150 protein-coding genes and 1 pseudogene are annotated in these 186106 nt (G+C 61.7%); 94 read left to right on the forward strand and 57 right to left on the reverse strand.

The features are described 5' to 3' along the window. Positions 1-606 precede the first annotated feature (606 nt). The 8 genes from AC5ZG1_RS18240 to AC5ZG1_RS18275 form a co-directional block, all read right to left on the reverse strand. Positions 607-1584, reverse strand: a complete 978-nt coding sequence (locus AC5ZG1_RS18240) for a substrate-binding domain-containing protein (RefSeq protein ID WP_496133669.1) — start codon at positions 1582-1584, stop codon at positions 607-609. Then, complete coding sequence (locus tag AC5ZG1_RS18245) at positions 1560-2627, reverse strand: hypothetical protein (protein WP_496133670.1); 1068 nt, start codon at positions 2625-2627, stop codon at positions 1560-1562. Before AC5ZG1_RS18245 ends, AC5ZG1_RS18240 begins: the two co-directional genes overlap by 25 nt. A gap of 40 nt (positions 2628-2667) precedes the next feature. Continuing rightward, positions 2668-4125 carry an FAD/NAD(P)-binding protein gene (locus tag AC5ZG1_RS18250; RefSeq protein ID WP_496133671.1) on the reverse strand — a complete coding sequence of 486 codons (1458 nt, stop codon included), beginning with the start codon at positions 4123-4125 and terminating at the stop codon, positions 2668-2670. A 4-nt stretch (positions 4126-4129) separates the two neighbouring features. Then, on the reverse strand, positions 4130-5635 hold the full coding sequence (locus AC5ZG1_RS18255; RefSeq protein WP_496133672.1) for an amidohydrolase family protein: 1506 nt from the start codon (positions 5633-5635) through the stop codon (positions 4130-4132). After that, a complete protein-coding gene (locus AC5ZG1_RS18260; RefSeq protein WP_496133673.1) occupies positions 5632-6549 on the reverse strand; it encodes a polysaccharide deacetylase family protein in 918 nt (305 codons plus the stop codon). The genes AC5ZG1_RS18255 and AC5ZG1_RS18260 overlap by 4 nt, the downstream gene beginning before the upstream one ends. Next, positions 6546-7730 carry an amidase gene (locus AC5ZG1_RS18265; RefSeq protein ID WP_496133674.1) on the reverse strand — a complete coding sequence of 395 codons (1185 nt, stop codon included), beginning with the start codon at positions 7728-7730 and terminating at the stop codon, positions 6546-6548. Before AC5ZG1_RS18265 ends, AC5ZG1_RS18260 begins: the two co-directional genes overlap by 4 nt. A 25-nt stretch (positions 7731-7755) precedes the next feature. Continuing rightward, positions 7756-9240, reverse strand: coding sequence for a 4-hydroxyphenylacetate 3-hydroxylase family protein (locus AC5ZG1_RS18270; RefSeq protein ID WP_496133675.1), 1485 nt, complete (start codon positions 9238-9240; stop codon positions 7756-7758). Between the two features lie 245 nt (positions 9241-9485). Further along, the gene (locus tag AC5ZG1_RS18275; RefSeq protein ID WP_496133676.1) at positions 9486-10826 is read right to left on the reverse strand and encodes an 8-oxoguanine deaminase; all 1341 of its coding nucleotides are present in this window, start codon (positions 10824-10826) and stop codon (positions 9486-9488) included. A gap of 363 nt (positions 10827-11189) precedes the next feature. Between AC5ZG1_RS18275 and AC5ZG1_RS18280 the strand changes: the two genes are divergently transcribed. The 4 genes from AC5ZG1_RS18280 (at position 11190) to AC5ZG1_RS18295 (ending at position 15928) form a co-directional block, all read left to right on the forward strand. Beyond that, positions 11190-12770 carry an ABC transporter ATP-binding protein gene (locus tag AC5ZG1_RS18280; RefSeq protein WP_496133677.1) on the forward strand — a complete coding sequence of 527 codons (1581 nt, stop codon included), beginning with the start codon at positions 11190-11192 and terminating at the stop codon, positions 12768-12770. Then, positions 12757-13863 (forward strand): ABC transporter permease, encoded by a 1107-nt coding sequence (locus tag AC5ZG1_RS18285; RefSeq protein WP_474419096.1) that lies wholly within the window; start codon positions 12757-12759, stop codon positions 13861-13863. Before AC5ZG1_RS18280 ends, AC5ZG1_RS18285 begins: the two co-directional genes overlap by 14 nt. Next, positions 13860-14780: an ABC transporter permease gene (locus tag AC5ZG1_RS18290; RefSeq protein ID WP_456641287.1), complete on the forward strand. Its 921-nt coding sequence runs from the start codon at positions 13860-13862 to the stop codon at positions 14778-14780. Before AC5ZG1_RS18285 ends, AC5ZG1_RS18290 begins: the two co-directional genes overlap by 4 nt. Positions 14781-14854: 74 nt before the next feature. Continuing rightward, on the forward strand, positions 14855-15928 hold the full coding sequence (locus AC5ZG1_RS18295) for a BMP family ABC transporter substrate-binding protein (RefSeq protein WP_456641329.1): 1074 nt from the start codon (positions 14855-14857) through the stop codon (positions 15926-15928). A gap of 132 nt (positions 15929-16060) precedes the next feature. Here AC5ZG1_RS18295 and AC5ZG1_RS18300 read toward each other — a convergent pair whose 3' ends face one another. Continuing rightward, positions 16061-16963 (reverse strand): LysR family transcriptional regulator, encoded by a 903-nt coding sequence (locus tag AC5ZG1_RS18300; RefSeq protein ID WP_456641286.1) that lies wholly within the window; start codon positions 16961-16963, stop codon positions 16061-16063. Positions 16964-17152: 189 nt separating this feature from the next. Between AC5ZG1_RS18300 and AC5ZG1_RS18305 the strand changes: the two genes are divergently transcribed. Genes AC5ZG1_RS18305 through AC5ZG1_RS18325 form a run of 5 tightly spaced genes read left to right on the forward strand, consistent with a single transcriptional unit; the run spans position 17153 to position 21191 of the window. Next, positions 17153-17980: a creatininase family protein gene (locus tag AC5ZG1_RS18305; RefSeq protein WP_456641285.1), complete on the forward strand. Its 828-nt coding sequence runs from the start codon at positions 17153-17155 to the stop codon at positions 17978-17980. 19 nt (positions 17981-17999) lie between these two features. Further along, positions 18000-18419, forward strand: a complete 420-nt coding sequence (locus AC5ZG1_RS18310) for a cupin domain-containing protein (protein WP_456641284.1) — start codon at positions 18000-18002, stop codon at positions 18417-18419. Between the two features lie 3 nt (positions 18420-18422). Beyond that, the gene (locus AC5ZG1_RS18315; RefSeq protein ID WP_456641283.1) at positions 18423-19253 is read left to right on the forward strand and encodes a cysteine hydrolase family protein; all 831 of its coding nucleotides are present in this window, start codon (positions 18423-18425) and stop codon (positions 19251-19253) included. After that, positions 19250-20605 carry an FAD-binding oxidoreductase gene (locus tag AC5ZG1_RS18320; RefSeq protein WP_456641282.1) on the forward strand — a complete coding sequence of 452 codons (1356 nt, stop codon included), beginning with the start codon at positions 19250-19252 and terminating at the stop codon, positions 20603-20605. The genes AC5ZG1_RS18315 and AC5ZG1_RS18320 overlap by 4 nt, the downstream gene beginning before the upstream one ends. Before the next feature lies 1 nt (position 20606). After that, on the forward strand, positions 20607-21191 hold the full coding sequence (locus AC5ZG1_RS18325) for an NAD(P)H-dependent oxidoreductase (protein ID WP_456641281.1): 585 nt from the start codon (positions 20607-20609) through the stop codon (positions 21189-21191). Here the strand turns inward: AC5ZG1_RS18325 and AC5ZG1_RS18330 are convergent. Then, positions 21188-21586, reverse strand: coding sequence for a RidA family protein (locus AC5ZG1_RS18330; protein WP_456641280.1), 399 nt, complete (start codon positions 21584-21586; stop codon positions 21188-21190). The genes AC5ZG1_RS18325 and AC5ZG1_RS18330 overlap by 4 nt on opposite strands. 242 nt (positions 21587-21828) lie before the next feature. Here AC5ZG1_RS18330 and AC5ZG1_RS18335 point away from each other — a divergent pair, with 242 nt between their 5' ends. The 5 genes from AC5ZG1_RS18335 to AC5ZG1_RS18355 are packed head-to-tail and all read left to right on the forward strand — an operon-like array spanning position 21829 to position 26881. Further along, entirely contained in the window at positions 21829-22824 is a 996-nt protein-coding gene (locus tag AC5ZG1_RS18335; RefSeq protein WP_496133678.1) for an ABC transporter substrate-binding protein, read from the forward strand. Between the two features lie 55 nt (positions 22825-22879). Then, a complete protein-coding gene (locus AC5ZG1_RS18340; RefSeq protein WP_456641328.1) occupies positions 22880-23686 on the forward strand; it encodes an ABC transporter ATP-binding protein in 807 nt (268 codons plus the stop codon). Further along, positions 23683-24483, forward strand: coding sequence for an ABC transporter permease (locus AC5ZG1_RS18345; protein WP_456641278.1), 801 nt, complete (start codon positions 23683-23685; stop codon positions 24481-24483). The genes AC5ZG1_RS18340 and AC5ZG1_RS18345 overlap by 4 nt, the downstream gene beginning before the upstream one ends. Then, entirely contained in the window at positions 24480-25841 is a 1362-nt protein-coding gene (locus tag AC5ZG1_RS18350; RefSeq protein ID WP_496133679.1) for an amidohydrolase family protein, read from the forward strand. Before AC5ZG1_RS18345 ends, AC5ZG1_RS18350 begins: the two co-directional genes overlap by 4 nt. 14 nt (positions 25842-25855) lie before the next feature. Then, on the forward strand, positions 25856-26881 hold the full coding sequence (locus tag AC5ZG1_RS18355) for an aromatic ring-hydroxylating dioxygenase subunit alpha (protein WP_456641276.1): 1026 nt from the start codon (positions 25856-25858) through the stop codon (positions 26879-26881). A 105-nt stretch (positions 26882-26986) separates the two neighbouring features. Here AC5ZG1_RS18355 and AC5ZG1_RS18360 read toward each other — a convergent pair whose 3' ends face one another. The 5 genes from AC5ZG1_RS18360 to AC5ZG1_RS18380 form a co-directional block, all read right to left on the reverse strand. After that, entirely contained in the window at positions 26987-27772 is a 786-nt protein-coding gene (locus AC5ZG1_RS18360; protein WP_496133680.1) for an ABC transporter ATP-binding protein, read from the reverse strand. Continuing rightward, the gene (locus tag AC5ZG1_RS18365; RefSeq protein WP_496133739.1) at positions 27769-28542 is read right to left on the reverse strand and encodes an ABC transporter permease; all 774 of its coding nucleotides are present in this window, start codon (positions 28540-28542) and stop codon (positions 27769-27771) included. The genes AC5ZG1_RS18360 and AC5ZG1_RS18365 overlap by 4 nt, the downstream gene beginning before the upstream one ends. Positions 28543-28631: 89 nt before the next feature. Continuing rightward, a complete protein-coding gene (locus AC5ZG1_RS18370; RefSeq protein ID WP_456641274.1) occupies positions 28632-29576 on the reverse strand; it encodes an ABC transporter substrate-binding protein in 945 nt (314 codons plus the stop codon). Between the two features lie 126 nt (positions 29577-29702). Continuing rightward, on the reverse strand, positions 29703-30446 hold the full coding sequence (gene hutC / locus AC5ZG1_RS18375; protein WP_456641273.1) for a histidine utilization transcriptional repressor HutC: 744 nt from the start codon (positions 30444-30446) through the stop codon (positions 29703-29705). After that, positions 30443-31801, reverse strand: coding sequence for a formimidoylglutamate deiminase (locus AC5ZG1_RS18380; protein WP_496133681.1), 1359 nt, complete (start codon positions 31799-31801; stop codon positions 30443-30445). The genes hutC and AC5ZG1_RS18380 overlap by 4 nt, the downstream gene beginning before the upstream one ends. An 83-nt stretch (positions 31802-31884) precedes the next feature. Between AC5ZG1_RS18380 and hutI the strand changes: the two genes are divergently transcribed. The 22 genes from hutI (at position 31885) to AC5ZG1_RS18490 (ending at position 57439) form a co-directional block, all read left to right on the forward strand. Continuing rightward, positions 31885-33099, forward strand: a complete 1215-nt coding sequence (gene hutI, locus AC5ZG1_RS18385) for an imidazolonepropionase (protein ID WP_456641271.1) — start codon at positions 31885-31887, stop codon at positions 33097-33099. Then, positions 33096-34685 carry a histidine ammonia-lyase gene (gene hutH, locus AC5ZG1_RS18390; protein ID WP_456641270.1) on the forward strand — a complete coding sequence of 530 codons (1590 nt, stop codon included), beginning with the start codon at positions 33096-33098 and terminating at the stop codon, positions 34683-34685. Before hutI ends, hutH begins: the two co-directional genes overlap by 4 nt. Then, positions 34682-36352: a urocanate hydratase gene (hutU, locus tag AC5ZG1_RS18395; protein ID WP_496133682.1), complete on the forward strand. Its 1671-nt coding sequence runs from the start codon at positions 34682-34684 to the stop codon at positions 36350-36352. Before hutH ends, hutU begins: the two co-directional genes overlap by 4 nt. 270 nt (positions 36353-36622) lie before the next feature. Next, positions 36623-38206: an ABC transporter substrate-binding protein gene (locus tag AC5ZG1_RS18400; RefSeq protein WP_496133683.1), complete on the forward strand. Its 1584-nt coding sequence runs from the start codon at positions 36623-36625 to the stop codon at positions 38204-38206. A 72-nt stretch (positions 38207-38278) separates the two neighbouring features. Continuing rightward, positions 38279-39259 carry an ABC transporter permease gene (locus tag AC5ZG1_RS18405; RefSeq protein WP_496133684.1) on the forward strand — a complete coding sequence of 327 codons (981 nt, stop codon included), beginning with the start codon at positions 38279-38281 and terminating at the stop codon, positions 39257-39259. Continuing rightward, positions 39259-40179, forward strand: a complete 921-nt coding sequence (locus AC5ZG1_RS18410; RefSeq protein ID WP_028161900.1) for an ABC transporter permease — start codon at positions 39259-39261, stop codon at positions 40177-40179. The genes AC5ZG1_RS18405 and AC5ZG1_RS18410 overlap by 1 nt, the downstream gene beginning before the upstream one ends. After that, positions 40176-42017: an ABC transporter ATP-binding protein gene (locus AC5ZG1_RS18415; RefSeq protein WP_496133685.1), complete on the forward strand. Its 1842-nt coding sequence runs from the start codon at positions 40176-40178 to the stop codon at positions 42015-42017. Before AC5ZG1_RS18410 ends, AC5ZG1_RS18415 begins: the two co-directional genes overlap by 4 nt. 96 nt (positions 42018-42113) lie before the next feature. Next, positions 42114-42848, forward strand: a complete 735-nt coding sequence (locus AC5ZG1_RS18420; RefSeq protein ID WP_496133686.1) for a DeoR/GlpR family DNA-binding transcription regulator — start codon at positions 42114-42116, stop codon at positions 42846-42848. Next, complete coding sequence (locus AC5ZG1_RS18425) at positions 42841-44130, forward strand: Zn-dependent hydrolase (RefSeq protein WP_496133687.1); 1290 nt, start codon at positions 42841-42843, stop codon at positions 44128-44130. Before AC5ZG1_RS18420 ends, AC5ZG1_RS18425 begins: the two co-directional genes overlap by 8 nt. Beyond that, entirely contained in the window at positions 44127-45092 is a 966-nt protein-coding gene (locus AC5ZG1_RS18430) for a phosphotransferase family protein (protein ID WP_496133688.1), read from the forward strand. Before AC5ZG1_RS18425 ends, AC5ZG1_RS18430 begins: the two co-directional genes overlap by 4 nt. A 34-nt stretch (positions 45093-45126) precedes the next feature. Then, entirely contained in the window at positions 45127-46062 is a 936-nt protein-coding gene (locus tag AC5ZG1_RS18435) for a phosphotransferase (RefSeq protein ID WP_496133689.1), read from the forward strand. After that, positions 46062-46850 (forward strand): histidinol-phosphatase, encoded by a 789-nt coding sequence (hisN, locus tag AC5ZG1_RS18440; RefSeq protein ID WP_496133690.1) that lies wholly within the window; start codon positions 46062-46064, stop codon positions 46848-46850. The genes AC5ZG1_RS18435 and hisN overlap by 1 nt, the downstream gene beginning before the upstream one ends. Before the next feature lie 9 nt (positions 46851-46859). After that, positions 46860-48251 (forward strand): ethanolamine ammonia-lyase subunit EutB, encoded by a 1392-nt coding sequence (locus AC5ZG1_RS18445; protein WP_496133691.1) that lies wholly within the window; start codon positions 46860-46862, stop codon positions 48249-48251. Between the two features lies 1 nt (position 48252). Next, positions 48253-49011: an ethanolamine ammonia-lyase subunit EutC gene (gene eutC, locus AC5ZG1_RS18450; protein ID WP_456641260.1), complete on the forward strand. Its 759-nt coding sequence runs from the start codon at positions 48253-48255 to the stop codon at positions 49009-49011. 227 nt (positions 49012-49238) lie between these two features. Further along, positions 49239-49709, forward strand: a complete 471-nt coding sequence (locus AC5ZG1_RS18455) for a hypothetical protein (protein ID WP_456641259.1) — start codon at positions 49239-49241, stop codon at positions 49707-49709. A gap of 1160 nt (positions 49710-50869) precedes the next feature. Then, positions 50870-51148 carry a hypothetical protein gene (locus tag AC5ZG1_RS18460; protein ID WP_456641256.1) on the forward strand — a complete coding sequence of 93 codons (279 nt, stop codon included), beginning with the start codon at positions 50870-50872 and terminating at the stop codon, positions 51146-51148. Between the two features lie 254 nt (positions 51149-51402). Next, positions 51403-53358 carry an APC family permease gene (locus tag AC5ZG1_RS18465; protein ID WP_456641255.1) on the forward strand — a complete coding sequence of 652 codons (1956 nt, stop codon included), beginning with the start codon at positions 51403-51405 and terminating at the stop codon, positions 53356-53358. 209 nt (positions 53359-53567) lie between these two features. Then, on the forward strand, positions 53568-54035 hold the full coding sequence (locus AC5ZG1_RS18470; protein ID WP_456641254.1) for a metallophosphoesterase family protein: 468 nt from the start codon (positions 53568-53570) through the stop codon (positions 54033-54035). A gap of 520 nt (positions 54036-54555) precedes the next feature. Beyond that, positions 54556-55731, forward strand: coding sequence for a hypothetical protein (locus tag AC5ZG1_RS18475; protein ID WP_496133692.1), 1176 nt, complete (start codon positions 54556-54558; stop codon positions 55729-55731). Next, entirely contained in the window at positions 55724-56347 is a 624-nt protein-coding gene (locus AC5ZG1_RS18480; RefSeq protein ID WP_456641252.1) for a YtxH domain-containing protein, read from the forward strand. Before AC5ZG1_RS18475 ends, AC5ZG1_RS18480 begins: the two co-directional genes overlap by 8 nt. Further along, positions 56331-56723, forward strand: a complete 393-nt coding sequence (locus AC5ZG1_RS18485) for a phage holin family protein (protein WP_496133693.1) — start codon at positions 56331-56333, stop codon at positions 56721-56723. The genes AC5ZG1_RS18480 and AC5ZG1_RS18485 overlap by 17 nt, the downstream gene beginning before the upstream one ends. Then, the gene (locus tag AC5ZG1_RS18490; RefSeq protein ID WP_456641250.1) at positions 56720-57439 is read left to right on the forward strand and encodes a hypothetical protein; all 720 of its coding nucleotides are present in this window, start codon (positions 56720-56722) and stop codon (positions 57437-57439) included. The genes AC5ZG1_RS18485 and AC5ZG1_RS18490 overlap by 4 nt, the downstream gene beginning before the upstream one ends. A gap of 157 nt (positions 57440-57596) precedes the next feature. Here AC5ZG1_RS18490 and AC5ZG1_RS18495 read toward each other — a convergent pair whose 3' ends face one another. The 16 genes from AC5ZG1_RS18495 to AC5ZG1_RS18570 all read right to left on the reverse strand — a co-directional run bounded on the left by AC5ZG1_RS18495 (position 57597) and on the right by AC5ZG1_RS18570 (position 74518). Then, complete coding sequence (locus tag AC5ZG1_RS18495; RefSeq protein WP_456641249.1) at positions 57597-58634, reverse strand: YihY/virulence factor BrkB family protein; 1038 nt, start codon at positions 58632-58634, stop codon at positions 57597-57599. 172 nt (positions 58635-58806) lie between these two features. Then, a complete protein-coding gene (locus AC5ZG1_RS18500) occupies positions 58807-59871 on the reverse strand; it encodes a UDP-glucuronic acid decarboxylase family protein (RefSeq protein ID WP_130222643.1) in 1065 nt (354 codons plus the stop codon). A gap of 13 nt (positions 59872-59884) precedes the next feature. Then, positions 59885-61009: a CgeB family protein gene (locus AC5ZG1_RS18505; RefSeq protein ID WP_456641248.1), complete on the reverse strand. Its 1125-nt coding sequence runs from the start codon at positions 61007-61009 to the stop codon at positions 59885-59887. Then, entirely contained in the window at positions 61006-62094 is a 1089-nt protein-coding gene (locus tag AC5ZG1_RS18510) for a CgeB family protein (RefSeq protein ID WP_456641247.1), read from the reverse strand. Before AC5ZG1_RS18510 ends, AC5ZG1_RS18505 begins: the two co-directional genes overlap by 4 nt. Next, positions 62091-63221, reverse strand: a complete 1131-nt coding sequence (locus AC5ZG1_RS18515) for a CgeB family protein (protein ID WP_456641246.1) — start codon at positions 63219-63221, stop codon at positions 62091-62093. Before AC5ZG1_RS18515 ends, AC5ZG1_RS18510 begins: the two co-directional genes overlap by 4 nt. Continuing rightward, the gene (locus AC5ZG1_RS18520) at positions 63218-64300 is read right to left on the reverse strand and encodes a glycosyltransferase family 4 protein (protein ID WP_496133694.1); all 1083 of its coding nucleotides are present in this window, start codon (positions 64298-64300) and stop codon (positions 63218-63220) included. Before AC5ZG1_RS18520 ends, AC5ZG1_RS18515 begins: the two co-directional genes overlap by 4 nt. 26 nt (positions 64301-64326) lie before the next feature. Then, on the reverse strand, positions 64327-65613 hold the full coding sequence (locus AC5ZG1_RS18525; protein WP_456641245.1) for a TIGR04295 family B12-binding domain-containing radical SAM protein: 1287 nt from the start codon (positions 65611-65613) through the stop codon (positions 64327-64329). Further along, a complete protein-coding gene (locus AC5ZG1_RS18530) occupies positions 65610-66674 on the reverse strand; it encodes an NAD-dependent epimerase/dehydratase family protein (protein WP_456641244.1) in 1065 nt (354 codons plus the stop codon). The genes AC5ZG1_RS18525 and AC5ZG1_RS18530 overlap by 4 nt, the downstream gene beginning before the upstream one ends. Then, positions 66671-67786 carry an NAD-dependent epimerase/dehydratase family protein gene (locus AC5ZG1_RS18535; RefSeq protein WP_456641243.1) on the reverse strand — a complete coding sequence of 372 codons (1116 nt, stop codon included), beginning with the start codon at positions 67784-67786 and terminating at the stop codon, positions 66671-66673. The genes AC5ZG1_RS18530 and AC5ZG1_RS18535 overlap by 4 nt, the downstream gene beginning before the upstream one ends. 209 nt (positions 67787-67995) lie before the next feature. Further along, positions 67996-69204: a phosphopentomutase gene (locus AC5ZG1_RS18540; RefSeq protein WP_496133695.1), complete on the reverse strand. Its 1209-nt coding sequence runs from the start codon at positions 69202-69204 to the stop codon at positions 67996-67998. Next, entirely contained in the window at positions 69192-70151 is a 960-nt protein-coding gene (locus AC5ZG1_RS18545) for a glycoside hydrolase 5 family protein (RefSeq protein WP_496133696.1), read from the reverse strand. Before AC5ZG1_RS18545 ends, AC5ZG1_RS18540 begins: the two co-directional genes overlap by 13 nt. Continuing rightward, a complete protein-coding gene (locus AC5ZG1_RS18550; RefSeq protein WP_208819416.1) occupies positions 70148-70915 on the reverse strand; it encodes a TIGR04290 family methyltransferase in 768 nt (255 codons plus the stop codon). Before AC5ZG1_RS18550 ends, AC5ZG1_RS18545 begins: the two co-directional genes overlap by 4 nt. Then, entirely contained in the window at positions 70912-71721 is an 810-nt protein-coding gene (locus tag AC5ZG1_RS18555; RefSeq protein ID WP_456641240.1) for a nucleotidyltransferase family protein, read from the reverse strand. The genes AC5ZG1_RS18550 and AC5ZG1_RS18555 overlap by 4 nt, the downstream gene beginning before the upstream one ends. A gap of 1 nt (position 71722) precedes the next feature. Continuing rightward, positions 71723-72826, reverse strand: a complete 1104-nt coding sequence (locus tag AC5ZG1_RS18560) for a CgeB family protein (protein WP_456641239.1) — start codon at positions 72824-72826, stop codon at positions 71723-71725. Beyond that, positions 72823-73419, reverse strand: coding sequence for a histidine phosphatase family protein (locus tag AC5ZG1_RS18565; RefSeq protein WP_456641238.1), 597 nt, complete (start codon positions 73417-73419; stop codon positions 72823-72825). Before AC5ZG1_RS18565 ends, AC5ZG1_RS18560 begins: the two co-directional genes overlap by 4 nt. Before the next feature lie 4 nt (positions 73420-73423). Next, complete coding sequence (locus AC5ZG1_RS18570) at positions 73424-74518, reverse strand: inositol-3-phosphate synthase (RefSeq protein ID WP_456641237.1); 1095 nt, start codon at positions 74516-74518, stop codon at positions 73424-73426. 340 nt (positions 74519-74858) lie between these two features. Between AC5ZG1_RS18570 and AC5ZG1_RS18575 the strand changes: the two genes are divergently transcribed. Together AC5ZG1_RS18575 and AC5ZG1_RS18580 are read left to right on the forward strand one after the other, a co-directional pair. Beyond that, the gene (locus tag AC5ZG1_RS18575; protein WP_130222668.1) at positions 74859-75167 is read left to right on the forward strand and encodes a hypothetical protein; all 309 of its coding nucleotides are present in this window, start codon (positions 74859-74861) and stop codon (positions 75165-75167) included. Positions 75168-75244: 77 nt separating this feature from the next. Then, positions 75245-76168, forward strand: a complete 924-nt coding sequence (locus tag AC5ZG1_RS18580) for a glycosyltransferase family protein (protein WP_496133697.1) — start codon at positions 75245-75247, stop codon at positions 76166-76168. On the opposite strand, the gene AC5ZG1_RS18585 is transcribed toward AC5ZG1_RS18580, so the two are convergent. Continuing rightward, positions 76165-77061: a Crp/Fnr family transcriptional regulator gene (locus AC5ZG1_RS18585; protein WP_496133698.1), complete on the reverse strand. Its 897-nt coding sequence runs from the start codon at positions 77059-77061 to the stop codon at positions 76165-76167. The two genes, AC5ZG1_RS18580 and AC5ZG1_RS18585, sit on opposite strands and share 4 nt — an antisense overlap. 789 nt (positions 77062-77850) lie before the next feature. On the opposite strand from AC5ZG1_RS18585, the gene AC5ZG1_RS18590 reads away from it, so the two are divergent. Both AC5ZG1_RS18590 and AC5ZG1_RS18595 read left to right on the forward strand, forming a co-directional pair. Further along, complete coding sequence (locus AC5ZG1_RS18590) at positions 77851-78228, forward strand: NUDIX hydrolase (protein WP_130222670.1); 378 nt, start codon at positions 77851-77853, stop codon at positions 78226-78228. 288 nt (positions 78229-78516) lie between these two features. Beyond that, positions 78517-79245 carry a Crp/Fnr family transcriptional regulator gene (locus AC5ZG1_RS18595; protein ID WP_130222671.1) on the forward strand — a complete coding sequence of 243 codons (729 nt, stop codon included), beginning with the start codon at positions 78517-78519 and terminating at the stop codon, positions 79243-79245. Here the strand turns inward: AC5ZG1_RS18595 and AC5ZG1_RS18600 are convergent. Continuing rightward, positions 79242-79574, reverse strand: a complete 333-nt coding sequence (locus tag AC5ZG1_RS18600; protein ID WP_456641233.1) for a DUF6894 family protein — start codon at positions 79572-79574, stop codon at positions 79242-79244. The genes AC5ZG1_RS18595 and AC5ZG1_RS18600 overlap by 4 nt on opposite strands. Positions 79575-79836: 262 nt before the next feature. On the opposite strand from AC5ZG1_RS18600, the gene AC5ZG1_RS18605 reads away from it, so the two are divergent. After that, positions 79837-80754: a c-type cytochrome gene (locus AC5ZG1_RS18605; RefSeq protein WP_496133699.1), complete on the forward strand. Its 918-nt coding sequence runs from the start codon at positions 79837-79839 to the stop codon at positions 80752-80754. A 14-nt stretch (positions 80755-80768) separates the two neighbouring features. Here AC5ZG1_RS18605 and AC5ZG1_RS18610 read toward each other — a convergent pair whose 3' ends face one another. The 6 genes from AC5ZG1_RS18610 to AC5ZG1_RS18635 form a co-directional block, all read right to left on the reverse strand. Beyond that, entirely contained in the window at positions 80769-81176 is a 408-nt protein-coding gene (locus AC5ZG1_RS18610) for a c-type cytochrome (protein ID WP_496133700.1), read from the reverse strand. Then, positions 81160-82053, reverse strand: coding sequence for a cytochrome c oxidase assembly protein (locus tag AC5ZG1_RS18615; protein ID WP_130222818.1), 894 nt, complete (start codon positions 82051-82053; stop codon positions 81160-81162). Before AC5ZG1_RS18615 ends, AC5ZG1_RS18610 begins: the two co-directional genes overlap by 17 nt. Positions 82054-82381: 328 nt before the next feature. Next, entirely contained in the window at positions 82382-82984 is a 603-nt protein-coding gene (locus tag AC5ZG1_RS18620) for a cytochrome c oxidase subunit 3 (RefSeq protein ID WP_456641230.1), read from the reverse strand. Next, positions 82981-84894 (reverse strand): cytochrome c oxidase subunit I, encoded by a 1914-nt coding sequence (ctaD, locus tag AC5ZG1_RS18625; RefSeq protein WP_496133701.1) that lies wholly within the window; start codon positions 84892-84894, stop codon positions 82981-82983. The genes AC5ZG1_RS18620 and ctaD overlap by 4 nt, the downstream gene beginning before the upstream one ends. Next, entirely contained in the window at positions 84891-85904 is a 1014-nt protein-coding gene (gene coxB, locus AC5ZG1_RS18630) for a cytochrome c oxidase subunit II (RefSeq protein ID WP_496133702.1), read from the reverse strand. The genes ctaD and coxB overlap by 4 nt, the downstream gene beginning before the upstream one ends. Then, entirely contained in the window at positions 85901-86464 is a 564-nt protein-coding gene (locus AC5ZG1_RS18635; RefSeq protein ID WP_496133703.1) for a c-type cytochrome, read from the reverse strand. Before AC5ZG1_RS18635 ends, coxB begins: the two co-directional genes overlap by 4 nt. 174 nt (positions 86465-86638) lie before the next feature. Between AC5ZG1_RS18635 and AC5ZG1_RS18640 the strand changes: the two genes are divergently transcribed. After that, entirely contained in the window at positions 86639-88948 is a 2310-nt protein-coding gene (locus tag AC5ZG1_RS18640; protein ID WP_496133704.1) for an FdhF/YdeP family oxidoreductase, read from the forward strand. An 11-nt stretch (positions 88949-88959) separates the two neighbouring features. Beyond that, the gene (locus AC5ZG1_RS18645; protein ID WP_463327207.1) at positions 88960-89217 is read left to right on the forward strand and encodes a hypothetical protein; all 258 of its coding nucleotides are present in this window, start codon (positions 88960-88962) and stop codon (positions 89215-89217) included. On the opposite strand, the gene AC5ZG1_RS18650 is transcribed toward AC5ZG1_RS18645, so the two are convergent. From AC5ZG1_RS18650 to AC5ZG1_RS18660, 3 genes are read right to left on the reverse strand one after another with little or no spacing between them, the layout of a single operon-like run. Further along, positions 89214-89975, reverse strand: coding sequence for a DUF305 domain-containing protein (locus AC5ZG1_RS18650; protein ID WP_496133705.1), 762 nt, complete (start codon positions 89973-89975; stop codon positions 89214-89216). The genes AC5ZG1_RS18645 and AC5ZG1_RS18650 overlap by 4 nt on opposite strands. Positions 89976-89994: 19 nt before the next feature. Further along, complete coding sequence (locus tag AC5ZG1_RS18655) at positions 89995-90537, reverse strand: hypothetical protein (protein WP_028161943.1); 543 nt, start codon at positions 90535-90537, stop codon at positions 89995-89997. Positions 90538-90555: 18 nt separating this feature from the next. Next, a complete protein-coding gene (locus AC5ZG1_RS18660) occupies positions 90556-91731 on the reverse strand; it encodes a zinc-dependent alcohol dehydrogenase (protein ID WP_496133706.1) in 1176 nt (391 codons plus the stop codon). A gap of 166 nt (positions 91732-91897) precedes the next feature. On the opposite strand from AC5ZG1_RS18660, the gene AC5ZG1_RS18665 reads away from it, so the two are divergent. Together AC5ZG1_RS18665 and AC5ZG1_RS18670 are read left to right on the forward strand one after the other, a co-directional pair. Then, positions 91898-92680, forward strand: coding sequence for an SDR family NAD(P)-dependent oxidoreductase (locus tag AC5ZG1_RS18665; protein ID WP_456641222.1), 783 nt, complete (start codon positions 91898-91900; stop codon positions 92678-92680). A gap of 96 nt (positions 92681-92776) precedes the next feature. Continuing rightward, positions 92777-93634, forward strand: coding sequence for an SDR family oxidoreductase (locus AC5ZG1_RS18670; RefSeq protein ID WP_496133707.1), 858 nt, complete (start codon positions 92777-92779; stop codon positions 93632-93634). Positions 93635-94194: 560 nt separating this feature from the next. Here AC5ZG1_RS18670 and AC5ZG1_RS18675 read toward each other — a convergent pair. Continuing rightward, positions 94195-94971 carry a Crp/Fnr family transcriptional regulator gene (locus AC5ZG1_RS18675; protein ID WP_496133708.1) on the reverse strand — a complete coding sequence of 259 codons (777 nt, stop codon included), beginning with the start codon at positions 94969-94971 and terminating at the stop codon, positions 94195-94197. Then, on the reverse strand, positions 94953-95618 hold the full coding sequence (locus AC5ZG1_RS18680) for a sensor histidine kinase (RefSeq protein WP_456641220.1): 666 nt from the start codon (positions 95616-95618) through the stop codon (positions 94953-94955). Before AC5ZG1_RS18680 ends, AC5ZG1_RS18675 begins: the two co-directional genes overlap by 19 nt. 206 nt (positions 95619-95824) lie before the next feature. Between AC5ZG1_RS18680 and AC5ZG1_RS18685 the strand changes: the two genes are divergently transcribed. The 12 genes from AC5ZG1_RS18685 (at position 95825) to AC5ZG1_RS18740 (ending at position 120375) form a co-directional block, all read left to right on the forward strand. After that, positions 95825-96043 (forward strand): hypothetical protein, encoded by a 219-nt coding sequence (locus AC5ZG1_RS18685; protein ID WP_456641219.1) that lies wholly within the window; start codon positions 95825-95827, stop codon positions 96041-96043. Positions 96044-96656: 613 nt separating this feature from the next. Continuing rightward, positions 96657-97055, forward strand: coding sequence for an NAD(P)/FAD-dependent oxidoreductase (locus AC5ZG1_RS18690; RefSeq protein ID WP_496133709.1), 399 nt, complete (start codon positions 96657-96659; stop codon positions 97053-97055). Between the two features lie 295 nt (positions 97056-97350). Then, on the forward strand, positions 97351-97818 hold the full coding sequence (locus AC5ZG1_RS18695; RefSeq protein WP_496133710.1) for a RidA family protein: 468 nt from the start codon (positions 97351-97353) through the stop codon (positions 97816-97818). Positions 97819-98147: 329 nt separating this feature from the next. Beyond that, complete coding sequence (locus AC5ZG1_RS18700) at positions 98148-99263, forward strand: TIGR03118 family protein (protein ID WP_456641215.1); 1116 nt, start codon at positions 98148-98150, stop codon at positions 99261-99263. A 103-nt stretch (positions 99264-99366) separates the two neighbouring features. Then, complete coding sequence (locus AC5ZG1_RS18705; RefSeq protein WP_496133711.1) at positions 99367-101745, forward strand: peptidase domain-containing ABC transporter; 2379 nt, start codon at positions 99367-99369, stop codon at positions 101743-101745. Next, positions 101708-103114 (forward strand): HlyD family type I secretion periplasmic adaptor subunit, encoded by a 1407-nt coding sequence (locus AC5ZG1_RS18710; RefSeq protein ID WP_496133712.1) that lies wholly within the window; start codon positions 101708-101710, stop codon positions 103112-103114. The genes AC5ZG1_RS18705 and AC5ZG1_RS18710 overlap by 38 nt, the downstream gene beginning before the upstream one ends. A gap of 134 nt (positions 103115-103248) precedes the next feature. Beyond that, on the forward strand, positions 103249-104976 hold the full coding sequence (locus AC5ZG1_RS18715; protein ID WP_496133713.1) for a tetratricopeptide repeat protein: 1728 nt from the start codon (positions 103249-103251) through the stop codon (positions 104974-104976). A gap of 383 nt (positions 104977-105359) precedes the next feature. Next, positions 105360-106052 (forward strand): response regulator transcription factor, encoded by a 693-nt coding sequence (locus AC5ZG1_RS18720; RefSeq protein WP_130222713.1) that lies wholly within the window; start codon positions 105360-105362, stop codon positions 106050-106052. Between the two features lie 762 nt (positions 106053-106814). After that, positions 106815-107531 carry an STN domain-containing protein gene (locus AC5ZG1_RS18725; RefSeq protein ID WP_496133714.1) on the forward strand — a complete coding sequence of 239 codons (717 nt, stop codon included), beginning with the start codon at positions 106815-106817 and terminating at the stop codon, positions 107529-107531. 69 nt (positions 107532-107600) lie between these two features. Beyond that, positions 107601-108191, forward strand: a complete 591-nt coding sequence (locus AC5ZG1_RS18730) for an RNA polymerase sigma factor (protein WP_496133715.1) — start codon at positions 107601-107603, stop codon at positions 108189-108191. Continuing rightward, entirely contained in the window at positions 108181-109149 is a 969-nt protein-coding gene (locus AC5ZG1_RS18735) for a FecR family protein (RefSeq protein ID WP_496133716.1), read from the forward strand. Before AC5ZG1_RS18730 ends, AC5ZG1_RS18735 begins: the two co-directional genes overlap by 11 nt. Before the next feature lie 162 nt (positions 109150-109311). Continuing rightward, complete coding sequence (locus tag AC5ZG1_RS18740; RefSeq protein ID WP_496133717.1) at positions 109312-120375, forward strand: filamentous hemagglutinin family protein; 11064 nt, start codon at positions 109312-109314, stop codon at positions 120373-120375. Positions 120376-120503: 128 nt separating this feature from the next. On the opposite strand, the gene AC5ZG1_RS18745 is transcribed toward AC5ZG1_RS18740, so the two are convergent. From AC5ZG1_RS18745 to AC5ZG1_RS18755, 3 genes are all read right to left on the reverse strand, one after another. Beyond that, positions 120504-121529, reverse strand: a complete 1026-nt coding sequence (locus AC5ZG1_RS18745) for a GlxA family transcriptional regulator (protein WP_130222725.1) — start codon at positions 121527-121529, stop codon at positions 120504-120506. 192 nt (positions 121530-121721) lie between these two features. Beyond that, positions 121722-122240 (reverse strand): prolyl-tRNA synthetase associated domain-containing protein, encoded by a 519-nt coding sequence (locus AC5ZG1_RS18750; protein WP_496133718.1) that lies wholly within the window; start codon positions 122238-122240, stop codon positions 121722-121724. A 23-nt stretch (positions 122241-122263) separates the two neighbouring features. Continuing rightward, on the reverse strand, positions 122264-124090 hold the full coding sequence (locus AC5ZG1_RS18755) for a CocE/NonD family hydrolase (RefSeq protein ID WP_456641206.1): 1827 nt from the start codon (positions 124088-124090) through the stop codon (positions 122264-122266). A 240-nt stretch (positions 124091-124330) separates the two neighbouring features. Between AC5ZG1_RS18755 and AC5ZG1_RS18760 the strand changes: the two genes are divergently transcribed. From AC5ZG1_RS18760 to AC5ZG1_RS18800, 9 genes are all read left to right on the forward strand, one after another. Continuing rightward, positions 124331-125989, forward strand: coding sequence for an amidohydrolase (locus tag AC5ZG1_RS18760; protein ID WP_496133719.1), 1659 nt, complete (start codon positions 124331-124333; stop codon positions 125987-125989). Further along, positions 125986-127026, forward strand: a complete 1041-nt coding sequence (locus AC5ZG1_RS18765) for a CobW family GTP-binding protein (protein WP_496133720.1) — start codon at positions 125986-125988, stop codon at positions 127024-127026. The genes AC5ZG1_RS18760 and AC5ZG1_RS18765 overlap by 4 nt, the downstream gene beginning before the upstream one ends. Before the next feature lie 198 nt (positions 127027-127224). Continuing rightward, a complete protein-coding gene (locus tag AC5ZG1_RS18770) occupies positions 127225-128478 on the forward strand; it encodes a sarcosine oxidase subunit beta family protein (RefSeq protein WP_496133721.1) in 1254 nt (417 codons plus the stop codon). An 18-nt stretch (positions 128479-128496) separates the two neighbouring features. After that, a complete protein-coding gene (locus tag AC5ZG1_RS18775) occupies positions 128497-128820 on the forward strand; it encodes a sarcosine oxidase subunit delta (RefSeq protein ID WP_464344483.1) in 324 nt (107 codons plus the stop codon). After that, positions 128817-131813, forward strand: a complete 2997-nt coding sequence (locus tag AC5ZG1_RS18780) for a sarcosine oxidase subunit alpha (RefSeq protein WP_496133722.1) — start codon at positions 128817-128819, stop codon at positions 131811-131813. Before AC5ZG1_RS18775 ends, AC5ZG1_RS18780 begins: the two co-directional genes overlap by 4 nt. Before the next feature lie 16 nt (positions 131814-131829). Continuing rightward, entirely contained in the window at positions 131830-132402 is a 573-nt protein-coding gene (locus tag AC5ZG1_RS18785) for a sarcosine oxidase subunit gamma (RefSeq protein WP_496133723.1), read from the forward strand. Between the two features lie 4 nt (positions 132403-132406). Then, entirely contained in the window at positions 132407-133780 is a 1374-nt protein-coding gene (locus AC5ZG1_RS18790) for an L-serine ammonia-lyase (RefSeq protein WP_456641199.1), read from the forward strand. Positions 133781-133790: 10 nt separating this feature from the next. Next, the gene (gene glyA, locus AC5ZG1_RS18795; protein WP_456641198.1) at positions 133791-135083 is read left to right on the forward strand and encodes a serine hydroxymethyltransferase; all 1293 of its coding nucleotides are present in this window, start codon (positions 133791-133793) and stop codon (positions 135081-135083) included. Between the two features lie 12 nt (positions 135084-135095). Beyond that, entirely contained in the window at positions 135096-136967 is a 1872-nt protein-coding gene (locus tag AC5ZG1_RS18800; RefSeq protein WP_456641197.1) for a gamma-glutamyltransferase family protein, read from the forward strand. A gap of 19 nt (positions 136968-136986) precedes the next feature. Here the strand turns inward: AC5ZG1_RS18800 and AC5ZG1_RS18805 are convergent, their stop codons facing one another. After that, on the reverse strand, positions 136987-137889 hold the full coding sequence (locus tag AC5ZG1_RS18805) for a LysR family transcriptional regulator (protein WP_496133724.1): 903 nt from the start codon (positions 137887-137889) through the stop codon (positions 136987-136989). A gap of 161 nt (positions 137890-138050) precedes the next feature. Here AC5ZG1_RS18805 and AC5ZG1_RS18810 point away from each other — a divergent pair, with 161 nt between their 5' ends. Continuing rightward, entirely contained in the window at positions 138051-138773 is a 723-nt protein-coding gene (locus AC5ZG1_RS18810) for an isochorismatase family protein (RefSeq protein ID WP_456641196.1), read from the forward strand. 64 nt (positions 138774-138837) lie between these two features. Here the strand turns inward: AC5ZG1_RS18810 and AC5ZG1_RS18815 are convergent, their stop codons facing one another. Next, positions 138838-139320 (reverse strand): GNAT family N-acetyltransferase, encoded by a 483-nt coding sequence (locus AC5ZG1_RS18815; protein ID WP_456641321.1) that lies wholly within the window; start codon positions 139318-139320, stop codon positions 138838-138840. Between the two features lie 483 nt (positions 139321-139803). Between AC5ZG1_RS18815 and AC5ZG1_RS18820 the strand changes: the two genes are divergently transcribed. The 5 genes from AC5ZG1_RS18820 to AC5ZG1_RS18840 all read left to right on the forward strand — a co-directional run bounded on the left by AC5ZG1_RS18820 (position 139804) and on the right by AC5ZG1_RS18840 (position 144772). Continuing rightward, a complete protein-coding gene (locus tag AC5ZG1_RS18820) occupies positions 139804-140853 on the forward strand; it encodes an ABC transporter substrate-binding protein (protein WP_496133725.1) in 1050 nt (349 codons plus the stop codon). A 46-nt stretch (positions 140854-140899) separates the two neighbouring features. Then, positions 140900-141778 carry an ABC transporter permease gene (locus AC5ZG1_RS18825; protein ID WP_456641194.1) on the forward strand — a complete coding sequence of 293 codons (879 nt, stop codon included), beginning with the start codon at positions 140900-140902 and terminating at the stop codon, positions 141776-141778. After that, positions 141775-142593, forward strand: a complete 819-nt coding sequence (locus AC5ZG1_RS18830; RefSeq protein ID WP_130222751.1) for an ABC transporter permease — start codon at positions 141775-141777, stop codon at positions 142591-142593. The genes AC5ZG1_RS18825 and AC5ZG1_RS18830 overlap by 4 nt, the downstream gene beginning before the upstream one ends. Before the next feature lie 72 nt (positions 142594-142665). Further along, positions 142666-143712 (forward strand): ABC transporter ATP-binding protein, encoded by a 1047-nt coding sequence (locus tag AC5ZG1_RS18835; protein WP_456671181.1) that lies wholly within the window; start codon positions 142666-142668, stop codon positions 143710-143712. An 82-nt stretch (positions 143713-143794) separates the two neighbouring features. After that, on the forward strand, positions 143795-144772 hold the full coding sequence (locus AC5ZG1_RS18840; RefSeq protein WP_456641192.1) for a dipeptidase: 978 nt from the start codon (positions 143795-143797) through the stop codon (positions 144770-144772). A gap of 492 nt (positions 144773-145264) precedes the next feature. Here the strand turns inward: AC5ZG1_RS18840 and AC5ZG1_RS18845 are convergent, their stop codons facing one another. The 7 genes from AC5ZG1_RS18845 to AC5ZG1_RS18875 all read right to left on the reverse strand — a co-directional run bounded on the left by AC5ZG1_RS18845 (position 145265) and on the right by AC5ZG1_RS18875 (position 152013). Next, the gene (locus AC5ZG1_RS18845; RefSeq protein ID WP_456641191.1) at positions 145265-146554 is read right to left on the reverse strand and encodes an ABC transporter substrate-binding protein; all 1290 of its coding nucleotides are present in this window, start codon (positions 146552-146554) and stop codon (positions 145265-145267) included. Positions 146555-146569: 15 nt separating this feature from the next. Further along, on the reverse strand, positions 146570-147412 hold the full coding sequence (locus AC5ZG1_RS18850; protein WP_456641190.1) for a carbohydrate ABC transporter permease: 843 nt from the start codon (positions 147410-147412) through the stop codon (positions 146570-146572). Next, the gene (locus tag AC5ZG1_RS18855; protein WP_456641189.1) at positions 147409-148341 is read right to left on the reverse strand and encodes a carbohydrate ABC transporter permease; all 933 of its coding nucleotides are present in this window, start codon (positions 148339-148341) and stop codon (positions 147409-147411) included. Before AC5ZG1_RS18855 ends, AC5ZG1_RS18850 begins: the two co-directional genes overlap by 4 nt. Continuing rightward, the gene (locus AC5ZG1_RS18860; RefSeq protein ID WP_496133726.1) at positions 148338-149453 is read right to left on the reverse strand and encodes an ABC transporter ATP-binding protein; all 1116 of its coding nucleotides are present in this window, start codon (positions 149451-149453) and stop codon (positions 148338-148340) included. Before AC5ZG1_RS18860 ends, AC5ZG1_RS18855 begins: the two co-directional genes overlap by 4 nt. Beyond that, positions 149446-150726, reverse strand: coding sequence for an alkaline phosphatase family protein (locus AC5ZG1_RS18865; RefSeq protein WP_456641187.1), 1281 nt, complete (start codon positions 150724-150726; stop codon positions 149446-149448). Before AC5ZG1_RS18865 ends, AC5ZG1_RS18860 begins: the two co-directional genes overlap by 8 nt. Beyond that, positions 150723-150905: a hypothetical protein gene (locus AC5ZG1_RS18870; protein ID WP_496133727.1), complete on the reverse strand. Its 183-nt coding sequence runs from the start codon at positions 150903-150905 to the stop codon at positions 150723-150725. The genes AC5ZG1_RS18865 and AC5ZG1_RS18870 overlap by 4 nt, the downstream gene beginning before the upstream one ends. A gap of 187 nt (positions 150906-151092) precedes the next feature. Further along, positions 151093-152013 carry a LysR family transcriptional regulator gene (locus AC5ZG1_RS18875; RefSeq protein WP_208819525.1) on the reverse strand — a complete coding sequence of 307 codons (921 nt, stop codon included), beginning with the start codon at positions 152011-152013 and terminating at the stop codon, positions 151093-151095. Positions 152014-152092: 79 nt separating this feature from the next. On the opposite strand from AC5ZG1_RS18875, the gene AC5ZG1_RS18880 reads away from it, so the two are divergent. The 22 genes and pseudogenes from AC5ZG1_RS18880 (at position 152093) to AC5ZG1_RS18985 (ending at position 185337) form a co-directional block, all read left to right on the forward strand. Continuing rightward, positions 152093-153070, forward strand: coding sequence for a Bug family tripartite tricarboxylate transporter substrate binding protein (locus AC5ZG1_RS18880; RefSeq protein ID WP_496133728.1), 978 nt, complete (start codon positions 152093-152095; stop codon positions 153068-153070). A 26-nt stretch (positions 153071-153096) separates the two neighbouring features. Continuing rightward, positions 153097-154472, forward strand: a pseudogene (locus AC5ZG1_RS18885) (hydantoinase/oxoprolinase family protein); the annotation flags it as partial. A gap of 213 nt (positions 154473-154685) precedes the next feature. Continuing rightward, complete coding sequence (locus AC5ZG1_RS18890) at positions 154686-155090, forward strand: hypothetical protein (protein ID WP_496133740.1); 405 nt, start codon at positions 154686-154688, stop codon at positions 155088-155090. Beyond that, positions 155090-156772: a hydantoinase B/oxoprolinase family protein gene (locus AC5ZG1_RS18895; protein ID WP_496133729.1), complete on the forward strand. Its 1683-nt coding sequence runs from the start codon at positions 155090-155092 to the stop codon at positions 156770-156772. The genes AC5ZG1_RS18890 and AC5ZG1_RS18895 overlap by 1 nt, the downstream gene beginning before the upstream one ends. Before the next feature lie 14 nt (positions 156773-156786). After that, positions 156787-157461 carry an FMN-binding negative transcriptional regulator gene (locus AC5ZG1_RS18900; protein WP_496133730.1) on the forward strand — a complete coding sequence of 225 codons (675 nt, stop codon included), beginning with the start codon at positions 156787-156789 and terminating at the stop codon, positions 157459-157461. A gap of 315 nt (positions 157462-157776) precedes the next feature. Beyond that, positions 157777-158511, forward strand: a complete 735-nt coding sequence (locus tag AC5ZG1_RS18905) for an aspartate/glutamate racemase family protein (RefSeq protein ID WP_028161985.1) — start codon at positions 157777-157779, stop codon at positions 158509-158511. A gap of 63 nt (positions 158512-158574) precedes the next feature. Continuing rightward, on the forward strand, positions 158575-159429 hold the full coding sequence (locus AC5ZG1_RS18910; protein WP_496133731.1) for a VOC family protein: 855 nt from the start codon (positions 158575-158577) through the stop codon (positions 159427-159429). After that, positions 159429-160538 carry a M14 family metallopeptidase gene (locus AC5ZG1_RS18915; RefSeq protein ID WP_496133732.1) on the forward strand — a complete coding sequence of 370 codons (1110 nt, stop codon included), beginning with the start codon at positions 159429-159431 and terminating at the stop codon, positions 160536-160538. The genes AC5ZG1_RS18910 and AC5ZG1_RS18915 overlap by 1 nt, the downstream gene beginning before the upstream one ends. Before the next feature lie 19 nt (positions 160539-160557). Next, entirely contained in the window at positions 160558-161571 is a 1014-nt protein-coding gene (locus AC5ZG1_RS18920) for a quinone oxidoreductase family protein (RefSeq protein WP_456641179.1), read from the forward strand. After that, entirely contained in the window at positions 161568-162002 is a 435-nt protein-coding gene (locus tag AC5ZG1_RS18925) for a PaaI family thioesterase (protein WP_496133733.1), read from the forward strand. The genes AC5ZG1_RS18920 and AC5ZG1_RS18925 overlap by 4 nt, the downstream gene beginning before the upstream one ends. 68 nt (positions 162003-162070) lie before the next feature. Further along, a complete protein-coding gene (locus tag AC5ZG1_RS18930) occupies positions 162071-163675 on the forward strand; it encodes an ABC transporter substrate-binding protein (RefSeq protein ID WP_496133734.1) in 1605 nt (534 codons plus the stop codon). 16 nt (positions 163676-163691) lie between these two features. Continuing rightward, positions 163692-164660 carry an ABC transporter permease gene (locus AC5ZG1_RS18935; protein ID WP_456641177.1) on the forward strand — a complete coding sequence of 323 codons (969 nt, stop codon included), beginning with the start codon at positions 163692-163694 and terminating at the stop codon, positions 164658-164660. Between the two features lie 4 nt (positions 164661-164664). Further along, complete coding sequence (locus tag AC5ZG1_RS18940; RefSeq protein ID WP_496133735.1) at positions 164665-165510, forward strand: ABC transporter permease; 846 nt, start codon at positions 164665-164667, stop codon at positions 165508-165510. Between the two features lies 1 nt (position 165511). Further along, on the forward strand, positions 165512-166528 hold the full coding sequence (locus tag AC5ZG1_RS18945; RefSeq protein ID WP_456641175.1) for an ABC transporter ATP-binding protein: 1017 nt from the start codon (positions 165512-165514) through the stop codon (positions 166526-166528). Beyond that, positions 166506-167495: an ABC transporter ATP-binding protein gene (locus tag AC5ZG1_RS18950; RefSeq protein WP_456641174.1), complete on the forward strand. Its 990-nt coding sequence runs from the start codon at positions 166506-166508 to the stop codon at positions 167493-167495. Before AC5ZG1_RS18945 ends, AC5ZG1_RS18950 begins: the two co-directional genes overlap by 23 nt. Positions 167496-167521: 26 nt before the next feature. Beyond that, entirely contained in the window at positions 167522-169033 is a 1512-nt protein-coding gene (locus tag AC5ZG1_RS18955) for a class I adenylate-forming enzyme family protein (RefSeq protein ID WP_456641173.1), read from the forward strand. Continuing rightward, entirely contained in the window at positions 169030-169791 is a 762-nt protein-coding gene (locus AC5ZG1_RS18960) for an SDR family oxidoreductase (RefSeq protein WP_496133736.1), read from the forward strand. The genes AC5ZG1_RS18955 and AC5ZG1_RS18960 overlap by 4 nt, the downstream gene beginning before the upstream one ends. A gap of 252 nt (positions 169792-170043) precedes the next feature. Beyond that, positions 170044-170508 carry an Lrp/AsnC family transcriptional regulator gene (locus AC5ZG1_RS18965; protein ID WP_028161997.1) on the forward strand — a complete coding sequence of 155 codons (465 nt, stop codon included), beginning with the start codon at positions 170044-170046 and terminating at the stop codon, positions 170506-170508. Between the two features lie 323 nt (positions 170509-170831). After that, the gene (locus tag AC5ZG1_RS18970) at positions 170832-171482 is read left to right on the forward strand and encodes an STN domain-containing protein (RefSeq protein WP_051396486.1); all 651 of its coding nucleotides are present in this window, start codon (positions 170832-170834) and stop codon (positions 171480-171482) included. After that, the gene (locus AC5ZG1_RS18975; protein ID WP_208819557.1) at positions 171479-171994 is read left to right on the forward strand and encodes an RNA polymerase sigma factor; all 516 of its coding nucleotides are present in this window, start codon (positions 171479-171481) and stop codon (positions 171992-171994) included. The genes AC5ZG1_RS18970 and AC5ZG1_RS18975 overlap by 4 nt, the downstream gene beginning before the upstream one ends. Before the next feature lie 130 nt (positions 171995-172124). After that, positions 172125-173093: a FecR family protein gene (locus tag AC5ZG1_RS18980; protein WP_496133741.1), complete on the forward strand. Its 969-nt coding sequence runs from the start codon at positions 172125-172127 to the stop codon at positions 173091-173093. Positions 173094-173256: 163 nt separating this feature from the next. Continuing rightward, positions 173257-185337, forward strand: coding sequence for a filamentous hemagglutinin family protein (locus AC5ZG1_RS18985; protein ID WP_496133737.1), 12081 nt, complete (start codon positions 173257-173259; stop codon positions 185335-185337). Positions 185338-185414: 77 nt separating this feature from the next. Here AC5ZG1_RS18985 and AC5ZG1_RS18990 read toward each other — a convergent pair. Then, the coding region (locus tag AC5ZG1_RS18990; RefSeq protein WP_496133738.1) for an HlyD family secretion protein at positions 185415-186106 on the reverse strand (692 nt) is incomplete at its 5' end.

The raw sequence follows: 186106 nt of genomic DNA on the forward strand, positions 1-186106 counted from the left end.
TGCAGCCTACGCCTCAAGACAATCAACTGATGTCTGAGCGCCGCATTCTCTGCTTCAAGTCGGCTCTTCGACTTGAGGGGCGAAGCCAAGACGGCCAGTACGAAACAGAGCAGCCCGATCATTCCGCCAGCTTAGGCGACTCCATTACGTCATCAACCCGGATAAGGTTTTCGGTACACACAGATGGATAGTTTGCGACGGGGCGGGCATCTCGGAAAGGTCGTCCTGACATTTGATTGATGGGTGACGAGAAGTGATGCGCGATTCAGGGCCCGGTCCGCTTTTCTGCGCGGATCCTAGCGAGCAGATTTTGGTGCAAACCGGACATTCGGCCGGACCGGAGAGTCTCAGAAGGGAGAGAAGCGGTCATTCTGAACCGCTACCGCCCTCGATGTGTGGCGGTCTTTCAACGCGCCGCCTCGCGAGTAAAGCTACCCTCCGGTAGGAAAACAGGCTTCCGAAATAGTGGGTTTAGCGACGTGGCGGACGGACCTCTGCTACATCCTCTGCCAAACGACGATGTTCTGCCATCCGGCGTGCTCAGTGCAAGGCGTGCTCCGAGGCGAGTGGCGCGGGCAATATCCCGATGCGTCCCTCTACGAATTACTAAGTGGTAAGGAGATCTGGTTGCGGAAAGAATTCCTCGGGCGAAAGCTGTCTGGAGATCAGGCCATCCTCGAACATGTAGCGGCTGACAACGTCGAGCGTTGAGCGATTCTTTGCGAGGCCAACCGGCCAGTAGTCGCTGCCGAGCTGCTGCTCAGTGAACATCAGGTTCTCGAGCTGCCACGGCAGCATCGTACTCAGCGCCGCCGAATCGAACAGTCGCTCCCTGGCGATCGCTTGAGCCTTGGCGAAACCATCGAACACGGCCATCGCCAGGCCCGGGTTGGACTCGGCGATGGTTCGCTTGATGGCGATGAGGTGCATAGGTGGAAAAATCCCGGTCTTGGAGAAATACGCGAGCTCTGCCTCCATGGGATTTTCGAACAGGCGGGTCACCATAGGAGTGCGCCAGGTGCTCGGTGCCCGCGCGGTGTATAAAGCGTCGATCTCGCCCTCCGCCAGCAAGACGGCGAGGCTCTTGTCGTTCCTTTGCTCGTGCTTGAAGCGGTCGGGATAGAATTGCGGATGCTCGTCGCCACTGCGGGCGCTTTCCAGGCCACCCGACACGTAGATCGGCGAGGTGCGCGGCAGTCCGAAATAATCCTGAAAGATGCCGCGCAGCCAGACGGCGGCGGCCATGTCGAACACGGGCACGCCGATGCGCTTGCCGGCGAGATCGGCTGGTGTCCTGATCCGCTTTGACGTGTTGACGAAGACGTTCGAGAAGCGGAAGTGTCGCGAGGGAAACACCGGCACCGCCACATAAGGCCACTCCGGGCGTTCGAGCGACCTCAGATAGGAAGTGATCGGAAATTCGCAGCAGTCGAAGGTATGTTCCGTCAACTGCTTGTTGAACAGCGCTTGCACGCCCATCAACGTCACGTCGGCTTCGACGCCGGCGATCGATACTTCACCGTTCGCGATCGGTCGGGTGCGATCGGAATCGCTGAGCCCTATTTTAAGAGACAAGGCTGCCATATTTTTTTGCTTTCTTCGACGTCGAGGTGGTTGGAGGCCAGCCGTTTGACGAGAACGTCCAGCAGCTCCGGCAATGCGAGCGGCGTCGCATTGGCGCCGCCGCGTGCGTAGATGGCGGTTGCCTTCGAGATGTCGATCCCCAGCCGCTGCGACAGGCGCTGAACGGCCAGCTTGCAGTCGTCCGGCATCGGCAGGCAGGCGATCTTCTGCCCTGCGGCAAGATGATCGTTGGCACCGATCAGTTCGAGGCGCCTGCTTCCGACGTTGCGCGAGGTCGTGACGTGGTGAGCGGCGCGCTCGCCGCGCGACAGAACGAAGCTGCGATGGGTGAGGCCCGGCGCGACCCATGAAATAATGTCGCTATAGTGATGGCCGATCCGCGCGACGACGTCAGCCAGGATGCGTGCCATTTCGTTGTGCATCATGACATAGTGCCGGCGCTCTTCGTCGCCCCATTTCCAGCGGGTCGCCGTGACTTGCACTGCGGTCGAGTCCGCCCTCCAGGGCGACACGGCGTTGCCCCTGTTCTCGAACAGGCCGGGATCATCATAGGCTACCGCCGGCGAAGGTTTTTCGCGATATTCGACGATATGCTCGTAGGGGACGACGGCCATGGGCTCCGAGATCACCATTCGGTGCAGCACCGTGCCGCTGTCATTGGCGAGCGGCGAGAGATTCAAGACTTCCGGCGAAAATGGAGATTCGAGGCGAGCCTGCAATTCCTGCGGAAGATATGTGCGCTTCGTCGGACGGAAGCCTTCATCCAGCAGCCGCTGGTTGATCGCCATATGTTCGGTCGAGAACGGATACGGCTTGGTCTTGGTGCAGGGCATGAACAGCAGCACGTGACGGCGCGCCGACGGCAGCTCAGGCTCATATTCGTTCTGGATGAACTGCAGCCACTCGGCGATGCGCGGATGCTTCAGCGAGTCGACATTGTCCTGCGGGCTGTAAAGACAAAGCGTTCGGTCGAGCTCGAAGGGGCTCTGTATCTTCAGCGTTGACTCCAGGATGCGCTTGGATCGGTCCTCGACGCTCACCATGGCAATGTATTCCTTGTAGTCTTGCAGGGGCGGATATCACTCAAACGACGTTTTCCCGAGTTTCGCGCTTAAGCAGAGCGGTGGGGTCAAGCTCTTGTTCGTTGTAGTCGAGAAGCGACTGAAGATAGGCGTCGGCGTCTTCGACGAACAGGCCGCGGCTGATGCCCGCTGCTATACGATCGAGGCCGAATTTGAGGGCGGAGATGCCGGCGGAGCAGGCAAGGCTCGGCATCGCCGCAAACGTGTAGCTGAAGATGTTGGCGAGATACGGCGCCGATCCCGCGACCTTCTCGGTGAATTGGAAGCTGGGTGACAGATAAGGGTAGGCGCCGAGTTGCGGATGCTCGTCGCCGGCCGGCGGCTGATAGCGATCGGACCAGCGCGCGATCTTGTCATGGAAGCGGGCCAATTCCGGCCGCGTGGCGAGATCGACGGTGAATCCGGTGCCAACGATCAGGAAATCAAAGCGCTCCGTTCGCCCAGAATTGTTCAGCGAAATCTTCCCGGCATCGAAGCCGACGCGCTCAAGCTGATAGCCGAGTTGCACGAAGAAATTGCCGTGGCGAACGCAGCGGTCGAACGTGTCCTGCGGAGGCGGCTGGTTCATGTCGAAGATGATCTTCATGAAGCGCCATTTGCGAGCATCATCGAGGTCGCCGAAATGGCGCAGAAAGCCAGCGAACTCCATCCAGCGATTGGGATTGACGGTCGGAAGCTTTTTTCTCCGAGCGAGCAGATGGACCGAGGCCGCGCCGTTCTCGAGCGCCATGGCGGCGTTGTCGAACGCCGAGGCGCCGGCGCCGATCACGGCGACGTTCTTTCCCGCCAGTGCGGCAAAATCGATCGGCTCCGCTGTATGGGCGTAGCGCTCTCGCGGCAATGCCTTCGCGATCACGTCGGGCACGGCCCATCGCCCAGACCCTTCGATCCCGGTGGCGAGCACGACGTTGCGGGCAAGCAGCCTCTCGGCCGCCCCGTTGACGCGCGCGTGGACCGCGAGCAGACCATTGGCGAGTGGTTCGATATCGGTTACCTCGGCCCCGTTGCTCACTTCCATGCCGACGGCGTTCCGCACCCAGGTCAAATAGGCCTGCCAGAGTTCGCGCGGGATCTTGTTCAATTCCTCCCAGGAGGTCTTGCCGTAGAGCGCTTCCCACCAGGCGCGGACCGAGAGGCTGGGAAGACCGAGATCCGGGCCGGTCACGGTTTTTGGTGTTCGCAGTGTGTGCATGCGGGCAAATGTCAGCCACGGGCCTTCGAGACCTGCAGGATTTTTGTCGAGCACGCGAACGTTGGTCACCCGCTCGCGCAGAAGGCGGAAGGCGATCGAAGTTCCGCTTTGGCCTCCGCCGACAATGACCGCGTCGTGCACGGGCTCGCCCACGTGGCTATGGGGAATCGTCCATTGCCGGGCCGGGTAGGCGAGGCAATCCAGATCAAAGCGAACGCGCCGTTCAAGTTCGAGCAGGGCGCCACTTGCTTGGTTCGTCGCAAGCATCAGGCTATCTCGCCTCCAGTGGAATACGCCGTTCGATCGGAAGCGGCTCCTGCGCCATCGAATGGGCGAAGGCTACGACATGGGGTTCGAGCCGGCTGGCAAGGGTGCGGGCGTCGCGCGTTGCGGCCGAGAGCTTCGCGAGGCTTTCGGCGACCCGGCTACGCAGTTCTCCCGCGTCGACCGAAACGATCTTCCGATCGACGACCTTGAATTCGCCGCCGACCATGACGTCCGTCACAGCGGCGGAGTCCGCGCTCGTCACCAACTGGTTGACGAGATCGGTGGCGGGAATGAAATCGATGTGGTTCAGATCAAGCAGGGCGAGGTCGGCGCACGCTCCTTGTTCCATCCGGCCACATGCCGCGAGGCCGAGGATCTGCGCGCCACCTCGGGTCGCGAGCCGGACGACTTCGCTGGCTTGCAGCCACTCGTCGCGCGGGCCGGCGAAAACCTGCGCTGAGAAGGAGGCAAGCCGCATCGCCTGTAGCATGCTCAGGGAGTCGGAGGAGTTTGCGCCATCGGTCGCCAGCCCGACATTGATGCCGCGCGCCAGCATCGGCCTGACATGAGCGATGCCAGAGCCGAGCCGGAAATTGCTTGCGGGAATGTGTGCAACCGAGCAGCCGTGCTCTGCGAGCAGGTCGAGGTCGTCATCGTCGAGCCAGACGCCGTGCGCTGCCGTGAATTTGGGCCTGAGCATGCCGAGGTCGGCAAGATAGCGGACTTGGGAGCGGCCATAGATCTTGCGGGCGGCGACCGCCTGCAGCCGCGACTCTGCGATATGCATGTGGATTGGCAGCCCGTGGCGTTCGGCGATCTCCATGCAGCGTTGCAGGAAAGGCTCCGAGCAGTGATGCGGGATCGTCGGTGCGATGGCGATCGAGATGCTCTTGGGGAGCTGCGCTTGCGCGGCCATGATTTCTTCCATGGCCGCAAGCGTCCTATCGCCGCTTGCAAGCGAGAAGTTGCCGACCGACGCGCGTAAATCCGGCGGCAGCGCGTCCGCCAGCCCCGGGATCGACTGGAACAGGGTCTGGTCGGCGATCATCGGCGCGAGCGCGGCGCGCATCCCGGCATCGGCGTAGGCTCGCGCGGCCGCCATGAAGCCTTCTACGGTCGGCCGCGGAAACTCGTAGACGAGATCGAAGCAGGCGGTGCAGCCCTTCGTCAGCATGTCGATGGCGCCGACCAGCGTCGACAGATAGATCGTCTCCGGATCGCGCGGGCCGGCGAGCCATGGTCCGTTCGTCAGCGACGCCTCGAGTGTCCACCTTTCGGCGATGCCCTTCATCAGATTGGCGTGGCCATGCGTGTGGGAGTTGACGAGACCGGGGACGATCAGCCGATCGCTGACATCGCGCCGCGTTGCTGAACGCGCAGGTGTCGCGCCGGTTGTTCCGATCCAGGCAAGCCTGCCGTCTTCGATCAGCAGATCCTTTCGATCGACCGTTCCGGATGCCGGATCGACGACGAGGCCTCCCGATAGCAAGAGACGTTCCTGCGCCGTCATTGACCTTGTCCTGGGGGATGGGTCGCAATCCAGTGCCGGGCGATGTCGCTACGGCCGGCGAACCAGACCGCTTCATGCTTCGCCGCAAAATCGAGAAACCGGGTGATGGCCTCGAACCGGGCCGGCTGGCCGGAAATTCTGCTGTGCAGGCTGATCGTCATCATGCGCGGATGACTGCGGCCTTCCTCATGGAGGACACGCATGGCCGACGAAAGATGGTCGAAGAAATCGTTCGCCGTACCGAGTTTTGCAGTCGCAAGCCGATTGTCGTTGTTGGTGAAGCTGTGTGGAATGACGAGATGGGGACGTTTGCCGACTCTTACCCAGTAAGGCCAGTCGTCAGCATAGCTGTCGGAATCGTAGAGAAAGCCGCCATGCTCGACCAGAAGCGCGCGGGTATGTCGGCTCGGCGAATAACGGCTCTGCCAGCCGAGCGGACGGCGTCCAACCGCCTGTTCGAAGCCGGCCACGGCGCGGCCAAGGACGCTTCGTTCTTCGGCTTCGCTCATCAGAAAATGCCGGACGAAACGGTCGCCATGGCAGCACAGGTCGAAACCGTGTGCCTTGATCGCCTCCGCGGCCTCGGGGTTGCGCAACAAGGCCTGCGCGCAGGCGTTGACGGTGAGCGGGATGCTGCGTTCGGCCATGGTGTCGACGATCCGCCAGAAGCCGACCCTCGAACCATATTCGAACAGCGATTCGGCGACGAAATCCCGCATTCCTGTCGGGACCTCCTGCGCGATGCCGTCGGTCAGCGCCAGTTCCGTTGCGCCGTCGCCATCGGGAATCGATGGTTCGGCGCCTTCTTCGATGTTGAGGACGATCACGATTGCCAGCCGTGCGTCGTTCGGCCAGCGCGGCCTCGGCGGCCCTCTGCCGTAACCGACGAAATCCCGGTCGTCGTGGGCTTTCATTGTCCGCCCGAAGCTGCCGGCAAGGCATCGCCGATCTTGGCGGCAAGATCGAGCAAGAACTGATCACCGCGCGGACCTGCGATGAACGATAGTCCGACCGGACAGCCATCGACGGTGATCGCCGGGATGTTGAGCTGTGGCAGCCGGCACAGGCTGGCGACACAGGTGAGGGCCAGCGTCCTTTCCCGGAATTCGATCTGTGCCGAAACGGGCGCCTCGCGAAGTGGCGGAAGAGCGTGCGCGGTCGGAATCATCAGCACGCCGTCGTTTCCGAGCAGCGATACCAGCCGGTCCGTCAGTTGTTCGCGGCGCGCCACCGCGACTGCGAACTTTGCGGAATCGACGCGCGATGAAAGCTCGATCCGGTCGGCCACTGCGGGACTCAAGGCTCGGCGCGGCATTGTGGCCCACGCGCCGAGCGTCGACCAGAGATCTTGGAGTTGCAGTGGCCTGAACGTGTCAAGCCAGAACTCGGCACCTTCCTCGAACAACGTAACTTCAGTCGCCTCGCCAAGCGACTTTGCCACGGGCAGAAGCGCCTCGCCGATCTCGCGCACGGGGACGTCGAACGCGTCGCGCGCGAGCAGCAGGCGGGCCGGCTTGAACGGTCCGCTCGCTCCGAAGTAGATCTCGCCGACGCGTTTTATCGTCGCCGCATCGCGCGCGAGCCAGCCGACGGAATCAAAACTCGGCGCCATCGCCATGATGCCGGCGACCGACAAACGGCCGTAAGTTGTCCGCAGGCCATAGAGGCCGCAGAAGCTTGCGGGCACACGGATCGAACCGCCCGTGTCGGTGCCAAGCGCGAAGTCGCAAAAGCCGGCTGCGACGGCAGACGCCGAACCACTGGAAGATCCGCCGGGTACGCGCGCCGGTGCCTTTGGATTGATCGGTATCCCGAAATGCGGATTCATTCCGAACATGCCGCAGGCGAGTTCGTCGGTGTGGGTCTTTCCAACGAGGTGCGCGCCAGCCATCAACGGGGCCAGCACGGCCGGCGCGGTCGCGACGGCCGGATCGGCGTCCCGCAGCCGATCCGGATTTCCCCACGCCGTCTTGTATCCGGCGACATCCATCAGATCCTTGGCCGCAAAAGACAGGTCCGAGAGCGGTCCATGCTGAACCAGCTTGAGCGAAGAGGGGCCATGCTCCACGAATGCCAGACGCCTGATCTCTTCCATGCTGACCATCGATCGCACTGCCCGGCTACTCTGCGGCATCCGAAAGCTTCAAATCGCCTTTCGGCAGATCATAGGAACTCATGAACCGGTCGACGGGGCCCTTGACACTATCCCAGTCGAAAAACCGGAAGCTGTTTCCGCGCGTCACGAACGGCGCGCCGGAATAGAACATTTCATATTGCAGATGGCGCGAGCCGAATTCGGACCCGACCGCATCCCAGGCAAGCTTCATCAGCTTGACGCGCTGCTCCGACGTCGTGATGGGCGAACGCTGCGTCTTGTGAATGATGGCATTGGTTTCAGGGGTCGCGAAATCGGCGTAGGAAGAAGGCACCATGATCATGCCGCCGCCCGAGAGCGAGCGGATCGCTTCTATGATCTCCGGATAGGTGTTCTGCGCGATGACCTGCGCCGTGCAGAGCAGGGATCGGTCCGGCACGTAGAACTCGCCGAAAGTCTCGCCCTTCATCTCCATCGCGATCACGAGCGCTTCGATGTTACTCACCTTGGCCGCCATCAAACCCAACGTGTCGCGCACCTGCGGAAAGTTGATGATGTTGTTGGTCTCGGCGATCTTGCGCGCCACTCCCAGCAGGAACCGCAGCTTCACCATCAGGCGGACCATGCATTGATAGTTCTGGAAGACATGCGCGCGGGTGTCGTGCCACTGGGCCTGGGCCATCTTCAGGTCCTTGAACACGAAGACGCGGTCCCAGGGTATCTTGACGTCGTCGAAATGGACGACGGCGTCATTCTCGTCGAACCTGGAAGAGAGTGGATAGTCGAACGTCGAAGTGGCATTCTGCTCGTAGCTGCGGCGGGACATCAGCGTCAATCCCTTGACGCCCAATGGCACGACAGCCGTGAAAGCGTAGGCTTCGTCGCCGGCCTGCAGCGCCTGAAAGCCCGAGATCAGAAGCTCGTTCGCCATCACGCCGCTGGTCGCCAGCATCTTGGCGCCACGGATGGTGATGCCTCCGCTGTCCTCGTCGACGATGGAAGCCACGAGATGTGGATCCGGCTGCTCGCCTGCTGATTTTCCTTTGTCCGATTGTGGATTGATGATGACGTAGGACAGGAAAAGATCGTTGTCCCGGGCGTACTGGAAATACGCTTCCATTGCGGCCGCGCGGGCGGGATGATGGTCGCGGAAGGCGGCAAGTCCCATCCGGAAGCCTGCGAGCGTGGACGCCACGTGGTCGGGCGATCGGCCGATCATGCCGCAGGACAGTGTCGACCATGTTTCGATGGCGTGTCGCCGCCTCACGAGGTCGCCATAGGTCTTCGGAAGCTGCCAGGCCAGATTCACCCGCTCGCCGCTGGTCGGTGACTGGAACGTCATCAGATCAAGGTTCTCCGGCGCGGCCTGGAAATCGTACAGTCCGGCGACCGTCTCGATGACGTTGCGAAAGCTGAGGTCGGTCGTGATATCCGCGACCTTCCGCCCGTCGATGTAGATCGAGCGATCGTCGCGCAAACTTGAAAGATAGGCGTTTCCGTCTTTGGCCATGCAAGGACTCCGCAAAATTGTGCTGGAATCCGACGCCAGGCATTTACCCATTGCAGCCGGAAGCGTCGTTGACACTAGTGTTCGCGAAGATCGGTGGTCAAGCTGAACCGTTGGGCAGTGCGATAGCTGACTCTTCCAGAGTTTTTCGCGCGCTATCGAATGGTGTGGTCAGGAATTGAGCATGAAGACGCGAAATTGTGTGCAGTTGCGTGCGGCCAGCTCCCTCATGCGTCGCTATTCCACAGCTAGATTTTGGTCAGAAATGCCGCCGCAGCCCTGCCATGCTCGTATCTGAGCTGAGCGATATCGATCCCGACCGGTGCTCCGTCCGTGACGCGCCATTTGCCCTTGATCATGACGCGATCCGCCCGATGCGCGCCGCAGAGAACCAGAGCCGCGATCGGGTCGCCGGCTCCTGAAAATCTCAGTTCTTCGAGCGTGAAGCAGGCAAGGTCGGCCTGACGGCCAACTTCGATCTTGCCGATATCACTGCGTCCAAGGCATCGGGCGGAGCCTTCTGTCGCCCACCTGAACGCATCGAGGTGGGTGACCGCGGATGCGTCGTAGGCGAGCCGTCCAAGCAGGAATGCGTGGCGCACCGACTCCATCAGGTTTGAGCTGTCGTTCGAGGCAGAGCCGTCGACGCCGAGGCCGACGGTCGCGCCCGCAGCTTCGAGATCCCTGGTCCGGCAAATGCCTGATGACAGCACCATGTTGGAGGTCGGGCAGTGACAGATGCCCATGGCGTGTGCGCCCAGTCGCGAGATTTCGGCGTCATTGAAGTGGATGCCGTGTGCGAGCCAGACGCGTTCATTCATCCAGCCGACCTGTTCGAGATAATCGAGCGGACGGCAGCCATAATGGTGGAGGCAGTAATCATCCTCATCATGCGTTTCGCCGAGATGGGTGTGGAGCAGGCAGTGATGCTTCGAAGCCAGTGTAGCCGTGTCGATCATCATCTGGCGCGTGACGTTGAACGGCGCACACGGCGCCAGTGCAACGCGCAGCAGCGAGCCTTCGCGAGAATCGTGATACTTGGCCAGCACCCGCTCACAATCGGCGATCGCCGTATCGTGATCCTGCATCAATCGTTCGTCGGCAATGCCCCCTTTCGCAAAGCCGAGATTGATGGCGCCGCGCGTCAGCGTCATCCGCATTCCAAGCCGGGAGGCTTCTTCGGCTTCGATGTCGACGGCGTCAGCCATGTCTTGTGGGAAAACGAACAGATGGTCGGACGCGGTGGTGCAGCCGGACATCAACAGTTCGGTCAGCGCCACACGAACCGCGAGCCGGAAGCGGTCGCGGTCGAGATAGGACCCCCAGATCGGGTAGAGCTGCTTCAGCCACGGAAACAGCGGCTTGTTGATCGCCTGAGGATGGGCGCGCGTCAGTGTCTGGAAGAAGTGGTGGTGCGCATTGACGAGGCCAGGAATGATCACGTGCCGGCGTGCATCGAATATCTCATCGCATGGCGTTGTCGGGCCGTCCGGTCCGACCAGTTCGATGATCTTTCCGTCCTCAATGACAAGCCCGCGCTTGCCGCCATCCGCCAGCATGGCAATCGGATCGCGAATCCAGGTTTTCATCGGGTCTGCACCGCTAGACCGGCTTCTTGTGCGCGAGCGAGCGGTTTGATTCCGTTGCAAGAAACAGCTCGGCGTTCGACACAGGGCATTCTTGACCTCCGCAAATCCGATTGGTCGGAGAGCAAGACGGATGCCAGACACTATCGAGCTCATTCCGCGGTAAGGCACCGCCGCGACATCGCTCAGCGAAATGTGGTGCCGGCCGTCAACCTCGCGGCGGCGGTGGGTAAGCGAGGCGCCTGTCGGTTGTCGATCCGCCGTTCTCCGGACTGCCCCTTGCGGCGACTTGGCGCGCGGCTTGCTTGTGCTCACTAGGAGCGCGGCCACCCCCGTGCTTTTACCGGATCGAGGCTCATTGGAGACATGGACCAGTCTGGATTTGCTGATCTGAAGCCGCGTCTGGTGCTGACTGGTATCACCAAGCGCTATCCCAGTGTCGTCGCCAACGACGATGTCTCGCTAAGCATCCGTCCCGGCGAGATCCACGCCGTGCTCGGCGAGAACGGTGCCGGTAAAAGCACGCTCATGAAGATGATCTACGGCGTCACCAAGCCGGACGCCGGCACCATCATGTGGAACGGGCAGTATGAAACCATCGCCGCGCCGGCACAGGCGCGGCGGATGGGCATCGGCATGGTGTTCCAGCATTTCTCGCTGTTCGAGACGCTGACGGTCTGGGAAAACATCGCGCTTGCGCTGGATGAGGCCGTTCCGACCGCGAAGCTGGCGTCGCAGATAACAGAAGTATCGGAGAAATACGGACTGCCCATCGACCCCTACCGGCTGGTTCACAGCATGTCGGTGGGCGAAAGACAGCGGGTTGAGATCGTTCGCTGCCTGCTTCAGGAGCCGAAGCTCCTGATCATGGACGAGCCGACTTCAGTGTTGACGCCGCAGGCCGTCCTCATCCTGTTCAAGACGCTTCGCCGTCTGGCGGCGGAAGGATGCAGCATCCTCTATATCAGCCACAAGCTCGATGAAATCCGCGCGCTCTGTGATACCGCAACTGTGCTGCGCGGCGGACGGGTCAGCGGCACGGCCATTCCGCGCAACGAGACCAATGAAAGCTTGGCGCGAATGATGATCGGCGGCGAACTGGCGGAATGTCGCCTTGCGCCGCGCGAAGCCAAAGAAGAAAGGCTGAAGGTCGAACGTCTGTCGCTGACTTCGCCGGATCCTTTCGGGACGTCGCTCAAGGATGTCAGCCTGACGGTGCGCAGCGGTGAGATCCTCGGGATCGCGGGTGTCTCGGGCAACGGCCAGAAGGAATTGATGACGGCGCTCTCGGGCGAGCGCTTGAGCCCGGCTTCCATGATCAAGCTGTTGGGGCAGCCGGCCGGCAACCTCAATCCGGCGCAGCGGCGCGCGGTTGGTCTGACCTTTGTTCCGGAAGAGCGGCTTGGACGTGGCGCGGTGCCTCCGATGAGCTTGGCTCAGAACGCGCTCCTGACCGGAGCGCGAAAGGGCATGGTGCAGAGGGGCATCATCCATCCGTCGGTCATGAAGACTTTTTCAAAGAACGTGATCGAGCGTTTCAAGGTCAAATGCGGCGGCGACCAATCGGTCGCCTCCAGCCTGTCCGGCGGCAATCTGCAGAAGTTCATCGTCGGCAGGGAGACGATGCTGCAGCCCAGGATGATGATCGTGGCGCAACCGACCTGGGGCGTGGATGTCGGCGCGGCGCAATTGATCAGGCAGGCCCTGATCGATCTGCGCGATCAGGGCGTGGCGATTCTGGTGATTTCAGAAGAACTCGACGAGCTCTTCGCCATCAGCGACCGCCTCGCGGTGATCGCCGACGGACGTCTTTCGCCGTCGGTCAAGCCTGCGGAGACATCGATCGAGCAGATCGGGACATGGATGAGCGGCAAGTTCGGCGATCGGGCGGACGACCGCGCGGCTTCCGCAAACGCACATCTGGAGACGGCCAATGCTCAAGCTTGAGCGGCGCGCGACGCCGTCGTCCATCATGAGCGTCGCTTCGCCGCTGCTGGCGGCGGTCGGTATGCTCATAACCGGATTCGTGCTGTTCAAGGTGTTAGGCAAGGATCCGGTGGAGGCATTCTATCTGTTCTTCGTCAAGCCGGTGTCGACCACCTACGGCATCGGGGAATTGCTCCTGAAAACGACGCCCTTGCTGCTCTGCGGATTGGGCCTCGCCTTGGGCTTCAGGGCCAATGTCTGGAACATCGGCGCCGAAGGACAGCTCACCATGGGGGCGATCGCCGGCGGCGGCGTCGCGCTCTGGTCCGGCGACAGCGAATCTGCGTTTGCGTTGCCATTGATGCTACTGGCCGGAGTGCTCGGCGGGATGGCCTGGGCCGCGATTCCCGCCTTTCTTCGAACCCGGTTCAACACCAACGAAATTCTCGTCACGTTGATGCTGGTCTACATTTCCCAGTTGGTGCTGTCGTGGCTCGTGCACGGGCCATGGCGCGATCCGCAGGGGCTGAACTATCCGCAATCGCAAGGCTTCGGCGATGCCGAGACGATGTCGATCCTCATCAGCGGAACGCGGGTGACCTGGGGCATTGTCTATGCGCTCGGGCTGGCACTGGTGGCCTGGATATTCTCGCAGAAGACCTTTGCCGGCTTCCGCATGCAGGTCGCGGGGCTGGCTCCTGCCGCGGCGGCCTATGCCGGCTTCTCGGAAAAGCGCAACATCTGGATTGCGCTGATGATCTGTGGCGCCACCGCCGGGCTCGCGGGCGTGTGCGAAGTCGCCGGTCCCATCGGCCGGCTGCAACAGCAGATATCGCCCGGCTACGGCTTCGCCGCCATCATCGTGGCCTGGATCGGCCGCCTGCATCCGATCGGCGTTGTGTTCGGCGCGCTGCTCATGTCGCTGCTTTATCTCGGCGGCGAGGCGGCACAGATGGGCATGGGCTTGCCGTCCGCGATCACCGGGCTGTTCCAAGGCTTGTTGCTGTTCTACCTCCTGGCCGCCGATCTGTTTATCACGTTCCGGCTGAAACGCGTTGCGCCGGTCGAGGCCAATACCTTGAAACCACCGGTACAGGCGGAGACCGCCGCATGAATCCCATTGTCCCGATGATCGCCAGCACCGTGGTCGCGGCCACGCCGCTGATCTACGCGGCTCTTGGCGAAACCGTCGTCGAACGGTCCGGCGTCCTCAATCTCGGCATCGAGGGCATGATGCTGATCGGTGCGGTGACCGGCTTCGCCACGACATATGCGACCGGCAGCGCTGCGCTTGGTTTCCTCGCTGCGGCCTGCGCCGCCGTCGCGTTGTCCCTGCTTTTCGGCTTTCTCACGCTCAACCTGCAGACCAATCAGGTCGCTACCGGCCTCGCGCTCACCTTGTTCGGCATCGGCCTGTCAGCCTTCGTTGGTTACAACTACGCCGGCCTGCCGGTGAACCGGCTGACGCCGATCACCATTCCCGGGCTGAGCGCCATTCCCGTGGTGGGCGATCTCCTGTTTCACTACGACATCATGGTCTATCTCTCCATTGCACTGTTCGTGGGCGTGCAGTGGTTTCTGACGAAGTCGCGCACCGGCCTGACGCTGCGGGCGATCGGCGAGTCGCCGAGTGTCGCGCATTCGATCGGCAAGTCCGTCCTGAAGACTCGCTACCTGGCTGTGATGTTCGGCGGGGCGATGGCTGGGATCGCGGGTGCGTATCTGTCGCTGGTCCAGACCCCGATGTGGGTCGAGGGCATGTCCGCCGGCAAGGGCTGGATCGCGCTTGCGCTCGTGGTTTTCGGCACGTGGAAGCCGACACGCATCGTTGTCGGTGCGTATCTCTTTGGTGGTGTCACGCAATTCCAACTGTTCGCGCAGGGCTTCGGTCTGCCGATCCCGACCGAGTTCCTGTCGATGCTGCCTTACGCGGCGACGATCATCGTGCTGGTGATCATCTGCCGCGATCCCAAGACCATCTTGTTGAACCAACCGGCTTCCCTTGGCCGGAGTTTCCATTCGGCCGCGTGATCAGGGGCCTCGCGGTGCGGTTTCAACAATTCAAGCTCCAGACATAGGTAGGCGTTATGCAACGAAGAACGTTTCTGAAAGTGTGGTCCATGTCGATCGCGGTGGGCTTGGGAGTGGCCGCACCGGCCGCGGCTCCTGCTGCCGAGCCGCTGAAGGTCGCTTTCGTCTATTTGGGACCGCGTAGCGACGGAGGCTGGACGCAGCAGCACGATCTGGCCCGGCTGGCGCTTGAGAAGGCGATGGGTTCTGCGATCAAGACCACCTTCGTGGAAAACGTCCCGGAAACCGCGGATTCCGAACGCGTCTTCCGCCAGCTCGCAGCCGACGGCAACAAGCTGATCTTTGCGACTTCGTTCGGCTACATGGAGCCGCTTCAGAAGGTCGCCAAGCTGTTTCCGGACGTCAAGTTCGAGCACGTCAACGGCTTCAAGACAGCGGCCAATATCACGGTCTACGAGCCGCGCTTCGAGGAAGGCTTCTACCTGATCGGCACGATCGCCGGGCTGATGACGAAGACGAACACGCTTGGCTTCATCGGTTCGTTCCCGATCCCGAGCGTCATGCGCAATATCAACGCGATGGCCCTTGGTGCTCAAGCCGTGAATCCGAAGATCAAGGTGAAGCCGATCTGGGTCAACACCTGGTATGATCCCGGCAAGGAGCGCCAGGCGGCAGACACGTTGATTGCGCAGGGTGCGGACAACGTTGCCCAGAACACGGACTCGCCGGCCTCGATCCAGGCGGCGCAGGAGAAGGGCACCTATGCGTTCAGCATCGATGCCGATATGTCGAGCTTCGGCAAGAAAGCCCAGCTCTCTGGTTCGACGGAGGACTGGAGCGGTTATTACATCGACGAGACCAAGAAGGTGCTCGATGGCACCTGGACCGGTAATCGGCGCATCCGTTGGGGACTCAAGGAAGGATTGGTGGTGATGGCTCCGCTCAATCCCAATATCCCGCCAGAAGTCGTCAAGGTGTTTGAGGAAAAGAAGGCGGCGATCATCGCGGGCACGCTTAATCCATTTGCCGGACCGATCAAGGACAACACCGGCAAGGAGATGGTTCCCGCCGGCGGTAAGATGTCCGAGGCCACTTTCAGCTCGCTCAACTGGTACGTTGAAGGGGTCGAGGGTACCGTTCCAAAATAAGGCCTTAACCATCGGTCGGGCGAGAGGTCAGCGAACGAAGTGCAGGTGTCTCGCGGCGAGACCACCTGCACTTCGCGCTGTAGGGCGGCCGATAGGGCCAACTCGTCCTCGATGGGCCGGCGTAGACAGCCTTCATCCGCTCGCCTCGCGCATCATCGTCTTGAGCAATTCCGCCAGCACGCTTGCGATCGCGCTGCTTCCCCGTTCGTGACCGATCAGCATCAAGGTCTGGGACTCATGCGACAGTTCGCGGACCGGCAGGTAGACGAGGCGTCCCGCCCGCCGCTCAAACTCGATATCGAACGGCGTGAGAAAGGTAATCCCGTTGTCGACCATCGCGGAGTGCCTCATGATCTCGATGGCATTGGTCTCGATGATCGGCTGCAGATCCAGTGAGACGCGCGTAAACGCGGTGTTCAAGTAAGGCCTGATCGCGCTCGTGTCGTCGGCAACGACAAGTGGATAGTCGATGCAGTCGCTCAGCCGGATGCCGGTTCGCTTCGCAAGCGGATGGTTCGGCGCCATGACGGCACCGAGCTTGGCGCCGGCGCGCGCCAGGACCTTCAGATTGCCGTCCTTGGTAAAGTCGAATCCGATGCCGAGATCGGCTTCGCCGTTGGCGACAGCGAACTGAATCTCCTCGCCCGTGTTGAACAGCGTCAGGTTGAGCTTGACCCTTGGATTGGCGATCCGGAACGCCTTTACCGTTCCGGGGACCAGGTTCGACGCGAGCCCGCTCATCATCGCCATGGTGATCTCGCCGCGCCGCAGCCCCTTGAGCTCCTCGATCTTGGTTTGCGCGCGCGTCAGTTCTTTCAGGGTCTGCCTGACGTGGCCGATCAGAATCTCTCCGGCAGCGGTCAGGACCAGCTTCTTTGGGAGCCGTTGAAAAATTGGCGTTCCCAATTGGCTTTCCAGCGCCAGGATCTGGCGGCTGATGGCGGAAGCGGCAACGTTCAGATGATTGGCGGCCTTCCGGATCGAGCCCGTCCGCGCAACCTCGTCGATATAGTTCAACAGCCGACCGTGAAGCATTTCCCTTCTACCTTGTTGCGCCTTCGGAGCAGATGACTCGCGTTGCCCAAAAGGCAACGGACTTGCCGAATTAAAGCGCTTTCAAGTGATCGTGGCGCGTGCACAATCGCAAGCCTGAATAGCAGGCAAACGGCGCCGGGCTCTTTTGCAGGCCGCCGGCGCAATCAGCCGTTGGAGCCGAATGAAAGAATGGAGCTGAAGTCGCATTGGTGGTGGGATCTGAGCACGAAGGATTTCGCCGAGCTGGACGCGGAGAGGGTGGTTGCGATCCTGCCCGTCGGCGCCGTCGAGCAGCATGGGCCGCATCTGCCCGTCAGGGTCGATGCCGCCATCAATGCGGGCATCGTGGCCCGAACCGTTGGACTGATGCCGCCGGATCTGATGGCGCTGGTGTTGCCGATGATGCCGGTCGGCAAATCCGACGAGCACCTGGCATTTCCGGGCACGCTGACATTGTCGCACGAAACGCTCGGGCGCGTCTGGTACGAACTGGGCGAGTGCGTCCATCGCGCTGGCGTCCGCAAGATTCTGTTCCTGAATTCGCATGGCGGTCAGCCGCAGCTACTCGAGATCGTCTGCCGCGATCTGCGCGTCAAGCTCGGCATGTTCGCCGTCAGCGTGATGTGGCCGCGGCTGATCGATCTGGATGCGTTGTTTCCGCCCGAGGAAAATCGGCATGGCATTCATGGCGGTCAGAGCGAGACCAGTGTGATGCTGCATCTGCATCCCGAGCTCGTGGAGATGCATCACGCGGAGAACTTCGTCCCGCTGTCGGTCGAGATCGAACGCGAGTCGCAAATGCTCGGTCCGGAAGCTGGCGCCAGGTTCGGCTGGCAGGCGCAGGATCTGCATCCAAAGGGCGCCTGCGGCGACGCCACCAAGGCTACTGCCGAGCTTGGCCGGCTCGCCGTCGAGCGCTCTGCCGCGCGGCTTATCAAGCTGATCGAGGAGATCAGCCGCTATCCATTGTCGCGTATCGCGACCCACACGGCGTTCGATGGATCGCGGCGCGGATGACGATAAGGAGCTCTAACATATGGCATTCAGTGCCGTAGACCTTGCACAGGCGACAGCTTTCCGGATTTCACCGAAGGACACCAATTACTTCGTAATGCTGTTCGATCAGGAGACCGACCGGATCGACAACATTTTCGTCATCGAGATATTCAAGGTCGGTGGAGCGACGCCGCCGAACGAGCACAGCCGGGCGCACGAATTCTTCCACGTCCTGCACGGGGAGGGCGTCGCGTATTGCGACGGCAAGAGGCTGCCGATCAAGAAGGGCGACTCGCTGCTGCTGCATCCGGGCTCCGAGCACGTGATCGAGAACACCGGCGCCGGAAAGCTGTACACGCTCACGGTGATGACCCCGAACGAGGGCTTCGCCGAACTGATCCGTGGCGGCGAGCGCGTTGCGCTCGAGCCCGACGATATCTGCATCCTGCAGGGGCAATAGCCGATGAGTTCGGTGCCACGCCACACCGGCGAGGACGACGCGCTTTGGCCGCTCGGATCGAGCGCGCGCAATCGCTGGCGCGTGTCAGCGGCCCGCGCCGACCTGGTGCGCGATCCGATACCGCCAGAGCCGGTCACCCTGCAGGCAGACGGCAAGCTGATCACTGTCGATCTCGCTCGCACGGCGATGATCGTGATCGATATGCAGAACGACTTCTGCCATCCGAACGGCTGGCTCGCACATGTTGGCGTGGATGTCGCGCCGGCACGGCGGCCGATCGCGCCGCTACGTCGGCTGCTTCCCGTGCTGCGGGCTCATAGTGTACCGGTCATCTGGGTGAACTGGGGTAACCGACCAGATAGACTCAATCTCAGCCCGGCGCTTCTGCACGTTTATAATCCCGATGGCCGCAGCGTCGGTCTCGGCGATCCCTTGCCTGGCTCCGGCGCAAGGGTGCTCGAGCGCGGAAGCTGGTCGGCCGCGATCGTCGACGAGCTCAAGGTCGATCCGTCCGATATCCAGGTTGCCAAGTATCGGATGTCAGGTTTCCAGGACACCGAGCTTGAGAGTATCCTCCGCAATCTCGGCGTCACCACGGTGATGTTCGCCGGCGTCAATGCCGACCAGTGCGTGTTGTGTACCCTACAGGACGCCAACTTCCGCGGCTATGACTGCCTGCTGCTGGGAGATTGCGTGGCCACCACATCGCCGGACTATTGCCTCGCGGCGACCCTCTACAATGTGCGCCAATGCTTCGGCTTCGTCCTGAGCTCGCAGACGATCGTCGCGGGGCTCGGCGAAGGCGGGCAGCAAGCAGCGAAGATTATGCCATGAACGAGCTTTCGTCCGAAACCCTCGCACGGCTCATCGACGATTTGGGCGACGTTCCTGTCGTTACCGATCCCAAGGTCGTGCGCCGGCGCTCGCGCGATTTCTTCTGGTACAGCCCGGTGCTGAACGAGCAGTTGAACGGCATGTCGGCCGATCTCGTCGCCTCGCCGCGGGACGAAGCCGACGTCATCCGCGTTGCCGCCGCCTGCGCGCGGCATCGCGTGCCGATCACAGTGCGCGCGGGTGGCACCGGCAATTACGGCCAGGCTGTGCCGCTGCGCGGTGGCGTGCTGCTGGACGTTCTGGCGCTCGACAGTACCAAATGGGTCAAGCCCGGCCTGATCCGGGTCGGTGTCGGCGCGAAGCTAAACACGATAGATGCCGAGCTGCAGCCCCGCGGCTGGGAGCTGCGCATGCACCCCTCCACCAAGCGCACGGCGACGATCGGCGGCTTCGTGGCGGGCGGATCGGGCGGCATCGGCTCGGTCGTTCATGGCGGCCTGCGCGAGCCCGGCAATATCCTCGCCGCGCGCGTGGTCACGGTCGAGGAAGAGCCGCGCGTCATCGAGTTGCGTGGCGACGCGGCGCAGAAGATCAACCGCGCCTACGGCACCACCGGCATCATCACCGAACTCGAAATGCCGCTCGCGCCCGCCTGGCGATGGATCGATGTCGTCGTGGCGTTCGACGATTTCGTCGACGCTGCGGCGTTCGGCTACGAGGCCGCGCTGGCGGACGGGATCGTCAAGAAGCTGCTGTCGCCGATTACCGCTCCGTTGCCGTCCTATTTCGGTGCGCTGAAGCCGTACTGTCCCGACGGCAAGAGCATCCTGATCGCGATGATCGCAGAGCCCTCGCTCGAGAGTTTCAAGTCGCTGCTGGCCGGCCGCGGCACCATCACGCTGGAGACGCCGACCGACGAGAGCCCGGGCCAGGTGCCGCTCTACGAGTACACCTGGAACCACACCACGCTGCAGGTCCTGAAGACCGACCGTTCGGTCACCTATCTGCAATGCCTCTATCCGGATGATCGGCTGATGGAGAAGGTGGTCGAGATGCGCAAGTTGTTTCCAGACGAAGTGTTGCAGCATCTGGAGTTCATCCGCTTCGGCGGCCGCGTCACCTGCAGCGGGCTGCCCGTCGTGCGCTATACCAATGCAGACAGGCTGAACGAGATCATCAGCCTGCACGAGGCGCACGGCGTCCATATCGCCAATCCGCATGTCTTCACGGTGGAGGACGGCAGCCGCTATAAGCGCGCCGATGCCGATCAGCTCGGTTTCAAGCACGAGGTCGATCCGTACGGGCTGCTCAACCCCGGCAAAATGCGCAGCTTCGTGCCGGAGCGACCGTGAGATGCGGGTGCTCTATGTCTATTGCCATCCGCTGAGCGAAAGCTTTCACGCCGCGATCCGGAAAGAGGCGCTGGCCGGGCTGGCTGAAGCGGGGCACACCGTCGACCTGCTCGATCTCTACGCGGAGGGCTTCGATCCGGTGCTGACGGCCGAGCGCCGGCGCGACTATCACGACCCCGCGCGCAACCGCGCCAACAACCAGGCCTATGCCGACCGGCTGATGGCCGCGGACGCGCTGGTCGTGCAGTTCCCCACCTGGTCCTTCGGTCCGCCGGCGATGCTGAAGGGATGGTTCGACCGGATGTTCGGCCCCGGCATTGCGCTGGATCTGTCGGATCCGTCGCATGCCAAACCAATGCTGATGCATATCCGCCGTATCACCGGCATCTCGACCTATGGCCGCCCGCGCTGGCAGGCGATCGGCATGGCTGACCCGCCGCGGCGGATCATCAAGCGCTACCTGCGCTGGTTCACTGGCTCGAAAGCGTCGGTCAATTACTACGCGCTCTATCACATGAATGTCGCGACGGATGCACAGCGCGGCCGGTTCCTCGCCAAGATACGGCGTGAGATGGCGCGGTTTTAACCGCGCTCGGGCGCCGCGGCCATCGCCTCGATCTCGACGAAGAATTCCGGACGCGTGAAGCCGGACACGATCACCAGCGTTGAAGCCGGCGGGGTTCCCTGAAAGTGCCGGTCGCGTGAGCGCATATAGCCCTGCATATGCTCGCGGGCAGTCACGTAAGCATTGAGCCGAATGACATTTGCGAGCGTCATGCCGTCTTCGGCGAGGATGGCGGCGATACTGGCAAAGCACAGATCGGCCTGCTGCTCGCATTGCTCGGGGATCGTTTCATCGGCAGCGATGCCGAGCTGCCCCGAGGTCACGACGAGCCGGTGATTCGCCGGAACCGCGATGCCGTGGCTGTAGCGCGCAAAGGGCGCCCTGATCGAAGCTGGAGAAAGCGCACGCAACGTCACCCCCGACGACTGATATGAAAACGCAAAACGTAACGCCGATCGTCCGCCACTTCCACTACACACACTGGAAAAATTCGGATCGCTGCTGTTGCTTCAAAGGCAACGGATTGCTCGAATAAAAATGCTTTCAGGCGACAAGGCGGTGTGCATCCTTGGTGCTACTGGGGACGAATTGTCACCTTGCAATTCCGTTCCCGGATTGTGGGGCCGGGCGCAACGCCGGCCATAACGGGGAAGCCGCAATGGCCACCAAATTCCTGCCGCGAACGATCGCGGTGACCCTGGTCAGCGTCGGTGCGCTGCTCTGTTCAATGGCGTCGACGTTCGCTGCCGATAAGGTGACGTTCCTGACGAGCTGGTTCGCGCAGGCCGAACATGGCGGCTTCTATGAGGCAAAGGCGACTGGGCTGTACGAGAAGGCCGGCCTCGACGTGACCATCAAGATGGGTGGTCCGCAGGTCAACGGCTCGCAGCTCCTGCTCGCCGGCGAGACCGATTTCCTGATGGGCTACGACATCCAGGTGCTGAAGGGGCGGGAGCAGAACCTGCCGTTGGTCACAGTCGCCTCGTCCTTCCAGTTCGACCTGCAGGGGGTGATGACTCACGACGATGTCGCCAACATCGCGGCGCTCAAGGGCAGGCCGATCCTGATTGCAGGTTCCTCCCGCGTTACGTTCTGGCCTTGGCTCAAGGCCAAATACGGATTCACCGACGACCAGATCCGACCTTACACGTTCAACCTGCAGCCTTTCTTCGCCGACAAGAGCATGGCCCAGCAGGCCTATCCGTCCTCCGAGCCCTACCAGGCCGAGCAGCAGCACGAGAAGGTGAAGTTCTTCTTGCTCGCCGACGGCGGCTATCCGCCCTATGGTTCGACAATCGTCACCACCGAGAAGATGATCGCCGAGAAGCCCGACGTCGTAGCGCGCTTCGTCAAGGCCTCGCTCGAGGGCTGGCGCGACTATCTGAAGAATCCGGCGCCGGCCAATGCGCTGATCAAGGCCGACAACCCGAAGATGACTGACGGGCAGATCGCGTTCGCGATCGAGAAGCTGAAGGAGAACAAGGCGGTCGACGGCGGTGACGCCGCAAAGCGCGGCATCGGCGTGATCACGGAGGATCGCTACAAGCAGATCTACGACTTCCTGGTCGCGGGTGGTCTGCTCGATCCGAAGGTGAACTGGCACAAGGCCTACGATGATCGCTTCGTCAAGGACCTGAAGATCGGAGTGCAATAGCGGGCCGATGAACGCTCTCTTGCCGGGCACCCCGCTTGATGAAGGCGGACAGCGGATGGTGACGGGCGGCGAACGTCCGCCGGCGGTCGAAGTGTTGTCGGCCGAGAAAGTGTTCTCGAACGGCACGCGCGGACTGGCGCCGATCAATCTGTCGATCGCCGACGGCGAGTTCCTGACGCTGATCGGCCCATCCGGTTGCGGCAAGAGTACGCTGCTGAAACTGATCGCGAACCTGATCGAGCCATCGGACGGCCGGCTGTTGTGGTGGCGCGGAGATTTCTCGCAGGTCGGGCAGGAGGGCAGGCGGTTCGCCTTTGTCTTTCAGGAGCCGACCTTGATGCCCTGGGCGCGGGTCGAGGCCAATGTCCGGCTTCCGCTGGAGCTGTCCAACATTGCTAAGACCAAGGCGGGGCCGCGGGTGGCCGAGGCGCTCGAACGGGTGGGCCTGTCCGCTTTCAGCAGGCATTTCCCGCGCCAGCTCTCCGGCGGCATGAAGATGCGGGTCTCGATCGCGCGTGCGCTGGTGACGAAGCCAAATCTGCTGCTGATGGATGAGCCGTTCGGCGCACTGGATGAGTTCACGCGCAACAAGCTCGACGCCGACCTGATCCGCCTGTGGTGGGAAGGCAAGTTGACGACGGTGTTCGTCACCCACTCGATCTATGAAGCCGTGTTCCTGTCGACGCGTATCATCGTGATGGCGGCAAACCCCGGCCGCATCTTTCGCACCATGACCATCGACGAGCCGCAGCCGCGCGGCGATGGCTTTCGCGACAGCCCGAAATTTGCGGCGTATTGTCGGGAGCTTTCGACCTGGCTCGCGGAGGCGTCGCTGCCTTCCGCATCGGCAGGTGTCTCATGAAGCCGTTGCTGCAGTCGGAGGCTTTTGTGCGGATCGCCGCTCCGCTTGGGGTGGGGATCGCGCTGTTCGTATTGTGGGAGGTCGGTTTTCGGCTGGCCTCGGTGCCGGTCTATCTGTTTCCGAAGCCGAGCGACATCTTCACAAGCTTCGTCAACAATGGACCGTCGCTGTTCCGCGCATTGCTGGTCACGTTGCGCGTGACATTGCAGGCGTTTGCCGCGGCGGTCATCATCGGAACGCTGGTTGCGTTCATGTTCGTGCAAAGCCGCGCGATCGAGATCAGCCTGTTTCCCTATGCGGTGCTGCTGCAGGTGACGCCGGTCGTCGCGATCGCGCCGCTCATCATCATTCTCGTCAAGAACACGCAGCTCTCGCTTACGATCTGCGCCACGCTGGTGGCACTGTTTCCGATCATCTCCAACACCACGCTCGGCTTGCGCAGCGTCGATCCAGGGCTCGCCAATTATTTCCGGATGAACCGCGCGAGCCGGCTCAAGACCCTGGTCAAGCTGCGAATCCCCGGGGCCTTGCCCTATTTCTTTGGCGGCCTGCGGATTTCCAGCGGGCTCGCCTTGATCGGCGCCGTGGTCGCCGAATTCGTCGCCGGCACCGGCGGCCGCTCGTCGGGGCTTGCTTACGAAATCCTCGATGCCGGCTTCACGCTCGATATTCCCCGCATGTTCGCGGCGCTGTTCCTGATCACGCTGACCGGCGTTGCGCTGTTCGCCGCGATGGTGGTGCTCTCCAGGCTCGCTTTGTCGAACTGGCACGAAAGCGAAATAAGGACCGAGACATGACTGCGATGCTGATCGAGAACGCCGTCGGGATCTTCACCGGCTTGCCGGGTGCCGCGATGCGCGCGACGGGCGCCGTCCGCATCCGCGACGGCGTTATTGCCGAGATCGGCGCGCTCGAGCCGCAGCCGGATGAGCAGCGGATCGACGCGCGCGGTTGCGTCATCTATCCGGGCCTGATCTCCACCCATCATCACATGTTCCAGAGCGTGATGAAGGGCGTCACCGCCGGCATCAACCTTCCGCTCGCGGGCTGGCTGCGCGCGGCGCCTTACAGGCTCTGGTCGAAGCTTGACGAGGAGGCGCTGGCGGTCGCCGCAAGAATTGCGCTGTCCGAACTGCTGCTGTCGGGAACGACGACGGCCGCCGATCACCACTATCTCTTCAGCGACACCTTCAGGTTCGATCCCGCGCATGTGATCTTCGAGGTCGCGCGCAGCCTGGGCATCCGCCTGGTGTTCTGCCGCGGCGGCGCCACCAAGGACCGTCACATGAACGCTGACGACTTTCCGCCGATGCCGGTGGAAACGCTCGACTCCATGCTGAAGTCGGTCGAGGCCAGCGCGCAGCGCTTCCATGATCCGTCGCCAAGAAGCCTGACACGTGTTGCGCTGGCGCCGACCACGCCGACCTGGTCGCTCGACCCGGGCGAGTTGAAGGAAGTGATCGCGGCAGCGCGGCGGATGAAGCTCAGGCTGCACAGCCATCTCTCCGAGACCGCTGACTATGTCGATTTCTGCCTCTCGGTCCACGGCAAGCGACCGGTGGAATGGCTCGCCGACCACGACTGGCTCGGGCCCGACATCTGGTTTGCGCATCTCGTCCATCTCGATCCGGGGGAGGTCGAGATACTCGCAAGCACGGGTACCGGCATGGCGCATTGCCCGCAATCCAACTGCCGCCTCGGCTCCGGTGTCGCGCCGGCCGATCACATGGCGCGGCTCGGCGGCGCGGTGTCGCTCGGTGTCGACGGCGCGGCCTCCAACGAGGCGGCTGACATGATCAGCGAGATGCATAGCTGCTGGCACACCCATCGCGCCGTAAAGGGCGCGCATGCGGTGACAGCCGAAGACGTCGTGCACTGGGCAACGGCCGGCGGTGCCCGCGTTCTCGGTTTCCCCGAGATCGGCACGCTTGCGCCTGGACAGCAGGCCGACATCGCGATCTTCGACCTGAACCAGCCGCGGCACTTCGGCATGCACGATCCGCTGATCGCGCCGGTCACATGCGCCGGCAGCGTGCATTTGCGCTACCTTTTGGTCGGCGGTCGCATCGTGGTCGAGGACGGCGCTATTCCGGGCCTCGATATCGCAAAACTCAGATCCGATGCCCTCCGCGTGGTCGAGCGGATGGCGGCCTGACAGCGGAGGAAATCGTGCTTAGCACCAAACAACCGGTACTTCGCCGCTTCTGGTATGCGACCGTGCCGCTCGAGCATCTGAAGGATGGTCCAAGACCATTCACCCTGCTCGGTGAACCGATCGTGCTGTTCCTCGATGCAGAGGGACAGCCGGCGGCGCTTGAAGACCGCTGCTGTCATCGCACCGCGAAACTATCGAAGGGCTGGTGCAACAACGGCAACATCGTCTGCGGCTATCATGGTTGGGAGTATGATCGTGACGGCAAGCTCGTGATGATCCCGCAATTTCCGTTCGAGCAACCCGTACCCGACGCTAAGGCGCGCTCATTCCGGGCCCAGGCAAAATACGGCTATGTCTGGGTCGCGCTCGACGAACCATTGCGCGACATCCCGGAAATCCCCGAGGAGACCCGGCCGGGCTATCGCCGTATCCATCAATTCTACGAAAAATGGAACACAGCCGCGCTCAGGTTAATGGAAAACTCGTTCGATAACGCCCATTTCGCCTTCGTGCATAAGGGTACTTTCGGCGACATCAATCAGCCGAAGCCGGAGAAATACGAGATCGTCGAGACCGACGACGGTTTCGACGCCGAGACCATCATCACCGTCCGCAATCCGCCGAATGCGTATCGGATCAGCGGCACGACCGATCCGAGCACGAAGCGGCACCAGCGCAACAAATGGTTCATGCCGTTCTGTCGGCGGCTCGACATGGAGTATCCATCGGGCATCCGGCATATTATCTTTAATTGCGCGACGCCGATCTCCGACGGCCAAATACAGGTCATTCAGATCCTCTTCCGTAACGATACCGAGACCGACTGCTCAACCCAGGAATTGATCGACTGGGACGCCGCGATCATCGCCGAGGACCGCGACATGCTCGAATCGACCGATCCTGATGCCATCGTGGACATGAGCCGGAAGATCGAGATGCACATGCCGTCGGACCGGCCAGGCATGATCATGCGCAAGCGACTACTTGAACTCCTCCGCGCGCATGATGAGGAGGAGCAGCCTAAGACCCAACTGTCTTAGAGCAAGACTCGGAAGGCACGGGTATTTACCGCTGTCCGTGCATGACATAAGTGCCGGGCTCCCCATCGCTACGACGGGCTTAAACTAGCGGCCAGCCCGTGTTTGTCAGGCGTCAGCAGCGACCTTCAGGGCCTCGGTGCGTATCTCTTCCACGAGCCGTTCCTTCAGTCTGATGAATTCGGGCGTGGTTTTGATTTTGTAGGAACGCGGGTGGGGCAGGTCGATCGCAATCGCTGCCTTGATGCGGCCGGGACGCGCGCTCATGACGATGACTCGACTGCCGAGAAAGATCGCCTCCTCGATATCGTGCGTGACAAACAGCACGGTCTTCTGGTCGCGTTCCCAAATCGCAAGCAGCATCTCCTGCATCAGCGCCCGGGTCTGGTTGTCCAGGGCGCCGAACGGCTCATCCAGCAACAGGATCTTCGGATCGTTGGCGAGGGCACGTGCGATCGCCGTGCGCTGTTGCATGCCGCCGGAGAGCTGTTTCGGCCAATGATTTTCAAAGCCCGACAGTCCGACTCGGTGGATGAAACCGTCCGCGATCTTGTACCGTTCCGCTTGAGAAATTCCGCGCTCGCGCAGGCCGAATGCGATGTTCTCCCGCACCGTCAGCCAGGGAAAGAGCGTATAGGACTGGAACACCATGCCGCGATCCGCGCCAGGTCCGGTGACCTCGCACCCGTCGAGCATGACGCGCCCGCTGGTCGGCCGATCGAGCCCGGCGATGATGCGGAGCAGGGTGGACTTTCCGCAGCCCGAGGGACCAAGGATGGTGACAAAATCATTGTCGCCGACACTGAGATCGGTCGGTTCGAGAGCCCGCGTCGGCGCATGGCCCGGGCGCGCAGGAAAGATACGTGAAACCTGATCGATCTTCAGCGCGGTCATGCCAATTTCCAGGGAAACAGCCATGCGTTGAAGGCCTTGAAGAGGAAATCGGAGATCAGGCCGATGAGCCCGATAACGATGATGCCGAAGATGATCTGGCCTGTGTTGAGCAAGGCCTGGCTGTCCGTAATCATGTGGCCGATCCCTGACGAGGACCCGATGAGTTCGGCGACGATGACATAGGTCCATGCCCACCCTAGAACCAATCGAAGAATTTCCGCGATCTCGGGAGCGGATGAGGGCAGCAGCACGCGGCGGATGATGCCGCCGTCGCCGGCTCCCAGCGTGTACGCCGCTTCGACCAGATCGCGTCTCGTGCTGCCCACGGTCACGGCGATCATCAGGATGATCTGGAACACCGAGCCGATGAAAATCACCATGAGCTTCTGCAGTTCGCCGATGCCGGCCCACAGGATCAAAAGGGGAATGAAGGCAGAGGCTGGGAGATAACGCGCGAACGAAACGAACGGCTCGAGAAAGGCTTCAATCGGCTTGTAAGCGCCCATGAGAACACCTAGCGGCACGGCAACGAGAGCCGCCAGCACGAAGCCACCGACAACACGCCAGATCGTCATGCCGATATCAAACAGAAATCCATGCCTGGTGAGCAGCTCGAAGCCTTCCTGCACCATGATCAGTGGGTTGGCGAGAAATGTCTTCGAAACATAGCCGCCGAAGGTCGCCCAGGCCCACAGGGCAACGAACAGCACGAAGGATGCCAGGCCATAGGCCACGCGTTGCTTCGACGTTACAGGACTTAGAGGACGCATCACGGCGGTATTTCCAGGCGACGTGTCGATCCTGCGCCAGTTTTGCTCCACAAGCGACGAAGCGGAACTGGCGCGGGCGCGCAGCGGTTCTATTTGATGAAGCTCGCGTCAAAAAGATCTTCGATCTTCGGGGCAGACTTGATGATGCCGATCTCGAGCAGCAGGTCTGCCGCCTCTTTGTTGAAGGTCAGGAACTCGCCCGTGAAGAATTTCTGGTTCGCTGCTTTGTCCTGCCAGCGCAGATATTTTGCCGAGTTGCCGAACTGCTCGCCCGATTGTTTCACGTCGGCCCCCATGATCTCGTACGCCTTCGCTTGATCCCTTGCGATCATGTCGAGGGCTTCGAAATAGCTGTCGGCCAGGGCCTGTGCGGCTTTCGGATTGTCGGTCAGGAATTTCGGTGTGCAGCCGAACGTGTCCATCACCATCGGGTAGTCGAGCGTGGTGGCGATGATCTTGCCCTTATCCGGCGCGGCACGCACCGTCGAGAGGTAGGGTTCATAGGTCATTGCCGCATCGTTCTGGCCGGAAACGAACGCCTGTGCCGCCGCGGCTGGCTCCAGATTCACGATCGTGACGTCCTTGACCGAGAGGCCGTTCTTTCGAAGCATCCAAGCCAGTGCGAAGTAGGGTGAGGTGCCCGGCGCGGACGCCGCGACTGTCTTGCCTTTCAGATCCTTGATCGAGGCAATGTCGTTGCGCACGGCCATGCCGTCGGCGCCAAAGCTCTTGTCAAGCTGAAAGATCTGCTTGGTCGCGACGCCGTTCGCATTCCAGGAGATCCAGGTCTCGACTGTGGTCGCCGCACATTGAATGTCTCCGGACGCGATGGCGAGATGCCGATCCTTCTGCGGAATTTTCCTCAGCGTGACGTCGAGCCCGTTTTTCTTGAAAATGCCGGCCTGGCTTGCAAGCGTGAGCGGCGCAAAGCCGGTCCATCCCGAGATGCCGATGCCGACCTTCACATCGTCGGCAACCGCCGGTGCGGATACCAGCAGGGCAAAAACTGCTGTGAATGCTCTTAAACTACGCATGATGCTCTTCCCTCCTGCCGTACTATGGATTGCGTCCCGTTGGTTGCTTCACGTCCGCTGCGACGAGCTCCCGCACCAGTCACGTGTGCATCGCGTTGCATGAATTGTGCCGTGCCGGACATTCTTTCAGCCGCCCTTGAAACGGGCTACCAGCCGATGGGTATCCCCCGGATAGAGCAGGCGCACGGCGGTGACCGTTCGTGCGCTGCGCCATGTGTATCGATCGATCACTAAGCAGGGCGCGCCGACGGCAATGTCCAGTTCGGCTGCAGTGCCCTTATCGGCCACCGTGGCGCTGATGGTGTGCTCGGCTTCGGTCCAAGGAACATGGTGCAACAGCCATGAGCCGGGTGGCTCGGTCGTAAAGTCCGCCGCGGCGGCTTCCGGCACTGTGTCGAGATCGATCAGCCTGTCTTCAATGGCAAACGGCACGTCGTCGGCGCTGTGACGACAAGCGATCGCGATCACCTTGCCGGTCCTACGAACGCCAAGACGCGCGCGATCGGCGGCGTTCGCGGCGCGGCGGGAGCAATGGATAAGCTGATAAGCATAGCTGCGGCCAAGCGCGGTAATCTCCGCGCGAATGTCGGCGATCTTGAGCACCGCCGACAGATGCTGCGGGCGACGTACAAATGTGCCGGCCCGCCGTCTTCGCTCGATCAGATCGGCTTGCGCCAATTCCGACAGCGCCTTGTTCACGGTCATTCGCGAGCAGCGATAACGCGCCATCAGCTCGTGCTCGAAGGGAATGCGATGACCCGGAGGCCATTCACCAGTCAGGATCCGACGTTCTATATCGTGTCGGATCTGCCTGTAGAGTGTTAGCTTGTCCGCGGCCGGAAGCTCGTTGTCGTGAGCGTGGAGACTCATGCCAGAAGCCTCCGAACGGTCGCGTTGAACTGCGCGCGCGCTCGCTCGCGGAGCCGATGACGTCCGCCCTCGACGAGCTTGTTTCCTCCTGCCCAGACACAATCGATGGCTCCGCCGCCGGTCGCAAAAATCCAGCCGTCGAGGATGGCATCGCCGCGGCGTCCGGCCAGAGATGGATGCGTGATGTCGAGGGTCACGATATCGGCGCGCGCGCCTCGTTCTATTCCCGCGCCGGTCTGCGCCAGCGCCTGCGCACCGCCCGCGAGCGCGCTCTCGAATAACGCACGGCCAGTCGAGTTGCCGAGTCTGCCGGAGAGCACATTGCGTTCGCGGTGCTTCAGGCGCTGACCATATTCGAGCTGGCGCAATTCATCGGTAACGCCAACCAGGACATTGGAATCGGTGCCGACGCCGAACCGGCCCCCGGAATCGACAAATTCGCGCGCGGGGAAAATGCCGTCGCCGAGGCTCGCTTCGGTCACCGGGCAGAGGCCGGCGACTGCGCCGATACTCGCGAGCGAGGCGACTTCCGTCGGCGATGTGTGGGTCGCATGGATCAGGCACCAGCGTCGATCGACGGGCGCGTGGTCAAGCAGCCATTCGACCGGCCGCTGGCCCGACCAGGCAACACAATCCTCGACCTCCCTGACTTGCTCGGCGGCGTGGATATGGATCGGCGCGCCTTGGGCCATCGGCACAATCGCAGATAGTTCGGTTGGGGTCACGGCGCGCAGGCTGTGCGGGGCAATGCCGACATTAGCTCCGGGTAACGTACTGACCGCCTTGCGCGTGGCGTCAAGCAGCGTAGCAAACTGGTCGATTGAACAGATGAATCGGCGCTGGCCTGCATGCGGCGCGGCGCCGCCAAAGGCGCTGTGCGCATAGAAACTCGGCAAGAGCGTGAGGCCGATGCCTGCGCCCTCGGCAGCCTGAGCAATTCGTGTCGCCATCTCGGAGAGGTCGGCATAGGGCGTGCCGTCACGATCATGATGAAGATAGTGGAACTCGCCGACCCGCGTATAGCCCTGCTCGAGCATCTCGACATAAAGCAGGGTCGCGACGCTCTCGACGTCTTCCGGAGTCATTTCGAGCGCAAAGCGATACATCGTCTCACGCCATGTCCAGAAGGTATCCGACGTGTTGCCACGCGTCTCGGCAAGCCCCGCCATGGCGCGCTGGAACGCGTGACTGTGCAGGCTCGCTATCCCCGGAACTGCCAGCCGATGCTGCTCATCCCGCGCTCCCGGCGCCACGCCGACCGCAATCTTGGCGACGAGCCCATCCGTGATGACCACCTGCACGTCATCGGCCCAGCCCGACGGCAGCAGCGCGGATGCGAAGTGCAGATTTGTCATGTTTCGTGCCGGCTGGACAGAGCGTCAACACGATTATATGTCTAGACATATATGTCAAGCTTCCGGCACCCGGGGGAAGGCACATGGCAGAACGCTACGATCGTATCTGGCACAATGCGCGGCTCGCCACGATGCGCGAGGATCTGCCGGATCTCGGCGTCATCGAGCACGGCCTGATCGCGGCTCGCGATGGCCGGATCGTCTATGCCGGCACGCAATCCGATTTCCCGCGTGATGCCGACGCGACCGAGCGGATCGACTGCGCCGGTCGATGGATCACGCCGGGGTTGGTGGATTGTCACACCCACCTCGTTTTCGGCGGCAACCGCGCCCACGAATTCGAATTGCGGCTTAAGGGCGCAAGCTATGAAGAGATCGCGCGTGCCGGCGGCGGCATCGTGTCCACCGTGGCGGCGACTCGCAACGCGAGCGAGGCCGAGCTTGTCGCCGGTGCGCTGCCGAGGCTCGACGCGCTGATCCGCGAGGGTGTCACGACGATCGAAATCAAGTCCGGCTACGGCCTCAACACCGAGACCGAGATGCGGCAGCTTTTGGCCGCGCGTGCGCTTGGCCGTGTCCGACCGATCGCGGTCCGGACGTCTTTTCTTGGTGCACATGCACTTCCGCCGGAAGCTTCCGGCGACAAGGATCGTTACATCGATCTCGTGTGCCAGGAAATGCTGCCTGCGGTGGCGGAGGCGGGGCTTGCAGACGCCGTGGATGCTTTCATGGAAGGCATCGCGTTCTCGCGCGATCAAACGGCGCGCGTCTTCGAGGCGGCCAAAGCCCTGGGTTTGCCGATCAAGCTTCACGCCGATCAATTGTCGAATCTCGGCGGTGCATCGCTTGCGGCCGAGTATTCAGCTATGTCCGCCGATCATCTGGAGCATGCCGATGAGGCCGGCGCTCAAGCGATGGCGGCGGCGGGCACGGTCGCGGTCCTGTTGCCAGGGGCCTTCTATTTCATTCGCGAGACAACGAAACCACCAATCGAGCATTTCCGTGCCCACGGAGTCAAAATGGCCTTGGCGACCGATTGCAATCCCGGCAGCTCGCCGCTGACGTCGCTCCTGCTCACGATGAACATGGGTGCGACGCTGTTCCGGATGACCGTTGCCGAATGTCTTGCCGGCGTGACGCGGGAGGGAGCGCGCGCGCTGCACCTCCTGGGTGAAACGGGCACGCTCGAGGCTGGCAAATGGTGTGATCTCGCGATCTGGGACATCGAACGGCCTGCCGAGCTCGTCTACCGGATCGGCTTTAACCCGCTGCATGGCCGGGTCTGGAGGGGGCAATGAGCGATCCTGCTGCGCCGATCGTCGTTACGCCCGGAAAGGTCACGCTCGATGATTGCGCAGAGGTGCTCGCAGGTTCCGCAGTCGTGCTCGAGCCATCGTTCTGGGCGCGGGTCGAAGCAGCGTCCGCTATTGTTGCGCGGGCCGCTCGCGCGGACGTGCCGGCGTACGGCATCAACACCGGATTTGGAAAACTGGCATCGACACGCATTGCGCCCGATCAGACGGCGCTGCTTCAGCGCAATCTCATCGTCTCTCATTGCTGCGGGGTAGGGCGACCCACGTCCGAGCCGATCGTTCGTCTGATGATGGCCTTGAAGATCGTCTCGCTCGGGCGAGGTGCTTCGGGCGTGCGCCGCGAGGTCATCGAACAATTGCAGATGATGCTGGCACGCAGCGTTTGTCCGCTGGTGCCGCAGCAGGGTTCGGTCGGCGCATCCGGCGATCTGGCGCCACTTGCGCATATGACGGCCGTCATGATCGGGGAGGGGCAGGCGATCCTCGATGGACGGCTTGTTCCGGGCCGCGACGCGCTCGCCGCCGCCGGTCTTGCGCCGCTGACGCTCGGGCCGAAGGAGGGGCTCGCCCTCATCAACGGCACCCAGTTCTCGACGGCTTACGCCATCTCCGGCGTGCTGCGCGCCCATCGCCTCGCCTGCGCGGCTTTGGTGACAGGCGCTCTTTCGGTCGATGCCGCCATGGCCTCGACCGCGCCGTTCCGGCCGGAGGTGCAGCAGTTGCGCGGACATGCCGGCCAAACTGCTGCCGGCGCCGCCCTGACGGCGCTGCTTGCCGGCAGCGACATTCGCCAGTCGCATCTCGAGGGCGATGAGCGGGTGCAGGATCCCTATTGTCTGCGCTGTCAGCCGCAGGTTGCTGGCGCCGCGCTCGACTTGCTTACGCAAGCGGCGCGAACGTTGCAGATCGAGGCCAATGCCGTCACCGACAATCCGTTGGTATTGGTCGAGACTGGCGAGATCGTCTCGGGCGGCAACTTCCACGCCGAACCGGTGGCCTTTGCCGCGGACCAAATTGCGCTCGCGCTTTCGGAGATCGGCGCGATCAGCGAACGGCGAATTGCGACGCTGGTCGATCCCGCGCTGAATTTCGGCTTGCCGCCGTTCCTCACGCCGGAGCCGGGTATCAACTCCGGCTTCATGATCGCCGAAGTGACGGCGGCCGCGCTCTATGCCGAGAACAAGCAGCGTGCGTCGGCCTGCTCGATCGACTCAACCCCCACCAGCGCCAATCAGGAAGATCACGTCTCGATGGCTGCGCACGCCGCGCGCCGGCTGTCCGATATGGCGGACAATTTGGCGACGATCTTAGGTATCGAGCTCTCGGTCGCAGCGCAAGGCATCACGCTTCGCACGCCGCATTCGACCAGTGCCCCGCTCGCAGCGGTCATTGCTGAATTGCGCGCGCATGTGCCGGCTTTGAGCGCTGATCGTTACATGGCCGATGATCTTGCGAAGGCGACCGCGCTGGTCGAATCCGGTGCGTTGCCGGCTGCGGCGCTCTCCGCGCTGCCCGACATCCCGTTCCCGATCCTTGTTTCGAATCTTGCCGATAAGGGCGATCTGTCATGAATCGTCGAGTAGACAACGACCGTACGATCCGCGCCCCCCGGGGCGGCGAGATCAGTGCCAAGAGCTGGTTGACGGAGGCACCGCTCCGCATGCTCATGAACAATCTCGATCCGGAAGTCGCGGAACGTCCAAGCGAACTCGTCGTCTACGGCGGAATCGGTCGTGCCGCGCGCGACTGGGATAGCTTCGACCGGATCGTCACCTCCTTGCGCAAGCTGGAAGCCGACCAGACCTTGCTGGTTCAGTCGGGCAAGCCGGTCGGGATCTTCCGCACGCATCCGGACGCGCCGCGCGTTCTGATCGCGAACTCGAACCTGGTGCCGCATTGGGCGACGCTCGATCACTTCAACGCGCTCGACCGGCAAGGCCTGATGATGTTCGGGCAAATGACGGCCGGGTCCTGGATCTATATCGGCAGCCAGGGCATCGTGCAGGGAACCTATGAGACGTTTGTCGAGGTCGGACGACGACACTACGGCGGCAGTCTTGCAGGCAAGTGGATCCTTACGGCGGGGCTCGGCGGCATGGGCGGCGCGCAGCCGCTCGCCGCGACCATGGCGGGCGCCTCGCTGCTGGCGATCGAATGCCAGCCGAGCCGCATCGAGATGCGGCTGCGCACGGGTTATCTCGATCGACAGGCGAGCACGCTCGATGAGGCGCTGGCGATCGTGGCGGAAAGTGCGCAGAGCAAGAAGCCTTTGTCGGTCGGCCTGCTCGGCAATGCGGCCGAGATTTTTCCGGAACTGGTGCGGCGTGGTGTGAGGCCCGACATCGTCACCGACCAGACCAGCGCGCACGATCCCATCAATGGCTACCTGCCCAAGGGATGGTCGCTTGCCGAGTGGGAGACAAGACGCTCCAGCGATCCGAAAGCGGTCGAAACCGCGGCCAAGACGTCCATGGTCGACCACGTCAGGGCTATGCTGGATTTCCATGCCCAAGGCATTCCCACGCTCGACTACGGCAACAACATTCGGCAGATGGCGAAGGATATGGGACTTAAGAACGCATTCGATTTTCCCGGCTTCGTCCCTGCCTATATCCGTCCGCTGTTTTGCCGGGGCGTTGGGCCGTTTCGGTGGGCCGCGCTGTCAGGCGATCCGGATGACATCTTCAGGACGGATGCCAAGGTCAAGGAGCTGCTGCCCGACGATAAACACCTGCACAACTGGCTCGATATGGCGAGAGCCCGGATCAAGTTTCAGGGGCTGCCGGCGCGGATTTGCTGGGTAGGTCTCGGCGACCGCCACCGGCTGGGTCTCGCCTTCAACGAGATGGTGGCGCGCGGCGAACTGAAGGCGCCGATCGTGATCGGCCGCGACCATCTCGACAGCGGCTCGGTTGCGAGTCCGAACCGCGAAACGGAAGCTATGCGCGACGGTTCCGATGCGGTGTCAGACTGGCCGCTGCTCAATGCGCTTCTGAATTGTGCCAGCGGCGCGACATGGGTCTCACTGCATCACGGCGGGGGCGTCGGCATCGGTTATTCGCAACACGCCGGAATGGTGATTGTTGCAGACGGAACCCCGCAGGCCGCCCGCCGCATTGAACGCGTGCTCTGGAACGATCCGGCGAGCGGCGTCATGCGGCACGCGGACGCGGGCTATGAGAGCGCGATTGCATGTGCCCGCTCGAATGGGCTCGATCTGCCGAGCGTGACGCCATAAGGGCATCATTGGTGCTGACTGAACAGTCAGCGCGACCGCAGCCGTCGTGCACCTCACGCTAGGTGGCAAATCCGCTTGCCTGCGCCGTAGGCGAACCGCTCACCAAGAGGCAGTATCTCGTTCAGGCTCATCGCAGCCGAGACGTATCTGCTGTCAAATCGGTCAAAATCCACACGTGGATAGTCAGAAATAGCTCGAAAAGCGCATGGCACGCCTTCTGCATGACCGTTGTGACCGGTTTGTCGGTTCATGCGGAAAAGGGGAACGTCGATGCATCCGAAATTTGACCGTCGCCACTTTCTAAAGGGGACGGCGGGAGCTGCGGTCGCCGCAGGCTACATGCAGATCAATCCAGACTTTTTCATCTCACAGGCCCACGCGCAGGCCGGGAAGACCATGACCTTCCTGTCGGCCGAGAACATCACGGGCAATTGGGATCCGACCGCTCACACCACGCTTTCGCAGAAAAACATCGAAGGCTTCGTGATGGGTTTTCTGACCCGCACACCGATGAAGCTCGATAACCCGAGCGAGGTCGTCTATGAACTGGCAACTGACATCAAGCTGCTCGATCCGAACCGCCTGCAAATCAAGCTGCGTCAAGGCGTCGTCTTCCATGATGGCAAACCGTTCAAGGCGGAGGACGTCAAGGCCACTTTCGAATATGGATCCAAGCCGGATCGCCCCGCACAATGGTATCCTGGCCCCACCGAAACGCTGAAGATCGAGACGCCTGATGACTACACGGTGATCGTCGATACGTCGAAAGGCGGTTACCCGGCTCACCTCTTCATGTTCCTTGCGGCGTTCCTGCCGATCATGTCGGCAAAGGATATCGCGGGCGGACCTGGGGGCGTGCTCTCACAGCGGCTGAATGGCACTGGTCCCTTCAAATTCGTCGAGCAGCGCGGCAACGACACCGTGATGAAGGCGTTCGATGGCTACTTCAAGGGCAAGCCGGCCATTGCGGGGATCAATTTCACCTTCACCGGCGACTCCACGACGCGCATGCTCTCCCTCATGAATGGTCAGGCTTCGATCGTCGAACGCCTTGAGCCAGAGCAGGTGGATGCGGTCAAGGGCAATCCCAACATCCGCATCAACCAGGTCGTTTCGGTCGAGAACAAGTATCTTTGGTTTCGCTGCTCGAAGCCGCCGTTCAATGATCCCCGTATCCGCCTCGCCGCCTGTCACGCCATCAACCGCGACGTCATCCTCGAAGTGCTGGGATCCGCGGGGCACGCGTCGTCCAACTTCGTGTCGCCGGTCAAGTTCGGTTACATCGATCTCGAGAATTATCCGAAGTTCGACCCAAAGAAGTGCCAGGCGTTGCTCGCCGAGGCCGGTTTCCCGAACGGCAAGGGGTTGCCGCCGCTCGAATACATCACGTCCGTGGGCTTCTATCCCAAGACCAAGGAATACGGCGAGATCATCACCGCGATGCTCAACGAGCAGGGCTTCAATGTCAGCCTGACCGTGCTCGAGCCAGCCGCCTGGAATGAACGCCTGTACCATCGTCCCGGCGGCGGACCCGGTCATATGGTGGACTGCGGATGGTCGACCGGCTCGCCCGAGCCCGATTTGATTCTCCGCACGCATTTCCACTCCTCGTCGCATCGCATTTGCGGCATCGAGGATACCGCGATCGACGCAAGTCTCGACAAGGAGCGTAGCGCACCGACGCTTGAGGAACGGAAGAAGATCCTCCAGACCGAGACGATGCCCCTGATCGCCTCCAAGATGCCGGCGCTCTCGCTCTTCACGTCCGTCATGATTCACGCGATGCAGAAGAATTTCGAAGGTCTCTATATCTATCCGGATGGTTCGATGGATGCTTCGAGGCCCGTTGCCTGACCATGGACGGTCACCGCGCGCCGCGAGCAGGCGGTGCGCGGTCCGACATGTCCTCCGACGCGGAGCTGAAGAATGTTCGTCCTGAACTTCCTGATGCGGCGCCTGATTCAAGGCGTCATCATCATATTCCTTCTCTCGCTGCTGATCTTCACCTTGCTGAGGGTGGTGCCGGGAGATCCGGTGCGACTGATGGCCGGCGGCATGGCTCCCGAGGCCCTGATCGAGAAGATCGCGACCGACATGGGGTTGCGAGACCCGATCATCGTTCAGTTCGGTCGCTATATGAGCAGCGTCGTTCGGGGCAATCTCGGGCAGTCCTTCGTTCGTCCCGCGAACGGCGCTGCGACAGGCGGCGCGAACTTCAACGATACGACGCGCGGTGAACGGGCCAAGGTGCTAAGCCTGATCCTCGAAGCCTTGCCTATGACGCTGCAGCTTGCCGCAGTGACGTTGGCGATTGCCCTCGTTTTCTCCGGGATCATAGGGATTGCTGGCGGCCTCGCGGTCGGGCGTTGGCCGGACAAGCTGGCATTCTACACCTCGTCGGTGTTCATATCGTTGCCGAATTTCTGGCTGGGAATCGTTCTCGCGTTGCTGTTTTCAGTCAAGCTCGGTTGGCTGCCGGCGATCGGATATCAGGGGTTTGCCTACACGATTCTCCCAGCCATCGTGCTTGCGGTCGAATTGTCGCCGGTCCTGATCCGGACGCTCGTCAGTTCCGTCTCGGCGCAGATGATGGAGCCTTACGTGGCGGTGGGGCATGTCCGTGGCCTCGGCCGCAGCCGCATCATTGCAAACCATGCCCTTCGCAATGCCTCGGTGCCGCTGCTCAATCTGCTCGGGGTGCAGTTTTCGAGCCTGCTCGGCGGGGTGATCATCGTCGAATACATCTTCGACTATCCCGGGCTTGGTCTGTTGACCATCAACGCGGTGTTGCAGCGCGACTTCCCGTTAATTCAAGGGATCGCCATCGTAACCAGCGCCATCTTTGTGCTGATCAACATCATTGTCGATCTTATTGCCACCACGATGGATCCAAGGCTCGAATATTGATGTCTATCGCTACCGCCACCGGCGCACCAATGGCGCACACGCCGGCCCAACGCTCCGTCATCCGACGCATCTTCGACAAGGCTGCATCGACGCCCGGATTTCGCGTCGGCCTCGGACTGTTCGTTGTCCTTGCCCTGGCGACCGCCTTCTATCCTGAACTGAGCGGCATCGACCCGACGAAGATGGACGTCAAGGCGCGCCTTCTGCCACCGCTGTTTCTGGGCGGAAACTGGAGCTGGGCGCACCCGCTCGGCACGGATCAGATCGGCCGCGACATGCTCGTCCGCTCACTGGTCGGTCTGCGTTACTCCTTCCTGATCGGCGTCGCCTCCGTCATCGTCATGTTGGCGATCGGATGCGCGCTTGGCACGATTTCGGGCTACTTCGGCGGACGAACCGATGCCATCGTCATGAGGCTGACGGATGCCCAGCTATCGATCCCGATGATTATCCTCGCCATTTCCGTGCTCGGCGTTTCGCGGCCGACCATCCCCGCGATCGTTTTGGTGCTCGGAGTTTCGAACTGGCCGGTCTATGCCCGCATCATGCGCAGCATCGTGATGACCGAGCGGCAGCGCGAATATGTCCGCGCCGCAAAGATCGGCGGTTCGACCGATCTTCGGATCATCCTCGCGCTGCTGCTGCCGTTGCTGCTGCCGCCGGTCCTGTTCACGTCGGTGCTCGACGTTGCGCGCATGATGATCTTCGAATCCACGCTCGGTTTTCTAGGGCTCGGCGTGCAGCCACCGACGCCGACGTTCGGCAATATCATAGCGGACGGACGGAAATATCTGCTGAACGCGTGGTGGATCGCCACCATGCCGGGTCTCTTCCTCGGCCTGACACTCACCAGCGTCAACCTGATCGGCGCTTCCCTCGAACGTGCACGGAATGCGATTCACGGAGGCTCCGAAGCATGACGCAGCCGCTCCTTGACCTCAAGAACCTGACGGTCGCCGCGGGTAGCGGCGGCACGGCCAAAGTCATTCTCGACAATGTGTCCCTCAGCCTCGCTCCCCGCGAGATCGTCGGCGTGGTGGGCGCCAGCGGTTCCGGAAAGACCGTACTTTCCAAGGCCGTGGTCAACTGGCTCGAGCCGCCGCTCACGAAGCGATCGGGTCAGGTGCTGTTCGAGGGACGCGACATCTATGCCATGCGCGGCGGGGAGATGCGCCTGTTGCGCCAGCGGATATCCTATGTCGGCGCCAATCCCATGGGTGCGCTCGATCCAACCCTGCCGGTCGGCGCCCAGATTGTCGAGAAGATGCGGGCCGTCGTGCCCAGAACATTACGTCGGGATGCCGAACGTCGTGTCATCGAACTCCTCGATGCGGTTCGCATCCCATCGGCGCGAAATCGCTTGCACGACTATCCCTCCCAGTTCTCGGGCGGCATGATGCAGCGAGCGCTGATCGTGGATGCATTGGTGACCAATCCCGCACTTCTGGTCGCCGACAACGTCACGCAGCCGCTCGATGTGACGGTCGCTGCTCAGGTGATCCGGCTGATGAAGGAGCTGACGGTCACCTTCAACACCGCGGTGCTGTTCGTCTCATCGTCCCTGCCAGTGGCGCGTGAAGCCTGCTCGCGGATCCTGGTGATGGATGAAGGGCGCATCGTCGAGGAGCAGTCGACAGAAGATCTGATCAGCAGGCCCGCATATCCCTATACACGCGAACTGGTGCGCCAGACCCCGAAAATATGGGTCGAGGCGGCCGCAACGCCCCGCCTTGACGACCAGCGGGAGGTGGTTCTCAGCTTGCGCGACGCCTCGCAGACCTACAAGGTTAGAAAGAAAAGCGGTTTTGGTGGCTTCAACCTGGTTCGCGCCGTTCGCAACGTCACCTTCGACGTGCGCCGCGGCGACAGCTTTGCCATTGTCGGCGAGTCCGGCTGCGGAAAGTCGACCCTGATGCGGCTTCTGTCGAGGCTCGAATTGCCGAGCTCAGGACAAATCCTCTGCGCGGACAAGGACATCGCAACGCTCAAGGGCCGGGCGCTGCTCGAGTTCCGGAGCAAGCTGCAGATGGTGCTACAGGATCCGTTCGGCTCGCTGCCGCCCCGGACCTCGATCGGGAGGATGCTGGAGGATCCGCTGCGTACGCATGGCTGGCGCGACAAAGGCAGGATTCGCGAACGCGTCCTGAAGGTGATGGGCGAAGTGGGGGTGCCGGCCGAACTTTACGAGGAGCTTCCGCTGGGATTGAGCGCTGGACAACGACAACGCGTCAACGTCGCCCGTGCGTTGGTGCTGGAGCCGGAAATTCTCATCATGGATGAAACGCTGTCCGCCCTCGATCAAACCGAGCAGTTCAAGTTGCTCGACTTGTTCCAGACGCTCCAGAAGGAATACGATCTGACCTACATCTTCATCTCGCATGATCTGGCGATGGTGAGGAAGGCCTGCAATCGCGTGGCGGTGATGTATCTCGGCGAGGTCTTCGAGCTCGCTGACAATGAGCGACTATTCTTCGACCCGGGACACCCGTACACGAGGGCACTTCTGAGCGCCATGCCGACGCTCGAGCGGCGTCGCTATCAACCGGACGAGTGTCTGCTGGAGGGGGAGCCGCCAAGCCCGCTCGACGTTCCCGCGGGCTGCAGCTTCAGGTCGCGCTGTCCGCAAGCCATCGACAAATGCAGCCGCCTTCATCCGAGCCTGACGGTGCGGGAGCGGCAGGACTTCGCTGCGTGTCATCTGGTGATGCCGTCGCTCGATGTCTCCGGCGCTGCCGAAGGGATGCACGCCAGCGTGTAATGAGGGGGTCGTGAACAACAAGTCGGCTTTGGAAGCGGCCAGCAGTGCCGTGGCAATCGGGGAACGTTCATGAGCTTCACGGAGCATCGTCTTGAATTGATCCGCGACATGCTGCGGCAGAAGCAGCGGGTCCACGTCAGGGAATTGGTCGACCACCTCAAGGTCAGTCAGGAGTCGATACGGCGGGATCTCCGGGAGCTCGAGACGCAAGGTTTCGCCCGCCGTGTTTATGGCGGTGCGGTGATCGACCGGCAGGAGAGCGATCAGCCTTTTGCCGAGCGTTTGCGCGTTGGCGCGAGGGAGAAGGCGCGGATCGGTGAAGCCGCCGCGGCTCTGGTCAAGGATGGCATGAAGATCTTTGTTGACGAGGGGACGACGGCCCTTGCCTGCGCGAAGCACCTTGAGGCTCGCAAGGATCTTACGATTGTGAGCAACTCGCTCGCGGTGGCGGCGCACTTCTACTATCTGTCGACCCCCAGCGTGCGCGTGCTTGGAGGACGGCTGCGCCCTGATTATCAGGCGACGTTTGGGCCAGAAACCGTGACTGCGATGAAGGAGCACTTTTTCGATCTCGCAATCATCGCAATCAGCGCCGTCCATGTCGAACGCGGTTTTATGGATTATGGCGAGGACGAAGCGATCGCGCGGCGCGTTGCGCGCGCACAAGCTAAGCGATCGGTAATCGTCGCCGATAGCTCCAAATTCGGCCGCCTCGGTTCGATCCATACATTCGGGTTGGGCGACGTACATGCTGTCATCACCGGGGCCGTCCTGACCAAGGACTTTTCCGACCAATTCCTCAAATCCAACTTGGAAATCATCTATGCCTGACGTTGTCTCCAAGCACGCTCCCATCAATCCATCGCGTCTTCAGGCAATGATGGAGGAATTGTCGGCGTTCGGCGGTGGGCCGGATGGATCCATGAACCGCTTGACCCTCTCGAAAGAGGACGGCGCAGCGCGTAATTGGCTTGGCCGCTGGTTCGCGAGCAACGGGTTTGTCCAGGCCGTCGACGCCATAGGCAATCAGTTCGGCAGCTTGTCGCTTGCCGGCGCGAATGCGCCGGTCATCATGGTCGGCTCACATGTCGACAGCCAGCCCAATGGTGGTCGCTTCGACGGCGCTCTCGGTGTCGTCTCGGCCTGTGAGGCCGTGCTTGCCGTCTCAGAGCGTCTGAAGGCAGAGAACAAGCTATCGGCCTGCAATTTTCGGGTGGTGAACTGGACCAACGAGGAGGGCGCGCGCTTCCAGCCAAGCCTGTTGGGCAGCAGCGTGTTCGCCGGAGCGGCCGAGCTTGAATGGGCGCTCGACCGGGCGGATGGAGATGGCGTCACCGTTCGCCAGTCGCTTGAGCAGATCGGTTATGCCGGCGGAGATAAGATTGCGCTGCCCGACGCTCTTATCGAACTTCATATCGAAGGCGACAAGGTGCTGTTTGAGGCGAGTGAAAAATTCGGCATCTTCACCCGCTTCTGGGGCGCAACGAAGTACCGTCTCGCTTTCCTCGGCCGCCAGGCGCATACTGGGCCTACACCGATGGCTGAGCGCAGGGACGCGCTGCTCGGCGCCGCCTATCTGATCGCCGATTTGAAGGAGATCGCCGGCGAGCACGGGTCGGATTTGCACACATCGGTCGGTCGGCTGGAGGTCTTTCCCAACTCCCCAAACACCGTTCCATCGGAAGCCGTTCTCTTCATCGAGTTGCGTTCGGGCTCGCCGGACGTCCTCGCCGAAGCTGAGCGGATGATGAAGATCAGGATGGAGGCGGCGGCCAAGAAAGCCGGTGTGACCTATGAAATCAGGGCGATTGATCGGCGCAAGGCGGGCCGCTTCTTCCCGGGACTGATTTCGCTGGCCGAACGAATGGTCGCGAATTACGGCGAAACGGCGCGCCATCTGGATACGATCGGTGGCCATGATGCAGTGGCAATGTCCAGTGTCTGCCCCTCAATTGTCCTGGCAGTGCGTTCGCGCGACGGCGTGATCCATCATCCGACCGAGTTCACCAGCGCCGAGGATCAGGCTTTTGGGACGCAGGTGCTGGCGGACATGCTCTACGCGATTGCCAGCGAAGGGCTGCAGGCGGCTAATCCAAAAGGAGCTGCAGCATGAAAGCGCTCGGGAAGCCGCAGACGGCCCTGGAGGCGCGCGCCGAGCGAGCCATCCAGAGCTTTCCGATAATCGATGCCGCGAGCGCGACCTATGCAGCATCTGCGGCGCCGGTTGCGTCGCCGTCCTATCACGCGGTCGAATCGACCTCGTTCGACGTAGCGCCTGATGGCCAGGAGGCAAGCTTCTTTCTTCGGCTGGGAGGTGACGAGGTCGCAGAGCTGGTCGACGACGACGCGGCGTTTGCAGCGGCGCGTCGTCTTCACAGACTCGGTCTGTCGCCGGAGCCTATCGCACGAGTACCGGACGAAAGGGCCGTGCTGTTCGCGCGGCTCGGCGAAGGCTGGCGAACTGCCAAGATCGACGACCTGATGCACGAGAGTGCGGCTGCCCGTCTCATCGAGATGCAGAAGACGATCGCCACAGGCGAGCCATTCGGGCGACGTTGGTCTGTCTTCGATGGCATCGATCGGCTTTGGCCGCTGGTTTCGGAGGCCGGCAACATCCTCCCGGGCGATGTGGAATGGATGATGGCATGGATGGCTCCGATGCGTGACGCGATCGCTGCGGCGGGCGTCGAACTAAAACCAGCGCACGGAGACCCCCATTCGTCCAATGTCATGCTCGGTCCGAACGAAGCGATGATGTTGGTCGACTTCGACATGGCCGGTGACATCGATCCCTACTACCAGCTCGGCGTGCAGATGAATGAGCTCTACCAGTTCGAAAGCCAGATGAAGCCACTTTTGGAGATGCATGACGGCAACTTCAGTGAGAGGGCATTCAACCGATGCAGGATCTATGCCGCTGCCGACGACTTTTATTGGGCGCTCCGCAGCCTGCTGCAGGATGCACGGTCACCCCGCCAGGGCCTCGAATTCCTGAAATATGCGGGATGGCGTTTCCTGCGCTGCCGGATGCTGCTCGGGCACCCCGGCTTCGAGGAACGGGTCCGATCTCTCTAGAGCGTTTTCGAGCCAGAGAAAGTGAGACAAGGTTATGCTTGAAATCGGTGCGGCCAGGTCAGATGCCGAGCGAACGCTCGAGGCGGCCATTGTTCAGGTGGAGGCCTGGAAGCCCTGCCGCTTGTCCTATCGGCCGGTCTCCGGCGGCATCAGCAACACCAATTTTCTCGTGCGGGTCGATGGCGATCCGGTTGGATACTTTGTGAAGATACCGGGGCGCGGCACCGAGATGTTCATCGATCGCAGCGCGGCGCGGGCGGCAAGCAAGCAGGCCGAGGCAATGGATGTCGGGCCGAGGACGTTTGACTTTCTCGACCACCTGGACATCGAGATTTCCGAATTCCTTGATGACCGGCGAGCCTCCACCCATCGCGACTTCGTCGATCCCGCCTTTCGCGACACCGTGGTGAGCATGTATCGCCGCTTGCACGAGGCGCCGCCACTTCCGCTGACCAAGACCGTATTCGACATGATTGAGGAGCACTATGAGCAGGTGAAGCAGCTCGGCGGCTACTGGCCCGAGGACCATGCCTGGCTCTACCGTCAGTATAAGCAGGCCCGGGCGGCTCTCGAGGCGTCCGGGCTCGATCTCGTGCCTTGCTTCAACGATCCAATGCCAGGGAATTTCCTGGTCGGGAACGACAAGTCGATCAAGCTAATCGACTTCGAATATGCATCCAACAACGAACGGCTTTATGACTTGGCCATCTGGAGCAGCGAGCACTTCTTCTCGGAGGATGTCGAGCAGGAAATCATCGAGGAATATTTCGGCCGCTATGACAAGCGATGGCACGCGCGCTTCATCGTCCACAAGGCGCTCGCCGACATCAAGTGGAGCACCTGGGCGCTGGTGCAGAACCGGATGTCGACGTTGGATTTTGATTTCTACAAATATGGCATATGGAAGCACATGCGCGCGCGTTCCATCATCTATGACCCGCGCTGGCCGTCATTCCTGAAGGCGCTGTGATGGTCAAACTTGCCGTGGCGGTAGACGATGCGGATGTCTACCTTTCCTTCGCCGCCGAGCTCGCTGACGCGGTCAGGCCGATCGTGCTGTCCTATTTCCGCACGCCGCTGGATGTCATTTCCAAGCCCGATGCGAGTCCGGTGACGATTGCCGATCGAACCGTCGAACTGCACCTCAGGGAACGGATCGAGGCGCGTTATCCCGACCACGGCATCATCGGTGAGGAGATTGGGGTCAAGCGCGGCAACGCCTTCACATGGGTCATCGATCCGATCGACGGCACCAAGAGCTTCATCACTGGCTTTCCCTTGTTCGGTACGCTGATCTCGCTGACTTATGAGGGGCAGCCCTTCTGTGGTTTGATCGACACGCCGGCCACCGGCGAGCGGTGGATGGCGAAGCCCGGTCTGACGTTGTTCGGCGGCAGATTGGTCCGGACGAGCGCCTGCGAAGCCATCGCAGATGCCCGTTTCTATACGACGTCACCCGATATGTTCGCGAACGAGGACGCAGAAGTGTTCGAGCGGCTTTCGAGATCCGCCAAGCTGCGGCGTTTTGGGGGCGATTGCTACATCTATGGTCTGCTCGCGTCGGGACATTGCGACATCGTTCTGGAAACGGGACTGCAGCCATATGACTATATGGCCCTGGTTCCGATCGTGCAGGGGGCGGGGGGATGCATCACTGACTGGAAGGGAAGCCCGCTTTCAATTCATTCCGAGGGGCGCGTGTTGGCGTCTGCCACGCCGAAACTTCACGCGGAAGCGCTGGCCCTCATCAACCGATAGCAAGCGATCATGCCCTACAAGACGACGATCGAGCAGACGGTTTTCAGTTTCGCTGACCTCAAGGATCTCTTGGCCAAGGCGACGCCCGAGCGATCGGGCGACCAGCTTGCCGGCATCGCTGCGGACGGACCGGTCGAGCGGCTTGCCGCGCAGATGACGCTGGCGGACGTTCCCCTCAAGACGTTCCTCGCCGAGGAATTGATCCCCGCCGACTGGGACGAAGTCTCGCGCCTGATTGTCGATCGCCATGACCCGGCGGCTTTCGAGATCATCTCGTCGCTGACCGTTGGTGAATTCCGCGAATGGCTTCTCAAGCCGGAAACGGGCCAGCGGCAGCTTGAGGCGGTGACGTTCGGCCTGACGCCTGAGATGGTGGCCGCGGTCTCGAAGATCATGCGCTTGCAGGATCTGATCTCAGTGGCGTCCAAGCGGGAGGTCGTCACCCGCTTCCGGTCGACAATTGGACTGAAGGGGCGGCTTTCGACGCGCAATCAGCCAAACCATCCGACCGATGACTCCTACGGCATTGCCGCCTCCGCAATCGATGGGCTCCTGATGGGGTCGGGGGATGCGGTGATCGGGGTAAATCCGGCAACCGACACCGTGGATGACTACGTGCGCATTGTCTCGCTCCTCGACGAACTGCGCATGCGCCTTTCGATTCCGACGCAAACATGCTGCCTGGGTCACGTGACGACTGCCATCAAGGCAACCGCTGCGAAGGCTCCGGTGGATCTCGTGTTCCAGTCGATCGCCGGATCGCAGAAGGCAAATGACGGTTTCGGCGTCAGTTTGGCGCTGCTCAAGGAGGCACATGAGGCTGTACGTGACCTCGGGCGCGGTGCGATCGATGCGAATTTGATGTACTTCGAGACCGGACAGGGGGCGGCACTTTCGGCCGAGGCGAACTTCGGCGTCGATCAGCAGACCATGGAAGCCCGCGCCTATGCGGTTGCGCGCGAATTCAGGCCCTTGCTCGTGAATACCGTGGTTGGATTCATTGGCCCGGAATATCTCTTCAATGGAAAGCAGATCATTCGTGCCGGCCTGGAAGATCATTTTTGCGGTAAGCTGCTCGGCTTACCGATGGGAGTGGACGTCTGCTACACCAACCACGCCGACGCCGATCAGGAAGACATGGACGCGCTGCTGACCCTGCTTTGCGCGGCCAACGTCAACTTCGTCATCACCGTTCCCGGCGCGGACGATGTGATGCTGAACTACCAGTCACTCGCGCATCATGACGCGGTCTATTGCCGAGAAATCCTGAAGCGTCCGCCGGCACCGGAGTTCGAGCGATGGCTGGTGGATATCGGGTTGACCGACATGGCCGGCCGCCTCTTGGACGCCCCGCCGAGGCTCGCTGATCGCATTGCGGATGCCAGGCTGCTCGGAGCGTGACGTGAAGGATGATCTGGCAAAGGAAACGGCAGGGTCGGTCGACTTGCGGCACATGACGGAAGCGCGCGTGCTTCTGGGTCGATTTGGTGCCGGGCTGCCAACGCGCGCCGCGCAGTTGTTTCTACTCGATCATGCACGCGCGCGTCAGGCCGTCTGGTCTGCAGTCGATTGGGCTTCACTTCGAGCCAACCTTGCTGATCTAAGTCCGGGAACGGTCGATGTCGAAAGCCAGGCCGTCGATCGCGGCACCTATATCCGACGCCCTGATCTGGGCCGAAAACTCTCTCCGGAGTCCGCGGAGCGCCTCGCAGGTATCCATCCGGGTTGTGATGTCGTGATCGTGGTGGCGGATGGATTGTCGGCCAGCGCCATCAACATCAATGCCGTGCCGCTTGTGCAAGCGATCGTCGAACGTCTTTCATCTCGGCAGCTTTCCATGGCACCGCTGATTTTGGCATCGCTCGCGCGCGTCGCGCTCGGTGATCCCGTGGCGGAAATCATCCGTGCTCGGGTTTCGATTGTGCTCATCGGAGAGCGACCCGGCCTTTCCTCAGCGGATAGTCTAGGCGCCTACATGACATGCTTGCCGAAGGCGGGTACGCCCGATTCAAGGAGGAACTGCATCTCGAATATTCGTAACGGCGGGCTGAGCGCCGACAACGCCGCGGATGCCGTGGTGTCGCTGGTTTTGGATATGCTGAAGGCAGGTACCAGCGGAGTCGCCTTGAAGGATGCCGTGGCGCGCTTGCCGACCAGCTAACGCCGACGGGCTTGCCGTGCGGATTTGGTTGGGTGTGTGTACCGAAAATCTTATCCGAGTTGATGACGTGATCGAATCGCCTAGGCGCCTACGACCTCTACCTCGCCAGCTTCCGCAATCCGGCGCATCTTCCCAACGAGAACGACTACGAGCCGAGCCGGATCTGTGCCCGCTCGGGTTCGATCATCGGCCCGGTTGCCACCACGACGACGTCCCGAAGCGCGACGATGTGGGCCAACGAGCAGACCTGGCTACGTGCCGGCAAGGACATCCGCAATGTCACGCTGGACCTGCGTAACCTTCACCGAACCGACACGACATGGCTGGAGGGCGGCAACGACATCATCAATGCCGACCTCTCGGTGGAGGGGCCCGGCTCGGTGCTGCTGACCGCCGGACGCGACGTCTACAATCCGCGAACGGTGAGCATCGGCAATCGCCGGTTCGACGGCAACAACCGCCCGATCACGGGAACGGACATCCGCGGCCTTCCCGCCGACGGCGCCTCAATCGACGTGATCGCCGGCCTGAACGGCAAGTCCCCGGACTACACGGCGTTCGTCGCCGCCTATCTCGATCCGGCGAAGGTCGCCGCAATGCCCGCCTATTTCACCACGACCGTCGACGGCCAGATCGTGCCGCATCGACAATCTTGCCGAGGACGACGTCAAGATCGCGCCACTGACCCTCGATACTAAGGACAAGGCGGCAGCGGACGCGGTCAAGGATGCGACCCAGCAAACGCCCTCAGATCGGCCTTCGGTGATCATTGTTGAGTTTCTCGGCTACGGCGGCGGTGACGGCGAGCGGCGGCAGGACGATGACAAGAGGTCGCGTGGACGCGCGAACGCAGCGGTCAGTCGCCGGCTTACGATCCTGGAAATCCGGTTCAATTCGTCGGCATCGGGAAGCTCACTGCAGATCAGGCGCAGAAGCTGACGCCGAATGAGCGGCGCGCGCTCGAGGCGCAGTAAATGAAAGAGCGGGCAAGTTGAACGAGATCTTTGACCGTTGAGACGCGATCGGGCCCGGGTCTCTCAGTTGCCAGCTCGACGCGCTGATGTGCCGCGCGGTCTTTTGGCGTACCGCCATGCGAACAAACTGGCGGCTCGCGAGTTATCCTCCATCACTGGCATGACACTACGCATGGTGGGCGCCGGTGGTCGAAAGACCGATCGCGCTCCCGCCTGCATACGAGGGAGTTGCGCCATGTTAAAGCGGCGTCGTTTTAAGAACACCACCTTGGAAGAGTTGCTCGCGGGCGAGGTGCAGCATCCGCGGAAAATGGCCGAAAGCAGGCCAGCTGGGAGCGAGAGAGAGCAGCTTATTCGCAAAGCTCGGCAAGCTGAAATAGCGTCTGACCTGATGCTGCGCCGATATCGCCGGCTCTCCTAGCTGGCATCGCTCGCGAAGCGAGCAGCGCTAATTTTTCTTCCAATGATGTTGTGGGTGCCCGGGGGCAAAGCCAGTTGAGCGGCTCTCCGGGATCGTCAGTGCGGTCAGCGGCGTACTTCGTCGGCATCAACTTCTCGGCCTGTACCAAGGGCGACTACAATCCTCCATTGAGGGCGTCACTCCCAGAACGGGAGCTCAACACACCCGCGTTTCGCCCGTTCCTGAGAGCATCCGCGCGGCTGGCCAACGGCGCTGGGCTTGAAGAACATGACGACGACAGGTGATCCGGGATCCCCGCCGCGATGCGGTTTTTGTCCGGAAACTCCGGCGCGGATCGGTCCTAGTTTACGCCGGATCATTCGCCGTCGAAATGGCCTGCCGTGCCGTCGCAAATAGCTCCAGCTCCCGGGAACGATCGCCGCTTTGCGGGTTTGAGCGTGGAGTCAGTATGGGAGGAGATCTCATGAGAATCTCAATTCTCGCGCTAGTCGTCGGTTTGGGAGCCGTGATCGCGCTGCCGACCATGGCGCAGCAGCAGACCGTGCCGAACCCGCAGATGCAGGAGGAGGCGGACAAGGGCGCCAAGACCCGTCAGTCCGGCGAATCGGGCTATGTCGGCGAGCAGGAGAAGCCGGGTGCTTCCGCCCACGCCCCTGGACGACCCGCCGACCAGCCGACGACGGGATCCAGCAGTGGCACGAGCCGCACTTCGCCCTCCGGAACGGGCGAAAAATCTCGCTAAGCAAGTCCTCGAAAAAGCAGCGCTGTCTTCGCCTGCGACGGCCGCAAAGCGCCATCTCGAGATTCGTGCGCTGCTCTTCTCAGAGTCAGCAACACTCCACCCATTAGGAACCTACGGAATTTACAAGTCTTGGTGTTCGGAGCGCCTGACCTTGCGAATACGGCAGGCCGTGGGGCGCCCTCGACTTCGGCTGTGTCCCTCGGTGGGTAAGCTGAAGAATGGTAGGATGTATCTTGTTGGTCGGGATAGCGAGTGTGAGCGCGCTTGATCTTCTTCTCGGACGACGCTTGGCCAACCGGGAGTTCAAGGAGCGCAAGATCGGGGCCTTTGAGGGCCTTCCGGCAATGGGACTCGATGGACTTGGCTCATCCGCCTACGGTCCTGAAGCCGCCCTCACCATCCTCATTCCGCTCGGAGCAGCCGCGACGTCCTTTATCGGCTGGGTCATGGCGCCGATCGTGGTCCTCCTTGCGATCTTGTTTGCCTCGTACTGGCAAACCATCCGAGCCTACCCGAACAACGGTGGTGCGTATGTCGTTGCCAAGGACAACCTTGGTACCAGTCCTAGTCTGCTCGCCGCGGCGGCTCTGATGGTCGACTACGTCTTGAACGTTGCCGTCGGCATCGCGGCGGGAGTTGGCGCGCTGGTTTCGGCGGCGCCGACCTTGCACGCCTACATTCTCCCGCTGTGTCTCGGTATTCTCGCGCTCGTGACGATTGTGAACCTCCGCGGCACGCTCGATGCTGGCCGGATGTTTGCTTTGCCTACTTATCTGTTCGTGGCCAGCTTCGGCATCATTCTCGCTGTCGGAGCGTATAAAGTCATGATCTCCAGCGGATCGCCCCAGCCGGCTGTCCCGCCGCCCCCAATGGGACACGCAATCGAAACCGCGAGTCTCTGGCTACTGCTGCGCGCCTTCGCAAGCGGCTGCACGGCGATGACGGGAGTGGAGGCTGTGTCCAACGGCATGACCGCCTTTCGTGAGCCGACGATTAAGTACGGTCACCGTACGTTGACGGCGATCGTCGTCATCCTCGGCACGCTGCTGATCGGCATCGCCTTTCTCACTCGCGCCTATGGCATCGGCGCTATGGATCAGGAGCAGGAGGGCTACCGCAGTGTTCTGTCCCAGCTTGCGGCCGCCATTGTGGGAAACGGCGCTCTCTATTATGTCGCGATCGGTTCACTGCTGTGCGTGCTGGCTCTTTCGGCCAATACGAGCTTCGTGGATTTCCCTCGCCTTTGCCGCGTAGTCGCCCAAGACGGCTTCCTGCCCAAATCCTTCGCAGTTGCGGGCCGACGATTGGTCTTCGACGTCGGCATCCTATATCTGGCGTTCACATCGGGATTTCTCCTGACGGTCTTTGGCGGCATAACCGACAGGCTCATCCCACTGTTTGCGATCGGTGCATTTCTCACCTTCACCATCTCGCAAACTGGCATGGTATGGCATTGGCGCCGAGCCATTGCCGAGGAGGAAGCACCCAAGAAGGAACTGAAAGCCCATCTCGTGATCAATGCGATCGGCGCGATCACGACAGGTACTGCTCTCATCGTGATCATCGCGGCCAAGTTCATAGAGGGAGCTTGGATCACCATTTTGGTGCTTCCGCTCGTCATCGTTCTGCTCAAAACGATACGCGCCTACTATGACGAGCTTGCCACCCAGCTCCGCGATCCCGCCCCTTTGGATCTCAGCGGATTGGCTCCGCCTATTGTCGTTGTCGCGTTCGAGAGTTGGAACAGGCTGAGCGACAACGCTTTGAAATTTGCGTTGAGCATCTCGCCGGAAGTCGTCGCCGTTCATCTCCTACAGCTATCGGGTCCAGATGTCGCGGATGAACAGCGAATTCTTCGCGACCAATGGCGAAGAGATGTCGAGGTGCCGGCAGAGCAAGCGGGACTCCTGCCTCCACGCCTTGTCGTTCTCCAGGCGCAATACCGCGCGATTCAGCAGCCGATGTTGAGGGTGATCGATGAGATCAGAGACAAATTTCCCGGTAGGCGACTCGCGGTGCTGATCCCAGAAGTGGTTAAACGACGTTGGTACCAACACCTGCTGCATACGCATCGCGCCCTCCGGCTGCGCTCTCGACTAATCGGACTCGGACAGCCTGATGTGACCGTGATCAACCTTCCGTGGCGGTTGGACCTGGACAATGAGCCCGGCAAGGAGCGAAGCGCCGCCAGAGGTGATCGGTCCGCTTGAGCATGCGGCAAGCAAGATGCTTTTCGTTCGCACTCTTACGGCAGGTGCGATGCTCGTTCCGATCGATCATAATGGGCTGGCGACGAAGCTGAGCGAGGCGGGCGGTTGCTTTGTGTTGGCTGTCGTTGGCGTCGCATTGTTCTATAACGGCAAGGATAGCGCCACGTCATTCGACCCGAACAGGGGTACCGCACGAGGACACTGACGCATTGCTCAGGATCGGAGTCATCTCGGATACCCACGGCCTGCTGCGTCCCGAGGTTGAGCCACGGCTCGCCGGGGTCGCGCATATCATCCATGCCGGCGATATCGGTCGCCCAGACGTGATCGCCCGGCTCCGCCGGATTGCGCCTGTGACTGCGATCAGAGGGAACGTCGATACCGGCGACTGGGCGGAGCGCTATCCTGACACCCAGACGATAAGGCTCGGCGGGCGGTCCATCTACATCCTGCACAACCTCCAGGAATTACGGCTCGATCCTGGTTTGTGCGGAATTGACGTGGTCGTTTTCGGCCACTCGCATCGACCGCAGATCGAGACCATTGACGGAGTGCTTTATCTCAATCCCGGAAGCGCTGGGCCCCGGCGCTTTAAGTTGCCTGTGACCCTGGCCATTCTTGAGCTGACCGCAAGTGGCCTTCGGCCTGTGATTCACCGTCTCGCTTGTGCGGACTAATCGCCAGCAAAGCGCCTCTGCCAAACGTCACTGTCGTCTCCTCCAACGAGGTCCTCTCCTCCAATCAAGCTCGTAGGTTCAAATTTGTGAGGACCATCCGGAGTTCCTAGGAAAGAGGACCGTGCGCTCTTGGGACAACGCTGCTGTCACTTGCGGCGGCTCAACGGAGCATCAGGCCGATCTGACGTAGCAACGGAGAGCCTGCGAGGCGCTGGACGAACTTGCGCGCAGGCACCCTCAACGTGATCCTCTCCCACGATCGTACCCATAGGAACGAAAGGGCCGGCAACGAGTAAGGTCGTTCTCTCGGTATTCTTATTGCCAAGAGTCTATCCGACCAGACAGTCTCTGCCACCTTGGCGGGACTGTCTGGGGTAAGCGAGCTGGTCAATGATTTTTCCTCGTACCGCAGCATCTGCCTGTCCATCGTCGTTTCGCTTGCGACGAGATGAAGCTGCGGATCGAGGAACCAACGCGGTGAATGCAGGTTCGGCTTCTAGATGAATTTAGGTGTACAAACATGACTCAAACTGACGCGCGTTCGCTTCAACAGATCAGGCAGGAGACCGAGCAGACTCGGGCCAGCCTTACGCAGACGGTCGAACAGCTTCGCCATAGCGTCACGGACACGGCTCAGGACATACGGGGGCGCATCAGTCCGGCCGCTATCAAAGCCGAGGTTTCAGGCTTCGTCCGCTCCCGCGGTGAGCAACTGCTCGGCGATGTCACCACCACGGCACGGGAGAACCCGATGCAGGCAGTCGCCGTAGGCGCCAGTCTTGCCTATCCGTTGTTTCGCCTTGCTCGAACGGTGCCGTTCCCGGTGTGGATGATCGGCGCCGGCCTCTACCTGGCGAGTTCCAACAGCGGCAAGGCAGCGACGCAGAAGGCTTCGGCCATCGCCGCTGATTTGTCTGACGACGTTGTCCGTCGCGCACGCGGCTTCAGCGACCAAATCGCCGATGCCACTAATAGCGCTAAAGAAGCCGTCATGGGCGGTCTTGATCGGGTGACCTCCGCCGGAGCCGAGCACGAACGCGAGGCGGGCAGCTCCGCTCAGACCGCGCTGATGTCGGGCTCTGAGCGGCTACGCGGGGCAGCAGAATCGACCGGCGCCTCGGTCAGGAGCAGCGGAGCCGAACTGAGAGATCACATGGCCGGAAAGATCGGCGCTGCTGCTGGTTCCGTGAGGGACATTGCAGACGGCGCGACCTCGACAGGTCAGAGGCTTGCAGGGGCGGCCAAGGATTCGGCAAGCGAGACGTTGAGATCGGGACGGGAGACCGCCTCCGATTTGGGAGATCGTGCAACGAAAACGTTCCGCGAGACGATTGAGCAGAATCCGCTTCTGGTCGCTGGCATCGGGCTGCTCATCGGCGGCGTGATCGCTAGCGCGCTTCCGCGAACCGAGCTGGAGGACGACATGGTCGGTGAGACCAGCAGCTCGGTCAAGCGTCGCGTACAAACCGCTGCGTCCCACGGTTTCGAAGCCGCAAAAGACGCTGCCGGAGAAGCCGCCCGGCGCGCGGCGGACCAGGCCGAAGCGGAGGGGCTCAGCGCGGATGGCGTGCGTGAGGGAGCGAATGACTTGGGGCAACGCGTCCGCCGAGTGGCAGAGGCTGCAGTGACCACAGCCTTCGAACCACCAGAGGACAGTCAATCATCAGGTTTCCACGGAGAAGATAGTCATGGCTGACCAGGTTTTTACCGAAAAGAGTTTCGATCCTGCGGAACAGGATTTCCAGGAAGCAGGTCGCGCCGCAAAGAGCGCGGGCGAGCAAGCTGCCTCTGCGGGGCGCGACCTCAAGGATCGGGCAGCGGAGATGGCAAGTTCCTCGGCGGATGCCATCAAGGACCAGGCCTCGGAGTTCGTCGAGGCCGCCAAGGATTTGGGATCGCAGGCTGCCGATCGGGTCAAGGAAACGGTTGACGATCGGAAAGATGCCGGCGCTCAATACGTCAGCAACATTGCCGAAGCGATGCGAAGGGCAGCCAGCGAATTTGACGGCGAACTGCCAGTTGCCGGCACCTACATGCGCAAGGCGGCGTCGCAGGTCGAAACCGTGTCGGCCTCGCTGAAGAACGGCGATTTCGACGATCTCCTGCGCAACGCGAGGACTTTTGCACGCCGGCAGCCGACGGCATTCCTCGGAATAGCCGCGCTTGCGGGATTCGGCATGGTGCGGTTTCTGAAAAGCTCAGCCGAACATTCAGGGGACACCGGCCCGCGCGTAACGTCCGGGGTTGGTCAACGGGATGGAATAAGCCGTCAGTCCGAAACTCGAGGGTATCGCGATGGCATCTCAAGTTAGCCGTTCGATTCCAGATCTTGTCGGTGATGCCGTCAGCCAGCTTGCAAAGTTGATCGGCAATGAGTTCGAGCTTGCCCGGGCTGAATTCTCGGAAAAAATTAGCCAGGCGGGTCGGGCAGGAGCGATGATCGGCGCCGGGGCGGTCATTTTCATTCCAGCCCTGGTGTTGCTGCTGATGTCAGCAGCTGCTGGCCTGATGCATGCCGGGCTTTCCGACCCGATTGCCTATCTCCTCGTCGGGGGTGTCTCAGCTTTAGTCTCGGCGGGGCTAATCTGGATTGGGCTGAGCAGGCTCTCGGGTGATGCCCTCAAGCCAACGGTCACGATAGAGCAGGTTCAACGTGACAAGGCGGCAGCGAAGGAGATGATGCGATGAGGGACGTTTCAGAGACACGATCGGATTTTCTGCGCGGCCTCGGCGACGCGGCGAGCCGGAACCCGCTCTCGGCTGCGCTGATCGGCATGGGGGTGGTATGGCTATTCAGCCGCGGTGAACTGGGTCGTACGACGGACGCAGTGCGTTCGGGTTTTGATCGTGCCACGGATACTGCACAAGGTGTCCTGGAAGGCGCCGGGTCGACCGTTAGGTCCAGCGTCGGCTCGGCCGCCGAAACGCTTCAGGACAGTGCTGCCGGAGTGATCGATCGCACCGCGCACCTGGGCCGCCGGCAGGCCGACACGCTTTCCGGATATGCGAAGACGGTTCCTGATGGGGCGGCTGGGACAATCGAAAGCCTGGGGTCCGCCCTGGCTGATCTGTTTCGAAGACAACCACTTGCGCTTGGTGCTGTCGGTATTGCCGCGGGCGCGTGCATCGCTTCAGCGTTCCCGACAACGAAGGCCGAAGCGGAGTACCTCGGCGAAGCGAGCGAGGCGGTGAAGGAAAAAGCTCACGAGTTCACGGCCGAGCAGGTAGCTCGAGCGGGTGAAGCAGCCGGAAAGGCAGTTCACGCTGCGGCTGACGAGGCGCGCAAACAGGGTCTTACGATCGAGGGAGCCAAGTCGGCTGCAAACGAGATGGCCGCGAAGTTCGAGCGCGTGGTCGACGCAGCGGAGCAGGGGGCATCCGCGAAGGCTGACGCGATGCGCTAGGATCGAGGAGACGCGAGTGGCCGAGAGCGGGTGGTCGCTGACCCAATTATCTACAGAACTCGCCCGTACATGGGGCGCCGAGACCGTAACCGACTAGGAGATTGCCAGCGATAGGTCGCAGGTTCCTAGCAACGAGGCGTCCGTTGCTACGCGGATGTCAGCTCGTCTTTTGTTCTCCTACCGTGTCCGCCATGCGTGCGCTTCGCGCGCCGAGCGGCTTGCCTGAACCATCGGTGCTGTCTCGTGCCGTCTGATGTTCGACTTCAGCGTTGAGTTCTGCGCTCACCAGTATGACGATGGTCGACATCCACATCCACATCATCAAGCCAATCGCTGCCCCCAGCGAGCCGTAGGTCGCGTCGTAGTTGGCGTAATTTGCAAGATAGAAGGAGAAGGCCGCAGATCCGGCCAGCCAGCTCAACGTCGCGAAGACGCTTCCGACCGTCAGCCACCGCCATTGTGGGGAACGTCGGCTTGGCCCATATCGATATAGTACAGCCAGTCCGAACAGCATGGCCAGGACGAGGACAGGCCAGCGGCCAATGCGTAGTAGGTTATCGGCAAGCGAGCTCGCCCCGAATGTCCCAAGGATGACGGGCAGAGCTACCACCCCGCTGATGGCAACAAGTGCGGCGATGATGCCGCCGAAGGTGAACGCCAACGAGACGGCGTTCAGCTTGAAGAAGCCGCGCTTCTCGTCCTCCTCATACACGACGTTGAGCGCATCGATGACTGCCTTCATGCCCCCGTTTGCACTCCACACCGCGAGAAAGAAGCTGAACGCAAAGGCAAACCCAAGCTTGGTATTCCCCTTCGCAACTACGCGATCGACCTGATCTCGCACGATGTCCAAGGCGCCCTGCGGTAGGAGGCCGGCCAACGCGGCCAGATGGTCATTGATGGCCGTTGGCGAAGAAAACAGCGCATAGCAGGATACGATTGCTGTGATCGCGGGGAAGAGCGCAAGCAGTCCGTAGAACACGACACCCGCCGCGACGGCCAGAACCCTGTCCTTGTTGATCTGTTCGTAGGTCCTGAGCAGGATGTCCTTCCATCCCGCCCATGGAATTTGCCAGGGAGACGTCGCGCCGCGGCCACGATGATCCTGTTCCGCCGGCTCTCCGAGCCGATCGCGGGCTTCACGTGCTTGACCTGCCTTGTCTCTCGGCGGATCTGGAAAGCGAATACTGGACATGGCGCATCGAAACGTTTCCGATTCAATCCTGGCGGACGGACATCGTTCCTGAACGCCTATTCTGGTGGAAGGAAGATTCGCCACAGGATGGCGCCAGGAGAGCATCCCCGTCTGTTGCCATCGATCCGCTGCGTTGCACCTCGCGCTCAACCTGTTCAAGCCGCCGTCGGCGTCACTGCTGGCTGGCGATGGTCAATCGAGCGCGCGCTGCATGTGGGGGGTTCCGCGAGGCGTGCGCTGGCACCAGCACTGGCATCGCGGTCGCAACACGCAACGCGAAATAGGCGATGGTTGCCTGCAGGCCTTCTTTCAGCGCGATACGCGGACGCCAGCCTAGCGACCGCTCGGCAGTGTCGATCACCGGCTTGCGCCGTTTTGGGTCATCCTTCGGCAGCGGCTCAAAACGCAGCGGCGAGGCCGAATTGGTATAGGCGAGAACTTCACGCGCCACGGACTCGATGGTGATTTCCTGCGGGTTGCCGAGGTTGCAAGGCCCGCTGATGGAGGACGGGCTCTCCATCAGCAATTCGAGCCCGCGAATGAGATCGTCGACAAAGCAGAAGCTTCGTGTCTGCGTTCCCTTTCCATAGATCGTGATCGGTTCGCCGCGCAGCGCCTGCACGATGAAATTCGACACCACGCGCCCGTCGTTCTCCAGCATACGCGGCCCATAGGTGTTGAAGATGCGCGCGACTTTCACCTCGAGGCCATGGGTTCGGTGATAGTCGAACATCAATGTCTCCGCAGCGCGCTTTCCCTCATCATAGCAGGCACGCGGACCGATCGTGTTGACATGGCCGACATAGGATTCGGGTTGCGGGTGCACCTCGGGATCGCCATAGACCTCGCTGGTCGAGGCCTGCAGGACGCGGGCCGATTTCTTCCGCGCGAGTTCCAGCAAGTTCATGGTGCCGACGACGCAGGTCTTCATCGTACCGATCGGATCCGCCTGATAGTGACGCGGTGAAGCCGGACAGGCAAGGCTATAGATCTGATCGATGTCGTCATTGATACTAAGCGGATCGCGCACGTCACATTCGACGAACCGAAAGTTCGGATGATTGAGCAATGGGCGGATATTGTCGACCGTGCCGGTGAACAGATTGTCGACGCAGATCACAGTCGCGCCCCGCTGCAGCAGCGAATCGCAGAGATGCGAACCGATGAAGCCGGCGCCCCCGGCGATCAGCACGGTTTTGGTGCGGCGGGAAGGCCGAAGGCGGACCTGAAACGTCATGGAATCTCCTCTCTCATATCTCGGTGACCTGCATCTGCGGGCTGATCGACGGCCGGGTGGATTTGCGGCAGCGCCGCGCAGTTGCCTCGAGATAATGGGCATCCAACTGCCGGGCGCGATGTTCGGGCGTGTGATCGGCCAGGATGCGCCTGCGCGCGTTTTCGGCGATCGTCCGCCGGCGTTCCTCAGGCATCTCGCGAAGGATCTGGACCACCTCGCGCGTTTCGGAGACCAGGAGGATCTCCATCGATGGCATGAAAATCGTTTCGATCCCGGGCCATCGATCGGAGATAACCGGCGTTCCGCAGGCGGCGGCTTCGAACAGCCGCACGCTCGGTGAAAAGCCGAGCGTGCGCATGTCGGCGCGGGTGGCGTTCAAGGCGAAGCGCTGCTCCGAATAGAATTGTGCGTGCAGGGTCGGCGCGAGATGCTCGATCCGTTCGACATTTTCGCGCCAGGCGAGATGCTCTGGATATTGCGATCCCGCGACTGCGAATCGTTGATCCGGCAGTATTCCGGCAGGCGCAAGCAGCAGTCGCTCCAGCAGCGGCTGCCGGTCTTCGCTATAGGTGCCAAGGTAACCCAGCGACCACTTGATTTGCGCCTCCCGCGGGCGGTAGAGGCTCGTATCGGCGCTGCAATAGAGGACGCGGGCGAGCGGACTGCCAAAGTCATCCTCGATCATTTTCGGCACCGGTCCACCGCTAAAGGACAAATAGAGATCAAAGCGCGGGATCATGGCGCCGGAGATGTAGCCTAGTCCTCGATCGAGTCCAGCGAGCGTGACCGGCGTATCGATGTCGTAAAAGGCCGTTATTCCCCGCGCATGCGTCGTCACCCATTCGGAGATCGCGATTCCGTCCGGCACGTAGGAGCCGATGATCACCAGATTGGCATCGCGGATCAGCTTGCCGAACCGTCGGGCAAGCTCCGGCAGCGACTGGTAGAGCTTGACGGTCCATGTCGACGGCTTTGCAAGGTCTCGATGATCGCGGTACCATGGAGCGTCCCGCTCGAGGAACGTGACGCGGTGGCCGCGCTTCGCGATGGCGTCGATTAAGGCACGGTAGGTGGTGGCATGACCGTTGCCCCAGGAAGACGTGACCGAGAGCCCGATGACCACAATGTTGAGATTCATTCTGCTGCCTCGATTCTCTTGTCCATTCCCGCGAAAAGGTCATCGAATTGGCGCGCTCGGTGGCGGTAGGTGTGAAGGCTGAGAATGCGTGCCCTTGCGCGCTCCGCGATCGCATGTGCGCGCTCCGGGCTCAGTGAATTCAGGTGCTCTGCCACCTCGGCTCCGTTGGCTGCCACCAGCACTTCACGATTCGGTTCGAGGAAATGGTCGATGCCTTCCCAGTCGTCGGTGATCAGGCACGCGCCAGCGCCGATCGCTTCGAACACACGGGTCGGCGGCGAGAACCCGTAACGGGCCATGCTGTTGCGGTTGACGTTCAGCGTCGCAAGAGCAGAGCCGAAGAACGCGTTGTGATCGCTGGTGCCGACGTGCCCGACCTTGCGAACATTGGACGGTGCCTCCTTGCTCTCCCAGCCGGATCCCCCCAGAGTAAAGGTCTTGCCGGGCGTCCGGGTCGCGACATCGAGGAAAAATTGATCGATGCGCTGCTCGCGGTCGGGCAGGCGGTTGGCAAGCAGACCGAGATCGCATTCGAATTTGGTGTCGGCCGGCGCCGGAAAATGCGTCGCCGGATCCAGCGCATTGTAGATAGGAACGCAGTCCCGGGCGCCCATCGCGCGATAAGCTGCCGCGACGCAATCCCCGCCGCCGTAGGTGAGTACGATGTCATAACGCGGGATCGCTTTGCGCAGATGATGGCGTGGATGGCTCGACATCGCATCCAGCGTGGCTGGCGCGTCGACATCCCAGTAGATGCGGATCGCGCTTGATGGAATTTCAACAATCGCCTTTTCCAATTCGACGTCAAACACGCCGACGCCACTCGCCTTGATCAGCAGGTCCGCGGAACGAGCGGCGACCTCCAGGGAGCGCTGCCATCCCTCCAGCGTCGCCGGATAGACGACTACCTTGGCCCACGATGGATCGTCGATATCGCGATGAGCCTGTCGCTCGAATGCATCGGGCTCGAAGAAGGTGATGTCATGCCCGAGCGCTGCGATTTCCTTCAGCATGCCGCGGTAGTAGGTCGCGGCGCCGTTCCAGTAGGACGAGACGAGGCTCGAACCGAAGAAGCAGATCTTCATGCGATGGCTCCCTCGTGTTCGGCGGGCTGCGATGACGGACGCGCGCCTTGAATCTCATCGACGATGTTGAGAAGCTGCATAGCGCGATGGCCGCAGGTGTGACGGCTTTGGATCACTCGGAGACCGATTTCGGCGGTTTCAGCCGCGAACGCCTGGTCGTTCAGAAGCGTCGCCAGCACGCGGGTCATCTGCGTTCCGTTCTCGGCTCGCAGATAGGCGTTCTGCGGGAACATATTCTCAATATCGTCCCAAGGGGCCGAGACGATGGGAATGCCGCAGGCCATGGCCTCGAACATCCGTATCGTTGGAATGCCTGGCAGCGATCGTGCATAGGGGCCACGCGGCACATGCACAGTGCAACGCGCGGTAGCAAAGGCCGCAGCCGCGCGATGCGCCGGAAGCCAGCCGCGGTATTCGATGCCGGCTTGCTCAATCGCGCGGTGCGCGGCTTCCGAATAGCGGACGCCGTAGATGCGTGTCTGGGCGCTCAACTCCAATACTGGCCGAACCAGAAACTCGTTGAGTTCGGCAGCGCGCTCGCCATCGCCCCAATTGCCGATCCAGACCACGTCATGGGTTCGCGTGATATGCGGCAGCGGGCGATAGAGCTTTGTATCAGCCGCTTCGTGCCAGGTGAATGCACGCTCGGCCCATCCGAGCCGCAGATAGATCTGACGAAGTGCTTCGCCGAAGGCGAGTACGCCGTCGAATCCATTGAGGTCGAACCGCGCAAGCTCGTCGGGGGCGGTGACGGCGCGATGATGGGTGTCATGGAACAGAAGCGCGTAGGGTGCGCCGAGCGCGCGGCGGCGGCCGATCGCTTCGATCAGCTCCGGCGGATTCCATTCATGGACGATCACAAGCCCAGCGCCATCCAGCGCCTCGTCGAGGTCGAGTGAGGCGTCATATTGGCGGATATCGACGCTGGGAAAAAGATCCGCTACCTCGCGAAGGGTATTCGAACCACTGTCACGGATCGCATTCGTCCGGCTCCAGCCGTCAGCAGGTTCATAGACTACGACCTCGTGACCGAGCGCGCCGAGCTCGCGGGCGATGCCGCGGAGGAAATGGGCATTGCCATTGTTCCAGCAGGATGTGAACGCATGACAGAAGAGGATGCATTTCATGCGTGCATCTCCAGCTCATGCCTTGAAACGGGCCGCCGCGCGTTGGCCACCAGATTCGTGTACAGTTGCAGATAGGCGCTCGCCGTCCTCGCCAGGGGGTAGCGCCGCGAGCGCGCCCAGGCGTCGCGTTGCAATTGTGCTCTCTTGTCGTCGTCCGCGCATAACGCATCGAGGGCGCGACGTAGGCCTTTTCTGCTCGTCGGATCAACGAATACGGCAGCGCCGCTCCATAGCTCGCGGAATGTCGGAATGTCGGATAGGATCAGTGCACATCCTGCGGAGGCAGCTTCCAGGACCGAAAGGCCGAACGGCTCGTAGAGCGCCGGACTTGCGAAGATCGCCGCACGTTGCATGCGGGCGCGCAACTCGTCGTGGGAAAGATGGCCTAGCCAAGAAACGCTGGCTGAGGCGGCATCATCGGCGGGGCCCGCGATGTGTAGCGGCCAACGGACGCCTTTCGCTGCGTCGGTCAGTGTTGCGATGTTCTTGGCGCGATCCCATAGCCGGCCCGCCGCAAGGATGTAGTCTTCCTTCTTGTGTGGTGGAGAAGCAGGTGCGATGCCGTTCCGAATCACCAAGCCGGGCGCGCTGGGGTGGTACAGATCGGAAATGACGTCGTAGAACGCACAGCTCGGGCTGACCCACGCTTGCGCCCGGCTCAGGCCCGCGACGATAGCGGCCGTGTAACGTCGCCAGGCCGGCCTATCGAGCCATGCGGTATCGTGACAGGCGAGACCCCATGACTTGACGCAGGAGTGCGCCACCACGAGCACCGGCGCATGCCACTCAAACGCCGCCTCACGGAAGCTGTTGAGATGAACGACGTCAGGCCGGACCTCTTCCTCCAGCCCGGCAAAGGCGCGCTGGGCGACCGGTCGATCGCTGTCTTCCGGATCCTGCCATTCGAGTGCAAGGTCGGTCTCGATCAGGTGCACGCGATCATCCTTCAGCATTGCGCGCTGGTCCACTCTCGCGCGCGGCCCCATCGTCACAAGATGAACCTCGGCGCCGGAAGCGGCGAGCGCTGTCGCAAGCGCGGAAGCATAGGTCCACACGCCGCCGACGGTATCCGACGTCATCAGAATCCTGAGATTCGCGGATCGGCTCATGATGCAACCTGCAGCTCGAGCGCGGCGAGTGGAACGGGACGTTCCTCCTGGACGTCGCTGAATTGGTCGAACATCGCGAGGTAGTGCTGGTGGGCACGCTCCCAGGCGAAATCATCAGGCTCGCCCCAAAGCTTCCGGTAATCCGGCGAACCGGGATATGGATAGAGCGGCACCGGATCGTTGGCCCACACGCCGGCATCCTGCATCCGGCGGCGCCAGCGCTGGACGACGGGATCCTCATCCTCCGGCATCTCGATCAGGTTGGCTTGCACGAACGGCACATGCCGGCGCGCTTCGACCAGCTGATCGGCAAGCTGGTCGGTGGTCATCTTGCAGTTCTTTGCCAGCGCTGCCCGTCCTTCCGGCGTCAGGCTCTCGACGCCCGCCTCGATCGATACGCAGCCGGCACGGCCGAGCAGCTCCAGCATTTCGGGACGCCACAGATCGATCCGTGTTTGCACGCCGAATTTGAGCCCGCGGCTAGTCAGGCCCTGCAGTAATTCGGCATTCGGCAGGAAGATCTCGTCGATGAAATAGAGATACTCGATGCCCTGGCTTCGCAAGCGGTCGATCTCTTCCAGAACGACGGCGGCAGGGCGCTTGCGATAGGCGTTGCGGAAATTTTCCTTGGCGCAGAACGTGCAGTTATACGGACAGCCGCGCGATGCCTCTATCTCGGCGCCGGGGCCGGTCGGCTCCGCCTCGAAGCGATGATGGTGATGATGATGCCGTCGGATCATTTCGGTCGGCCAGCGCAGCGACGGCTGGTCCTTGAAGTTGACCGCCTGAGGTCCGCCGTTGATGCGAATTGAAGTGCCGTCAGTGAAGCACAGCCCAGCGAAATCGCGCTCACCATTGGCGAGCCGCAGAAGCGAGTGCTCGCACTCGCCCATCACGACGACGTCGACGCCAAGCTTCTTCAGCGCCGCCCTCGGCGTGGTCGACCCGTGCGGCCCGACGGCGACCAACTTCGGTGCAAGTCCCCGCAGTGAAAGTGTAAGCTCCTGCGGAACGCGCAGTTCGGGCGGCGCGCAGCGCCAGAACAGATACGTTGGCGCCGTGGTGACCACGACTATATCCGGCTTGAACGCGTGGAGTTCCGCCTCGATTCCCGTGAGCGAAAGGCTGAACATGTGCGCATCGAGCAATAGCGTCGGATGCCCGGCTTCGCGCAGATAGTGCTCGGATATCCCGAGTTCCAGGGGCAGGTGCGGAGAGCGGCAACCGAAATAGATGCTGCCGTCGAAATTCCAGTTTGGATTGATGAGGGCGACACGCCTCATGCTGAGGCCTCCCTGTTCGGCATCGATTGTCCAAAACGGCTGTCAAGCCATGCGTGCAGGGTGTACAGCCCTTGCTGTAGGGAGATCTTCGGCATCCAGCCAAGCGCGGTGGAGAGTGCTCGCGTATCGGTGACGTACCAGGGCTGGTCGCCAGGTCGCCAATCCGCAAATGTGTATTTCGTCTTGCGACCGGTCAGTTGCGTGATGCGATCGATCAGCTCAAGCAGGCTCACCGAGTTGCACGGGCCTCCCCCCAGATTAAACACGCGGCCGCGCACCAGTGCGATCCGGTCCAGCGCAGTCAGCCACGCATCGGCGGCATCCGAGACGTGCAGCGCGTCGCGGACCTGAAGGCCATCGCCATAGATTGTCAGCGGGGTGCCGCGGATGGCGCTCAGGAGGAAATGCGCGATCCAGCCCTGGTCCTCGGTCCCGAACTGTCGCGGTCCGTAGATGCAGCTCATGCGTATGACGACAGCCTGCAGGCCGAACACGCGGGCATAGTCGCGGACATATTGATCGGCCGTTCCCTTGGAGCAACCATAGGGGCTATAAAAGTCGAGCGGAGCGTTTTCGGATATTCCGTCCGAGAGCGTTTTGCTGACGGGCGCATAGCGGGCGCCGGTTCGCATGATCTGTGTGTCGTCGATCAGCCGGCCATACACCTTGTTCGTCGACGCAAAGAGCATCGGCGCGGATTTGTTGTGAAGGCGCACGGCCTCGAGCACATTGATGGTGCCGCGGGCGTTGATCTCGAAATCTCCGACCGGATCCGCCACGCTGTCGGTGACGGCGACCTGGGCCGCAAGGTGAAGCACGGCACGAGCTTCCCTCACGGCATCGATGACAGGAATAGGATCGCGGACATCGGCGACAACGATGTTGACCCGGTCGCCGTGTCTGGACTTGAGCCACTGCGCATTCTCGCGGACGCCGGCGCGGGCGAGATTGTCCAGGATGAGGACACTATTACCGCGGTCGGCGAGCCGGTCGACGAGATTGCAGCCGATAAAGCCGCACCCGCCGGTGATCAGCACAGGCCTGTTGTCTCTGTTCGTCATGCGACCAATCCTCGTCGCGACAGTTCCGCCGCGGCTTGCTCGGCTTGGTCATCGGCAATCTGGTCCACCAGATAATCAGCCAACTCCGCAAGGCCGTCTTCAAATCTGACGCTTGGCTCAAAGCCGAGCAGAGCGCGGCTCTTGGCTATATCTGCAAAGCAGTGCCGGATATCGCCGGCGCGATATTTGCCGGTGATCTCTGGCGCAATGTCCGAGCGTTCCATGACCCGGGCGAGATCGCGCGCGACCGAGACGATCGTGCGGCTTTGGCCCGAGCCGACGTTGAACACGTCATTCATCCGATCGGTCTCGATCGCGACCCGGCAGGCGCGGGCGACATCCTTCACATGAACAAAATCGCGCCGTTGCAAACCATCCTCGAACACCAGCGGACGGCGGCCATTGAGCAGGCGTGCGGCAAAGATCGCCAGCACGCCTGTATAGGGATTCGACAACGCCTGGCGCGGGCCGAACACATTGAAGAAGCGCAGAGCGATGGTCGGGATGCCATAGGCATTGCCTGTAATAAGGCACATGCGTTCCTGCGCATATTTGTTCAGCGCATAGATCGAGCTCAAGGAGGGCGGCTTGGTTTCGGGCGTCGGCACGGGATCGAGGATGTGGCCTGCGGCGTCGCGTAATTCCCATTCACCGTTTCGGAGCTGGTCAATCGGCCGTTCATCCGGCGCCAGCTCGGCATGATGATGTACGGCGCGGTAAAGGCCTTCGCCATAGATGCTCATGGAGGAGGCGACGACGAGACGTTCGACCGGACGTCTCGTCAAGGCTTGCAGCAAGGTCGCGGTGCCGAGTTCGTTGGTCCGCACATAGGAGTCGATGTCATACATGCTCTGGCCAACACCGACTGCCGAGGCCAGGTGCAGGACTATATCGGCGCCGCGCAAGGCACGTTCGACGGCAAGCGCGTCGGTGATGTCTCCGATGACAAGTTCAGCCTCCCGATCGAGATAGGAGGGACGCTCGCGTTGCGCACCATGAATCTGGGGCGAGAGGTTGTCGAACAGCCTGACTTCGTAACCAGCGACAAGCAGCGCGTCCGCCGCGTGGGAGCCGATGAAGCCAGCGCCACCGGTAATCAATACTCGTGTCATTCGCCTTCGCTTCCTTGCCAAATGTCAGACTGGGTCTTGCGACCAGCCAGGGATGAAAGTGGGTGCGCGCTCCGATGGCCGATCGACCGACGCGCCAGTCACATTTGGAGTCAGAAGCGGTGCAACGAATGTTCGTTCCTCAAAAATGTACAAACAATGTTTTCTCTAACTTCGATCAATAACATGAGTGAAAATCGTGGGCGGATTGCTCAAAACGGAAGGCCATGCCGAAGCGGAGCTAGCCCGAGATGCGCCGCGACCGTTGCGCCGATATCGGAAAAGGCGACGCGCTTGCCGATCGGTGATCTTTGGGTGCTGCTGCGGAGCAGGATAGGCACCTGCTCACGCGTGTGATCGGTGCCGCTCCAGGTTGGATCGCAGCCATGGTCCGCGGTGATCACGAGCAGGTCGTCGCTCTTCAGCCGCGCCGTCAGCTCGGGCAGCCGGGCATCGAATGCCTCGAGCGCCGCCGCGTAGCCGGCGACATCGCGTCGGTGCCCGTAGACGGTGTCGAAATCGACAAAATTGGCAAACAGAAGCCCGCCGTCCGCAAGGCTGTTCAAGCTGTCCAACGTGCAAGAGAACAGCGCGTCGTTGTTGTCGCCGCGTTTATTCCGGCCGGTGCCGCGGTGGGCAAAGATGTCGTCGATCTTGCCGATCGAGACGATATCACGGCCATCTGCTACACAGGCATCGAGAAGGGTCGGTTCGGGTGGGGGAACCGAGAAATCCCGCCGATGCGGCGTTCGCCTGAAGTCGCCTTTCGACGCGCCGACAAAGGGGCGCGCGATCACGCGGCCGATGTTCAGGGGATCGAGCAGCCGACGCGCAATCGCGCACACCTCGTAGAGCCGCTGGAGTCCAAAGCATCCTTCATGGGCTGCGATCTGGAAGACGCTGTCGCCGGAAGTGTAGCAGATCGCTTCGCCGGTCTGCATGTGCTGCACGCCGAGCGAATCGATGATCTCGGTCCCGGAGGCGTGTCGGTTTCCAATGATGCCGGGCAGGGCCGCTTCCTCGCACAGACGTTCGACGAGATCTGAAGGAAAGCAGGGGATGGTCCTTGGGAAATATCCCCAGTCGAACGGCACCGGTACGCCGGCGATCTCCCAGTGGCCGGAGGGCGTGTCCTTGCCCTTGGACAGTTCGCTGGCGCAGCCAAACTGCCGAGGAGAGGCGTCGATGCCATCGAGCCCAGGCGGCACACGGCCGGTCGCAAGGCGGCAGGCCTCCCCGAGCCCGAGGTCGACGAGGTTGGGTATGCGAAGGGGGCCTTCGCGTCGGTCGTTATCGGCGTGACCAAGTGCACAGGCGTGTGCGATATGGCCGACCGTATCGGCTCCTTCGTCTCCGTAAAGGCTCGCATCCGGAGCGGCACCGATCCCGACGGAGTCCATCACGAGGATCAGGGCACGCATGTCTGCTCTCTTGCTTCGATGAGTGCCGGAGAAGCCATGAGCCCTGTCTTGAGCCCCGTCTTGGCCGCATAGCGCTCGACCATTCCAGCGCAGAAGTCGGCAAATTCGTTTGGGTCAAGTGGCGGGCTCGTATGGTGCGGGGCGATGCCGCGGTGTTCCGGCGTGAAGCAGAAGGTAAGGGTGACGTCAAACTCTGCTAGCGCGTCCATCTGGCGATCGAACCAGTCAGTCGCGTTGGGCCGAAAGCTGTCAGCCCAGGACAGGCCGGTCCGCAGATGCCTGACGCCGAGCCGGCGCATCCAGCGCACCGCGTCATGGAGGCGATGATCGTCGAAGTGAAACCATTGGCATAGTCCCATCGCATGCGAATAGTCGGCGAACAGCTCCAGTCCTGCCTTCGGCGTGCCGTCCTCGCGCAGCAGCCCCATGTGGAAATGCCGGTAATAAGAAGAGCCTTCGGCTTCCTTGTGCCGCGTGGTCGCCTCCCAGGTGGAGGGCAGATCGTAGAGGCTGTACCAGTGGATTCGCGGCGCGCGGCCGATCAGTAGTTCCGCGGTGCGCTTGAGCCCCCAGGCTTGCACCTCCTCGGCTCCAAACGAGGAGACGCCGACTTCCGTCACCCACACTGGCAGCGAGACGATTGCCTTGATTTCCGCAAGCTTATTCGGCCATTCGTCGATCTGCCACAGGTTCCAGTCAAGCGGAAAGCCGTGTACGGCGACCGCCTCGAAATGCTCAAGTACGCCGCGCGTCTGCATGTTGCGCATAAAGGAGGGGTCTATCGGCGAAATGCCGCCGAGCACCCGCGGCAGTACCGGATGAACGGCGCGGATCGCCTTACCCGCAGCGACAGCGAGCTCGGCGAACTTCACCCAGTCTGGATCGATCAGGATATCCCAATGCGACTTGTTATTCGGCTCGTTCCAGATCTTCGCCGCTTCAATCATCGGATTGCGCCCTGCGATGGATAGACTGGACCCTCGTCCTGGGGCCGTGTCGCCCTCCGGCAGAAATAGACCTCATCTTCGGGATGGGCTACAATGACGAACCCGGCGCTGCGCAGCATCGCCTCGACGCAAGCGCGGTTCGGCACCCACCAATTGGTTGGATCATCAGCGTAGTTGTTCTCGATGAAGTGCAATTTCGGATACCCCGAACGATCGAACTGGTCCGCTGTCCAGAAATCGTAGTTCTTGTCGACGGGATCGATGCGATTGTCGCCGCGCAGCATCGATTGGAACAGCATAAGATCCTTAGCGACATGCTCATGGATCAGATCCAGCGCGAGCAGCGGATGGCGAAGGTGATAGAGCACGCCCATGAAAATCACGAGGTCGAATCTCTCCCGGAGCAGGCCGACGTCATAGGCAGATAGTTGGCGAAACTCGATCTTGAGCCCATTCACTTCCGCGGCAAACCGGGCTTGCGCCAGATATTCCTCGTCGGTATCGAGCCCGAGCACGCGATCGGCGCCGCGTCGCTTCATTTCCATGGCATAGAAGCCGGCGTTACAGCCGATATCGAGTACGGTCTTTCCTTCGAGGTTTTCCGGTATGATGCGGGAGAACCGTCGCCATTTCACAGCAGGGTAATCGCCGAGGAAATGCGCCGGAGCCGTGCTGATGCCCCTTAGGTCAAGGTTGTGAAACCACGGGCCAAGCGCGTCGACGCGGCGCCGGATTTCCTCTTGAGAGAGCGTGTCGCTGGTCATAAGACCCCTTCACTGTTCGCGTTTACGTATGATCGAACGGCATCGTTCGGTGAACCGGCCGATAGTTTCGATCGGCCGTCGCCCCCGTCGCCGTTTGCCAGCAATGCCATCGCGGCGCGGTAGCCGTTCACAGTGCCGACATCGACGTAGGACTCTCCCGATTTAACGCCGATGCCGTGCCCGCCGGCATCGAGGTAGGCGTTCACCAGTGTCCCAAAATATTCGTCGCGGCAGCTCCGCTGCTTCCAGAGCAGCCGAAGATCGCGAAATCCGGTAGCGGACATCTTGAATGCACCCCAGATCCAGTTCGAAGTCGCGTCGGCTTGCTTGACCTGAATCTGCCGTACGTTGTCGCCGTCGAGCACCACCGCGTCGAAGAATTCGGGACATTCGACGGGGAACAGCAGGAAGGACAGATCGACATCCGGCAGCGTCTTCAGCGCCCCTTTCGGAAACCACACGGTGTCGGGCAGCCCGACCATGACACTGTCATGATGTCCGATGACGGTGCTCGCCCTGAACACCGCGTCGCAAAGTCCCGAAGCTTCCGGCTGCACGACATAGGCGAGCTGAGCGGTGTCGTAATGGTCGCCGAAATATTCAAGGATGTCGGATTTGCCGGGGGAGATGACGAAGCAGATCTTGTCGGCCCCGCCGAGGATCAGGCGCTCGATGAGATATTCGGAGACGGCGCAGGGGCGGTCGGCGCCGTTGTCGCGCCGGCTCCCGACCGGCAGCAACTCCTTCGAAAACGCCAGTGGCTGAATGCGACTGCCGCGGCCGGCGGCCGGAACGATGCCCCACATCTCAGATCTCCTCGGCTTCCGTTTGGCGTGCGCCTCGGCGCCCCGTTTGCTCCAGTAGCGCAATGAGTTCGCTGGCGCGTTTCCCGGAGCTATGCTGGTCCAACGCCCGCTCGCGTGCGCGCTTGGCGATGCGCAGGAGTTCCGCGTCGTCCGCCTCGAGCGCGGCAAGAGTGTCGCGTTCATCATGCGCTATCAGGATTTCCTCGCCTGGAGCGAAGAATGCCTCGAAACCGTCCCAGCTATCGCTGAGCAGAGGTACGCCACACGCCGCCGCTTCGAACAAGCGGCCTGACGGACACCAGCCCATTTCAGCCATTGCGCGGCGCGTGATGTTGAGCGTCAGCCGAGACGAGGCAAAGAACGGCGCGTGCTCGGACGGCGGTAGGTGCCGAACGAAATAGATGTTGGGGGACCACGGAAAACTGTCCGGATATTGCGCGCCGCCAATCAGGAATCGAAGGTCCTGCCTTGCGCGCGCCGGTTCGACGAACAGGGTTTCTAGCGCGAGCTGGCGATCTTCCGAATAGGTCCCGAGATAGGAGAGCGCGGCGCGATAATGCGGTTGCGGCGGCACTGGCCGATGCACGTCGGCGTCGACGTGCCCATAGAGCGGTTGTACATTGCGCGCGCCTAGCTTGTGGCGGAACTCCTCCAATACACGGGGGCCGCCCGTGAAGCTCAGGACAAGGTCAAATCTACCGAGATCACCCCGACCGATATAAGGTACCGCCTCTCCGGCCTGCAGCTTGGAGAGCGTGACGGGCGTATCGAGATCATAGAACACCGAAATGGCGTGGCTCTGATCCAGGATCAGCTCGGTCGCCGAGATGGCATCGGGGCAATAGGAGGTGACGATCGCCGCATCGGCGCAAAGGATATGGTCACGCGCCTTGGCGCGGATATCGTCCCACGCCGAGAACAGCTCCAGGCGCCCGCCCGGCAACTCGAACATGTCTCTTGCGCCGGCATAATAAGGGACATCGCGCTCGAAGAACACGATCGTGTGGCCGGATCGCACAAGATGCTTGCAAAGGCCACGCCACAGCGTGGCATGGCCATTGCCCCAGGACGATGAGATCGTCAGACCGAAAATCACGATCTTCACGCCGGCACCCGTTGATTGATTTGCGCGATGCGGATCCCCGCCTTGTCGACGACCAGAGTGCTGACGCTGGCAGGATCGACCTCGATCGAGAGAAAGTTGTCGAGCGGAGTTCCCGAATAATGCAGCAGTGCGGCTCGGATCGGTTCGGCGTGGCTGACGATGACGACCGTGCCCTCGGTCCGGTCGCGACCGAGCTGTTCCACATGCTCGACGACCCGCTGCTGCAGGATATGCATGCTTTCGCCGTTTGGCGGACAGCTTGCGCCTCGTTCCTCATTCCACCGCGCCCAGGCCGGATCGTTTTTGAGCGCCGCGAATGGCCGACCGGTCCAGTCGCCACAGTCGATCTCGTCGACCGCCGGTACGATCTCGACCGGCAGGCGGAAACGCCAGGCTAGAATGGCCGCTGATTGTCGCGCGCGCGGCTGCGGGCTCGCCTGAACCGCGGAAGGGGCGTGCCGGATCAGCTCGGCGCAGCACGCCATCTGCCGACAGCCGAAGTCATCGAGCTCAACGCCGGCCATCCGGCCACAAAGCATTTGCCCGAGCAGCGCATGATGACCGTGGCGAACAAGGTGAATGGTCTGCACCATTGGCTCACGCCTTGTCATCGATGAAAGTACGCGTCTTGCGGCGTGCTTCCTCGTCGGTGAACTGGCAGGGGGGAGATTTCATGAAATAGCTCGACGGACCGGTCAGTGCTCCCGAGAGGCCGCGGTCCATTGCGAGTTTGACGCAGCGGACGGCGTCGATCACAACTCCAGCGGAGTTGGGCGAGTCCCAGACTTCAAGCTTGACCTCGGCGGTCAACGGAACTCCGCCAAAAGTCGTGCCTTCCAGGCGGATAAAAGCGAGCTTGCGATCCGTGAGCCAGGGAACATGATCGCTTGGCCCCACATGCACATTGTCGGCATCCATTGGCACCTCGAACTGGCTGGTGACCGCCTGTGTCTTCGAGATCTTCTTCGAGGTCAGGCGTTCCCGCTCGAGCATGTTCTTGAAATCAGTATTGCCGCCGACGTTAAGCTGATAGGTGCGATCCAGCCGCACGCCGCGTTCCCGGAACAGGTTGGCCAGCACGCGATGTAGGATCGTGGCGCCGACCTGGCTCTTGATGTCGTCACCAATGATCGGCAGACCCGCTTCCTCGAAGCGGCGCTGCCAGATGCTGTCGGAGGCGATGAAGACGGGAATGCAGTTGACGAAACCGCAGCCGGCATTGATAGCGCGCTCCGCGTACCACTCGCTCGCCGCTTGCGAGCCGACCGGTAGATAGGAGACCAGAACATCCGTGCGCGATCTCGCGAGAACGTCGGCGACATCGGCCACAGGCGTGTCGGCGATCGGAATATCATCTTCCAGGTAGCGGCCGACGCCGTCGAGCACGGGACCGCGCTGCACGATAACGCCGGTTCTTGCAACATCCGAAAAGTGGTGCGTGTTGTTTGGCATTGCCAAGATGGCGTCTGACACATCGCGTCCGACTTTGTTAGCGTTGACATCGAAGGCTGAAGAAATCTCGATATCGCTGACGTGATAGCCGCCGACATCTGCGTTCATCAGTCCGGGGACCGGCTCGTTCGACTTGGCATGCCGATAGTAGTTCAGACCCTGGACGAAGGAACTTGCGCAATTTCCAACTCCCACGAGACCGACGCGAACGCGCCGCCTGTCTTGAAGACGTGAATGCATGGATCGCGATCCTCCGGGGAGCAAGCCGCTACGTGGTGCGGACGTAAGCAGGTCGGCGAACGTGTGATAAGGTATGTTCGTTCCCGCCGCAAAGCTGTCGGTGCGACACGAGCACGGTTTCGGTCAAACAAAATCGAGAAAGCTTAACCCAGATTAGGATCGCGCAGGAACGAAGCGTATCCTGGATGAAGATGAAGAAGATGATGATCCTGAGACATCGTCCGCGATGAGCCGCAGTCGCGTACTCGGAAGAACCAATCCGCGATCGGAGAGTTCATGGCGAAGAGCCTGATGCGGAAGCTGGCGCTGTCCGCCAGGTTCGACAAATGAGGAGCTGCCAATGACTGCAAGCCATACCAGGACGGCGGAAGGAAAAGCGCATACGACCACAGATCACGAGGTGATCCGGGACTGGGCGGAAGAGCGAGGTGGCCATCCGGCGACGGTCAAGGCGACCGAAGAGGACGGGCACGCCGGCATCTTGCGCATCGATTTCGCCCCTAAGGATGAGGGGCTCGACGAGATCAGCTGGGACGAGTTCTTCCGCAAGTTCGACGAGTCCGAACTGGCGTTCCTGTACCAGGACGAGACCAGCGACGGCAAGCCGAGCCGGTTTCATAAATTCGTGCGGCGCTCCTCCGCCGGATGAGTTCTGCATCCGCAGCGTCAATTGATCCGGCCGGTTCATTGCCCGCGGACGTGGCGCAAGGCAGCTGGATCGAGGCGATGCGGGCGGCCGATTTCAAACGTGCCTGGGCGATCAACGATCGCGACCTGGCGCGCTTCTGCCAGATCTGGCCCGAGAAGCATACGGGGCCGCGCCATCTGCAACGGATCTGGCGCGGCGAGCCGCTGTGCGGCAAGCGGGTGCTGGTTCGCTGCTACCACGGTCTCGGCGATACCATCCAGTTCGTTCGCTTCATGCCGGCGCTTCGCGCCATTGCGCGTGAAGTGACGCTCTGGTGCCAGCCCGAGCTGCTGGCACTGTTGGAGCGCATGGACGGCGTCGACCGCGCCATGCCGCTCAATGATGGAACACCCGATGCCGAGTTTGACGTCGACATCGAGATCATGGAAGTGCCCCATGCCATCAGGGCTGAATATGGCTCGATCGCGATGCGGAGGCCCTATCTGACGTCGGATGGCCGTGATAGCCGAGCGATATCCCGGACCGGCGACCGACTGGCGGTTGGCTTGGTCTGGGAAGTTGGCGAGTGGGACAAGCGGCGTGCGATCCCAGCCAACTTGCTACAGCGTCTCAATGGGAACGACGTGAATCTCTATTCGCTGCAGCAAGGTCCGGCGGCCGCGCAGGCCGCGGGCATCGGTGCAGTGGACATCAGTACACCGGATATCGGCATGCTTGGCCGAACGATCGAGCAATTGGACCTGGTCGTCTGCGTCGACACTATGATTGCTCACCTCGCGGGGGCGCTTGGCTGCGACGCCTGGGTGCTACTGCACCGCGATTGCGACTGGCGATGGCCTGCCTTCGGCAAAAAGACGTTCTGGTATCCGAGCCTGCGGTTGTTTCACCAGTCGGCTCCCGGAGAATGGTCCGGCGTCATCGAAGAGGTCGGGCTCGCGCTCGCCGATCTGGCGAGCGCGAAGGAACGAAACCGGCCGTACTTGGCCAATCCCCGAGTTTAGGTCATTAACGTGTCGGCCCCGAAGCGGTCCATGGCAACGGTCGGTGCCGACTGCTGCTCGATGCTGTCGTAGTCGCGTAGCCGTAGATAATCCGGATCGAAGCTGGCAAGACGAACGAGGCCGTTCCAGTCAGTGACCGTGATCGTCTTGGAATGCCATTGCAGGAGATTGCTTCGGCGCAATTCTTGAACGGTCCGGTTGGCATGAACGGCGGAAATGCCGCAGGCTGTGGCCAGATCCGATTGCGTGAAGGGCGAAGGAATTCGGAAGTCTTTTGCCAGACCGACCGCGCGGAGGCGGATTGTGATCTCGCAAAGCAGGTGCGCGACCCGCGTCAGTGCGTCACGGCTGCCCAGATTGACGATCCAGTTCCGCAAACAAGAAGCATCAGTGAGCAGCAGACGCAGCAGCGCCCGCGACAGCGACGATGATAGCGCAGATATCTCTCGAAAATACCTGTGAGACACGGATGCGACAACGGCCGGGCCAAGCGTGAGCAGCTCGCGATCGACCCGGCCATCATAGACGGTGTGAAGGTCAGGTACGTCACCGGGCACGTAGATCGACGTGATCTGGCCATCGGGGCTCTCGAGATCCCGCCAGCAAAGATAGCCTTGCAGAAGCAGATGGCAGTGGTCGGGCTGACAGTCCCTGTGGACCAGATGATGGCGGGGTCCAAGATGGCTAATGCTGCTCGGCATTCTCGCGAGCAAGTCGAGATCATCGGGTGACAGTTCGACAATGCTCGCAAGGCGGTCGACTAATTTCGAAAATGAAAATCCGGTTTGCATATGACTACCGCGTTCCGCACCGGCTCGTGGCTGACTGGATAACCTGTGATGCCCGAAGGTGAACAACGAGTCCGTTGCAAAGCGACTCGTGATGAAGATCAAAGTTCCTATTTTCCATCGAGACCAACGACATCGGACGCGCCGCGCCCTTCGCTGATCAGCCCAGGTGGCACATCTTCGCGCCTAAGGGGTATTTACATAGTTGAATGGACCTTGCCGCCTCGGCGAATGGTTTCGCTATAGGCAGGTCGAGCGCAGGCGCAATCGCGCAAAACAGATTACTTGCGCCGAACTGCCGAATGGCGGCGACCACACCAGCCGGAAATATATCGCCGAGCAGCTTATCCAGGCTGCGCGGCGGCAAGACGACGCTCGGAGCGCTAACGTACCGCAGACGAGGTCATGAAACAGGCAGCCCAGATGCCCGCCAGAAGCGGGACGAGCTGCTGAAAAGAGCCCGCCGGGCCGACACGCGGCCTACATCGATGAGTGGGCTTCGTCCCGGGACTCCAGCCGCCTCAACAGGGATTTAGAGCCACCTCCACTCCAAGCTCTGAAGAGCCTCCGCCGCGCCGCGGGGGCTTTTTTCTTCAGCAAAAGCTGTGGAATGCGGCTCGATCGCGGGATCAATGTTTCATCACCCAACAAATGATAATGCGTGGCTTAGCGGAGCAGGCCAGGTTGCTCGGTCTGGTCTTACCCAAGGCTAGGCACACGAGAGCGCCGTGTTGGGGCCTCAGCTCCCGAGCTGGGGCCTTTCGCGCCCGATTGTCGAGGTTGTCGATGCCGTCGCTCGCAAAGCCTCGCGCTCTCGCCTTTGCTTGTTCCCTCCAGGGTAGCGTTCCCGCTAGAATTGATTGACGGTTCGCAGCAGGAGCGGGATAGCTGGGAATGGCGAAGTCATCCAAACTTGTTGCGACCAGGCGCGGCCGCGTTCTCCTGGTCAGGCGTCGGTCCGATGGTTTGTGGATGTTTCCCGGTGGGCGTAAGCGGCCGCGCGAAACCGAAAGAGGATGCCTGCGCCGGGAGATCAAGGAGGAGCTTCCGGGTCTCAAGGTCGGCAGATTGCGGCTCTGGAAAGAACTGAAGGCCAAGAACAAGCGGTCTGGCCGGAGGATGAGCGACGCAATCTTTATTGCCAAGAACGCGAAAGGCAAGCTGACGATCGGCGACAAGAAGGAAATCGATCGAGTGGCGTGGCTCAAGCCGGGAGCCGCCCGCTTGACGCCGACCTCGCGCTATGTTCGCGACATACTTTTTCCGAAGTAGATCGAATAGTCGGGCGAGTTGCTCAATCCCATGGCATCTTTGGACCGATACCTGCGGCCAAATCCTTCCGGGCCCCATTCGGAACCTTCGGATTCCGACTCATGTTAAGATTGATGTGCAGTTCCCCGGAGCTCGCGATTGAAAGGACGATGATAAGTTAAAGACTCGCTTTCATAACCAGCGTTAGTCGGGGAGCGGCCGGGACCGCCGCCGCGGCAGCTGCGCTCAGGCACCGCCCAGAAGGTTTGGCGTGCACCCGGTTTGACATTCTTTTCGCTGGACAGATTGATGATGGCACCAGTAGCGACCGCGCTCCTCACGAAGTTGACAGCCTCCAACGTGTTGGATGGGGAGGACATCCAGGCGATTCAGAGATTGCCGATTCGCTTCCGTGAGCTTGATGCTCGTCAGATCATCGTCGCCGATGGCGAGCGCCCGGCAGAATGCTGCCTGCTCGCTGAAGGTTTTACGTTTCGCTCGAAAACGACTTTCGACGGGCTACGGCAGATCCTGTCATTGCATGTTCCCGGTGAGATTCCCGATCTCCAGAGCCTCCACCTCAAGGTCATGGACCATGATCTCGTAACGCTCACGCCTTGTGAGCTCGGCTTCATTCCGCATGATGCTTTGAGGCAATTGAACCGAGAGCGCCCGAACGTGGCATCGGCGCTTTGGCGGGAAACATTGATCGACGCGGCAATCTTCCGGGAATGGATCGTCAACGTCGGGCGCAGATCGGCGACTGCCAGAATGGCGCACTTCTTTATTGAGCTTTTCCGGCGCCTCGAGGCTGTGGGCCGGACCCGAGACGGAGGATTTGAGCTTCCGATTACGCAGGTAGAGCTGGCCGATTGCCTCGGCATCTCGACCGTGCATGTCAACCGGGTGCTTCAGGATCTGCGGAAAGAGGGGCTTCTCACTGTCAACCGGGCCAATTTCCATCTCCTAGAGCGGAAGAAACTGGAGCAGCTCGCTGGGTTCGACCCAACCTATCTGCATCAACACCCCGATCTTTAACTTGGATCAAGATCAGTCCTGCGCGCGGATACATGGATCTGAAAGATCGACCTGTCTTCGCGCTTGACTTCAACGGACCAGACGTTCGCGCCATCGAGATCCAAATTCACCTCGATATCCCGCACGGTCCTCAGCGCTTCTTGCCAAGCGGCATTGTCGTCCGGCAGCTCTTCGCCTGATGTGTCTTTGAATGGATGACCATTCGAAATATGAAAGAAGTAGTGCGGCATGACGAGAGCGTGAACGCGCATATGGACCTGCCGTTCCCTTTCTTCCGGTGAGCCGTACAGGTCCAGGCCTGAACTGCGACCATCGTGCAGCGCCGCCAAGGGGCGGCGGCCCTCGCACGTCAATCAGGCGACCGGCGGCCAGGTTTTCCCGAACCAGGAGATCGACGAAATCCATCGACAGGAGGTTCGCAACATCGGGCGCTTCGACGAAACCCGAAGTTCCGATTTACCCCTACATCCAATTTACCCCCTGCACGGGCTATCGCTTCGGTGCCGCCATAGTGGCAGATCGAGAGGCCAGGGAACGGCGAGGAAATCGGGCGCGTTAGTGCAGCCGGGAAGACAATCATGTAAGGGTTAGATGCGCGCGCGCATATGGTTTAGCGCAGGAATTGCGACCGCAGTGGTTCTCGCTGTTGGTGCCTGGTTGATCACCGCGCCACAGCGTTTCGCTTCCCCGAACCTTGCCCGTTTTCAGGATAAAGCTGGGGATGCCGTCCGCGGTAAGATGGTTTTTGCTGCAGGCGATTGCGCCTCGTGCCACGCATCCCCGGGTCAGGCTGATCGACTGCACCTGGGCGGAGGACTCGCTCTCGCCTCGCCCTATGGGACGTTTCGTGCGCCCAACATCTCAATGGATCCGGTGGACGGCATCGGCAATTGGCAAACGAAGGACTTGGCTAACGCGCTGCTCAACGGCGTTTCCCCGGGCGGAACGCACTATTATCCAGTATTTCCTTATGCCAGCTTTACGCATATGCATCCGCAAGATGTCGCGGACCTGATGGCGTATCTGCGGACGTTGCCGGCGGTCAAGGGGCGGCCACCTCCGCACGAGCTGGTCTCGCTGTTTGGCGTTCGCCGCTTCATCGGATTCTGGAAAATTCTTTATTTCAGGCCCGGTCCGCTCGCGCCTGATCCTGCTCGCGACGAGAAATGGAATCGGGGCCGATATCTGGTGGAAGCACTCGCACATTGTGCCGAGTGCCACTCCTCGCGCGACATGTTCGGCGGCATCAAGACAAAGACACGCTATGCCGGCGGTCAGGATCCGGAGGGAGCGGGTTATTACCCGAACATCACGCCAGAGGGCCTCGACCATTGGCCGGAACAGGATCTGATCGAGATGCTCCGAACCGGGAAAACGCCTGACCATGGCCGCGTCGGGTCGTCGATGGCCGATGTCGTCACCAACACAGCGATGTTGCCCGAGAACGATCGCGAGGCGATCGCGTTCTACATCAAATCGCTGCCGGCACGGCCGACGCCGACCCCATGATTCTATTCCTCATGTTACCGGGCGTAGAGATAGGCGGCGACATCGCGCGCCTCAGCCTCGGTGATTCCGGCGGCCGGCATCGCCGTGCGCGGCGAAAAGGCCTGCGGCGCCACGATCCACCGAACCAGGTTGTCGGGCGAGTTCGCCGCGACGCCGGCAATGTAAACACGGCCGCGCAGACCTGCGAGCGGCGTGCCGACTTGGCCGTCGGCGCCGGCAACACCCGGGATCGTGTGGCATCCCGTGCAGCCGTAACGGCGCATGATCTCCGGCGCGTGCGAAGGATCGCCACCGGTCATCGCACGGGCAACCCTCTCCGTCTGATGTTGGGAGTTCCACGCAAGCTGCGCCGCGATAGCTGCAGCGACGCAGATTGCTGTAAGTACGAGTACCCACACGCGAGGTCTAGGGAGCGACGACATCGGCTTGTCCTGCAGTCTTTCCCGCTCCCTTGATCCAGATCGCGATCAGCGCCAGCGCGGCGCCAGCGTAGATCGTGCCTGCCGGCACCCACATGATAATCCCGGCGAGTTGCTGATCCTCCAGCGGCGTCAGGCCCCAAGCCGCGGACGCGGCCGTCTGCTGCTGATAGAGCACGCGCGGTGCCAGCGCCATCAGCGCGCCGAGCAAGCTAGTGTGCAGCATGGTAACGAACACGTGCCAGGCCGCCGCGCCTGTCTCGCTGCGGCGAAATACTGACCACCAGAACAACACCGCCGTCACAAAGAAGCTGAGATGCTGTAGTCGATGCAGCAGCAGGTTGTCGACCGCGGCGTCGAACAGCACCGGGGCATGCCATGCCCAGATCGCAACGCCATGCAGCAAGGTGGCGTTGCGTCCAGCGCTCAGCCAGTTCCATGTCGTACGGGTGACTGGATGCCGCATCAGGCGACCCATATTCAGACGTGTCCGTCGCGGCAGCGACCACAACAATGTCCCAACCGGCCGGGCGATGGCAATCAGCGGTGCCGCCACGGCCATGATGATCTCGTGCTCCACCATGTGAAACGTGAAAAGACGTTCGCCGAGCCAGTGCAGCGGAGAAACCAGGGCGGCAGCAAGGGAAAGCCAGCCGACGAGGCAGGCGATATCGCGCCAGTTCCGGGCGCCGCCGTTCCATCCTCGCCGCTGCGACAGCGTAAGCGCACCAATGGCGTACATTCCGCCGAATGCGAGAAGAGGGACAATGATCCAACAGTCGAAGGTCCAGCTCGCGCCGTCGAGAGACTGCTCGACGCCATGGGCATCCGCCGGGGTTGCCAACAGCAATATGAGCAGGGAAGAGGCTATCTTTCGCATCCGGTCAGCACCGTCGAAGCAATGCCCTGCATAAGCAGGGCAAAAGTGAAGACAAGCGCGGCAAGGCTGCTGAGCACGCCGACAAAGGAAGCCGTCTCGTCGGATGCCGCAGTCTGCGCAGATGCTGGTCTCGCTGATCGCCATGAGGCAAGCCCCGCAAGGGCAGCGATCATGGAACCTATGAACGAGGCAATGGCGGACGCATGCAGTTGCGAGCGGCAGTCAGCATAGGGCAGGATTTGTCCGAGTTGCATGTTCACGGCCCAGACGAGCGGCGCGAGCCAGAGGCCGGCCCAGAGCAGAAGATGGGATACAATCCTTGACGTGCTCATAGCCGCGGGATCCAGTAGATGCAGCCGTAGATCGGAAGCCAGGTGGCGACGACAAAGTTCCAATACATCGCGTTGTCCTGGACGTCGCCGAACCGCCTTGCATTGTTGCCGTGGCGGGTGAACATCAACGCGGCGAGCACTAGCGTATCGACGAGATCGGTCACGATGTGGGTCGTGTGCAGGCCCAGCAGCGTCCAGACGATCGAGCCATAGGCGTTGGTGTCCCAGCTAATCCCAAGTGCGGGAAATTCGAAGATACGCACGATCAGCGGCGCAACGCCGAAGAGCGACATCACAACCATTCCGATCCTGATCTTGCGGAGGTCCTGTTGCTCCGCCAAGCGTGACATCAAGACGTTCGGGACGAGGCTTGCCAGCAGGATCAGCGTGACGAGCGTGCCCGGCAGCAGGTCGGGCTTCGGCGCATCGATCGGCCAGGTCGCAGCCAGGCTCATGAGATAGAGATAGACCGCGAGGACGAGCCCAAAGCCGGTGCCCTCGATCAGCATGAAGGCGAGCGTGCCCCACCAAGTGACACTGGCGCTGCCCATGCCGTGCAGGGGGAGCTTTGAGAGATCGAGTGTAACTCTCTCCTTCATGACTCGTCCTCCGGCGTGCCCTTCGGCCAGAACCAGCCGATGAGGGTGATCGCGATCGGGATCGAACCCCAGACCACCGCCCAAGGTGAGAAGATCGACCAGATCAGCATCACCGTCGTTGCGATCGCCGCCCACAATGGCCAGATCGAATTCCGCGGCGAAGCCTCACGCGCCTGCGGCTCGGCGGTGACCAGCGAGGTGACGACCAGTTCGCGCCGATCGGTGCGCAAGCCGCTCGCGACGGCAAGGATGTCGCTGCGATCCCAGAGCGGATGGGAGCTGCTCACGGCCGGTATGCGCGCAAAATTGTAGCTCGGCGGCGGCGAAGCCGTCGCCCATTCCAGCGTCGGCGCGTCCCACGGATTGTCGCGAGCTGCCGCCCCGGAGCGGGCGCTGCCAATGGCATTGAGAAAGAAAAGCAGGAAACCGGCGACCAGGATGATTGCGCTCAGGCTGGCAAACAGGTTCATGCCATGCCATGGCATGTCCGGCTGGTAGGTATAGATCCGGCGCGGCATGCCCTGCAGGCCAAGGATATGCATGGGAAAGAACGTGAGGTTGAATCCGATGAAGATCAGCCAGAACGACCATTTCCCGAGTGTCTCGCTCATCATCCGTCCCGTGATCTTGGGAAACCAATAGTGGACGGCGCCGAGCAGCGGGAAGACGGCGCCGCCGATCAGCACATAATGGAAATGCGCCACGACGAAATAAGTGTCGTGGACCTGGGTGTCGAAGGGCACGGAGGCCACCATCACGCCGGTCAGTCCGCCGATGACGAAGGTGACGATGAATCCGATGATGAACAGCAACGGCGTCGCGAACAGGGGCTTGCCATCCCACAATGTCCCGAGCCAGCAAAAGATCTGGATGCCGGCCGGGATCGCGATGGCCATGCTGGAAGCTGTGAAGAAGCTGTTGCCCAGCCTCGGCAATCCAGCGACGAACATGTGGTGTACCCATAGCCCGAACGACAGGATGCCGGTTGCGATCAGGGCCATCACCAACGCGAGATAACCGAATGCCGGACGACGGGCGAACGGCTCGATCATCGTGGAGACCATGCCGGCCGCCGGCAGGAAGATGATGTAAACCTCGGGGTGGCCGAAGAACCAGAACAGATGCTGCCACAACAGCACGTCACCGCCTTCAGCGGGATTGTAGAAGTGCGTGCCGACGAGCCGGTCGAGAATCAGGCTGGTGCTCGCGACCATGATCGCCGGCATCGCCATGATGACAAGGAACGCGGTTACCAGCATTGCCCAGACGAACACGGGAATGCGGTCGAGCGTCATGCCCGGCGCGCGCTGCTTGAAGATCGTCACGACGAGCTCGACGGCCACGGCTAGCGCCGAGAGCTCGGTGAACGTGATCATCTGTGCCCAGATGTCGGCACGCTTGCCGGCGCCGTATTGCGGGCCGGAGAGTGGCACATAGGCGAACCAGCCGACGTCGGGAGCCATGTCGAGCGCAAAGGAGAGCCAGAGCAGCGCACCTCCGGCGAGATAGATCCAGTAGGAGAACGCATTCAGCCGAGGAAAGGCGATGTTGCGCGTGCCGACCATCAGCGGCACCAGATACACCGCCATCGCTTCCATCACGGGCACAGCAAACAGGAACATCATGTTCGCACCGTGCATCGTGAAGATCTGGTTATAGCGGTCTGGCCCCATCAAGCGCGCTTCCGGCTGTGCGAGCTGGATCCGCATCAGCGCGGCGAGAATGCCCCCAAGCGCGAGAAACACGAAGGCCGTCAGGATGTAGCGTCGGCCGATGATCTTGTGGTCGACCGTTGCAAGCGCACCCCACAATCCGCAAGGCGTCTTCCAGGTTTCCGCGAGCTCGGCCTTCAGCTGGCTTCGCTCGAGATCGGTGTCGCGCGTATACGGTCCGCTTATGTTCGCCTTCATTTCAGGCTCGCCAGATAGGCCGACACCGCGCGCAGCTCCTCGGGCGTGAGCGGCACCGTGGGCATATTATTGCCTGGCTTGATCGTTTGCGGGTCGGCGATCCACGCCGCGAGCGATCCGCGTGTTGTCTCGAACAGGCCAGCAGCGATGTATTTACGGCCGCCGATATGGGTCAGGTCGGGACCGGTCGTGCCCGATGCCGCCGTGCCGCGAACCGTGTGGCAAGCTGCACATGGCTTCGCGAGAAACGCGTGCTGGCCTGCAGCGAGCTCTTCTTCGGATGGCTGGATGGCCGGCTGCCGCTGTGCGCTTGTCCACCTGTCGAATTCAGCCTCGCCTTCCGCAATGACCAGGAACGCCATGTGCGCATGCTGCATTCCGCAGAATTCCGCGCACTGCCCGCGATAGATGCCAGGGTTTTCGGCGCGAATGAGCAGCTCGTTGGCGCGGCCCGGGACAAGGTCCTGCTTGCCGGCTAGGCTAGGCACCCAGAAGGAGTGGATGACGTCGAGCCCCTCGAGCCGGAGACGTACGTTGCGACCGACGGGAATGTGAATCTCATTGGCGGTTTCGAACCGTTCCTCCGGGCTCGCGCCAAAATATTCGACGCTCCACCACCACTGCAGGCCGCGCACCTTGATCGTCAACTCGTCGTTGGCGGTAACGCCCAGCGCGCGCGTCGCAAAGAAACTCATGACGGTGAATCCGCTGATGACGACGGTCGTGGCCGCGACCGCGGCGACGATGGTGATTGTCATGCGCCGCTGCGTCGAAGGCTGCGGTGCGATCGGCAACGGACGTTCCGGGCGATTGCGCGACAAGGTGATGATCAGCACGATCATCACCAGCATCCAGACCACGGAGCACACCGCTACGACCAAGATGATCAATTGCTTCAGGCTCATCGCTGGTGCGCCATGCGCATCCAGCGCCGACTGCCAGCCACTGCAGCCGGCCAGCAGGAGCGCAGGTGTAACGACGCATACAAGCCCGGTCGCGTGTCGTATCACGGCGTCGGCCCTTGATCCGGATGGAGCGGCGTCGGTCCCGGGTCGAACAGGATTTTCGCCGGCGCGCGGTTTTCCGCAGGCCGCGTGTGCTTTTCGTCGTTGCGGGAAGGGGCGGCGGTCTTGCCGGAATAGGAGCCGATCGTCTGCACATAACCCGCTAGCTGCCAGATCTGATCGGTTGTCATCTTGTCCCGATAGGCTGGCATGCCGTGTGGCCGGCCATCCCTGATCGATGCGAAAATCGAGACCATCTCGGGGCCGTAGTACCACCAGCCATCGAGGAAGCTGGGGCCGATACCGCCTTCGCCACTGCCGTGGCAGGCCTTGCAGCCGAACCATGAGTACAGTCGCTTGCCCTGGCTCAGATTGTAGGCATTGGCCTCGTACGGCTTCTCCAGCGCAAAATACACGTCGGGCGGCGCGCCGCTGATGCGGTTCGGCATCAGCGCGATCTTGTCGAGCGCCTCCGCCACCGGTGGATCGAGCCGCAGTTGTCGTTCCTCCCGTTGGCATCCCGCCACAACAATCGCGAGACCGATAATGAGATTGGCCATGCGCATGCTTCGATCTGCCGGGAGCACAAGAGACGTCGGACTCGTAATCGATGGCCTGGAGCAAAGTTCCTCGAATAGTTGCGCGAAATGGCAAGGCCCATGAAGAGCTTAGGAACGAACGTCGCGGATGGAGCTTGAATGGGAGAATTAGCGAGACAAGCCTTTCGCCAAGGACCTACCATGAGCACCAAACGCAAGCTGAGCGCAGACCTCGAAGTCGAACCGTATGAGCGCCCATCCGGTGGATGGGGGTCGGTAGGGTCCCTTGCACGGAGTCTCGCGCGCGATCACGTGCCGTTCACGGGCCCGCGCGTTCTGCTCCGCCAGAACAAACCCGACGGCTTCATGTGTGTCAGTTGTGCCTGGGCGAAGCCGGCCGATCCGCGCGTGTTCGAGTTCTGCGAGAACGGCGCCAAGGCGACCACGTGGGAGATCACGCACAAACGCGTGACACCGGAATTCTTCGCCGACAAGCCGCTCGCTGAGCTCGAGGCCTGGGACGATCACCACCTCGAGGCTGCCGGCCGCTTGACCCACCCGATGCGCTGGGATGCTGCGCGCGACAAATATGTGCCGGTCGGCTGGGAGGAGGCGTTCCGCGAGATTGGCCGCGAACTGAAGGCGCTGCAGCCCGATAGCGTGGTGTTCTACACCTCCGGCCGAGCCTCACTGGAGGCGTCCTTCATGTACGGGCTGTTCGCGCGTGCCTACGGCACCAACAACCTGCCCGATAGTTCCAACATGTGTCACGAGACGACGTCGGTGGCATTGCCGGAGAGCATTGGTGTACCGGTCGGCACCTGTACGCTTGACGACTTCAGCAAGACCGACTGCATTTTCTTCTTCGGACAGAATGTCGGCACCTCCAGCCCGCGGATGCTGCACGAGCTGCAGGAGGCGTCGCGTCGTGGCGTGCCGATCGTGACGTTCAATCCGCTGCGAGAACGGGGTCTGGAGGAGTTCGTCAACCCTCAGGCGCCCGGCGAAATGCTGATGGGATCGCCAACCCGCATCACCTCGCAATATCATCAAGTCAAGACCGGCGGCGACACAGCGGCAATCATCGGCATTGCCAAGGTGCTGCTGGCGCTCGACGAGAAGGCCGGCCCTTCCGATCCGGTCATTGATTGGAATTTCATCCGCGAGCATACGCATGGCTGGGACGAATTCGCCGCCGCCGTGAAGGATTGCGAGTGGGTAGAGATCGAGCGCCGCTCTGGCTTGACACGCAATGCACTGGAAGCTGCCGCCACAGTCTACGTGCATGCCAAATCAGTGATGTTCATCTACGGCATGGGCCTGACCCAGCACGAACGGGGCGTTGAAACTGTCCAGACCATGGTCAACCTCGCGCTGATGCGCGGCAATATCGGACGTCCTGGCGCCGGCATCTGCCCGGTACGCGGGCATTCCAACGTCCAGGGGCAGCGCACCGTCGGGATCACCGAGAAGCCGGACATGGTGCCGAAGGACAAGATCAGGGAATTGTTCGGCATCAATGTGCCCGCACAGAAAGGTGCGACGACAGTCGAAGCTTGCGAGAAGATCATCGATGGTTCTGTGCGCGCTGTGGTGCTGCTCGGCGGCAACCTGGTTCGTTCCGTTCCCGACCACCGACGGGTCGAGCCTGCCTGGCGCAGGCTGCGCCTGACGGTGAGCATCCTGACCAAGCTCAACCGCACGGCGCTGGTGCATGGCGAGATATCCTACATCCTGCCATGCCTCGGCCGCATCGAGATCGACGAGCAGGAGAGTGGGCGGCAGGCGGTCTCGATGGAGGATTCCACCGGCTGCATGCATGGCTCCTGGGGGCAGGTGAGGCCGGCGAGCTCCGACTTGCTGTCCGAGCCAAGAATCATCGCCGAATTGGCGAAGGCTGCGGCACCCACACGCTCGACCATTCCATGGGATGCATGGGTGGCGGACTATAGCGGGATCCGCGATGCGATCGCGGCGACCTATCCCGACATCTTCCACGATTTCAACGCGCGGCTCTGGAAACCCGGCGGCTTCCATCGCCCGCTCGGCGCTCGCGAGCGCCGATGGAACACGAAGACCGGCAAGGCGAACTTCATCACGCCGGATTCGCTTGCAACCGATATCGACATGCGGCCTGAGGATCGCGACATCGTCCAGCTCATCACGCTGCGCAGCAACGGCCAGTTCAACACCACCATCTATAACTACGACGACCGCTTCCGCGGTATCCACGGGTCGCGCTATGTCGTGCTGATGCATCCCAACGACATCGATCGCTTTGCGTTGAAGGAGGGAAGCGTTGTCACGCTCGCCACGGCCGCGAACGACGGCGTCAAGCGGGAGGTCGGCGGGCTTCGGGTTGTCGCCTACAACATCCCGGAAGGGTGTATTGCGGGCTACTATCCCGAATGCAATCCGCTATTGCCGCTTTGGCATCACGAGAAGAAGGCCAAGACGCCGGCGGCGAAGTCGATTCCAGTGCGGGTCAGGGCCGATGTGCGTGCGGCGTGAGGAGGGTGATCATGTCCGACAAAGAGGAGCAGAAGCGCATCCAGGAGAAGCAGGGCGGCCACCATATGCCGCCAAGGCCCGATGACGGCCCGCCGCTCGACGATACCGACCGCAACACTGACAAGGTCGTCAAGCCGTCGCGCCGCAAGCCGGAGCCTTACGCTAGAGCGTTTTCGAGCGAAGTGGACACCGGTTCGCGTGAAGAAAACGCGTCAAAACAAGAATCTAGAGCTTCGGTTCTGATTCAATCAGAACAGAAAATGCTCTAGTTCACGTTGTCGGCGAACATGTTTCGAAACGCCGCAGTGACGGCCGCGATGCCGGCTGCGCCGTGCATCAGCGCGATCTCGCCTTGCTGCTCGTGGCGGATCGCATGCGCCATGATGCGCAGGCGCGGGTCGCCGTCGCTGCGCCATTGCTGATCGGCCATCTTCACCGCGCCCTTGTGATGCAGGGTCATCATTTCAACGAACAGTGCATCGAACTGGTCCGGTGAAGCGGCGCTGACCTGCTGCATCTGCACGGAGGTGAGGTAGCCCGGCATGTCGGAGCGCTCCTCGGCCGAGCAGCCCGGCATGGCCGTGTCGAACCAGCTTTGCCACCAATTGTCGAAAATCCTGTTCTCGCCGGTTTGGCTCGCGACCATCAGCATGGCAAGCGACCGCAGATGTGGGTCCTGGGCGCGCTTGATGCCCAAGCGGGCCAGCTCGATGCCCTGTGCGTGATGGGCGGTCATGTGGCGGATGTAGGTTTGATCCGACACCTTGTCGCGGCCGATCCAAGGCAGCTCGCGGCCGAGGCTGGACAATAGCGTTATGCCGGCGAGCACGATGACGATCGCCAGTGATCCGCTCAGCCATACTTTGCCGAACCGAGCGTCGCTCTCGGGGGCTTCGCCCGGCGGCCAGCGCAGCCAAGCAAACAGCGGATACATGAAGGCGGAAGCGCCATGAACGAGCCAAGTTCGGCCGCCGCGAGCCAGTGCGATTTCGTTCTGCGTGCCATTCGCGTCCGGGTGTTGCCGCAAGGCGTCACGCCCATTTCATCTACGACGCTCCGACGGCTGCCCGGCCAAGGAGGTTCTTCGCGGAACTTCGTGCGGCCTCTAACCCCTTCGGGAAGCCACTCCGGTCGGCATAGAGGCGCCGTCCCCCGCCACGCCTCGGCGAGCGCGCCACCGTCTGCTGAACAGCCTTGTAATCGAGGAAGGCGATCCCTCCGACCATCAGGAGCGCGAGCGCGACATTGTGCTTCTTCGGGTTGTCATATCTGAACCCGGACAGCAGTGTAGCGGCGTCCAACCCGTCGCCGGCAACGCGGCTCCACATGCCGGCACGCTTGTCCACGGAAAGCGACATGACGCCGCTGAACAGCTCGCGGAAGCCGTAGGCGCGGACGAGGCCTTCGCTTCCCCGCATCCCCAATGCGCGCGTGATCCGCCGCGACGCGAGCACTTCCATCGCACCAAGACCGATGCTGAACCAGCCAAGCCTTCGCGCGAGGCGGTCGGCCGGCTCGATCGAGCTCGGGCCGCTGCGCACGATCTTCGGGTCACCCTTGGATCGCATGATGTTGGCAACGTAATACATGTTCTCGCCTCGCTATATTCAGGGCTTCAGCACGACCTTGACGCAGCTGTCCCGCTTGTCGCGGAATACCTTGTACATCTCGGGCCCTTGCGCCAAATCGACGGTGTGGGTGATCACGAAGGACGGATCGACCTGACCTTCCTCGATCCGCCGCAGCAGGTCGTCGGTCCAGCGGTTGACGTGAGTCTGGCCGGACCGGACCGTCAGTCCCTTGTTCATCAGGGCGCCCATCGGCACGTGGTCGGAAAGACCGCTGTAGACGCCCGGAATCGAAATCACCCCGCAGGGCCGGCAGACATAGATCATCTCGCGCAGCACGTGCGGGCGGTCGCTCTCCAGCATCAGCATCTGCTTGGCGCGGTCGAGCAGCGTATCCGGCTGCGAGGCCATCACATGCGCTTCCATGCCGGTCGCGTCGATGCATTTCTCCGGACCTTTGCCGTCGGTGAGTTCGTTGAGGCGCTCGGCCACGCTTTCGGATTCGAAATTGATGGTGGTCGCGCCGCCTGCTTCCGCCATGCTCAGCCGCTCGGGGACGCAATCGATTGCGATCACCTGGTTCGCGCCGAGTAGAAGCGCGCTGCGGATCGCCATCTGACCGACCGGGCCGCATCCCCAGATCGCCACCGTATCGGTAGGTTCGATGTCGCACTGCGCGGCGGCCTGCCAGCCGGTGGGGAAGATATCGCCCAGAAAAAGTGCCTGCTCGTCGGAAACGGCGTCGGGGATCTTGATGTGCGTGGTGTCGGCGAAGGGAACGCGCAGATACTCGGCCTGGCCGCCGGGATAGCCGCCGGTCAGATGAGTGTAGCCGAACAGGCCGGCAGTCGTGTGACCGAATACCTTGTTGGCCAGATGCCGCTTGCGGTTGGTGGTCTCGCATACCGAGAAATTGCCGCGTCTGCACTGCTCGCACTGTCCGCAAACGATAGTGAAGGGCACCACGATCCGGTCGCCCTTCTTCAGCTTTCCATCCATGCCGTGGCCGACCTCCACGACTTCGCCCATCATTTCGTGTCCCATGATGTCGCCCGGCAGCATGCCCGGGATGAAGTTGTGAAACAGGTGAAGATCGGAGCCGCAGATCGCGCAGCTCGTGACCTTGACGATGGCATCGCGCGGATCCTCGATCTCGGGATCGGTGACGGTGTCGCAACGAATATCTTCCTTGCCGTGCCAGACCAGCGCTCTCATGCCTTGCCTCCGGTATCCGAACGAAATGCCAAAGTCGGATCACCGACGATGGTTGCTAGCTGCCTTTCAGTTTTTTGCTGAGCCGGCTGAGCGCACTGCGGAGGTAATAGGAACGGCGGTTCGCGATGGTGGTTGATTGGCAAACGCACAAGTTGAGGAAGTTCGCATGTCTCAGGGACAATTTGCCGTCGTCACCGGCGCTTCCACCGGCATCGGTCTGGAACTTGCCAGGTGCTGCGCCCGCGCAGGCTTCGATCTCCTGATCGCGGCTGACGAGCCCGCGATCGAGACCGCGGCCGAAGAGCTTCGCGGCCATGGTGGAAAGGTGGATGCGGTCGACGCCGATCTGTCGACCACAGAGGGCGTCGACCGGCTCTATGCAGCGACCAAGGGGCGTCGGGTCGATGCCTTGCTTGCGAATGCCGGCGTCGGGCTCGGCCATGCGTTCCTCGATCAGGATTTCAACCGGGTCAGACGGGTGATCGATACTAACATCACCGGGACCGTCTATCTCATCCACCGCGTTGGCAATGATATGCGCCGCAGCAACGCTGGATGCATCCTGATCACCGGCTCGATCGCGGGTTTCATGCCGGGCAGTTTCCAGGCGGTGTACAATGGCAGTAAGGCATTTCTGGATTCATTCTCATTTGCGCTGCGCGAGGAGCTGCGCGGCACCGGCGTCACCGTGACCTGCCTGATGCCGGGTGCGACCGAAACCGAGTTCTTCCGCCGCGCCGATATGATGGATACCAGCGTCGGCACAGCCAAGAAGGACGATGCGGCTGGAGTCGCGAAGGCCGGCTTCGAGGCGATGATGAGCGGCAAGGGCGACATCGTCACAGGCATCAAGAACAAGATCCAATCGGCCGTTGCCAACGTGCTGCCCGCTGGCGTGCTGGCGCGGCAACATCGCAAGATGGCCGAGCCGGGCACGGCGAAATCGTAGCGACGCGTAAGGCGGAATTTCGCGGCCACAGTTCAGCGCGCCACAGATCGTCCTGGTTGGATTCAGGAACCAAGCACGCCTCGACCGGAGATACACATGATCAACTATCCAAAGCCGCCATATCCCATCCAGAAGCAATCCATGCCGGGATCCACGCAGGCTATGAAGCCTCCTCCGGACCACGGCGAGGCCACCTACAAAGGGTCAGGCCGGTTGCAGGGAAAGAAGGCCATCGTAACCGGCGGCGACAGCGGTATTGGTCGCGCGGTAGCCATCGCGTTCGCGCGCGAGGGGGCAGATATCCTGATCGCTTATCTCAACGAGAAGGAAGACGCTCAAGAAGTAAAACAACTCATCGAGAAGGAGGGGCGCAAGGCGGTCCTTGTCGAAGGCGATCTCCGAAATGCGGAGCACTGCAGGCAAGTGGTCAGCCGCGCGGCAAGCGAACTCGGCGGCGTCGATATCCTCGTCAACAACGCCGCGCACCAGGCGACGTTCAACGATATTGGCGATATCAGTGACGAGGAGTGGCGGCTCACCTTTGAAGTGAATATTCACGCGATGTTCTATCTCGCGAAGGCAGCGGTGCCGCTCATGAAGGCCGGCAGTGCAATCATCAACACGGCGTCGGTGAATTCTGACATGCCGAATCCCACGCTGTTGGCCTATGCGACGACCAAGGGAGCAATTCAGAATTTCACTGGCGGACTGGCGCAGATGCTCGCTGAAAAGGGCATCCGCGTGAACGCGGTTGCTCCCGGTCCGATTTGGACTCCCCTGATCCCATCCACCATGCCGGAAGAGGCGGTGAAGAACTTCGGCAAGCAGGTGCCGATGCAGCGGGCAGGGCAGCCGGCTGAACTCGCTACCGCCTATGTAATGCTGGCCGATCCCCTGTCGAGCTACACCTCCGGCACCACCATCGCAGTCACAGGCGGCAAACCGTTCATCTGATCTTGGGGGAACGGCCGGCGGTACCATTAGCGACCGCTGCGCTTAGGAACGCTGTCATGCGCAAGCAGTTGACGCGCCTCTAACTGGAAAGGACATCAACTGGAAAGGACATCAACTGGAAAGGACATCGACATGAAGTTGGCTACAATTGGTTTGGCTGCCGCTTTCGCGCTTTCAACGTCGATCGCGTTCGCTCAGGGAGGCGGAGGCGGAGGCGGTGGTGCGGGTGGCGGCTCCGCTGGTGCATCTGCCGGCTCCTCGTCTTCTGGAACGGGCGGTACGGCTGGCTCCGCTGGCCGCACCACGGGCAGCTCACAAGGAACGGGCACCGCAGGCTCGTCCACCGGGCCCGGCGGAGCAAACGGTACTTCCGGCGGGCCTACGTCATTGAGTGGCACTGGCTCTTCCCAGAGCGGCGGCTCGAAGCCTGGAGCCACCGACAAGCAATGAGAACCGAGGAAGCCCCGTTCATTTACGGGGCTTTCCTTTATGCATGCGGAAAAGGGCGCGCTTATACTTCCGATCCTCGCTATCCGCGATATGCAGAACGTTCTGCTCGATCAGAGCATTGCCCGCTTTGGCCCAGTCTTAGAATGCGCATGTCGCATGCGACTCTCAGGTTGTTTGGCCTCCGACAGGTGAAGGTAGTCCGGCAGGAACTCGGCCACGAGCTCAAGCTCCTTGCGCCGGCACAGGGTCACGACGCGGCCTTTCCATTCGATCAAGCCGTCACGCCTAAGCTCCTGTATGGTGCGGTTGATGTGCACAGTCGAAAGGCCGCAAATATCAGCGAGATTCTGCTGAGTGAACGGAAGACGAAACTGATCCTCCTGCAAAAGCCCTACGACTTCGAGCCGGGTCGCAAGCTCGCAGAAAACATGCGCCACTCTGGATAACGCGTCGCGCGATCCCAAGTTGGCGACCCATTCGCGGCAGACTGCGGCATCGACCAATGTCTCACGCCAGAAAGCACGCGTCAGCGTCGGAGAATTCATCAGTAGGTCGCTGAGAAAATCGTGCTGTACAAAGGCAATCGTAGATTGGCCGGCACTACATAGGTCATGGTCCATGCGCAATAGATGCAACGTATGTAAGTCCGGCATATCGCCGGGCACGTAAACTGACAGTATCTGGTTTCGAGTCCCCACAATCTTTTGACCAACAAGAAATCCGTTCATCACGACTGCGCAGTGGAATGCTCTTTCGCCTTCGCGCAAGACATACTCGCCATCAGCGAACGTCTTCACCGTCTCCGGCATGTTCACTAGCTTGCTTCGGTCGTGCTCGGACAAACCGATCGAAGCTTGCAGTCGCTCGATCAGTTTTTGGGCTGGCATTGCATTTGCTTCGGCTTTACCAGCCGCGCACGAACACCAAGGCTGTCGTGTTCAAATTGAAGTTCCGCATTGAGCCCGTTTGCTAAAGATCGCATTAGCTTAAATCCAAGTCCTCCATCGGTGGACGGATCGAAATTCTCCGGGAAACCGACCCCGTCGTCCGTCACTTCTACGATCAATGAGCCATCGTTTCTCGTTTCGCAGCGTACATTGACCTTAACCACTAGACCCGACGGATGCGCATACTTGCTGGCATTTGTCAGGAGCTCTGCGGTGATCAGTCCGACATGAAGCGCATGACGCGGGTCGATGTCGCCGTCGCAAGCGTTTTCGACCGTTAGGTCCATTCTTCCTTCCGAGCCAAGCGTGCTGATCGTTTCGGAAATTTCTCGCAAGAAATCGCCGAGTCTTACTCCGTTGCTGTTTATGGTCACAGCCAAGCATTTGTGGAGTTTCGCCATGACCTCAATGCGCGCACTGATGTCATCGAGCAACATGCAGACTTGCGGAGTCGTAAAGGTCTTGCCGCCCTTTGAGATAGTGTTGCGCTGAAGGCGAATAACCCCGCTCAAGCTAGCTAAGTTGTTGCCTATCCGGTGATCGGCCTCAGCCAGCCCGACAAACTCATGTTGAATCAGAATTGACATCTTTCTCGTCCTCCAAACGATAGCGTGCGCCTGAGGACGTTGGAAATCAACAAAACTGTAGTAAGTTCAATAGGTTATTTCCTCAAAGAAAGTCTTTGTAGCTATGACTGTTTAATCCCCGCTCGGCATTAAGTGAGTAGAATTAGCTAGGAACTTATTTTAGGCTTCATGGGTTGAAGGAGTACGCGGCTGACGGGGAAAGTCAGATGGGTGAGCTCAACAGGGCCGAGCGGCTCCAAATTATGCTGACGGGAGCGGAACTGCGGATCATCGATACGTGGCGATTCGCAAAGCGGATGCCGAGCAGGGCCGCCGCAATCCGAGAGTTGCTCAAACGGGGCTTGGCCGCCGAAGGATTTGCGGAAGCCGTAGACGGCCAGAGGTCGAAGGATTTTTCCGTTATGCCAAATAAAGCTGCCGAGTAGCTCTGGCCTTAGCCCAATATTCATGCGGCGCTTAAGGGCCCAAAGCCCGGTTGCAGTTGTGCCCCCGTTTGGTTTCGCGCGCTGGACCCCAGTGAAGAACCTGACGTTCTCGAGTGAAGTGTTGTGGGCCCACGTCAATACGTCGATGACGGGCAGTTCTGTCTTTGCTCCCGCAGCACCAATACCGCAATCATACACCTTCGCCGGGCAGAATACCGTGTCACTTCATTTCCAGGCACGGCGCAACTTCTAGCGTCGGCGGCGACGCCTATAAGTCTTGACCAGCGAGAAGGAGGCACTTTTCTATTCACGTAAATCTCCAAGACCTCTGGTGATGCTCCGCCAGAGGTTCTCTTTAAAGGAACGCTTCGCGATCGACCGTCGCCATCTTCGAGTGGATGGTCGACGATCTCGCTGGTCCTGTAAGGCTCGACGCGGATCGTCGGCTTTGGACCAGTGCGATAGCCGCTCCATTTCATGTGCGGGTTCGTGATGTCCAGCGTAGCGGTTGCTTCGATCTCAGCGCTCATCGATGCGGCGAAACGCTGTCGTTTCGGGCGGGCCTCATCTGGAAACACTAGGATGGCATGGCCTGCTTGATGCAGAGACGGCGTTGGTCAGTCAGGGCAGCTATTCCGTGTGGGGTAATAGAGCGCTGCGTCGTAGCGTGTTCCACCAGGGAGAAATGTCGGGCTGGCACATCGATCGTTATCGGCTTGAGGCGCGGATGGCGGAAACACTTGAAGTCGATGGCGTAAGTCGCGTTTTTTGTGGAGCCCGGCAGTTCTCGAGATCTGAAACCGGAATCGCCGTTGAGCTTGCTGACCGATCATCGGTGAATACGCGGCTGTTGGTCGATTGTTCAGGCCGCTCCGCTGTGACCGCAGGTCCGGCGGTGACGCTCCGTCGCCTCGACAAGCTCGTGGCCTGCTACAGTGTCTTCACGCTTGATGAGGACGTTGAGGCCATCCCGGTTACGCTTGTTGAGGCTGTGGCGATAGGATGGTGGTAGGCGCGAACGGACTTGCTACCGCCCTGTGGAGCGGAGTTCAGGCAGCCGAAAGCGTTGTCGGACTTCTTACGCAAAACGACGGGACGAAAGCGGTTCGGTATGAGCAGCAGTTCCTGCAAAGCATCGCATCGCACCTTGCTGCACAAACGGCGATGTATGCCTCCGAGCACCGCTTTATTGACGCGCCATTCTGTCAGCGACGACGAGGTCCGTGGTCGGAAAATTGATCGATGTAGTCGTTCTCAGTTGCTGAGGCGCGAAAGCCGAGTTTTCTTTTTTCACCTGGAGGATATACATGACTGTTGATTCACGCTTGCTCGCCACCGTTCTGGCTTGTGTTTTCATAGGAAGCCCGGCTTGTGCTGACGGAGCGAAGATCATCCCGTCCGTCGACGGAGGTGTGAAGCCGACCGGATCGTGGAGCGCAGGTGCTCGCGCTGGCGATTTTGTGTTTGTCGGCGGCATGCGCGGTATCGATCCTGCCACCAACAAGCTCGTTGAAGGCGAGGAGGCACGTATCCGCCAGATGTTCGTCAATATGCAGCAGATCGCCGCTGCCGAGGGTGCGTCACTAAGAGATGCGGTACGCTTGACCATCTATGTATCTGATGTCGTGCGTTTACGTCCTGTGGTGAATAAGGTGCAGGAAGATCTTTGGGGTAAAGGGCCCTATCCGCCACGTACTGTTCTCGAGGTTCGAAAGCTCGGTCAGGATGACATCGCCGAGGTCGATGGAACGTTCTATGCGCGACTGAAGAAATAGTGTCGGGTTGGTCATGGAGCGGCTTGGTCAAATGACCAAGCCGCAGACGCTTAATCAGCGGGTCCCAGGTTCGAGCCGTGATGCGCCCCCACCGAAGCAGGATCAACCACCCGCATCTGCCAACTGTCACCCGATCGTGAAAAAACTAACAAAAAGGTCATTTGAGTCGGCGTGACGTCCGAACAGATTATAAGTCGTCGCTCGTGCCCCACGGGCGTTCAGAATTTCCCATTTCCAGAAGCGCTGTCACCTCCGAAAGGGGATGGCTTCAGATCAACGCGCCGTTGACCGGGGCGGAAGACACGCGCGTTACGAAACTGGAGGAAACCATGGACGCAATGAGTCTGGATCACGACCATCATAACCATCATCACCATCACAAAGAGCAGGAGGAGGTCGCCTTCACGCAGACCAATCTGGTCTCGGATACTCCTGGCGCCGCGCCGACGATCGATCCAAACCTCATCAATCCCTGGGGCGTTGCCCACAGCGCGACCAGTCCTTTTTGGGTCTCGGACAACGGGACGGGTGTGACGACAATTTATGATGGCGCTGGAATGCCGGCCGGGCCTAAGCTTGTAACGGTCGCGGCGCTCCCCGGCCAGGACCATTCCGATCCCACTGGGCAGGTGTTCAACGGCGGAGGCGGTTTCGACATCAGCGGCCTCGACATCAACGGCAATGCAACGACGGCGTCCTCGCTGTTCATCTTCGCAACCGAGAGCGGCACCATATCCGGCTGGAATCCCAAGGTGGACCCCACAAGCTCGGTCATCGCGGTCGATAATTCGAGCAATGGCGCCGTCTACAAGGGCCTTGCGATCGGCAGCAACGATGATGGCACCTTCCTTTTCGCCGCCAACTTCCACAACGGAACGGTCGATGTCTTCGACCAGAACTTCAAGCAGGTGAACAGCTTCACCGATCGGCATCTGCCGCACGGCTATGCGCCCTTCAACGTCCAGGTTCTTGACGGCCACTTGTTCGTTACGTTCGCGCTGCAGAATGCGGATAAGCATGATGACGTTGCTGGTGCTGGCCACGGCTTTGTCGACGAGTTCGATCTGGAAGGGCACCTGCTCGACAGGGTGGCGTCGCGCGGGCCGCTCGATTCTCCGTGGGGCCTTGCGATCGCGCCCTCTACCTTTGGAGAATTCGCCAACGATCTTCTTGTCGGGAATTTTGGTGACGGCACGATCAATGCGTTCGATTTGAAGAACGATCATTTTGAGGGCAAGTTGCTCGACGCCAAGGGTGCGCCAATCACCATTGGCGATCTCTGGGCCCTCGTTCCCGGCAACGGCAGTGCCAACAGCGATCCCAACAAGATCTACTTTACGGCCGGCGTGGAGAACGAAGCGCATGGCCTGTTTGGCAGCTTGGCGGCGATCCCCGAACCGGATCGATCCACCATGTCGATGCCGGGCTCGCATCCGCACGGCTGAGGGCCGGGCCAGCGCTTAGCGATAGCGCTTGGCTTTGCGCGCTGCACGGGTGACTCAAACGAGGACGACGCACGCTTCCGCCGAAGCTTGAAGCGGCGACAACGTGTGCTTCGCCGAGGCGAATGCCTCGCCCGTTGGGTTGAAGATGGATTGGAAGGGGCCGCTCGTGGAGCTCTTGAGCGGGCAGACTTTCGGCTTGGGCACCCATAGCGCGGGGCTGGTATCCGCAGCCAGTCCCGGCGAGGGATGTCGTGCGGTGAGGAATGGCGCGGCACGCCATGGCAGTGCCGGCGGCGACGAGATTCACCCGCGCCTGGCGGCCGCGATCAATGCGGCCAGATTCCATGGCATGGAGCTCGATCCGCGCGAGTTTCCCTGTATCCATGGTGAACAAATGCCGTCCGCTGCAGCGCTTTCGGCCTGGCTGCAAAACGCCGGCATGTGGGCACGAGCGGTACGGCTGCGATGGCGTCAACTGATGCGGTTGCAGGACGCCGGGCCGGTGGTGCTGTTGTTCACCGATGGTGGCGCCGGACTGTTGGTCGGCGTGAATGCCGAGCACAATGTGGTCATCCTCAGGGATCCTCGCGCTTGCGCGAGCGAGTGCGGCATTGCCGTGGACAGGCTGCGGCTGGAGCGGGTCTGGTCAGGCGAGGCGGTCGTGCTGCGCGCGCGGCGGGGGCAGCCGGAGATTGACAGGGCGTTTGGCCTGAGCTGGCTCGCCGGCCTGGTGCTGCAGGAGCGGCGATCGCTGCGCGATGTGGGGCTTGCATCGCTGACGCTGAGCTTTCTGACGATCTTTCCGCCATTGCTGGTCATGAACGTGGTGGACAAGGTTCTGACCCACAATAGCTACTCGACGCTCGCGCTGCTCAGTGCGCTGCTCGCAATTGCAGCCGTGTTCGAGGTCCTCCTCGGCTACGCCCGTCGGCTGATCGTTCTCCTCGTTGGCATGCGACTTGACGCAAAACTGAACCTGCATGTCTTCAACCGCGTGCTGCGGCTGCCGCTTGACTATTTCGAGCGGCACCCCGCCGGCGAAACGATGCACAAGATTGTGGAAGTGTACAAGGTCCGCGAATTCCTCACCGGCAAGCTGCTGAGCACGTTCCTCGATTTGACGACGCTCATCGTATTGCTGCCATTCCTATTCTATCTCAACACCTTCCTGGCATCGATGGTTCTGGCCTGCGCGGCGTCGATCATGCTGGTTATTCTTTCATTCTTGCGGCCGCTGCGACACGTGTTCGGCAGGGTAGTTCGCGCCGAGACCGAGAAGGCATCGGCGCTAGGCGAGACCGTTTTCGGCATCAAGACGATAAAATCGCTCGCCCTGGAGCCGCAGCGCAAGGCGCTGTGGGACGCGCGTGTCGCAGATGCCGCGGCGTGGCGCCTCGCCTTCGGCAAGCTGACGAACTGGCCACAGACGATCGTCGCCCCGATCGAACGCTTCATGTCAGTCGGCATCGTGCTGGTGGGCGCCTACATGGCCCTGGCGGACAATACCGGCTATGCGGTCGGTGCGCTGTTCGCCTTCATGATGCTCAGCATGCGCGTCGCCCAGCCGCTCGTCGGGCTGGCGCGTCTGATTGAGGATTACCAAGGGGTTTCAGCCGCGATCGGCGAAGTCGCGTCCGTGCTGAATCGGTCGCCGGAGGCGGAGGCAGTATTTGGCGGGCTCCTGCCGCGATTTGCCGGCGCCATCTCGTTCGAGGATGTCAGCTTCACCTATGAAGGCACGAAGATTCCCGCGCTCGACCGCGTCACCTTCGAGGTACCGGCCGGCACGATGCTTGGCATCGTTGGGCGCAGCGGATCCGGCAAATCGACGCTGGCGCGGCTGTTGCAAGGGATCAACCGCGACTACAGCGGCTTCCTGAAGATCGACGGCAACGACGTGCGCGAGATCAATCTGCGTCACCTGCGCCAGAGCTTCGGTGTCGTGCTGCAGGAGAACTTTCTGTTCCGCGGCTCGATACGCGACAATATCATCGCCGGACGGCCCGGGTTGACGTTGGACGACGCTGTGCTCGCCGCGCGCCTCGCCGGCGCCGAGGAATTCATCGAGCGTATGCCGAATGGCTACGAGACGCAGATCGAGGAAGGCTCGCCGAACGTTTCAGGCGGACAGCGACAGCGGATTGCAATTGCACGCGCACTGATCAATGATCCGCGAATCCTGATCCTGGACGAGGCGACCAGCGCGCTGGACCCGGAGAGCGAGGCGCTCCTGAACGCCAGTCTGCTTCGCATCGCGCGCGGCCGGACCATGGTGATCATCTCGCATCGCCTGTCGTCGTTGATCGACTGTGATCAGATCCTTGTCCTGGAAAGAGGCAAGATGGTTGACATCGCGCCGCACCGCTTGCTCCTCGAACGCTGCGCCATCTACCGCCAGCTCTGGATGCAACAGAGCCGCCATCTCGACAGTCGAGGGCCATGTCATGTCGCTCTTGCCCACTCGCCAGTCCGGCGCAGCTAGTCTCACGAGCCGACCGGAGGATTCGACGCTTCCGGCGCTCCTGGAATTCCAATCGCCGACCAAGGCCATCATCGCCGCCCCTGTGCCAGTCGCGGCGCGCGGGACGATCTGGATGATCGGCAGCATGTTCGCCGCGTGCATCGTGGCGATGGGGCTGATCCCGATCGACAGGGTCGTGACGGCGCAAGGAAAGGTTGTCTCCAAGGCGCCGATGATGGTCGTGCAACCGCTGGAAACATCGATTGTTCGCTCGATCGACGTGACGGAAGGGCAAAGCGTTCATCGGGGCGACATGCTTGCTCGGCTTGATCCTACCTTCGCCGGCGCCGATGTCGGCGCGACGCAAGCCCAGGTCTTTAGCCTGCAAGCCGAGGTGGCGCGCATGCAGGCGGAGGTGGAGGACCGGTCCTTCCAATATTCCGGAGTTGATGCGCCGATGTTGCTGCAGGCTGCGATCTATGCGCAGCGCGAGTCGGAACGGAAGTCAAAGCTGGAGTCGTATCGTCAAAGGATCGATGCCCAGGCAGCCACAGCGGCGCGGTCGGCCGCGGATGCGACGGCTTTCCGCGAGCGGTTGGCCGTCGCGCAAATGGTGGAATCCATGCGCAAGAAATTGGAGGCACTGCAAGTCGGCAGTCAGCTCAACGCCTTGATCGCGACCGACAACAGGCTCGAGATCGAGCGCAGTCTGTCCACCGCCGTCAAGACGGGCGAGAGTGCCAAGGCCGAACTCGCCGCCATGATTGCCGAGCGTGACGCCTATTTGCAGAATTGGCGCGTCCAGATCGCCCAGGCGCTGTCGGAAGGATCTCGAAAACTGAGCGATGCCCGGGAATCGCTGAACAAGGCGCTGTTGCGGCGCCAATTGATCGAACTGCACGCCGAACGAGACGCCACGGTGCTGACGGTTGCCAAGGTTTCGGAAGGCTCCGTGCTGCAAACGGGCGAGCAACTGATCACGCTGGTGCCCGTCGATGCTCCGCTCGAGATCGAAGCGAACATTGCAGGGCGTGATAACGGCTTCGTCCACATCGGTGCCGCGGTAGCGGTCAAATTCGACACCCTTCCGTCGACACAGTACGGCTTGGCGTATGGAACGGTTCGCACTATCAGCGCCGACAGTTTTACCACGCAAGACAACACGAAGGCTCGCTCTGGCTCGGTTCCTGTGAACCCTGCCAACACCGAGCCCTTCTACCGTTCGCGCATCACCCTCGACCGGTTGATGCTTCACGACTTGCCGGCTGGCTTTCACATTATGCCGGGCATGCCGGTTGCCGCCGACATCAAGGTCGGCAAGCGCACCGTCATGGCTTACCTCCTTGGCCGAATTCTACCAGTGATGTCGGAGGGGATGCGCGAGCCATGAGACGCGCCGACAAAGACGCCACGAGACGCAAGAACGCGCGTACAACGCGGTTGAGTGTTCTCGATCGTGTCATCAGCCTGCTGTCGTCATCGGCGGCAGTGCGGCGCGCAATTCACCTGAACCAACAGTCCCGCATGACGCGGGCCTTCATGCTGTTCGCCCGTGCCGCCGTCGCTGGCAGCGCAGAGGCCGAATACCGGATCGGCCGCTGCTATCTGGACGGTTCGGGCGTCCCGGCCAGCGTCACGGAGAGCGTGCGCTGGCTCGCGCGCGCCGCGGCTCAGGATCATGTTGAGGCCGAGTGGTTGCTCGCCGTGCTGCACATCCACGGCTCCGGCACCGCAGGGAATCGGCAAGCCGTTGCAGGCAGCTCCTCCGTAGCAGGCCTGTTCTCAGGCGAGGTGGCGCTAGAGCCCGACTTTGTGGCGGCGGAAAAATGGGCGCGGCGGGCAGCCGAGCATGGCTCCGCAGACGGACAGGCTGTGCTCGCCTACATCCTGACCTCCGGCCCGGAATCGATGCGCAACCTGGAGGAGGCGCGCCGGTGGTATCAGCGCGCTGCGGAAGCCGGTTGTCCTCAGGGCGCGCTGGGATACGCACAGTCGCTGGCGCCGTCGGTCACCGATGACGAAGGGCGGCGCAAGGTGGTCGAAAATCTCCGGCGTGCGGCACAGGCAGGGTTGGTACCGGCGATTTATCTGCTTGGTGTGATGACCGAACGCGGGGTCGGAACGGAACGCGACCTCGCGGTCGCGGCCGAGCTCTACCGGCAGGCGGCCGTCAAGGGCCATCGCTCCGGCCAGGCAAGCTGGGGACGCGCACTGATGTGCGGGCTTGGAGTCAAGCCAAACCCGGCAGAAGGCGAGTCGTGGCTGCGCAGGGCGGCGTTAGCTGGTGATCCGGATGCGGCGGCGCTTGTCGGCGACTTATACGTCAGGGGCGGCTCGCTGCCGCCCAACTACGCAGAGGCGGCGATCTGGTTCCGTCGTGCGGCAGAGGCCGGCCACCACACGGCGGCGCGGGCGCTTGGCTTGCTTTATCTGACCGGCGCCGGGGTGGCGCGCGATCCGAGAGAGGCGGCGAGCTGGCTCCGGATGTCCGCTGACGCCGGCGATCTGCAGGCCCGGGTGGATCTCGCGAACCTTCTTCTGCGAGGTGTCGCTGATGGGAACCCCGAAGATCTGGCTAAGGCGCGCCATTGGCTCGAGCAGGCAGCCGCGGCCGGCGATCTGGTGGCGGCACTCAACTACGGGCTCTGTCTGGCGGATGGCGTTGGCGTTGAGCGCGACGAGTGGCAGGCGACGCAGTATCTGCGCCGAGCGGCTGACGAAGTCGCGAACGCGCAGTACTGGTATGGCCGCATGCTTGTCGATGGACGTGGCATCGAGGCAAACGCCGAAGCGGGCCGCGCCTGGATTTCGCGCGCCGCCGCGGTCGGCATCGCCGACGCCGAAGCGGCCCTGGCGGAAATGATGGTGAACGGCCGGGGTGGACCGCGCGATCCTCTCGCGGCAACGGTGTTGTTCGAGAAGGCTGCCGGCAAGGGTCATGTTGGCGCCATGTTCGCGCTAGGCTTGCTGAATGGCGGTGGATATGACGTGCCGACCGACCGTACGGTCGCGCAGCACTGGTTCCGAGCGGCCGCTGAGCGGGGGCATGCGGAAGCTCAGAAAATGCTGGGTCGATATTTAGCGCGCGGGCTGGCCGGCGAGCGCGATCCGGAAGCGGCACGTCTATGGCTAGGGCGTGCGGCAGCTCAGGGGCTGGCGGACGCAGAGCTCGATCTCGCATCCATTCGCCCCATGCTGCCGACGCAACCATGCGAACGGGCACGTCATGTCACGGATCTCGCGGATCACTGATGCAGCCTTAAACAGTCTGCGCGTGAAAAATCGCTATACGTATTTTAGGTATTATTATACCATTGCCGGGGCAATTCACCGAGTGCACCGCGCCACCACTGATCGACTGAGCGGCCGGCCAAGCGTCTAGCACTAGCAGTTCGCCCTATCGAGCAAAGCCACGCCGGCACACTCGATCCAATTGTAAGGCTGAACGCGTGAATCGAACCGCGGCTACTGCGAATGGTCAGGCTTCGTACCCACTCGATCCCACCAATGTCCTAAATGATTGGTCGTCTCCCAAGTGCTTGCGGAATTGTCCACCAGCGGCGGTGTTAGTGCATTGACGTCTCAATGCGACCGACACAATCCCGAAGCCCGCAACCCGCGGTGGAGGTGATGTCATGCCGAACTGCGCGCGTCGTGTTCTCGTCATCGAGGATGATTGGTGGACCGCCAGGGAGCTTGGTAGCTGCCTGGGTGCCGCTGGCTATGACGTCACGATCGCGTCCGACGGCGAGAAGGGGCTAAGCTTTGGTCGCGCCGCCGAATATGTCGTGATGACCGTCGATCGCATTTTGCCGGGCATCGACGGGATCGAAGTCATCCGCCGTCTCAGGCAAGACGGAATCGGGACTCCCGTATTGATCATCAGTGTGCTCGGTGCAGTTGCTGATCGCGTGGACGGTCTGCGTGCAGGCGCCGACGACTACCTCGTGAAGCCGTTCGCCTGCGCAGAAATGCTTGCTCGTGTTGATGCGCTGTCGCGGCGTGGCACTTCTGTTCACCAGGAAACCGTACTGCGGGTCGGCGATCTGGAGATGGATCTCGTGGCTCGAACCGCGTCCCGGGCCGGCCGACAGATCGGGCTAAGGCCCCGGGAATTCAGACTCCTGGAGTATCTTGCTCGCCATACCGGCGAAGTCATCACTCGAAGTCTGCTGCTGCAGCACGTCTGGGGTCTGCATTTCGATCCTGCGACGAATCTTATTGATGTCTACGTCGGACGTCTGCGAAGAAAGATCGACAGCGAACAAGCCTATCCAATCATTCATACAGTTCGCGGTGTGGGATTCTGTGTCCGGCCCTCTGCTTGAGACTTCACAGTTGGGTCTCGGACCGAGGTCGAGGTGTACGACCTACACCAGCCTTTTCACGCGCGATCCCGTGGCGCAGCACCTCGATACCTGGAATATCTGAAGGCGGTGAAGGCAACTCGTGCTCAAAGCCGTTTGCTTTGCCTACGAACGTCAATCGAGCGCTGGATGGCACTACCCGGATCGCGCCACCGGATGCTTCAGCGCCTCCAACGATCAAAGAAAGGCTTAGCCCGAGCCCGCGAGCAATCTTGCCCGCGATCGGAATAGTTCGGCTTTCCTCTTTCAACTTTCGACAGCCTCGCGCGGCTGATGATCCGCGCGGCCGGATCACACTTGACTTCGTGAGTCTCGCCGATCGCCTCCGCCGTATCGCCGGAAGCTCTCGACCTTCAAGACCTCGACGACAGCGCTATGTCGTTAAGGTGCTCCAAACAATCGCTCCAGGTAGGGATCAGTGAGGCCCGTTGCGGCGGCATCATGTCAGCATATCTTGCGCAAGAGGTGCAAGTTTACCTCTTCAAGGCTTGATACAGCGCCGCGCATCAAGCACCGAAATCGATGACTAGTTTGGGATGAGACGACGCCTTTCGAGTAAACGACGGCGTTTAGCATTGGGTGACACTAGGTCCGTAGTCGAGGCGTGTCACAATACCGTCTTGCGCAGCGTCGTAAGTTGGGAGGAGTTTCTGATTGACCGGCGTCTGGTTCAATTCGTAACGGATCGACCCGCAGCCATCCGTGAGTCTCGTGTTTGCCTAGATGAACCAGCATTTCATCAACATCGTCAGCTGGTGGAAGTGTGTGATCACACGGGATCTTGCCGTTGTTGTCGCGCATTCGATGATGGTTTTGGCTCTGTCACATGCATCGCCGGCGGGAGCGACTTCCTTCGACATCCCCGCGCAACCTCTGGCGTCTGCCATAGACGCGTTCTGCGCGGCGACCGGGACCGAGGTGTATTACGACGGCGCAGCGGCGATCGGACGGCGATCTTCTGCGGTCACCGGCGTCCTTGCGCGTGACGATGCTCTCAGGGACCTGCTCGCAGGGACAGAACTCGTCCCACTGCGCGCGCGCGAAAACAGCTACCTGCTGATTCATCCCGGCGACGATACGGCGCATGCGTTCGCCACGGCACGGATCGCCCGGGATGGCCAATATCAGCGCTATTTCGCCGTGGTGCAAGACGACATCCTGCGCATTCTGTGCCGGTATCCCGACACGCGTCCCGTGAGTTATCGGCTGGTGATCAAGCTGTGGATCAGTTCGTCGGGATTGGTGCAGCACGCAGAGCTCGACGGATCGGCCGGCGAACAGGCAAGTCACCGGATGCTGTTGGCGACGCTTGGCAAGTCACGCATGACCGAACCGCCACCGGCGCAGATGCCGCAGCCGATCACCATGGTTGCGCTGCCGGGAGCAGCGGCCGATGCGAGGCTCTGCGCATCACCCGTCGACCAGAAGGCCGGGCGCTAGCATGTCGGTGCGCGAGACAGCGGGCGCGTACGATGCTCGCGGGACAAGGGTCCAGAGTCGCGATCCCGCATGACCCACAGCAGCCGCGCCGAATTGCGCCGTTTTTTGACACTCTGCTATGATGATTTGCGAGCCAGGTTGGCCCGTCGATTGAATTCGGTGGAGCTTGCCGGTGACGCCTTGCAGGACACGTATATGGAGCTTTGCCGGGGCGCGGATCTGCCGCCGGTGCGGCAGCCGCGCTCTTACTTGCTGCGCATGGCCAAAAATATCGCCCTGAGGAAACTGCACTCGGAAAAATACACGGTTTCGCTCGATGACGCGAAGAACGCCTTCGACATTGCCGATGAAGCGCCCGGTCCCCAACGAAGCCTGGAAGCGAAGATCGAGCTCGAAGCCTTTCAACAGGCGATCCGGGAATTAACCCCGCGACGGCGCGCTATCCTGCATGCAGCGCGCGTTGAAGGAAAAACCCTGCACGCAATTGCAGTACAGTTAGAGATATCACAAAGATTGGTTGAGATCGAGTTGAAGCATGCGTTAGCCCATTGCGCGCTTCGTCTGGATCGGCAACTCGTGCAAAGATTCGGCCCTCAGCCCGTTCAGCAATCGCATGGACAGGAGGCCAACAAGCGTATTGATGACAGGGATGACCGATAGCCCACGCGAAAAGCTGGACCGGATCGAGCGCGAAGCGCACGATTGGCTGGTCCGTTTCACCTCGGGGGAGGCAGGACCTGCTGACGTGCGGGACGGCAAGGTGTGGATCGAGTGTGATCCGGCGCATCGCACCGCGTTTATGAAGGCCGCGCGGATGTGGGAGGCCTTGGGGCCGGAGGCGTTTGAGGGGAAACGCCCGGCCGCGCGGACGTTCTCCTCTATCTCGATGTCACGTCGTGCCGTGCTCGGCGGCGGGGCCGCCGCCATCGCCGCGAGCGCAGCATATCTCGTCGTGCAGCCGCCGCTCGGCCTCTGGCCATCCTGGTCGGAATTGGCGGCCGACTATCGGACGCACACCGGCGAGCGGCGGCGTATTGTGGTGGCCGACACGACCTTCGTCGAGATGAATACCCAAACCAGCATTGCGCTGCGACAGGTTGCGAAGGAGGCCGCGGGGATCGAGCTGATCTCGGGCGAGGCGCTGGTCGCGACGCCATCCGGCGCGGGGCCGGCCTTTGTCGTGACGTCCAGTCAAGGCCAAACCAGCGGAATTGGAGCGAAATTCAACATACGGAATGATGGGCACGCGGTTTGCGTGACCTGTGTCGAGGGGAACGTTCAGGTCTCGTACGGCGCGGCGACAGCGTCGTTGCGCGCCCGCGAGCAGATCACCTATGATCGATCGGGCTTGGGCAAGCCCGCGTTCGTCGATGCGGCGATCGTGACCGCCTGGCAAGACGATCTGTTGATCTTCCACTCCAAGCCGCTACGTGAAGTCATCACCGAAATCAATCGTTATCGTTCCGGAAAAATCATCGTCGTGAATTCTGCGCTCGGCGCGCGGCTGTTCAGCGCCAATTTCCGGGTTCGCAACGCCGATGCGGTCCTCGAGCAAGTCGAGAAACTGTTTGGCGCGACCGTCACATCCTTGCCGGGCGGCATCGTCCTGCTGAGCTAAACGCCGTCGATTGCTTGGGAATTCCTGAGCTCGAACTATTTCTTAATTTTTTTTCGGTGCCGCGCTTCGGCATGTCTCTACGCAGAGGAAAAGCGTCGCTTCGAGTGACGTCATCCACGTGAAATCAGCTTCACGTCAAAGTCTTTGCCGAGAGATCAAGCCATGTCCGTCCAGCCTGCCGCCGACCGATCCCGCCGCGCCACCCTCAAGAACAACTTGCTCGTTGGCGTTAGTGCCGCTGCGCTGCTGCTCGGCAGCATTGCGGGGGCGCAGGCGCGCAGCCTGGGGAGCACAAGCGCGGGTTCGGGTTCGGCTACGGCAGCCACTGCCACGGCCGCGCAGTTGGCCGCTCAGCAGTCGTCGCTCGCGGCCAAGCAGGCGCTGGCGTCGATGGCGCGCGCGGCGGCTTCATTGCAGGCACTGCGCGACGGTCAAGCCGCCGCGCGTGCGGCGGCGCTGGCGGCACAAAGCATGGTCCCGAACGGACTGACGCCCGGAGGACTGGTGACGGCGCCGGGGGCCGGAGCCGTCCCGGGCGTCTGGACCGGCGCCGATCTGCCGACGCAGTCGCAGAGCGGAGGCCGCACCACGGTGACCGTCAGGCAGACCGAGCAAAAAGCAATCCTGAACTGGTCCAGCTTCAATGTCGGCCGCGAGACAGATCTGTATTTCAACCAGACCGCCGGTCGTGCTGACGCAGCCAACTGGATTGCGCTCAATCGTGTCACCGATCCGACGCTGGCTCCAAGCCGGATCCTCGGCACGATCAAGGCCGACGGACAAGTCTACGTCATCAACAAAAACGGCATCATCTTCGGCGGATCGAGCCAGATCAACGTCAACACGTTCGTCGCCTCGTCGTTGAGCCTGTCGGATGAGCAGTTCCGTGCCGGCATCAACAAACAGCTCATGGTCTTCGACGATCCATCAGGCAGCAATATTGCCAAGCCGCAGTTCGGCTATCTCGGACAACAAAACCCGAACCAATTTGTCGGGCTCGACGATCCCAGCCAGGTCGCAGGCGCGATCATCGGCGACGCTCCGGGCGATGTGCGGATCGAGGCCGGCGCGCAGATCACAATGGCGAGCGGCGGCAAGGCCCTTGTCTTTGCGCCGCATGTCCTCAACTCCGGCCGTATCTCGGCACCCGACGGCCAGGTCATCATGGCGGCGGGCGAACAGATCTACCTCGCGACCGATCTGTCTGGCGTTCGTGGTCTCGACGTCGCCGTCTCGGCGCCGATGCGCTGGATGTTCGACTACTACCATATGGCGACAGTGACCGGTCAGGGAAACTGGGTCGGCGACAACGACTACACGCTGGGCCTGAAGAACATTGTGTTCCCGGAGATGGCGGCGCGTGGCGCTTCGGTCGGTTACAACGTCGTCAATAATGGCATGGTGCGGGCCGACCACGGCAACATCACCCTGATGTCCCGCGAGATCGTGCAGAACGGCGCGCTCGAGGCCTCGACCGCGTTGAACAACCGCGAAGGCTCCATCCGGCTGCGCGCCTGGGGTGAGGGCATGACGTCCTACGGCAGCTCGATGCCTGTTGGATCGCCACTGCGCTACTGGTCGACTGGTACGTTAATTCTGGGATCAGGCAGCGTCACCACGGCGATGCCGGACCTCACTGATACCAGTGACATCGAGCTAACGTCGCTGGCGACGCGTTACAGTCCCGGTCGCATCGAGATGCGCGGAAAATTCATCGATATCGAGGCCCGGGCCAGCGTCATCGTGCCGGCCGGCACCATCAGCATCGTTGCCAGCACATCGCCCCTGTCTGGCGATGTTCCCATCACAGGGGAGCCGGTGAAGCGCGACGGCAGCCGCGTGTATATCGGCGAAGATGCCTACCTCAGCGTCGCGGGTCTGCAGGACGTCTTGCTCACCATGGAGAGCAACGTCGTCACCGGTGAATTTCGTATCAACGAACTGCGCGATTCGCCTTTGTATCGTGACTCGTGGCTGCGCGGACTGACAGTCAGCGTCGACAAGCGCGTCAGCGGCTTGTTCGGGGACGGGCCTATGGCCGACGTCAACTGGATCGCAGGTTCGCCCGGCAAATGGGTTGGCACGCCGCTAGGCGATTTCTCCGGCTGGATCGGGGTTGGCAAGACAACGCTGGGTGAGCTGTCCACCAAGGCAGGTTCGATCTTCATCAAGTCGAGTGGCTCGATCATAACCCGCGAAGGTTCATTGCTCGACGTCTCTGGCGGCTCGGTGCGCTATGCGGACGGCTGGATCACCACGACCAAGATTCTGGGGGCGGACGGTCGAGTCTACGATATCGGTGCGGCGACGCCCGATCGTCTCTATGTCGGTCTCGCGGGTGGCTTCACTCGCAGGCATGAGCGTGCCGGCATCACCGAGACCTGGCGCAACCCGTTGGATCGCAGCAACGGCACGCGGTTCGAACGGGGCTATACCGAAGGCCGCGATGCCGGTTCGATCCAGTTCTTCGCCGCAGAAGCCATGGTGCTCGAGGGTAGCTACTGGGGCGGGGTCATCACGGGGGAACGGCAGGCGGCGTCCGGCCAACTCGCCACCGCCGGCACGTTCACGATTGGGGGCAACGCCGACGAGCATCGCCAGTGGCTGCTGGGCAATCTCATCATCGCTGCCGAGCCGGAGAAGCTGCCTGCCAACTTTGCCGCGAGCAGCCCGTTGGATGCGAAATGGTACCACGGCACTCAGGATAGGGATCTATCGGTTCGCGATAAGACCACCTATCTCGATTCCGATGTGCTGGCCGAAGCCGGCATGTCGAAGCTTGCCTTCTATGTCGCCAACAGTTTCACGCTCGGCAAGGACGAGAAACTCGAGCTTGCATCGGGCACGACGTTCAACGTGATTGCCAATGTCGGCACTCAAAATCCGGCCAGCTTTGCTGTTGACGGCAGCATTCGCATTGCTGGCGGCAATGTCTGGTTTGCCGGCGCGGAGACGGCGACCTTCGGTCGCGGCGCCGCGATCGATGTCAGTGGCGAATGGATCAATGGCCCGGGCGGGGCGCAGCTTCCCGTGATCAAGGGCGGCACGATCCAGCTCACCGGCGACTTCGCGCCGGGCATCACCTTGGACGTGTCCGGCGGCGGCTGGTACGACACGCGCGGCGCCAAGCCGAAGTTGAAACTCGGCGATGCCGGCGCCATCACGCTGTCGGTCACGGATGCCAATCAGTTGTCGGAACTCGATCTGCGCGGCTACGCGGCAGGTTCGGGTGGCTCACTCACGATTATTACGTCAGGATCGGTCCAGGTAGGCGGCACCGCTCCGGCGGATCCCGCCGTGTTGCGGCTGTCGGAGACGCTCTACAGCGAACGTGGCTTCCGCGCCTTGTCGTTGACGAGTACGGGAAACATTACCGTCGCGGACGGCGCCACGATCTCGCAGCTTCCGTTGAATGTCGATCTCGCCGGCGTCGATGTTTCCGCCTTTGCATCGGGCACGCCGATTACTGCAATTGGCAAGCTCGCGTTGCTCCCGACGGCGGACCGGCTGGATCGTAAGGCAACTTCTCTGTCAGTGATCGGCGACAGCGTCGCGGTCGGCGCCGGCTCCGTGGTGCGGACCGATGTCCGCGGCTCCGTCACGCTGACTGCCATCGGTCATAAGGATCCCGCTACCGATACCACCATCCCCGGCGACGTGATCGTGCGTGGCGTGATCGACGCGCCGGCGGGCTCGATCTCCGTGTCCGCCAATGGCGAGCTCGCGCTCACGGCAGGAGCGCAACTGCTGGCACGCGGCACATCGGTGACGGAGATCGACGCGCGAGGTCTACGCTCCGGGACGGTGCTGGCCGGAGGCGGTGTCAGCCTTGCTAATGCGGCGGTGATGAAGATCGAAGCTGGTTCGCTGATCGATGTCTCGGGCGCGAGCGGCACCTTCGACCTGGCGATGGGACGGGGCGCGGTCTCGACCTATAGCCTCGCCAGCAACGGCGGTACGATTGCGCTCAATCTGAGCGGCGCCGCCAACGATCTGATCGCCGGCACTTTCCTCGGCCGTTCCGGCGGCGCCGGCGCCATCGGCGGAACCATCGACATCGCGGTCAGCAGCTTGTCCGAGCCGACCGAACCGGTGTTGCTGCCGACGACCCTCTATTATATCGATCGCGATACCGGTGCGATCATATCGTTCAATACGCGTGGCAACCTCGACGTCTATCACGAGTATAGCTCGGGCAGTGATACAGCGTTCCGCTACAGCACGGTTCGCAGCCAGATATTGACGGCGACCGGCAGCCTGATCCGCGGCGGCGGACTTGGCATTGTCGATCTCGACGCCGACACCACGCCGAGCGGGCTGTCCCAGCCATTGGCGTCGGTGATGCCGGCCAGCGCGGCGCAGCTCGCGCTCCTTGAGCGCAATTTCTATACCGACGCGGACGCCACACAGCGTGTGGTATTGCCGACCGCGGCGATCAAGGTCACCAAGATCTCCGCCGATACGGTGAACAATGGCGGCTTCGCCAATCTCAAGGCGAACACCAGCGGATTCATGGTGGCGCCCGGCATCGATCTTTCGTTCGGCAAATCAATCTCGATCGGCGGCGCGATCATCAGCGGCGGCGCAGGAACGACCAAGCTGACCGCGCCCTATATCGCGCTCCTCGGAGCATCCGGTTCCGCCGGCCCGGCCGGCGCCGGCAAGATCGCGCTAACCGCCGATCTGATCGACATCACCAGAACGGCCTTTACCGGATTCGCTGAAACGCAACTGCTGGCGCGCGATCTCAGGATGGGCGGCCTGCTGACCGATCTGCTGTCAAACCGCACCTCGTCGCTCGATGCAGACGGCCGTCTCGAGCTGAAGGTCGGGCAGGTTTATCCGGCCACCGGCATCGTTGCTTCGATCAGAGCCGGCACGCAATTGGTCATCGAGCGCAACGGCGATACAGGGCTGCCGCTGTCAGCTGCTGGCACTTTGAACCTCGAGGCGCCAGTGATCGCGCAGAATGGCGTGGTGCGCGCGCCATTTGGCCGCATCACTTTCACCGCGACGGACAGCATCGCACTGGGCGCTGGAAGTATCACGTCGGTGTCCGGCGACGGTCTCGTGCTTCCTTATGGGACCTTGAGCAACGACGAGTTCTGGATCGATCCGATCACGAGACCGACCACGGGCAATCCGACGCCAACGCTGAGCAAGCTGCCGGAAAAGAATATCGTCCTCAATGCGCCCGGCGTCACGCTCGCGGCCGGTTCGGTTGTCGACATTCGCGGTGGCGGCGATCTTTATGCTTGGGAGCACGTCCCCGGCCCCGGCGGCTCGCACGACGTGCTGACCCAGCCAGAACTTTACGCGATCATGCCGGGGCTGAATGTATCGACGGCTTCACAGGATCAAGTCTGGCTTGCCGGGGGCAATGGCCTCGCCGCTGGCTGGTATGCCTTGCTGCCGGCGCGCTATGCCTTGCTGCCCGGGGCGTACGCGGTGTCCGTCGTAAAGGGATCTGCGGGCAAGGAGGTCCCCAATTCCGTGCCGATGGCGGATGGTTCGGTGCTGATGAGCGGTTACCGGGCAGATGCCTATGGCGGCGGCTTCGAGCAGCTCCGCTCGACGTGGCGGGTGATGTCGGGCTCGACCTTGCGCAGCTACAGCGAATACAACGAGGCCTTCGCTAACACCTACTTCGCATCCGATGCGTTCAAACTTGGGCAATACCGTCTCACCGGCATCAATATCGTCACGCCGCGGCTTCCAACCGACGGCGGATCGGTGGTGTTCAAGGCGACAACCGAGCTCGTGCTGCAAGGTCTGCTGCAGTCGCAACCGGCTGTGGGCGGTCGCGGCGGCCTGGTGGATATCGCCGGGAGCAGGATCGCGATTGTCGGCAGCGGTCAGGATCGCAGCGATCTGACCGGCTATCTGGTGGTCGACGCGAACTCGCTCAGCAATTTCGGCGCCGGCAGTCTGTTGATCGGTGGCGTTCGCAGTGGTGACACGAGAGGCCTGCGTATCGATGTGACAGCGAGTGACGTTGTCATTCGCAACGATGCGACGAGCGCGTTGACGGGATCGGAAATCCTCTTTGCGGCGAGCGGCACCATCCACGTCGGCGACGGCAGCGTCATCCTCGCAAGGGGAACAGCGCCGGGCAGCAGCGTTGATCTCGTGATGGCGCCGCAGGTCAAGGCGGTCTACGGCGACCTCGGCGGCGTGAGCGATGGCAATCCCGACAACGATGTGCTGTTGAGCCCGTCGAAGGATTACGGTGCGCTGCTTCGTGTCTCCACCGGCAATGCTGTCAAGGTGCTGCGCGAGAATGTCGATATCACGATGGGCGGGATCGTGACGATCGGCGCCAATGCGACACTTGCGGGAGGCAATGCGCTGCTGATCGATGCGACGCAGAACACGGTGGTTGCCGGCAATGCGAATCTTTCAGGCGCGGCGCTGTCACTGTCGAGCGGCCGGATCGGCTTCGGCGGCGGCACCTCCGGCCTCGTTCTCGATGCGGTGTCACTGGCGCAACTGGCCAATACGCAGTCTCTCACCTTGCGCAGCTACAGCACGATCGACGTCTACACCTCCGTCAATCTCGGCGGTGCCGGTCTGAACGCGGTGACGCTGGATTCTGCCGGGCTGGTTGGTTACGGCAATGGTGCCATCGCGATCAGCGGTCGCAGCATCGCACTCGACAACAGCGGCGGCAGCTTCAGCAGCCCCGTCGGTGCCGGTCATCTCCAGCTGACACTGAACGCCGACGAAATCGTTCTTGGCAGCGGCAACAAGGTATTGCGGGGCTTCGACGCGGTCACGCTGAATGCGGGCCGCCAGATCGTCGGGCAGGGCAACGGCAGCATCGAAGCCGATATGGCGACCGTGACGTTGGCTAGTCCGGTGGTGACCGGGCGCGGCGGCGCATCGCAATCGATCCTCACCCAGAGCGCGCTTCGGGTGATCGGTGGCGGCGATAGCGCCATCGATCGTCCCGAACTCAGCCTCGGCACCCGTTTTTCGCTGACAGGATCGAGCGTCGATCTCAGTGGGCGCATCGTGGCGCTTGGAGGTGCCGTCAATCTGACTGCGACCGGCGGCAATGTCGTGATCGGCCAAGGCGGTCTGATCGATGTCGGTGGCTCCAGGAAGGAGTTCTTTGACGTCGCGCAATTCGCCGATGCAGGCAGCATTGCATTGACGGCGGTTGGCTCGGTGCTACTGACTTCGGGCGGAACGCTCAATCTTGCCGCGCATGCCGACGGCGGCGCGGCAGGCAAGCTCTCGATGGCCGCATCGAACGGCGGCACCGTGGTGCTCGACGGGCGCATCCAGGCCCAGGCGAAGGCCGGCGAGAAGGGCGGTTCGTTTGCGCTGGACATTGCGACGCTGCCGGACTTTGCCGCCATGAGCCAGACGCTGAACTTGTCGGGCTTCTCCGCGTCGCGGCAGTTCCGGATACGCTCCGGCAATGTTGTGATCGACGGCATCACCAATGTCGCGGACTTCGCGCTGGTCGCTAACCGGGGCTCAGTCACGCTGGCGGGCGTGATCGACGCTCGTTCGGAATATGGCGGCAAGATCGCAGTCAGCGCCGGCAACGGGCTGACGATGCTGAGCTCCGCCCGGCTCCAGGCCGGCGCCACCGGCGAATTCGGTGGCGGGCGCGTGACGCTGGAAGCCAGCGGCGGCCAGTTGGATCTGCGCGGCGGCAGCATCGACGTTTCCGGCGCCGAGGGTGGTCGTGTACGCTTCCGCGCGCTGCAGTCGGCCGGTCACGACGAGATCGCTGTCAGCAATCTACAGGCCAGTATCGTCGGCGCACGTTCCGCCGTGCTCGAAGCCGTCAGCGTCTATGACAGCAGCTCGGTTGACGCGGTCCGCGCGGCGGCGATTGCCGACGCCAACAATTTCGCTGGCCATGCCGCGGCCATTGCTGCCCGCCTCAATGCCTCGGGCAGCCTTGCCGTGATGCCCGGCATCGAGATCCGTAGCTCGGGCGACCTCGTCGCCGAAACCGACTGGAATCTGTTCGCCGACTTCGGTGCCAACGCCCGCGCCGGCGGGCTGACGCTGCGTGCGGCCGGTAATCTCATCATCCTTGGCCATCTCAGCGACGGCTTCTCGGCGGCGGACCGGAGTGGTGTATTGCAGGATGCCGCGTCATGGGATCTGCGGCTCGTCTCCGGTGCCGATCTGACATCTGCGAACGCACTTGCGGTCGCTCCGCTGGCGGCTCTGCCATCAGGCAGCGGTTCGCTCATTGTTGGCGATGCCACCGCCGGCAAGGTCGTCCGCACCGGCACCGGTGATATCGATGTCGCGGCCGGCCGCGATCTGGTTCTGGCGCACAACGAATCCGTCATCTACACGGCGGGACGGGCTGACCCGACCTCGTTTGCCGATTTCATTGTGCCGGTGAATGCGACCTATGGCATCAACGGCGGTAATCTCAGAATTTCGGCGCAGGGCAGCGTGGGGTCGGTGCTGCCGGCCAATCCGGACGACAACCAGTTGTTCGTGGAATGGCTGAAGAAGGCCGGTACGACCGACAGCAGCTATGTCTATCTGCCGGGCCAGCAGAGTTCATGGTGGGTCGATTACGGCAATTTCCAGCAGGGCGTCGGTGCGCTCGGCGGCGGCAACGTGTCGGTCAACGCGGGCGGTGATCTGGTCAACCTGCTGGTGGCGCTGCCGACCAATGGCCGCGTCCGCGGCGGACTGTCGAGCGGCGAACGCAAGCTTCTCGAAGTCCGCAACGGCGGCCTGATGGAGGTCGAAGCCGGCGGCGCGATCCGCGCAGGCTATTACTATGCGGGACGTGGCGCGGGCACCATCACCGCCGGCGAATTCACCGTCGGACGCACGGTGTCTGTACAGAAGTCGGAGACGCAGATCGATGCTTATTTCATCGCGCCCGTGATTGCGCTTGGCGACACGACGATGAAGGTCAGAACCGCTGGTGACCTGCTCCTGCAGACGGTCATGGATCCCCTGATGCTCAACTCCGACCCCCTGTTGCTCGGCGGTCAGAGTTTCTACAACGCCCATATGAGCGGCTACACCGATCGGACGGCGCTCGACCTGCTGGCGGTTGGCGGCAACGTCACGTTGGCCAACCAGGGGAGATTTCTCTCCAAGGACATCGATGTGTCCGGCTTCGTCTACACGAGCGATATCGACTATTCGATCATCGGTCTGATGGCGACCAATCTCTATCCCTCGATGACGCGCATCGCTGCTCTCAACGGATCGGTGACCAACCGCAGTCGTTTCTACACGGCTCCCGGAAGCCATCCCGAACTCCGTATCCTCGCCGAAACAGATGTGACGCTCGGTGAAATCAGCATGTCACGGGCAAATCTCGAGATGATGCCTTCGCCTTTCAGGCCTGTGGGCGGAGGCTCAGGCGCGGATATCCAGCTCGTGACGTCTCCGTTCGATCCCGATTTCCAATCGCCGGCGAACAGTGGATTTCATGCCCTGTTGCTCAATGTCATGACGTTCGAGAATCCGATCAGCTACAATTCGCATCGCGGCTATATCGAAAGCGTTCGCAATCCGGATCACTTGCCTAACGAGGGCGACGAGGAGCCCAGCCGTATCTTTGCAAGAAGCGGCACTATATTGGGCTCGCCGATCGTTGCCGCGGGCAACCTGATGCGCCTCGGCAAGGTCACCACCAACGAGCAGACTTGGTTCCGTGCCGGGGGTGATATTCGCAATATCAGCTACGACCTGCGTAACGTTCATCGTTCTGACGTCTCGCTGCTCGAGGCCGGCAACGATATCATCGGCTACAACATCGATATTCAAGGCCCAGGCATGATTGCACTGGCGGCGGGGCGAGACGTCTATAGCACGAACTTCGTGATCAACAGTCGTGGTAACTACTACGCGTACGCCGACAACCGCCCGGTCGAGACCTCGGAGGTTCGGGGACTGCCGCGCGACGGCGCCGCGATCTCCGTGATGGCCGGCCTCAAAGGCAAGCAGCCCTCCTACGATGCGCTGGCGGCAGCTTATCTCGATCCTGCCAATGTCACGGCGATGCCGGATTACCTGAAGGTGACGATCGATGGCGTCATGCTGCCAATCTATCTGACCGACGCCTTCGACACGCGCGGCGGATCTTCGCACAAGGTCAGGTCCGGCCTGGTCTCGTTCATCCAGGAGATCACCGGCGAGACATTGTCGCCGCTCGACGCCTGGGCGCGCTTCCAGTCATTGCCTGCGCTGACGCAGCAGCGCTTCCTGCGCCAGGTGTATATTCAGGAGTTGAAGGCTGCCGGCGACGATCAAAACACGCTCGATGCGGATGATCGGCCGATCCACGGCGGCTACAAGCGTGGCTACACCGCGATCGAGACCCTGTTCCCCGGCAAGGACTGGAGCGGCGATATCAAGATCGGCAACACCGCGTTCCTCACTATGGCTGGCGGCGGTATCGAGACGCTGACACCGGGCGGCGGACTACAGGTGGCGGCGCTGGGCACGGTGGTGCCGCCGGGCGCCGGCCTGGTCACGCTTGGTTATGGTGACATCAACATCTTTGCGCGCGACAGTGTGACGGTGAACCGCTCGCGCATTCTCACCTTCGCCGGCGGCGATGAGGTGATCTGGTCGACGCACGGCGATATCGACGCCGGCCGCGGTGCCAAGACCACGCGCGTGCCGTCGGCGCCGGAAATCGTCACCGATGCCGACGCCGTTACGAAGGTCATGGAAAAGGCTGACATTTCCGGCAGCGGCATCGGCACCATCATCGGCTTCACCGGTGTCGAGGCCGGCGACGTCTCGTTGATCGCTCCGGTCGGCACGGTGGATGCGGGCGACGCCGGAATCCGGGTCAGCGGCAATTTCACCGTGGCGGCGATGTATGTGCTCAACACCGACAACATCAAGGTCGGTGGCGAGACCAAGGGCGTGCCGAAGGCGCCGCCCGCGGCCGTCAATCTGCCGGTCGAAACCAAGGACAAGGCGGCGGCCGACGCGACCAAGGACGCGACGCAGCAGCCCGCGAATGAGCGACCGTCGATCATCATCGTCGAACTGCTTGGCTTTGGCGGCGAGAGCGATTCGGAAACGCTGCGACGCGATGAAGAGCGGCGTCAGGAGGAAGAACGTCGTAAGGAAGAAGAGCGTCGGAGGAACGATCGGCGCAGTTACAACTATGATCAGACGAGTCCGGTTCAAGTATTGGGGGCCGGTGCGCTGTCGGATGTGCAGACCGAGGCTCTGATCTACGAGAAGAAAAAGCAGGTGCGCTGACCCCAAATGTGGCCGATATCACCAGCGACTCTCCGGGTATTGTCGACCGGCGGCTGGGGCTTCGGCCGCGGAGTCTGATCAACACGCCGCTGACTGAGCGCAGCAATCAATCTCTTGAGAAACCAAACTCAGGCAGGGTCATAGACCCGACGACCTTCCGCGCTCGGTTCGAGATCGAGGACGCTACGGACGGATCTCTTGCGATCCTCGGACGGATTGCTTCCAAACGTGGATTTGTACGCCTTGCTGAGATGGGATCCGTCGACAAATCCGGTTTCCGCAGCGATGGCGGCAAGCGTCATCTCAGTCTTCATCATCCAGCGTGCATGCTTCAACCGCAAGCGCAAATAGGCGTTCTGAGGAGACTGGCCCGTCTCGTCCTTGAACAGCCGCTCGAGTTGACGTGTGCTGAGGCGGACCTTCGCCGCCAGCCGGGCAATGGAAAGGGGGGACGACAGGTTCTGCTCCATGATCAACAAGGCGCGCGAGATCCGACTATCGTTGCCCACGAACTCCGTAGGCGGAGCCGATTGAGCCGATGAGCCCGGTCGCATCCGGTCGATCTGCATGATGTGAAGCGCTTTCTGCGCGTTGGACAGGCCAAGGCGCAACTCGACGATATGCGCCGCAAGATAGGCCGCGCCGATCCCGCCCGAGCACGTGATGCGCCGCCCGTCGACAACGAACAATTGGTCCGCAATCGGCAACGTGTCGCCGAACTCCTCCAGGAAGTCGCGATAGTGGTACCAACTGATGCAGCACTTCTTCTGGCGCAGGAGGCCCAGGCGCCAGAGAATGAAGCTGCCGGTGCAGACACCGACGATCGCCGCGCTGGACTCGGCCGCCGTCAAAAGATATTTGCCGGTGCGCTCGTCGATCTGCGGACCGTCGTGAAGCAGGCCTCCGACCACAACGATGTAGTCGAGCTCGGACGGGTCGATGAATTTGGAGGTGGGCGTGACCAGCACGCCGCTGCTGGACCTGATTGGATCGCCGCCCGCGGACATGATGTGCCATTGGCATCGGATTGGACGGCTGTTGTCCCCGTCGTCGGCCGCCAATCGCACGACATCCAGGAAGTTCGAGAACGCCGTCAGCGTGAAGTTGTTCGACAATATAAAGCCGACGCGAAGCGGTCGTATCGTTCTCTCCATCCTTGCCTCCGAGCGTATCCGCGCGAGGGCCGGGGCTTCGGCCTTGTCGTGGAACCGCATCTCCCCAACCTCGCGATCGGGGCGCCATATTGCGGGTATTACGAAAGCAAAAACAAGACCATTCGGGAGGCCGCGAACCCGGGCTCTGCGCCAGCGACCTGCCCAAGCTGGGGGCCGCAGCAGATCGATCGCTCAGGTCGGGCTGTCGTCGTCCAGATCGATGTAGGAAGGATCGCGGCCTGTAACGGCCGGGAACTTCTCGAGCGCCTCCCGTGACAACGACGTCGTCCTCTGGTTGCTGAGGGGATGGCAATTGATCGTTGCCACGCCGCCCAATTTTTGGTCCAGCACAACCCTGACTTTTCGTTCCTTGTCGTTAACAACCGCCAGCACGGAGACGGCGCCGGGTTGGATGCCGAGCAACTCCAGCAGCGCATCGGCCGATCCGAACGACAGACCTCCTTTCGCTCCGATCTTTCGAGCCAACTGCTTGAGATTGATGACTGCGTCCTCGTCGGTCACGAAAAGAAAGTAGTTCTTCTTGCCGTCGCGCAGGAACATGTTCTTGGTGTGCAAGCCGGGAATATCGCCGCGAAGGCTCTTCGACTCCTCGACGGTGTGCACCGGCGGGTGTTGGAAAGTGCGTGCCTCGATGCCGTTGCTCTCGAGATAGGCCAGAAGTTCGTCGCTCTGGTTCATGCTGCTGCCCATAGATCGCTTTCTCTAGCCGCTGCTCATGCTGGCCGCAATGGCAGCTTGATGTGTGAGGCATTGCCGCCACCACGAAGCAGCTCGATCCGCAGTGGACCTGTCGCGGGGATGCGCTGGAAATGGTCCGCATCGGCGCCCGCGAGAGACAATCTGATCCTGCTCCCCGCCAGAAAGGTCCAGGCGACAGGGAGCAATGAGAAACGAAACAAATGAGGTTGGCCAGGCACCAGCTCTCGCGCCTGATCTCGCGTGCAAGCGTGGAATATGCCAGGCGTCTGATAGTTGCTTGGCATGGGACTTTCCGCCCGATGGAGCGCGCGAAGGCACCCTTCGCTGACGTAGAGAGATTCTCCGTCAGGAAGTATCTCGGAGAGATAGGCGTGGATTGCAAAATCGGGTGCCGGAACTGATATCCAGAGATTGACCAGGCAATGGCCGCTCAGTTCGGTGTTGTGAGGCAATTCGGGGCCTGTGTAGTTCAGCATGGAGCGGTCACGGCCATCCCAGTCCGTATAATACTGCCGGCTGTCGATCGCAGCGATCCGCTCGTATCGCGTCTGTCTGCCTGTTCCCGCACCAAAGTCGATCTCGTGAGAGTCGGTCGCCGCTTTGCCTGCCGCATCGGCGAGCTTTCCGTCGAGCGCCAGGAATAGCGTTTTCGATGCGTCGAACGGCGGCCAGGTATCAGCACAGCGCCACCTCTCGTCATGTACAGAGAAATAGTGCACCGGCTTCTCCGAGCGGAGGCCGGTGTCATGTCCGGCGAGGTGCTCGTCGAAGAACCTCAAGACCTCAGCGAGAATGTCGAATTCCGGGAGTTCGTCCGCACGCCACCGTGAGCAATTGATGCGTGCGCCATGATCCCACGGGCCGAGGAGAAGGTACTTGTTCTGGTTCGGCAAGGTGAGAAACCGGCTGATCGCTCCGTTCGCGTAGCCAGCGCCGTCCATCCAGCCGGAGACGGAATAGACCGCCACATCTCTCCTGATGCCCTCGCAATAGTTCGCCGGGCTGATGGCATCGGACGAGTGCCCGGCGAATTGGGAAAGGGTGGCGCTCCTGAATTCCATGGCGCGCATCAGCTCCGGCATGCGGAAATTGCCGGAGTGTTCGTCGATTGCCGCTCTGCAGTCGGAGCCGTCCGGATCGTCATCGACGGGATGCGGTCCCCTGAAGGCGGGATTGGAGTAGTAGACGAACTCCTTGAGCAGATCGCGCTGATCCTGGTCGAGGCCGGCCATCAGGCGATCGTAGACATCGGCGAGATTGGTCAGAAGTATCCCGCCGGGGTAATAGTTATCCAGATAGGTGTCCCAGACAGAGAACAGTGGGGCGATCGCCTTGACGGCAGGATGCGATGTCGAAGCAAGGAAATCGCTGGCCGCCCCGAGATAGGATATCCCGGTCGCGCCGATCGCGCCGTTCGCCCAGGGTTGTTGGACGATCCATTGGGCCACCTCGTAGGCGTCGTCTCGCTCGCGGGGTGACCTGAAAATGTCGCGCGTACCGAAGCTCGCTCCCGTGCCTCTGACGTCGACGACGACAAGCGCGTATCCTCGCGGGACGAAGGTATCGCGATATTTGGCGACGTTCGGCGACGGCTCGACATTCTTGGCCGCGGGATCGACAGCGAAGCGCCGGTAGTATGGAGTTTGAATCAGGATGGTCGGCCAGGGTCCGCCCTGTTCCGGCCCGTCGGGAAGGTACACATCGGCGGCGAGCCGGCAGCCATCCCTCATTTTCAAGTAGATCGACTTCGGCAGAGTTACCTTGTGGGTCCCGGGCCTGCCGCGGATGTACCGGCTCGGCGGTACCATCCAGGCATCTCCGCGCATGTCGCTATCGGCCATCTGAAAATCCCGAAGTCCTGTCGTTTTGACGCCCGCGACAAGCTGCACGAGCAGGAGGGCCGATCATCACGGCTACACGTCCATAGGCAAGATGCGGGGCCGTACGTGTCGCGTCGTTACGCGAGCGATGTCGCAAGCTTCCAACCGCGAAAGGAAGCGAAAGTGCACATTGCTCCACGGTTCGAGTAACCGGGCCGCTCGGCTCATTGGCGAGCTGACCAGACACTCAGGGGAGATCAAATGGGAGATATCACGGTCTATCGGGCGCGGAAGGTTGTTACGATGGATCCGGGTCGTCCTTTCGCCCAATGCGTGGCGGTGAGAGATGGTCGTGTTCTGTCGACCGGCACGATCGAGACCATGCAGCCCTGGCTGAAGCGGTACCCCTACAAGATCGACGATACCTTTGCGGACAAGGTCATCCTGCCGGGATTCATCGATCCCCACACGCACTTCGCGTTCTCGGCCGGTTATCTCGCGATGCACTACATAGGCCCGATCGACTCGCCGGGACCGCACGGCATCAACAAGGGACTACGCACCCGCGCGGAGGTTCTCGCCAAGCTTCGCGAAGCTGCCAAGACTGACGCTGATCCGAGTGCACCGTTCATCGCCTGGGGATTGGATCCCGCATCCCAAGGCGGACATCTCCATCGCGACGAGCTCGATGCCATCTCCCTTGATCGGCCGATGTGGGTGATCTCTTACGCTCCGCATTTTATCTACCTGAACAGCGCGGCGCTGGAACGAGCCAAGGTTCCCGACAACACCAATGTGCACGGCGTGATGCGGTATCCGGACGGCAGGTTGAACGGACAGTTCGTTGAGCTGGAGGCGGGACGTCTCGCGCTCGGCGCGATGCGCGAAGCGATCGCGGAGCGTGGCGGCGTCGATGGCCTGAAGCGAATGGGAGACATCGCGCGCAAGGCCGGCGTCACCACGACCGCCGAAATGATCTTCGGCAAGGGAAACTTCGAGAACGAATGGGCGCTCCATGCGAAGGTGGTTCCGGACGAGAGCTTTCCGCTACGCATGGGCCTTGTTTCGCTCGAGCTCGCACTCTACGCCGATCACGGCAGCAAAGGCGCAGATTTTCTTCTCGATGCGATGACGAGGAGTGGCGACAAGCTCTTCTTTCATGGCGTGAAGTTTCTATCTGACGGGTCATTCCCGGCGATGTCCCTGCGGCTGAATTTTCCTGGTTATCTCGACGGAAGCAACGGCCTGCGCAATGATGTTCCGTGGGATGAGCTCCACGAGCGGATGCTTCCGTATTGGAAGGCGGGTATCCAGATCCACTGCCACGCAAACGGTGACGAAGCGGTGGATGCGTCGCTCAACGCCCTGGCCAAGCTTCAGAAGGCGCAGCCACAATTCGACCATCGTTTCACCTTGGAGCACTACTGCATCAGCACGCCCGACCAGGCCCGCCGGCTAAAGGCGCTCGGCGGCGTCGCCAGCGTGAACAATTATTTCGTGCACTATCGCAGTCAGCTTCACGCCGAAGAGGGGTTCGGGCCGGATCGCTCCGAGGCGGTGGCGCGATTGGGGTCCCTCGAGCGCGAAGGAGTGATCTTCGCGCTTCACTCCGACTACTCGCTGGTCCTCGTTCCGCTCCATCCGTTGACCGCCGCCTGGGTCGCGGTCAATCGCATCGCCCTGGATGGAAAGACGGTGCTGGCGCCGGGCGAACGGATCGGCGTCGAACGAGCGCTGCGTGCGATCACGATCGATGCCGCTTACGTGCTGGGCGCCGAACAGCGATTGGGCAGTCTGGAGCCGGGGAAGTTCGCCGACTTTGCCGTGCTCGAAGCTGATCCGTTCGAGGTCGATCCCGTCGATCTCAAGGACATCAAGATCTGGGGCACGGTTCTCGGCGGCAAGCCGCAACCCGCATGACAGCTGAATCCCGCGATCAAGCCGACGACGTCGCTGTGCCGGTTAATCCGACAGCCGGCAAAGAAACGCTGGCCATGTTGATGGGCATCTTTGAGGCCGCGAGGGTCGTTCCTCGCGCGGTCGCCCCGATATCGCTGCCTTTGACGATCGTCAGCGGATTCCTGGGGGCGGGAAAGACAACGCTGGTGAACCGTCTGCTTTCCGAGCCCGGGGGCAGGAGGATAGCCGTACTGGTCAATGATTTTGCGGCCGTAAACATCGACGAGGAACTGATCCGCTTTCAAAGCGAGGATACGATCGGCCTGACCAACGGTTGCGCATGTTGTTCGATCAACGGTGATCTCGTCAACGCGATTCAGCGATTGGTCGAGCGAGAGGAACCTCCCGACGCCATCATTCTCGAAGCGAGCGGGCTTGCGGATCCGCGCGGCATCGCGCAGGTGGCATTGGCTAATCCTGCGATACGGCTCGACGCCATCCTTACATTGGTGGATTGCGAAACATTTCCCGAGCGCATCAGGGATGAGAGAACCCGGCCGACGATGCTGGCGCAGTTGTCTGCGGCCGATATCGTCGTGATGAGCAAATCCGACCTCATCGAGGATCGGCGGGATATGATCAAGGGGCTGATCGAATCAGCGGCTCCGGGCCGCACCGTCCTCGAGGCGATGCACGGCGACATTCCTGCCGATATCGTGCTGGGTGTGAACGCTAGTCCCTCGTCGACATTCGGATGCTCAGACACCGGCCATCACACCTCATTCGCCTCGACAACGCGTAGCTGGTCGACGCCGGCAGACAGAGACGCGATCATGCGGGCGTTGCGCGAGCTTCCGCCGAATGTCATACGAGCAAAGGGTATCTTTTGCTTCAAGGACGACGAACAACGAAGATTCGTCTATCAGCGGGTCGGCAAGCGCGAGAGCCTTGAAGCCGTATCGGCTCCCTCATCGATTGCCCAGCATGCCTCGAGGCTCGTCCTGATCGGCTTCTCCGAGCAGTGGGATGAGGCCGAGGTATCCCGGCTCATACCATGACCAGGGGGTGGTGATGCCGCACTTCCGCCCAGTGTGGCGCACCCGGTTCGAGAGCGTCCAATCCGAAAGCCCGACGCGCCCCGGCGACGGCGTCGATCGGCGGGATGTCGCTTTCATCCAACAAGCGCGGCGAGCGGATGCTGGCGAGATCGTATCGGCAGGCGATAATAAATCGCAGTTATTCTGGCACGGGCACCCATGAGACGATTCTCTGCAATTTCCTTGTTTCGCGAAGCTCTCGGGGGCCACGAGACGTGGCCACGGCAGTGGCGTTCGCCCGAGCCGAAACCTGCCTACGATGTTGTGATTGTCGGAGGCGGTGGGCACGGTTTGGCGACGGCATTCTACCTGGCCGAACGGTACGGACTAACAAACGTCGCGGTCGTAGAGAAGGGATGGATCGGAGGCGGGAATACGGGCCGCAACACGACGATCATCCGATCGAACTATCTCTTTGACGAGAGCGCCAGGCTCTACGAGCATGCCCTGAAACTGTGGGAAGGGCTCTCGCAGCAGCTGAACTACAATATGATGTACTCCCCGCGGGGCGTCCTGATGTTGGCGCACAACATTCACGACGTCCAAAGCTTCAAGCGGCATGTCCATGCCAACAGGCTCAACGGTATCGACAATGAATGGCTGTCGCCACAAGAGTGCAAGGAGTTCTGTCCTGCGCTGAACGTTGGCGGCGCCATGCGCTATCCGATCCTTGGCGGCGCCTTGCAGCGGCGGGGCGGCACCGCTCGGCACGATGCTGTCGCATGGGGATACGCAAGAGCCGCGGACGCGCGTGGCGTCGACATCCTGGAAAACTGCGAGGTCCTCGGCATCCGCCGCGCCGCATCGGGCCGAGTGGAAGGGATCGAGACGTCAAGGGGCTTCATTCGAGCCGGCAAGATCGGAGTCGTTGCGGCCGGCAACACCAGCGTCGTCATGAACATGGCCGGGGTAAGGTTGCCGCTGGAGAGCTTTCCGCTCCAGGCTCTGGTCTCAGAGCCCGTCAAGCCGGCCTTTCCCTGCGTGGTGATGTCAAACACCATTCACGCCTACATCTCGCAATCCGACAAGGGAGAGATGGTCATCGGCGCCGGCACCGACGCCTACACATCCTATTCACAGCGGGGCGCGCTGCATATCGCAACCCATACGCTCGACGCCATCTGCGAGCTTGTGCCGATGTTCAGAAGACTACGGATGTTGCGCAACTGGGGGGGCATCGTCGACGTAACCCCCGATCGGTCCCCCATCGTGGCGAAGACGCCGGTGCCTGGGCTCTACGTCAATTGTGGCTGGGGCACTGGAGGATTCAAGGCGACGCCAGGTTCAGGCGACGTTTTCGCTTGGACGATCGCGAAGGATGATCCTCATCCGATCAACGCGCCTTTCACGATCGAGCGATTTCGCGATGGCGTGATGATCGACGAAGCCGCTGCTGCGGCGGTGGCCCACTAGTTTTGGAAATCCAGTCACATGCTTCTCATCAAGTGCCCCTTCTGCGGTCCGAGGCCGGAACTCGAGTTCTCCTACGGAGGACAGGCTCACATCGCTCGCCCGAAGGATCCGGCGTCTCTCGATGACGAGTCCTGGGCGGAGTACCTGTACATAAGAAGCAATCCGAAAGGACTGCACGCGGAACGCTGGAGACACATTCACGGCTGTGCGCGCTTCTTCAACGTACAGCGGAATACGGTCTCCGATGCGATCGTGGCGACCTACAAGATCGGCGAGGAGCCTCCCAAACCGGTCGACCCGGGGTTGGAAGAGTGGTCCAGCAGGAGCGGAGCGGCGCTATGAGATACCGGCTTCCCGCGGGCGGCCGCATCGATCGCAGCAAGCCGCTGTCGTTCCACTTCGACGGCAAGAAATATTCCGGGTTCGCAGGCGACACGCTCGCTTCGGCACTTATCGCCAATGGCGTCCATCTCGTCGGCAGGTCGTTCAAGTACCATCGCCCTCGCGGCTTTTTGTCCGCGGGGCCGGATGAACCGAATGCGCTGGTCGGCGTGGGCAGCGAGGAAGCGCGTTATACGCCGAACCTTCGCGCAACCCAGCTCGAGCTGTACGACGGCCTCGTGGCGGAGAGCCAGAACCGGTGGCCGTCCCTGTCGCTTGACTTCAGCGGCGCAAACGACCTGTTCTCGCGATTTCTCCCGGCGGGCTTCTACTACAAGACCTTCATGTGGCCGGCGTCGGCGTGGAAGAAGCTGTACGAGCCGATGATCCGGCGGGCCGCCGGGCTGGGGCGCGCCCCGGAAGCGGCCGACGCCGACCGTTATACGCAAGTGTACGGGCATTGCGATGTCCTGGTCATCGGTGCAGGACCGGCCGGCCTCGCAGCCGCGCTGGCGGCGGCGCGATCCGGAGTGAAGGTCTTCGTCTGCGACGAGCAGGACCAGATGGGAGGCTCGCTGCTGTCGGAGCGGGAAGCAACCATCGACGGGCAGGGGGCCGCCGATTGGCTGGAGCGGACCATCCAGGAATTGAAGTCGCGAACGAACGTGGTCCTGTTGCCGCGGACCACCGCGTTCGGTTGGTATCCGCACAATTTCCTTGGGCTATGTGAGCGCGTCACGGACCATTTGGGACTGGCAATCACAAAGCAGCCGCGGGAGCGAATGTGGCAGGTGCGGGCCAGGGAAGTGGTCCTTGCGACCGGCGCCATCGAAAGGCCGCTGGTGTTTCCGGACAATGATCGCCCCGGGATCATGATGGCCGAGGCGGCGCGGACATATCTCAATCGCTATGGAGTGTTGCCCGGCAGCCGGGCGGTTGTCTTCACCGCCTGCGACAGCGCTTATCGCGCGGCGCTTGAGTTGAAGAGCGCGGGCGTTGAGATCGCTGCGATAGCGGATGTGAGATCAACTCCGAATGGCCGATGGATCGAGCGGGCGCGAGCCGTCGGCATCGACGTGCGTCCATCCACGGTGATCGCCGGCACTTACGGCCGTCTGCGCATCTCGCATGCCGATCTGGCGCGAATTTCCGGAGGAACCATGGGGCATCCCGAAACCTTCGCGTGTGACCTTCTGCTGATGTCGGCTGGCTTCACGCCGAGTGTGCACCTGTTCTCGCAGTCGCGCGGCAAGCTCGTCTATGACGAGGATCTGAAGGCATATCTGCCGGGCACCTCGGTCGAGCGCGAGCGTTCCGTCGGAGCTTGTCGAGGCGTATTCGACCTCGGCGCATCTCTCGCCGACGGGTTCGCGGGAGGACTCAGTGCGGCAAAGGCGTTGGGAGGAACTGCGGCGGCCGAGCACAAGTTTTCGGTTTTCGCTCAATCGTTGGGCAGGGATGGTTTCATCGGTGCCCCGCCGAGCGGCGGCAAATCGCGACGAACACGGGCCTGGGTCGACTTTCAGAACGACGTCACCGCAAAAGACATCGAACTCGCAACGCGCGAAGGCTTTCGATCCATCGAGCATGTCAAGCGCTACACGACCACGGGTATGGCGACCGACCAGGGCAAGACGTCCAACATGAACGCGTTGGGCATCGTCTCGCAAACGCTGGCGTTGCCCGTCTCCCAAGTCGGCCTGACCACATTCCGCCCGCCATATACGCCGACGACCTTCGGCGCGTTCGCCGGCCAGTCCAGAGGAGAGCTGTTCGATCCGGTTCGGAAAACGTCAATCCACGAATGGGCGCGCGAGAACGGCGCCGTCTTCGAGGATGTGAGCCTTTGGAAACGAGCTCATTATTTCCCGCGACCGGGCGAGGACATGCACGCGGCGGTCAGGCGCGAATGCAAGGCGACACGGGAATCGGTCGGGATTTTCGACGCTACCACGCTCGGCAAGATCGAGGTTGTCGGCAAGGACGCCGCCGAATTCATGAACCGGATGTACACCAATGCATGGACCAAGCTTGAGCCGGGGCGTCTGCGCTACGGGGTTATGCTGCGGGAGGACGGCTTTGTCATGGACGACGGCGTCGTCGGGCGAATGTCGCCAGATCGCTTCCACGTCACGACGACGACGGGTGGCGCCGCCCGCGTGCTCGCCCTCATGGAGGACTACCTGCAAACGGAGTGGTCGGACCTCGACGTCTGGTTGACGTCGACCACCGAGCAATGGGCCGTCATTGCCGTCCAGGGACCGAATGCGCGCAAGGTGCTGGAGCCGCTCGTGCACGGCATCGACATCTCCCAGCAGGCCATGCCGCACATGAGCGTGCAGGAGGGGCATATCTGCGGGGTGCCGACGCGACTTTTCAGGGTCTCCTTCACCGGCGAACTGGGCTTCGAGGTCAACGTCCCCATGGGATATGGCCGTGGGGTGTGGGAGGCGATTTACGCCGCGGGACGCGAGTTCGGCATCACGCCTTACGGCACCGAAACGATGCACGTTCTCCGGGCTGAGAAGGGATACATCATTGTTGGTCAGGAGACTGATGGCACCGTGACCCCCGATGACGTGGGGCTGGCCTGGGCGATCGGGAAGGCCAAGAAGGACTTCGTCGGCAAACGTTCGCTGGCGCGGCCCGCTATGAGCCGAAGCGATCGAAAACAATTGGTCGGGCTGCTCACTGTCGATCCGAACATCGTGCTGGAGGAGGGGGCGCAGGTCGTCGCCGATCCGTCCGAGCCTGTCCCCATGACGATGATCGGCCACGTTACGTCGTCGTACTGGAGCGTTGCGCTCGACCGCTCGATCGCTCTGGCCTTGGTGCAAGGCGGCCGGGCGCGCATCGGCTCACGCCTGAGCGTTCCGATGCCAAGCGGGCCCGTGACGGTCGAAGTCGTCCAGCCGATATTCTACGATCCGGAAGGGAAGCGTCTCGATGGTTGAGGCAACGATCGTCAGGGTGAACTCGCTGGCGACCGTCAGCCGCGACAGCGCCAGTTCTCCGCAGGTTTCGCTAGCGGTGCTGCCCGATGCGGCGAAATTGGTGTTTCGCGGACGACCCTCGTCGATCGGCGCGGCCGGAGAGGCATTCGGCGTCGAGTTGCCCCAGACCGCGAACCGCTTCCGCGGGGCGGGAGGACGCAAGGCCTACTGGTTGGGCCCGGACGAGTGGCTGCTGGAAGCGATCGAAGAGGATTCTTCTGAGCTGTTCTCAACGATGTCGGAAAAGCTCGCCTCCTATTCCTGTTCCCTCGTCGACGTCAGTCATCGATCCGACTCCATGGCGATAAGGGGACCGATGAGCGAATACGTGCTCAACCACGGCTGCCCGCTCGATCTCTCCGAACGAGCATTTCCGGTCGGGATGTGCACGCGCACCATTCTCGGCAAGTCGCCGATAGTGCTCTCCCGAACGGAGCAGGAGGTGTTTCATCTGGACGTCTGGCGCTCTTTCTCGCCTTACGTCTGGTCGTTCCTGGACGAAGCCCGCCAGGAATTCCTCCACGATCAGTCGGCAAGGTCACCCACGTAATTTCATGATCGGAACGTTCGAACTCTTCAAGATCGGCATAGGCCCATCGTCGTCCCACACGGTCGGCCCCATGAAGGCGGCGGCCCTCTTCGCCGAGACCGTGGAGCGTTCCGGTCTGCTGCCACGCGTGGCGCGGGTGCGGGTCGATCTGTTCGGATCGCTCGCCTGGACCGGCAAAGGGCACGGCACGGACAAAGCCGTCATTCTCGGCCTTGCCGGCGAACGTCCTGATGCGGTCGATCCTGATGATGCGGACAAGATCGTGGCGTCGGCCCGGCAAGAAAAGGTGCTCCGTTTCGCAGGCAAGTACCGGATCGCCTTCGATCCCGAGGCGGACATCGTATTCGACGGCATCACTCCTCCGGTCCATCATCCAAATACGCTGGCGCTTATGGTCTTCGATTTTGCGGGAGAGCGGCTCCTCGAACAGCGATGGTGCTCGATCGGCGGCGGCTTCGTTGTGCCGGAAGAGGAGGTGGGAGAGCCGTCGCCCGCCTCGTCGGCGCCGGTGCCCTATCCGTTTCGCTCCGGCCGCGACCTTCTCACGATGGGCGCTTCGTCAGGCCTGTCTATTGCCGAGATGGTTCTGGCCAACGAGACCTCGCGGCTGCCAAGCGAAGACGTCGAGGCACATCTTGATCGCATCGTCGCGGTCATGATGTCTTGCATAGACCGCGGCATGGTGACGGAGGGAGAACTCCCGGGCGGTCTTGAGGTGCGGAGGCGGGCGCCTGCGCTCCATCGGAGGCTCCTCGTGGCATCCGGAGCGAACAATCGCGCGCAACACGCCGTGATGGATTGGGTCAGCCTGTATGCGATAGCCGTCAACGAAGAGAACGCCGCGGGAAGCCGCGTCGTTACCGCGCCGACCAACGGCGCGGCCGGCATCATTCCGGCCACGCTGCGTTACTTTCGCGACCATTGTCACGACGCCGACACCGAAGGACTGCGCCGCTTTCTTCTGACCGCTGCAGCGATCGGAGCCTTGTTCAAGATGAATGCGTCCATCTCCGGCGCGGAGGTCGGATGTCAGGGCGAAGTCGGTGTCGCCTGCTCGATGGCGGCCGCGGGATTGGCGGCGGTTCTCGGCGGTACGAACGAGCAGATCGAGAACGCCGCCGAGATCGGCATGGAGCACCATCTTGGCATGACCTGCGATCCTATCGGCGGCCTGGTGCAGATACCCTGCATCGAGCGAAACGCCTTCGGCGCCATCAAGGCCATCAGCGCCGCCTCGCTGGCGCTCCAGGGCGACGGGACGCATGTGGTGTCGCTCGACAAGGTGATCGCGACGATGCGCGAGACCGGCCGGGACATGCAATCCAAATACAAGGAGACCTCGCTCGGAGGACTCGCGGTAAACCTGGCGGAATGCTGAAGGAACACACATGGGACAAGCTGCGTCGAACAAGTTCTTCACCACCGACATCTCGACCCTGGATCCCGAGGTGGCGTCCGCCATCGCAGACGAGCTGCGGCGACAGCAGGAAGAGATAGAGCTGATCGCCTCCGAGAACATCGTCTCGCGCGCGGTCCTGCAGGCGCAAGGCTCGGTTCTGACGAACAAGTATGCGGAAGGCTACCCGGGACGACGCTACTATGGCGGATGCGCGCATGTCGACGTGGCGGAGGAGGTCGCGAGAGAGCGCGCCAAGAAGCTCTTCGGCTGCGCCTTCGCGAACGTGCAACCGAATTCGGGCAGTCAGGCCAACCAGGGCGCCTTCATGGCTCTCATGAAGCCAGGCGATACTTTCATGGGACTGGACTTGGCCGCGGGAGGCCATCTCACCCACGGCGCCAAGCCCAACATGTCCGGCAAGTGGTTCAACGCCGTGAGCTACGGCGTGCGTCCGGAAGATCAGAGGATCGACATGGAGGCGCTGGAGCGTCTCGCACTGGAGCATAGGCCGAAGGTCATTGTCGCCGGCGGGTCGGCTTACTCGCGCTTCTGGGACTTCGCCGAATTCCGTCGTATCGCGGACCTGGTTGGCGCCTATCTCATGGTCGACATGGCACATTTCGCCGGTCTGGTCGCCGGCGGCGTCCATCCGTCGCCTGTTCCTCACGCGCATATCGTCACCTCGACCACGCACAAGACGCTGCGGGGTCCGCGCGGCGGTCTGATCCTGTGCAACGACGCAGTGTTGGCAAAGAAGATCGACTCGTCGATCTTCCCGGGCCTTCAAGGCGGTCCGCTGATGCATGTGATCGCTGCAAAGGCGGTCGCATTCGGCGAAGCGCTGACGCCGGAATTTCGCCGATACGCCAGCGACGTCGTCAGGAACGCCAGGACGCTCGCGAATACCCTCATGGAACGGGGATACTCCGTCGTCTCCGGTGGGACCGACAATCATCTGTTTCTGGTCGATCTGCGTTCCAAGAACCTCAACGGCAAGACGGCAGAAACCGCACTCGGACGGGCTAACATCACCTGCAACAAAAACGGGATACCTTTCGATCCGGAGAAGCCGACTGTCACCTCGGGAATCAGGCTCGGAACAGCGGCGACGACGTCGCGCGGTTTCGGCGAAGGAGAATTTCAGGCGGTAGGCAATCTGATCGCGGATGTATTGGACGCCGTTTCCGCCGCGAATACCGACGCGGCTCCGGCTGTCGAGCAGCGCGTGAAAGGACAGGTCGCAGAGCTGACGAAGGCGTTCCCGATCTATCCGTTGGGCTGAAGAGAGCCGAGAATGTCGAGCAATTTGGCACTGGGGAACTTCCGACTCAGCTACGGTCCTGATGCCGGCGAGGGCGCATTTACGACGAGGCCGGAAATCGTCGGCGCGTTCGGGGTGGTTGCCTCGACTCATTGGCTGGGAACTGCCGCTGGCATGCGGATCCTCGAGAAGGGAGGCAATGCCTTCGACGCCGCGGTGGCCATCGGCTTTGCGCTGCAAGTCGTCGAGCCGCATCTCAACGGGTTCGGCGGCGAGGTCCCGATCATCTTCCACGACGCGAAATCGGGACGCGCGCGCGTGCTGTGCGGGCAAGGGGTTGCGCCGGCAGGCGCCACGATTGAGACGTTCGCCAAACTCGGCCTCGACATCATTCCGGGAAGCGGGTTTCTTCCGGCATGCGTTCCCGGCTCGTTCGGCGCCTGGATGAGACTGCTCCGCGACTACGGGACAATGGACGTCGGTGACGTCCTGGAATCCGCGATCACCTACGCTCGCGACGGTTACGTGATGCTTCCGAGGATCGCCGCTGCGATCCAAACGGTCGCTCCCCTTTTCCAGGAGGAGTGGCCGACATCAGCAGACGTCTATCTGAAGGACGGCATTCCGCCGGCAGGCGCACTGTTTGCGAATCCGGACCTTGCGTCGACGTATGAGAGGATCGTCCGGGTTGCCGATGAAACGCGAGGGACGAGAGAACAGAAAATAGAAGCAGCGCGCAAGGCGTTCTACCAGGGGTTCGTCGCCGAGGCGATCGACCAGTTCGTCCGGACGCCGGTGATGGATACCTCGGGATCGCGGCATGCCGGAATCATCTCCGGACAGGATCTCTCGCTCTGGCAAGAGACATACGAGGATCCGCTTTCGCTGAGCTATGGTGCTTTCCAAGTGCTCAAGCCGGGACCGTGGACGCAGGGGCCGGTGTTCCTCCAGCAGCTCGCTTTGCTCAAGGGATTCGATCTATCCTCGATGGATCCTCTCGGCGCCGACTTCATTCACACCGTCACCGAGTGCTCCAAGCTCGCATTCGCCGATCGCGAGAAATATTACGGCGATCCGAATTTTGTCGATGTGCCGATGGCAAGGCTTCTGAGCGAGGAATACGCGAACGCGCGACGAGAGTTGGTGGGGAGTGCTGCCTCGCTCGACTTCCGGCCCGGCTCGATCGAGGGGTTCGATCATGCCGTGCCCTATGCCATCGGCGACGCCGAGGACGGGAGCGCGGCGCTGGGCGCCGGCGAGCCTACGGTTGCCCGCTCCACGGCCGACAGCGGCGAGCCCGCGATCAACCGCCGCGGCGCGGTGCGCGGCGATACGGTCCATCTCGACGTGATCGACCGGCACGGCAACATCGTCTCGGCAACTCCAAGCGGAGGCTGGCTGCAAAGTTCGCCGGTAATTCCCGGACTAGGGTTCGCGCTCGGGACGCGAGCGCAGATGTTCTGGCTCAAGCCGGGGCTTCCATCGTCGCTTGCCCCCGGTAAGCGCCCCCGGACCACCCTTTCCGTTTCCCTGGTGTACAGGGACGGGGAGCCGTACGCGAGTTTCGGCACTCCCGGCGGCGATCAACAGGATCAGTGGAGCTCCGTCTTCTTTCTGCGCCACGTGCATCACAATCTCAATCTGCAGGGTGCGATCGACGCACCGATGTTTCACAACGACCACATGCCGAGCTCGTTCTTTCCACGACGTGCTAAACCCGGCTCACTGACGATGGAAGGTCGTTTTTCGATGGAGGTGCAGAAGGAGCTTGCGGACAGGGGACATCGCATCGAAATCGTCGACGACTGGTCGCTCGGAAGGCTTTCGGCGGTTTCCAAAAGAGGGAGGGTGCTGCGCGCGGCGGCGAACCCTCGCTACATGCAGGGTTACGCCTTTGGCCGTTGAGTGACACAGTGCGCGCTCATCAGTCGATAGATGAGTGCCGTTGCCCGGCCAGCTCAATGAAGGCGCGGACGGTCTTGGACCTGTTCGTTCTTTTCCAGGCTAGAACCGTTTCAAGACAAAATCTTTGATCGTCGATGGGACGCAGATCGATATTGTGACCGGCGAATCCGATCAAGCTCTTTGGATAGATCGTGACGCCGAGACCGGCCGCGACGAGTCCGAGCAGGGCCATCGGATTCGACGCCTCCAGGCAGACCTTCATGCTCAAGCCTTCCGCCGCGAAGATGTCGCTGAGGCGCCAGCGATACGCTTCCCACTCGCCCATATCTCCGAGGATAAGATCCTGCCCGGCAAGGTCGGCTGGACGTATCTTTGGCGCACGGGTCAACTCGTGATCCCGCGGGGCGACGAGATAAAGCGGCTCTACCGAAACCACCAGGACCTGGAAATCGGGATGGTCGAACGGCCCGATCATGTAGCCGATGGCGATCTCGTCATGCGCGAGCGCCAGCTTCTGACCTTGCGTACGCATGTAACGCAGGTTCAGGGCGACATGCGGATGGAGCCGTCTGTATCGAGAGACTGCCGACGGCATCAGCGTCGTTGCCGCGAAGGACATGTAAGCCAGCCGTAGCTCTCCGGTCTTGCCTTGCGCGACAAGACGCGCCGCGCCGACTGCCCGTTCGTAACCCCGCAACAGCTCGACATTTGTTTCGTAGAAGCAGCGGCCCGCCGGCGTGAGCGAAACTTCCCGGGTGGTGCGCTCGAACAGCTTGAAGCCGAGCAGCTGTTCCAACCTCTGAATACGACGGGTCAGAGCCGACTGATCAATGTTGAGGCGCTGGGCGCCGCGTCGGAAACTGAGTTCCTCGGCGACTACCACAAACGACTGCGTGAGTTCGAGACTTCCGTCTCCGCACATTCGGCGCCTTCCCTACGAGCGAGTGAAGGATATCGATTGATGCAGGCCGTGCAACAACAATTGGCGAACGATCACTTCCGCGCGCGCTGTGTTTCGTCATGATGGCGGGGTCGGGACATGGAGCCGTCGGTCAGGACGGCCGGACAACGAGGAGATTGACCGTGCAGGACATCGACAATCGCGAACTTAACCGCATGTTGCAGCAGGCCTTCGATGCTTCCACGAAGATCTATCAGGAGCGCGGTTTCCAGCGTCGTATCGGATTTGGAAGGCGTCCCGCGCTGGTGAGCGTCGATCTCGCCAACGCCTGGACGCGGCCCGGCAATCCCTTCACCTGCGATCAGGAAGCGATGGACAACCAGATCATGCCGGGCATGCAGCGGCTCCTCAAGGCGTGCCGCACGAACGGCCATCCGGTGATCCACGTGACTACGGCCTACGAGATCACCGATCGCAACGCACCGTTCACCGACATGGGCTTGTGGCACTGCAAAATACCGATCGAGGTCGTCAATCTCAACGATCGGGCACTCTGGGCCATCGACGCGCGAATCGCTCCGGTCGAGGGTGAATATACCTTGCTGAAGAAGCGGGCGAGCGCATTTCACGGTACGGGCCTTGGGGGAATTCTGCGCGCTGCCGGCGTCGACACCATCCTGGTAACCGGCGTGACCGCGACGGCCTGCGTCCGTACGACGATCTGCGATGGCCTCGCAGACGGCTTTCGCACCATTGCTGTTCGTGAGTGCATCGGTGATCGCGTGCCCGGCGCGGTCGCCTGGAACCTCTACGACATCGACGCCAAGTTCGCTGACGTCCACAGCGTCGATGAATGCGTCGATTACCTGGACAGTGTGGGATCGACGCGCATGGCGGCCGAGTAACGCTCCCGCAGCAACGGCGAGATGGACAGCGTCCCGCCGTTGCTGATACGGAACGGTTCAGTCGCTACAGCAACTTGAACATCACAAGCGCATCAACATAGTCGCCTGAGGGCCGACGGAAGGCGAGTGGCAGGCGACCGACGTCCCGGAAGCCAAGAGAATGCCAGAGGCTGACGGCGCGCTCATTGCTGCTGACAACGAAATTGAATTGCATCGCGGAAAATCCCTGGCTCTTCGCATGCAGCAGGGAATGTTCGCACATCTGCCGTGCGATACCTTTTCCCTGAGCGCTCACGTGCGTCATGTAGCCGCAATTGGCGACATGCGATCCGCCGCCGGCCTGATTGGCGCGTAGGTAGTAGGTCCCCACCGCGTTTCCGTCTTGCACCGCAATAAAGGTTTGCCGATCCGTCCCCATCCAATAGCGGAGAGCGTCTGCTTCCGACATGTCCCTGGGGAGTGTGTAGGTCTCGCCGGCGCGAATGACAGGGCCGATGATCGACCAGATCGATGCGCTATCCTCAACTGTGGCCGGCCTTATCTGCAGCATGAGTGATTGTTCCGTGGGTATGTCGAGTGGGGGAAAAGCGAGCTTCGCCGATGAAGCTCGAGCAAAGGCCATTCTAATACAGGGAATGGCGATCCGAGTCCTTCTAGCCCTCGACGTCATGCGGCGCCGCGAAGCAACTTCCCGCCGTGACTTGAGGTGCTCGCGAACGCAACTCAACCTGGGCGCTATTTCGGAATCGCACAACTACGCCAAGTCGACTGCGCTGCGATCGCATGCCATTTGCTTAGTAGATAAGCGGCCGTTTGCATACTTACTGCACATTGCCAGGGCCGTGCGACGCGACGTCCCTCGCGTCTTCCAACAGCTACAATTTTCATGTCGCATTCATACAAGCCCCGGCTGGCAGTGCACGTATACATTTTTGTGACTTTCGAAAGACGAGAGCAAGAGGGGAAGCGGGAGGGCATTCGCAGCCTTTGGCAATGGCGCCAAAGAGCGAGTGGCACCACGGAGGGACGCATGAGCTATCTGATGAACCGGCGCGGGTTTCTTGCGGGTGCGACGAGCGCGATGGCGCTCATGTCCAGCGCGGGCGGGGTCCGCGCCGAAGGTGGCCAAATAATCGTCGCCAATTGGGGCGGGGACTGGAACGACCGCACGGTCCAGTTCTTCGAAGCGCCCATTGTCGAGAAAGCCGGTTACACTGTTGTCCGCGACCTCGACGGGTTTGACCAACGCAGAACAAAGATCATTGCAAGCCGCAGGCTGCCGCGTGCGCCTATGGATGTCGCGCACATGGACGACGCGACCGCGTTCGAACTGGCTTCGTTGGAAGCGCTTGATGCGATCGATGAACAGGCCGTCCCGCGACTGAAGGATACCCTGTCCATCCTGCGAACGCCCACATTCGTCCCTTGGCAATACAGCGCCTGGATCATCGGCTACAACCCCAAGAAATTGAAGGAGGCTCCCAAGGGCTTTGCCGATCTCTGGGACCCCAAGTACAAGGGCATCGTCGGCCTAAGCGACGCCCACTGGTTTCACCACATCGAGTCCACCGCACTCAAGCTCGGAAAGTCCCTCGACAACATCAATATCGAGGCCGTGAAAGCCAGCATGATGGAATGGAAGAAAGCGGCCAGCCCGCGCATCTATCCGAACCATCTGCAGATCGAGCAGGCGCTCAAGAACGAAGAGATCCTCGTCGCTCCCGAGTACAAGGCGCGCATCCTGCAATTCGCCTCGGAGGGTGTCGATGTGGTTTCCGCGTATCCGGCGGAGGGCGGCATCGGCATCATCTTCGGTCTGGTGATGCCGAAGAAGGGACCGAATCCTCAGGCGGCGAAATTCTACTGCAATGCGTTGCTAGACCCGGACGGGCTGACGGCTCTGGTCCAGAAGTCATTCTATTCGCCATCAAACTCCAAGTCGGTGTTGCCCGAAGCTGCCGCCAAGCAGATCGAATTCACTGAGCAAGAGAAGAAGGCGATCCATAACCGGCCTCATGCATTCTGGCTGAAGAACCGCAATGATCTGCTCGATTGGTGGAACAAAGAATTCAAGAGCTGAACGCGTCTAGATGACCACGCTAGTAGTTGCACGAGAGTCAAGCGGCATGCCTGCCGTCGCAAGACGCACCCGGTGGGCTGCCCCTTATGCCTTGTCGGGACCGGCCTTCGTCTTTGTCTCGCTACTGTTGATGCTTCCGCTCCTCATGATGCTGCGGTTGAGCTTCTACCAGTACGACGCGGCACAGATGTACATCCAGGCGTTCACGCTGGATAATTACGTCAGGTTCTTCAAGGACGAATTCTACCGTCAGGTGTTGTGGACGACCCTCTGGGTCTCGGCAGTCACGACGTTGCTGTGCCTCATCGGTGGATTGGCTGTTGCGTATTTCATGGCGAGGACGACTGCAGCCATACTGAAGCGCTATCTGATCATCGCAATCGTCTTGCCGCTGTTCATGGGGAACGTGGCGAGGACCGCCGGATGGATCATCATCCTCGATAACAAGGGCTTATTGAATTTCCTGCTGCAACAACTCGACCCGGGAGGCGAAACGCTGCAACTACTCTACACGTCCGGCGCGGTAATCACGGGTCTGACGTCGGTACTATTGCCATTCATGATCGTGACGCTCAACAGCGTCATGCACAATATCGACGTATCGCTGGAGGAAGCGTCACTCAACCTGGGGGCTTCCGCGCTGACAACGTTTCGCCGGATCGTCCTTCCTCTTCTGATGCCGGGTATCTTCGCAGGCTGCGTGCTGTGCTTCATCCTGTCGATGAATGCCTATGCGACGCCGATCCTCATCGGTGGGCCAAAGTTCTACATGATGGCGCCGACCATCTACAAGCAGATATCAGCGGCCATGAACTGGCCGTTCGCCTCGGCGCTGGCGTTCATGCTGATCTCCCTGACGATGGTGCTCACGGTCGTGTCCGCCGTAATGTTCAATCGGACGGCACGGATAGGTGCCGTCCGATGACGAGTATCAGCAAAGCGAGCCCGCTCAGGTGGATCTATCTGATCTTCGTATGGGCCACCATCCTGTTCGTGCTCGTTCCGCTGGCGACAACGATATGGGTCGCGTTCTTCAGCAACAAAATCCTTTCATTTCCTCCCGAGGGATACACGGGAAGCTGGTTCGTTCAGGCCTGGAGCCTCGAAGCCTTCAGGAGCGGCTTCTTCCTGAGCTTTCAGGTGGCGATCAGTGCGTCGGTGCTCGCGCTATGCCTGGGCGTTCCCGCAGCGCTCGCGATCGGCAGATACCAGTTCCGGGGACGGGAGTTCATCAACACTGTGCTGATGTCGCCGCTGATGATCCCGGCCATCGTCGCCGGCAGCGCGATCTATCTGTTCTACATTGAGCTTCAGATCTGGAGCGACGTTCAGTTCGCCTCTACGGTTTATGGCCTGACTTTGGCCCATGCTCTGATCGCGATACCTTGGGTGTTGCGGCTGCTCGTCGCATCCTTGGCCGGGCTCGATCCTGCGATCGAGGAAGCATCACTTAGTCTCGGCGCCACGCGGCTTACGACTTTCTTCCGTATAACCCTTCCGCTGATACGCCCGGGTATCACGGCTGGCGTTCTGTTCGGATTCATCGCTTCGTTCGGCGATCTTGAGAAGTCGCTCCTGCTAGTCGGTCCTGGTCGTATCACGCTGCCGATCGCGATGCTCAACTATCTGGAATACCGAACCGATCCGACGATCATGGCGGTTGCGACGATCCAGGTTCTCATCATCGCGATTGCGCTCATCGTTTCCGACCGATACGTGCGTCTCGGCCGAACATTCTGAAGAACAAAAGGGCTAACAGTGTCCAACGTCACTCTCCAGAACGTGGTGAAGCAATACGACTCCTTCGTCGCTGTGAGGGAAATGTCGCTCGATATCGCGAACGGAGAATTCCTGGCGCTGCTCGGGCCCAGCGGATGTGGAAAGACCACGACGCTTCGGATGATCGCGGGCTTTATCGAGGCTAGTGCGGGCCGGATCTTGTTCGGCGATCAGGATGTGACCGATCTTCCGCCCAACAAGCGCAATACGGGAATGGTGTTTCAGGGCTTTGCCCTGTTTCCCCATATGAACGTCCATCAGAACATCGCCTACGGACTGGAGATGCGCCGCGTTCCCAAAGGCGATATCCGACAGCGCGTGGCCAAGGTTCTGGACCTGGTGCAGCTCGGCCGTTTCTCAGAACGCATGCCACGACAATTGTCGGGAGGGCAGCAACAGCGGGTCGCGTTGGCTCGCGCACTGGTCATCAATCCGCATGTGTTGTTGCTGGACGAGCCGCTGTCGGCTCTCGACGCGAAGCTGCGACACGACGTTCGGCTGCAGATAAGACAATTGCAACAATCGCTGGGGCTGACGACCGTGTTCGTCACCCACGACCAGGAGGAAGCGCTTAGCCTCGCCGATCGGCTCGTGGTGATGAATGGGGGTGCCATCGAGCAGATCGGGAGCCCCGCCGATCTCTACGAGCGGCCGGCTACGCCTTTCGTCGCCGACTTCATCGGTAAGACAAACTTCTTCAAGGGAACACTGGTTGGCGACAGGTTCACGACCGATGCGGGAATTTCCCTCAAGGTTGCGCCGAAAATCGCGCGGGCGACGCTGCTTGGGGTGAGGCCCGAGAAAATCAAGATTGCCGTCGGCCAGGCATCGGCGGCGACGGTGCACGGCGATGCGAACGAGATCGACGGGGTGGTCGAGCTCATCAGCTATCTCGGACCTTTCACCGAGTATCAGATTAAGGTTCGCGGCGAGCAACGTCTTCTGGTTCAGCAGGCCAATCGGGACATGCCGGAAGCGGTTCAGCCAGGGCAGGCGGTCAGGCTCACGATTGCTCCCAAGTGGTGCTTTCTCTTCAATGCCGACGCGGGCACGAGGGCAAACCTGGAGGGCGAGCCCTAACGGACCGTCACTACTTGGTACCGGCTGCGTCCCAATCGCTGCCCGGCGTTCGAACATCGATTTGCGTCAGGAGAACAAGAATATGTCGTCGCAACTGCACGACCGCTCGATCGTCATTGACGGTCTGATCATCTCCAATTTTGGCCGGGATATATTCGAGGATATGCGAAAGGGAGGGCTTACGGCCGCCAATTGCACGTGCTGCATTTGGGAGGGGTTCACCGAGACGATGCGGAACGTGATGCAGTGGAAACACTGGTTCCGCGAACATGGCGATCTGATCAAGCAGGTCTATACAACCCAGGACATCATGGCTGCGAAAAAGGAAGGCAGAACCGGGATCATACTGGGGTGGCAGAATATCACCGGTATAGAGGATCAGATCGGCTATCTCAGCCTCTTCAAGGAGCTCGGCGTTGGCATCATTCAGATGGCCTACAACACCCAGAACCTCGTGGGCACCGGCTGTTATGAAAGCAAGGACGGTGGGCTGTCCGACTTTGGACACGAGGTGGTTGCCGAGATGAACCGGCTTGGCATCCTGTGCGACCTCTCGCATGTCGGTCCTCAGACGAGCACAGACGTGATCCTTGCTTCCAAGAAGCCCGTGACCTACTCGCACTGTCTGCCCGCCGGGCTTAAGTCCCATCCGCGCAACAAGAGCGATGAGCAACTGAAGTTCATCGCCGATCGCGGCGGGTTCGTCGGCGTTACGATGTTTCCTCCCTTCCTTAAACGCGGGGCTGAAGCATCAGTAGACGATTACGTCGAGGCGATCGAATACGTCATCGACATCTGCGGCGAGCGAAACGTCGGCATTGGGACCGACTTCACTCAAGGCTACGGGCAGCCCTTCTTCGATTGGATCACGCACGACAAAGGATACGGACGCAAGCTCACGGACTTCGGGAGCGTGATCAATCCGCAGGGCATGCGTACCATCGGTGATTGGCCAAATCTCACGGCCGCGATGGAGAAACGCGGCTGGAATTCAAGCAAAATCGAGGGCGTGATCGGAGAAAACTGGCTGTCGGTCTTGCGCGAAGTCTGGGGCGCCTAGATCGCCTGCATACGAATTCGCATAGTAATTGCTTGCCACCACTTGTGCACGCCGGTTTGTTGAGGGCGCCTTCCATGAGGAACTGGTTCACGCAGTTGAGGGCATCGCTTAGGTTCCAAGGAGACGTCAGCGATTTCCACATCTGTCCCGACGGTGCGCAGGTCTCGCTGCCCACGGGAATGAAACAAAGCGATGGGGTTCTTGACTGCCTTGATCGTACCGGTCTCGACGCTAAAATTGACGAACATGGTCCGGTTCATAGCGAAAAGGACGGCCGAGTTGGAAGAGGGCGATAGCTTCTCATTCTTGCCTGACACATTCTTGGCTTTAGAGCGTTTTCGAGCCAAGCATGCCCTCGGACTTGATCCGAGGTGGACATCGGTTCGCGTAGCAATCAAGTGTACGCAGATTGCGTAGACTTATCTGCGCAGAAAACGCGTCAAGACAAGAATCCAGAACTTCGGTTCTGATTCAATCAGAACCGAAGTTGCTCTAGCCGCCGCATTTGGGCATGAGGCCGTTCACATCCTGCACCAGGCTGGGCATCACTTCCGCGGCGGAACGCTTGCCCGTCACCAGGCTTTCGGTGTGGTTCTTGATCACTTCGATGATCTTCAGCGAATTTCCACCCGGAAAGGACGCCCAATCCGTCAGCACTGGCAGTTGATGAATGCTGGTCATGTGGTTGGGGTTCTTGGCATAGAATGACCCGAGGAGCTCGGGTGACTTCACTGCAATCTCATTGCCGGGCATGTAACCGGTATAGTTCACCATGAGCGTCTGACCGATCGGGCCGGTGACAAACTTCACATACTCCCACGCCGCCTTCTGCCGCTCGGCATCCTTCGCGAAGACCATAGCGACGTTTCCGCCGGCAGGCAGCTTCCCGTCGGGTGCCGACAACGGAAACGCGACGGTGTTGAAATCAAAGCGGTTGCCGATCTGGCGATCCGCTGCGGCGACATAGGACGTGGAATCGACGAGGATGGCGACGCTGCCGGCGACGAATGACTGACGCACTTGGCTGATACCGAAGTTGGGCATTCCTGACTTGCCAAAAGACTCCAAGGTCTTGAGCGCCCACATGCCGGCATCGTCATCGAAGGCGATCGTGCAGCCGTCGGCCTTCAGCATGCGTCCAGCGCGGCTGGTGACGAGCGACTGCAGCAGCCAGTTTCCGGTCTGGTCCCATTGGTAGTAGAATCCCGTCACGCCGGCTCCGGCACTGGCCTGAATTTTCTGACCTGCGGCGACGAGCTCGGGCCAGGACTTGGGCAGCGTAGTCGGATCGAGGCCGGCCTTCTTCACGAGGTCGGCGTTCAGGTAGAGCACCGGTGTCGAGACCGCGAAAGGCAGACCGTAGAGCTTGCCTTTCCATTGGCCAAGCGCTGCGAGCGTTGAGTAGTAGCCGAGTTTGTCGAGACCACCATCTGCCGCCACAAAGGCATCGAGGGGCGCGCCGAGGCCGCGGTCCACGAACAAGCCGATCTGGTTGATGCCGTTGAAGGCGATATCCGGAAGACGTCCGGTGATCTGGTCGCGCAGGATCTGCTGTGCCCCCTCCTCGTAGCCGGCCGCCGGGTTGCGGAATTTTACCTTGATCTCGGGATGTGTCTCGGTGAAGCGCTTGGCCAGCTCCTGGTGAAGTGCGTTGAAAGTCCCCGGCGTGGTGTAAAGCACGTCGAGCGTTAGCTCGGCATGGGCGGGCGTGAGCGCGAAGGCGGCCAGCAATGTGGCACCCACGACCCTCAACACGCGGCGCGGCAGCAATCTGTCGAACATGATGGTGTCCTTTGGTTACTTCATGGCGGTGGTCGCCAGCCCGTCGATGAAGCGGCGCTGGGCGAAGAGGAAAGCGAGCAGCAGCGGGGCGACGATGATCGTGGCGCCGGCCATCAGTGCGCCGAGGAATTGGCCGGCCTCGTCATCGCGGAACAGGAGAATGCCTAGCGCCGGTGTCGAGATTTCTTCGCTCCGCACGGCGATGAGTGGCCAGAACAAGTCATTCCAGTGGGCCACTACCGAGAAGATGCCGAAGGCGGCGAGCGCGGGCGCACTCATGGGCATCATGATGCGCCAGATGATCTCGAACTCACCGAGCCCATCGAGCCGGGCGGCGTGGATGATCTCGTCGGGGATGGATCGGAAGAACTGGCGCAGCAGGAAGATGCCGAAGGCCGAGATGATCCAGGGAAGAATGAGAGCCGCGTAGGTGTCGAGCAGCCCGAAGACGTGGAGCAGGACAAAATGGGGAATGGCCAGGGCCTGCGGCGGCACGAGAAGCCCAACCAGCACTGCAGAAAACAAAGTGTCACGTCCGCGGAAGCGCAGCTTGGCAAGGGCGTAGGCGCATGGCACGCAGATCACGAGCTGCAGCGCGAAGATGACCGCGCAGACGAAGACGCCATTGAGCAGGAAGCGGAGCATCGGCGCTGCGGTCAGCGCAACGCGATAGTTCTCGACGCCGTGGAAGGTTTGGGGCCAAAGATGGAAGTCGGGTTGAAAGATTTCGTCCGGTGGCTTCAGGGATAAGCTGACCATCCATACGAAAGGCAGCAACGCGAATGCTGCGGAAGCGACGAGCAAGACGTGGCGCGCGATGCGACCTGCGAGCCGGCGTCGGGGGCGGTGTGCACTCATGAATAGTGCACCCGGCGTTCGATGAACCGCGCCTGGGCAATCGTGAGGGCGATCACGATAGCAAGGTAGACCACCGTCAGGGCCGCGCCGTATCCGGTGCGCAGATAGTCGAAGCTTTCGGAATAGAGCCGATTCAGTAGAACCTCGGAGGCGTAATTCGGACCGCCCTGGGTGAGCACGCGCACGCTATCGAACACCTCAAAGGCGCGGCTTGCGGTGAGGACGATGACGAACATAGTGACCGGCCCCAACATGGGGAGAGTCACGATGCGCAGCCGGTCAAAGAGGCCGTCCGCGCCATCGACTGCAGCGGCATCGTAGAGCTGCTGGGGCACCGCCTTCAGGCCGGAGACAAAGAGCACCATGGCGAAGCCAAAACCCTGCCAAATGCCAATAAGGGCGACGGCGAGGAGCGCGGTGTGCTCGTCCCGCAGCCAATTGATGCCGGTCATGCCGAATACGGCGAGCGTCCGGTTGACCAGGCCGATGCTGGGATGAAGCATGGTGCCCCACACCACGGCCATGGCCGACATGGTGGACATGACTGGCAGAAAGTGCACCGCGCGATAGAAGCCGCGCAGGCCAGGGCTCGCTTCGATGAGCAGAGCTGTGGCAAGGCCAAGCCCCACCGTCCCCGGCACCACGATAGCCACATAGATGCAGGTGTTTATCAGGGCCTTCCAAAAGGGCGGGTCCGCCCACAACGCTGCAAAATTCTCGGTACCGACGAAACGGAAGGTGCTGGCGCCCAATTGCCAGTCGGTGAAAGAGAACAGGATCACCGCCGCGGCCGGGCCAAAGAGCAGGCAGATGAGCAGGATCAAGGCCGGCGAGACGGCGAGCCAGCCGACGGTGGCCTCTGCAGCCTGATGCTGCCGACGACGGGCAGCCGGGCGAGCACGGCGGTGGGCCAAGGCCATCACGCTCATGCTGCCACCTGCTCGATATCGCCGCAGCGTCTGCCAGCCTCATCGAACTGCAGCAGTCGCGCGGCATCGACCTTGAGCCCAACCGCGCGGCCGAGCGAAAGGCGCGGTTCGTCGGGTGCGGTGCGGATCACGACGGTTTCTGAGCCGTCGCGGAGCGCCACATGCACGAAGATATCCGAGCCGAGATTTTCAAGATCCGTCACGGTGCCACCGGGCAGGCCAGCGGTTGGCGTGGTCAGGACGGCTGCTTCAGGACGAAATGCGAGGTGCTTGGTCTGCGGTGCAAGGATTGCCGACAGAATCGGTCGATCGTCCGCCCAATGGCCGCGAGCGACCACGTTGATCTTGGGGCTGCCGATCATCTCGGCCACCCTCAGATCCTGCGGGTCGCGATAGAGCGCTTCTGGGGGGCCCACCTGGAGCAGCTCGCCGCCGATCACCACGGCCACGCGGTCCGCCATCGTCATGGCCTCCGACTGGTCGTGCGTGACATAAACGAAGGTGACGCCGAGGCGGCGGTGCAGCGCGGTGATTTCCGCGCGCATCTGCACTCTGAGCTTGGCGTCGAGATTGGATAGCGGCTCGTCCATCAAGAAGACGGTGGGATGCCGCACCATTGCGCGCCCGAGGGTGACGCGCTGGCGTTGCCCGCCGGAAAGCTGGCCGGGCTTGCGGTGGAGCAAATGGGCCACGTCGAGCATGGCGGCGGCCTGCTCCACCTCCATGCGAATGTTTTTTTCGATGCCGCTGCGACCCGGCAGCAGCCGTCCGATGAGCGGCAGGCGCTGTGCGAAGGAGAGTCTCCGCGTGCGCAATGGCAGCGCGATATTGTCGAATACGGTGAGATGGGGATAGAGGGCGTAGGACTGAAACACCATGGCGACGTCGCGGTCCTTTGGACGGGCACCATCCACGGTCCGGCCGCCCACGCTCACCTCGCCGGCGTCTTGATCTTCGAGCCCGGCGATGATCCGCAGCAAGGTGGACTTGCCGCAGCCGGACGGTCCCACCAGGGTCAGGAATTCTCCGTCCTGAATCTTCAGGGAGACGCCCTTCAGGACCGGCACCTCGCCATAGCGCTTCTCGATGGCGCGCAGCTCGATCTCAGCCACAGCCGCCTCGCTGTAGCGCGTTGCCGTCTGTGCCGGAGCCGGGCAGACCGAGATGAGCAAGAATGGTCGGCGCGATGTCGATAACCGAGGCTGCTTTGGAGCGCACCGCTCCGGCCAAGAAGCCCGGACCTGAGATCATCAGGAAAGGGGACTGCTCGGCAGCCCCAAGCCCACCGTGCTGACCTGCGCCGATGACATCTTCCTTGCCTTCGGAACGCTTAGCGGCAAAGCTTGTCCCGACGATGCCGAAAGCGTTGGTAGCCTCGGTCTCGCGCATGGAGACGGCACAGGCGAGTCCGTTGTCGGTGGACTGGCCAATACGGTTCAACTCGGCCCTGGTCAGTACGGTGCCGGCCCAATCTTGGCTGGCCAGGAAGCTTGCAATCGCCGCCTCGCGCCGAGCGGCGTCCGGGTGAAGATAGATCAGTGCCGAAGTGCCGTTGGAGGCGACCACCACCTCCTCGGAATCGAGACTTTCCTTGAGGCCGGCGGCGACCAGCTCGGCCTCGATGTGGATGACGCCGCTCACGGTTTGATGACCGTGATCGGATCCAAGGAGAAAGAGCACATCCTCACGGTCGGGCAATTGCGCCACAGCGTCCATGACGCGCTTCGCGTTCCGATCGGCTTCCGTCAGGACAGCCAGGTGTTCGGGCGAGCCCAGCGGCAGTGCGTGCTGGGACGAGTCGGGTTCGCCCAGCCACATCAGAGTGAGGGCTGGAGGACCCGCAGTCAGCACAGTCTCCGCAATGAAACGCTCGGTCATGGCTCGATCGCCAGCCACGTCCAGGCTCACGCGAAGCTGCTCAGCTTCGGGCAGGGGAATGCGGCCTCGCCCGAACGAGCCGGCGCGATGATAGATGCGTCCGTGGCCGTCGGGATCGTGAGCATAGGCCGCACCAGGCGACACGTTGCTGAAGATCACCGCACCACCGTGCTCACGCAGCCGCTCGGCAAGAGTCGGAACGCCAAGGGACCGTCCGGTGACACGTCTTTTGTGCTGGAGAAAATCCGGCCGCCCCGCATCGTGACGCACAAGGCGGCCGTCTTCAACGAGGACCATGGTGTTGCCCTGGAGCCCGTGGTGCGCCGGCAGGCAGCCGGTGGCGAGGCTGGCGGAGACCACGCGCGTGCATGAAGGAAAGACCGTGCTGTAGTCTGAGAATTGCTCGGCGTGCGCGGCGAAGGCGGCTACGTGCGGCGTAGTCTCGGGACTGATGAGGTCCCGGCGCAAGCCGTCGAGGATGACGAGGATGGCGCGGCGCACGTTCATGCATCCACGTTGTTGAGCGGCACGAAAGAGGCGCGACATTCGCGCAGCAGCCGTGCTGGGTCGCTGGTGCGACCGGCTTTCAACCGATGTTTGGCCATCTTTGGCCGCTCGGGCCACGCGCGGAGTTTTCCGTTTACGTCCTGAGCAAGCCGGATCGGCGTCGGTTCACCACTTTGCATGTCGTTCCATCGTTTGCGCCTGAGAGGAGGGGACTCCTAATGGAGGCCGACGACACTTTTGTGACTTATTAGGTACATTTGTTCCGAACACCGAATTGCGATGTGGGGCGTGTAGCAGGGAGACGGATGTGCTGGACCAGGCAACTCGACGTGGCGCCCGGGCCAATTGTTTAAGACTACGTTCGCCCTAGGTGCGCTTGCGCGTGATCGAAGGCTCTTCGAAGTCTGTCCGGCGGATCTCGTTGAAGAGTGCTTCAGCGGCTGCCGATAATGTGCGACCGCGCCGACGGATCAGATAGATCGGACGAGAGATCCGTGGCGCTTGCAGAACTCTGACGCCAAGTGTCGGACGCTCGAACTGGTGGAGGCTAAGCGACGGAACTATTGTGATGCCCAGACCCGCTTCCACCATGCCGGCAAGCGTCGCCATGTAATTCGCTTCGAGATGGGCTTTTAGTTTCACGCGCTCAAAGGCGGCATCGAGAGCGCGGCGAACACTACTGTTGCGTGTCAGGTGAATAAACGGATAGGACGCGATGTCAGCGGCAGCGATCTTCTTTTTCGCCAGCAATTCATGGTCTTTGCGGCACACGAGGTAGAAGTGATCGGTTGCCACGACCTGCCCGTCCAAGTCCTCTGCACCGTCAAGTGTCGACAGGGCAAAGTCAACGTCGCCGTTGCGTACCAATGATACGCACGTCTCCGCTATTGCATCGGTCAGCGACAACTGAACGTTTGGATGCCGGGTTGCAAACCGTGATAGTATTTTCGGCATCCAACCGGCAGAGACCGATGGCAGTGCCGCGATCGACACCCGGCCCCGGCGGCGCGCCGCCCGGTCGCGGAAAATCTGAATAACGTCGGACAAATCCGCGTGCAACTGATGAGCGAAAGGCTCGAAGACCTCACCATCGGGAGTCATTTCGACCCTCCGCGTGGTCCGGTCGAACAGTTTGGCTCCTAACGCGTGTTCGAGCGACGAAATGCGGGTGCTGAACGCCGACTGCGACAGCCCGCATCGCGCGGCCGCCCGGGTGAAGTTTTTTTCCTGAGCGAGGGTGAGGAAGATATTGAGGTCCTGGCTCGTTATATTCATAGAATCGATCAATCATTATGATCTTTCGATTTATCAGATTTGTGGCCCGCAAGTAAGCTTCCTTCACAAATCGTAGGGAGCAGGGGTCACCATGGTCGGACCGTCTCGCAGGTCGTGGTTGGGCGGTGTGGGTGCGCTGTCTCTGGCCGCGTCGTGGCCCAGGAGATCGTGGGCGAACGATAAGTTCCCGTCACGGCCTGTCACGCTGATCGTTCCGTTTCCGGCCGGCGGAACGGCCGATACCACGTTCCGCGTACTGGCGACTGCCGCGGCAGGGCACCTCGGCCAGCCGATCGTCGTGGAAAACCGTCCGGGGGCCAGTGCCACGCTAGGTGCGGTTGCGATGCTGTCGGCGTCGCCCGATGGCTACCGTATCGCGGTCACTCATTCGGCGGTTCTGCGAGTCCAACTCATGCAGAAGACGCCCTATGACGCGTTGCAGGATTTCACGCCGATCATCCAGATCGGCGCTTTCAACGTCGGCATGGTCGTTCGCCAGGATTCACCGTTCAAGACCTGGGGCGACTTTATCGCCGAGGCCCGCAAGCGGCCCGAGGAAGTCAACTATGGGACGAACGGTCCGGCGACCGCGCAGAACCTCGCGATGGTCCAGGTCGCCGACATCGAGAAGATCAAGCTGATCCATGTGCCGTTCAAAGGAGACTCCGAGGGCATCGCCGCCTTGCTCGGCGCCCACATCGACGCCCACGCGGGCGGCACGATCCTCGGCGATCTGGTCGACAACGGGCAGGCGCGCTGGCTCGCGGTCTTCTCTGACGAGCGGTTGAAGCGTTGGCCTGACGCGCCGACCCTCTACGATCTCGGCTACGATGTGACCGCAGCGAGTCCGAACGGCTTGATTGGTCCAAAGGGAATGCCACAGGAGGTGGTCCAGCGGCTGCACGACGCGTTCAAACTGGCGCTTTTTGATCCGCAACATGTCGCGATCCAGGAAAAGTACGGGCAGTCGATCCAATATCGAGATGGCGCCGATTTTGGCGAGGTGATCAGGAAGAACTTCGAGATCGAACGTGAGAAGATCCGCCGCGCCGGCCTTCTGCGGTCTTGAGCGACTTCAAATCCAACAGGTGAAGAATGCAGGTTGGCGTCGAAATTGGCGGGACATTTACGGACCTCGTCTGGGTGGACGAGAAAGGCGTAGTCTCCGTCGGCAAGGTTCCATCGACACCGAGCCAGGTCCACAAGGCAGTTGAGAACGCCGTCGATCAGGCTGCCGTGCGGTTAAAGGAGGTGACGCGCTTCTCGCACGGCTCGACGATCGCCACCAACGCGCTGATCACGCGGCGCGGCGCGCGCACCGGGCTTCTTACCACCAAAGGCTTTCGCGACATCACCGAAATCGGCCTGCACGATCGCGTTGGCAACATCTATACGGCTTTCTATCACAAACCCCGCGCACCGGTAGAGCGGCGCTTCATCCGCGAGATTCCTGAACGCATCGACGGGCGCGGCAATGTGGTCGAGGCCCTCGATGAAGAGGTGGCACAACAGGAAATCCAGTTCCTCCTCGACAGCGGCGTGACGTCGATTGCGATCTGCCTGTTGCACGCCTACCGCAATGGCGTTCACGAGGATCGTTTGCGCGAACTCATTCTCTCGATGAGCCCCACAACGCGCGTCGGCTGTTCGAGCCGCGTATCGCCTGAATTCCGTGAATACGAGCGCACCGTGACGACGGTGGTCAATTCCTTCGTCTCCCCGGTGGTCGTTGACTACGTCGATCGGCTGGATCGCGGTTTGACCGATCGCGGCTGCAGCAGCGGCTTGCAGATCATGCAGTCGAATGGCGGCATCATGCCGGCGGAAGCGGCGGGCGACAACGCCGTGCGCATGCTGCTGTCGGGGCCGCAGGAGTTCAGGCCGCCGCATGGTTCGCACGCCGCAACGGCATCAAAGACATCATCACGATCGATATGGGGGGTACCAGCACGGATGTGGCGGTCGCGCCGATGCTGGAGCCGCGGGTCGTACAAGAGCTTATGGTCGACGACCTGCCGATCCGCACGACCGCGCTTGACATGGTCACGGTCGGCGCCGGCGGCGGTAGCATCGCGGCGCTTGATTCCGGCGGCTTCCTCAATGTCGGGCCGGCCAGTGCAGGAGCCGAACCAGGACCGGCATGCTACGGCCGCGGCGGCAAGCTGCCGACCGTGACAGACGCGCAGTTGATCGCCGGACTGCTCCGGCCATCGCACTTCTTTGCAGGCAAGATGAAGCTCGATGTCGGGGCCGCGAAAAATGCATTCGCGTCGCTGAAGGTGCCGGGCGACCTCAGGCATAAGGCAGATGCCGTGTTGCAGATGGTCAACAGCAACATGGCGGCAGCGGTTCGTCTTGTCTCGACCGCGCGGGGGATCGATCCGCGTGACTTCACGCTCGTGGCTTATGGCGGTGGCGGCCCGCTGCACGCCGCGACAGTGGCGGACGAGGTCGGCATGAACCGCGTTCTTGTTCCGTGGTCGCCGGGCATCACCAGCGCTTTCGGCCTGCTGATCGCCGACCTCAAAGTCGACTTCATCAAGGCGAGATTGCAGCCCTTGACCGCCGAAACGCTCGCCGAGATCGGCGTAGCCGATCTGGCCGCGACATGTGACGGCTATGCCGCGAGCCTCGGCTTGGCCGCTGGCGGCTACGACGTCCAAATGGGACTCGATCTGCGCTACATGGGCCAGGGATTCGAGTTGACGGTCTGGACGGACGTGGCGCGGGCAAGCCCGTCGGAATTGCGTGCCATTTTCGAGAGCCTGCACCGCGAGCGCTACGGCTACACGCGATCGAACCTGCCGGTTCAGATCGTCAATGCGCGGGCGCGGCTTACCCGCAAGAACAAGCTCAACGTTGTTACTCCCAAGGGAGATCCTGGTCGGAACGGTACGCGCGAGACGTGCGACATCGTCCTACAGGGCAAATCCATTACCGCGACCTTCATGGATCGTTCTGACCTTGATTTCGGCGAGACAATCACGGGCCCGGTTATTGTCGAAGAGCCAACGACCACGACACTGGTGCCACCGGGCTGGATGGCGCGCTGCTGCGAGAGCGGCGATCTGCTGCTGGAGAAAAAGTGATGTTCGGCGAACAGACCAAGCTCGCGATTCTCGCCAACGCGATCCGTGCAATCGCGAACGAGATGGGCGCGATTCTTGTCCGCTCTGCGTTCTCGACCATCGTTCGCGAAGCCCGCGACTGCTCGACCGCGATCCTTGACGCGCGCGGCAACGTGGTGTCGCAGGCCGAAATGATCCCGATCCACAATGGCGGGTTGAGCGAAGCGTTCAGGGCGTCGGTCGCGCAACTCGACATCTCCGGGATCGGGCCCAACTCCGCGATCCTGCTCAACGATCCCTATGCCGGCGGCCAGCATCTCAACGACTTCATCATCTTCCAGCCGGTGTTCGCCGATGAGGTCCTGATCGGATGGGTCGGCAATACGGCGCATCATCTCGACGTCGGAGGCGGCGGCGCCGGAATCAACATTGATGCGACCGAATTGCTGCAGGAAGGCATTGTCATTCCGCCGCTGCTGATCGATGTCGAAACGGACCTGATGGGCGGCGCGATCGACCGCCTGATCTTCGCCAACGTTCGGACGCCAGAAGTCGGCCGCGGCGACTTCTACGCTCAGATTGCCGCCAATCGGACCGGCATAGAGCGTCTCCAGCAACTCGCCAAACGTCACGGATACGATCTGGTGGTCCGCGCGATGGCAGAGACGCTCGATTACACGGAGCGCCGCATGCGGGCGGCCATCGCGACGATTCCGAACGGAACGTGGACCGGCGAGGCCTGGATCGACGCGGACGTACGTGGCGATACTCCGCTAAAGGTTGTTGCGACCGTTACGGTCGGTGACGGAGCCATGGTGCTGGACTTCGCCGGTACGGCGCCGGAGGTGCACAGCATGTTCAACAGCTCGAAATCCTCGTCGATCGCTGCGGCGATCTCGGCTGTTCGCTGCCTGCTTACTGACAAGGACATTCCGGCCAACGATGCCTGCAATCGTCTGATTGATATCAGACTGCCCGAGGGCACGATCGTCAATCCGACGCCCGGCCGACCGGTGCGTGCCCGCATCGCCGTGTCCTATCGCGTGCTTGATGCGATACATGAGGCGCTCGGAAAGGCGATTCCGGATCGCGTTCCCGCGCAGGGCTTCAATTCCACCACCGGCCTTTACCTCGTGCAGGAGCGGCCGAACGGCGGCACCCGCATCTACGCGGACGTGCTTGGCGGCGGCTATGGCGGTGCGCCGGACTACGACGGCGCGCACGCGCTCGCCGGCGTCTTGTCATCGAGCCGCAATACGCCGATCGAGTCGATTGAGCAGATCCACCCTCATATCCGCATGCTGCGTTATGGCCTTGTTCCGAATTCCGGTGGCGCGGGGGAATGGCGCGGTGGTCTAGGCTTTACGCGCGCCATCCAGGTGCTGGAGGATAACGTCGTCCTCAGCTACTACTCGGAGCACTTCCTCTATCCGGCACGCGGCAGGATGGGCGGTGCCGATGGAGCCCTCGCATCGTTGAAGGTGATCCGTGGCAAAGACGTCATCGACTTGCCAACCACGGCGGTCATGACCCTGCAGAAAGGGGATATCGTTCAGCTCACCGTCGGCGGCGGCGCCGGCTGGGGCGATCCTGCGAAGCGCCCGGTCGAACTCGTTGAGCGTGACCTCGAGCAGGGGCTGATCACCACGGAGTTTGCGATAAGACATTACCCTCAGGCTTTCAAGCCCGCGCACGTTGCCTGACGGGAGGGTCTCGCATGTTCTACCGTCCCGAACGCACTCTGACGACCGACGCTGCTGCTATCGACCTTATGTCGGAGCTCGGCTTCGCGCTTCTGGTTTCGACCGAAAACGGTGAGTTGCATTTCTCCCACATCCCGGTGCTGGTTGATGTGAAACACGGTGCGGTAACCCACATCCGCGGTCATGTCGCGCGCGCCAACGAGCATTGGAAATCGCTGGAGCGCCAGCCGAAGGCGGTGTTCGTCTTCAACGGCCCGAATGCGTACGTGTCGGCTCAGTGGTACACGAAGGAATGTCCGGCGGCGCCGAGCTGGTCGTATGCGGTGGTCCATGCCCATGGTGACGTCCGCCTGCTCGACCGCGCTGGGCTCGATCAGGTTGTCGATGACCTGGTGCGTGTCAATGAAAGCCGCTTTCCCACCCAGTGGTCGATCGCGGACTACAGCCCGCAGCGCCGCGCCGCCTTGATGCCGCACATCGTTGGGTTCTCGATGGCAGTGACGCGGCTCGAACCCAAATTCAACATCAAGCGGCACTACAGTGACGCCGACAAGCGCGGCGCCATCGCGGGGCTCATCGAGACCGGCAAGGATGATGCCCGACAGATCGCGGGACTGATGGCTGAGACGCTCTCGGTGCGGGGTGATCGCCCAGCTAACGACATTCTTGACAATTATTCAAAGGGCTAGCGCCGAGCTCGTTCTGAACGACCACGGGTCCGTCGAACGACTAAGCCTCGACGAGCAGACGGAAGAACCGTCGATCAATCCGTACGGAAGACAGGTTGTCGCGCTGAGGACAACGAATAGCGAATAATGAGTCCCGCAGCATGTCCAACTCGGGACGCCCCAAGATTGTGAAATCCTATTCCAGAATTCGCTCGAACTATGAAGTCTATTTTCAGCTCGAAGCTCCTATAAGTCCTCGATACGCAACCGAATTGCGCAACGGCGTTGCTAGTCTTTCCACAAGGCAGAAATGTCGCGTGGAGCGAGCAACAGGAAATGCGAACGATTGGCTTGATCGGCGGAATGAGTTGGGAGAGTACCGCCGTCTATTATCGACGGCTCAATGAACAGGTCCGAACCCGGTTGGGCGGGCTTCACTCCGCCGAAATCCTGATGAGGTCGGTCGATTTCGATGCCATCGTCAACCTGCAGAAGCAGGGACGCTGGGACGAAGCGTGCAGGATTCTTGCAAATATCGCCCGCGAGCTGGAGGAGGGCGGCGCCGGCTGCCTCCTGATCTGCACCAACACCATGCACAAGCTCGCGGACGAGGTGCAGCGGGCGGTATCGATCCCGCTGTTGCATATCGCCGACGTTACCGCCAGCGCGATCAAGGCCGGCGGATGCAAGCGCCCGTTGCTGCTGGCGACACGCTACACCATGGAACAGGACTTTTATGTGCAGCGGCTGCGCGAGCAGTTTGCGCTCGATCCGATCATTCCCGACGAAACAGATCGCATCGCCGTCCATGACATCATCTTCGATGAGCTATGCCAAGGCGTCGTCAGCGAGCGGTCGCGCCGCCGCTACCTCGATGTTATCGCGCGCGGAAAGTTAAACGGTGCCGACAGCGTGATCCTCGGTTGTACCGAAATCTGTCTGTTGGTCGGACCGCAACACATTGATCTTCCAGTGTTCGACTCGACGATGCTGCACGCCGACGCTGCCGTGGATTTCTCCATGACGAAACAAGCGTCTCATCCGCGTGCAGCGCAGGGAATGAAATCCTGAAGTGGCACCGATCTTGCCTGAAAATCAGCGAGCCGCGAGTAGGTTTGTAAGGAAGTGAGTGAAATGGCTCTGACTATCGATGCAGTGAAGCCCGTTCTCGATCACGCCGTCATTAATGTGATGGGGAAGCTCGACGAGGCGGCCGCGCAATATGACCGGCTCGGCTTCAAACTGACGGAACGTGGTCATCATTCGCTCGGCTCGAGCAATAACCTCGCGATCTTTGGCGAGAACTACCTGGAACTGCTCGGATATCTGCCGGGGAACGAGACCAGGCGCGCCGACCTGTGGGCACATCCGCCCGGGTTGACCGGGCTGGTGTTCAAATCGGTCGACCCCGACCTTGTCTTTGCCGCCTTGAAACAGCGCGGCATTCCAGCGGAAGAGCCGATGAGCTTTTCGCGCCCGGTGTCGCTTCCAGGTGGTGCGCAGGACGCGCGCTTCAGGGTGGTTCGCGTCAGCGGCGAAGAGGTGCAAAACGGCCGCACTTTCTTCTGCCACCACGATACTCCGGAACTGGTCTACCGATCGGAATGGCGTGCGCACCCGAACGGTGTCACCGACATCGTCGAATTCGTCATCGCGTCGAAAGCGCCGTCGCGCACCGCTGCCCTGTACGAGCGGGTGTTCGGCGCGCCTTTGCTCACTGAGGTACCTGGCGGCGTATCGTTCCGTGCCGGCACCGCCATCATCCGTGTACTGGAGCCGTCGGCAGTTGCCGAACGCTATGCCGGCGCAGCGCTGGTCGACGAGAACGGCTCGGATCGTATGGTCGCCCTGGTGTTCAAGGTGCCTTCGCTCGAGGCTGCGCGGACGGTGTTCGAGAGGTCGGGGATCGGTTACCGGCCCTATGTCGACGGGATCATCGTCAGCCATGCCGACGCAGCCAATGTGGCGCTCGGGTTCACGGCGCCATGATGATCGATTTCACCGAGAGCTTCGCCTTGGACTATGCGGGCGCCCGCGCCAAGTTCCGCGCGACTGCGGCCGAACTGGGTGGCGCGCTTTCCGACTATCGTCATCCGACCCTAAAGACGCCTGACGGCCAGGATCTCGTGGTCGACGTCGCGCGGCTCGGCGATGCCGCCGCCCCGTCGCAGTTGATCGTGATCAGCGGTACGCACGGCCTTGAAGGTCTCAGCGGCTCTGCGGCACAGATCGCCTGGATGAAAAGCGCTCAAGGGCGCGCGCTGCCGCCTCGTGTCTCCGTGTTGCTGGTGCATGCGATCAATCCCTATGGTTTCGCGTGGGGCACTCGCACGACCGAGAATAACGTCGATCTCAACCGCAATTTTGTCGATCACGAGGCGCCGCATCCTGCCAATCCCGGCTACGCAACGCTGTACCCGGATCTGGTCCCGGACGATTGGACGCCGCCCGCCCTTCAAGCCTATGCCGCAGCGCTCGATCGTTTTCGTGCCGCGCATGGCGATGATGCATTGTTCAATGTGCTGGCGAGCGGGCAGTATGACTTTCCCAATGGCAATAATTTCGGCGGCGTCGCTCGCGAGTGGTCGAACGTTACGCTGGAGAAGATCGTCATCGATCATCTCGGCAAGGCTGAACGTGTCGGTTTCATCGATTGGCATACCGGGATCGGGGGCTGGGCCGAATCGTTCTTCCTTTGCTTCAACGACGAAAACGGTCCGCTGCACGCCGAGGCCGTGCGCTGGTGGGGCAAGGAGCGGATCATCGGCCAGCGGCCACACAATATGGCGCGGCCGAACTATCAAGGGCTGGTGTTCCACGGCCTGACGACATTCCTCGGCCGCCGGCCGATGGTCGGCGCGGTCGTCGAGTTCGGCACCCGCGGCGTCCATGTCCGCCGCGCGCTGCAACTCGATCTATGGCTCAAGTTCAAGGCCGAACGCGACAGCGAACGGGTGCGGCTCTTGAGAGCCGATCTTCACGACTGCTTCGTGCCGGTATCGGCCAATTGGCGCGAGCAGACCACCGAACAGGCGATCTCGATAACTCAACAGGCGATCGACGGACTGGCGACCTGGTCGCTTGCCGCGGCGGCCTAACACGGAGCTGAATGACAAGATGCGTGCCGTAATCCTTCGCGAACATGGCGACAACGACAAGCTTCAATTCGTGCCGGATTATCCAACGCCGAAGGCGGCGGAGGGTGATGTCGTCGTACGGGTCAAGGCCTCCTCGATCAACTACCACGATGTGTTCACCCGCCGCGGCATGCCCGGCATCAAGGTGCCGCTGCCGGTCATCATCGGCCTCGATGTGGTCGGCGAGATCGCGGAGCTTGGCCCGGGCGTCACCGGCTGGAAGGTCGGCGATCGCGTACTGATCGATCCGGTCAACCGCGTCGAGGGCGGCCTGATGGGCGAGACCCAGGACGGGGGCCTCGCAGAATATTGCCGGGCCAAGGCGCACCAATTGGTCAGGATTCCCGACAATGTCGGCTTCGAGCAGGCGGCGGCGCTGCCGGTGGCTTACGGCACTGCGATCCGCATGATGAACACCATCGGCAAGATCAAGCCGGGCGAAAAAGTGCTGATCCTTGGCGCGAGCGGTGGTGTCGGCGTCTGCTGCGTGCAACTCGCTAAACTGGCGGGCGCCTATGTAATCGCTTGTGCTGGCAGCGAGGAGAAGGGGCGGCGGCTCAAGGAGCTCGGCGCCGACGAAATCATTCTCTACACGCAGACCGATTTCATGAAGGCAGTCTTCGAGCGCCACGGCAAGCCGCATCGCCGGCGGTTCGTCGAAGGCGGCGGCGTCGACGTCGTCGTCAATTTTACCGGGGGCGACACTTGGGTGAAGTCGCTTCGCTGCCTGAAGCTGGGGGGGCGTCTGCTGACCTGCGGCGCCACGGCCGGGTATGCGCCGACCGAGGACATCCGTTTCATATGGACCTTCGAGCTACAGGTCCTCGGCTCCAACGGCTGGGAGCGCGAGGACATCGAAAAGCTGTTCGATCTGGTGCAGGCGGGCAAGCTGCAGGTCCTGATCGACAAGTCCTATCCGCTCGAACAGGCCAAGGAAGCCGTGCGCGTGATCGAAGATCGGGCGGTGTTCGGCAAAGTCGTGGTGACGCCGTGAGCAAGACAGAAGTCACGACCCTTACCGCCGCCGACATCCAGAAGATGCTGGATGTCTCGCCGTTCAATCTGTTCCTCGGCCTGACCGTCATTGACGCCGATCCGGTCAAGCAGGAAGTCACCATGCGCTCGGCGATGCGTCCGGAATTCGAGCGTCGTCCCGGCTCGAAGCAGTGGCACGGCGGCGTCATCGCTTCTGTCATCGACACTGTCGGCGATTTTGCCGTTGGCATGATGGTCGGACGGGGCCTGCCGACCATCAATTTCCGCGTCGACTATCTCAAGCCTGCGGTCGATACGGCGCTGGTTGCAGTGTCACGCGTGCGCCGCGCCGGCAAGAGCGTCGGCGTCGCTGATGTCGACGTGTTCGACGAGAAAGGCTCACTGCTCGCGATCGGAAGGGGCACCTATTCGACGCTGGATGCAAAGTAACAGCGGGAACGGGGCAAACGGGCGCTGCAATAAAAGCCCGTTCGACGCAATCATAGAGGGGCTACACGATGAGCAGGTTTTCGAGACGCGACTTTCTGATAACCACGGCGGGTGCGGCGCTCGCATCAGGCATGGCCGGACCTGCGCTGGCTGGGCTCGAAACGCCAAAGCGTGGCGGCACACTGATCGGTACCTGGGGCGGCTTTGAGCCGCAATCCCTGTTCGTGCCGCCGGGCGGCGGCTCAAGTCCATACTTCACCTCGACCAAGGTACTGGAGCGCCTGATCCGCCTGACGGTCGATTTGAAGTTCGAGCCGGTGCTGGCCGTCGACATCAAGCCATCGGCCGACTTCAAGAGCTATACGATCAAGCTGCGCGAGGGCGTCACCTGGCATGATGGCAATTCCTTCACTGCCGAGGACGTCGTTTTCAACGCGATGCAGTACTGGAAGCCGATCTCGGCAGGGGTCTCGCTCGACGCGCTCGAAGGCGCGGAGGCCGCGGACCCGCTCACCGTGGTGCTGAAGTTCAAGGCGCCGGTCCCTGAATTCTTCCTCAAATCCGTGCTAGCCGGCAAATCCGGTTTGGTGATCCCGAAGCATATCTATGCCGGCAGCAACATCATCACCAATCCGATCAACAACGCGCCTATTGGTACGGGCCCGTTCAAAGTCAAGGAATGGGTGCGTGGCAGCCATGTCGAGTATCTGCGCAACGAGAAATACTGGAATCCGGGACTGCCGTACCTCGACCGCCTGGTCATCCGCTGGTGGCGCGATCCGGCGTCACGGGCTGCTGCTTTCGAGGCGGGCCAGCTCGACATCGGCACCTTCAATCCGATCCCGATGCCGGACATCGCGCGGCTCACCTCCGGCGGCAAGTTCGTTGCCGAGACCAAGGGTTATTCGAACTCGGCCTGGGTGACGACGATCGAGTTCAACCAGCGCCGCGAGATCTTCAAGAATCAGGAGGTGCGGCAGGCCCTGATGCAGGCGATAGACCGGCAGTTCATCGCCGATACGGTGTTCTTCGGCCGCGCCCGTCCCTCGATCGGCGCGGTGGCGAGCTCGAATTCCATCTTCTTCACCAAGGACGTCCAGGACTATCCGTTCGACGTCAAGAAAGCAGGGAAGATTCTGGATGCTGCAGGTTTCCCGGTGAAGGGCGGCTCGCGCTTCAAGCTCAGCCTGGTTTCAGCTGGCTGGTTCGAGGAGAACATCAAGATCGGCCAATATGTGAAGCAGGCGTTCGAGGACCTCGATATCACCGTGGATCTCGCGGTGCCGGATCGTGCTACCTCGCTCAAGCGGATCTACAGCGACTACGACTATGACGTCGCGATCTCCAACAATTCCGGGAGCGTCGAGCTGATCCCGAGCACGACGCAATATTACACCACCGACGGCATCGTGAAGGGTGCGGCGTTCCGCAACGCCACCGGCTATTCCAATCCGAAGCTCGACGAGATCGTTGCCAAGATGACGGTCGAGACCGATGAGCCGAAGCGCATCGCGCTGGCCAAGGATTTCGATCGCCTGGCCACGATAGAGGCTCCGCTGCTTCCCATGGTCGATCTGGAGCCAGTGACGATCGTCCGATCGGACGTCCGCAATCATTCAGCTACCGCCGACTTCATGGGGGAAAGCTGGGCCGAACTCTGGCTCGATCGCTAGATAAGGGAGCATCGACTTGAACCGCATCGTGCTTCGCCGATTGGCTCAGGTAATCCCGCTAGTCCTGGCGGTGATCGTGCTCAACTTTGTGCTGATCCATCTCGCGCCGGGCAGCCTGTTCGACGTCATGACTGCCGAGCAGCAGATCTCCGATCCGGCGATGCTGGATCAGCTCCGTCACACCTACGGCGTCGACCAACCGACCTGGGTACAGCTCGCGAAGTATATCTGGTCGGTGATGCGGCTCGATCTCGGCTTCTCCTACCGGCAGAATGCGCCGGTCCTCAACGTGATCATGGACCAGCTGCCGGCCACCGTGATCCTGATGCTGGCGGCTACTTCGGTGGCACTGCTGGTGGGCGTCACGGCGGGCGTGCTGGCGTCCGTCAAGGTCAACACGATCTGGGACAATTTGATCTCGCTTGCCGCAGTGTTCTTCTTCGCCGCGCCAAGCTTCTGGCTCGGCATCATGATGACGGTGCTGTTCGCAGTCAAACTCGGCTGGTTTCCGGTCGGAGGCATGCGGACGATCGGAGCCGGCAACGGCGCGTTCGCCGATGCGCTCGATGTCATGCACCACCTAGTGCTCCCCGCGACGGCGCTCGGGTTGTTCTATGCCGCAACCTATGCGCGGGTGATGCGGGCCTCGATGCTGGAGGTGTTCCGGCTCGACTTCGTCCGCACTGCGCGCGCCAAGGGGCTCTCGCCGGCACGCGTTGTGCTCGCGCATGTCATGCGCAACGCGTTGCTTCCGATCGTGACGCTGCTCGGCCTGCAGCTCGGCACCATCCTGGGCGGCTCCGTCGTGATCGAGGCTGTGTTCAGTTGGCCTGGCATCGGCAGCCTGCTGTTCGACAGCGTGATGAGCCGGAATTTTCCGATGGTGCTTGGCGTACTCGTGCTTGGCTCGCTGCTCGTGGCCGTCGCCAACGCAACCGTTGACTTGCTCTATCTGCGGCTCGACCCGCGCATCCGGGCGAGGTAGGCGGATGCTTAATCTCGCGATCGATTTCACCCGCCGTTTCGCGCGCAACCGCGCCGCGCTGATCGGTCTTCTGCTGGTCATTGTCGTGGTCGGCGTCGCCCTGGCGGCGCCCTGGTTGTTTCCGCGCAATCCCTTGCGCATCGTCGGCCGTCCCGAGATCTGGCCCTTTGTCAATTCGCGCTACCCGTTGGGCACCGACTCGCTTGGCCGGGACATCGCGGCGATGATCGCCTACGGCGCGCGCACGACGTTGTTGATCGGGCTATGCGCGAGCCTGACAGCGACTCTGATCGGCATCACGATTGGCGCCACCGCCGCCTATTTCGGTGGCTGGATCGATGAAATGCTGATGCGTTTCACCGAGCTGTTTCAGACCATTCCGAATTTGATTTTCGTGCTGACCATCGTCTCGATCCTCGGCCAGAAGATTGAGTATGTCACGGTCGCTGTCGGCATCGTCACATGGACTCCAATTGCGCGACTGACGCGGGCGGAATTCATGGCGCTACGCGATCGCGAGTTCGTGCAGGCCTGCCGCGCCATGGGCATGGGAAACTTGCGCATCATGCTTGGCGAGATCCTGCCGAATGCGCTGCCGCCGGTGATCGTGCTGTCTTCGCTCGTGATAGCCGGCGCCGTGTTGTTCGAATCCGCAGTGTCGTTCCTCGGGCTCGGCGATCCCAACGTCTCAAGCTGGGGGCGGCTGATCGGCGATGGCCGGACCCCGATCCGCACCTCCTGGTACATCTGCGCCGTGCCGGGCCTTGCGATCATGATCACGGTGCTGGCGCTCAACCTGGTTGGCGATGGTCTCAACGATGCGCTTAATCCGAAACTCAGGGATCGTTGACATGGTGGCTGGCAACGGCCCGGTTCTCGAGATCGACCGGCTGAGCGTGTCGTTGTTCACGCGCCGCGGCGTGCTGCCGGCGGTGGATGGGCTGTCTTTGACGGTCGCGGCGGGCGAGACGGTAGCGATCGTCGGCGAATCCGGCTGCGGCAAATCGCTGACGGCGCTCGCGGTCATGCAGCTGTTGCCATGTCCGCCGGCGAAGATCGTCGGCGGCAGCGTCCGTTTCATGGGCCGCGAGCTGACGTCCTTGTCCGATCGCGAGATGCGGCGGGTCCGCGGCAAGGACATCTCGATGATCTTTCAGGATCCGATGATCTCGCTCAATCCGGTCACCACCGTCGGCGACCAGTTGATCGAGGCGATCCGGTGGCACAATGACGTCTCGCGCGCAGAGGCGCATACCCGCGCCGTCGAATTGCTGCGGCAGGTGCGCATCCCCGATGCCGAGCGCCGGCTGAACGATTTTCCGCATCAGATGTCCGGCGGCATGAGCCAGCGCGTCATGATCGCGATGGCGATCGCCTGCGGGCCGAAGCTTCTGATCGCCGATGAGCCGACCACGGCGCTCGACGTGACGATCCAGGCGCAAATCCTTGCCTTGCTCAAGGAATTGCAAGCGAGTTCGGGCATGGGGCTGATCATCATCACGCACGACCTCGGCGTCGTGGCCGAGACCGCCGACCGTGTTGTGGTGATGTATGCCGGCCGGAAGGTCGAGGAGGCGCCGGTGGAGGCGCTATTCGAACGGCCGCTGCATCGCTACACCCGCGGCTTGCTTGGTGCCACGCCTTCGGCGACGCGCCGGGGCGGCACGCGACTTGCGGAGATCGGGGGCAGCGTGCCGCCGCTGTCGGATCTGCCGGCCGGCTGCGCCTTCCAGAACCGCTGTCCCGACGCATTCGATCGTTGCGGTGCGGAGAGGCCCGGCCTGATGCCGCTATTGCCGGGGCGCACCGCCGCGTGTTTCGCCGCCGAAGAGGAGCTGTCGCGACATGCCGCTGTTGTCCGTACTTAGCCTTTGCGTTCAGTACCAGACCGCGCAGGGCACTGTGCGCGCAGTCGACGACGTCAGCTTTGAGCTCGAAGACGGAGAAACCGTCGGCTTGGTCGGCGAATCCGGTTGCGGCAAGTCGACCCTTGGCAAGGCGATCATGCGGCTGGTGCCGAGCTCCGATGGCCGCATCGTGCTTGACGGGCAGGACATCACGAGCATGTCAAGCGGGCAGCTCAAGTCCGTGCGCAAGAACATGCAGATGATCTTTCAGGATCCGTATGGCTCGCTCAATCCGCGCCACGATGTCGGCACCATCATCGGCCAGCCGCTCAGCGTCGCCGGCTGGTCACGCCGTGACATCCGCGATCGTGTTACCGAGCTGATCAGGCAGGTTGGCCTCCCGGCGGATGCCGAGCGCCGCTATCCGCACGAGTTCTCCGGCGGCCAGCGGCAGCGCGTCGGTATTGCGCGTGCGCTCGCGTTGCAGCCGAAAGTCATCATCTGCGACGAGCCGGTATCGGCGCTGGACGTCTCCGTCCGTGCGCAGGTGATCAATCTGCTGCAGGACTTGCAGCAGCAGACCGGCGTGTCCTTTCTCTTCATCTCCCATGATCTCTCCGTAGTCGAGCATATTTCCGATCGGCTGATCGTGATGTATCTCGGCCGCATCGTCGAAAGCGGCAGCGGTGAAGAGATTTGGCGGCAGCCGGCGCATCCTTACACGCTTGCCCTGCTGGCGGCGGCGCCGATTGCCGATCCACGATTGGCGCGCGGCCGCGCCAAGCAGGTCTTGCAGGGCGAATTGCCGAGCCCGCTCAATCCACCCCAAGGCTGCAGCTTCCATGAGCGCTGCCCGATGGCGCGCGAGCGCTGCGGCAAAGTGCGGCCGCTGCTGCGGAAGGTGTCCGGCGGCCGAATGGTGGCCTGCCATTACGACTTGCTTGAGCAGCCCGCCGAACTGCCGCGGGCAGTGAGTGCGGCCAGTTAGCTGATACGAAGGACGGAGTTCCGCCGATGCGTTGGCACAATTTGGGCGATCTGATCGATCGCAGGGGCAATCTGGACAAGGAAGCGATCATCGATCTCGCTTTGCCCGGTGGCCCGAGAATCTATACCCACCGGCAGATAGATCAGCTCGCCAACGGCGTCGCAAAGTACCTGACAGACCGCGGATTTTGCCGCGGCACTCATATCGCCATCCTGTCATTCAATCGCGCCGAATATGTCGCGGCCTATTTCGGCATCATGCGGGCGGGCTGTATCGCAGTGCCCGTCAATATCAAGGTCGCGCGCGACACCATCGACTATGTGATTGATGACGCCAAGATCGCGCTCGCCTTTGTCGACGCTGCGAACCGCCCTCAGGTGCGCGAGGGCATTCCGGTGATTGACTTCGACGACGCCGGCCCGAACGGTTTTGCTGCGAGCATAAAGCCCTTCGAGTCCTTCGATAGTGTCGTGGCCGGACCGGACGAAGTGGGCCAGATGCTCTACACCTCCGGCTCGACCGGCCGGCCGAAAGGCGTGCCGTTGTCGCATCTCGGTCAGCTCTGGGCGCTTTCCACCCGAACCAGCGGAGCGCTCAACGAAAATGAACGCTACATCATCGCTCAGCCGCTGTTCCATATGAATGGGTTGTTCGCGACCAAGACGATCTTTGCGACCAACGCATCCGTGGTGCTGCTGCCATCGTTCGAGACCAGGAGCTATATCGAGGCGATCGCCAAATACAAGGCAACGGCGGCGACGGCCGTCCCCACCATGTGGGCGCGGGTGATCAAGGAGCGCGAGTTGCTGGCTCAGAACGACATCACATCGATCAGGCGATTGATGCTTGGCTCGGCGCCGATGACGATGGGTCTGTGGGACAAGATCAAGCAGGTCCTGCCGAACGTCACGCTCTCCATCGGCTACGGCACCACCGAAGCCGGGCCGGCAGTGTTTGGACCGCATCCGAAGGGCATTCCAACGCCACCGCTCGCGCTCGGCTATCCCATCGATCCCGAGGCAGTCAAGCTCATCAATGGTACCGAGAATGAGGGTGTGCTGTTGATGCGCAATCCTGCGCTGATGGATCATTATCACAACCTGCCGCAGCAGACGGCGAAGGCGATCACCGACGGCTGGTATTACAGCGGCGACGTGATGCGTCGCGACGAGAACGGCTTCTACTATTTCGTCGGCCGTGCCGACGACATGTTCGTCTGCTCGGGCGAGAACGTCTATCCCGGCGAGGTCGAGAAGTTGCTGGAGCGTCATCCGCAGGTGCAGCAGGCGGTGGTGGTGCCGCTGCCGGACGAGGAGCGCAGCCAGGTCCCGGTCGCCTTCATCGTCACCCGCGCCGACGCCAAGCCGACCGTGGACGATATCCGGAAATTCACGATTGCCAATGGACCGGCCTATCAACATCCGCGCCGCATCGAATTCGTCAATGAATTGCCCTGGGCCGGCACCAACAAGATCGACCGCAAATCGCTGATTGATCGCGCCCGCCAACTCGAGGCGGCGAAAGGCTGGTCGGTGTGAGCGCGCTGGCAGGCAAGATTGCATTGGTCACCGGCGCCAGCCGCGGCATCGGGCAGGCGATCGCACTCAGGCTCGCCGGGGACGGTGCGATCGTTGCGGTTCATTATCACTCTGCCGAGGATGCCGCGCGCGCTACCGTCGACGAGATTGTCGCTGCCGGTGGGGCTGCGTTTGCATTGCAGGCGGACCTATCGGCGCGAAGCGGTGCTGCGGCGCTCACCGCAAGGTTCACTGCGGAACTAACCGAGCGATACGGCAAGACGGCGTTCGATATCCTCGTCAACAATGCCGGTGTCGGCAAGCGTGCGACGATCGAGGAGATCACGGAAGAAGATTTCGAGCTTCTGTTGCAGACCAATCTCAAATCGCCGTTCTTTCTGATCAAGGCTCTGTTGCCCCACTTGCGCGATGGTGGCCGCATCATCAACATTTCGTCGATGGGAACGCGCGCCGCGTACCCCGCCATGGCGGGCTATGCGCCGACAAAAGCGGGCCTGGAGGCGTTGAGCCGCCTGCTCGCTGTTCATCTCGGCGGGCGGCAAATCACGGTGAACTCCGTGATGCCGGGCGCCACTGCGACCGACATGAACGCGAATGCGCGCGACCCCGTCGCCAGCCGCGAAGTTGTCAATTCGATCGCGCTTGGGCGTGTCGGCGAGCCGGCCGATATCGCAAAAGTCGTCGCGTTCCTGGCGTCCGACGACGGTGGCTGGGTCACCGGCCAACAGATCGACGCCAGCGGCGGCCAGCGGCTGTAAGCCGCACTGCCGCCGGAACAGGCAAGGATTGGCCGCTTTAGCCGTCCGATGCCTCGCCTGGCGGGCTTTTCATCAGCAGATTTCCCAAGAGGGGGGCCTCGCTTGCGGCGGGGACGCTACACGCTGCCGCGAGATTGTACAGCGCCTGATGAAAGTTCATGCTAGCCGCAGCGCGTGCATGACAATAATATTCTTCAAACAAGTTTCATCGCAACCAAAACATTCTTTTCCCTCCTGGATTCGGAGGTTTGCATGCTCGACGACTTCGACCGCAAGATCTTGGCGACGCTGCAGGTGAATAGCAGCCTCTCGATGCAGGAGATTGCCGAGCGGGTCGGGTTGAGTTCGACGCCCTGCTGGCGGCGGATCCAGAAGCTTGAGAGCTCCGGCTACATCAAACGCCGGGTGGCGCTGTTGGACGCGGAAAAGCTGAACCTTGGCGTCAGCGTCTTCATCGCCGTCAAGACCAACCAGCACAATGCGGAATGGGCGCAGAAATTCCGGAAAATCGTCACGAGCTTTCCGGAGGTCGTGGATTTCTATCGCTTGAGCGGCGACGTCGATTATTTGATCCGAGCCGTCGTGTCTGACATTCGCGCCTATGACGATCTCTACCAGCGATTGATCGCAAAGATTGACCTGCACGACGTCTCATCGATGTTCACGATGGAGCAGATCAAGTCGACCACCGAATTGCCACTCGCGAGTCTCGCGTGAGCGACTGAGGCGGGCACCCACGTGTCTGGGCTGGATCGTCGACGCGGATTAGGGGCTATGGCTGTCGTCAAACCGTAATATTACGTCACTAGCGTCCGCCGCGCGTTGGCTTGGGATGTGCGCTGACGCGCAATTTGGACCGTCGGCGGGCAGGTCGTAGCGCTGGGAAGCTGGAACGGCTGTCCTGATCTGCGTGGGCGGGGACAGTGGTGATGCTTCGATCGGCCCTAGCCGAACTCAGACCGGATCGCGCCAACCGTGTTGTCGTTACGTCGGCCAATAGGCGGCTGGCAGCTTGGGCATGCGCATTGGCCGTCGCGGGCATGGCTGCGGGTATCGACGTGGCCGCGGCTCAGACCAGGCCAGCGAATGCGCCGATCGAATTCAATATCCCCTCGCAACCACTCGCCGCCGCGCTCAATCGCTATGTCGATGCGACCGGACGCGACGCCCTCTACGACACGAGCCTTGCGGCCGGCCGCCTCTCCGGCGATGTCCAGGGCGTGTTTGCACCGGACGAGGCGCTCCGAAAGCTGTTGTCTGGCACCGGTTTGGCTGCCGAGTTCGTGGCCGAGACGACGTTCGTGCTGTTGCCGGAGCCACTCGCCACTCAGCAGGCGGCGCAGCAAACACGATCGCCAGAACATCGGCGTTACTATGGACAGATTCAGGCGAGCATTGCGGATGCTCTTTGCCGATCGGGCGGCGCGCGTCCCGGCAGCTATCGCTTCGCCACTGTGTTCTGGATCGCGCCAGACGGCACCGTCCAGAGATCCCAACGTATCGGGTCCACCGGCAAGCCTGACGCTGATGACCGGATTGATGCAACCTTGCGCAGCGTGCGCTTCGACGAGCCACCGCCGGCGGGCTTTCTGCAGCCGGTCTTGATCTTGATTGTGCCGCAAGGACCCGGCGTGGCGCAGGGGTGCGGCAAGGCCGATTCCAATCTCCGATCGGCTGGGACCCGGCCATGACCGAGACCGCCTTGACGATCATCCGCCGGCTGTTTGTCGATCGCTATGACGACCTCAAGGCGCGTTTGACTCAACGCCTCGGCTCGGCCGATCTCGCCGGTGATGCGATGCAGGATACATGGTTGCGCCTGTCGCGCGCGGAATCGATTGGCGCCGTACAAAGCCCGCGCAGCTATCTCTTCCGGATCGCGCTGAACGTGGCAGAGGATCGCCGCCGGATGGAGCGGCGTCAACGCATATCGGCGATCGAGATCGAAAGCCTGCTTGAGCTGCCCGATCATGCGCCGACGCCTGAGCAAACCATGTTGGCGCGGTCTGACCTGGAGGCGTTCGAGGCGATCGTCAACGAACTCCCCGAGCGGCGACGGGTGATCTTTCTGGCGGCGCGGGTCGGCAATGTTCCCCGCCAGGAAATCGCCGATCGGCTCAGCATCTCCCGGCAACTCGTTGCGAAAGAACTCCGGTTGGCACTCGAACATTGCCTGGCGCGCTATAAGGAATTGAAGGGTTGAGCGTGCACTTTCGGTCGCCGAGAATCGTCTTAGAGGTAAGAATTCCTGCGATCGTCGCTTGCTTTCTCACGGAGGCAGCGGCGAAAGGCATAACATTGAGATGAGCAAGGCACACCCTGGTTTGGATGCGGTGGAGCGGGAAGCGGTCGACTGGCTGCAGAAGCTCACATCCGGAGAAATGACGCCGAAGGACGTAGCGGCGCTGGAACTCTGGCGCGCGCGCAGTCCTCTGCATGAAGCAGCCTTTTTGGAGACGAAGCGCCTATGGCATACGGCTGGTGTCGCCGGCGATGCTCTGTCGGGTCCGGGTGAAAGCTTCCTAGCCAGGCTCGATGCGCTGGGACGGCGCCGCAGGATGAACCGTCGCGCGGTATTGAGCGCCGGCGTCGCGGCAGTTGCCGCGGCGTCGGTCTACGGCGTGCTCAACCCGCCGTTCGGATTTTGGCCGTCATTATCCGAACTCAATTCGGATTACCGCACGGGCACCGGCGAGCAACGCCATGTCACATTCGCCGGCGACGTGGCGATCGGCCTGAACACGCAGACGAGCCTGGCCGTCCGTCCTGCGGAAGGAATCGAAGATCGCATCGAGTTGATCTCCGGCGAGGCATCGTTTGCAACATCGATGCGCCCGGCGCGATCGCTCGTGGTCCTGGCGGCGCACGGCAGGACGATCGCCGAATCCGGCCGGTTCGATGTCCGCTACACCGCAAGCGGCGAGCGGTCCCCGGTCAGCGTGACCTGTTTCGACGGCGCGGTGCGGATCGAACGTGGAGCCGACGTTGTGGCCCTGCGACCTGGCCAGCGCGTGCGCTATGACCTTGCGGGACTGAGCGAGATTGCCGCAGTTGATCCGCAGCTAGCCTCGGAGTGGCAGCGCGGCATCGTCGAATTCCGCGGCACGCCGCTCGTCGAAGCCGTGGAAGAAATCAATCGATATCGGCCCGGCCGCATCATCTTGATGAACACGGCCTTGGGCCAGAAACAGCTCAGCGGTCGCTTTCGTATCGATCAGATGAATGAGGCGCTGCTGGGATTGGGGCGCGCGTTCGGCGCAAAACTGCAGCGGTTGCCGGGTGGAATCGTGCTGCTGAGCTGATTCGGGCGGGACGGGTAAAAAATTTCTCAAAAAATCTTCCGAAAGCGTAGTCAACGGCCACTCGGGATTCGGTCTTAGCGGTGAGACCTCTCTTGACCCCCGAGGCGGCGGCGACTTCCGGCTGCAGCGTCAGGGGCGTACCGTCGTCTGAAGGAGCCGCCCGATGTCCGCCCGTTCACCCTCGACCGCTAACGGTCCCATGCGCCGCCATGCCCGTCACGCGGCGCTGCGAACCGGCGTCAGCGTGGTGGCGCTGTTCCTGGCCAATACTGCAGTGGAGGCACGTCCATTAGGCGGACAGGCACCGACACCATCGGCGGCGGCGATGGCTGCATCGCAGTCGGCGGCGCAGGACGCGGCGACGGTCGCCAAGCAAAGCCAGGATGCGATGGCGCGGGCCACGCGCGCCATCCAGGCGATGCAGGCGGTGCAGGACGCGGCGCGCAGCGCAGCGCAGGCCGCGCAGCGCTCCGCGACGCTGCCGCAGGTCGCTGTGCCGAATGGGCTGGCGCCGGGCGGCCTGCAGGCGGCGGCTGGATGGCAGGGCGCCAATGCGCCGACGCAGGCCGTCGATGCCAGCGGCCAGACCCAGGTCGGCATCCAGCAGACCCGGGCGCAGGCGATCCTGAATTGGAATTCGTTCAACGTCGGCGCGCGCACCACGCTCATCTTCGACCAGCAGGGCAACGCCAGTTGGGTGACGCTCAACCGCGTGGTCGGCAGCACATCGCTGAGCCAGATCCTCGGCAACATCAAGGCCGACGGGTCGGTCTATGTGATCAACCAGAACGGCATCATCTTCGGCGGTGCGAGCCAGATCAATGTCGGGTCGCTGATCGCCTCGACCGCCAATATCACCGATACCCAGTTCCTCAATAGCGGCATCTACTCGCGGCAGGAAAGTGGCCAATACGTGCCCAGCTTCACCGATGCTGGTGGGGCCGTGAAGGTCGAGGCCGGCGCGCTGATCTCGACCCGCGCGCCGTCGTCGGCGAAGCAGGGCGGCGGCTTCGTCCTATTGATGGGCACCGAGGTCAGCAACGCCGGCGCGATCAGCGCGCCGCGCGGTCAGGTGCAGCTTGCGGCCGGCAACGATTTCCTGCTGCGGCCAGGCTACGGCACCGACGCCAACCAGGCCTCGACCACGCGCGGCAACGAGATTTCGCCGATCGTCCGCGATGCGCTTGCGGTCGTTGGCAATTCCGGCCTGATCTTCGCGCAGCAAGGCGACATCACACTCGCGGGCCGCAGCATCGGCCAGGACGGCGTGCTGGTTGCCACTACCTCGGTCAACACCCGCGGCACCATCCATCTCCTGAACGCTGCCTCCGATGCTGCTGGTAGCGTCACGCTCGGCAGCGGCAGTCTGACCGCCATCCTGCCCGAGCTCGGCAGCGCCGAGACCGCGCTCGACAGCCAGCGCAACCAGTTGATCGCCGATTCCAACGCCTTCACCCACGTTCCGACCGCCAACGCCCAGTTCAACAATCTCTCGCTGCTCGCCGATCGGCTCCACCAAGGCCGCGTCGAGATCGTCAGTGGAGGCAACGTGGTCTTCAAGGATGGCTCTATCACGCAGGCGCAAGGCGGGCAGGTTGCCGTCTCCGCCGCTCGCCGCGTTTTCGCCGAGAATGGCGCGGTGATCGATGTCTCGGGCGTGCGCGGCGTGCTGCTGCCGATGTCGGCCAACAACATCATGGTCAATGTGCAAGGCAATGAGCTGCGCGATTCACCGGTCAATCGCGATCAGGATTATCTGAAGAACGCAGATGTCTGGATCGACGCGCGCAATCTGGTGCTGGTGCCGGCTGGCACAGGCGGCTATGCGACCGACCGCTATTATACGCCGGGCGGTCTGCTCGAGGTCTCGGGCTATCTCGCCAATACCGCCCATCGCATCGGGGAATGGACCGCGCTCGGCGGCACCATCACGCTGGCGGCGCCGGAGGTGGTCGCGCAGAAGGGGGCAGTGTTCGACGTCTCCGGCGGCTCGGTCAGCTACGAGGGCGGCTATATCAGGACCACCAACTTCCTCGGGGCGGACGGCCGAACCTACAATATCAACAATGCGCGCGCGGATATGCAGTTCACGGCGCTCGGCGGCGGCTATGTGCGCAAGCATTATATCGAGGGCAAGGTTTACGATAAGCTGACCGAGATCTGGGCGTCCCCGTTCGGCAAGGGCAGTGTCTCGACCCGCTGGGAAGATGGCTACACCGTCGGCCGCGACGCCGGCTCCCTTATCCTGTCGACGCCGACGTCGATCTTCGAAGCCACCATCCTCGCCGACATCGTGAAGGGTGACCGCCAGATCGGGAACCGGCCTTCCGGCACCACCGACGGCTACAAGCTGCCCCAGGACGTCGCGCCGCTCGAGGGCAGGCTTGCGCTGGGCAGCTACTCGGGTATCGGTCTCACCGATGCATCCGCTGCGCGGGTCGTCTTTGGCCGTGTGTCTGATATCACTGAGGCGCTGAACGACAAATCGGCGTTGCCCGACAGCCGCATCGGCACCGCGTTGTTTGACGCGGACGCGATCAATGCCGCCAAGCTGGGCGGTCTCAACTTTGCGAGCAGCAAGGAAATCGTTGTCGAGGCGCCGCTTGAACTTGCGCCCGGCGCGGAGGTGACCTTCGCGGCGCCGCATGTCGATATCGGCGCAGACGTCACGGCTCATGGCGGCAGTATTACGCTGACCAATCTCATGCATGCCGTGCTCGGCCAGGGGCAGAACGCGAAATGGTGGGCGCTCAACGACGCGAACGGCAATTCGCAGGTCACGATCGGCGAAAGGGTTGCCATTGATCTCAGCGGATTGTGGACCAACGAATTCCGCGACACGCAAACCGATTCATCACGTCTCGCGCATCTTGATGGCGGAAATTTCACCGTCTCGACCACAGGCGGCATCACGCTTTCGAAGGGTTCGCTCATTGACGTGTCGTCAGGCGGCGCGATCCTGGTGGATGGCAAAACCAAAGGCGGCAAGGGCGGCAATGTCAGCCTCGTCGCCAATGATTATGCGCATCTGGCCTCGACGCAGTTCTTCACCAATCCGCTCATCCTCGATGGCGCTATCCGCGCGTATGGTTTTGGCGGCAGCGGCACGCTGACATTGGATGCGGGCCAGGCGATCGCGATCGGCAAGGCCGTGGCCGATGCGCTGGTGCTCGACCCCGAGCTGTTCCGGTCCGGCTTCTCCGCGTACAAGATCTCCAGCAACACTGGCATGGAGATCGGCGAGGGAACGCGCCTTAACGTCGAGGTGCCGGTCTATCGCTTCACGGACAAGAACTATGACGCGGCGACGGGAAGCCCTGTCGCGGATGCCGCGGAGCTGTGGACGCCGCCGAGCTTCATCATCAACCCCGTCGCGCATAGCGTCACGCAGCGCGTCGGCGCCGATGTGACGCTCTGGAGCCTGCATGATTTCACGCTGGCGAAAGGCGCCTCGATCAATGTCGATGCGGGGCACTCCGTCTCGATCTTCGCCAATCGCCAGACCGTCATCGACGGCGCGATCACGGCTCCCGCCGGCAATATCCTGATCACGAGCCTGCAGGACGCGCCCGGCGACACCAGGTACAATTCCGGCTATGGCGAATTCGCCCTGACGCGGTCGATCTGGATCGGCAACGCCGCGGTGCTGGATGTCTCCGCACGTGGCGCGGTGGGTCGCGATGAGCGCGGGATTGCTTACACGGCTGTACCGGACGGCGGCACGATCCGCATCGGCGGCACGGGCGCGGTCGACAACGTGGGCGTCCCCGTCGTCAGTGATGCGTTTGTGATCCTTCGTCCCGGCGCCTTGATCGATGCATCGGGCACCTCCGCGCTGGTCGATGTCTCCACCGGCAACGGCTATGTCTCGACGCCTGCCGCCAGCAATGGCGGGACGATCTCGCTCTATTCCGCCTTCGGCATCACGCTCGACGGTACCTTGCGAGCAGCTAGCGGCGGCAGCGGCGCCTCCGGCGGAACGCTGAATCTGACGATGGCTGAACGAGGTTATACGTTGGGGCAACCCAGCGCGAACGCGCCCTATGCTATCGGCGAACTGACGGAAGACTTCCAGAGATCGCGCGATATCACCCTCGTGCAGTATGCGGGTCGCAGTGGCCTCAGCGCCGATCTCAAGCCGGGTGAGGACGATCCGACATTGCAATTCGGGCGCACCGTGATCGGTGTCGACCAGATAGAGCAGGGTGGGTTTGGATCGCTATCGCTCTCGACTCGCGATCTCTTTGTTTTTGGCGGCAATATCGATCTTCAGCTTTCGCGCAGCATCCGCTTGTCAGGCGGTGTGATAACGGCGCCCTCCGATCAATCCAATGCCAGCATTCGCCTTGCGGCGCCTTACGTCCGCCTGGATGGGTTCAACTACAGTGGGACAAAGCCCGCAGCGGGTGACAATGCCAGAGGCTATTATCCCGGCATCAATGTGCCGAGCGGCTTCCTTCTTGCTGCTCCTCAATTGATCGCGAAGGACAGTCATTTTACCATCTCCGCCGATCTCATCGATCTCTACGGGGATATTCATTTCGGCGCGGCGGCCAAGCAAGGTTATGGCTCAGGACTGATCCGAGATGCCGTCGCCTATGGTTTTGACCAGGTGACGTTGCAAAGCCGCGGTGATCTTCGGGTCGGCGATGCCACAATCCGTGCTGACCAAAACGAACAGGTTGGCGGCCTCAATGCCTATAATCTCACGCTGATCGCAGACCAGATTTATCCTCTGAGCGGCGCGGTCGCCATTATCAGGGCTGGCCAGCGGGCCGGATTGGACAATGGCGGCTATGCCCCAGATACCCGTCTTACCATCCGCCGCAATGACGATCAGACACCGGCGGTCCCGCCTTCGGTGTTCGGCGGTGTCGCCTTTTTCGCCGCCAATATCGACCAGGGCGGCGTTCTTCGCGCACCGTTGGGCCATATCTGGTTCAACAATTATGATGATACCGCGGCCAATGACGTGCCGCCTGACGCACGTATCACGTTCCGCAGCGGTAGCATCACCTCCGCAAGCGCAGCCGGCTTGATCATGCCTTTTGGCGGCACCTCGGACGGGATCACCTATCAAGGCGCGGACGGCACACTGCGCAATCTGGCGGGCGCATCTTACGATGACCATCACGGCTACAAGATCGCGAGCGGTATTTCGATCGATGCCGCGTCGGTCGTGGGTGAGGTTGGAGCCGTGCTCGATCTCAGCGGCGGCGGCACGCTCACCGGCGCGGGCTTCATCTCCGGCCGAGGCGGTTCGGTCGATGTGTTGAAGACAGCGCTCGTCAATGCCAATCCGGTCAACAGCTACAGCGCCGCCGGCAACAAGGTCTATGCGATCGTGCCCGGTTACGCGGCTGATTATGCGCCAGCGATCGCGACCAACGGCGCCGGCGATCCGGCGATCGGTCAGCAGATCACTCTTCCCTCTGGCGTGCCGGGACTGCCGGCGGGCACCTATACGCTGCTGCCCTCCAGCTATGCGCTGCTGCCCGGCGGCTATCGCATCGAGCTTGGCTCGACGGGAACCACCACGTTTGCGCCCGTGACCATCGGCAATGCCTCCGTCATCACATCGGGCTATCTCGGCGTCGCCAACACTGGAATTAAGGACGCGTTGCCGACCAGGGTGATCTTCAGCTCCGGCCAGAGCACGCGCCGCTACTCGCAATATAACGAGACGAGCTATGCCGATTTCGAGCGCGCGCGGGCGGCCCAGTTCGGCGGTCTCCGGCATCGTCTGCCAGAGGACGGCAAGGTGCTTGAGATCAGTCTCCTGCCGCAGTCGGATAATACGAAGTCGCTGTCCTTCGCCGGCACCGCGCTGTTCGATGGCGCCAAGGGCGGTATCGACGGGACGCTGATCGTCATGCCGTCGGCCACCTCGTTGGGGCCTGCCGTGCTCGACATCACGGCGCCAGGAGCCGTGCCCATAGCCGGGCATACGTCCATCTCGAGCGACGACATCAACGCCTTCAAGGCATCGACGCTCTTGCTGGGCGGCACGAGCCTGTACTTCGAGGAAGACAACCCCGGGGCCGGCGCCAACGTTTATTTCGACGGAGGCACGACTGCGGCCGTCAACCTGCTCGATGGCGCCATCATCCGCGCGGGCCAGGTCTTCCTGGTCGGCAAGGCCGTCAACATGGGGGGCGGCGCGACCATCGATACGCGCGGATTGCGCAGCAACGCCGTCGATTCCACGCTCGGTTATGTCTATGCCAACATAAGCCCGTATCTGTACGCGGATCCCAATTTCAGTCCGGCCGTGCTCGCGGTCGCCAATGGATGGTTCCAATTCCTGAACGCCGTTGGCCCCGGCAAGATCGACATCGCGAGCGGTGCATCGCTGCTCACTGACGGCAGTGTGGTGCTGGCCGGGCCGGGCGGGCTCACCATGGGTGACGTCAATTTCGGCGCACGTTATCTCAACGTCACGCAGGAGCAGGTCAATGTCGGCACGGAGGCCGCGCTTGCTGCGGCGCAGGCCGCGGGCCAGCTTCCTTCGGGTTGGAATCTCGCCCAGAGCGTGCTCGACAAGCTCCTGCGGCCGTCGACGACCGCCGGGGTTCCCCCGCTCGAACAACTCATTCTCACGGCAAACGGCGCGTTCAATCTGATCGGCAACGTCGCGCTCGACACCACGCGGCAGGAGGGAGCGCAGGATCCGCTCAAGCTTGTTCTCAACACGCCGGCTATCTACGGTCTTGGCTCCGCGAGCGACACGGCGAGCATCAAGGCCGATGTGCTGATCTGGAACGGCATCCGCACCGGCACCGCCGCTCCGTATGGCAGCCAAGCGCCGGCCAGCGTCATGCCCGGCGGTCCCGGCACGGGATTGGGGCATCTCGCCATCACGGCGAACGAGGTTCTGTTCGGCTACGACGCTTCGCAGAGCAAGCCGACCGATGGCGCAACGCTGAATCGTCTCGCGCTCGGCTTCTCGGATGTCACGCTGACGGCGTTGAGGCGCGTCACCGCGAACAGCGATGGCACGTTCAAAGTGGGCTTGAGCCAGGACAGTCAGGGCGCCTTGCAGGGCGGGAATCTCACCATCGCGGCCCCGCTGATCACGGCGAGCAATGGCGCGAAGCTCGATGTCACCGCGGGCGGCGCTCTGCGTCTGGTCGCGCCGGCTGGGGCCGCGCCCGCGGACACACGCGGCGTGACAGATCTCGGCGGGACGGTTTCCTTTGGCGGCGACAGCGTCTTTGTCGATACCGCTTTTGCCTTGCCCTCCGGCAAACTGACGTTCAACGCCGCGCATGACGTCGTGCTCGGCGGAAACGCGGTGATCGACCTGTCAGGCCGTGCTATTTCCTTCTTCGATGTCACGAAATATAGCTGGGGCGGCGATCTCGTTCTGAATGGCACGAGCGGCGATATCATCCAGGGCGCCGGCTCGGTGATCGATGTTTCGGCGGTGAACAACGCCGCGGGCTCGATCACGACCAAGGCCATCGACACTGCACATGGGCACGTCTCGTTCGGCGGCACGATCAGGGGGGCGTCGACGGGTGATTTCGAGAGCGGCCAGTTCACGGTGGCGGCGCAGGATTTCGGCGATTTCGCCGCATTGAACGCGAAGCTCAATGACGCCGGCTTCTTCAGCGCGCGTAGCTTCGATTTGCGTCAGGGCAGTCTTGTCATCGGCAACGGCGTCAAGGCGCGCTATGTGACGGTCTCCGTCGATCAAGGCAGCCTCACGGTCGACGGCAGGATCGATGCGAGCGGGACGAAGCCCGGCACCATCCGCCTGTCGGCGCGTGACGATCTGACCTTGACGCGGAACGCCGTGCTCGATGTGCATCACTCCGTGCTGCAGACCGACAGCTATGGTGCGCCGATCGAGGCCAACAACACCGCGCATGTCGAGGTCACGAGCAAGCAAGGCAGCATGACGCTAAGGCCAGGCGCAACCATCGATATGTCCTCGCCGGACAGCGTAGCGCGCGGTAAGCTGGAGCTCAATGCGCCGCGGCGCGGTGACACCAATGACGACGGTATCGGCGCCAATGACATCGCCGTCGACGCGCGCGGCCCGCTCGATATCCGCGGAACCAGCAGCATCGCGATGAACGGCTTCCGCACCTATCAACTTCCGGGCGGTAGCGTCATCGATCAGGCCTACCTCGATGGTCTGCATGCCGACAGTGAGGCATTCATCAACGCGGCACTCCAGAATGGCGACTTGCATAATCACCTTGCCGGGCTTGCGGCCTATGGCTCCGCCTTCCATCTGCGGCCGGGCGTTGCCATCACGTCAGATGGAGATCTCTCGACCAACGGCGATCTCGATTTCTCCGGTTATCGCTATGGACCAAAGGTCGATCCGGCCGCGCCAGGCTCCGGCGAACCGGGCGTGCTCGTCGTCCGTGCCGCCGGCGATTTCAAGATCAACGGAAGCATCAACGACGGCTTCGCACCGCCGCCGAAATCGCCCGACGCGCTGACGGTGCTGATCCCGGCAGGTACCATGCTTGGATCAAATTACACGGTCACAATGGATGACGTCATAATCGGCAACGGATCGACCATTCCGAGCAACGGCACAATCAACCTGGAACTGAATCTCGTCGACGGAAGGATCGTGCAGAGCCCGAACGCCGCAAATCCACTTCCCGTCGCGATGACCTTGTCGGAGCCCTTCACTATAAAAGGGCCCAATGTTCAGACTAGGAAGCTGAATGGCGGGCGCATCATCACGCCGGAAAAGACCTACAACCCGGGTGATACGCTTCTGGTCAACACAGTATTTCCGATCGGCACCGTGTTCGAGAAAGGCCTCTATTTTACCGGGCAGGTCTTCATCAACTCAGCCATCAATCTGGTGCTTCAGCCTGTGACGTTGCCGGCGGGGTCCAGCCTTACCCTGTTCGGGGGTTACACGTTCGATGCCGATACGCCGCTTCCCAAGGGCACGGTGCTGCCGGCCGGCATGACGAACGTGAAGGTGACCGGGCCGGGCGATCGCAAGGTGTGGGCGATCGCACCCATGCTCGCACCGGGGACGCAATCCTGGTCGATGCGGCTTGTGGGCGGTGCTGATCTTGCAAGCGCCGACAGTCGGGGGCTGAAGACGGCAGACAGTCTCGCTGGTTCAGGCAATGTGGTGTTGAACGATCCCTTCCAGGTCACGCTCGTTGGGAGCACGTCGACCTCTGGCGTCAGCGTGGTGCGCACCGGCACCGGGGATCTCGAGCTTCTCGCCGGCGGCAATTACGAGCAAAAATCACCGTTCGGGGTCTATACCGCCGGCACTGCGATCAAGGAGACCGGGACCGCGGCCAACGATCCTTACAACGCCAGCCGGGGCACATTGTCCGATGGCACGGTGCTGGGCTCAACAAACGCCGCGTATGAAGCGACGCTTGGCTCGCAGCGGATGTATTACACCGAGCATGGCGGGGATTTCCTGCTAGCCGCGCAAGGTGACGTGAAGGGCACGCTGACGACGCGCGCGGACGAGGTTGGAAGCTGGCTGTGGCGCCAGGGTGGTTCGGAGATCGGCCAGCGCACGGCATGGGGCATCAATTTCGGCAGCTATACGTTTGATCAGATCGACACTAGCAACGCGCCGGCTCTGAATCTGTCTGCTTTCTCCGGGGTCGGCACCCTCGGTGGCGGCAATGTCACGCTGCAAGCGGGCGGCACGCTCGGCGGCGACACAGGTCGCGGCGTGGTCATCGCCGTCGGTGGCAGCGGCCGCGTGATGGGCGATGGCAGCCTGGTCCAGACGGGCGGCGGCACGCTGTCGGTGAAGGCGGGCGATATCGGCACCGGCGGCAACCAATTCGTGAATCTGCGCGGGACCATGGATGTCGCGACGGGAGATTTCGGCAGTCTCACCGCGACAAACATTCGTAACGATAACGGGACGGATCCGCGGCCGATCAATCCGCTGACGCCTTATTCGATGACCACGCTGTATGGCGGAGATTTCGCGCCGGGCGATAGCGTGATCAACCTTCGCGCGCGCGGCGATCTGGCCGTGGGAACCATCCTCGATCCGGGCCGCGTCGGCCTCACGGCCTGGACGGACGCGAATAACGTTCAAACGAACGGTGACGGCGCGAGTTGGTTCACGCTGTGGACGGGGCAAACCGCTGTCAACATGTTTGCCGCGGGTGGCTCGCTCCAGCCGGGCAGCGGCGCAACCTATTCCCGATACCTGCCCCCGATCATGCGGGCGATCGCTGCGAACGGCAATATCTATAACCCGGGCGGAGGGCTCATGCTTCCGTCACCGAGTGGCGAACTCGAGGTGCTGGCGCAAGGATCGATCTTTGGCAACGGTAGCGAGACGGGTCCCTTGATGACTCCGACAACGGCGTTGGCGACGCCGTTCAAGCCGGCCTGGGTGATCCTGAATGATGGGCTTAACATCACGGCCTCTAACTATTTCGGCGATTACGCGAATGCGGCTGACCAAGTCGGTGGAGGAATTGTCGTCTATTCCTATAGGAGTGGTGGGCACCCCTTCGCCTTCGATTCAAGCACGGTGAAGGATAAAGCCCCGCTGGACCAAGGCGATCCGTCGCAACGCAAGCCGTCACACATCTATGCGGTGAATGGCGACATCACGGGCATCAGATATGGCCGGATCGTCGACCAGAGCTGGACCGCCCCCGATCAGAGCATCGTTGCAAACACCTATTATCAGGCTGCAAGGCCGCTGCGGATGGTCGCAGGCGGAGATATCGTCAATACGATGGGTCTGATCCTGCACACCGATCAGAACGACGTGTCCACCATCGCGGCCGGCGGCAGCATCATCTATGCGGGCGCTCCCTCGTCCACCAACGGGTGGCGCGGAGGCTTGGCGATTGCCGGCCCCGGTACGCTCGAAATCACAGCCGCCAAGGACATCTATCAAGGGTCAATCGCGACGGTCGAAAGCATCGGACCGTTGCTCGCGGGCGACCAACGGCCTGGTGCTGGTGTCGTGATGCAGGCCGGCGTCGGCGCAGGCGAAATCGGTGTTGGACAAGTCGACTGGACCGGTTTTGCGAAGCTCTATCTCGATCCGAAGAATCTCATGGGCGAGGGGAAACTCGCCGATCAGCCCGGCAAGGTGGCAAAGACTTATGGGGATGAACTTTATGACTGGCTGAAGGAACGCTTCAGCTATAGCGGGTCCAAGGCCGATGCGCTCGGTTACTTCTTCACCTTGTCGGGAGCGCAGCAGCGCATCTTCCTGCGGCAGGTCTATTACGCCGAACTGACCGCAGGCGGGCGCGAATACAACGAAGATGGCGGCCCACGTGCCGGCTCTTATTTGCGCGGGCGCCAGGCGATTGCAACGTTGTTGCCGAACGATGCCGCCTATGGTGGGGATATCACGATGTTCTCGGCGGCGGTCGCGGCCGGCGCGGGTAAGACGACCGTTCAAAGCGGTTATGTGCACACCGATTTCGGCGGCGACATCCAGTTCCTGGTGCCGAACGGGGAGGTCACGCTCGGGACCGAGGGGCTGTCGCCGGGCGCCGATGCCGGCCTCATCACGCAAGGGGCAGGCGACATCCAGATCTATTCGAAGGGCAGCGTGCTGCTTGGCCTGTCGCGCATCATGACCACGTTCGGCGGCAATATCATCGTCTGGTCGGCGGAAGGCGACATCAACGCCGGCCGCGGCGCCAAAACCACGGTGATCTACACGCCGCCCAAACGCGCCTACGACAGATACGGCAATGTCACCGTGTCACCGGTCGTGCCGTCCAGCGGCGCCGGCATCGCGACGCTGAGACAGATCGCGGAGGTGCCGCCCGGGACGGTCGATCTGGTCGCGCCGCTCGGCACCGTCGATGCAGGCGAGGCGGGGATCCGCGCATCGAGCTTCGTCAACATCGCAGCCTTGCATATCGTCAACGCCGCCAACATCCAGGCGCAAGGCGGCGTCGTTGGCGTGCCGCAGGTCCAGGCACCCAACATCGGCGGCCTGACCGAAGCATCGAACACGGCGGGCGCCGCAGCCCAGCAAGCCACCGTGCCGCAAGCGCGCGCCGGCGAGCAACCTTCCATCATCATCGTCGAGTTCCTCGGCTTCGGTGGAGGAAGTGAGGAAGATCGCCCCAATAGCGAACAACAGCGGAACCGTGGCAGACAAAGCAACAATTATGACCCGAACAACATGGTCCGCGTTCTTGGCAACGGCACATTTTCCGCGGAGGACACCAAGCAGTTGACGGCGTTGGAGCGCGATACGCTCACCCGCCGGGTCGTCGCGCCAAGCTCTCCATAATTGGCATGGAGCGATCTGCGTGGGAAGTCGTGTCGTTGGTGGTGACCGCTACGGGACGGGCAGGCAGTGCGTTGTGGTCACTGCTTGATCCAAACAGTCATACCTGGCTCGAGGATGGCCGCCTCTCCCTGTGGGTCGAGGCGCAAGCGTAGCGTATTGCGGTCGTGATCGCCAATCACGCGCTCGGCCTGCCAGGTCGCAAAGACGCCGAGCGGCCGCAGTTCGGTGATGGCGCTCTTGATCGCGCCGTCGTCGCCGTTCCGCACCACGCCGACTGTTTCTCCGACCGCGAGACGGCTCAGATGGTCTTCGCGCACATTGAATGAAAGCCACTGCTTGCCCGCCGCTTCGACCATCAGGATCGGTTGACCCGCGCGAACGTTCTCGCCGACTTCTGCGGCGATGACGCTGACCACACCGTCGGCGGGAGCACGCAAGACCATCTTGTCGAGGCGACGCTCGAGCACCGCGACCGCAGCCGCTGCGGCCTGCACCTCTGCATCGGCGATCGCGCGTTCCTCCTGGGTCGGACCCGCCACGGCCGCATCGTAGTTCGCCTGGGCCTCCGCCACATCGGCACGTGCGCTCGCGGCGTCGTTTTCGGCCTGGTCAAGCGCCTGCTGGGACTCAAAGCTCTGACGCGCCAGCGTGGTGGTTCTTGTGAGCTGGGCCTGCACATAGTCAAGGCGGGCCTTTGCCTTGGCGATTGCAGCTTTCAGAGAGTCGACCTGCTCACGCCTGACGCCGGCATAGACGTTGTTGCGGTTCG

This window comes from Bradyrhizobium sp. Leo78, assembly GCF_059512425.1.

Excerpts from the sequence above, each read along its gene's own strand:
- AC5ZG1_RS18240 (WP_496133669.1), bottom strand. The coding sequence starts at position 1,584 with ATGGCAGCCTTGTCTCTTAAAATAGGGCTCAGCGATTCCGATCGCACC.
- AC5ZG1_RS18245 (WP_496133670.1), bottom strand. The coding sequence starts at position 2,627 with ATGGTGAGCGTCGAGGACCGATCCAAGCGCATCCTGGAGTCAACGCTG.
- AC5ZG1_RS18250 (WP_496133671.1), bottom strand. The coding sequence starts at position 4,125 with ATGCTTGCGACGAACCAAGCAAGTGGCGCCCTGCTCGAACTTGAACGG.
- AC5ZG1_RS18255 (WP_496133672.1), bottom strand. The coding sequence starts at position 5,635 with ATGACGGCGCAGGAACGTCTCTTGCTATCGGGAGGCCTCGTCGTCGAT.
- AC5ZG1_RS18260 (WP_496133673.1), bottom strand. The coding sequence starts at position 6,549 with ATGAAAGCCCACGACGACCGGGATTTCGTCGGTTACGGCAGAGGGCCG.
- AC5ZG1_RS18265 (WP_496133674.1), bottom strand. The coding sequence starts at position 7,730 with ATGGAAGAGATCAGGCGTCTGGCATTCGTGGAGCATGGCCCCTCTTCG.
- AC5ZG1_RS18270 (WP_496133675.1), bottom strand. The coding sequence starts at position 9,240 with ATGGCCAAAGACGGAAACGCCTATCTTTCAAGTTTGCGCGACGATCGC.
- AC5ZG1_RS18275 (WP_496133676.1), bottom strand. The coding sequence starts at position 10,826 with ATGAAAACCTGGATTCGCGATCCGATTGCCATGCTGGCGGATGGCGGC.
- AC5ZG1_RS18280 (WP_496133677.1), top strand. The coding sequence starts at position 11,190 with ATGGACCAGTCTGGATTTGCTGATCTGAAGCCGCGTCTGGTGCTGACT.
- AC5ZG1_RS18285 (WP_474419096.1), top strand. The coding sequence starts at position 12,757 with ATGCTCAAGCTTGAGCGGCGCGCGACGCCGTCGTCCATCATGAGCGTC.
- AC5ZG1_RS18290 (WP_456641287.1), top strand. The coding sequence starts at position 13,860 with ATGAATCCCATTGTCCCGATGATCGCCAGCACCGTGGTCGCGGCCACG.
- AC5ZG1_RS18300 (WP_456641286.1), bottom strand. The coding sequence starts at position 16,963 with ATGCTTCACGGTCGGCTGTTGAACTATATCGACGAGGTTGCGCGGACG.
- AC5ZG1_RS18305 (WP_456641285.1), top strand. The coding sequence starts at position 17,153 with ATGGAGCTGAAGTCGCATTGGTGGTGGGATCTGAGCACGAAGGATTTC.
- AC5ZG1_RS18310 (WP_456641284.1), top strand. The coding sequence starts at position 18,000 with ATGGCATTCAGTGCCGTAGACCTTGCACAGGCGACAGCTTTCCGGATT.
- AC5ZG1_RS18315 (WP_456641283.1), top strand. The coding sequence starts at position 18,423 with ATGAGTTCGGTGCCACGCCACACCGGCGAGGACGACGCGCTTTGGCCG.
- AC5ZG1_RS18320 (WP_456641282.1), top strand. The coding sequence starts at position 19,250 with ATGAACGAGCTTTCGTCCGAAACCCTCGCACGGCTCATCGACGATTTG.
- AC5ZG1_RS18325 (WP_456641281.1), top strand. The coding sequence starts at position 20,607 with ATGCGGGTGCTCTATGTCTATTGCCATCCGCTGAGCGAAAGCTTTCAC.
- AC5ZG1_RS18335 (WP_496133678.1), top strand. The coding sequence starts at position 21,829 with ATGGCCACCAAATTCCTGCCGCGAACGATCGCGGTGACCCTGGTCAGC.
- AC5ZG1_RS18340 (WP_456641328.1), top strand. The coding sequence starts at position 22,880 with ATGGTGACGGGCGGCGAACGTCCGCCGGCGGTCGAAGTGTTGTCGGCC.
- AC5ZG1_RS18345 (WP_456641278.1), top strand. The coding sequence starts at position 23,683 with ATGAAGCCGTTGCTGCAGTCGGAGGCTTTTGTGCGGATCGCCGCTCCG.
- AC5ZG1_RS18350 (WP_496133679.1), top strand. The coding sequence starts at position 24,480 with ATGACTGCGATGCTGATCGAGAACGCCGTCGGGATCTTCACCGGCTTG.
- AC5ZG1_RS18360 (WP_496133680.1), bottom strand. The coding sequence starts at position 27,772 with ATGACCGCGCTGAAGATCGATCAGGTTTCACGTATCTTTCCTGCGCGC.
- AC5ZG1_RS18365 (WP_496133739.1), bottom strand. The coding sequence starts at position 28,542 with ATGCGTCCTCTAAGTCCTGTAACGTCGAAGCAACGCGTGGCCTATGGC.
- AC5ZG1_RS18370 (WP_456641274.1), bottom strand. The coding sequence starts at position 29,576 with ATGCGTAGTTTAAGAGCATTCACAGCAGTTTTTGCCCTGCTGGTATCC.
- hutC (WP_456641273.1), bottom strand. The coding sequence starts at position 30,446 with ATGAGTCTCCACGCTCACGACAACGAGCTTCCGGCCGCGGACAAGCTA.
- AC5ZG1_RS18380 (WP_496133681.1), bottom strand. The coding sequence starts at position 31,801 with ATGACAAATCTGCACTTCGCATCCGCGCTGCTGCCGTCGGGCTGGGCC.
- hutI (WP_456641271.1), top strand. The coding sequence starts at position 31,885 with ATGGCAGAACGCTACGATCGTATCTGGCACAATGCGCGGCTCGCCACG.
- hutH (WP_456641270.1), top strand. The coding sequence starts at position 33,096 with ATGAGCGATCCTGCTGCGCCGATCGTCGTTACGCCCGGAAAGGTCACG.
- hutU (WP_496133682.1), top strand. The coding sequence starts at position 34,682 with ATGAATCGTCGAGTAGACAACGACCGTACGATCCGCGCCCCCCGGGGC.
- AC5ZG1_RS18400 (WP_496133683.1), top strand. The coding sequence starts at position 36,623 with ATGCATCCGAAATTTGACCGTCGCCACTTTCTAAAGGGGACGGCGGGA.
- AC5ZG1_RS18405 (WP_496133684.1), top strand. The coding sequence starts at position 38,279 with ATGTTCGTCCTGAACTTCCTGATGCGGCGCCTGATTCAAGGCGTCATC.
- AC5ZG1_RS18410 (WP_028161900.1), top strand. The coding sequence starts at position 39,259 with ATGTCTATCGCTACCGCCACCGGCGCACCAATGGCGCACACGCCGGCC.
- AC5ZG1_RS18415 (WP_496133685.1), top strand. The coding sequence starts at position 40,176 with ATGACGCAGCCGCTCCTTGACCTCAAGAACCTGACGGTCGCCGCGGGT.
- AC5ZG1_RS18425 (WP_496133687.1), top strand. The coding sequence starts at position 42,841 with ATGCCTGACGTTGTCTCCAAGCACGCTCCCATCAATCCATCGCGTCTT.
- AC5ZG1_RS18430 (WP_496133688.1), top strand. The coding sequence starts at position 44,127 with ATGAAAGCGCTCGGGAAGCCGCAGACGGCCCTGGAGGCGCGCGCCGAG.
- AC5ZG1_RS18435 (WP_496133689.1), top strand. The coding sequence starts at position 45,127 with ATGCTTGAAATCGGTGCGGCCAGGTCAGATGCCGAGCGAACGCTCGAG.
- hisN (WP_496133690.1), top strand. The coding sequence starts at position 46,062 with ATGGTCAAACTTGCCGTGGCGGTAGACGATGCGGATGTCTACCTTTCC.
- AC5ZG1_RS18445 (WP_496133691.1), top strand. The coding sequence starts at position 46,860 with ATGCCCTACAAGACGACGATCGAGCAGACGGTTTTCAGTTTCGCTGAC.
- AC5ZG1_RS18455 (WP_456641259.1), top strand. The coding sequence starts at position 49,239 with ATGTGGGCCAACGAGCAGACCTGGCTACGTGCCGGCAAGGACATCCGC.
- AC5ZG1_RS18460 (WP_456641256.1), top strand. The coding sequence starts at position 50,870 with ATGAGAATCTCAATTCTCGCGCTAGTCGTCGGTTTGGGAGCCGTGATC.
- AC5ZG1_RS18475 (WP_496133692.1), top strand. The coding sequence starts at position 54,556 with ATGACTCAAACTGACGCGCGTTCGCTTCAACAGATCAGGCAGGAGACC.
- AC5ZG1_RS18480 (WP_456641252.1), top strand. The coding sequence starts at position 55,724 with ATGGCTGACCAGGTTTTTACCGAAAAGAGTTTCGATCCTGCGGAACAG.
- AC5ZG1_RS18485 (WP_496133693.1), top strand. The coding sequence starts at position 56,331 with ATGGCATCTCAAGTTAGCCGTTCGATTCCAGATCTTGTCGGTGATGCC.
- AC5ZG1_RS18490 (WP_456641250.1), top strand. The coding sequence starts at position 56,720 with ATGAGGGACGTTTCAGAGACACGATCGGATTTTCTGCGCGGCCTCGGC.
- AC5ZG1_RS18495 (WP_456641249.1), bottom strand. The coding sequence starts at position 58,634 with ATGTCCAGTATTCGCTTTCCAGATCCGCCGAGAGACAAGGCAGGTCAA.
- AC5ZG1_RS18500 (WP_130222643.1), bottom strand. The coding sequence starts at position 59,871 with ATGACGTTTCAGGTCCGCCTTCGGCCTTCCCGCCGCACCAAAACCGTG.
- AC5ZG1_RS18505 (WP_456641248.1), bottom strand. The coding sequence starts at position 61,009 with ATGAATCTCAACATTGTGGTCATCGGGCTCTCGGTCACGTCTTCCTGG.
- AC5ZG1_RS18510 (WP_456641247.1), bottom strand. The coding sequence starts at position 62,094 with ATGAAGATCTGCTTCTTCGGTTCGAGCCTCGTCTCGTCCTACTGGAAC.
- AC5ZG1_RS18515 (WP_456641246.1), bottom strand. The coding sequence starts at position 63,221 with ATGAAATGCATCCTCTTCTGTCATGCGTTCACATCCTGCTGGAACAAT.
- AC5ZG1_RS18520 (WP_496133694.1), bottom strand. The coding sequence starts at position 64,300 with ATGACGTCGGATACCGTCGGCGGCGTGTGGACCTATGCTTCCGCGCTT.
- AC5ZG1_RS18525 (WP_456641245.1), bottom strand. The coding sequence starts at position 65,613 with ATGAGGCGTGTCGCCCTCATCAATCCAAACTGGAATTTCGACGGCAGC.
- AC5ZG1_RS18530 (WP_456641244.1), bottom strand. The coding sequence starts at position 66,674 with ATGACGAACAGAGACAACAGGCCTGTGCTGATCACCGGCGGGTGCGGC.
- AC5ZG1_RS18535 (WP_456641243.1), bottom strand. The coding sequence starts at position 67,786 with ATGACACGAGTATTGATTACCGGTGGCGCTGGCTTCATCGGCTCCCAC.
- AC5ZG1_RS18540 (WP_496133695.1), bottom strand. The coding sequence starts at position 69,204 with ATGCGTGCCCTGATCCTCGTGATGGACTCCGTCGGGATCGGTGCCGCT.
- AC5ZG1_RS18545 (WP_496133696.1), bottom strand. The coding sequence starts at position 70,151 with ATGATTGAAGCGGCGAAGATCTGGAACGAGCCGAATAACAAGTCGCAT.
- AC5ZG1_RS18550 (WP_208819416.1), bottom strand. The coding sequence starts at position 70,915 with ATGACCAGCGACACGCTCTCTCAAGAGGAAATCCGGCGCCGCGTCGAC.
- AC5ZG1_RS18555 (WP_456641240.1), bottom strand. The coding sequence starts at position 71,721 with ATGTGGGGCATCGTTCCGGCCGCCGGCCGCGGCAGTCGCATTCAGCCA.
- AC5ZG1_RS18565 (WP_456641238.1), bottom strand. The coding sequence starts at position 73,419 with ATGGTGCAGACCATTCACCTTGTTCGCCACGGTCATCATGCGCTGCTC.
- AC5ZG1_RS18570 (WP_456641237.1), bottom strand. The coding sequence starts at position 74,518 with ATGCATTCACGTCTTCAAGACAGGCGGCGCGTTCGCGTCGGTCTCGTG.
- AC5ZG1_RS18575 (WP_130222668.1), top strand. The coding sequence starts at position 74,859 with ATGACTGCAAGCCATACCAGGACGGCGGAAGGAAAAGCGCATACGACC.
- AC5ZG1_RS18580 (WP_496133697.1), top strand. The coding sequence starts at position 75,245 with ATGCGGGCGGCCGATTTCAAACGTGCCTGGGCGATCAACGATCGCGAC.
- AC5ZG1_RS18590 (WP_130222670.1), top strand. The coding sequence starts at position 77,851 with ATGGCGAAGTCATCCAAACTTGTTGCGACCAGGCGCGGCCGCGTTCTC.
- AC5ZG1_RS18595 (WP_130222671.1), top strand. The coding sequence starts at position 78,517 with ATGATGGCACCAGTAGCGACCGCGCTCCTCACGAAGTTGACAGCCTCC.
- AC5ZG1_RS18605 (WP_496133699.1), top strand. The coding sequence starts at position 79,837 with ATGCGCGCGCGCATATGGTTTAGCGCAGGAATTGCGACCGCAGTGGTT.
- AC5ZG1_RS18610 (WP_496133700.1), bottom strand. The coding sequence starts at position 81,176 with ATGTCGTCGCTCCCTAGACCTCGCGTGTGGGTACTCGTACTTACAGCA.
- AC5ZG1_RS18615 (WP_130222818.1), bottom strand. The coding sequence starts at position 82,053 with ATGCGAAAGATAGCCTCTTCCCTGCTCATATTGCTGTTGGCAACCCCG.
- AC5ZG1_RS18620 (WP_456641230.1), bottom strand. The coding sequence starts at position 82,984 with ATGAAGGAGAGAGTTACACTCGATCTCTCAAAGCTCCCCCTGCACGGC.
- ctaD (WP_496133701.1), bottom strand. The coding sequence starts at position 84,894 with ATGAAGGCGAACATAAGCGGACCGTATACGCGCGACACCGATCTCGAG.
- AC5ZG1_RS18635 (WP_496133703.1), bottom strand. The coding sequence starts at position 86,464 with ATGCGCATGGCCAATCTCATTATCGGTCTCGCGATTGTTGTGGCGGGA.
- AC5ZG1_RS18640 (WP_496133704.1), top strand. The coding sequence starts at position 86,639 with ATGAGCACCAAACGCAAGCTGAGCGCAGACCTCGAAGTCGAACCGTAT.
- AC5ZG1_RS18645 (WP_463327207.1), top strand. The coding sequence starts at position 88,960 with ATGTCCGACAAAGAGGAGCAGAAGCGCATCCAGGAGAAGCAGGGCGGC.
- AC5ZG1_RS18655 (WP_028161943.1), bottom strand. The coding sequence starts at position 90,537 with ATGTATTACGTTGCCAACATCATGCGATCCAAGGGTGACCCGAAGATC.
- AC5ZG1_RS18660 (WP_496133706.1), bottom strand. The coding sequence starts at position 91,731 with ATGAGAGCGCTGGTCTGGCACGGCAAGGAAGATATTCGTTGCGACACC.
- AC5ZG1_RS18665 (WP_456641222.1), top strand. The coding sequence starts at position 91,898 with ATGTCTCAGGGACAATTTGCCGTCGTCACCGGCGCTTCCACCGGCATC.
- AC5ZG1_RS18670 (WP_496133707.1), top strand. The coding sequence starts at position 92,777 with ATGATCAACTATCCAAAGCCGCCATATCCCATCCAGAAGCAATCCATG.
- AC5ZG1_RS18675 (WP_496133708.1), bottom strand. The coding sequence starts at position 94,971 with ATGCCAGCCCAAAAACTGATCGAGCGACTGCAAGCTTCGATCGGTTTG.
- AC5ZG1_RS18680 (WP_456641220.1), bottom strand. The coding sequence starts at position 95,618 with ATGTCAATTCTGATTCAACATGAGTTTGTCGGGCTGGCTGAGGCCGAT.
- AC5ZG1_RS18685 (WP_456641219.1), top strand. The coding sequence starts at position 95,825 with ATGGGTGAGCTCAACAGGGCCGAGCGGCTCCAAATTATGCTGACGGGA.
- AC5ZG1_RS18695 (WP_496133710.1), top strand. The coding sequence starts at position 97,351 with ATGACTGTTGATTCACGCTTGCTCGCCACCGTTCTGGCTTGTGTTTTC.
- AC5ZG1_RS18700 (WP_456641215.1), top strand. The coding sequence starts at position 98,148 with ATGGACGCAATGAGTCTGGATCACGACCATCATAACCATCATCACCAT.
- AC5ZG1_RS18710 (WP_496133712.1), top strand. The coding sequence starts at position 101,708 with ATGTCGCTCTTGCCCACTCGCCAGTCCGGCGCAGCTAGTCTCACGAGC.
- AC5ZG1_RS18715 (WP_496133713.1), top strand. The coding sequence starts at position 103,249 with ATGACGCGGGCCTTCATGCTGTTCGCCCGTGCCGCCGTCGCTGGCAGC.
- AC5ZG1_RS18720 (WP_130222713.1), top strand. The coding sequence starts at position 105,360 with ATGCCGAACTGCGCGCGTCGTGTTCTCGTCATCGAGGATGATTGGTGG.
- AC5ZG1_RS18725 (WP_496133714.1), top strand. The coding sequence starts at position 106,815 with ATGAACCAGCATTTCATCAACATCGTCAGCTGGTGGAAGTGTGTGATC.
- AC5ZG1_RS18730 (WP_496133715.1), top strand. The coding sequence starts at position 107,601 with ATGACCCACAGCAGCCGCGCCGAATTGCGCCGTTTTTTGACACTCTGC.
- AC5ZG1_RS18735 (WP_496133716.1), top strand. The coding sequence starts at position 108,181 with ATGACCGATAGCCCACGCGAAAAGCTGGACCGGATCGAGCGCGAAGCG.
- AC5ZG1_RS18740 (WP_496133717.1), top strand. The coding sequence starts at position 109,312 with ATGTCCGTCCAGCCTGCCGCCGACCGATCCCGCCGCGCCACCCTCAAG.
- AC5ZG1_RS18745 (WP_130222725.1), bottom strand. The coding sequence starts at position 121,529 with ATGGAGAGAACGATACGACCGCTTCGCGTCGGCTTTATATTGTCGAAC.
- AC5ZG1_RS18750 (WP_496133718.1), bottom strand. The coding sequence starts at position 122,240 with ATGGGCAGCAGCATGAACCAGAGCGACGAACTTCTGGCCTATCTCGAG.
- AC5ZG1_RS18755 (WP_456641206.1), bottom strand. The coding sequence starts at position 124,090 with ATGGCCGATAGCGACATGCGCGGAGATGCCTGGATGGTACCGCCGAGC.
- AC5ZG1_RS18760 (WP_496133719.1), top strand. The coding sequence starts at position 124,331 with ATGGGAGATATCACGGTCTATCGGGCGCGGAAGGTTGTTACGATGGAT.
- AC5ZG1_RS18765 (WP_496133720.1), top strand. The coding sequence starts at position 125,986 with ATGACAGCTGAATCCCGCGATCAAGCCGACGACGTCGCTGTGCCGGTT.
- AC5ZG1_RS18770 (WP_496133721.1), top strand. The coding sequence starts at position 127,225 with ATGAGACGATTCTCTGCAATTTCCTTGTTTCGCGAAGCTCTCGGGGGC.
- AC5ZG1_RS18775 (WP_464344483.1), top strand. The coding sequence starts at position 128,497 with ATGCTTCTCATCAAGTGCCCCTTCTGCGGTCCGAGGCCGGAACTCGAG.
- AC5ZG1_RS18780 (WP_496133722.1), top strand. The coding sequence starts at position 128,817 with ATGAGATACCGGCTTCCCGCGGGCGGCCGCATCGATCGCAGCAAGCCG.
- AC5ZG1_RS18790 (WP_456641199.1), top strand. The coding sequence starts at position 132,407 with ATGATCGGAACGTTCGAACTCTTCAAGATCGGCATAGGCCCATCGTCG.
- glyA (WP_456641198.1), top strand. The coding sequence starts at position 133,791 with ATGGGACAAGCTGCGTCGAACAAGTTCTTCACCACCGACATCTCGACC.
- AC5ZG1_RS18800 (WP_456641197.1), top strand. The coding sequence starts at position 135,096 with ATGTCGAGCAATTTGGCACTGGGGAACTTCCGACTCAGCTACGGTCCT.
- AC5ZG1_RS18805 (WP_496133724.1), bottom strand. The coding sequence starts at position 137,889 with ATGTGCGGAGACGGAAGTCTCGAACTCACGCAGTCGTTTGTGGTAGTC.
- AC5ZG1_RS18820 (WP_496133725.1), top strand. The coding sequence starts at position 139,804 with ATGAGCTATCTGATGAACCGGCGCGGGTTTCTTGCGGGTGCGACGAGC.
- AC5ZG1_RS18825 (WP_456641194.1), top strand. The coding sequence starts at position 140,900 with ATGCCTGCCGTCGCAAGACGCACCCGGTGGGCTGCCCCTTATGCCTTG.
- AC5ZG1_RS18830 (WP_130222751.1), top strand. The coding sequence starts at position 141,775 with ATGACGAGTATCAGCAAAGCGAGCCCGCTCAGGTGGATCTATCTGATC.
- AC5ZG1_RS18840 (WP_456641192.1), top strand. The coding sequence starts at position 143,795 with ATGTCGTCGCAACTGCACGACCGCTCGATCGTCATTGACGGTCTGATC.
- AC5ZG1_RS18845 (WP_456641191.1), bottom strand. The coding sequence starts at position 146,554 with ATGTTCGACAGATTGCTGCCGCGCCGCGTGTTGAGGGTCGTGGGTGCC.
- AC5ZG1_RS18850 (WP_456641190.1), bottom strand. The coding sequence starts at position 147,412 with ATGAGTGCACACCGCCCCCGACGCCGGCTCGCAGGTCGCATCGCGCGC.
- AC5ZG1_RS18855 (WP_456641189.1), bottom strand. The coding sequence starts at position 148,341 with ATGAGCGTGATGGCCTTGGCCCACCGCCGTGCTCGCCCGGCTGCCCGT.
- AC5ZG1_RS18865 (WP_456641187.1), bottom strand. The coding sequence starts at position 150,726 with ATGAACGTGCGCCGCGCCATCCTCGTCATCCTCGACGGCTTGCGCCGG.
- AC5ZG1_RS18870 (WP_496133727.1), bottom strand. The coding sequence starts at position 150,905 with ATGCAAAGTGGTGAACCGACGCCGATCCGGCTTGCTCAGGACGTAAAC.
- AC5ZG1_RS18880 (WP_496133728.1), top strand. The coding sequence starts at position 152,093 with ATGGTCGGACCGTCTCGCAGGTCGTGGTTGGGCGGTGTGGGTGCGCTG.
- AC5ZG1_RS18890 (WP_496133740.1), top strand. The coding sequence starts at position 154,686 with ATGGGCCAGGGATTCGAGTTGACGGTCTGGACGGACGTGGCGCGGGCA.
- AC5ZG1_RS18895 (WP_496133729.1), top strand. The coding sequence starts at position 155,090 with ATGTTCGGCGAACAGACCAAGCTCGCGATTCTCGCCAACGCGATCCGT.
- AC5ZG1_RS18900 (WP_496133730.1), top strand. The coding sequence starts at position 156,787 with ATGTTCTACCGTCCCGAACGCACTCTGACGACCGACGCTGCTGCTATC.
- AC5ZG1_RS18905 (WP_028161985.1), top strand. The coding sequence starts at position 157,777 with ATGCGAACGATTGGCTTGATCGGCGGAATGAGTTGGGAGAGTACCGCC.
- AC5ZG1_RS18910 (WP_496133731.1), top strand. The coding sequence starts at position 158,575 with ATGGCTCTGACTATCGATGCAGTGAAGCCCGTTCTCGATCACGCCGTC.
- AC5ZG1_RS18915 (WP_496133732.1), top strand. The coding sequence starts at position 159,429 with ATGATCGATTTCACCGAGAGCTTCGCCTTGGACTATGCGGGCGCCCGC.
- AC5ZG1_RS18920 (WP_456641179.1), top strand. The coding sequence starts at position 160,558 with ATGCGTGCCGTAATCCTTCGCGAACATGGCGACAACGACAAGCTTCAA.
- AC5ZG1_RS18930 (WP_496133734.1), top strand. The coding sequence starts at position 162,071 with ATGAGCAGGTTTTCGAGACGCGACTTTCTGATAACCACGGCGGGTGCG.
- AC5ZG1_RS18940 (WP_496133735.1), top strand. The coding sequence starts at position 164,665 with ATGCTTAATCTCGCGATCGATTTCACCCGCCGTTTCGCGCGCAACCGC.
- AC5ZG1_RS18945 (WP_456641175.1), top strand. The coding sequence starts at position 165,512 with ATGGTGGCTGGCAACGGCCCGGTTCTCGAGATCGACCGGCTGAGCGTG.
- AC5ZG1_RS18950 (WP_456641174.1), top strand. The coding sequence starts at position 166,506 with ATGCCGCTGTTGTCCGTACTTAGCCTTTGCGTTCAGTACCAGACCGCG.
- AC5ZG1_RS18955 (WP_456641173.1), top strand. The coding sequence starts at position 167,522 with ATGCGTTGGCACAATTTGGGCGATCTGATCGATCGCAGGGGCAATCTG.
- AC5ZG1_RS18965 (WP_028161997.1), top strand. The coding sequence starts at position 170,044 with ATGCTCGACGACTTCGACCGCAAGATCTTGGCGACGCTGCAGGTGAAT.
- AC5ZG1_RS18970 (WP_051396486.1), top strand. The coding sequence starts at position 170,832 with ATGGCTGCGGGTATCGACGTGGCCGCGGCTCAGACCAGGCCAGCGAAT.
- AC5ZG1_RS18975 (WP_208819557.1), top strand. The coding sequence starts at position 171,479 with ATGACCGAGACCGCCTTGACGATCATCCGCCGGCTGTTTGTCGATCGC.
- AC5ZG1_RS18985 (WP_496133737.1), top strand. The coding sequence starts at position 173,257 with ATGTCCGCCCGTTCACCCTCGACCGCTAACGGTCCCATGCGCCGCCAT.